This window comes from Brachybacterium sp. GU-2, from assembly GCF_030866705.2.
GTDB lineage: Bacteria > Actinomycetota > Actinomycetes > Actinomycetales > Dermabacteraceae > Brachybacterium > Brachybacterium conglomeratum.
In genome coordinates, this window is record NZ_CP133037.2 from 3,399,987 (window position 1) to 3,627,663 (window position 227,677).

The 227,677-nt window shown below is 72.6% G+C and carries 201 protein-coding genes, 7 tRNA genes, 1 other RNA gene and 4 pseudogenes (1 of these 213 running past the window's edge); 132 read left to right on the forward strand and 81 right to left on the reverse strand.

The genetic code is table 11. From position 1 onward, the window contains the following. The 16 genes and pseudogenes from RBL05_RS15585 to RBL05_RS15660 all read left to right on the forward strand — a co-directional run. On the forward strand, positions 1-937 hold the end of the coding sequence (locus RBL05_RS15585; protein WP_318603899.1) for an Ig-like domain-containing protein. It extends 5,231 nt beyond the left edge of the window; the window shows 937 of its 6,168 coding nt (coding positions 5,232-6,168); its start codon lies beyond the left edge, outside the window; the stop codon is at positions 935-937. 59 nt (positions 938-996) lie between these two features. Beyond that, positions 997-1,971 (forward strand): AAA family ATPase, encoded by a 975-nt coding sequence (locus RBL05_RS15590; protein ID WP_191457964.1) that lies wholly within the window; start codon positions 997-999, stop codon positions 1,969-1,971. Next, positions 1,968-3,386, forward strand: a complete 1,419-nt coding sequence (locus tag RBL05_RS15595) for a DUF58 domain-containing protein (protein ID WP_308738706.1) — start codon at positions 1,968-1,970, stop codon at positions 3,384-3,386. Before RBL05_RS15590 ends, RBL05_RS15595 begins: the two co-directional genes overlap by 4 nt. Further along, positions 3,383-5,902 (forward strand): transglutaminase domain-containing protein, encoded by a 2,520-nt coding sequence (locus RBL05_RS15600; RefSeq protein ID WP_308738705.1) that lies wholly within the window; start codon positions 3,383-3,385, stop codon positions 5,900-5,902. The genes RBL05_RS15595 and RBL05_RS15600 overlap by 4 nt, the downstream gene beginning before the upstream one ends. Beyond that, positions 5,899-7,878 (forward strand): RDD family protein, encoded by a 1,980-nt coding sequence (locus RBL05_RS15605; protein ID WP_318603900.1) that lies wholly within the window; start codon positions 5,899-5,901, stop codon positions 7,876-7,878. The genes RBL05_RS15600 and RBL05_RS15605 overlap by 4 nt, the downstream gene beginning before the upstream one ends. Then, the gene (locus RBL05_RS15610; RefSeq protein WP_308738703.1) at positions 7,875-8,750 is read left to right on the forward strand and encodes a PP2C family protein-serine/threonine phosphatase; all 876 of its coding nucleotides are present in this window, start codon (positions 7,875-7,877) and stop codon (positions 8,748-8,750) included. The genes RBL05_RS15605 and RBL05_RS15610 overlap by 4 nt, the downstream gene beginning before the upstream one ends. After that, positions 8,747-11,752 carry an FHA domain-containing protein gene (locus RBL05_RS15615; protein ID WP_308738702.1) on the forward strand — a complete coding sequence of 1,002 codons (3,006 nt, stop codon included), beginning with the start codon at positions 8,747-8,749 and terminating at the stop codon, positions 11,750-11,752. Before RBL05_RS15610 ends, RBL05_RS15615 begins: the two co-directional genes overlap by 4 nt. Continuing rightward, positions 11,749-13,398, forward strand: a complete 1,650-nt coding sequence (locus tag RBL05_RS15620) for a serine/threonine-protein kinase (RefSeq protein ID WP_308738701.1) — start codon at positions 11,749-11,751, stop codon at positions 13,396-13,398. Before RBL05_RS15615 ends, RBL05_RS15620 begins: the two co-directional genes overlap by 4 nt. A gap of 153 nt (positions 13,399-13,551) precedes the next feature. After that, positions 13,552-14,262: a hypothetical protein gene (locus RBL05_RS15625; RefSeq protein WP_308738700.1), complete on the forward strand. Its 711-nt coding sequence runs from the start codon at positions 13,552-13,554 to the stop codon at positions 14,260-14,262. 96 nt (positions 14,263-14,358) lie between these two features. Then, positions 14,359-18,824, forward strand: a pseudogene (locus RBL05_RS15630) (FtsK/SpoIIIE domain-containing protein). Positions 18,825-19,034: 210 nt separating this feature from the next. Further along, positions 19,035-19,301, forward strand: a complete 267-nt coding sequence (locus tag RBL05_RS15635) for a WXG100 family type VII secretion target (protein ID WP_141748065.1) — start codon at positions 19,035-19,037, stop codon at positions 19,299-19,301. A 134-nt stretch (positions 19,302-19,435) separates the two neighbouring features. Next, on the forward strand, positions 19,436-19,915 hold the full coding sequence (locus RBL05_RS15640) for a hypothetical protein (protein ID WP_308738698.1): 480 nt from the start codon (positions 19,436-19,438) through the stop codon (positions 19,913-19,915). A gap of 328 nt (positions 19,916-20,243) precedes the next feature. Then, positions 20,244-20,504: a hypothetical protein gene (locus tag RBL05_RS15645; RefSeq protein WP_157998631.1), complete on the forward strand. Its 261-nt coding sequence runs from the start codon at positions 20,244-20,246 to the stop codon at positions 20,502-20,504. An 80-nt stretch (positions 20,505-20,584) separates the two neighbouring features. Further along, on the forward strand, positions 20,585-20,854 hold the full coding sequence (locus RBL05_RS15650; RefSeq protein ID WP_126988287.1) for a hypothetical protein: 270 nt from the start codon (positions 20,585-20,587) through the stop codon (positions 20,852-20,854). A gap of 351 nt (positions 20,855-21,205) precedes the next feature. Beyond that, a complete protein-coding gene (locus RBL05_RS15655; protein WP_157998631.1) occupies positions 21,206-21,466 on the forward strand; it encodes a hypothetical protein in 261 nt (86 codons plus the stop codon). An 80-nt stretch (positions 21,467-21,546) separates the two neighbouring features. Beyond that, positions 21,547-21,816: a hypothetical protein gene (locus RBL05_RS15660; RefSeq protein WP_126988287.1), complete on the forward strand. Its 270-nt coding sequence runs from the start codon at positions 21,547-21,549 to the stop codon at positions 21,814-21,816. A 61-nt stretch (positions 21,817-21,877) separates the two neighbouring features. On the opposite strand, the gene RBL05_RS15665 is transcribed toward RBL05_RS15660, so the two are convergent. Beyond that, positions 21,878-22,246: an NAD(P)H-binding protein gene (locus RBL05_RS15665; RefSeq protein ID WP_308738696.1), complete on the reverse strand. Its 369-nt coding sequence runs from the start codon at positions 22,244-22,246 to the stop codon at positions 21,878-21,880. A gap of 181 nt (positions 22,247-22,427) precedes the next feature. Continuing rightward, positions 22,428-22,916, reverse strand: a complete 489-nt coding sequence (locus RBL05_RS15670; protein WP_308738695.1) for a YajQ family cyclic di-GMP-binding protein — start codon at positions 22,914-22,916, stop codon at positions 22,428-22,430. A gap of 273 nt (positions 22,917-23,189) precedes the next feature. Here RBL05_RS15670 and RBL05_RS15675 point away from each other — a divergent pair. The 11 genes from RBL05_RS15675 to RBL05_RS15725 all read left to right on the forward strand — a co-directional run bounded on the left by RBL05_RS15675 (position 23,190) and on the right by RBL05_RS15725 (position 30,555). Further along, positions 23,190-23,271 (forward strand) — tRNA-Tyr (locus RBL05_RS15675). Positions 23,272-23,355: 84 nt separating this feature from the next. Further along, positions 23,356-23,428 (forward strand) — tRNA-Thr (locus RBL05_RS15680). Positions 23,429-23,482: 54 nt separating this feature from the next. Further along, a tRNA-Met gene (locus tag RBL05_RS15685) sits at positions 23,483-23,559 on the forward strand. 136 nt (positions 23,560-23,695) lie between these two features. After that, positions 23,696-23,827 carry a 50S ribosomal protein L33 gene (gene rpmG / locus RBL05_RS15690; protein WP_245349246.1) on the forward strand — a complete coding sequence of 44 codons (132 nt, stop codon included), beginning with the start codon at positions 23,696-23,698 and terminating at the stop codon, positions 23,825-23,827. Positions 23,828-23,995: 168 nt separating this feature from the next. Then, complete coding sequence (locus RBL05_RS15695) at positions 23,996-24,445, forward strand: MaoC family dehydratase (protein ID WP_263312065.1); 450 nt, start codon at positions 23,996-23,998, stop codon at positions 24,443-24,445. A 78-nt stretch (positions 24,446-24,523) separates the two neighbouring features. Further along, entirely contained in the window at positions 24,524-25,021 is a 498-nt protein-coding gene (locus RBL05_RS15700; RefSeq protein ID WP_308738693.1) for a MaoC/PaaZ C-terminal domain-containing protein, read from the forward strand. After that, the gene (locus RBL05_RS15705; protein WP_308738692.1) at positions 25,018-26,145 is read left to right on the forward strand and encodes a UDP-N-acetylmuramate dehydrogenase; all 1,128 of its coding nucleotides are present in this window, start codon (positions 25,018-25,020) and stop codon (positions 26,143-26,145) included. The genes RBL05_RS15700 and RBL05_RS15705 overlap by 4 nt, the downstream gene beginning before the upstream one ends. Before the next feature lie 139 nt (positions 26,146-26,284). Then, complete coding sequence (gene glyA / locus RBL05_RS15710) at positions 26,285-27,553, forward strand: serine hydroxymethyltransferase (protein WP_308738691.1); 1,269 nt, start codon at positions 26,285-26,287, stop codon at positions 27,551-27,553. A 173-nt stretch (positions 27,554-27,726) separates the two neighbouring features. Next, positions 27,727-28,620 carry a bifunctional methylenetetrahydrofolate dehydrogenase/methenyltetrahydrofolate cyclohydrolase gene (locus RBL05_RS15715; RefSeq protein WP_308738690.1) on the forward strand — a complete coding sequence of 298 codons (894 nt, stop codon included), beginning with the start codon at positions 27,727-27,729 and terminating at the stop codon, positions 28,618-28,620. A gap of 81 nt (positions 28,621-28,701) precedes the next feature. After that, positions 28,702-29,523: an exodeoxyribonuclease III gene (locus RBL05_RS15720; RefSeq protein ID WP_308738689.1), complete on the forward strand. Its 822-nt coding sequence runs from the start codon at positions 28,702-28,704 to the stop codon at positions 29,521-29,523. Between the two features lie 165 nt (positions 29,524-29,688). Beyond that, positions 29,689-30,555 (forward strand): alpha/beta fold hydrolase, encoded by an 867-nt coding sequence (locus tag RBL05_RS15725; RefSeq protein ID WP_308738688.1) that lies wholly within the window; start codon positions 29,689-29,691, stop codon positions 30,553-30,555. A gap of 69 nt (positions 30,556-30,624) precedes the next feature. Here RBL05_RS15725 and RBL05_RS15730 read toward each other — a convergent pair whose 3' ends face one another. The 4 genes from RBL05_RS15730 to sdhC form a co-directional block, all read right to left on the reverse strand. Then, the gene (locus tag RBL05_RS15730; RefSeq protein WP_263312058.1) at positions 30,625-31,386 is read right to left on the reverse strand and encodes a succinate dehydrogenase iron-sulfur subunit; all 762 of its coding nucleotides are present in this window, start codon (positions 31,384-31,386) and stop codon (positions 30,625-30,627) included. Next, positions 31,386-33,161, reverse strand: coding sequence for a succinate dehydrogenase flavoprotein subunit (gene sdhA, locus RBL05_RS15735; protein ID WP_308738687.1), 1,776 nt, complete (start codon positions 33,159-33,161; stop codon positions 31,386-31,388). The genes RBL05_RS15730 and sdhA overlap by 1 nt, the downstream gene beginning before the upstream one ends. 85 nt (positions 33,162-33,246) lie before the next feature. After that, positions 33,247-33,702, reverse strand: a complete 456-nt coding sequence (locus RBL05_RS15740; RefSeq protein WP_010549861.1) for a succinate dehydrogenase hydrophobic membrane anchor subunit — start codon at positions 33,700-33,702, stop codon at positions 33,247-33,249. A 5-nt stretch (positions 33,703-33,707) separates the two neighbouring features. Continuing rightward, complete coding sequence (gene sdhC, locus RBL05_RS15745) at positions 33,708-34,085, reverse strand: succinate dehydrogenase, cytochrome b556 subunit (RefSeq protein ID WP_010549860.1); 378 nt, start codon at positions 34,083-34,085, stop codon at positions 33,708-33,710. 264 nt (positions 34,086-34,349) lie between these two features. Here sdhC and RBL05_RS15750 point away from each other — a divergent pair, with 264 nt between their 5' ends. The 8 genes from RBL05_RS15750 (at position 34,350) to RBL05_RS15785 (ending at position 44,837) form a co-directional block, all read left to right on the forward strand. Continuing rightward, on the forward strand, positions 34,350-35,486 hold the full coding sequence (locus RBL05_RS15750; protein ID WP_308738686.1) for a mannose-1-phosphate guanylyltransferase: 1,137 nt from the start codon (positions 34,350-34,352) through the stop codon (positions 35,484-35,486). Positions 35,487-35,568: 82 nt separating this feature from the next. Then, positions 35,569-36,810, forward strand: a complete 1,242-nt coding sequence (locus RBL05_RS15755; protein ID WP_308738685.1) for a M20 family metallopeptidase — start codon at positions 35,569-35,571, stop codon at positions 36,808-36,810. Positions 36,811-37,065: 255 nt separating this feature from the next. Beyond that, entirely contained in the window at positions 37,066-38,181 is a 1,116-nt protein-coding gene (locus RBL05_RS15760) for a BMP family ABC transporter substrate-binding protein (protein ID WP_318603901.1), read from the forward strand. 103 nt (positions 38,182-38,284) lie between these two features. After that, positions 38,285-39,856, forward strand: a complete 1,572-nt coding sequence (locus tag RBL05_RS15765; protein ID WP_308738683.1) for an ABC transporter ATP-binding protein — start codon at positions 38,285-38,287, stop codon at positions 39,854-39,856. Next, positions 39,856-41,481, forward strand: a complete 1,626-nt coding sequence (locus RBL05_RS15770) for an ABC transporter permease (RefSeq protein ID WP_318603902.1) — start codon at positions 39,856-39,858, stop codon at positions 41,479-41,481. The genes RBL05_RS15765 and RBL05_RS15770 overlap by 1 nt, the downstream gene beginning before the upstream one ends. After that, positions 41,478-42,815, forward strand: coding sequence for an ABC transporter permease (locus tag RBL05_RS15775; protein ID WP_263311693.1), 1,338 nt, complete (start codon positions 41,478-41,480; stop codon positions 42,813-42,815). The genes RBL05_RS15770 and RBL05_RS15775 overlap by 4 nt, the downstream gene beginning before the upstream one ends. A gap of 173 nt (positions 42,816-42,988) precedes the next feature. Next, positions 42,989-43,435, forward strand: a complete 447-nt coding sequence (locus RBL05_RS15780; protein WP_308738681.1) for a cytidine deaminase — start codon at positions 42,989-42,991, stop codon at positions 43,433-43,435. A gap of 88 nt (positions 43,436-43,523) precedes the next feature. Then, positions 43,524-44,837 carry a thymidine phosphorylase gene (locus tag RBL05_RS15785; RefSeq protein ID WP_308738680.1) on the forward strand — a complete coding sequence of 438 codons (1,314 nt, stop codon included), beginning with the start codon at positions 43,524-43,526 and terminating at the stop codon, positions 44,835-44,837. Between the two features lie 148 nt (positions 44,838-44,985). On the opposite strand, the gene RBL05_RS15790 is transcribed toward RBL05_RS15785, so the two are convergent. Beyond that, positions 44,986-46,050, reverse strand: a complete 1,065-nt coding sequence (locus RBL05_RS15790; protein WP_308738679.1) for an NUDIX domain-containing protein — start codon at positions 46,048-46,050, stop codon at positions 44,986-44,988. A 75-nt stretch (positions 46,051-46,125) separates the two neighbouring features. On the opposite strand from RBL05_RS15790, the gene deoC reads away from it, so the two are divergent. Together deoC and RBL05_RS15800 are read left to right on the forward strand one after the other, a co-directional pair. Next, positions 46,126-46,791 carry a deoxyribose-phosphate aldolase gene (gene deoC / locus RBL05_RS15795; protein WP_308738678.1) on the forward strand — a complete coding sequence of 222 codons (666 nt, stop codon included), beginning with the start codon at positions 46,126-46,128 and terminating at the stop codon, positions 46,789-46,791. 117 nt (positions 46,792-46,908) lie between these two features. Further along, entirely contained in the window at positions 46,909-48,078 is a 1,170-nt protein-coding gene (locus RBL05_RS15800; protein ID WP_308738677.1) for a DUF2330 domain-containing protein, read from the forward strand. A 103-nt stretch (positions 48,079-48,181) separates the two neighbouring features. On the opposite strand, the gene RBL05_RS15805 is transcribed toward RBL05_RS15800, so the two are convergent. Continuing rightward, the gene (locus RBL05_RS15805) at positions 48,182-49,945 is read right to left on the reverse strand and encodes a phospho-sugar mutase (protein ID WP_308738676.1); all 1,764 of its coding nucleotides are present in this window, start codon (positions 49,943-49,945) and stop codon (positions 48,182-48,184) included. Then, the gene (locus tag RBL05_RS15810; protein WP_308738675.1) at positions 49,942-50,811 is read right to left on the reverse strand and encodes a purine-nucleoside phosphorylase; all 870 of its coding nucleotides are present in this window, start codon (positions 50,809-50,811) and stop codon (positions 49,942-49,944) included. The genes RBL05_RS15805 and RBL05_RS15810 overlap by 4 nt, the downstream gene beginning before the upstream one ends. Before the next feature lie 98 nt (positions 50,812-50,909). Between RBL05_RS15810 and RBL05_RS15815 the strand changes: the two genes are divergently transcribed. Continuing rightward, on the forward strand, positions 50,910-52,376 hold the full coding sequence (locus RBL05_RS15815; protein ID WP_308738674.1) for an NAD(P)H-quinone dehydrogenase: 1,467 nt from the start codon (positions 50,910-50,912) through the stop codon (positions 52,374-52,376). A 167-nt stretch (positions 52,377-52,543) separates the two neighbouring features. Here the strand turns inward: RBL05_RS15815 and RBL05_RS15820 are convergent, their stop codons facing one another. From RBL05_RS15820 to RBL05_RS15840, 5 genes and pseudogenes are all read right to left on the reverse strand, one after another. Continuing rightward, positions 52,544-54,322: an acetyl/propionyl/methylcrotonyl-CoA carboxylase subunit alpha gene (locus RBL05_RS15820; protein WP_263311701.1), complete on the reverse strand. Its 1,779-nt coding sequence runs from the start codon at positions 54,320-54,322 to the stop codon at positions 52,544-52,546. Between the two features lie 57 nt (positions 54,323-54,379). Further along, a pseudogene (locus tag RBL05_RS15825) lies at positions 54,380-55,143 on the reverse strand (Maf family protein). Positions 55,144-55,199: 56 nt separating this feature from the next. Next, complete coding sequence (locus tag RBL05_RS15830; protein ID WP_308738673.1) at positions 55,200-56,885, reverse strand: DUF885 domain-containing protein; 1,686 nt, start codon at positions 56,883-56,885, stop codon at positions 55,200-55,202. A gap of 84 nt (positions 56,886-56,969) precedes the next feature. Next, positions 56,970-57,278: a hypothetical protein gene (locus RBL05_RS15835; protein ID WP_308738672.1), complete on the reverse strand. Its 309-nt coding sequence runs from the start codon at positions 57,276-57,278 to the stop codon at positions 56,970-56,972. After that, positions 57,275-58,864, reverse strand: coding sequence for an acyl-CoA carboxylase subunit beta (locus RBL05_RS15840; RefSeq protein ID WP_318603903.1), 1,590 nt, complete (start codon positions 58,862-58,864; stop codon positions 57,275-57,277). The genes RBL05_RS15835 and RBL05_RS15840 overlap by 4 nt, the downstream gene beginning before the upstream one ends. A 210-nt stretch (positions 58,865-59,074) precedes the next feature. Between RBL05_RS15840 and RBL05_RS15845 the strand changes: the two genes are divergently transcribed. From RBL05_RS15845 to purE, 6 genes are all read left to right on the forward strand, one after another. After that, complete coding sequence (locus RBL05_RS15845) at positions 59,075-59,950, forward strand: biotin--[acetyl-CoA-carboxylase] ligase (protein WP_308738671.1); 876 nt, start codon at positions 59,075-59,077, stop codon at positions 59,948-59,950. A gap of 97 nt (positions 59,951-60,047) precedes the next feature. Then, a complete protein-coding gene (locus RBL05_RS15850) occupies positions 60,048-61,259 on the forward strand; it encodes an adenylate/guanylate cyclase domain-containing protein (protein WP_308738670.1) in 1,212 nt (403 codons plus the stop codon). Between the two features lie 22 nt (positions 61,260-61,281). Beyond that, entirely contained in the window at positions 61,282-61,977 is a 696-nt protein-coding gene (locus RBL05_RS15855) for a response regulator transcription factor (protein WP_029360261.1), read from the forward strand. A 3-nt stretch (positions 61,978-61,980) separates the two neighbouring features. Continuing rightward, entirely contained in the window at positions 61,981-63,429 is a 1,449-nt protein-coding gene (locus tag RBL05_RS15860) for an ATP-binding protein (protein ID WP_308738669.1), read from the forward strand. 19 nt (positions 63,430-63,448) lie between these two features. Then, positions 63,449-64,678, forward strand: a complete 1,230-nt coding sequence (locus RBL05_RS15865) for a 5-(carboxyamino)imidazole ribonucleotide synthase (RefSeq protein WP_412523773.1) — start codon at positions 63,449-63,451, stop codon at positions 64,676-64,678. Next, positions 64,675-65,196: a 5-(carboxyamino)imidazole ribonucleotide mutase gene (gene purE / locus RBL05_RS15870; RefSeq protein WP_308738668.1), complete on the forward strand. Its 522-nt coding sequence runs from the start codon at positions 64,675-64,677 to the stop codon at positions 65,194-65,196. The genes RBL05_RS15865 and purE overlap by 4 nt, the downstream gene beginning before the upstream one ends. A gap of 110 nt (positions 65,197-65,306) precedes the next feature. Here the strand turns inward: purE and RBL05_RS15875 are convergent, their stop codons facing one another. Both RBL05_RS15875 and RBL05_RS15880 read right to left on the reverse strand, forming a co-directional pair. Next, a complete protein-coding gene (locus tag RBL05_RS15875) occupies positions 65,307-66,170 on the reverse strand; it encodes an ABC transporter ATP-binding protein (RefSeq protein ID WP_263311709.1) in 864 nt (287 codons plus the stop codon). Next, positions 66,163-67,089 carry an ABC transporter permease gene (locus RBL05_RS15880; RefSeq protein WP_263311710.1) on the reverse strand — a complete coding sequence of 309 codons (927 nt, stop codon included), beginning with the start codon at positions 67,087-67,089 and terminating at the stop codon, positions 66,163-66,165. Before RBL05_RS15880 ends, RBL05_RS15875 begins: the two co-directional genes overlap by 8 nt. A gap of 70 nt (positions 67,090-67,159) precedes the next feature. Between RBL05_RS15880 and RBL05_RS15885 the strand changes: the two genes are divergently transcribed. The 6 genes from RBL05_RS15885 (at position 67,160) to pseI (ending at position 79,378) form a co-directional block, all read left to right on the forward strand. Next, positions 67,160-67,954, forward strand: a complete 795-nt coding sequence (locus RBL05_RS15885) for a glycosyltransferase family 2 protein (protein WP_263311711.1) — start codon at positions 67,160-67,162, stop codon at positions 67,952-67,954. Positions 67,955-67,984: 30 nt separating this feature from the next. Further along, the gene (locus RBL05_RS15890; RefSeq protein WP_308738667.1) at positions 67,985-71,494 is read left to right on the forward strand and encodes a glycosyltransferase family 4 protein; all 3,510 of its coding nucleotides are present in this window, start codon (positions 67,985-67,987) and stop codon (positions 71,492-71,494) included. Positions 71,495-71,498: 4 nt separating this feature from the next. Further along, positions 71,499-72,512 carry a hypothetical protein gene (locus RBL05_RS15895; protein WP_308738666.1) on the forward strand — a complete coding sequence of 338 codons (1,014 nt, stop codon included), beginning with the start codon at positions 71,499-71,501 and terminating at the stop codon, positions 72,510-72,512. A gap of 53 nt (positions 72,513-72,565) precedes the next feature. Then, entirely contained in the window at positions 72,566-75,925 is a 3,360-nt protein-coding gene (locus RBL05_RS15900) for a glycosyltransferase (RefSeq protein WP_318603904.1), read from the forward strand. Between the two features lie 142 nt (positions 75,926-76,067). Further along, entirely contained in the window at positions 76,068-78,266 is a 2,199-nt protein-coding gene (locus RBL05_RS15905) for a hypothetical protein (protein WP_308738664.1), read from the forward strand. A 38-nt stretch (positions 78,267-78,304) separates the two neighbouring features. Further along, positions 78,305-79,378: a pseudaminic acid synthase gene (gene pseI, locus RBL05_RS15910; RefSeq protein ID WP_308738663.1), complete on the forward strand. Its 1,074-nt coding sequence runs from the start codon at positions 78,305-78,307 to the stop codon at positions 79,376-79,378. On the opposite strand, the gene RBL05_RS15915 is transcribed toward pseI, so the two are convergent. After that, entirely contained in the window at positions 79,359-80,858 is a 1,500-nt protein-coding gene (locus RBL05_RS15915) for a bifunctional UDP-2,4-diacetamido-2,4,6-trideoxy-beta-L-altropyranose hydrolase/GNAT family N-acetyltransferase (RefSeq protein WP_308738662.1), read from the reverse strand. The genes pseI and RBL05_RS15915 overlap by 20 nt on opposite strands. Continuing rightward, a complete protein-coding gene (locus RBL05_RS15920; RefSeq protein WP_318603905.1) occupies positions 80,855-81,487 on the reverse strand; it encodes a cytidylyltransferase domain-containing protein in 633 nt (210 codons plus the stop codon). The genes RBL05_RS15915 and RBL05_RS15920 overlap by 4 nt, the downstream gene beginning before the upstream one ends. 175 nt (positions 81,488-81,662) lie before the next feature. On the opposite strand from RBL05_RS15920, the gene pseB reads away from it, so the two are divergent. After that, positions 81,663-82,652 carry a UDP-N-acetylglucosamine 4,6-dehydratase (inverting) gene (gene pseB, locus RBL05_RS15925; protein ID WP_308738660.1) on the forward strand — a complete coding sequence of 330 codons (990 nt, stop codon included), beginning with the start codon at positions 81,663-81,665 and terminating at the stop codon, positions 82,650-82,652. Position 82,653: 1 nt separating this feature from the next. Further along, on the forward strand, positions 82,654-83,781 hold the full coding sequence (gene pseC / locus RBL05_RS15930; protein WP_263311720.1) for a UDP-4-amino-4,6-dideoxy-N-acetyl-beta-L-altrosamine transaminase: 1,128 nt from the start codon (positions 82,654-82,656) through the stop codon (positions 83,779-83,781). A gap of 169 nt (positions 83,782-83,950) precedes the next feature. Here the strand turns inward: pseC and RBL05_RS15935 are convergent, their stop codons facing one another. Both RBL05_RS15935 and RBL05_RS15940 read right to left on the reverse strand, forming a co-directional pair. Next, positions 83,951-85,975 carry a DUF6541 family protein gene (locus tag RBL05_RS15935; RefSeq protein WP_308738659.1) on the reverse strand — a complete coding sequence of 675 codons (2,025 nt, stop codon included), beginning with the start codon at positions 85,973-85,975 and terminating at the stop codon, positions 83,951-83,953. After that, on the reverse strand, positions 85,972-86,391 hold the full coding sequence (locus RBL05_RS15940) for a DUF2304 domain-containing protein (RefSeq protein ID WP_308738658.1): 420 nt from the start codon (positions 86,389-86,391) through the stop codon (positions 85,972-85,974). The genes RBL05_RS15935 and RBL05_RS15940 overlap by 4 nt, the downstream gene beginning before the upstream one ends. Before the next feature lie 69 nt (positions 86,392-86,460). Between RBL05_RS15940 and RBL05_RS15945 the strand changes: the two genes are divergently transcribed. Then, a complete protein-coding gene (locus RBL05_RS15945) occupies positions 86,461-87,168 on the forward strand; it encodes a glycosyltransferase family 2 protein (RefSeq protein ID WP_308738657.1) in 708 nt (235 codons plus the stop codon). 121 nt (positions 87,169-87,289) lie between these two features. Here RBL05_RS15945 and RBL05_RS15950 read toward each other — a convergent pair whose 3' ends face one another. Next, on the reverse strand, positions 87,290-88,621 hold the full coding sequence (locus tag RBL05_RS15950) for an LCP family protein (protein ID WP_308738656.1): 1,332 nt from the start codon (positions 88,619-88,621) through the stop codon (positions 87,290-87,292). A gap of 284 nt (positions 88,622-88,905) precedes the next feature. Between RBL05_RS15950 and RBL05_RS15955 the strand changes: the two genes are divergently transcribed. From RBL05_RS15955 to RBL05_RS15980, 6 genes are all read left to right on the forward strand, one after another. Next, positions 88,906-89,934 (forward strand): glycosyltransferase, encoded by a 1,029-nt coding sequence (locus tag RBL05_RS15955; protein ID WP_308738655.1) that lies wholly within the window; start codon positions 88,906-88,908, stop codon positions 89,932-89,934. A gap of 47 nt (positions 89,935-89,981) precedes the next feature. Beyond that, positions 89,982-90,905 (forward strand): glycosyltransferase, encoded by a 924-nt coding sequence (locus RBL05_RS15960; protein ID WP_318603906.1) that lies wholly within the window; start codon positions 89,982-89,984, stop codon positions 90,903-90,905. Positions 90,906-91,016: 111 nt separating this feature from the next. Then, the gene (gene glf / locus RBL05_RS15965) at positions 91,017-92,174 is read left to right on the forward strand and encodes a UDP-galactopyranose mutase (RefSeq protein WP_308738653.1); all 1,158 of its coding nucleotides are present in this window, start codon (positions 91,017-91,019) and stop codon (positions 92,172-92,174) included. Positions 92,175-92,277: 103 nt separating this feature from the next. Further along, positions 92,278-94,308: a glycosyltransferase gene (locus tag RBL05_RS15970; protein WP_412523795.1), complete on the forward strand. Its 2,031-nt coding sequence runs from the start codon at positions 92,278-92,280 to the stop codon at positions 94,306-94,308. Next, positions 94,305-95,243 (forward strand): ABC transporter permease, encoded by a 939-nt coding sequence (locus RBL05_RS15975; RefSeq protein WP_308738651.1) that lies wholly within the window; start codon positions 94,305-94,307, stop codon positions 95,241-95,243. The genes RBL05_RS15970 and RBL05_RS15975 overlap by 4 nt, the downstream gene beginning before the upstream one ends. A 13-nt stretch (positions 95,244-95,256) precedes the next feature. Continuing rightward, positions 95,257-96,027 (forward strand): ABC transporter ATP-binding protein, encoded by a 771-nt coding sequence (locus RBL05_RS15980; RefSeq protein WP_263312277.1) that lies wholly within the window; start codon positions 95,257-95,259, stop codon positions 96,025-96,027. Between the two features lie 35 nt (positions 96,028-96,062). Here the strand turns inward: RBL05_RS15980 and RBL05_RS15985 are convergent, their stop codons facing one another. Beyond that, positions 96,063-96,812, reverse strand: coding sequence for a TIGR03089 family protein (locus RBL05_RS15985; RefSeq protein ID WP_308738650.1), 750 nt, complete (start codon positions 96,810-96,812; stop codon positions 96,063-96,065). Beyond that, positions 96,809-97,879 carry a coenzyme F420-0:L-glutamate ligase gene (gene cofE / locus RBL05_RS15990; RefSeq protein WP_308738649.1) on the reverse strand — a complete coding sequence of 357 codons (1,071 nt, stop codon included), beginning with the start codon at positions 97,877-97,879 and terminating at the stop codon, positions 96,809-96,811. The genes RBL05_RS15985 and cofE overlap by 4 nt, the downstream gene beginning before the upstream one ends. A gap of 199 nt (positions 97,880-98,078) precedes the next feature. Here cofE and RBL05_RS15995 point away from each other — a divergent pair, with 199 nt between their 5' ends. The 3 genes from RBL05_RS15995 to RBL05_RS16005 are packed head-to-tail and all read left to right on the forward strand — an operon-like array spanning position 98,079 to position 103,386. Beyond that, a complete protein-coding gene (locus RBL05_RS15995) occupies positions 98,079-98,378 on the forward strand; it encodes a WhiB family transcriptional regulator (protein ID WP_010549808.1) in 300 nt (99 codons plus the stop codon). Positions 98,379-98,390: 12 nt separating this feature from the next. Next, positions 98,391-101,741, forward strand: a complete 3,351-nt coding sequence (locus tag RBL05_RS16000) for a hypothetical protein (protein ID WP_308738648.1) — start codon at positions 98,391-98,393, stop codon at positions 101,739-101,741. Then, positions 101,734-103,386, forward strand: a complete 1,653-nt coding sequence (locus RBL05_RS16005; RefSeq protein WP_308738647.1) for a DUF5719 family protein — start codon at positions 101,734-101,736, stop codon at positions 103,384-103,386. The genes RBL05_RS16000 and RBL05_RS16005 overlap by 8 nt, the downstream gene beginning before the upstream one ends. 132 nt (positions 103,387-103,518) lie before the next feature. On the opposite strand, the gene RBL05_RS16010 is transcribed toward RBL05_RS16005, so the two are convergent. Then, entirely contained in the window at positions 103,519-103,974 is a 456-nt protein-coding gene (locus RBL05_RS16010) for a metallopeptidase family protein (RefSeq protein ID WP_259881598.1), read from the reverse strand. Between the two features lie 101 nt (positions 103,975-104,075). Here RBL05_RS16010 and RBL05_RS16015 point away from each other — a divergent pair, with 101 nt between their 5' ends. The 3 genes from RBL05_RS16015 to RBL05_RS16025 are packed head-to-tail and all read left to right on the forward strand — an operon-like array spanning position 104,076 to position 106,130. Next, positions 104,076-104,486, forward strand: coding sequence for a DUF3499 domain-containing protein (locus RBL05_RS16015; protein ID WP_412523774.1), 411 nt, complete (start codon positions 104,076-104,078; stop codon positions 104,484-104,486). Then, positions 104,479-105,414 (forward strand): hypothetical protein, encoded by a 936-nt coding sequence (locus RBL05_RS16020; protein ID WP_318603907.1) that lies wholly within the window; start codon positions 104,479-104,481, stop codon positions 105,412-105,414. Before RBL05_RS16015 ends, RBL05_RS16020 begins: the two co-directional genes overlap by 8 nt. Beyond that, on the forward strand, positions 105,342-106,130 hold the full coding sequence (locus tag RBL05_RS16025) for a hypothetical protein (protein ID WP_318603908.1): 789 nt from the start codon (positions 105,342-105,344) through the stop codon (positions 106,128-106,130). The genes RBL05_RS16020 and RBL05_RS16025 overlap by 73 nt, the downstream gene beginning before the upstream one ends. Here RBL05_RS16025 and RBL05_RS16030 read toward each other — a convergent pair whose 3' ends face one another. Then, the gene (locus RBL05_RS16030; RefSeq protein WP_308738645.1) at positions 106,131-106,982 is read right to left on the reverse strand and encodes an RDD family protein; all 852 of its coding nucleotides are present in this window, start codon (positions 106,980-106,982) and stop codon (positions 106,131-106,133) included. 117 nt (positions 106,983-107,099) lie between these two features. On the opposite strand from RBL05_RS16030, the gene RBL05_RS16035 reads away from it, so the two are divergent. Both RBL05_RS16035 and RBL05_RS16040 read left to right on the forward strand, forming a co-directional pair. Then, positions 107,100-108,095 carry a stage II sporulation protein M gene (locus tag RBL05_RS16035; RefSeq protein ID WP_053918981.1) on the forward strand — a complete coding sequence of 332 codons (996 nt, stop codon included), beginning with the start codon at positions 107,100-107,102 and terminating at the stop codon, positions 108,093-108,095. 194 nt (positions 108,096-108,289) lie between these two features. Next, entirely contained in the window at positions 108,290-108,931 is a 642-nt protein-coding gene (locus RBL05_RS16040; protein ID WP_308738644.1) for a class I SAM-dependent methyltransferase, read from the forward strand. Positions 108,932-109,127: 196 nt separating this feature from the next. On the opposite strand, the gene RBL05_RS16045 is transcribed toward RBL05_RS16040, so the two are convergent. From RBL05_RS16045 to RBL05_RS16065, 5 genes are read right to left on the reverse strand one after another with little or no spacing between them, the layout of a single operon-like run. Continuing rightward, positions 109,128-110,426: a DUF58 domain-containing protein gene (locus RBL05_RS16045; protein ID WP_308738643.1), complete on the reverse strand. Its 1,299-nt coding sequence runs from the start codon at positions 110,424-110,426 to the stop codon at positions 109,128-109,130. 7 nt (positions 110,427-110,433) lie between these two features. Next, on the reverse strand, positions 110,434-111,507 hold the full coding sequence (locus RBL05_RS16050; protein ID WP_308738642.1) for an AAA family ATPase: 1,074 nt from the start codon (positions 111,505-111,507) through the stop codon (positions 110,434-110,436). Continuing rightward, positions 111,504-112,736 (reverse strand): DUF4350 domain-containing protein, encoded by a 1,233-nt coding sequence (locus RBL05_RS16055; RefSeq protein WP_308738641.1) that lies wholly within the window; start codon positions 112,734-112,736, stop codon positions 111,504-111,506. The genes RBL05_RS16050 and RBL05_RS16055 overlap by 4 nt, the downstream gene beginning before the upstream one ends. Further along, a complete protein-coding gene (locus RBL05_RS16060) occupies positions 112,733-113,386 on the reverse strand; it encodes a DUF4129 domain-containing protein (protein ID WP_308738640.1) in 654 nt (217 codons plus the stop codon). The genes RBL05_RS16055 and RBL05_RS16060 overlap by 4 nt, the downstream gene beginning before the upstream one ends. Continuing rightward, complete coding sequence (locus RBL05_RS16065; protein WP_308738639.1) at positions 113,383-114,549, reverse strand: glycerophosphoryl diester phosphodiesterase membrane domain-containing protein; 1,167 nt, start codon at positions 114,547-114,549, stop codon at positions 113,383-113,385. Before RBL05_RS16065 ends, RBL05_RS16060 begins: the two co-directional genes overlap by 4 nt. 258 nt (positions 114,550-114,807) lie before the next feature. Between RBL05_RS16065 and mtrA the strand changes: the two genes are divergently transcribed. The 7 genes and pseudogenes from mtrA (at position 114,808) to secA (ending at position 125,474) form a co-directional block, all read left to right on the forward strand. Continuing rightward, positions 114,808-115,494 (forward strand): MtrAB system response regulator MtrA, encoded by a 687-nt coding sequence (mtrA, locus tag RBL05_RS16070; RefSeq protein ID WP_412523775.1) that lies wholly within the window; start codon positions 114,808-114,810, stop codon positions 115,492-115,494. A 16-nt stretch (positions 115,495-115,510) separates the two neighbouring features. Beyond that, entirely contained in the window at positions 115,511-117,319 is a 1,809-nt protein-coding gene (gene mtrB / locus RBL05_RS16075; protein WP_308738637.1) for an MtrAB system histidine kinase MtrB, read from the forward strand. Further along, on the forward strand, positions 117,316-119,019 hold the full coding sequence (locus RBL05_RS16080; protein WP_308738636.1) for an LpqB family beta-propeller domain-containing protein: 1,704 nt from the start codon (positions 117,316-117,318) through the stop codon (positions 119,017-119,019). The genes mtrB and RBL05_RS16080 overlap by 4 nt, the downstream gene beginning before the upstream one ends. A gap of 185 nt (positions 119,020-119,204) precedes the next feature. Beyond that, a complete protein-coding gene (locus RBL05_RS16085; protein ID WP_308738635.1) occupies positions 119,205-120,065 on the forward strand; it encodes a ComF family protein in 861 nt (286 codons plus the stop codon). Positions 120,066-120,249: 184 nt separating this feature from the next. Continuing rightward, positions 120,250-120,897: pseudogene (hpf, locus tag RBL05_RS16090) on the forward strand (ribosome hibernation-promoting factor, HPF/YfiA family); the annotation flags it as partial. Then, positions 120,883-122,328 carry a winged helix-turn-helix domain-containing protein gene (locus RBL05_RS16095; protein ID WP_412523796.1) on the forward strand — a complete coding sequence of 482 codons (1,446 nt, stop codon included), beginning with the start codon at positions 120,883-120,885 and terminating at the stop codon, positions 122,326-122,328. The pseudogene hpf and the gene RBL05_RS16095, both read left to right, overlap by 15 nt. A 164-nt stretch (positions 122,329-122,492) precedes the next feature. After that, the gene (gene secA, locus RBL05_RS16100; protein ID WP_308738634.1) at positions 122,493-125,474 is read left to right on the forward strand and encodes a preprotein translocase subunit SecA; all 2,982 of its coding nucleotides are present in this window, start codon (positions 122,493-122,495) and stop codon (positions 125,472-125,474) included. Between the two features lie 69 nt (positions 125,475-125,543). Here the strand turns inward: secA and RBL05_RS16105 are convergent, their stop codons facing one another. After that, a complete protein-coding gene (locus RBL05_RS16105) occupies positions 125,544-127,076 on the reverse strand; it encodes an Rv3235 family protein (protein WP_308738633.1) in 1,533 nt (510 codons plus the stop codon). 324 nt (positions 127,077-127,400) lie between these two features. On the opposite strand from RBL05_RS16105, the gene RBL05_RS16110 reads away from it, so the two are divergent. Next, the gene (locus RBL05_RS16110; protein ID WP_308738632.1) at positions 127,401-127,946 is read left to right on the forward strand and encodes a hypothetical protein; all 546 of its coding nucleotides are present in this window, start codon (positions 127,401-127,403) and stop codon (positions 127,944-127,946) included. 113 nt (positions 127,947-128,059) lie between these two features. Here RBL05_RS16110 and RBL05_RS16115 read toward each other — a convergent pair whose 3' ends face one another. Further along, the gene (locus tag RBL05_RS16115; protein ID WP_070500187.1) at positions 128,060-128,299 is read right to left on the reverse strand and encodes a helix-turn-helix domain-containing protein; all 240 of its coding nucleotides are present in this window, start codon (positions 128,297-128,299) and stop codon (positions 128,060-128,062) included. A gap of 233 nt (positions 128,300-128,532) precedes the next feature. On the opposite strand from RBL05_RS16115, the gene RBL05_RS16120 reads away from it, so the two are divergent. Genes RBL05_RS16120 through RBL05_RS16130 form a run of 3 tightly spaced genes read left to right on the forward strand, consistent with a single transcriptional unit; the run spans position 128,533 to position 130,883 of the window. Next, a complete protein-coding gene (locus RBL05_RS16120; protein ID WP_318604322.1) occupies positions 128,533-129,153 on the forward strand; it encodes an SAF domain-containing protein in 621 nt (206 codons plus the stop codon). Then, on the forward strand, positions 129,150-130,424 hold the full coding sequence (locus tag RBL05_RS16125; protein WP_308738629.1) for an AAA family ATPase: 1,275 nt from the start codon (positions 129,150-129,152) through the stop codon (positions 130,422-130,424). The genes RBL05_RS16120 and RBL05_RS16125 overlap by 4 nt, the downstream gene beginning before the upstream one ends. A gap of 12 nt (positions 130,425-130,436) precedes the next feature. After that, on the forward strand, positions 130,437-130,883 hold the full coding sequence (locus tag RBL05_RS16130) for a DUF6912 family protein (RefSeq protein WP_308738628.1): 447 nt from the start codon (positions 130,437-130,439) through the stop codon (positions 130,881-130,883). A 10-nt stretch (positions 130,884-130,893) separates the two neighbouring features. Here the strand turns inward: RBL05_RS16130 and RBL05_RS16135 are convergent, their stop codons facing one another. Further along, positions 130,894-131,400: a DUF2505 domain-containing protein gene (locus RBL05_RS16135; protein ID WP_308738627.1), complete on the reverse strand. Its 507-nt coding sequence runs from the start codon at positions 131,398-131,400 to the stop codon at positions 130,894-130,896. Between the two features lie 94 nt (positions 131,401-131,494). Between RBL05_RS16135 and RBL05_RS16140 the strand changes: the two genes are divergently transcribed. Further along, positions 131,495-133,006 carry a sensor histidine kinase gene (locus RBL05_RS16140; protein WP_308738626.1) on the forward strand — a complete coding sequence of 504 codons (1,512 nt, stop codon included), beginning with the start codon at positions 131,495-131,497 and terminating at the stop codon, positions 133,004-133,006. Between the two features lie 156 nt (positions 133,007-133,162). Here RBL05_RS16140 and RBL05_RS16145 read toward each other — a convergent pair whose 3' ends face one another. Further along, positions 133,163-133,411 carry a WhiB family transcriptional regulator gene (locus RBL05_RS16145; RefSeq protein ID WP_010549779.1) on the reverse strand — a complete coding sequence of 83 codons (249 nt, stop codon included), beginning with the start codon at positions 133,409-133,411 and terminating at the stop codon, positions 133,163-133,165. A 340-nt stretch (positions 133,412-133,751) separates the two neighbouring features. On the opposite strand from RBL05_RS16145, the gene RBL05_RS16150 reads away from it, so the two are divergent. Continuing rightward, a complete protein-coding gene (locus RBL05_RS16150; protein ID WP_010549778.1) occupies positions 133,752-134,171 on the forward strand; it encodes a hypothetical protein in 420 nt (139 codons plus the stop codon). A 204-nt stretch (positions 134,172-134,375) separates the two neighbouring features. On the opposite strand, the gene RBL05_RS16155 is transcribed toward RBL05_RS16150, so the two are convergent. The 6 genes from RBL05_RS16155 to RBL05_RS16180 form a co-directional block, all read right to left on the reverse strand. After that, a complete protein-coding gene (locus tag RBL05_RS16155; RefSeq protein ID WP_308738625.1) occupies positions 134,376-136,904 on the reverse strand; it encodes an ABC transporter permease in 2,529 nt (842 codons plus the stop codon). Further along, a complete protein-coding gene (locus RBL05_RS16160; RefSeq protein ID WP_308738624.1) occupies positions 136,904-137,683 on the reverse strand; it encodes an ABC transporter ATP-binding protein in 780 nt (259 codons plus the stop codon). The genes RBL05_RS16155 and RBL05_RS16160 overlap by 1 nt, the downstream gene beginning before the upstream one ends. Positions 137,684-137,894: 211 nt before the next feature. Further along, positions 137,895-138,584 (reverse strand): response regulator, encoded by a 690-nt coding sequence (locus RBL05_RS16165; RefSeq protein WP_308738623.1) that lies wholly within the window; start codon positions 138,582-138,584, stop codon positions 137,895-137,897. 61 nt (positions 138,585-138,645) lie between these two features. Then, complete coding sequence (locus RBL05_RS16170) at positions 138,646-139,788, reverse strand: sensor histidine kinase (protein ID WP_318603909.1); 1,143 nt, start codon at positions 139,786-139,788, stop codon at positions 138,646-138,648. Positions 139,789-140,094: 306 nt separating this feature from the next. Then, the gene (locus RBL05_RS16175; protein ID WP_308738620.1) at positions 140,095-140,841 is read right to left on the reverse strand and encodes an SOS response-associated peptidase; all 747 of its coding nucleotides are present in this window, start codon (positions 140,839-140,841) and stop codon (positions 140,095-140,097) included. Position 140,842: 1 nt separating this feature from the next. Next, complete coding sequence (locus RBL05_RS16180; RefSeq protein WP_308738619.1) at positions 140,843-142,006, reverse strand: YihY/virulence factor BrkB family protein; 1,164 nt, start codon at positions 142,004-142,006, stop codon at positions 140,843-140,845. Positions 142,007-142,203: 197 nt separating this feature from the next. On the opposite strand from RBL05_RS16180, the gene RBL05_RS16185 reads away from it, so the two are divergent. The 13 genes from RBL05_RS16185 to smpB all read left to right on the forward strand — a co-directional run bounded on the left by RBL05_RS16185 (position 142,204) and on the right by smpB (position 154,092). Next, complete coding sequence (locus RBL05_RS16185; protein ID WP_308738618.1) at positions 142,204-143,430, forward strand: CpaF family protein; 1,227 nt, start codon at positions 142,204-142,206, stop codon at positions 143,428-143,430. Next, entirely contained in the window at positions 143,427-144,299 is an 873-nt protein-coding gene (locus RBL05_RS16190; RefSeq protein ID WP_308738617.1) for a type II secretion system F family protein, read from the forward strand. Before RBL05_RS16185 ends, RBL05_RS16190 begins: the two co-directional genes overlap by 4 nt. Then, positions 144,296-145,234 carry a type II secretion system F family protein gene (locus tag RBL05_RS16195; RefSeq protein ID WP_308738616.1) on the forward strand — a complete coding sequence of 313 codons (939 nt, stop codon included), beginning with the start codon at positions 144,296-144,298 and terminating at the stop codon, positions 145,232-145,234. The genes RBL05_RS16190 and RBL05_RS16195 overlap by 4 nt, the downstream gene beginning before the upstream one ends. Positions 145,235-145,407: 173 nt before the next feature. After that, positions 145,408-145,677: a hypothetical protein gene (locus tag RBL05_RS16200; RefSeq protein WP_308738615.1), complete on the forward strand. Its 270-nt coding sequence runs from the start codon at positions 145,408-145,410 to the stop codon at positions 145,675-145,677. Between the two features lie 178 nt (positions 145,678-145,855). Then, complete coding sequence (locus RBL05_RS16205) at positions 145,856-146,200, forward strand: TadE/TadG family type IV pilus assembly protein (RefSeq protein WP_308738614.1); 345 nt, start codon at positions 145,856-145,858, stop codon at positions 146,198-146,200. After that, complete coding sequence (locus RBL05_RS16210) at positions 146,194-146,673, forward strand: TadE/TadG family type IV pilus assembly protein (RefSeq protein WP_308738613.1); 480 nt, start codon at positions 146,194-146,196, stop codon at positions 146,671-146,673. The genes RBL05_RS16205 and RBL05_RS16210 overlap by 7 nt, the downstream gene beginning before the upstream one ends. After that, positions 146,670-147,209: a pilus assembly protein TadG-related protein gene (locus tag RBL05_RS16215; RefSeq protein ID WP_308738612.1), complete on the forward strand. Its 540-nt coding sequence runs from the start codon at positions 146,670-146,672 to the stop codon at positions 147,207-147,209. The genes RBL05_RS16210 and RBL05_RS16215 overlap by 4 nt, the downstream gene beginning before the upstream one ends. Positions 147,210-147,428: 219 nt before the next feature. Further along, a complete protein-coding gene (locus tag RBL05_RS16220) occupies positions 147,429-148,580 on the forward strand; it encodes a glycerate kinase (protein ID WP_308738611.1) in 1,152 nt (383 codons plus the stop codon). A gap of 11 nt (positions 148,581-148,591) precedes the next feature. Further along, a protein-coding gene (gene prfB / locus RBL05_RS16225; protein WP_318603910.1) for a peptide chain release factor 2 occupies positions 148,592-149,706 on the forward strand; the annotation gives its coding sequence in 2 pieces (ribosomal slippage) (positions 148,592-148,619 and positions 148,619-149,706; 1,116 coding nt in all). Between the two features lie 441 nt (positions 149,707-150,147). After that, positions 150,148-151,209 carry a cell division ATP-binding protein FtsE gene (gene ftsE / locus RBL05_RS16230; RefSeq protein WP_308738609.1) on the forward strand — a complete coding sequence of 354 codons (1,062 nt, stop codon included), beginning with the start codon at positions 150,148-150,150 and terminating at the stop codon, positions 151,207-151,209. Further along, the gene (gene ftsX / locus RBL05_RS16235; protein WP_126988161.1) at positions 151,206-152,123 is read left to right on the forward strand and encodes a permease-like cell division protein FtsX; all 918 of its coding nucleotides are present in this window, start codon (positions 151,206-151,208) and stop codon (positions 152,121-152,123) included. Before ftsE ends, ftsX begins: the two co-directional genes overlap by 4 nt. Positions 152,124-152,125: 2 nt before the next feature. Then, on the forward strand, positions 152,126-153,445 hold the full coding sequence (locus tag RBL05_RS16240) for a murein hydrolase activator EnvC family protein (RefSeq protein WP_308738608.1): 1,320 nt from the start codon (positions 152,126-152,128) through the stop codon (positions 153,443-153,445). 140 nt (positions 153,446-153,585) lie between these two features. After that, the gene (smpB, locus tag RBL05_RS16245; protein ID WP_308738607.1) at positions 153,586-154,092 is read left to right on the forward strand and encodes an SsrA-binding protein SmpB; all 507 of its coding nucleotides are present in this window, start codon (positions 153,586-153,588) and stop codon (positions 154,090-154,092) included. Positions 154,093-154,172: 80 nt separating this feature from the next. On the opposite strand, the gene RBL05_RS16250 is transcribed toward smpB, so the two are convergent. Next, on the reverse strand, positions 154,173-154,745 hold the full coding sequence (locus tag RBL05_RS16250; RefSeq protein WP_318603911.1) for a hypothetical protein: 573 nt from the start codon (positions 154,743-154,745) through the stop codon (positions 154,173-154,175). 254 nt (positions 154,746-154,999) lie between these two features. Here RBL05_RS16250 and ssrA point away from each other — a divergent pair. Beyond that, positions 155,000-155,370, forward strand: a transfer-messenger RNA (tmRNA) gene (gene ssrA / locus RBL05_RS16255). 255 nt (positions 155,371-155,625) lie between these two features. Then, on the forward strand, positions 155,626-156,579 hold the full coding sequence (locus RBL05_RS16260) for a phosphotransferase (protein ID WP_308738605.1): 954 nt from the start codon (positions 155,626-155,628) through the stop codon (positions 156,577-156,579). 58 nt (positions 156,580-156,637) lie between these two features. On the opposite strand, the gene RBL05_RS16265 is transcribed toward RBL05_RS16260, so the two are convergent. Next, complete coding sequence (locus tag RBL05_RS16265; protein ID WP_308738604.1) at positions 156,638-157,165, reverse strand: hypothetical protein; 528 nt, start codon at positions 157,163-157,165, stop codon at positions 156,638-156,640. Positions 157,166-157,532: 367 nt separating this feature from the next. Between RBL05_RS16265 and hrpA the strand changes: the two genes are divergently transcribed. The 3 genes from hrpA to RBL05_RS16280 all read left to right on the forward strand — a co-directional run bounded on the left by hrpA (position 157,533) and on the right by RBL05_RS16280 (position 163,047). Beyond that, positions 157,533-161,447 (forward strand): ATP-dependent RNA helicase HrpA, encoded by a 3,915-nt coding sequence (gene hrpA / locus RBL05_RS16270; RefSeq protein WP_318603912.1) that lies wholly within the window; start codon positions 157,533-157,535, stop codon positions 161,445-161,447. A gap of 392 nt (positions 161,448-161,839) precedes the next feature. After that, positions 161,840-162,439: a hypothetical protein gene (locus RBL05_RS16275; protein WP_308738603.1), complete on the forward strand. Its 600-nt coding sequence runs from the start codon at positions 161,840-161,842 to the stop codon at positions 162,437-162,439. Positions 162,440-162,621: 182 nt separating this feature from the next. Beyond that, positions 162,622-163,047, forward strand: coding sequence for a hypothetical protein (locus RBL05_RS16280; RefSeq protein WP_308738602.1), 426 nt, complete (start codon positions 162,622-162,624; stop codon positions 163,045-163,047). Between the two features lie 61 nt (positions 163,048-163,108). Here RBL05_RS16280 and RBL05_RS16285 read toward each other — a convergent pair whose 3' ends face one another. From RBL05_RS16285 to RBL05_RS16300, 4 genes are all read right to left on the reverse strand, one after another. Further along, positions 163,109-163,378, reverse strand: coding sequence for a hypothetical protein (locus RBL05_RS16285; protein WP_308738601.1), 270 nt, complete (start codon positions 163,376-163,378; stop codon positions 163,109-163,111). Beyond that, the gene (locus RBL05_RS16290; protein WP_308738600.1) at positions 163,375-163,854 is read right to left on the reverse strand and encodes a hypothetical protein; all 480 of its coding nucleotides are present in this window, start codon (positions 163,852-163,854) and stop codon (positions 163,375-163,377) included. The genes RBL05_RS16285 and RBL05_RS16290 overlap by 4 nt, the downstream gene beginning before the upstream one ends. Before the next feature lie 6 nt (positions 163,855-163,860). Further along, positions 163,861-164,016 (reverse strand): hypothetical protein, encoded by a 156-nt coding sequence (locus RBL05_RS16295; protein WP_308738599.1) that lies wholly within the window; start codon positions 164,014-164,016, stop codon positions 163,861-163,863. 225 nt (positions 164,017-164,241) lie between these two features. After that, on the reverse strand, positions 164,242-164,481 hold the full coding sequence (locus RBL05_RS16300) for a hypothetical protein (protein ID WP_318603913.1): 240 nt from the start codon (positions 164,479-164,481) through the stop codon (positions 164,242-164,244). Positions 164,482-164,673: 192 nt separating this feature from the next. Here RBL05_RS16300 and RBL05_RS16305 point away from each other — a divergent pair, with 192 nt between their 5' ends. Next, the gene (locus RBL05_RS16305; RefSeq protein WP_308738597.1) at positions 164,674-166,131 is read left to right on the forward strand and encodes an NAD-dependent malic enzyme; all 1,458 of its coding nucleotides are present in this window, start codon (positions 164,674-164,676) and stop codon (positions 166,129-166,131) included. Positions 166,132-166,169: 38 nt separating this feature from the next. On the opposite strand, the gene RBL05_RS16310 is transcribed toward RBL05_RS16305, so the two are convergent. Then, positions 166,170-166,634, reverse strand: a complete 465-nt coding sequence (locus RBL05_RS16310) for a VanZ family protein (RefSeq protein ID WP_308738596.1) — start codon at positions 166,632-166,634, stop codon at positions 166,170-166,172. A gap of 110 nt (positions 166,635-166,744) precedes the next feature. Between RBL05_RS16310 and RBL05_RS16315 the strand changes: the two genes are divergently transcribed. Both RBL05_RS16315 and RBL05_RS16320 read left to right on the forward strand, forming a co-directional pair. Next, on the forward strand, positions 166,745-167,116 hold the full coding sequence (locus RBL05_RS16315) for a DUF3039 domain-containing protein (RefSeq protein WP_308741155.1): 372 nt from the start codon (positions 166,745-166,747) through the stop codon (positions 167,114-167,116). A gap of 136 nt (positions 167,117-167,252) precedes the next feature. Continuing rightward, positions 167,253-169,061 carry a DEAD/DEAH box helicase gene (locus RBL05_RS16320; RefSeq protein WP_308738595.1) on the forward strand — a complete coding sequence of 603 codons (1,809 nt, stop codon included), beginning with the start codon at positions 167,253-167,255 and terminating at the stop codon, positions 169,059-169,061. A gap of 31 nt (positions 169,062-169,092) precedes the next feature. Here the strand turns inward: RBL05_RS16320 and RBL05_RS16325 are convergent, their stop codons facing one another. Further along, a complete protein-coding gene (locus RBL05_RS16325; RefSeq protein WP_308738594.1) occupies positions 169,093-170,472 on the reverse strand; it encodes a nicotinate phosphoribosyltransferase in 1,380 nt (459 codons plus the stop codon). A gap of 111 nt (positions 170,473-170,583) precedes the next feature. On the opposite strand from RBL05_RS16325, the gene clpS reads away from it, so the two are divergent. From clpS to RBL05_RS16360, 7 genes are all read left to right on the forward strand, one after another. Further along, positions 170,584-170,907: an ATP-dependent Clp protease adapter ClpS gene (gene clpS / locus RBL05_RS16330; RefSeq protein ID WP_308738593.1), complete on the forward strand. Its 324-nt coding sequence runs from the start codon at positions 170,584-170,586 to the stop codon at positions 170,905-170,907. Next, positions 170,907-171,542 carry a DUF2017 family protein gene (locus RBL05_RS16335; protein ID WP_308738592.1) on the forward strand — a complete coding sequence of 212 codons (636 nt, stop codon included), beginning with the start codon at positions 170,907-170,909 and terminating at the stop codon, positions 171,540-171,542. The genes clpS and RBL05_RS16335 overlap by 1 nt, the downstream gene beginning before the upstream one ends. Positions 171,543-171,644: 102 nt before the next feature. Next, positions 171,645-172,457: a glutamate racemase gene (gene murI / locus RBL05_RS16340; RefSeq protein ID WP_308738591.1), complete on the forward strand. Its 813-nt coding sequence runs from the start codon at positions 171,645-171,647 to the stop codon at positions 172,455-172,457. After that, positions 172,454-173,236 carry an MBL fold metallo-hydrolase gene (locus RBL05_RS16345; RefSeq protein ID WP_308738590.1) on the forward strand — a complete coding sequence of 261 codons (783 nt, stop codon included), beginning with the start codon at positions 172,454-172,456 and terminating at the stop codon, positions 173,234-173,236. The genes murI and RBL05_RS16345 overlap by 4 nt, the downstream gene beginning before the upstream one ends. Positions 173,237-173,260: 24 nt before the next feature. Beyond that, positions 173,261-174,019 (forward strand): ribonuclease PH, encoded by a 759-nt coding sequence (rph, locus tag RBL05_RS16350; RefSeq protein ID WP_308738589.1) that lies wholly within the window; start codon positions 173,261-173,263, stop codon positions 174,017-174,019. Continuing rightward, positions 174,016-174,654, forward strand: coding sequence for an RdgB/HAM1 family non-canonical purine NTP pyrophosphatase (gene rdgB, locus RBL05_RS16355; RefSeq protein ID WP_308738588.1), 639 nt, complete (start codon positions 174,016-174,018; stop codon positions 174,652-174,654). The genes rph and rdgB overlap by 4 nt, the downstream gene beginning before the upstream one ends. Positions 174,655-174,764: 110 nt before the next feature. Next, entirely contained in the window at positions 174,765-174,944 is a 180-nt protein-coding gene (locus RBL05_RS16360; protein ID WP_308738587.1) for a hypothetical protein, read from the forward strand. A gap of 63 nt (positions 174,945-175,007) precedes the next feature. Here the strand turns inward: RBL05_RS16360 and RBL05_RS16365 are convergent, their stop codons facing one another. From RBL05_RS16365 to RBL05_RS16390, 6 genes are all read right to left on the reverse strand, one after another. Next, positions 175,008-175,550 (reverse strand): DUF4916 domain-containing protein, encoded by a 543-nt coding sequence (locus tag RBL05_RS16365; protein ID WP_308738586.1) that lies wholly within the window; start codon positions 175,548-175,550, stop codon positions 175,008-175,010. After that, entirely contained in the window at positions 175,547-176,233 is a 687-nt protein-coding gene (locus RBL05_RS16370; RefSeq protein ID WP_308738585.1) for a histidine phosphatase family protein, read from the reverse strand. The genes RBL05_RS16365 and RBL05_RS16370 overlap by 4 nt, the downstream gene beginning before the upstream one ends. 1,112 nt (positions 176,234-177,345) lie before the next feature. Next, positions 177,346-177,537 carry a hypothetical protein gene (locus RBL05_RS16375; protein WP_308738584.1) on the reverse strand — a complete coding sequence of 64 codons (192 nt, stop codon included), beginning with the start codon at positions 177,535-177,537 and terminating at the stop codon, positions 177,346-177,348. A 38-nt stretch (positions 177,538-177,575) separates the two neighbouring features. After that, positions 177,576-177,917, reverse strand: a complete 342-nt coding sequence (locus RBL05_RS16380) for a hypothetical protein (protein WP_308738583.1) — start codon at positions 177,915-177,917, stop codon at positions 177,576-177,578. After that, positions 177,914-178,120, reverse strand: coding sequence for a hypothetical protein (locus RBL05_RS16385; protein WP_270409867.1), 207 nt, complete (start codon positions 178,118-178,120; stop codon positions 177,914-177,916). The genes RBL05_RS16380 and RBL05_RS16385 overlap by 4 nt, the downstream gene beginning before the upstream one ends. 126 nt (positions 178,121-178,246) lie before the next feature. Continuing rightward, positions 178,247-178,328: transfer RNA gene (locus tag RBL05_RS16390), tRNA-Leu, on the reverse strand. A gap of 163 nt (positions 178,329-178,491) precedes the next feature. Here RBL05_RS16390 and RBL05_RS16395 point away from each other — a divergent pair. Continuing rightward, a complete protein-coding gene (locus RBL05_RS16395) occupies positions 178,492-179,247 on the forward strand; it encodes an SDR family oxidoreductase (protein ID WP_308738582.1) in 756 nt (251 codons plus the stop codon). Positions 179,248-179,315: 68 nt separating this feature from the next. Then, on the forward strand, positions 179,316-179,792 hold the full coding sequence (locus RBL05_RS16400) for a hypothetical protein (protein ID WP_308738581.1): 477 nt from the start codon (positions 179,316-179,318) through the stop codon (positions 179,790-179,792). Between the two features lie 92 nt (positions 179,793-179,884). Here RBL05_RS16400 and RBL05_RS16405 read toward each other — a convergent pair whose 3' ends face one another. Then, positions 179,885-180,304: a YchJ family protein gene (locus RBL05_RS16405; protein ID WP_308738580.1), complete on the reverse strand. Its 420-nt coding sequence runs from the start codon at positions 180,302-180,304 to the stop codon at positions 179,885-179,887. Between the two features lie 38 nt (positions 180,305-180,342). On the opposite strand from RBL05_RS16405, the gene RBL05_RS16410 reads away from it, so the two are divergent. Then, positions 180,343-180,825: a GNAT family N-acetyltransferase gene (locus tag RBL05_RS16410; RefSeq protein ID WP_308738579.1), complete on the forward strand. Its 483-nt coding sequence runs from the start codon at positions 180,343-180,345 to the stop codon at positions 180,823-180,825. Between the two features lie 29 nt (positions 180,826-180,854). Beyond that, positions 180,855-181,439 carry a sugar O-acetyltransferase gene (locus tag RBL05_RS16415; RefSeq protein WP_308738578.1) on the forward strand — a complete coding sequence of 195 codons (585 nt, stop codon included), beginning with the start codon at positions 180,855-180,857 and terminating at the stop codon, positions 181,437-181,439. A 127-nt stretch (positions 181,440-181,566) separates the two neighbouring features. Here the strand turns inward: RBL05_RS16415 and RBL05_RS16420 are convergent, their stop codons facing one another. Continuing rightward, on the reverse strand, positions 181,567-182,463 hold the full coding sequence (locus RBL05_RS16420) for an NAD-dependent epimerase/dehydratase family protein (protein WP_308738577.1): 897 nt from the start codon (positions 182,461-182,463) through the stop codon (positions 181,567-181,569). Between the two features lie 552 nt (positions 182,464-183,015). On the opposite strand from RBL05_RS16420, the gene RBL05_RS16425 reads away from it, so the two are divergent. Further along, complete coding sequence (locus RBL05_RS16425) at positions 183,016-183,189, forward strand: hypothetical protein (RefSeq protein WP_010549725.1); 174 nt, start codon at positions 183,016-183,018, stop codon at positions 183,187-183,189. Positions 183,190-183,424: 235 nt separating this feature from the next. Here RBL05_RS16425 and RBL05_RS16430 read toward each other — a convergent pair whose 3' ends face one another. From RBL05_RS16430 to RBL05_RS16465, 8 genes are all read right to left on the reverse strand, one after another. Continuing rightward, positions 183,425-184,225, reverse strand: a complete 801-nt coding sequence (locus tag RBL05_RS16430) for an aldo/keto reductase (RefSeq protein WP_308738576.1) — start codon at positions 184,223-184,225, stop codon at positions 183,425-183,427. A 201-nt stretch (positions 184,226-184,426) separates the two neighbouring features. After that, complete coding sequence (locus tag RBL05_RS16435; protein ID WP_412523776.1) at positions 184,427-184,615, reverse strand: DJ-1/PfpI family protein; 189 nt, start codon at positions 184,613-184,615, stop codon at positions 184,427-184,429. 389 nt (positions 184,616-185,004) lie between these two features. After that, positions 185,005-185,382 carry a GNAT family N-acetyltransferase gene (locus tag RBL05_RS16440; protein ID WP_308738575.1) on the reverse strand — a complete coding sequence of 126 codons (378 nt, stop codon included), beginning with the start codon at positions 185,380-185,382 and terminating at the stop codon, positions 185,005-185,007. Positions 185,383-185,411: 29 nt separating this feature from the next. Next, a tRNA-Lys gene (locus RBL05_RS16445) sits at positions 185,412-185,485 on the reverse strand. A 128-nt stretch (positions 185,486-185,613) separates the two neighbouring features. Continuing rightward, complete coding sequence (locus tag RBL05_RS16450; protein WP_308738574.1) at positions 185,614-186,387, reverse strand: ABC transporter ATP-binding protein; 774 nt, start codon at positions 186,385-186,387, stop codon at positions 185,614-185,616. A gap of 139 nt (positions 186,388-186,526) precedes the next feature. After that, positions 186,527-187,567, reverse strand: a complete 1,041-nt coding sequence (locus RBL05_RS16455; protein WP_308738573.1) for a TetR/AcrR family transcriptional regulator — start codon at positions 187,565-187,567, stop codon at positions 186,527-186,529. Between the two features lie 86 nt (positions 187,568-187,653). Next, complete coding sequence (locus RBL05_RS16460) at positions 187,654-188,388, reverse strand: GAF and ANTAR domain-containing protein (protein ID WP_308738572.1); 735 nt, start codon at positions 188,386-188,388, stop codon at positions 187,654-187,656. Positions 188,389-188,434: 46 nt separating this feature from the next. Then, positions 188,435-188,674 carry a hypothetical protein gene (locus tag RBL05_RS16465; RefSeq protein WP_308738571.1) on the reverse strand — a complete coding sequence of 80 codons (240 nt, stop codon included), beginning with the start codon at positions 188,672-188,674 and terminating at the stop codon, positions 188,435-188,437. Between the two features lie 270 nt (positions 188,675-188,944). Between RBL05_RS16465 and RBL05_RS16470 the strand changes: the two genes are divergently transcribed. From RBL05_RS16470 to RBL05_RS16485, 4 genes are read left to right on the forward strand one after another with little or no spacing between them, the layout of a single operon-like run. Then, entirely contained in the window at positions 188,945-189,433 is a 489-nt protein-coding gene (locus tag RBL05_RS16470; RefSeq protein WP_318603914.1) for a transporter substrate-binding domain-containing protein, read from the forward strand. Next, positions 189,430-190,506 carry a cation diffusion facilitator family transporter gene (locus RBL05_RS16475; protein WP_308738569.1) on the forward strand — a complete coding sequence of 359 codons (1,077 nt, stop codon included), beginning with the start codon at positions 189,430-189,432 and terminating at the stop codon, positions 190,504-190,506. The genes RBL05_RS16470 and RBL05_RS16475 overlap by 4 nt, the downstream gene beginning before the upstream one ends. Next, positions 190,503-191,708 (forward strand): alcohol dehydrogenase catalytic domain-containing protein, encoded by a 1,206-nt coding sequence (locus RBL05_RS16480; protein ID WP_308738568.1) that lies wholly within the window; start codon positions 190,503-190,505, stop codon positions 191,706-191,708. The genes RBL05_RS16475 and RBL05_RS16480 overlap by 4 nt, the downstream gene beginning before the upstream one ends. 52 nt (positions 191,709-191,760) lie before the next feature. Further along, a complete protein-coding gene (locus tag RBL05_RS16485) occupies positions 191,761-192,654 on the forward strand; it encodes an SDR family oxidoreductase (RefSeq protein WP_308738567.1) in 894 nt (297 codons plus the stop codon). Positions 192,655-192,738: 84 nt separating this feature from the next. On the opposite strand, the gene RBL05_RS16490 is transcribed toward RBL05_RS16485, so the two are convergent. Genes RBL05_RS16490 through RBL05_RS16500 form a run of 3 tightly spaced genes read right to left on the reverse strand, consistent with a single transcriptional unit; the run spans position 192,739 to position 195,712 of the window. Beyond that, positions 192,739-193,122, reverse strand: a complete 384-nt coding sequence (locus RBL05_RS16490; RefSeq protein ID WP_308738566.1) for a metal-sensitive transcriptional regulator — start codon at positions 193,120-193,122, stop codon at positions 192,739-192,741. A 44-nt stretch (positions 193,123-193,166) separates the two neighbouring features. After that, positions 193,167-195,497 (reverse strand): heavy metal translocating P-type ATPase, encoded by a 2,331-nt coding sequence (locus tag RBL05_RS16495; protein ID WP_308738565.1) that lies wholly within the window; start codon positions 195,495-195,497, stop codon positions 193,167-193,169. Then, positions 195,497-195,712, reverse strand: a complete 216-nt coding sequence (locus RBL05_RS16500; protein ID WP_010549713.1) for a heavy-metal-associated domain-containing protein — start codon at positions 195,710-195,712, stop codon at positions 195,497-195,499. The genes RBL05_RS16495 and RBL05_RS16500 overlap by 1 nt, the downstream gene beginning before the upstream one ends. 142 nt (positions 195,713-195,854) lie before the next feature. On the opposite strand from RBL05_RS16500, the gene RBL05_RS16505 reads away from it, so the two are divergent. Next, positions 195,855-196,697, forward strand: a complete 843-nt coding sequence (locus RBL05_RS16505) for a maleylpyruvate isomerase family mycothiol-dependent enzyme (protein WP_308738564.1) — start codon at positions 195,855-195,857, stop codon at positions 196,695-196,697. Positions 196,698-196,867: 170 nt separating this feature from the next. Here the strand turns inward: RBL05_RS16505 and RBL05_RS16510 are convergent, their stop codons facing one another. The 3 genes from RBL05_RS16510 to RBL05_RS16520 form a co-directional block, all read right to left on the reverse strand. Next, positions 196,868-197,542 carry a Pr6Pr family membrane protein gene (locus RBL05_RS16510; RefSeq protein ID WP_308738563.1) on the reverse strand — a complete coding sequence of 225 codons (675 nt, stop codon included), beginning with the start codon at positions 197,540-197,542 and terminating at the stop codon, positions 196,868-196,870. A 149-nt stretch (positions 197,543-197,691) separates the two neighbouring features. Further along, positions 197,692-198,483 carry an NAD-dependent epimerase/dehydratase family protein gene (locus RBL05_RS16515; RefSeq protein ID WP_308738562.1) on the reverse strand — a complete coding sequence of 264 codons (792 nt, stop codon included), beginning with the start codon at positions 198,481-198,483 and terminating at the stop codon, positions 197,692-197,694. Positions 198,484-198,511: 28 nt separating this feature from the next. Continuing rightward, positions 198,512-199,459 (reverse strand): LysR family transcriptional regulator, encoded by a 948-nt coding sequence (locus tag RBL05_RS16520; protein WP_308738561.1) that lies wholly within the window; start codon positions 199,457-199,459, stop codon positions 198,512-198,514. Positions 199,460-199,635: 176 nt separating this feature from the next. Between RBL05_RS16520 and RBL05_RS16525 the strand changes: the two genes are divergently transcribed. Next, positions 199,636-200,745, forward strand: coding sequence for an NADH:flavin oxidoreductase/NADH oxidase (locus tag RBL05_RS16525; RefSeq protein ID WP_308738560.1), 1,110 nt, complete (start codon positions 199,636-199,638; stop codon positions 200,743-200,745). A gap of 6 nt (positions 200,746-200,751) precedes the next feature. Here the strand turns inward: RBL05_RS16525 and RBL05_RS16530 are convergent, their stop codons facing one another. From RBL05_RS16530 to RBL05_RS16540, 3 genes are all read right to left on the reverse strand, one after another. Then, positions 200,752-201,558, reverse strand: coding sequence for a GTP pyrophosphokinase family protein (locus RBL05_RS16530; RefSeq protein ID WP_308738559.1), 807 nt, complete (start codon positions 201,556-201,558; stop codon positions 200,752-200,754). A gap of 262 nt (positions 201,559-201,820) precedes the next feature. Then, complete coding sequence (locus tag RBL05_RS16535) at positions 201,821-202,018, reverse strand: hypothetical protein (RefSeq protein WP_318603915.1); 198 nt, start codon at positions 202,016-202,018, stop codon at positions 201,821-201,823. Positions 202,019-202,122: 104 nt separating this feature from the next. After that, positions 202,123-202,198, reverse strand: a tRNA-His gene (locus tag RBL05_RS16540). 164 nt (positions 202,199-202,362) lie between these two features. Here RBL05_RS16540 and RBL05_RS16545 point away from each other — a divergent pair. After that, the gene (locus tag RBL05_RS16545) at positions 202,363-202,713 is read left to right on the forward strand and encodes an MTH1187 family thiamine-binding protein (protein ID WP_053918099.1); all 351 of its coding nucleotides are present in this window, start codon (positions 202,363-202,365) and stop codon (positions 202,711-202,713) included. Between the two features lie 102 nt (positions 202,714-202,815). On the opposite strand, the gene orn is transcribed toward RBL05_RS16545, so the two are convergent. After that, complete coding sequence (orn, locus tag RBL05_RS16550) at positions 202,816-204,717, reverse strand: oligoribonuclease (protein WP_308738557.1); 1,902 nt, start codon at positions 204,715-204,717, stop codon at positions 202,816-202,818. 152 nt (positions 204,718-204,869) lie between these two features. Between orn and RBL05_RS16555 the strand changes: the two genes are divergently transcribed. Then, positions 204,870-205,418: an acyl-CoA thioesterase gene (locus RBL05_RS16555; RefSeq protein ID WP_308738556.1), complete on the forward strand. Its 549-nt coding sequence runs from the start codon at positions 204,870-204,872 to the stop codon at positions 205,416-205,418. A 61-nt stretch (positions 205,419-205,479) separates the two neighbouring features. Next, the gene (locus tag RBL05_RS16560) at positions 205,480-206,337 is read left to right on the forward strand and encodes an SDR family oxidoreductase (protein ID WP_308738555.1); all 858 of its coding nucleotides are present in this window, start codon (positions 205,480-205,482) and stop codon (positions 206,335-206,337) included. Here the strand turns inward: RBL05_RS16560 and RBL05_RS16565 are convergent. Beyond that, on the reverse strand, positions 206,267-206,542 hold the full coding sequence (locus RBL05_RS16565) for a hypothetical protein (protein WP_308738554.1): 276 nt from the start codon (positions 206,540-206,542) through the stop codon (positions 206,267-206,269). The genes RBL05_RS16560 and RBL05_RS16565 overlap by 71 nt on opposite strands. A gap of 270 nt (positions 206,543-206,812) precedes the next feature. On the opposite strand from RBL05_RS16565, the gene RBL05_RS16570 reads away from it, so the two are divergent. The 6 genes from RBL05_RS16570 (at position 206,813) to RBL05_RS16595 (ending at position 213,657) form a co-directional block, all read left to right on the forward strand. Further along, entirely contained in the window at positions 206,813-208,285 is a 1,473-nt protein-coding gene (locus tag RBL05_RS16570; protein WP_308738553.1) for a S1C family serine protease, read from the forward strand. A gap of 36 nt (positions 208,286-208,321) precedes the next feature. Next, positions 208,322-209,533: a sensor histidine kinase gene (locus RBL05_RS16575; protein ID WP_308738552.1), complete on the forward strand. Its 1,212-nt coding sequence runs from the start codon at positions 208,322-208,324 to the stop codon at positions 209,531-209,533. Continuing rightward, positions 209,530-210,204 carry a response regulator transcription factor gene (locus RBL05_RS16580; protein WP_308738551.1) on the forward strand — a complete coding sequence of 225 codons (675 nt, stop codon included), beginning with the start codon at positions 209,530-209,532 and terminating at the stop codon, positions 210,202-210,204. Before RBL05_RS16575 ends, RBL05_RS16580 begins: the two co-directional genes overlap by 4 nt. A gap of 127 nt (positions 210,205-210,331) precedes the next feature. After that, positions 210,332-211,231 (forward strand): polyphosphate polymerase domain-containing protein, encoded by a 900-nt coding sequence (locus tag RBL05_RS16585; protein ID WP_308738550.1) that lies wholly within the window; start codon positions 210,332-210,334, stop codon positions 211,229-211,231. Between the two features lie 79 nt (positions 211,232-211,310). Next, on the forward strand, positions 211,311-211,997 hold the full coding sequence (locus tag RBL05_RS16590; RefSeq protein ID WP_318603916.1) for a DUF4956 domain-containing protein: 687 nt from the start codon (positions 211,311-211,313) through the stop codon (positions 211,995-211,997). Between the two features lies 1 nt (position 211,998). Then, positions 211,999-213,657, forward strand: a complete 1,659-nt coding sequence (locus tag RBL05_RS16595) for a CotH kinase family protein (protein ID WP_318603917.1) — start codon at positions 211,999-212,001, stop codon at positions 213,655-213,657. A 374-nt stretch (positions 213,658-214,031) separates the two neighbouring features. Here the strand turns inward: RBL05_RS16595 and RBL05_RS16600 are convergent. Together RBL05_RS16600 and RBL05_RS16605 are read right to left on the reverse strand one after the other, a co-directional pair. Next, positions 214,032-214,472 (reverse strand): annotated as a pseudogene (locus RBL05_RS16600) (ABC transporter ATP-binding protein); the annotation flags it as partial. Continuing rightward, the gene (locus tag RBL05_RS16605) at positions 214,469-214,762 is read right to left on the reverse strand and encodes an iron chelate uptake ABC transporter family permease subunit (protein WP_318603918.1); all 294 of its coding nucleotides are present in this window, start codon (positions 214,760-214,762) and stop codon (positions 214,469-214,471) included. The pseudogene RBL05_RS16600 and the gene RBL05_RS16605, both read right to left, overlap by 4 nt. Before the next feature lie 374 nt (positions 214,763-215,136). On the opposite strand from RBL05_RS16605, the gene RBL05_RS16610 reads away from it, so the two are divergent. Beyond that, positions 215,137-215,724 carry a hypothetical protein gene (locus tag RBL05_RS16610; RefSeq protein ID WP_308738546.1) on the forward strand — a complete coding sequence of 196 codons (588 nt, stop codon included), beginning with the start codon at positions 215,137-215,139 and terminating at the stop codon, positions 215,722-215,724. A 614-nt stretch (positions 215,725-216,338) separates the two neighbouring features. Here RBL05_RS16610 and RBL05_RS16615 read toward each other — a convergent pair. The 3 genes from RBL05_RS16615 to RBL05_RS16625 form a co-directional block, all read right to left on the reverse strand. After that, positions 216,339-216,411 (reverse strand) — tRNA-Arg (locus RBL05_RS16615). A 59-nt stretch (positions 216,412-216,470) separates the two neighbouring features. Continuing rightward, positions 216,471-217,382 carry a DNA-formamidopyrimidine glycosylase family protein gene (locus tag RBL05_RS16620; RefSeq protein ID WP_308738545.1) on the reverse strand — a complete coding sequence of 304 codons (912 nt, stop codon included), beginning with the start codon at positions 217,380-217,382 and terminating at the stop codon, positions 216,471-216,473. Then, the gene (locus RBL05_RS16625) at positions 217,382-222,061 is read right to left on the reverse strand and encodes an ATP-dependent helicase (RefSeq protein ID WP_308738544.1); all 4,680 of its coding nucleotides are present in this window, start codon (positions 222,059-222,061) and stop codon (positions 217,382-217,384) included. The genes RBL05_RS16620 and RBL05_RS16625 overlap by 1 nt, the downstream gene beginning before the upstream one ends. Before the next feature lie 164 nt (positions 222,062-222,225). Here RBL05_RS16625 and RBL05_RS16630 point away from each other — a divergent pair, with 164 nt between their 5' ends. After that, positions 222,226-222,855, forward strand: a complete 630-nt coding sequence (locus RBL05_RS16630; protein WP_308738543.1) for a superoxide dismutase — start codon at positions 222,226-222,228, stop codon at positions 222,853-222,855. Between the two features lie 316 nt (positions 222,856-223,171). Next, a complete protein-coding gene (locus RBL05_RS16635) occupies positions 223,172-223,654 on the forward strand; it encodes a single-stranded DNA-binding protein (RefSeq protein WP_308738542.1) in 483 nt (160 codons plus the stop codon). Positions 223,655-223,673: 19 nt separating this feature from the next. Here the strand turns inward: RBL05_RS16635 and RBL05_RS16640 are convergent, their stop codons facing one another. Then, positions 223,674-224,234 (reverse strand): PPA1309 family protein, encoded by a 561-nt coding sequence (locus RBL05_RS16640; RefSeq protein ID WP_308738541.1) that lies wholly within the window; start codon positions 224,232-224,234, stop codon positions 223,674-223,676. A 249-nt stretch (positions 224,235-224,483) separates the two neighbouring features. On the opposite strand from RBL05_RS16640, the gene RBL05_RS16645 reads away from it, so the two are divergent. Next, positions 224,484-227,507, forward strand: coding sequence for a UPF0182 family protein (locus RBL05_RS16645; protein WP_318603919.1), 3,024 nt, complete (start codon positions 224,484-224,486; stop codon positions 227,505-227,507). Positions 227,508-227,677: the final 170 nt, after the last annotated feature.

Sequence of the window (227,677 nt, forward strand, 5' to 3'; positions counted from 1 at the left end):
GAAGGCGTCGAACGAGGTCGTCCCGTGGGCGAGGCCCGAGGCGCCCACCGGGGTGAAGGCGTCGATGCCGAGCGAGGGCAAGGGCGACGGCCCGAACGGCCGGGCGAACGTCAGCTGGGAGGCGGCTGAGGGCAACGGCACCACGGTCACCAAGTACGTGGTGCGCTGGAACGGCGGCTCGAAGACCGTCGACGCCTCGTCCACGAGCACGTCCATCTCCGGGTTGAGCAACGGCAGCTCATACCGCTTCACCGTCGAGGCCCGCAACGGCTTCGCGAAGGACGGCGGCGTGAGTCCCCCCTCCAAGGAGTCCAATGCCGTCAAGCCCTACACCAAGCCGGCGAACCCCACGGTGAGCGGGTCCAACGGCAAGTGCACCGACGGGAACAGCTGCCCGGTCACGGTGAAGGCCAGCGCCGGCGGCGGCGACGGTGGAGCCGGTGGCAAGACCCTCCAGGTCCGCATCGACGGCGGCAGCTGGCAGGACTCGGGCACCTCCTTCTCCAAGACCTACCAGGTGAAGTCCAAGGGCAACGTCAAGATCGAGGCTCGGGTCAAGAACAGCAAGGGCCTCGTCAGCGGGACCGTCAGCAAGACCCAGGGCGCACAGACCTACACCCCTCCGAACCCCAAGTCCGACGTGAGGCTCGGGACCACACGATTCAACACCACTTCCTGCGACTCGGAGCACTGCCGGCAGGTGCACATGACGCTGACCGATCTGGAGCCGGGCAAGACCTACGATCTCCAGGCCACGCTCGATCAGCGCCCGGGGGACACTTTCTTCCCCAAAGGGCCGATCAGGATCACCGCCCGGGCGGACGGCACCTGGTCCTCGGACGCGGAGGGGCGTACGTGGGCTTTCGGATACCCGAACGAGTCGTTCACCGTGGTCCTCGACAAGAAGGAACTCGGCTCCTACCGCCACCCAGGCTGACGGCTTCGACAGACCACCCGCATCCCGCTCCACCACCCGCAGAAAGCAGGCTCCTCCTCATGAGCATGACCCCCGAACAGGCCCGCTGGTTCGCCGACACCTTCGACAAGCTCGTCCAGAGCGTGGGTCAGGCCGTCCTCGGCAAGAACGAGGTGGTCCGCCTCGTGCTGACCGCGATGATGGCCCCCGGCCATGTGCTGCTCGAGGACGCGCCGGGCACCGGCAAGACCTCCCTCGCCCGCTCCATCGCGGCGACCGTGCAGGGCACCAGCACCCGCATCCAGTTCACCCCGGACCTGCTGCCCTCCGACGTCACCGGCGTGACGATCTACGACCAGAACACGAAGTCCTTCGAGTTCCACAAGGGCCCCGTCTTCGCCAATGTCGTGCTCGCCGACGAGATCAACCGCGCCTCGCCCAAGACCCAGTCGGCGATGCTCGAGGTGATGGAGGAGGGCCGCGTCACCGTCGACGGCGTCACCCACGAGGTCGGCAACCCCTTCATGGTGATCGCGACCCAGAACCCGATCGAGCAGGCCGGCACCTACCGCCTCCCCGAGGCGCAGCTGGACCGCTTCCTGATGAAGACCTCGATCGGCTACCCGGACCACGCCTCGAGCGTGCAGATCCTCCAGGGCTCCGCCCTGCGCGACCGCTCCAAGCAGCTCACCCCGCGCATCTCCCTGCAGGCCGTCAACGACATGACCCAGCTCGCCTCCACCGTGCACGTGGACCCGGCGGTGCTCGAGTACGTCTCGCGCCTGATGGAGGAGACCCGCCTCGCACCCGAGGTCCGCGTCGGCGTCTCCATCCGCGGCGCCCTCGCCCTCATGCGCACCGTCAAGGTGTGGGCCGCCGTCAACGGCCGCCACTACGTGATCCCCGACGACGTCAAGGCGCTCGTGGAGCCCGTGTGGCTGCACCGCTTCGTGCTCGACCCCGAGGCCGAGTTCGCGGGCACCACCGCGAAGTCCGTCATGACGAAGATCCTCAGCGAGGTGGCGCCTCCCCAGGCGCGCCAGCAGACGGCATGAGCTCCCAGCCCTCCTCCGTCCCCACCGACACCGCCGACGCGAAGTCGGCCAAGGCCGAGGCGAAGAAGCGCCGTCGCGCCGCCGCGGCCGAGTCCCGTGCCGGATCCCGTCGCGAGCGCCGCAGGGCGCGCGCGGCCGCGAAGCGTGCCCGTGAGGGGCAGACCGGCCCGGCCGAGGAGACCACCCAAGGCGATGCCCCCGCGAGCACCGGCTGGGCCGGTCTGCGGGACCGCGTCGTCGAGCTGTGGATGCGGCGCATCCACCCCGTGCTCGACGTCGTCTCCCCGGTGGGATGGGCCGTGGCCGGCGTCGCCGCCGCGTGCTGGATCGCAGGCCTGACCCTGCACGTCACCGAGCTGAACGTGGTCGCGCTCGCGCTCACGGTCCCCCTCGTGATCGCGGCGCTGTTCGTGCTGGGCAAGGCGAACTACAAGGTCACCCTCGACCTGCAGACCCACCGGGTCGTCGTCGGCACCCGGGCCGTCGGCCGGGTCGAGGTCATGAACCCCACCCAGCGCGACATCCTCCCCTCGCGGATCGAGCTGGCCGTCGGCCAGGCGACCGCCCAGTTCCTGGTGCCGCGGCTCGCGGCCGCGCAGAGCCACGAGGAGCTCTTCGCCGTCCCCACCAAGCGCCGCGCCGTGCTGGTCGTCGGCCCCGTGCGCTCCGTGCGCGACGACCCGCTCTCCCTCATGCGCCGCCAGGTCACCTGGGCGAAGGAGCAGGAGCTGTTCGTCCACCCGCGCACGGTCCGCCTCGACGAGGCCGCCAGCGGCTTCCTCCGCGACCTCGAGGGCACGCCCTCCTCGGACCTCTCCAGCTCCGACATCGCCTTCCACGCGCTGCGCGACTACACCCCCGGCGACGACCGCCGCCACGTCCACTGGCGCACCACCGCCCGCACCGGGAAGCTCATGGTCCGCCAGTTCGAGGAGACCCGCCGCTCCCACGTCGTGGTCGCGCTCGACAACCTCGCCGAGCACTACGCGAGCGAGGAGGAGTTCGAGCTGGCCGTGTCCGTGGCCGCCTCGATCTCCGCCCAGACCTTCCGGGAGGAGAAGGAGCTGACGCCCTTCACCTTCGACGCCCGCCAGCGCACCGCCTCCTTCCGCCCGATGATGGACGACTACACGCTGGTCGAGCAGCTGAAGGAGCGGATCTCCTTCCACGAGCTGGGGCAGAAGGCATCCGACCTCGCCCCCAACGCCTCCGCGGTGATGATGGTGGTCGGTCCCCACACCACGGCGCGCGAGCTCAACGCCGCCGCCAACCAGCTTCCGATCGGAGTGATGGCCGTGGCGATCCGCTGCGTGGAGGACGCCGAGGTGCAGCGATCGGCGATCGGCTCGCTCGACGTCGTCACCCTCGGCTCCCTCGACACCCTCGCCCGCGCCCTGAGGGCGGTGGGCCGATGACCGCGCCCGCGCGTCCCGCGCGCCGCCCCAGCTACTTCTCGTCCGTCCCCGCGAAGCGCCTCGCGATCGACCTCGCCGTGCTCGGCGCGCTGTTCGTCCTCGCGCTGCTCGGCTTCCAGCACGTCTACGGGGGAGCGCAGTACCTGGTCACCGGGATCATGGCGCTCGTGCTCGGCACCCTGATCGCCCTGATCGGCGCCCGCTGGCGCTGGGGGCCGCTGCGGATCACCGCCCTCGTGCTCGGGGTGTACTTCCTGTTCGGCTCGATGTTCGCCGCCCCCACCCGGGCGCTCTGGGGCATCGTCCCCACCCCGGGATCGCTGCTCGAGCTGCTGAAGGCGCCGGTGACGAGCTGGAAGTCGCTGCTGACCGTCGCCCCGCCCGTCGGCGTCGCCCAGGGCGTGCTGGCGGTGGTGTGGATCAGCATGCTGCTGCTGTCGCTGGCGGCGATGACCGTCGTGATGCGCACCCGCCTCTACGTCCTGGCCTGGCTGTTCCCGCTGGTGATGGTCGCGACGAGCATCTTCTTCGGCACGGACCAGGCGTTCTGGCCGGTGCCGCGCGGCGTGCTCTACGCCGTGCTGTCCGTCGGCTGGCTGACCTGGCGCTTCGAGAGCGGCCGCCTGGCCGGCGCCGAGTCCACGATCATCTCAGACACCGTCCGCCCCGGCTCCTGGAAGAACCCGGTGCTGCGACGCCGCGTGATCGGCGGCGCCGTGATCATGGCGATCGCCGCCGGCGGCGCCTTCGCGGCGAGCCCCCTGCTGGACCCGCCCGAGGGCACCATCCGCTACGCCCAGCGCGACCGGATCACCCCGCCCTTCGACCCGCGCCAGTACGTCTCCCCGCTGACCGAGTTCCGCGGCTACCTCAAGGACCAGCGCGAGGAGGAGCTGTTCACCATCACCGGCGTGAGCAGCGGCGACCAGATCCGCCTGGCCACGATGGACCAGTACGACCTGCAGGTCTACAACGTCGCCTCCAGCCGGCAGAAGGACAGCCCCTCCGGGGCCTTCCTGCGCACCGCCCCCGGCGTCGACCTCGAGGAGGGCACCGGGCAGCAGCAGGTCTCCTCCGTGACGATCGGCGCGTACCGCGGCGTGTGGATGCCCACCGTCGGCGAGCGGACCAACCGCATCGACCTCGAGGGGATGGACCAGGGCCGCGCGAGCGCCACCACCGAGAACCTCTTCCTCAACCAGCCCTCGCAGACCGCGGTCAACGCGCTCGGGGTGCAGGCGGGGGACACCTACGAGCTGTCCTACGAGCCGTACACGGAGCCCACCGCGGAGCAGCAGAACGCCGCGACGTTCGCGGACATCACCCTGCCGGACAACGAGCCGGCGGAGGAGATGACCGCGCTCGCCGAGGAGTGGGCGGGCTCCTCCGACTCCGACTACGAGCGCTTCCAGAACCTCTCCCGCTCGGTCAAGGAGGACGCCTACTACTCCCACGGCCTGGAGGACGACACCGCCTCGCTCTCCGGCCACGGCTACAGCCGGCTCCGGGCGATGCTCGAGGAGGTCGGCTTCGACGAGGACACCCCCGACGCCCAGCCGATGGGCCGCATCGGCGACGAGGAGCAGTACGCGGCGCTGACCGCCGTGCTGGCCCGCTCGCTCGACATGCCCGCCCGCGTGGTGATGGGCTTCGAGGTGCCCGAGGGCCAGGAGGGGACCGTCTCCATCACCGGCGACGACGTCACCGCCTGGGTGGAAGTCGCCTTCGAGGACATCGGCTGGGTGCGCTTCGATCCCGCCCCCGATGAGGACGAGGACCCCACGGAGCCGCAGCCCAAGGAGGTGGAGAAGCCGCTGCCGCAGGTCGCGCAGCCGCCGCCGCCCCCGGCCGAGCCGCCGAGCCCGCCGCCCGGCGCGATGAGCGACGACACCGACGACGACGAGGACCCGACCGACGAGACCGCCTCGTGGGTCGTGTACCTGGGCCTCGGCCTGCTCCCGTTCGTGCTGCTGGGCCTGTTCGCCGCCGCGGTGATCATCGCCAAGACGGTGCGGCGCCGACGCCGTCGCGCGCTCGAGACCCTGCCGGCCCGCGTCGACGGCGGCTGGCAGGAGATCCTGGACCTCCTCACCGACATGGGCAGGGCTCCTGATCCGCTGATGACCCGGGCGGAGATCGCCGCACAGCTCCAGGCCGACGTCCCCCAGCTCGGGGCGTCCACGCTGGCCGCCCGCGCGGACCGGGCCGTGTTCGGCCCGGACGACCTGCCCGACGCCGCGGCGGAGGAGTACTGGGACCAGGTGATGGCGGCGCGCAGCGGCGCCACCGCCGCCTTGCCGTGGCATCGTCGGCTCCGCATCGCGCTCTCCCTGCGCTCCTTCCGCCGCGGCGCGGCCGAGCGACGGCGCGAGAACCGGCGCCGACGGGTCAACGCCCGCGCCCGGGCGAAGGCGCAGAAGCGCACGGAAGCGCTGCGGCGACGCCGCTCCTCGGTGCGCGGCACGACCGCGCCGTCTCTCTGGCGGACCATCAGGCGAAAGGGCCGTTCCTCATGAACCAGACCAGATACTGCAGCACCTGCGGGACGCTGCTGTCCGAAGGGGCCGCGATCTGCGGCGAGTGCGGTGCGCGCTACCAGGCCTCGCCCTACGAGAAGCGGGCCACCGACGCGCCCGGCGCCTGGTCGGCGCCGCCCAAGCCCCGCACCCGGGCGGGGCAGGGGCAGGAGCGGTCCGACCAGGAGGACGAGGGGATCGAGCTCATCACGGCCGACTCCCTCCGCACGCCCCAGCCGGGAGCGACCGCGCTGCGGAGCGAGGAACAGTACGATCGGCTGATGGTCACGCAGCCACCGATGAACCAGCCCGCGACGTCTCCGCCCGGGCAGGGTGCCGGCATGCCCGGCGGGCCCGGTGCGTCGGCCTCCGGGCCGAGCGCCGCCCCGGGCACTGCGCCGGGCGCCGCTCCGGAGGGCGCTCCCGCCGCGGCGTCCTTCGAGCCGCCGCTGGACGGCTGCGCCCCGGCCACCCCGGTCAAGCGCTTCCTCGCCGCGCTGATCGACACGGTGATCGCCACGCTCGTGACGGTCCCGTTCCTGATCGGCTTCATCCTGATCATCACCTCGCAGAGCGCGAGCACCACCTCGATGATCCTCATCGGCGTGGGGACCGCGCTGCCGGCCGCGTACCACCTGGTGATGATCTGGCTGGTCGGCGCCAAGGGCTTCATCCTGGGCAAGCTGATCCTGGGCCTGCGCGTGACCCGCCTGAGCGAGGGCGGGGCGCTCGGCTTCGTGCGCGCGCTCGGACGCTGGGCCGTGTATGCGCTGTTCCCGCTGCTGATGGCGCTGTCGATCTTCTTCGACCCGCGCAAGCTGCTGCGCGGCTTCCACGACCGGGCGATCGACTCGGTCGTCGCGGACATCAAGGCCGGACGCAACCCTCTCCAGCCCCGCCCCGACGACTTCGAGCGCGCGGGCGCCGAGCACTACCTCGGCGCGCCGTCCGTCGCGGTGTCCACGCACGAGAACCTGCTCTCCGAGCCCGGTGCGGCATGGCGAGGCCAGGGCGCCTCCCCGGTCCAGCCCGTCGACGGCGCGCAGGGGCCCGCGCAGGGCGCCCCGAGCCCGTACGCCCCGGGCGGCTCGGCGGCCTCCGCCGCCGAGGCTCCCGCCGCGTCCTGGGGCTCCCCGTCCCCGGCACCCCAGCAGCCCGCCTCCGACGGCGGCTGGGCCCCGCCGCCCGTCGAGCCGATCCCCTCGGCGCCCTCGCAGTCCTCCTGGGACCAGCCGTCCGCGTCGGGTCAGTCCTCGTGGGACCAGGCGTCGGCCCCCGCGCAGCCCTCGTGGGGCGAGCCGTCGGCCCCGGAGCAGCCGCAGAGCTGGGACCAGGGCGGATACGCCCCCGCCCCGCAGTGGGGCTCCCCGGCTCCCGCGCCGGAGCCCGCTCCGGCCCCGTCGCCCGCTCCCGCCCCGGGAGCGGTCGACTCCTCCCCGGCCGCCTGGGGACCGCCTCCCGCGGCCTCGGCGGACCAGGCCCCGGCCGCGCCGGGCCAGGACGCGGCCGCGCACGGCGGCGACGCCCCGAGCGACGTCACCGGTGATGCCTGGGGCGACGACGGCGTGGACGAGGCGACGCGCATGTCCGTGCCCGAGGACCTCGGCGACCTCGAAGCGACCCGCATCTCGCCCGCCCAGCTCCCGCCCGTGAAGAAGGTGCGGCTGACCACCGACGACGGCGCCGAGCGCATCGTCGAGAAGGCCGTGGTGGTCGGACGCAACCCCTCCTCGCCCTCCGGCGAGGTGCTCTTCGTGATGAAGGACGACACCCGCTCCGTCTCCAAGATCCACCTGCGCATCGACGGCACGGGGGAGGAGCTGCTGGTGACCGACCTCGGCTCCACCAACGGCTCGACGATCCTGCGCGTGGACGGCTCCCGTGAGAACCTCGTGCCGGAGACCCCCACGGTCCTCCCGGCCGGGGCCCGCCTCACGCTCGGGGATCGGACCCTGTCCGTGGAGAGGGTGCAGTGATCGACCGCTCCCTCTCCGACCCGGACCTCGAGGGCACCGTCCGCGTCGTCTCCGCCTCGGCCACCCACGTCGGCCATGTCCGGGCGACGAACGAGGACAGCCTCCTGACCGCCACGCCGATCCATCTCGTCGCCGACGGGATGGGAGGGCACAACGCGGGCGAGGTCGCCAGCGCGATCGCGGTCGAGGAGTTCGAGAAGCTGACGCTCCAGCAGAACGTCACCGTCGAGCAGCTCGGCGACGCGCTGCACACCGCGTCGGTACGCATCGGCGAGCTCGGCGGCGAGTCGACTCTCGGCGCCGGCACCACGGTCGCGCTGGTCGCGACGATGGTGCTGGACGGGATCGGCTACTGGGTCGTGATGAACCTGGGCGACTCCCGGGTGTATCGCCTCTCGGGGGAGATCTTCGAGCAGGTCAGCGTGGACCATTCGGTGGTCCAGGAGCTGATGGACCGCGGGCAGATCTCGGCCGAGCAGGCGCGGATCCACCCCTACCGGCACATGGTCACCCGGGCGCTCGGCGCCGGGCCCGAGTCGGATCCCGACTACTGGCTGATCCCGGCCGAGGTCGGCGACCGGATGCTGATCTGCTCCGACGGGCTCACCGGCGAGGTCGACGACGCGTCGATCGAGCGGATGCTGCGCCGCCCCACCGACGTGCGCACCATCGCCGAGGACCTGGTGCGCCGCGCGCTGGACGGCGGCGGGCACGACAACATCTCCGTGGTGATCGTCGAAGCGGTCGAGGTGCTTGGGCAGCCCGGCGCCTCCGAGGACGCCGCCGGCGGCACCTCTCCCGCGGAGGACGAGTTCGAGGTCGACGAGGACACGCTCCCGCGCCCCCTCGCGGACGGTGAGGGCCGGGCATGACGAGCGAGGACACGGCGTCCGCCGCAGCCTCCCTGCTCGGCCTCGGCACCTGGACCCGACAGGGCCCGGCGACCCTCGTGGTGCGCGAGGACCGCTGGGTGGTGCTCGTCCCCGGGCTGCGCAAGCAGGTGACGGAGGCGGCCTGGGAGGTGCTGGGACGGCGCCCCGAGGCCGAGGAGTTCGTCGATCAGCTGGTCGAGGCCGGTGATCTGGGCAGCGCGGACAAGCTCACCGCGCTGCTGTTCGGCGTCCATGACGGGCAGAGCGCGACGGTCGGGGTGAAGGGCTCCACGCCCCTGGCCGTCTACACGACCGCAGGGGCGCAGATGGTCGTCGGCACCGAGGAGCAGCCGCTGGTGATCAGCTCCTTCGAGGGGGTGCGCCGGGTGGCCTTCGGCGACCTCCCGCCCGAGGAGCCCGTCGGCGCGCCGCGCGTGGTCTCGGGCATCGTGCCCGTGCGCGGCTTCGTGCACATGACCGTCGACCCCGCCCAGATCGAGGAGGCCGACCGCGCCGCGCTCGCCGAGCAGGTGGAGAAGGACGGCCGCTCGATCGAGACGGAGGAAGCGAAGAAGCGACGCGCGGAGCGTCCGGCGCCCACGCCCTCGAAGCCCTCGACGACCGCAGGGTCCGGCTCGAGCGCCTCGTCGATCCGCAAGCCTTCCGTCGCCACTCGCAAACCGGGCGAGATGCCGCCGTCGCTGTCCCGCGGCGGATCCTCCGCGTCCTCCTCGCGCCCCGCGGCCGCGGAGGAGGTGTCCTCGGGGCCGAACCTCTTCGCGGGCCTCTTCGGGAACGACGCCCCGGCCGCATCGACGGCACCGGCGTCGGCTCCCGCCCCGGCTCCGGCGGCGTCTCCGGTCCCCGCTCCGGCCGCGCCCGTGCAGTCGACCGCCGGTCCCGCCGCCGCGCCGTCGGCACCCGCGGAGGAGTCCGCTCAGCCCGCGGCGACGCCTGCCCCGGCTGCCACGCCTGCGCCGGCCGCGCCGTCGGGGTCGGCACCGGCCGACGACGCGCCGGCCGAGGCGACCGGAGCGAGGGCGGAGACCGCGACGACGGGCTCGGCCGCGCAGTCCGTCGCCGGAACGCGGACCGCGCCCGCGAAGCGACGACTCGTGAGCACATCGCTCTTCGACCGTCGGCGCACCGCGCCCCCGGCCGCCGCCGCGGCACCTGCTCCGCGCGCCGCCGAGCAGGCGACCGCGCAACCGGTCGAGCCCTCCTCCGAGGAGGCCGCGACGTCACAGGGCTCTCACCCGGCGCCCGCACAGCCGGCACCCGAAGCCGCTCCCGCACCGGCCACGCCTCCGCCCTCCGCCGCACCGGCGGCCTCCCCGGCGCGCCCCGCCTCGCCCTCGGTGCCCACGCCCGAGCCGCCCATGGAGAACCAGCTCGAGTCGCCGCCGACTCTGATCGCACCGATCGACGACGGAGAAGGACCGGAGGAGGACGGACCGACGCCCACGCCCGTCCGACGCGCCCCGGCGCCCGCGCCGCAGCGTCCCGCCCCCTCCACGGGCGACCTCGAGAACTCCGGCGCTTACGACGACCTCTTCGGCAAGACCGTCTTCCGCCGCATCGAGGACGCCGCCGTGCGCCGCAGCGGCGAGGAGAGCGAGGAGGCCGAGCACGAGCAGATCGCCTCCGACCCCAGCGCGGACGTCGTCGCGGCGGACGGCGACTTCCCCTCCGAGACCCGGATCCCGAGCACCGACGCGGACGACGAGACCGAGGAGGCCCCCGTCGCCGAGCACACCACCGGCGCTGGCGACTTCATCGACTGGGTACCGGGCGTGGGACGGACCGCGCCGGAGATCGCGCAGGCCGCTGCACGTCGCGCCGCGCAACCGCAGAGCGCACCGCCGGCATATCCGCAGGTCCACATGGCCGAGCGTCCGCCCGCCCCGAACACCGGCTCGCGTCCGGCGCCGACCCGGCCCGACGCTCCCCAGGGCACGGGCGCAGACAGGTACGCACAGGTCTCCGGGCCCGGGGCCCCGATGCAGGGTGCGCAGAGCGCCGACGACCGACACGGCGCGCAGGACTGGCACGGCCAGCAGAATGACCACGGACGCCCCGGTCCGTCGCACCAGCGGACTCCTCACGGACAGCAGGCCCCTTACCCCCAGCAGCCTCCTCACGGACAGCAGACCCCTTACCCCCAGCAGCCTCCTCACGGACAGCAGACCCCTTACCCCCAGCAACCTCCTCACGGACAGCAGACCCCTTACGGCCGGCCGGGCCAGTACGGGCAGCCCGGCCAGGTCGCCGGGCCCGGCCAGAACGGTGCCCCGGCCCCCCACGGTCGGCCCGGCGCCTCCGGCCATACCGGGCAGCCGGGACAGCAGCCGCCGCACGCCCCCGGCGTCGGAGGACGCCATGCGAGCGCCCCGCATCCCGTCGCGCCGAGCGCCGCAGCGCCGCCGGCTCAGGGGCCCGCGCCTCGGCCCGTCCCGGCGCCGGTCGCTGGGCCGTCCGCCCCGCACGCCCCTGCCGCGCAGGGCGGGCCCGCACGGCCCGCTGCCCGCGGCTCGGGCGGCGCCGCCGTGGCGCTGCCGGCGCTGGTGTGCGCGAACGGCCACGCGAACTCGCCGGAGAGGTCGGCGTGCCGGCTCTGCGCCGCGCCGCTCAGCGGCCCCACCCGCACCGTCGCACGCCCGCCGCTGGGCGCCGTCGCGGTGAGCACGGGGGAGGGGTTCGTGCTCGACCGCACCGCGGTCATCGGCCGACGCCCCCGGGCGTCCCGCGTCAGCGGCAGCGATGTGCCGCAGCTGATCACGGTGCCGAGCCCGCAGCAGGACATCTCCCGCTCGCACCTCGAGCTGAGGCTCGAGGGATGGCACGTGGTCGCACTCGACCTCGGCACCACCAACGGCACCACGCTGCACCGCGAGGGCTACGAGCCGCTGCGGCTGCGCGCCCGCGAGGGCGTGGTGCTCCACGACGGAGACCTGCTGGACCTGGGGGATGAAGTGCACCTGACGTACGGGGAGAAGTCATGAGCTCGAGACCGCCCTCGGCACCGCCGCGCCTGGCCGGCTACGAGTACGAGAAGCTGCTCGGCTCGGGCGGGTTCGCGGACGTGTTCCTGTACCGCCAGGCACGGCCGCAGCGCCGCGTCGCGATCAAGGTGCTGCTGTCCACGGTGCTCGACGACTCCGTGCGCCATCAGTTCGACTCCGAGGCCAACGTCATGGCCCAGATGTCGACCCACCCCTCGATCGTCACGATCCACCAGGCCGAGGTCTCCGGGGACCACCGTCCCTACATCGTGATGGAGTATTGCTCGCGCCCGAACTACGGCGTCCGCTTCCGCAAGGAGCGGATCACCGTCGCCGAGGCGCTGCGCGTGGGTGTGCAGATCGCCGGCGCCGTGGAGACCGCGCACCGCGCCGGGATCCTCCACCGCGACATCAAGCCCGCGAACATCCTGGTCACCGACTACAACCGGCCCGCTCTCACCGACTTCGGCATCTCCATCGCCGCCGGGCAGGGTGAGGACGTCGAGGATTCCCAGGGCATGTCGATCCCCTGGTCGCCGCCCGAGTTCTTCGCGGATCCGCCGCGCGCCGACGTGCGCAGCGACGTGTTCTCCCTCGCCGCGAGCGTGTACTCGCTGCTGGCCGGGCAGACGCCCTTCGAACGGCGCGGGCAGCGCAACACCGCCACCGACCTGATCCAGCGGATCGTGACCGAGCCGCTGCCGGCCCTGAACCGGCCCGACGTGCCCCCGGAGCTGAACCGGGCGCTGTCCATCGCGATGGCGAAGGACCCCGCCGGCCGCTACGACACCGCGCTGGCCTTCGGCCGTGCGCTGCAGCAGGTGGAGCTCTCGCTCTCGCTCCCGGTCACCCAGATGGACGTGCTGGACGACCGGGGCGCCGCCCCCGCTCACGACGGCGAGGACGACGAGCTCGTCGAGCACACCCGGATCCGGAAGGTCGCCACCGTCGACCCCGAGACGGGCACCAGCCCCGGCGGCCGTCGGCGCATGGACCCCTACGCCGGGGTCGCCCCGGCGCTCGGCGCCGCACCCGCCGCGGCGGGCCCGGCGAGCTGGTCGGGCGCCTCGGCGCCGTCGGCCGCCGACGCCTCGGAGTCCACGATGCTGCGCCCCGCCGGGGCGCCCGCCGGATCCGTCGGGCGTGCGTCGCTGGCCTCCGAGCACCGGGAGCCGGAGCCCGAGAGGCCACGCACCCCCGCCTGGCCGTTCGTCACCCTCGCCGCGGTGCTCGTGATCCTGCTCGGCGTCGGGGCGACCCTCGGCGTGCGCCACTTCTTCGTGGAGGAGCCCGACCCGATCGCGACCACGGACATCAACGTGCCCGAGGCGCCGGAGGAGGCCCCGGGCGCGCCTCGCAGCCTCGAGCTGCAGGTCGTCGCCCCCGAGCAGGAGGGCGGACGGACCGGTCGGGTGAAGGTCGCCTGGGAGCTGCCCGAGAACTTCGCCCAGGAGGATCACTTCATCGTGCAGTGGCAGGACCTGCCCGCGAACTACGACCGCTACGCCGTGCAGCTCGAGGTCCACGGCCGCAACTCGGTCGTGATCGAGATCCCGCCCCAGCTGGCGGAGCGGTGCCTGACCGTCAGGACCGTCAACCCCAACGGGCAGGCCAGCGAGGCGGCGGATATGTGCCTCAATGGGTGATGACTCGACGATCACGGCCACGACGATCACGGCCCTGACGGTCTCGACGACCACGACCCCGACGTCCGCCGACGGGGAGAGCGCTTCGCACGGCGAGACGCGCTCCGCCGCGGCGCGCGCCCACCGGAACCGACACACAGGAGAGCAGTGACCATGGCATCGACGATCTCGGTCGAGTTCTGCGGCGAGTGGTACCGCGTCGAGGACGGGGAAGAGCTCACGATCGGTCGCGAGGCGGACCTCACGATCGACGAGGACAACCCCTTCCTCCACCGACGCTTCCTGACGATCGTGCAGTTCGAGTCGATGTGGTGGCTGGTGAACATCGGGGCGCGGCTCTCGGCGACGATCACCGACGGCACCGGCTCGATGCAGGCGTGGCTCGCGCCCGGCGCGCGCATCCCGCTCGTCTTCGACGTGACCAAGGTGGTCTTCACCGCCGGCCCCACCACCTACGACCTGTCCGTGCACGCGGAGTCCCCGGAGTTCGCGCGGATCGCCGGCCCCGACGACCCGGCAGGGGAGACCACCGTCGGCTCCGTCCAGCTGACCCCGAGCCAGAAGCTGCTGATCCTCGCGCTCGCCGAGCCGATGCTCACCCGCGAGGGCTCCGGCATGAGCTCGGTGCCCACCTCGGCGCAGGCCTCCGAGCGCTTGGGCTGGCAGCTGACGAAGTTCAACCGCAAGCTCGACAACGTCTGCGACAAGCTCGACCGGCTCGGGGTCCGAGGGCTGCGCGGCGGGCCCGGCAAGCTCGCCTCCAACCGACGAGCCCGCCTCGTCGAGCACGCCGTCTTCTCACGGCTGGTGACGAGCGAGGACCTGCCGCTGCTGGACCAGTCCCAGGACGAGGACGACGAGTAGGCCGCCCCGCCGGGGATCGAGCTGGACGGACGGAGCCGATCCCCGAGACGGGGATCAGGACGGCGGGCGAGGGGCCCGCAAGGGGGAGGAGACCAGATGCGCATCAAGCTCACGCTGCGCAGGCCCGAGGACCGGCTGACCGATCTGGAGGTGACCGCGGACGCGACCGCGACCGTCGCCGACGTCGCGAACGCCCTGTACCTCGCCGACCCGCTGCGCAGCGAGGTCGAGCCGCCCGACGGGCTGACCCTCCAGGTCCAGGACCCCGGTGCCGGACCCGGCGCGAACGGCGTGCGCTCCCAGGACCGCTCGATCGACCTGATCCAGGCCGGTCTGCGCTCCGGCAGCATCGTCTCCATCGCCCGCTCCTCGAGCGAGTACGCCACCCGCTCCGAGTCCCGCGGCGCCGCGGTCGCGCTGATGCGCGTCCTCTCCGGCCCCGAGTCGGGACGCGAGTACCCGCTGCCCTCGGGGTCCAGCGTGATCGGGCGCGAGGGCGATCTCGACATCCGCATCGCCGACCCGATGCTCTCCAAGCGCCACGCCCGCATCAACGTGGGCGACACCATCGAGATCGTCGACCTGCACTCCTCCAACGGCGTGGTGATCGGCGGCGAGCAGGTCCAGCGCGCCGTGATCGGCCCCTCGGACACGGTGCTGATCGGCGGGACCACCTTCTCGGTGATCCTCCTGCACCGCCTCGGCGGCACCGCCCCCAGCTCCCCGGTGGTCGAGTTCAACCGGTCCCCGCGCGTGGTGCCGCGCTTCCCCTACCGGCCGCTGAAGGCGCCGACGCCGCCGAAGGAGCCCAACCCCCAGTTCTTCCCGATCTTCATGATGTTCGCCCCGCTCCTCATGGGCGGCTTCATGTTCTCGCTGACCCGCAGCCCCTTCTCGCTCATGTTCGTGTTCATGATGCCGATGATGGCGACGGCCGGGTATCTCAACCGCAAGTTCCAGCAGAAGAAGATGCTCGAGCGGCAGATCGCGAACTTCGAGGAGGGACTCGCCTCCCTCAAGCGCCGCGTCACCGCAGCCCAGGACCTCGAGCGGGCGGTGCGCCTGGTCGAGGCGCCCTCGGCCGCGGACACCGTCGACGCCGCCTTCCGCCTCGGGCGCCTGCTGTGGACGCATCGCCCCGAGCACAACGCCTTCGGCACCGTGCGCCTGGGACTGGGCATCGCGGAGTCCCGGGTGGGCATCGACATGCCCGGCGAGAACGATGCCATCCCGAAGTACTACGACATGCTCGACGACATGCACGAGGAGTACAAGATGATCGCCGGCGTGCCGGTGGTCGCGGAGCTGAGGTACGCGGGCAACCTCGGCGTCGCCGGCGGCGGCGAGGAGGCCGACGGGGTCGCCCGCGGCATCGTCACCCAGCTCTTCGCCCTCCACTCCCCGGCGGAGATCGCGCTGGCCGCGATCACCTCCCGCTCCAGCCGCGACATGTGGCAGTGGCTGAAGTGGCTGCCGCACACCTCCAGCCCGCACTCCCCGCTGCCCGGCGACCACCTCGCCGACACCCCCGGTCGCGGCACCTCCCTCCTCTCGCGGATCGAGGAGCTGATCGAGCAGCGCGCCGGCGATGCGCCGCCCGCCCTGCGCACCCCGATGACCGTCGACGTCACCGAGGAGCCGCAGGTCCCGCCGGAGCCGATCACCCCTAGCCTGGTGGTGATCATCGAGGACGACGCCCCCGTGGACCGGGCGCGCCTGGTGCGCATCGCCGAGCGCGGCCCCGACGTCGGCGTGCACGTGATCTGGTGCGCCGCGAACATCGCCGCGCTGCCCGCGGCCTGCCGCACCTACGTGTCCGTGGACGAGTCGATCGAGGGCGCGAGCGCCGGGCACGTGCGGGTGGGGGAGCGGTTCTACCCCGTCACCGTCGAGACCGTCTCCGTCGACGTCGCGGCCGGCGTGGCCCGCCACCTCGCGCCCGTCGTCGACGCGGGCGTGCCCGTCGACGACGACTCCGACCTCCCCCGCGCGATCTCCTATCTCAAGCTCGGCGGCATGGCGATGGCCGAGGACCCCGACCACATCATCGAGCGGTGGAAGGAGAACAACTCCCTCACCCCGCGCGACGGCTCCGAGCCCCAGCGCCGCAAGCACGACGCGAACCTCCGCGGACTCATCGGCCACAACGGCCAGGACGCCTTCCACCTCGACCTGCGCACCAACGGTCCCCACGCCCTCGTCGGCGGCACCACCGGCGCCGGCAAGTCCGAGTTCCTGCAGGCCTGGGTGATGGGCATGGCCACCGCGCACAGCCCCGACCGGGTCACCTTCCTGTTCGTGGACTACAAGGGCGGCGCCGCCTTCGCCGACGCCGTCGACCTGCCGCACACCGTGGGCCTGGTCACCGACCTCTCCCAGCACCTGGTGCGACGCGCGCTCACCTCGCTGCGGGCGGAGCTGCACCATCGCGAGCACCTGCTGAACCGGAAGAAGGCCAAGGACCTCGTCTCCCTCGAGCGGACCGGTGACCCCGAGACCCCGCCCAGCCTGATCATCATCGTCGACGAGTTCGCGGCGCTGGCGAAGGAGATCCCCGAGTTCGTCGACGGCGTCGTGGACGTCGCCGCACGAGGCCGCTCCCTGGGCCTGCACCTGATCCTCGCGACGCAGCGGCCCGCCGGCGTCATCAAGGACAACCTGCGCGCCAACACGAACCTCCGCATCGCGCTGCGCATGGCCGACGAGGCCGACTCCAAGGACATCCTCGGCGACAAGATGGCCGCCCACTTCGACCCCGGCATCCCCGGCCGCGCCGCTGCGAAGACCGGCCCCGGCCGCATCGCGACCTTCCAGACCGGCTACGCGGGAGGGTGGACCACCCACGAGCCCGAGAGAGCACGCATCGACATCGTCGAGAAGGACTTCGGCACCGGCGAGCAGTGGGACATCCCCTCCCCGCCGACCAAGGAGGTCAAGGACCCCGGCCCCAACGACATCTCCCGCGTCGTCGCGACGGTGAAGGCCGCCGCCGAGCGCGCCGGCGTGCCCGCGCCCCGCAAGCCGTGGCTGTCCGAGCTGGCCGACGCCTACGACCTCTCGCGCCTGCCCACGCGCCGCACCGACGAGGAGCTGCTGCTGGGGGTCATGGACGTGCCCGAGGAGCAGTCCCAGCCGACCGTCTCCTACTATCCCGATCGCGACGGCAACATGGCGATCTACGGCACCGGTGGCTCCGGCAAGTCGACCACGCTGCGCACCATCGCGATCTCCGCCGCCTCGACGGTGCGCGGCGGCCCCGTCCACGTGTACGGGCTCGACTTCGGCGCCTCGGGACTGACCATGCTCGAGGACCTCCCGCACGTCGGCTCGATCATCGCGGGCGACGACGAGGAGCGCGTGATCCGCCTGCTGCGCACCCTGCGGGAGCTGATCGACGACCGCGCCCGCGAGTTCGCGAAGCATCGCGCCGGGTCCGTGGCCGAGTACCGGGAGCTGACCGGGAAGTCCGACACGCCCCGCGTGCTGCTGCTGGTCGACGGCATGGCCGCCTTCCGCGAGGCCTACGACTACTCGAACCTCTCGAAGTGGTTCACCACCTTCGTGCAGATCGCGACCGACGGCCGCCAGGTGGGCGTGCACGTCATCGTCACCGGCGACCGTCCCAACGCGATCCCCACCTCGCTCGGCTCCTCGATCCAGCGCCGCCTCATCCACCGCATGGCCAGTGCCGACGACTACTCGGCCTTCGGCGAGCCCAAGGACGTCCTGGACGGCACCTCGCCCCCGGGACGCTCCATCCTCGACGGCCACGAGATGCAGATCGCGGTGCACGGCGGCGACTCGAACGTCGCGATCCAGTCCCGCGAGGTCGCCAAGCTCGCCCAGGCGATGCGGCGCGCCGGAGTGCCCGAGGCGCCCACCATCGAGCGCCTGCCCGAGCGGGTCGAGCTCTCGACGCTCCGCCCCGTCGTCGGCGGCCGGCCCGTCCTCGGCCTGGCCGACGAGACCCTCGCCGAGATCACCTACGAGCCGCGCGGCGCCTTTATGGTCACCGGCCCCATGGGATCGGGTCGCACCACCGCGATGCTCACCATCGCCACCGGCCTCAAGGCGATGGAGAACCCCATGCGCCTGGTCCGCTTCTCCTCGCGCCGCACCCCGCTGACCGGGCTGCCCGTCTGGGACGTGGAGGCCTCCGATCCGGACACCGTGCGCGAGCTCGCCGGCCAGCTCCGCCAGACGATCGAGTCCGGCTCGGTGGGGAGGGGCGCCTGGCCCTGTTCATCGACGGGGTCGCCGACTTCACCGGCACCGGCGTGGAGAACGACCTCGACAAGCTCATCCGCGCCAGCACCCGTGAGGGCCAGTTCGTGGTGGGCGAGAACGAGTCCGCCTCGTGGTCCCAGGCCTACGTCCTCGCCCAGCCGTTCAAGGCCGGACGGCGCGGGCTGCTGCTCCAGCCCAGCGACATGGACGGCGACTCGCTGCTCGGCACCGGACTGGGGAGGATCCGTCGGGCCGACTTCCCGGCCGGCCGCGGCTTCCTCGTCTACAGCGGTCGGGCGATGAAGCTGCAGGTCGCGCAGATCACGTCGGGCTGAGGGCCGCTCTCGGGGGCCGACGGGGAGGGGCGTCGAGCCCGTCCCGGAGGCCCTCGCGACGCGTCCGGAGGGGTGCTCCGTCCCCATGGGGACTCCTCCCCATGGTCGCCTCCGGCGGATCGCCCTACAGTGAGGGCTGTCGAGCACGCAGGAGGCCCGGTGCACCGCAGGGGGCGCACGAGCCGGTGAACAGGAAGGGGAACCCGCATCGTGAACGCCACGAAGGGTATGAACGTCGACGAGGTCAAGCGGATGTCCGGCCAGCTGCGCGATGCGGCCGAGGAGATCACGCGGATCGAGCAGGAGCTCACCCGGGGCCTGGAGGACGTGGACTGGACCGGCCCCGACGCGGATCGCTTCCGCGGCCAGTGGTCCGGGGAGATGGTCCCCGCGCTGCAGCAGATCATGAACGCGGTCAACGAGCTCGGCGACACCGCCGACCGCAACGCCGCCGAGCAGGAGGCCACCTCCAGCTGAGGCGGTGCAGGACCGCGCCGTCACGGATGGCGACAGGGGTGGGGAGAGGCCCGGGCGGAGCACCGCTCGGGCCTCTCGCCTGCCTGGTATCTTTGTCGCCGACCGTGCCAGGGGGACGAATGGAGCACAGCACCGTGAAGAGCATCGAGTATCCGAGCGCCGACTTCCCTGCGCCCCCTCGGGTCCGGGTCGAGGTGCCGGAGGACTGGGAGCCGCTCACGGTCCCGGGAGTGCAGCTCGCCGTCGCCCAGCCCCGCGTCGACGGGCGCTTCCGCGCGAACGTGGTCGTGACCGTGCAGCGCTTCGGACCGGAGTTCACCCTCGAGGCGGCGCGCGCCGGCCTCGAGCAGCGCAAGTCCTCCCTGCCCGAGCTCGAGGAGCTCGGCACCGGGGAGATCGAGATCGAGGGCACGACCTGGATCGCGAGCGAGTACGGCTACACCCAGCCCGGCCGCCCGACCGTGGTGCAGGCCGCGCGCTACGCCGTGATCGACCGCGGGGGCGTGGCCGCCGATGTGCTCGAGATCGTGGGCAGCTGCGGGGCGGAGAGCGCCGACGAGGAGATCGAGACCGTCCGCGCCATCCAGGACTCCCTGCAGCTGACCCTGGACTGACACCGACACCGCATCGTCCCCGGAGGGCGCCGGCCACCGTGGCCGGCGCCCTCCGGCCGTGCGGGGCGAGGTCGTCCGGCCGACCCTGTCGAGGTCCTCGCGAGGCGACGGCGAGGCGACGGTCCGGCGAGGTGCCACGAGGCGTCGCGTGGGGAGCGGTGCACGGGGACCTCTGCCTGGGGAGTTGTCCCCATCGCCAGGGTGTGGTGGGTGGTTCTAGGGTGGTGGCATCACCTGGGGGACAGGGATCGAGGACGTGGCCTTGGGGGTCGCGGAGGTCCGGTTCGGTGGGTGGGGATCTGATTCTTTCGACGATGTGGAGGACACCATGAAGAAGGGTATGAACCCTGAGGCTGTGGAGCAGATGGGCACCACGGCGGAGACGTCCGGCGAGGATGTCAACACCATCTACACGACGGTGCAGGGTCGTGTGACGGATTTCGACTGGACCGGTGAGGACCGTGACAAGTACGTGTCGGAGTTCGAGGGGACTCTGGGTGGTCTGGTCCAGGATGTCGTGACGCAGCTGGGCGAGTTCGCTGAGCGTGCGAAGAAGAACGCTCAGCAGCAGCGTGAGGCTTCTTCCTGATCTGCTGGGTTCTCTCGGCTTCTAGGTTTTTCTTTCTTCAGCAGTGATCTGCTCCGGGATCGGGGCGAAAGGGGTTTGTGATGGCTTTCAAGGGTATGAATCCGGAGGAGGGGCGCGAGGTCGCTCAGGAGGTCCTCAAGGCGGGCGAGCAGGTCGTCGAGAAGGTCGACGAGGTGACGCGCCTGGTGACGTCGGTGGAGTGGGTCGGTCCGGACTACGACGCGTATGTCGAGGCGTGGAACTCGTTCGTGAACGGTCCGGTGAACAGCCTGGTCGAGGCGTTCACGGCCAAGGGCGATGAGCTGACGAACCACGCCGAGGAGCAGGACACCACCTCGAACCAGCAGTGAGCTGACCGGTTCTTCGTCGCGCAGGCCCCGTCCCCCCGTCGTGGTGGGGGCGGGGCCTTCGTCATGCCCGGGCACGCGACAGCCGCGCCCGGGCTCCCTGCGCCACGCAAGGGGAGCCGCCGGCGCTGTCCACAGTCCGATGCGACCGTTGTTCGTCGCTGACCTGCGAGGACGGGCTGCCGGGCGGATGGGGAGGGGGATGGGGAGTTGTCCCCATCGCCAGGGTGTGGTGGGTGGTTCTAGGGTGGTGGCATCACCTGGGGGACAGGGATCGAGGACGTGGCCTTGGGGGTCGCGGAGGTCCGGTTCGGTGGGTGGGGATCTGATTCTTTCGACGATGTGGAGGACACCATGAAGAAGGGTATGAACCCTGAGGCTGTGGAGCAGATGGGCACCACGGCGGAGACGTCCGGCGAGGATGTCAACACCATCTACACGACGGTGCAGGGTCGTGTGACGGATTTCGACTGGACCGGTGAGGACCGTGACAAGTACGTGTCGGAGTTCGAGGGGACTCTGGGTGGTCTGGTCCAGGATGTCGTGACGCAGCTGGGCGAGTTCGCTGAGCGTGCGAAGAAGAACGCTCAGCAGCAGCGTGAGGCTTCTTCCTGATCTGCTGGGTTCTCTCGGCTTCTAGGTTTTTCTTTCTTCAGCAGTGATCTGCTCCGGGATCGGGGCGAAAGGGGTTTGTGATGGCTTTCAAGGGTATGAATCCGGAGGAGGGGCGCGAGGTCGCTCAGGAGGTCCTCAAGGCGGGCGAGCAGGTCGTCGAGAAGGTCGACGAGGTGACGCGCCTGGTGACGTCGGTGGAGTGGGTCGGTCCGGACTACGACGCGTATGTCGAGGCGTGGAACTCGTTCGTGAACGGTCCGGTGAACAGCCTGGTCGAGGCGTTCACGGCCAAGGGCGATGAGCTGACGAACCACGCCGAGGAGCAGGACACCACCTCGAACCAGCAGTGAGCTGACCGGTTCTTCGTCGCGCAGGCCCCGTCCCCCCGTCGTGGTGGGGGCGGGGCCTTCGTCATGCCCGGGGCCCAGCGCCGCTCCGGGCCCTGCTACTCGGTCCCACCCGCACCGGGTGCCCGGAGGCGAGGAGGCACTCGACGAGCACGCGGACGATCCCGTGGTCCACGGCCTCCGCCTCGCCCGGCGCGCCGTGCGAGCCGAGGCCGAGGATCACTCCGTCCACTCCCTCGAGGGCGCGCGCCATGTCCACGGGCATCCTCGCCTCGCCGGCGACGAGCTCCGTCTCCGCGGGGAGCAGCCGGGCGGCCCGCTCCGTGCTGCGCACGAGGGTCCGCGGGTGCAGTCCTGCCTCGACCGCGCACCTCACCACGTGGCGGCCGACCCCTGCGGTCGCCCCGATCACCAGGATCGTGCCGCTGGTCATCGCTCCCTTCCCTCGACGGATCCGCGCCGCGCAGCATCCGCGCGCGGAGATCCGAATATCTCCAGCGCGGCGCGGGTGAGGGAGGAACCGCCAGTGCCTGGACGCGCGGCACCCCCGTCCCGGCGGTGCGGGAGCGGGGGTGCGACGAGGCGGGGCTCAGCGACGGCTGGGCGCCCGGAGGTCAGCGGTAGTTGATGAACTGCAGCGCGACCTCGAGGTCCTTGCCCTTGAGCAGGGTGATGACGGACTGGAGGTCGTCACGGCTCTTGGAGAAGACGCGCAGCTCGTCGCCCTGGATCTGTGCCTTGACGCCCTTTGGGCCCTCGTCCCGGATGATCTTGGCGATCTTCTTCGCGTCCTCGGTGGAGATGCCCTCCTTGAGCGAGGCCGCCAGGCGCACCTCCTTGCCGGACTGCTTGGGCTCGCCCACGTCGAGCGCCTTGAGCGAGATGCCGCGGCGGATCAGCTTGGACTGCAGCACGTCCAGCACCGCGAGCACGCGCTCCTCGGCGTTGGCGGTCATCACGATCTCGTCGCCGCCGAGGGTGATCGAGGCGCCGGTGTTCCGGAAGTCGTAGCGCTGGCCGACCTCCTTCACGGCCTGGTTCACGGCGTTGTCGACCTCCTGGCGGTCGAGCTTGCTGACGATGTCGAACGATGAATCGGCCATCGGGTCCTCCTCCGGGCGGCCCGCGCGGGCCGCCACCACGTCGAACGGGCGGGTCTGTCCAGTGATCGTCCCATGCCGGGTCCGGGAGTGCTCCCCGGTCTCCGAGGGACCGCCGCAGAGGGGCTGCGACCAGCGGCGGGACCGCTGTGACGCCTCTCATGCTCCGAGGACCCCTTCTGGGTTCGCGCCGCGGCCGGGACCCCGCTATGCTGTTTCGAGTCCGCTTCCGGCGGCCGCAGGACGAGAGTCCGGCGGGTGGCGGGAGAGGGTCGCGGCAGATTACCCGAGCGGCCAAAGGGAGCTGACTGTAAATCAGCTGGCATTGCCTACGGGGGTTCGAATCCCTCATCTGCCACGCGGAGGATCCCTGTGATCCGAAGCACGGGGGCCGCCCCTCGAATTGCCTACGGGCAACGAGGCGGGTAAGGTTCACCGGGTTGCCCTGATAGCTCAGTCGGCAGAGCGTCTCCATGGTAAGGAGAAGGTCAAGGGTTCGATTCCCTTTCAGGGCTCTGATGGATGCGGCGGCCCGGTCTCATTCGAGATCGGGCCGTTTCATCGGTCACGCCGGGGTAGCTCAGACGGTTAGAGCGCACGACTCATAATCGTGAGGTCGCGGGTTCGATCCCCGCCCTCGGTACCACACCGGTCCCCACCGGAGTGCAGATTCCACATCCCCCGAGCACGGGGACCCACGAGGCGCACCGCCGGGTGCGTCACCCGGACGAAAGAGGCGAACCGTGGCGAGCAAGAGCTCTGACGTGCGTCCCAAGATCACCATGGCGTGTGTCGAATGCAAGGCGCGCAACTACATCACCAAGAAGAACCGTCGCAACACCCCGGATCGACTGGAGCTCTCGAAGTTCTGCCCGACCTGCGGCAAGCAGACGGCGCACCGCGAGACCCGCTGAGCGGTCCCGCCGCAGCATCCACGAAGGCCACCCGGCAGCGCCGGGTGGCCTTCGTCATGTCCGGCCCCCGTGCCTCGCGCGGGCCGGACCGCAGGGGAGCGGGGGCGGTGAGATGATCGGGGAGACCGCATCCGTCGGCCCCGCGCCGACCCGACCTCGGGAGACACAGTGACCACCAGCCCCGATCCCGCCTTCGCCGGCCGCACCTACCCGGCGGGCCCCGTGCACACCGTCTCGGCCGCGAAGATCGTCGAGTTCGCCCGCGCCACCGGCGCCCCCTCGCCGCTGCACACCGATCCCGAGGCCGCCCGCGCCGCCGGGCACGCCGACGTCGTGGCGCCGCCCACGTTCCTCGTCTCCCTCGCCCAGGCCACCGAGGCGCAGTACGTCGAGGACCCCGCCGCCGGCATCGACTTCTCCCGCGTGGTCCACGGCGAGGAGTCCTTCACCCTGCACCGTCCCGTCGTCGCCGGCGACCGCCTCGTGCCGACCCTCACCGTCGAGTCGGTCCGCGCCGCCGGAGGGCACGCCATGGTCACCACCCGTGTCGACCTTGCCGACGAGGACGGCGCCGAGGTCGCCGCCGTGCGCAGCATGCTCGTCGTGCGCGGGGACTGAGCTCGCCGCCTCCCCCCGCGGCGCCCCGACGCCCTCGCCCCTCGCGGCCCTGCCGCAGACGCCACACCAGGAGCACCGATGACCACCAGCCCCACCCCCGACGCCCGCCCGCTCGACCTCGCCGCGCTGTCCGTCGGCGACGAGCTCTCCCGCACCGCCCACACGCTCGACCGCGACGCGCTGGTCCGCTACGCCGGTGCCTCCGGCGACTTCAACCCGATCCACTACAACGACGCCGTCGCCGAGCAGGCCGGGCTGCCCGGCGTCATCGCCCACGGCATGCTCACCATGGGCACGGCCATCACCGGCCTGCTCGAGGCCGTCGGCGACCCGACCCTGATCACCGCCTACTCCACCCGATTCACCGGCATGGTGCCCGTGCCCGCCACCGGCGAGGTGGCGCTCGAAGTCGTCGCGACCATCGGCGCGATCGACGAGTCCGCGGGCACCGCTCGCGTCGACCTCGCCGCCGTCGTCGACGGGGAGAAGGTGCTGGGGCGCGCCCGCGCGACCCTCGCGCTGCCGCGCCGCACGCAGGACGCCGAGGCCGGGGCCGACACGGCAGGAGCGGCATGAGGCTCGCCGACCTGACCACCCTCCGCATCGGTGGGGAGATCCGGAACCTCGTCGAGGCCCGCACGGCCGACGAGGTGATCGCCGCGGTCTCCGCCGCGGACGAGGCGGGGGAGCCGCTGCTCGTCCTCGGCGGCGGCTCGAACCTCGTCGCCTCCGACGAGCCCTTCGAGGGCACCGTGGTGCTGCTGCGCGACCCCGAGGACCCGCCCCTGCTGGATGCGACCTGCGAGGTCGGCGCTTCCGGCGAGCCCGACGGCATCCCCGTGGACCCGGCCGAGCTCACCCCGCTGGACCCCACCTGCGGAGGGGCGATCGCCGAGTACTTCGCGGGCGTGAACTGGGACCGGGCCGTGCGCTATGCGATCGCCCGCGAGATGGTCGGCATCGAGGCGCTCTCCGGCATCCCCGGCACCGTCGGCGCGACTCCGATCCAGAACGTCGGCGCCTACGGCCAGGAGGTCGCCTCGACGATCTCCCGCGTGCGCACCTGGGACCGCGAGAAGGGGGCGGTGCGCACCTTCTTCGCCGCCGACTGCGGCTTCGCCTATCGCGACAGCGTCTTAAAGCGCACCCGGTACAGCGGACCCGTCCCGTCGGCGACCGGCCGCTACGTGGTGCTCTCGGTGACCTTCCAGCACACGCTCGGCTCCCTCTCCGCCCCGATCCGCTACGCGCAGCTCGCCGCGGAGCTCGGCGTCGAGGTGGGGGACCGGGTGCCGATGAGCCGGGTGCGCGAGGCGGTGCTGCGCGTGCGCGGCAGCAAGGGCATGGTCCTGGACGCCGCCGATCACGACACCTGGAGCGCCGGCTCCTTCTTCACCAACCCGATCCTCTCCGCGGAGGACGCCGCGGCCCTGCCCGAGCAGGCGCCGCGCTACGACGCGGGCGAGGGCAGGGTGAAGACCAGCGCCGCCTGGCTCATCAGCCACTCCGGGATCGAGCGCGGCCATGCGGTGGGGGAGCGGGCCTCGGTCTCCACCAAGCACTCCCTCGCGCTGACCAACCGCGGCGGCGCCTCCAGCGAGGACCTCGTCGCCCTCGCCCACGACGTCCAGCAGCGGGTCGAGGAGCGCTACGGGATCCGTCTGGAGCCGGAACCTGTGCGCCTCGGCCTGGACCTCTGAGCGGGGAGGAGACCGCTCGGCGTCCGTTCCGCACGGGACGGGCGCCGATCCCTGGATGGAGGCGGCCCCGCCGCAGCTCCCGACCTAGGATGGGCGCGACGGCTGCTCGCCGCCCCCTCAGACCCCCACAGGAGGCCACGTGAACGTCCTCGACAAGTCTGTCGCCGACATCGATCCCGAGATCGCCCAGGTGCTCGACCGCGAGCTGGCCCGACAGCAGGGCACGCTCGAGATGATCGCGTCGGAGAACTTCGTCCCCCGCTCGGTCCTGCAGGTGCAGGGCTCGGTCCTGACCAACAAGTACGCCGAGGGCTACCCCGGCAAGCGCTACTACGGAGGCTGCGAGGAGGTCGACGTCGCGGAGCAGATCGCGATCGACCGCGCGAAGGCCCTGTTCGGCGCCGAGCACGCGAACGTCCAGCCGCACTCGGGCGCGACCGCGAACGCCGCGGTGATGCACGCCCTCGCCCGCCCGGGCGACAAGCTCATGGGCCTCTCGCTCGCCCACGGCGGCCACCTCACCCACGGCATGAAGATCAACTTCTCCGGCCGTCTCTACGACATCGTCGCGTACGAGACCGAGCCGGGCACGGGCCTGATCGACATGGACAAGGTGCGCGAGCTCGCGATCGCCGAGCAGCCCAAGGTCATCGTCGCCGGCTGGTCCGCCTACACCCGCCAGCTCGACTTCCCCCGCTTCCGCGAGATCGCCGACGAGGTCGGGGCCGCGCTGTGGGTCGACATGGCGCACTTCGCGGGCCTCGTCGCGGCGGGCCTGCACCCCAGCCCCGTGCCCTACGCGGATGTCGTCTCCACCACCATCCACAAGACCATCGGCGGCCCTCGCTCCGGCATGATCCTGTGCAAGGAGAAGTGGGCGAAGAAGATCGACTCGGCAGTGTTCCCCGGCCAGCAGGGCGGCCCGCTCATGCACGTCGTCGCCGCGAAGGCCGTGGCACTGAAGATCGCCGCCTCGGAGGACTTCAAGGACCGCCAGGCCCGCACCCTCGAGGGTGCGCAGATCCTCGCCGACCGCCTCCAGCAGGAGGACACCAAGGCGGCGGGCGTCAAGGTCATCTCCGGCGGCACCGACGTGCACCTGGTGCTCGTGGACCTCGTCGACTCCGAGCTGGACGGCCAGCAGGCGGAGGACCGCCTGCACGAGGCCGGCATCACCGTGAACCGCAACGCGGTCCCCAACGACCCGCGCCCGCCGCGGGTCACCTCGGGCCTGCGCATCGGCACCCCGGCGCTCGCCACCCGCGGCTTCGGCGCGGCGGAGTTCACCGAGGTCGCCGACGTGATCGCGCTGGCGCTGACCGGCGGGGCCGACGTCGAGTCGCTCAGGGCCCGCACCGCGAAGCTCGCCGAGTCCAAGCCGCTCTACCCCGCGCTGCAGCAGTACTGATCTGCGCGGGCGGGGTCCGGAGGCCGCGGTGCCCGCACCCCGCCCGTCCCGCATCAGCCCGCCGGTGCCCGGGGCGGGACCGCCCCCGACCGGGGCACCGGTTCCCTCGGGCGGGCCTCCCGGGCCCACCCCACCGACCACCTCACCGAGACCCCTCATCGAAGGAGAGCGCCATGACCGCCCAGATCCTCGACGGCAAGGCCACCGCGAAGGCGATCAAGCAGGAGCTCGCCGAGCGCGTGACCCGTCTGGTCGATGCCGGTCACCCGCGTCCCGGTCTCGCGACCGTGCTGGTCGGCGATGATCCGGGCAGCGCCGCCTATGTGCGCGGCAAGCACCGCGACAGCGAGCAGATCGGCCTGAACTCGATCCAGAAGCACCTCCCGGCCGACGCCACCCAGGAGGAGGTCGAGGCGGTCGTCGACGAGCTCAACGCCGACCCCGCCTGCACCGGCTACATCGTCCAGCTGCCGCTGCCGAAGCACATCGACACCGACGCGATCCTCGAGCGGATCGACCCCGCCAAGGACGCCGACGGCCTCCACCCCACGAACCTCGGACGCCTGGTCCTCAACGCCTACTCGCCGATCCGCACCCCGCTGCCCTGCACGCCCCGGGCCGTGATCGAGCTGCTCATGCGGCACGACCTCGACCTCAAGGGCAAGGACGTGGTCGTGATCGGCCGCGGCGTCACCGTCGGCCGCTCGATCGGCGCGCTGATGACCCGCCGCGCCATCAATGCGACCGTCACCCTCACCCACACCGGCACGACGGACCTCCCCGCGCACCTGCGCCGCGCCGACGTGATCGTCGCCGCCGCGGGCGTCGCCCACCTGGTCCGGCCCGAGGACGTCAAGCCCGGCGCGATCGTGCTCGACGTCGGCGTCTCCCGCCAGGAGGACCCCGAGGGCGGGAAGGCGAAGCTCGTGGGCGACGTGGACCCGGCCGTCGCCGAGGTCGCCTCGTGGATCAGCCCCAACCCCGGCGGTGTCGGCCCCATGACCCGCGCGCTGCTGGTCAACAACGTCGTCGAGGCGGCCGAGCACGCCGCCGGCATCGAGGCCTGAGACCCCGGCGAGGCGGGCAGAGCCGCCCGCCCAGTCGTCCCCGCGTCGCGGCCGTCCGGCCCCGCTGACATACTGGTCGGCATGACTTTCACCCTCGCCACCGTCAACGTCAACGGCCTGCGGGCCGCGGCCCGCAAGGGGATGGCCGACTGGCTCGCGACCACCGCGGCCGACGTCATCACCCTGCAGGAGGTGCGGGCGCCGGAGGAGCTGCTCGCCGATCTGGTGGGGGAGGACTGGACCATCGTCGGCGAGGCCTCCGAGCTCAAGGGCCGCAACGGCGTCGCGATCGCCGCCCGCACCTCGCTGGCGAGCATCGACCTCGAGGGCGTCCGCCGCGGCCTGCCGGGCCTGACCGAGCCCACCCACACCGGCCGCTGGCTCGAGGCCGACCTCGAGGACCCGCTCGGCGACGGCACCGGCCTCACCGTCATCTCCTGCTACATGCACTCCGGCAACACCGAGAAGCCGCAGACCATGACCGACAAGTACGCCTTCCTCGACGTGGCGATGGAGCGCCTGGACGCGCTGCGCGCCGACGGCCGTCACGTGGTCCTCACCGGAGACCTCAACATCGCCCATGCCAACAACGACATCAAGAACTGGAAGGGCAACCTGAAGTCCGCCGGCTTCCTGCCCGAGGAGCGCGCCTATCTCGACCGCCTGCTGGTCGAGGGCGACTGGGTGGACGTCCAGCGCCGCCTCGCCGGCGACGTGCCCGGCCCCTACACCTGGTGGTCCCAGCGCGGCAAGGCCTTCGACAACGACTCCGGCTGGCGCATCGACTACCAGCTGACCACCCCGGCGCTCGGCGAGAAGGCGACCGCCGCGCAGGTGGATCGCGCCCCCAGCTACGACACCCGCTGGTCCGACCACGCACCGCTGGTGGTCACCTACTCCTGAGCCCGCACCGGGCGCCGTCGGCGCGGCCTCCCTCTCCCGGCCGACGGCACCCGGGCCGCCCCGCGCTCGAGACCGCGCGCAGGCGCGGACGGCACCGCGGGCCGCGGGCCGAACCTGTCGCCGATCGCCCTTCTGCTCGTCCGGGCACGGTCCTACGCTGTGCCCATGGACACCCGCACCCTGTCCCTGCCCGACGCCGAGATCGTCCACGACGTGCACGGCCCGCTGCCCCCGGCCGACGGCGGCGAGGTGCTGCTGGTCATCGGCCAGCCCATGACCGCCGACGGCTTCGCCGACCTGATCGCCGAGCTCCCGGACCGCACCGTCGTCGCCTACGACCCGCGCGGACTCGGCCGGAGCACCCGCAGCGACGGCAGCGCCCTGAACGACCCGTCCCTGCAGGCGGAGGACCTCCACGCCCTGATCACGGATCTCGGCGCACCGGTGCAGATGTTCGCCAGCAGCGGCGGCGCCGTCGCCGCGCTCGCCCTGCTCGCGGCGCATCCCGAGGACGTCAGCCAGGTCGTCGCCCACGAGCCGCCCATCATGGGCGTCCTGCCCGATGCGGAGCTCGCCGAGCGCGCGAACGATGCCGTCGGCCGTGCCTATCAGGAGCGCGGCTGGGGCGCGGGGCTCGCCGCCTTCCTCGCCATGAGCATGTGGCAGGGCGAGTTCACCGAGGAGTTCTTCGCCCAGCCCCTGCCCGATCCCGCCCGGTTCGGCCTGCCCGACCAGGACGACGGCACACGGGAGGACCCGCTGCTGTCCGGGACGAGCGCGCCCGTGACCTCCTACCAGCCCGATCTCGAGGCGCTGCGCTCCGCGGGGGACCGTCTGGTCCTCGCCACGGGGGAGCAGACGGGGGAGGCGATCACCGCCCGCACCACGCGCGCCCTCGCCGAGGCGCTCGGCACCGAGCCGCTCGTCTTCCCAGGTGACCACGGCGGCTTCGCCGTCGGCGACCCGTCCCATCCGGGCGACCCCGCCGCCTTCGCCGCCAGGCTGCGCGAGGTGCTCGCCGCCCGCGGCTGACCGCCCCGATGACGACAGGGGCTCCTCCGCCGCGGCGGAGGAGCCCCTGTCGTCGTGCTGAGCGCGGGATCAGACGCGGCCGCGGATCACGGCCTGCTTCACCTCGGCGATCGCCTTGGTCACCTGGATGCCGCGCGGGCACGCCTCGGTGCAGTTGAAGGTGGTGCGGCAGCGCCACACGCCCTCCTTGGAGTTCAGGATCTCCAGGCGCTGCTCGCCCGCGTCGTCGCGCGAGTCGAAGATGAAGCGGTGGGCGTTCACGATCGCGGCCGGGCCGAAGTACTGCCCGTCGGTCCAGAACACGGGGCAGGACGAGGTGCACGCGGCGCAGAGGATGCACTTGGTGGTGTCGTCGAAGCGCTCGCGCTGCTCCGCGGACTGCAGCCGCTCGCGGCTGGGCTCCTGACCGCCCGCGACCAGGAACGGCATGACCTCCTTGTAGGAGTCGAAGAACGGCTCCATGTCCACGATGAGGTCCTTCTCCACCGGCAGGCCCTTGATCGGCTCGACCGTGATCGGCTTCGAGATGTCGAGGTCCTTCAGGAGCGTCTTGCAGGCCAGACGGTTGCGGCCGTTGATCCGCATCGCGTCCGAGCCGCAGACGCCGTGGGCGCACGAGCGGCGGAAGGTCAGCGAGCCGTCCACGTGCCACTTGATCTCGTGCAGGGCGTCGAGCACACGGTCGGTGCCGTGCATCGTGACGGTGAAGTCCTCCCAGTGGACGCCCTTGTCGTCCTCGGGGGTGAAGCGTGCGATGCGCAGCGTCACCTCGAACGAGGGGACCGCACCGGCATCGGGCTCGGCCTGGGGCTTCTCGGCGACGGCAGTCATCAGAACGTGCGCTCCTTCGGCTCGTAGCGGGTGATCACGACGGGCTTGGTGCCCAGACGGATCGGGGTGCCCTCGACGCCCTCCTCACCCGGCAGGGTGCGGTAGGCCATGGTGTGCTCGAGGTAGTTGACGTCGTCGCGCTTCTCGAAGTCCTCGCGGAAGTGGCCGCCGCGGGACTCCTTGCGGTTCAGCGCGCCGAGCGCCACGATCTCGGCCAGGTCGAGCAGGAAGCCGAGCTCCACGGCCTCCATCAGGTCCAGGTTGTAGCGGCGGCCCTTGTCCTGGATCGCGACCGTCTCGTAGCGCTTCTTGAGGTCCTTGATGCCGGCCAGCGCCGTGCGGCAGGTCTCCTCGGTGCGGAACACCTGGACGTTGGCGTCCATCAGCTCCTGCAGATCGGTGCGGATGTTCGCGATGCGGTCCTCGGTCGCGGGCCGGTCGCGCAGGCGCTCGAGCAGCTCGACGGTCGGGGTCTCCACGCCCTCGGGCAGCTCGGGCAGGTCGACCTCCGCGGCGTGCTCCGCGGCGGCGATGCCGGCGCGGCGCCCGAAGACGTTGATGTCCAGCAGCGAGTTGGTGCCCAGGCGGTTGCCGCCGTGCACGGACACGCACGCGGTCTCGCCGGCGGCGTACAGGCCGGGGATCACGTCGGTCGCGTTGGCGAGGACCTCGCCGCGGATGTTCGTGGGGATGCCGCCCATGCCGTAGTGCGCGGTCGGGAAGACCGGCACCGGCTCGGTGTACGGCTCCACGCCCAGGTAGGTGCGCGCGAACTCGGTGATGTCCGGGAGCTTCGCGTCGATGTGCGCGGGCTCGAGGTGGGTGAGGTCGAGGTAGACGTAATCCTTGTTCGGGCCGGCGCCGCGGCCTTCGCGCACCTCGTTGGCCATCGCGCGGGCGACCACGTCACGGGGGGCGAGGTCCTTCAGCGTCGGGGCGTAGCGCTCCATGAAGCGCTCCATCTCGCTGTTGCGCAGGATGCCGCCCTCGCCGCGCGCCGCCTCCGACAGCAGGATGCCGAGGCCCGCCAGGCCCGTCGGGTGGAACTGGAAGAACTCCATGTCCTCCAGCGGGATGCCGCGGCGGAACGCCATCGCGGGGCCGTCACCGGTGAGGGTGTGGGCGTTCGAGGTGGTCTTGAAGATCTTGCCGAAGCCGCCGGAGGCGAACACGACCGACTTCGCGCGGAAGACGTGGATCTCGCCGGTGGCGAGCTCATAGGTGACCACGCCGGAGGCGCGCACGCCGCCGCCCTCGCGGGGATCGCCGGTCATCAGCACATCGAGCACGTAGTACTCGTTGAAGAACTCCACCTGCTGCTTCACGCAGTTCTGGTAGAGGGTCTGGAGGATCATGTGGCCGGTGCGGTCCGCGGCGTAGCAGGCGCGGCGCACGGGCGCCTCGCCGTGCTCACGGGTGTGCCCGCCGAAGCGGCGCTGGTCGATGCGCCCCTCCGGGGTGCGGTTGAAGGGCAGGCCCATCTTCTCCAGGTCGAGCACCGCGTCGATGGCCTCCTTGGCCATGACCTCGGCGGCGTCCTGGTCCACCAGGTAGTCGCCGCCCTTGACGGTGTCGTAGGTGTGCCACTCCCAGTTGTCCTCCTCGACGTTGGCGAGAGCCGCGCACATGCCGCCCTGCGCCGCGCCGGTGTGGGAGCGCGTGGGATAGAGCTTGGTGACGACCGCGGTGCGGGCGCGCTTGGAGGACTCCAGCGCCGCGCGCATCCCGGCGCCGCCGGCGCCGACGATCACCACGTCGTAGTTATGGGTCTGCATGTCGGGTGACAGCTCCGTTCCGGGAAGACCGTGAAGTGCGTGAGGAAGGGGAAGGGCGGCCGGGAGTCCGGCCGCCCCGGGGGCGTCAGCCCTCGCAGAAGGAGGGCAGCAGGCTCGGCTCGGCGCCGACGGGGCAGGGATCGAAGGTGAAGATCACCAGCGTGCCCAGCACGATCGTGACGACGACCGCGAAGTACAGCAGGGCCTTGAGGACCATGCGGGTGCGGTCGCCGCGGGCGTAGTCGTTGATGATCGTGCGCACGCCGTTGCCGCCGTGGATGAGGCCCAGCCACAGCATCAGCAGGTCCCAGACCTGCCAGAAGGGGGAGGACCACTTGCCGCCGACGAAGGCGAAGTCGATGCCCTTGACGCCGTCGCCGAGCCACAGGTTCACGAAGAGGTGGCCGAAGACGAGGATGACCAGCAGCGCGCCGGAGCCGCGCATGAACATCCACGAGAGCATCTCGGCGTTCAGGCCGCGCTGCCCGGTGCGGCGGTAGCGGGTGGAGGGATCCGGGATCGAGGTGGTGGAGGTCGACATGGGGATCACGCTCCGAACATGTGCATGAGGTGGCGGGGGAGGAAGCCGGCCATCAGGACGGCCCACACGATCACGACGCCCCAGAAGAGCTTGCGCTGGTGCACGGTCCCCTTGGACCAGAAGTCCACGAGGATGATGCGCAGGCCGTTGAGTGCGTGGAAGAGCACGGCGCCGACCAGGCCGACCTCGCCGAGGCCGAAGACGACCGTCTTGTAGTGGCCGATGACCTCGTTGTACGCCTCGGGCGAGACGCGCACGAGCGCGGTGTCCAGGACGTGCACGAGCAGGAACAGGAAGATCGCCATTCCTGAGATGCGGTGGGCGACCCAGGACCACATGCCCTCGCGTCCGCGATAGAGCGTCCCGGATTGGGCGGAAGCCACGGAGTTCCTCCAGAAGCGTCGGTATGTCGCCGGGAGCTCGACGGTGCTCCGCGGCGTGCGGCGCGGGACCTCGGGGACCGAGGTCCCCGCGGCCGTTGCAGCGCTCGGCGCCCTCGGGCGGCCGTTTCGCGACACGGCGACATCATCATCGCCCCCGACAGGGGCAGGTTCAGCGTAGCACCAGGCAGGGGGCAGGCAGGTCCGCCCCGGCCGCGTCGGCGGACGGTCCGAAGGGGCCCGTCGGAGGCCGGATACGCTGGGTTCATGCCCGAAGCACCCTTCGTTCCCGTGGTGCCCGCAGGAGGCTCCGGCACCAGACTGTGGCCGCTCTCACGCCGCGCCCGCCCGAAGTTCCTGCTGGACCTCACCGGGCAGGGCCGCTCCCTGCTCCAGCTCACCGTCGACCGACTCGCGCCCCTCGCGGACCGGCCCCCGATCGTCGTCACCGGCCGCGCCCACGCCGCAGCGGTGCGCGAGCAGCTCGACGGGGACGTGCATGTCCTCGCAGAGCCCTCGGCCCGCAACTCCATGCCTGCGATCGCGCTCGCGGCCGCGCACGTGGAGCGCGAGTCGCCGGACGCCGTGATCGGCTCCTTCGCCGCCGACCACCTCATCGAGGACGGGGCCGCCTTCGCCCGCGCCGTCACCGCCGCGCGGGACGCCGCCGAGCTCGGCCTCCTCGTCACCCTCGGCATCGCCCCCACCTCGCCGTCGACCGGCTTCGGCTACATCGAGTCCGCGGGCGACGGGGGAGCGGACCCCGCGCTCTCCGCGCGCCTGCGCGCCGTCGGCGCGGAGCCCGTCGTGCGCTTCGTCGAGAAGCCCGACCGCGAGAGGGCCGAGGCCTTCGTCGCCGCGGGACTGCGCTGGAACGCCGGCATTTTCGTGGTGCGCGCCTCGGTGCTGCTCGACGAGCTCGCCGTCCAGATCCCCGCCCTCGCCGCCGGCGCACGCGAGATCGCGGCCGCGCACGGCGGCGCCGAGGAGGAGGCGGTGCTCGAGCGCGTCTGGCCCACGATGATCGCGATCGCGATCGACCACGCCCTCGCCGAGCCGCTCGCCGCGCAGGGGAGGGTCGCGGTGGTCCCGGCGGAGTTCGACTGGGACGACGTCGGCGACTTCGCGGCGCTCGCCCGCCAGCTCCGCGAGCGCCAGGGCGAGGTGCGCCGCGGCGAGGACGGCACCGAGGTCCATGTGGTGGGAAGCGCGAGCGTCGATGCGCTCTCCTCCCGCGCCACGGTGTACGGTTCCACGGATCGCCACATCGCCCTGGTCGGGCTCGAGGGCGTCAGCATCGTCGACACCGAGGATGCGCTGCTGGTGCTCGCCGACGAGAAGGCGCAGGCCCTCCAGCAGCTCGTCGGCCGGCTCGACGAGCAGGGGCTGGGCCGGCTGCGTTGACCCGTAACGCCGGACGCGCATCGCCGTGGGAGGCGCACGGCCGGCAGGGCGGTCGATGACAGGACAGGACAGGAGCGAACGCGTGGAGCAGTCGCAGCAGACGCTGGTCGGGACCTCGCAGCAGCGTGCGATGCTCGGACCGGAGGGGCTGATCGCCCGCACCGTCGCCGAGCGCGGCGACGCCCTGCGCGAGGTGCGCCGCCACCTCCACCGCCACCCCGAGCTCTCCCACCAGGAGCACACCACCACCGACTTCATCGCCGAGCAGCTCACCGCGCTCGGGCTCGCGCCGAAGCGCATGGCCGCCACCGGTCTGATCTGCGACATCCCCGGCGCGGACCCGTCTCTGGAGCTGATGGGGCTGCGGGCGGACATGGACGCGCTCGGGATCCCCGAGCTCAGCACCGTCCCCTACCGCTCCGTCGTCGAGGGCGTCTCCCACGCCTGCGGCCACGACGTGCACATGAGCGCCGTGCTCGGCGCGGCGACCGCGCTGGTGCGGGTGGCCGAGGAGGGCGCGCTGCGCCGCGGCGTGCGCCTGGTGTTCCAGCCCGCCGAGGAGATGCACCCCTGCGGCGCGCTCGAGCTGATCGGGCAGGACGTCCTGGACGGCGTCGACTCGATCCTCGCCCTGCACTGCGACCCCGGCGTCGACGTCGGCCACGTGGGCCTGAAGTCCGGCCCGATCACCTCCGCCACCGATCCGGTGCGGATCCAGGTGCGCGGCGCGGGCGGCCACACCTCCCGCCCCCATCTCACCCAGGACCTCGTCTACGCGCTCGGCTCGATCGCGACGCAGCTGCCGGCCGCGCTCACGCGGCGCATGGACCCGCGCTCCGGCGTGAACCTCACCTGGGGCTCGATCCACGCCGGCTCCGCCTTCAATGCGATCCCCAGCGCCGGCACGCTCGAGGGCACCCTGCGCTGCCTGGACCACGAGGCCTGGGACCGGGCCGAGGAGCTGCTCGAGGAGGTCCTGGCCGATCTCGTGCGCCCCTGGGGCGTCGAGGCGCGCGTCTCCCACGACCGCGGGGTGCCGCCGGTCTCCAACAGCCCCGCGAGCGTCGAGGTGCTCGCCGCCGCGGTGCGCGGGGTGCTCGGCCGGGAGAACCTCGACCCCACCGCCCAGTCCCTCGGCGGCGAGGACTTCGCCTGGTACCTCGAGAAGGTGCCCGGGGCGCTCGCCCGCCTCGGCACCCGCACCCCCGGCGGGCGCACCTACGACCTCCATATGGGCGACCTCATGATCGACGAGCGCGCGATCGGGATCGGGGCGAGCGTGCTCGCCGCCGCCTGCGTGCAGCGGGACCTGCAGGCCGTCTGATCCCGTCGGCCGGCAGGGCCGCTCCGAGCCCGTCGGACGGGCCGCCTGCCGGGCGACGGCGCCCCGCCCGCCGCCGCGTGGACGTTCACCCGCGCGACACCTCCGCGTCGATTTCATAACGGTTCGCGCGCGGAGGCTCACGTCGTGCTCACGATGCGTGCGGCGGGGCTATCGTCCAATCGCACTGCGACAGCGACGTCGCCCGGACCCTCGGGGCGCTCCCGGCCCCTCGCACTCCCACCGGAGGAACCATCCATGAAGAGCATCACGCGTGCCCTCGCCCTCGCCGGCGCCGGGGCTCTCACCCTCGCCGCCTGCGGCAGCGCCCCGGAGGAGACGGCCGGTGGCGGCAGCGATTCCGGCGGCGGCGCCGCGAGCGACTACAAGGCCTGCATGGTCTCCGACGCGGGCGGCTGGGACGACAAGTCCTTCAACGAGTCCAGCTACAACGGCCTGCTCAATGCCGAGAAGGACCTCGGCATCCAGAAGCAGACCGCCGAGTCGACCACCGTCTCGGACTTCGAGCCCAACATCAACAACATGGTCACCGAGGGCTGCGACCTGATCATCACGGTCGGCTTCCTGCTCGCCCCCGCGACCGGCAAGGCCGCTCAGGCCAACCCCGACACGGACTTCGCGATCGTCGACTCGACCGCGCAGGACGCCGACGGGAACCCGATCGAGCTCGAGAACGTCAAGCCCCTCGAGTTCGATACCGCCCAGGCCGCCTTCCTCGCCGGCTACCTCGCCGCGGGCACGACCGAGACCGGCAAGGTCGCCACCTACGGCGGGGTCAACATCCCCACCGTGACCATCTTCATGGACGGCTTCGTGGACGGCGTCGCCCACTACAACGAGACCCACGGCACCGAGGTCGAGGCCCTCGGCTGGAACAAGGAGAGCCAGGAGGGCTCCTTCACGGGCGACTTCGAGGACCAGACCAAGGGCAAGGCCGTCTCCGACGAGTTCTACAGCGCGGGCGCCGACATCGTCATGCCGGTCGCCGGCCCCGTGGGCGCCGGTACCCTCGCCGCCGCGAAGGAGGGCGAGGACCGCAAGGTGATCTGGGTCGACGCCGACGGCTACGAGACCAACTCCGCCGACCCCGAGGCGCAGGCCACGATCCTCACCTCCGTCATGAAGGAGATGACCACCGGCGTCGAGGACGTGATCGGCGGCGCCGCGGAGGGCGAGTACGACGCGACCCCGTACGTCGGCACCCTCGAGAACGGCGGCGTCGGGCTGGCGCCCTTCCACGACTTCGAGGACGAGGTCCCCGCCGAGCTGAGCGGCGAGATCGAGACCCTCACGCAGGAGATCATCGACGGCACGGTCGTCGTCGAGTCCGAGGCCTCGCCCGCGGGCGCCTGAGCCCCGTCATCAGCGCGGTCCCCGCCCCGAGGGCGGGGACCGCGTCCCATGTCCCACACCGCACGGCCGAGCAGCTCGGCCGGCACCGACGGAAGCGAGTGCTGTGAAGCTCGAACTGCGCGGCATCACGAAGACCTTCGGGACCTTCGTGGCCAACGACGCGATCGACCTGGTCGTCGAGCCGGGGGAGATCCACTCCCTGCTGGGGGAGAACGGCGCGGGCAAGTCCACCCTGATGAACGTGCTGTACGGGCTGTACCGCCCTGACGGCGGCCAGATCCTCCTGGACGACCGCCCCGTCAGCTTCTCCGACCCGGGCGACGCGATGGCAGCCGGCATCGGCATGGTGCACCAGCACTTCATGCTCGTGCCCGTCTTCACGGTCGCCGAGAACATGGTGCTGGGCAACGAGCCCACCCGCGGCGGCCTCCTGGACCTCGCCGCCGCCCGCAAGCTGGTGCGCGAGATCTCCGCACGCTTCGGCTTCGACCTCGACCCCGATGCGCTCGTCGAGGACCTCCCCGTCGGCGCCCAGCAGCGCGTCGAGATCATCAAGGCCCTCAGCCGTCGCGCCGAGGTGCTCGTGCTGGACGAGCCCACCGCCGTGCTCACCCCGTACGAGACCGACGAGCTGATGGCGATCATGCGCCAGCTGCGTGACGAGGGCACCTCGATCGTCTTCATCACCCACAAGCTCCGCGAGGTCAAGGCCGTCTCGGACCGGATCACCGTGATCCGCCGCGGCAAGGTGGTCGGCGAGGCCGACCCCTCCGCCGACCAGGCCGAGCTCGCCTCCCTGATGGTCGGCCGCCAGGTCTCCCTCGCCCAGGACAAGGCTCCCGCCGTCCCCGGCGAGATCGCGCTCGAGGTCGAGGACCTCCGCGTCACCGACGAGGCCGGCACCCGCACCCTCGACGGTGTCTCCTTCGAGGTGCGCCACGGGGAGGTGCTCGGCATCGCCGGGGTCCAGGGCAACGGCCAGACCGAGCTCACCGAGGCGCTGCTGGGCCTGCAGGACAGCGTCGCCGGCTCCGCTCGCCTCGAGGGGAAGCAGCTGGTGGGCCGCTCCACCAAGCAGATCCTCGACGCGGGCGTCGGCTTCGTCCCCGAGGACCGCACCCACGACGCGCTGGTCGCGGACTTCTCCGTCGCCGAGAACCTCGTGCTGGACCAGCACGACCGCGCCCCCTTCGGCACAGCGGTGTCGATGTCGCTGAAGGCCATCGCCGAGAACGCGAAGAAGCTGATCCCGGAGTTCGACATCCGCACCGGATCGGCGGCATCGGCCGCGTCCACGCTGTCCGGCGGCAACCAGCAGAAGATCGTCATGGCCCGCGCGCTGAACCGCGAACTGGCGCTCCTGATCGCCTCCCAGCCCACCCGCGGCGTGGACGTCGGCTCGATCGAGTTCCTCCACCGCCGCATCCTCGACGAGCGCGACAAGGGCATCCCCGTCGTGATCGTCTCGACCGAGCTCGACGAGGTCACCCAGCTCGCCGACCGCATCGCCGTGATGTACCGCGGCCGCATCCTCGGCATCGTCCCCGGCGACGAGGACCGCGACGTGCTGGGCCTGATGATGGCCGGCTACACCGCCGATGCCGCCCGCGAGGCCGTGGCCGCCGGCGCCCGCACCACCGACAGCCAGCTCGCCGACGAAGGAGACATCGCGTGATGAGCACCCTCTCCGAGACCGGCGCCGCCGGCTCCGCGCCCGGCGTCGGCGCGGGCGCCGCCGACGCCCCGCCGCCCGAGGAGCGCGCCGAGACGGCGCTGGCCCGCACCCTCCAGTCGATCGCGCGCAGCGACCTGCTGGTGGTCGTGATGAGCTTCGTGTTCGCCTTCCTCATCGGCTCGGTGCTGATCGTCATCGCCGACGAGGAGGTCCGCACCACCCTCGGCTACTTCTTCGCCCGCCCCTCCGACGCGCTCACCGCGATCTGGCAGTCCGTCACCCACGCCTACGGCGCGATGTTCCGCGGCGCCGTCTTCGACGGGCCGGGCTTCTCCCGCGTCGCGGAGGACGTGCGCGAGGCCGGCGGCTCCGGCACCTACGTGCTCTTCCCCGCGCTCGCCGCCGGGCTGCGCCCCCTGACCGAGACCCTCACCGTCGCGACCCCGCTGATCATCGCCGCGGCCGGCATGGCCGTCAGCTTCCGCGCGGGCCTGTTCAACATCGGCGGCACCGGCCAGCTGATCGTCGGCGCGATGGCCGCCGGCTACGTCGGCTTCGCGGTCCAGCTCCCCGTCGTGCTGCACCTGCTGGTCGCACTGCTCGCCGGCGTGCTCGCCGGCGGCGTGTGGGGCGGGATCGCCGGCTTCCTCAAGGCACGCTTCGGCGCCAACGAGGTCATCAGCACGATCATGCTGAACTGGATCGCGACCTACCTGCTGTTCTTCGCGCTGAAGACCACCGCGTTCACCGGCGCGAACCAGTCCCAGCCCACCTCCCCGTCGGTGGGGGAGAACGCGACCCTGCCGCTGCTGCTCGGCGGCGGGTTCCGCCTCCACGCCGGCCTGTTCCTCGCCGCAGGCGCCGCCGTGCTGCTGTGGTGGTTGATGAGCCGCTCCACCCTCGGCTTCCACTTCCGGGCCGTCGGCTCGAACCCGCGCGCCGCCCGCGTGGCCGGCATCTCCCCGGCCCGCACCGCCTTCCTGGTCCTCGCCGTCGCGGGCGCCCTGGTGGGCCTCGCCGGGGCCGTGCACGTGCTGGGCACCGAGCGCCGCCTCACCGAGGGCGTCGCCGGCAACATCGGCTTCGACGCGATCACGGTCGCGCTGCTGGGCCGCTCCGGCCCCGTGGGCATCGTGCTCGCCGGCCTGCTCTTCGCTGCCCTGTCCACGGGCGGGCGCTTCATGGAGACCAACCAGGGCGTGCCGCTGGACCTCGTGCAGGTCATCCAGGTGCTCGTGGTGCTCTTCATCGCCGCGCCGCCGCTGGTGCGCACCCTGATCGGCCTGCGCCGCATCGACCACCCCGGCGCCGGGGCGCGCCGCGCCCGCCGCACCCGCGCCGTCGAGGTCCCCGCGACGGTCGGCGCCGCCGCCGGTGCCTCGACCGCCTCCGGCACCGCCGGCGCGACGGCCGACGGCCCCGCCGCGGACGGGTCCGACGAAAGCTCCTCCGGCGGCGCCCACCGCGCCGACGTGCCCGTCGACGGGGGAGCGCCGCCCGGCGACGCGCCGCCGACCGGATCCTCCGGGACCGGCACGCACGCCCGACAGGATCCGTCGGACGACACCGCTCCCGCGCCCGAGCGCGGCGAGGACACCACCGATGCGCAGGAGGACCACCGATGAGCACCGCCCCCGTGGTCGTCGCCGACGACTCCGTCGTCGAGAAGCGCCTGGACGACTCCCGCCCCGCCGGCTGGTGGCACCTGCCCGCCACCACCACCGTGCTCGGTCTGATCGCGCTGGTGTTCTTCGGGCTGCGCGGCCTGCCCGGCGCCGAGTCGGTGTACGCGCTCGCCCGCGAGACCGACCTGAACCCCCTCGGCCTCGTCCCCGAGCGCGTCACCCTGCCCTCGCAGGGCGGGGCGATCGTCCTGTCGGTGCTAGCGCTCGCCGCGTCGGCCGGGCTCTGGGTCCTCCAGGCGCGCCAGGCCCGCCCCTCCCGCGGCGTGCGCATCGCGCTGATCGCCGTGTTCGCCGTCGCCTGGGTCCTCGCCTTCATGACCTGGGTGATCTCCCAGCGCTCCCTCGACGTGACCACGCTGCTGCAGGGCACGATCGTGCTGGCCGTGCCGCTCGCCTTCGGGGCGCTGTCCGGAGTGCTCTCCGAGCGCGCGGGCGTCATCAACATCGCGATCGAGGGACAGCTGCTGTTCGGCGCCTTCGGCGCGACGCTGGTCGGCTCCCTCACCGGGAACGTGTGGCTGGGACTGCTCGCCGCCCCGCTGGTCGCCCTGATCATGGGTGCGCTGCTGGCGCTCTTCGCGGTCGGCTACCAGGTCCAGCAGATCATCGTCGGCGTCGTCCTGAACGTCCTCGCCATCGGCGTCACCTCGTTCTTCTTCGGCACCGTGATGCGGGACAACCCCGGGCTGTTCAACGCGCCGCTGCGCCTGCCCACCCTGCGGGTCCCGGTCCTGGCCGACCTCCCCGTGATCGGGAGGGTCCTGTTCGAGCAGAACATCCTCGTCTATCTCATGTGGATCATCGTCGCGGGCCTGACCGTCGCGCTCTTCCGCACCCGCTGGGGGCTGCGCGTGCGCGCCGTCGGCGAGCACCCCAAAGCCGCGGACACCGTCGGCATCGCCGTGAACCTCACCCGCTGGAAGAACGTGCTGCTCGGCGCCGCCGTGGCGGGCCTGGGCGGTGCGACCCTCACCATCGGCACCGGCGTCGCCTTCGGCGAGGAGATGAGCGCGGGCAAGGGCTACATCGCGCTGGCCGCGATGATCCTGGGCCGCTACCACCCCGTCGGCGCGCTGCTGGCGGCGCTGACCTTCGCCTTCGCGGACTCGCTCCAGCTGCGCCTGGGCACCATGTCCGCCGCCGAGGGCGGGGTCTCCATCCCCGGCGACTTCCTGCTCATGCTCCCGTACGTGGTCGCGCTGTTCGCGGTCGCGGGCGTGGTGGGCAGGGTGCGGGTCCCCGCCGCGAACGGGCAGCCCTACGTCAAGCAGTGAGCTCCCGCCGCCCCGCCGGGCGGCACAGCGCCGCCGCGTCCCGTCGTCTCCGGGGCGCGGCGTCCCGCATCGAGTCCCGTCGCCCCGGGGAGCGGCGCCGCATGTCGCGCTCCGCCCTCCCGGGGCGGCGCGTTCCTCCCCTCCCGAGCCCCCGCAGTGAGAGCATCGAGCACATGACCGCGAACGACCCCGCGCCCCCGGCGCCGACCGCCCCTGCCGATTTCGAGAGCCTCCTGGCCGAGGCCCGTGCGATCGCCGAGCGCGCCTTTACCCCGTACTCCCGCTTCCGGGTGGGCGCCGCCGCGCTCGCCGAGGACGGCCGCCTGCTGCGCGGCTGCAACGTGGAGAACGCCGGCTACGGCGTGACGCTGTGCGCCGAGTGCGGGCTGATCAGCGACCTCATCGCCGGCGGCGGCGGGAAGCTGCACCGCTTCGTGTGCGTCGGCGGCGACGAGTCCCTCGCCCGCGACGAGCGCGGAGTGGTCATGCCCTGCGGGCGCTGCCGCCAGCTGCTGTCCGAGCACGCCGGCGCCGACCTCGTGATCCTCACCCCCGAGGGGCCGCGCACGATGGCCGAGGTGCTGCCGCAGGCCTTCGGCCCCTCCGACCTCGCCCGCTGACATCGCCCTCTGACTCCGGCCGCGCCGATCCCGGCCGCTCGCCCCGCTCGCTGATCCCTGCCGCCCTCCACCACCCCAGGAGCACGCCATGACCGACCAGATCTCCCGCCCCGCCGTCGAGCCCTTCGACGCCGTCGAGGTCATCCGCACCAAGCGCGACCGGCAGCGGCTCAGCCCCGAGCAGATCGACTGGGTCATCGACGCGTACACCCGCGGCGTCGTCGCCGAGGAGCAGATGGCCGCCCTCGCCATGGCCGTGTTCCTCAACGGCATGGAGCGGGGCGAGATCGCCCGCTGGACCGCCGCCATGATCGCCAGCGGCGAGCGGATGGACTTCTCCTCCCTCGCCAAGCCCACCACCGACAAGCACTCCACCGGCGGCGTCGGCGACAAGATCACCCTGCCGCTCGCGCCGCTGGTCGCCTCCTTCGGCGTCGCCGTGCCCCAGCTGTCCGGGCGCGGGCTCGGCCACACCGGCGGCACCCTCGACAAGCTCGAGGCGATCCCCGGCTGGCGCGCCTCGCTCAGCAACGACGAGATGATGCGCCAGCTGGCGGACGTCGGCGCCGTCATCTGCGCGGCCGGCTCGGGCCTGGCGCCCGCGGACAAGAAGCTCTACGCCCTGCGCGACGTCACCGGCACCGTCGAGGCGATCCCGCTGATCGCCTCCTCGATCATGTCCAAGAAGATCGCCGAGGGCACCGCCGCGCTCACCCTGGACGTGAAGACCGGCGCCGGCGCCTTCATGAAGGACGAGGCCGACGCCCGCGAGCTCGCCCGCACCATGGTCGACCTCGGCACCGATGCGGGGGTGCGCACCGTCGCCCTGCTCACCGACATGTCCGCGCCGCTGGGCCGCACCGCCGGCAACGGCCTCGAGGTGCGCGAGTCCCTCGAGGTGCTCGCCGGCGGCGGGCCGGCCGACGTGGTCGAGCTGACCGTGGCGCTGGCCCGCGAGATGCTCGAGGCCGCCGGAGTCCAGGACGCCGACGTCGAGGCCGCGCTGGCCGACGGTCGCGCCATGGACACCTGGCGCGCCATGATCGCCGCCCAGGGCGGCGACGCGGACGCGCCGCTGCCCACCGCGGAGCACGTCGAGGAGCTGCGCGCCACGGAGGACGGCGTGGTCACGGGCCTGGACGCGATGGGCGTGGGCGTGGCGGCCTGGCGCCTGGGCGCGGGCCGCTCCCGCCCCGGCGAGGCCGTGCAGGCCGGCGCCGGCGTCGAGATCGAGAAGCACCTGGGAGAGGAGGTGCGGGCCGGGGACGTGCTCGCCCGCCTCCACACCGACACCCCCGAGCGGATCGGACGGGCTCTCGAGGCGCTCGAGGGCTCCTGGACCCTCGCCGCACCCGGCACCGCCATGCCCGAGCGGAGGATCGTGCGGGACCGGATCGCCTGACCCGGGCGGGCCCGTCCCGGCCTCACCTGCTCGACAGGGCGCTGCGCCTGTCCGGCGCCGTCGGGACGTGACGATGCGCCGGAACGAGGCTCTCTGCGCGCAGAGTGCCAGGTCTCGTGCCCGGCCGCGGCCTCCGGAGCCCGTTGCCTCAGGAGCCGCGCAGCGCCGGGAGGATGTGCTCGGTCATCAGCGGGGCGAGCCGCACGCCCGCCGGCGCCCCGGACAGCGGGAACCAGCGGTGGTCGGCGAGCTCGGCCCGCACCTCCAGCGGTTCCGGGAGGGACTGCTGACAGACGAAGACGGTCGAGCGCACGCGGGTGCTCGGCTCGTTGGCGGCGACGGCCTCGAAGTCGCCGAGCGGGGAGAGACCTGCCGGATCGACCCGCACGCCGAGCTCCTCCTCCACCTCGCGCACCGCCGCCTCGAGCGCCGACTCGCCCGGCTCGAGCTTGCCGCCCACCTGCATGTAGGAGCCGGTGCCGCGCTTGCGCACCGCGAGCAGCTCGGCCCCGTCCTCGCCCTCGCGCAGGAAGGCGACCGCGGTGATCTCGAGGACCGTCCCGGCGCCGTCCGCGGCCGGTCGCTGGCGCCGCTCGGCCGCGGCGAAGGAGGTGAGACGCCGCAGCAGTCGCGTGCCCTCGCGCAGCCCCACCGGGCGCATCCCCTCCGCCTTCCAGCGCTCGAGGTCGCCGCGCTGGTCCCGGGCCAGCCCCCAGCCGCGTCGCAGCAGGGTCAGCGGGGGCTTGCGGCCCTCGCGCAGGTCCCGGAACAGGCGCAGCGTGAACACTACGGGGGTGGGGCGCTGCAGCACGATCGCGTCGGCCAGCAGCCCCATCTGCCGCAGCGGCGCGATCAGCTGCGCGGCGAAGATCCCCTCGGCGATCAGCAGCTCGGCGTCCTCGGCATGCAGGGTCGCGGTGCCGGTGCGGCGGGAGAGGGGGATCGAGTAGACGGGCACCTCGGCGACCCCGTCATGGGCGAGGGCGACGAGCGCCTCGAGGGCGGCGCCCGCGTTCCAGGAGGCCGGGTCGTCCCAGTCCACGATCCCGAAGCGGTGGGGGAGGGAGGGATCGTCGTGGTCGCGGTAGAACTCGTCCAGCGGCACCGTGGGCAGGCCCGCGCGGTGCGACATCACGCCCTTGCCGCTCCCCGAGGGGCCGGCGACGATGACGATGCGGCGCGGGGGACGGGGGAGCGCGGAAGGGCCGGTCATGGAGGACGATCCTACTGCGCCGCGACCTTCCCGCCGCGTCGACGGGCACGGCCGCGCCGTGGGAGTATTCCGTGCATGACCTTCATCGAGAACGCACAGCTCGCGCAGCTCATCGACCACACCCTGCTCAAGCCCGAGGCCGCCCGCGCCGACGTCGACGCCCTCGCCCGCGAGGCCGAGGCCCTCGGCACCTACTCGATCTGCGTCTCGCCCTCGATGCTCCCGGTCGAGACCTCCGTGAAGGTCGCGACCGTCTGCGGCTTCCCCTCCGGCCAGCACAGCGCCGAGGTGAAGGCCTTCGAGGCGCGCGAGTCCGTCGCCAAGGGCGCCGACGAGATCGACATGGTGATCAACGTCGGCCTCGCCCGCGCCGGGAGGTTCGACCAGGTCGAGCACGAGATCCGTGCCGTCCGCGATGTCGCGAAGGCCCCGGTGCTGCTCAAGGTCATCATCGAGTCCGCCGCCCTGGACGACGAGCAGATCGTCGCCGTGTGCCAGGCCGCCGAGCGCGCCGGCGCCGACTTCGTGAAGACCTCCACCGGCTTCCACCCCGCCGGCGGCGCCTCCGAGCACGCCGTGACGCTCATGCGCGAGACCGTCGGCGACCGCCTGGGCGTGAAGGCCTCCGGCGGGATCCGCACCCGCGAGGCGGCCGAGGCCATGGTCGCCGCGGGCGCGAGCCGGCTGGGCCTGTCCTCCTCGAAGGCCATCCTCGAGGGCGGCACGGGCAGCGGGTACTGAGCAGCCGGCTCCCCGCCGGATCCGGGCCGGCGAGCGGGCGGGCGTCCGCCGGCCGGCCCGGGAGCATGACCTGCGCGTCGTGGGGGCGCGCGGAAGGGGACCACGAGGGGGATCGTGATGACCGACGACCGCCGACTGCTCGATGCGCTGGGGCGGGGCCGACGGCGGCTCCTCGCCGTTGCGCTGACGGGGATGCTCGTGCTCGCCCAGCTCCTGCTGGGCGCCGCGAACCCGGCCGGGGCCTGCGCCTGCGGGGCGTTCCTCGACCCCGTCGACCAGCGCACCGACGCCGGTGTGCTGCGGGAGACGGCGATCCTGTCCCTGGACGACGGGGTCGAGACGATCATCATGGGCCTGGCCCTGGACGGCACGCGCACCGGGTCGACCCTGCTGATGCCCACCCCGTCCGTGCCGGAGGTGAGCGCCGCCTCCTCCGGCACGCTGCGCGAGATGCAGACGGCGACCGCGCCGCGCGAGGAGGTCGAGTACGACCTGTGGGGCGACAAACCCTTCCTCGCGGGGTCCGGGGCGCCGGAGGGCAGCGCGCCGACGGGAGGCACGGGCGTCACCGTGCACGAGCAGTCCCGGGTGGGGGACTACGACGTCGCCGTGCTCGAGGGCGGCGCCGACTCGGTGCGGACCTGGCTCGCCGAGAACGGCTACGAGCTGACCGACTCCGTCTCCGTGCTGCTGGACCCGTACGCCGAGGAGGGCTGGGTGTTCACCGCGGTGCGCTACGCCGCCGACGCCGAGCTCGGCGGCGAGATGGAGCCGCTCCGGATCGACTTCCCGAGCGACGAGCTCATCTACCCGATGCGCTTCTCCCAAGCCGCGACGCAGCGCCAGAGCCTCTCGCTGTTCGTGCTCTCCGACCAGCCGATGCAGCGCACCGACGGCTCCGTCGACGGGCAGCGCGTCCAGCGGCCGTGGATCGCCGACCCGACCCTGTGGGAGTGGGACTGGAGCGATCCGACGCTGCGCGAGCTGACAGGCACCGCGGCAGCAGAGGCCGCGGACGGCATCGAGGACGAGACCCGCCATCGGATCGTCACCGAGTTCGACATCTCCGGCGAGCCCGGATCCTTCACCGAGGACTTCACCTTCGGCCCGGACCCGGAGGCGGACCACGTCGTGCCGACCTACACGGTCACCGAGATCGTCACCTTCGCGGGCTTCCCCGTCGGCTGGCTGCTGGTGGCCGCGGGCGTCGTCACCGCGCTCGCCCTGATCGTCGCGGCCGCCTCCCTGGCCTCCGCCCGCAGGGCACGGCGGCGCGTGCGGGGCTGAGCCGCGTCGGGCGGACCGCTCGGACGTCGGGCCGGTCGGGCGCTGCACCGCTCCCGCGCGGAGCCGCGTCCGCCCCGTCCTCCGGGGCGGACGCGAGGCCGGCTCAGGCTCCGGTGAGCGCGCGGCGCATGTCCTCGGTGATCTGCTCGAGGTGCGTCGAGGCCGCACGGCGCACCTCGCCCAGCGCCGCCTCGTCGGCCCCGGCGGGGACCTCCTCGCGCACCTCGATGTAGCACTTGAGCTTGGGCTCCGTGCCGGAGGGGCGGACGATCACGCGCGCGTCGTCGGCGGTGGCGAGCAGCACCCCGTCGGTCGCGGGGAGGCCGGTGGTCTCCGCCGAGCCCTCGGCGAGGTCCTGCACGTCGCTCACCTCGCTGCCCGCGAGCGCGGCGGGCGGCTCGGCGCGCAGCCGCGCCATCATCACGTCCCGCTCGGCGAGCTCCGTGACCCGCAGCGAGAGCTGCGAGGTCGCGAAGAGTCCGTGCTCGCGGGCGAGCTCGTCCAGGCGTCCGACCAGGGTGGTGCCCTCGGCGCGGGCGAGCGCCGCCATCTCGGCGACCATCAGCGCGGCGGAGAGGCCGTCCTTGTCGCGCACCACCTCGGGCAGCACGCAGTAGCCGATCGCCTCCTCGTAGCCGAAGACGATCCCGGGCGCACGGGCGATCCATTTGAAGCCGGTGAGCGTCGTCGCGGCCTCGAGCCCCGCCGCCTGCGCGATCCGTCCCAGCCAGCGGCTGGAGACGACCGAGTTCGCGACCGTCCCCGCATAGCCGTGGCGGCGGATCAGGTGGTCGCCCAGCAGCACGCCGAGCTCGTCGCCCGTGAGCATCCGCCAGTCGCCCAGGTGCGGGTCGAGCACGGCGGCGGCGCAGCGATCCGCATCAGGGTCGTTCGCGATGACCACGTCGGCCTCGAGGGTCCGTGCGAGCTCGAGGGCGAGGTCGATCGCGCCGGGCTCCTCCGGGTTCGGGAAGGCGACGGTGGGGAAGTCGGGGTCCGGATCGGCCTGCTTCGCGACCGGGTGCACCTCGGCGAAGCCGGTGCGGTGCAGGGCCGCGAGCGCCGTCTCGGTGCCCACGCCGTGCATCGCGGTGTGCACGATCCGCACCTCGCGCGGCCCCTCCGGGTCCGGCAGCGCGCAGATCGCCGCGAGATAGTCCTCGCGCAGCTCCTCGCCGAGCACCTCCCAGCCCGCGGCGCGGGGGATCTCCCGCACGGGGCCGACGGCGGCGATGCGGGCGGCGATCTGCGCGTCCGAGGGCGGCACGATCTGCACGCCCTGCCCGTCGGGCGCGGAGGCGCGGCCGCCGAGGTAGACCTTGTAGCCGTTGTCCGCGGGCGGATTGTGGGAGGCGGTGACCACGATGCCCGCGTCGGCGCCCAGGTGCCGCACCGCGAAGGCGATCAGCGGGGTCGGGCCGAACCGTTCCAGCAGATGCACCCGGGAGCCGGCCGCCGTCATGATCTCCGCTGAGGCGCGCGCGAAGTCCTCCGAGCGGTGGCGGGCGTCGAAGCCGATCACGACCAGCGGCTGCTCGAGGCCGAGATCGCCGGTGAGATGGTCGGCCAGGCCGCGCGCGGCGCGGGAGACCACGGCGAGGTTCATCCGGTGCGGGCCCGGGGCCATGCGGCCGCGCAGCCCGGCGGTGCCGAACTCGAGATCGCCGGAGAAGGCGTCGCGGACCTCCTCGGCGGCGGCCGCGTCGCCGGCGTCCGCCTGCTCCAGGAGGTTCTCGAGCACGGCCCGGGTCACGGGGTCGGGGTCGTCATCGATCCAGTCGGCGACCCGGGCGCGCAGCTCGGCGTCCAGGGCGGCGCCGCCTGCCCCGTCGGCAGAGCCGGGCGTGGGAGTCGCATCGGGGCTCATGCCGCGCCCCCGCCGGCCCCTGCCGGGGCGCCCGCGCCGTCGGCCGATCCCACGGTGATGCGGCGCACCGTCTCGGCGAGCAGGCGGGAGATGCGGGGCCCGGCTTCCCGGCCCGCCTCGAGCACCTCCTCGTGGCTGAGCGCCTCCCCGGAGATTCCGGCGGCGAGGTTCGTGACCAGCGAGATGCCCAGCACGTCCAGGCCGGCCTCGCGGGCGGCGATCGCCTCGAGCGCGGTGGACATGCCCACGAGGTGCGCGCCGATGGTCTTCGCCATCTGCACCTCGGCAGGGGTCTCGTAGGTGGGGCCGGAGAACTGCATGTACACGCCCTCGTCGAGGGAGGGGTCGACCTCCTTCGCGATCGCGCGCAGCGCCGGGGTGTACAGATCGGTGAGGTCCACGAAGTTCGCGCCCACCAGCGGGGTCGCGCCGGTGAAGTTGATCTGGTCGCTGATCAGCACCGGCGTGCCCGGACGCCAGGACGGGTCGATGCCGCCGCAGCCGTTGGTCAGCACCATCGTGCGCGCGCCCGTCACGGCGGCGGTGCGCACGCCGTGCACGACCGCGTCCACTCCAGCGCCCTCGTAGAAGTGGGTGCGGGCCCCGAGCACGAGCGCCCGCGCGCCGGTGCCCTCCACGCGGATCGAGCGCAGCGTGCCGACGTGGCCGGCGACGGCCGGCCGGCGGAAGCCGGGGATGGAGGTCGCGTCGGCCTGCCAGACGGTCTCGCCGAGGAGGTCCGCGGCGCCGGACCAGCCCGAGCCGAGCACCAGGGCGAGGTCGTGGGAGGGGACGGAGCTGGCCTCGGCGATCGCGGCGGCGGCCTCTCGGGCGAGCTGGTACGGATCGGTGCTCGATGCAGTCATGGACCGAAGGTAGCGCAGGGAGGGGGCGGTGCGAAGCCCGCTCGGGCGGCCTCCCGGAATCCGCCCCCGACGTCACATGTCCTTGGGATGATGGCGGGGTGAGCGACCCGAGCACTGCCATCCCCGCCGATCCCCGCCGAGTGCCCCGCACCGGGGACGACGTGCAGGTGGTGATCATCGGTGGAGGGCCCGGCGGCTACGAGGCCGCGCTCACGGCCGCCCGCCAGGGCGCCCGCACCACCCTGGTCGCGGACCGCGGCGTGGGCGGCGCGGCCGTGCTCACCGACGTGGTGCCGTCCAAGACCCTCATCGCGACCGCCGAGGTGCTCGACCTCGTCGCCGGCTCCCGGGAGCTCGGGATCCGGGACGCCGACGACGGCGCCGCCCCCACCGCCGAGACCCTCGACGTCGATCTCCACGCGGTCAACACGCGCGTGCGCCGACTCGCCGACGCCCAGTCCGCCGACATCCGCCAGAGCCTCGTCGCGGCCGGGGTCGAGGTGCTCGACGGGCGCGGCCGTCTCGACGGCCCCGACCGGGTCGAGGTGAGCGGCGCCGACGGGGAGACCCGCGTGCTCGAGGCCGACGTGATCCTCCTGGCCGTCGGCGCCCGCCCTCGGGAGCTCGGGACCGCACCCTTCGATGGCGAGCGGATCCTGAACTGGACCCAGCTGTACTCGCTGCAGGAGCTGCCCGAGCACCTGATCGTGGTCGGCTCGGGCGTGACCGGCGCCGAGTTCGCCAGCGCCTACCGCGCCCTCGGCAGCGAGGTCACCCTCGTCTCCTCCCGCGAGAAGGTGCTGCCGGGCACCGACGCCGACGCCGCCGACGTGCTCGAGGACGCCTTCGCGCGCCGCGGCGTCACCGTCCGCCCCCGCTCCCGGGCCGCCGGGGCGCGGCGCACGGCCGACGGGGTCGTCGTCACCCTCACCTCGGGCGAGGAGATCGAGGGCAGCCACGCGCTGATGGCCCTCGGCGGGGTCCCCTGGACCTCGGACCTGGGGCTGTTCACCGCCGGGGTGCGGGTGCGCGAGAGCGGCCACATCGAGACCGACCGGGTCTCGCGCACCTCCGTGCGGGGCATCTACGCCGCGGGGGACTGCACCGGCGTGTACCCGCTCGCCTCGGTCGCCGCGATGCAGGGCCGGATCGCGATGCACCACGCCCTCGGCGAGGCGGTCTCCCCGCTGATCGCCGCGCAGGTCTCCTCCGCGATCTTCACCAGCCCCGAGATCGCGGTGGTCGGCGTGAGCGAGCAGGAGGTCGCCTCCGGCCAGGTGAGGGCCGACGTGCTGATGCTGGGCCTGGAGACGAACCCGCGCGCGAAGATGCACGGCATCGACGAGGGCTTCGTGAAGCTGCTGGTGCGCCCCGACTCCCACACGGTGCTCGGCGCCGTGGTGGTCGCGCCGCGGGCGAGCGAGCTGATCCTCCCCTACACGCTCGCCGTCGCGCACCGCCTCACCGCGGAGCAGCTCGCGGGCACCTCCACCGTCTATCCCTCGCTGACCGGCTCGCTCGCCGAGGTGGCGCGGCGGAAGGTGCTGGCCGGCGGCAGCGCCTGAGCCCATCAGGGCAGGGCGCCGCGCACGCCGATGCGCCTTGGGCCCACCGGGGCACGGCGCCTCGCGCATAAAAGCGCTCTGTGCGTGACCTCGACGCCTCTACGGTGCTGAGGTCACGCACAGAGCGCAGAATTGTGCGGGGGCGGGCTGGTGGCGCCCGAGCCGGGTCAGTCCTCGATCGAGCAGAGCACCGCGCCGGCGGAGACGGTCGCGCCGATCTCGGCGTTCAGGCCCTTGACGACGCCGGAGCGGGAAGCGGTGATGGGCTGCTCCATCTTCATCGCCTCCAGCACCACCAGCACATCGCCGTCGGCGACGGTCTGGCCCTCCTCGACGGCGACCTTCACGATCGTGCCCTGCATCGGAGCGGCCACGCCGTTGCCGCCCGCGGCGCCCTCGCCGGCACCGCGGTGCTGGCGCTTGCGGCGCTGGCGCACCGCGGCCTGCGGGGCGCGCAGGGAGGCGGGCAGGCTGATCTCGACGCGGCGCCCATCGACCTCGACGACCACGGACTCGCGGTCCTCGGGCTCCTCCGGCTGCGCCGGCAGCGGCGCGGCGGGCAGGTCACCGGCGAACTCGGTCTCGATCCAGGTGGTGTGCACCGAGAAGGGCTCCTCGGCGTCCTCCGGGGTGAAGGCCGGGTCCTCCATCACCGCGCGGTGGAAGGGCAGCACGGTGGGGATGCCGTCGATGCGGAACTCGGCCAGGGCGCGGCGGGAGCGCTCGATCGCCTCCTGCCGGGTCGCGCCGGTGACGACGAGCTTGGCGAGCATCGAGTCGAAGGCGCCGGAGACCTCGTCGCCGGCGCGCACGCCCGACTCGATCCGCACGCCCGGGCCGGAGGGAACGTCGTAGCGCTGGATGCGGCCCGGAGCGGGCATGAAGCCGCGGCCGGGGTCCTCGCCGTTGATGCGGAACTCGAAGGAGTGCCCGCGCGAGACGGGGTCCTCCTCGCTGACCCGCTCCCCGGCCGCGATGCGCAGCTGCTCGCGCACGAGGTCCACGCCCGCGACCTCCTCGGTCACGGGGTGCTCGACCTGGAGGCGGGTGTTGACCTCGAGGAAGGAGATGGTGCCGTCCTTGCCGACGAGGAACTCGCAGGTGCCGGCGCCGACGTAGCCGGCCTCGCGCAGGATCGCCTTGGAGGAGGAGACCAGCTGGGCGCGCTGCTGGGAGGTGAGGAAGGGCGCGGGCGCCTCCTCGACGAGCTTCTGGTGGCGGCGCTGCAGGGAGCAGTCGCGGGTGGAGACGACCTGCACGTTGCCGTGCATGTCGGCCAGGCACTGGGTCTCGACGTGGCGGGGCGAGTCGAGGAACTGCTCCACGAAGCACTCGCCTCGGCCGAAGGCGGCGACGGCCTCGCGCACCGCGGAGTCGAACAGCTCGCGCACCTCGGACTCCTCGCGGGCGACCTTCAGGCCGCGCCCGCCGCCGCCGAAGGCCGCCTTGATCGCGATCGGCAGGCCGTGCTCGCGGGCGAAGTCGACGACCTCGTCGGAGTTCTTGACCGGGTCCTTGGTGCCGGCGACCAGCGGGGCCCCGGCCTTCTGGGCGATGTGGCGGGCGGAGACCTTGTCGCCCAGCTTCTCGATCGCCTCGGGCGGCGGGCCGATCCAGGTCAGGCCCGCGTCGATCACGGCCTGGGCGAAGTCGGCGCGCTCGGAGAGGAAGCCGTAGCCGGGGTGGATCGCATCGGCGCCGGAGCGCTTGGCGATGTCGAGGATCTTGTCGACGACGAGATAGGAGCTCGCCGCGGTGCTGCCGCCGAGCGCGTACGCCTCGTCGGCGATCACGGTGTGCAGCGCGTCGCGGTCCGGGTCGGCGTACACGGCGATCGACCGGAGGCCGGCGTCCTTGCAGGCCCGGGCGACGCGCACCGCGATCTCCCCACGGTTGGCGATGAGCACCGTGGACAGGGGGCGGGGCTTGGCGGGTCGAGGGGCCATGAGGCGGAGGTTCCTTCCGGGGAGTGCAGCAGAGGTCGAGTGTAGTACCGCGGATGCTCAGTCAGCGGCAGGCCGTGACCGGTCGGGCTCGTCGGGGCCGGGCGCGGGGTCGCCGCCCGGCGCGGCGTCGTCCTCGGACCCGGCGCCGGCCGGTGCCCACAGCTCGTGGATCCCCAGGCCGATGTCGGCGAGCAGGTGGCGCAGCAGCGGCAGCGAGAGCCCCACCACCGCGTGTGGGTCGCCCTCGACGGAGTCGACGAAGGGGCCGCCGCGGCCGTCGATCGTGAAGCCGCCGGCGACGCCGAGCGGCTCGCCGGTGGCGACATAGGCGTCGATCTCCTCGTCGGAGAGGTCCGCGAAGGTCAGGGTGCAGGATGCGGTCGCGCCGAAGGTCGCCCCGGTGCCGCCGTCCTCCGGATCGCGGTCGTCGACGATCCAGTGGCCCGAGTGCAGCACCCCGGTCCGTCCCCGCATCGCGCGCCAGCGCGCCGCGACCCGTGCCGGCTCGTGGGGCTTGCCGACGACCTCGCCGTCGATCTCCAGCATCGAGTCGCCGCCGAGCACCACGTAGCCGCCCTCGCTGCGCGCGGTCGCCGCGAGCGCCTTCTCACGGGCCAGCAGCAGCACCTCCTCGGCGGGGGCGAGAGGGCGTCGCCGGCGGCCTCGCGGGCCGCGGCGAGGATCCCGTCCTCGTCGAGGTCGACCGGCAGGGTCCGGTGCTCGATGCCGGCCGCGGCGAGGGTCGCGCGGCGTCCGGCGGAGGCGGAGGCGAGCAGGAGCAGCGGCTCGTGCTCCTCCGCGTCGGCGGACGGGTCGAGCATCGGGTCGGCGCTCGGAGCGTACGCCGCTCCGGCCGACGGGTCGTGCGCGGCGGCGCTCACAGCGCACCCGCCAGCACCGACAGGGGCAGGCTGCCCAGCTCGAGCGCGCGGCGGTGGAAGTCCCGCACCGCGGCGGGGGAGGAGTCCGCCGCGGTGGCGCGCTCGCGCAGCTGCTCCCAGGTGCGCTGGCCGAGCTTGTAGGAGGGGGCCTGGCCGGGCCAGCCCAGATAGCGGTTCAGCTCGAAGCGGCGCTCGGCCTCCTCCACGCCCCAGTTCTCGGTCATGAACTCCCAGGCGGTGCGCTCGTCCCAGGCGCCGCCGTCGGCGCCCGGCAGGCCGGTCGGCATCGCGAGGCCCAGGTGCAGGCCGATGTCGAGCACCACGCGCCCGGCGCGCAGGCGCTGGGCGTCCAGCATGCCCATCCGGTCGCCGTCGTCCTCGAGATAGCCCAGCTGCTCCATCAGCCGCTCGGCGTACAGCGCCCAGCCCTCTCCGTGCCCGGAGACCCAGCACAGCATCGCGCGCCAGCGGTTCAGGGTGTCGGCCTGCAGGGTCTGGATGCCCACCTGCAGGTGATGGCCGGGCACGCCCTCGTGGTAGACGGTCGTGGTCTGCTCCCAGGTGCGGAACTCCTCGGTCCCGGCGGGGACGTCCCACCACATGCGGCCGGGCCTCGTGAGGTCCTCGCTGGGGCCGGTGTAGTAGATGCCGCCGGAGCCGGTGCGGGCGATGCGGCACTCGAGGCGGTGCAGCGGCTCCGGGATGTCGAAGTGGGTGCCGGCGAGGTCGCGGATCGCGGAGTCGGAGAGCTGCTGCATCCACGCCTGCAGGGCGTCGGTGCCGTGCAGCAGCCGGGCCGGGTCGGCGCTGAGCGCCTGCCTCGCGGCGGCGACGGAGCTGCCGCCGCCGGTGGCGTAGCGCTCGTTCAGCCGGCCGGCGACCTGCTCCTGCTCGGCGATGATCGCGCGCAGCTCCTCCACGCCCCAGGCGTAGGTCTCCTCGAGATCGATCTCGGTGCCGAGGAAGGTGCGGGAATGGAGCTGGTAGGCGTCCCGGCCCACCGCGTCGGCCTCCGGCGCCTGCGGCACCAGCGACTCGAGCACGCCCGCGATCTCGCGATAGGCGGTGCGGGCCTGTTCGGCCGACGCGCGCACCTGCGCCTTCTGCGCCTCGGTGCCGATGGCCTCGCCTGCGAAGGCATCGAAGAAGCCGCCGTCGGCCGCGTAGCCGCGCGCCTGCTCCGCGCCGAGCAGCAGCTGGCGGCGCGCCGAGACGGTGCCGGCGGCCGCGGCCTCGCGCAGGGACTCGGCCCAGCTGCCGAGCGCGCGGGGGAAGCCGGCCATCCGCTCGGCGAGCACCTCCCAGTCCTCGGCGTTGTCGGTGGGCATCTGGTCGAGCACGTCGCGGGACTGCAGCACCGAGGCGAGGTTGTTGACGGCGGCGATGTCCAGGCGCTGCTCGGCGCGCTCGAGGTCGAGGCCGAGCCGCTCGGAGAGGGCGGCGCGTGTGACGGCGTCGACGTCATCGGCGTCGGGCACCTCGGCGATCGCGGCGAGCAGCTCGCGTGCGAGGTCCTCCCGTGCGGCGACCGCGGCGGGGGAGTAGTCGGTCACCTCCCCGTCGTGCCCGGCGATGCCGAGCTCGGTGGCGAGGAAGGGGTCCTGCGCGGCGAGGTCGTCGACGTAGCGGTCGGCGAGCGCGTCCAGGGCGGAGGGGTTGCGGGCCGGGGTCGGGGAGGACATGTGCCGCAGTCTAGGTCGTGCGGCGGGCCTCACGGGCCGGGGCCAGCGGGGCGGCGCTCCGGGCCGACCGACGGGGTCGCCGGGTCAGCGGTCGGTGAAGGTCCAGCAGGTGCTGGAGGGACGGAGCCGCTCGGTGTGGCCGCCGACGTGGGTGTGCACCGGGGAGCTCCAGGCGCTCGCGCCGCCGACGCCGTCGGCCAGGGAGCGCTCCTCCGCCTCGAGCCGGCTGGTGACGCTCATCGTGGAGACGACCACGGCGATCGCGGCGAGCTCGTCGGGCGCGAGCCGGCCCGCCACCAGGCGCACGTCGGACGGTGCGACGGCGGCGCCGGACGCCCCGGCGCCCTGCGCGGCCTCGGCCGCGCTCGCGGCGGTCCTCGTCCCGGCGCTCACAGCGGGATGTTCCCGTGCTTCTTGGTGGGCAGCGAGTCGCGCTTGGTGCGCAGCGCGCGCAGCGCCCGAGTGATCTCGACGCGGGTCTCGGCCGGGCGGATGACCCCGTCGATCCAGCCGCGCTCGGCCGCGGTGTACGGGGTCGCGAACTGCTCCTCGTACTCGGCCTCGTAGCGCCGGCGCTCGGCGGCGACGTCCCCGCCCTCCTCGGCGACTCGCTTCAGGTCGCCGCGGTGGAGGATGTTCACCGCGCCTTGGGATCCCATCACCGCGATCTGCGCGGTGGGCCAGGCGAGGTTGATGTCCGCGCCGAGCTCCTTGGAGCCCATCACGATGTAGGCGCCGCCGTAGGCCTTGCGGGTGATCACGGTGATCAGCGGCACCGTCGCCTCGGCGTAGGCGTACAGCAGCTTGGCGCCGCGACGGATGATGCCGCCGTACTCCTGGTCGGTGCCGGGCAGGAAGCCGGGCACGTCCACGAAGGTCAGCACCGGGATGTTGTTCGCGTCGCACAGGCGCACGAAGCGGGCCGCCTTCTCGGAGGCGTCGATGTCGAGGGTGCCGGCCAGGTGCGAGGGCTGGTTGGCGATGATGCCGACGCTGTGCCCCTCGATGCGACCGAAGCCCACCACCACGTTGCGCGCGAACAGGGGCTGGACCTCGAGGAACTCCTCGTCGTCGAGCACCGTGCGCAGCACCGTGAGCATGTCGTAGGGCTGGTTGGGGGAGTCCGGCACGAGGGAGTCGAGCGCGGCGTCCGCGGCGTTCGGGCTCTCCTCGACCTGCACCGGGAAGGCCGGGGCGGGGGTGAGGGTGTTGGCCGGCAGGTAGCTGAGCAGGTCCTTGACGTACTCGATCGCCTCGGCCTCGTCCGGCGCCATGTAGTGGGCCACGCCCGAGCGGCTGGAGTGGGTGCGCGCCCCGCCGAGCTCCTCGAAGCCGACGTCCTCGCCGGTGACCGTGCGGATCACGTCGGGGCCGGTGATGAACATGTGGGAGGTCTTCTCGACCATCACGATGATGTCGGTCAGCGCGGGGGAGTACACGGCGCCGCCCGCGGCCGGGCCCATGATCAGGGAGATCTGCGGGATGACGCCCGAGGCGCGGGTGTTGCGCTTGAAGATCCCGGCGAACATCGCCAGCGACGCGACGCCCTCCTGGATGCGGGCGCCGCCGCCGTCGAGGATCCCGATGATCGGCACGCCCGTGCGCAGCGCGAGGTCCTGGATCTTCTGGATCTTGCGGCCGTGGGCCTCGCCGAGCGAGCCGCCGAAGACGGTGAAGTCCTGCGAGTACACGCACACCTGGCGGCCGTCGATGGTGCCGTAGCCGGTGACGATGCCGTCGCCGTCGGGGCGCTTGGCGTCGATGCCGAAGCTGCTGGCCTGGTGGCGCACGAAGCGGTCGGTCTCCACGAACGAGCCGTCGTCCAGGAGGTCCGCGATCCGCTCGCGGGCGGTCTTCTTGCCCCGCGCATGCTGCTTCTGGACGGCGAGGTCGTCCGCGGCGGAGACCGCCGCGGAATCCCGCTCGCGCAGGTCCTCGAGTCGCTGAGCGGTGGTGAGCGGCCGCGGGGCGTCGGTCACGGGACCTCCTGCGACGGCACTGCGGCCGCCTGAAGCTGTGGGGGATTCGAACACCGGGATACTACGCTACGCAGGTCCGACGGCGGCCGACCCCGGCCGGGGCGGCACGTCCGGCGCGGAGCATCCGTCCACGCCGCTCCCAGGAACGATGCAGTGGGCGGCGCGAGGATGGAGCGATCCGTCACGCAGGTCTCGCAGGAGGAGGAGCGCATGGACGTCCCCGCACTGCCCGACACCTCCGCGGAGGGGGCGGGCGCCGCGTCGCCGCGGATCCACCGCCTGGGCGCGGTCCGCTCGACCCAGGACGAGGCCTCCGCGCTCCTGCGCGCCGGGGACGCGCCGCCCTTCGCCGTCACCGCGACGCGGCAGACCTCCGGGCGGGGCCGTCTCGGACGCGCCTTCACGAGCCCGGACGGGGCAAGCCTCGCCCTCACCTTCGCCCATCGCACCTCCCTCGACCCCGCCCGGCGCGGCTGGTTCCCACTGGCCGCGGGGCTCGCCGCCGTCGCCGCCCTCGGGCGCGTGGTGCCCGCCGCGGCCGGCGAGCAGCGGATCGGCCTGAAATGGCCCAACGACCTCCACACCGCCGACGGCCGCAAGCTCGGCGGGATCCTCGTCGAAGCGCGCGGCGGCGAGGACCTGCTGCTCGGCATCGGACTGAACCTGTGCGGCCCCGTCCTCGACGAGGACGGCGAGCCGGTGCCCGGTGCCGCCTGGCTGCGCGGGGAGGCCGGCCTCCGCCCCGATGCCGGCCCGGCGGAGGACCGGGGGCTGCGGGAGGCGCTCGAGGAGGCGCTCGTCGCCGCGCTGGACGAGGAGCTCGCAGCGCTCGAGTCCGCCCAGGGAGACGGTGGCGCGGCCGGCACCCGGGACCGCTACACTATGACCTGCCTCACACTAGGGCGGACGGTGAGGGTCGACCCCCTGGGGGAGGCCGCAGCGGGAGCGGACGTCGACCCCGCCCTGCGCGGCACCGTCCTGGACGTCGACGAGCACGGGCGACTCGTGCTCGACCGCGCGGACGGGGAGGGGCGGATCGCCGTCGACGTCGGCGACGTGCGGCATCTGCGGCCCGCGGCGCCCTGACCCCGCGTCCCGGGCATGCCCCCACCACACCGACCACGAGCACACGAGCAGGAGCAGGCATGGAGAAGCCGGGCATTCGGAAGCGAGGGACCGCGCTGTGACCGACGGGATGGACGAGCGAGGGGAGCGCGAGGCGTTCGAGGGTGCGGACGACGCCCGCGAGACCCGCATCCCCACCGGGACCGTCGACGTGGTGTCGGCGCAGCCCCAGGAGCTCCCGGACCTCGCCGCGGAGGACGCGGAGCTCACCGCCCTCGACGAGCAGGAGATCCTCGACCTCAACCGCCGCTTCTCCTCCGTGCGTCGCAGCGTCGGCGCGCTCGAGAAGGTGCTCCTGCAGGGGCCGCGCAAGTACTCGCGCCGGGACCTCGCCGAGCAGCACGGGATCGCCGAGCGCCTCACCTCCGTGTACTGGCGCTCCCTCGGCTTCATGCCCGTGGACGAGGACACCGTGGTGTTCACCGACGAGGACGCCCAGGCGATCGGCGACCTCGCCGCGATCGTCGAGGACGGGGTGCTCTCCGAGCGCGCCTTCGCGAGCATCTCGCGCGGCATGGGCTTCCACATGGGACGCCTCGCGATGTGGATCACCGAGGCGTTGGTCGACGAGGCCAAGCACGCCGACGGGCTCGACGACGCCCGGGCCCGCCAGCAGATGCTCGACGAGATCCCCGAGCTGCTGGAGACCTTCGAGTCCCAGGTCATGTTCACCTTCCGGCGTCAGCTCGCCGCCTACGCCGCTCGCGCCGGCAGCGAGGTGCTCCACCGCGACACCGACGAGCTGTTCCCGCTGCACCGGGCCGTCGGCTTCGCGGACCTCGTCCAGTTCACGCGCCTGGCCCAGGACATGCCCGGCACGCAGCTCGCCGATATGGTCGGCCGCTTCGAGTCGCTCAGCCGCGACATCATCTCCGTCGGCGGCGGACGCGTGGTCAAGACCGTCGGTGACGAGATCATGTTCCTGGCCGATACGCCGGAGGACGGAGCCCAGATCGCGGTCAGCCTCTCCGAGACCATCGGCGCCGATCCCGACCTCCCGCCCGTGCGGGTCGGCCTCTCCTGGGGCTCGATGTTCTCCCGCTACGGGGACGTGTTCGGACCCACCGTGAACCTCGCCGCCCGGATGGAATCCGTCGCCCGGCCGGGGGCGGTGCTCGTGGACGCCGACACCGCCTCCGCGATCACGCAGGCGCTGCCCGGCGGCTTCGCCCTCGGGGAGGGCGAGGAGGTCGACCTCCACGGCATCGGCACGGTGACGGTGCAGGAGATGAGCCGCGACGGCTCCGCCCCCCTGGATCTCGGGCTCTGAGGCGGGACGTACTATGGCTGACGTGACACGACTGCTTCTCGTCGAGGACGACTCGGCCATCGCTGAACCGCTCTCCCGGGCCCTGGACCGGGAGGGATACACCGTCACGCGCGCCTCCCGAGGGATGGACGCGCTCGGGATCGCCGCCGGACCGGACCCGATCGACCTGGTCATCCTGGATCTGGGCCTGCCCGATCTCGACGGCCTCGAGGTCGCGCGGCGCCTGCGCAAGGGCGGGCTCGAGTCGCCGATCCTGATCCTCACCGCCCGGGCCGACGAGGTCGACGCGGTGGTGGGCCTGGACGCGGGAGCCGACGACTACGTCACCAAGCCCTTCCGCCTCGGCGAGCTGCAGGCGCGGATCCGCGCCCTCATGCGGCGCTCCCAGGCGACCGAGGAGTCCGGCGACAACTACGACGTCAACGGCGTCACCCTCGACGTCTCCGCCCGTCGCGCCTACGCCGACGGGGAGGAGCTCAGCCTCTCCGCGAAGGAGTACGACCTGCTCACCGTGCTCGTGCGCGAATCCGGCAGCGTCGTCACCCGCGACGACCTCATGCGCGAGGTCTGGGGCGCGGAGTGGTGGGGCTCCACCAAGACCCTCGACATGCACATCTCGTGGCTGCGCCGCAAGCTGGGTGACGACGCCACGGACCCCCGGCGGATCACCACGGTGAGGGGAGTCGGCTTCCGCTTCGAGACCGGCACGGAGAGCTGACCCGTGCGGCAGCGCGTGCTGCAGGCCACCCTCATCACGGTGGTCCTCGTCGTGCTGATGCTCGGCATCCCGCTGGGCATCTCGTGGCTGCAGCTGGCGAACCAGAACCTCGCCAACCAGGCGAACCTGATCCTGGACCAGGTGCGCATCGACACCGAGACCCGCCTCCAGGAGGAGGGGACCATCGACGAGGCGCTCCTGCAGCGACGGGTCGACGAGCAGACCGATCTCAACATCGCCGTCACCGTCGTCTACGAGGGGGAGACCACCACGGCCGGTGATCCTCCCGGCGACGACCCGGTCAAGCGGAGCACCACCGGTGCCTCGGGGCAGCTGATCACCGTGTCCATCCCGCAGTCCGACGTGCGCGCCCACACCGCGAGCGCCTGGGTGCTGATCACGGTCGCCGGTCTGTCGGCCCTCTCGATCGGCGTGTCGGTCGCGCTGTGGCAGGCCCAGCGCATCTCCCTGCCGCTGGCCCGTCTGGCCCGGCGCGCCGAGGAGATGGGCTCCGGCCGCGCCCGCGGCCCCTGGCAGCCCTCTGGCATTGCGGAGATCGACGAGGTCGCGATCGAGCTCGCCCGCTCCGGCGCGATGCTCAACGAGCGCCTCGAGGCCGAGTCCCGTCTCGCCTCCGACGCCTCCCACCAGCTGCGCACCCCGCTGACCGCGCTCTCGATGCGGCTGGACGAGATCCTCGCGACCAGCACCGAGGAGTGGGTGCGTGACGAGGCCCGGATCTCGCTCGAGCAGATCGACCGCCTCACCGAGGTGGTCCACGACCTCATCAACGCTCCCCGCTCCTCCCAGCGACGCACCCCCGGCGTGGTCGAGCTCAGCACCGTGCTCACCCAGCAGAGCGAGGAGTGGTCCCCGGCCTACCGCCGCGCCGGCCGTGAGCTGCACATCCAGGTGCCGCGCAGCGCCGCCGTGTGGGGCTCGACCGGTCCGCTCACCCAGGTGATCGCCACCCTCATCGAGAACGCGCTCACCCACGGCGGCGGGCGCACCTGCGTGAAGGTGCGGCGCAACGACCACTCCACCGTCGTGGAGGTCACCGACGAGGGCGGCGGCATCGACCCGGAGCTCGGCGCACGGATCTTCGAGCGCTCGGTCTCCGGCCGCTCCTCGGGCGGCACCGGGGTCGGGCTCGCCCTCGCCCGCACCCTCGTCGAGGACGACGGCGGCCGCCTCGAGCTGCTCACCGAGAACCCCGCCACCTTCGGCGTCTTCCTCATCTCCGCTCCCGGCGAGGAGCCGGAGGACGAGCACGGGGCGCAGTCCGACGGGGAGCCGGGCCGCCGTGAGAAGGCCGGGCGACGGCCCCGCGGCCAGCGCGCGGACATGACCCCCAGCGGCGTCTCCGGCGGCCGCCATGCCGCCGGCGGCGACGACCTCGACTCCCTCCCGCAGGGGTCCGTGGTGCGGCGCCGCCCCCGGCCCCGCGCCTGACCTCAGTACACTGGCGGCCGTGTCTGCGAACCCGCCCCGTCCCGCTCAGCCCGCCGCTTTCGAGGAAGCTCCCGACCGTCGGATCGGGGTGGTCGGAGCAGGTCAGCTGGCCCGCATGATGCTCGGCCCCGCGATCGAGCTGGGTCTCGACCTCGAGGTGCTCGCGACCGCTCCGGACGAGAGCGCCGCCGCCGTCGCCGCGACCGTGCGGCTGGGCCGGCACGACGACGAGCAGGCGGTGCGCGGCCTCGCCGACGGCGTCGACGCGCTCACCTTCGACCACGAGCACGTGCCCACCGCGATCCTCGAGGGGATCGCGGGGGAGGGCCTCGCCGCCGTGCGCCCCGGACCCGGCGCCCTCGTCCACGCCCAGGACAAGCTCGTCATGCGCGAGCGGCTCACCGCGCTCGGACACCCCTGCCCCCGCTGGTGGCGGATCGGGAGCCTCGCCGCGCTCGAGCAGGCGCTCGCCGAGGCCGGCGGCCGGCTCGTGGTGAAGACGCCGCGCGGCGGCTACGACGCCCACGGGGTGAGGATCGTCTCGGCCGTCGAGGAGGCCGCGGACTGGCTCGAGACCCACGGCGAGCTGCTCGCCGAGGAGCTCGTCCCCTTCACCCGCGAGCTCTCCGCCCAGGTCGCGCGCCGTCCCGGGGGAGAGGCCGTCGCCTATCCCGTGGTGCAGTCGCTCCAGAAGGACGGGGTCTGCTACGAGGTCGTCGCCCCCGCGCCGGGCCTCGACGCCGCCGCCCAGGAGCGCATCCAGGCCCTCGCCCTCGCGATCGCCGAGGACCTCGACGTCACAGGGATGCTCGCCGTCGAGCTCTTCGAGACGGCCGACGGCCCGGTGCTCGTCAACGAGCTCGCCATGCGCCCCCACAACACCGGCCACTGGTCCATGGACGGCGCCGTCACCGGCCAGTTCGAGCAGCACCTCCGCGCCGTCGCCGACCTCCCCCTCGGCGCGACCGCGCCGCTCGCCCCCGTGGCCGTGATGGTCAACCTCCTCGGCGGCACCGCCGAGGACCTCGCCCCCGGCACCGCCGTGGCCCTCGCCGAGGAGCCGCGGCTGAAGGTCCACCTGTACGGCAAGTCGGTGCGCCCCGGTCGGAAGATCGGCCATGTCACCCTGCTCGGCGACGATGCCGAGGACCTGCTCGCCCGCGCTCACCGCGCCGAGCGCCTGATCATCGACGGCCCGGGCGCGGCCGCCGAGCCCACCGCCCCCACCCCCGAGGGAGATCCCCGATGACCGCCGACGCCGCACCCCGCCCCCTGGTCGGGATCGTGATGGGCTCCGACTCCGACTACCCGGTGATGCGCGCTGCGGAGGAGGCGCTGGCCGAGTTCGGGATCGAGGTGGAGGTCGACGTGGTCTCCGCCCACCGCATGCCCGAGGACATGGTCGCCTACGGCCGCGGCGCCGCCGAGCGCGGCCTGCGCGCGCTGATCGCCGGCGCCGGCGGTGCCGCGCACCTGCCCGGCATGCTCGCCTCCCTCACCCCGCTGCCCGTGATCGGCGTGCCGGTGCCGCTGAAGCACCTCGACGGCATGGACTCCCTGCTCTCCATCGTGCAGATGCCGGCCGGGGTGCCGGTCGCGACCGTGTCCATCGGCGGGGCCCGCAACGCCGGGCTGCTCGCCGCGCGGATCCTCGCCGCGGGCGGGGACGAGCACGCGGCGCAGCTGCGCGAGCGGATGGTCGCCTTCCAGGAGGAGCTGCGCGGGATCGCGATGGCCAAGGGCGAGGCGCTGCGCGCCTCGCGGTGAGCTCCGCGGGCCGCTGACCGGCGGCCCCACGACGAACGGCGGGCCGGGCGAGAGATCGCCCGGCCCGCCGTTCGCAGGGGCGGCCCTCACGGGGCCGTGCCCTTCGGCCGTTACTTCAGCTTCGCGCCGGAGGAGGCGTCGGTGCGGCCTTCCACGTAGGCGTGGTACAGGTCCGCGACCTCGTCGACGTCGCCGTCGGCCACCAGCACGCCCTTGTCGATCCAGAGCGCGCGCGTGCACATCGCCCGCACGGAGGCGAGCGAGTGCGACACGAAGAACACGGTGCCGGCCTGTCCGCGGATCTCCTCGATCCGGGCGGTGCTCTTCTTGCGGAACGAGGCATCGCCGGTGGCGAGGGCCTCGTCGATCATGAGGATCTCCGGGGTGCGGATCGTCGAGATCGCGAACCGCAGGCGCGAGGCCATGCCGGAGGAGTAGGACGTCATCGGCAGGTACAGGAAGTCGCCGAGCTCGGCGAATTCCGCCACGCTCGGGATGTTCTCCTTGACCTCCTTCGTGCTCAGCCCGAGGGCGAGACCGCCGATCATGATGTTGCGCTCGCCCGTGAGGCGGGGGAGCATCGCCGCGTTCACGCCCAGCAGCTCCGGCTCGGCGGAGGTGAAGACCCGGCCCGAGGACGGCGGCAGCAGCCCCGCCACGGCCCGCAGCAGGGTCGACTTGCCCGAGCCGTTGGTGCCCAGGATGCCGATCGACTCGCCGTGATGGGCCACGAAGGACACGCCGCGCACGGCCGGCACCTCGGTGATCGGGCCGGTGTCGGGGCGGCCGAGGCTGACCATCTTGTCCCACAGCGAGGCGCGCTGCTTGGTGGTCCCGCTGCGGCGGGCGCCGAACACGCGGTACGTGATGTGCAGGTCGTCGACCACCACCGACGGGGCGCCCAGCGGCTTGTCGCGGTCCACGCGGTCCGGGAGGTTCTCGGGGTCGATCTCGAAATCGATGTCCTCAGTCACGACCGTAGGTCTCCTCTGCGCGCCAGAAGTACAGGAATCCGATGGCGAAGACGCCCACCGCCCAGGCGGTGGCCTCGAGCCAGAGGCCCGGTGTCATCGGGATCAGCGGCTCGTTGCCGAACGCCGCACGGAACAGCTCCAGGTAGATCGCGACCGGCTGGTGCAGCAGGAGCGGCTTCAGCCAGAGCTCGTCGGGGACCATCGCCGAGATCAGGAACATGGCGCCGGAGGCGTAGCGGCCCAGCGTCAGGATGAAGGGCATGGCGTTGGCGATGTCCGGGGCGCGCGCGCCCAGGCGCGCGAAGAACATGGCGACGCCGGCGGAGAACACCGCGAGCAGCACGGCCGCGAAGGGGAGCAGCAGCCAGGACCAGGTCGGCACGACCACGCCCATGCCCGGCAGCACGCCGGTCACCAGCACGACCGCCATCATCGCCACCAGGATCGGGGCGAACAGCACGGTCTCGGTCATCACCGTCGCGAGCGGCACCACCGCGCGCGGGAACTTGTGCGATCTGATCAGCTGCAGGTTCGTGGGCACCGAGTTCAGGCCCGACATCACCGAGGTCTGGAACAGGGAGTAGGTGAACGTGCCGATGGTGATGAACGCCGCCCGATTCTCGATGCCGGGCGCGCTCGAGTGGAACAGGAAGCCGAAGATGATCACGTACACGGCCGCGTCGAGCACGGGGCGCAGGATCGCCCAGGCCTGACCCAGGTACGAGCCCTGGTTGCGGGAGTACGCGCGGGACGCGGAGAGGTTCCAGATGAACGAGCGCCGCTGCCAGACCTGCTTGATGTAGCGGCCCAGCGGCGGCCGGACCCCCATCTCGTCCAGTCCCGCCCGCGCGGCGAGCGCTTCTGACTCTGCGGATGTCAGGCGCGGAGCGAGCGGTACCTCCGCCTTCTGATCTGCCAAGTTCGTTCTCCTCTAGCCGGACGGGCGCGGCGGGCTGGGCCGTCCTCGGGCGTCGGTATGATCGTGCGTCGTGACTACCGCAAAGGATCCGCTCCCGCTGGTGACGGTCGTGATGCCGGTGTTCAACGGTGCGCGGACCCTGCGTCGATCGGTGACAAGCGTACTCGATCAGACCTTCCGCTCCCTCGAGCTGGTGGTGGTCGACGACGCCTCCACGGACGACACGGTGCGCATCGCCGAGGAGCTCGCGGAGAGTGATGCGCGGGTGCGGATCATCCGCCGGGAGCGCAGCGGCGGCCCGGCCGCGGCCAGGAACTCCGGCATCGCCGGCGGCACCGGCCGGTTCCTCGCCTTCTGTGACGCCGACGACCTGTGGCTCCCCGAGAAGCTGGAGCGGCAGCTCGATCTCGCCCGGACGAGCGGTGCGTCACTTCTGTACTGCGGCTACCACCGCGTGCCGGCCGACTTCGCGGGCACCGGCGCGGACTTCGTGCCCGAGGGCCGCGTCGTGCACGTCCCCACGCAGCTCACCCGCGAGGGTCTGCTGCGCCGCAACGTGATCGGCAACCTCACCGCCGTGGTCGACCTCGAGCGCACGGGACCGGTGACGATGCCGGACGTCCCCGGCGCCGAGGACTACGCGCTGTGGCTGAGCATCCTGCGCGAGGGCGGCACCGCCGCCGGGATCGACGAGCCGCTCGCGCTCTACCGCGCCGCGCAGGAGGACTCCCATTCCTCCGACCGCATCCGTGCGATCCGCGCCGTGTGGCAGGTGCTGCGCGGCCAGGAGCGGCTGTCCGTGCCGAGCGCCGCCGTGCACTTGGTCACCGGGTCGCTCGCGGCACTTCGCAAGAACCGGATCTGAGCGGGACCGCGTGGATACACTGCGCGGACCATGATCCTGATCTGCGTCAACGAGCTGTCCGGCCCCACCGGCTACCACAAGTCCGTGGTCGAGACCGCGAACGCCCTGCATCATGGGGGATACGCGCTGGCGGTCCTGAGCTTCCTGGGGACGGGGGACGGCGCCGAGCTCGCCATGCCGCGCTGGCCGCTGGACCCCGAGATACCCGCCTACGTGCTCCAGACGCTGCCTGCCCAGGGCGGCCGCCTGCTCGCCGAGAACGTCCACCCGGTCCTCACCGGGCGCGTCTACTCGACGCCCTACGCCTACACCGCCGACCAGCTCGCCGCCCTGCGCCAGCTCAACGAGGAGCTCACGTCCGAGGACACCGTGATCTTCACGACACCGCTGCACGCCCTCGCCTTCCATCACGCCCTCTCCGGCCAGGAGCGACGCCCCCGCACCTTGCTGCAGGTGCACGGCGACTACCGCCACCACGACGAGCTCTGGGCGCTGGTGGACGAGGCGCGGGAATCCATCGATCGCGTGCAGACAGTCGCCGAGGGGCTGAACGAGCAGTTCGCCTCGCGCTTCGACGCCGCCGACGTGGTGTGCATCCCCAACATCCACCATCCCGCGCAGGTGGTGCGCAAGCCCCGGACCGGCGTCGAGATCGTGCTGCCGGCCTCGTTCCAGCACCGCAAGAACCAGCTCGACGCGATCCGGGCCCTGTCCCGGCTCGAGGACGACTCGGTGCACCTGACCCTGTGGGGCAACATCAGCCCGCTGAACCCCTACTTCATCGCGGTGAACGAGCTGATCGACTCGCTCGGGCTGCGGGACCGGGTCTCGATCCCCGGCTTCGGCACCGAGCAGGACGTCTACTCCAGCGCGGACATCGTGCTGATGACCTCGCTGTCCGAGGGGTTCGGGTACCCGCTCCTCGAGGCCGCCTACCACCGACTGCCCACCGTCACCTACGACTACGAGTTCGGGCCGCGGGACGCGGTCGAGGACGGCGCCAGCGGATTCATCGTCCCCGTCGGCGACGTGGACGCCCTGGTCGCCCGGCTCGACGAGCTGGTCGCGGACGCGCAGCTGCGCGAGCGCTTCGGCCGACGAGCCCGCGAGATCTTCGACGAGCGCTTCTCCGCCGAGGCGGTCGTGGCGAAGTACGGCGCCGTGCTCGGCCCGCCCCCGGGCCGCTCCCTCGACCTCTCGGCCGTGTTCTCGACCGACGGCGGGGAGCCTGTGCCCGCGAGCGCGATTAGCCACCGCGTCACGCGCTCCGGACTGCGCCGGCTGCACCAGGTCACCGTGCGCTCCGACACGGTCCTGCACGACGTCCAGGTGGACGACGGCGAACGCATACTCCGCCCCGCGGTGCGCCGCGTGGGCGGGACCACCGTGATCGAGTTCCCCGTCGGGAGCCGCGGCGTCGTCTCCTTCAGCACGGTCCCCGGCGGCACCGACCGCCGTTACCTCGCCGGCCCCGCGAACGGCGGGACGCTCCCCGTCCTGCCCCGTCTGCGCCGCGACGCGGACTACGGCGACGGCACGCCGCCGGTCGACGACTCGCTCCTCGCCTCGCGCGGCGGGGCGAAGCACGTCTCCTGGCGCACCACCCCGGCGGACCTGGCCGAGTTCGGGGCGCAGGGCGTCGACGCCGTGACCTGGAAGCTGCGCCAGCTCATGCCCTCCCTGCCTGCGCTCCGGGGCGCGAAGCCCTCGGGCGACGCGACGCCGCCTGCCGGCGGGTCGCCCGAGCGCACGGCGCAGGAGGCGGGGGAGTCGACGTCCGCTCCCGACCCGTCGGCCGAGGCACAGCCCGGGCCCGACGCCGGGACCCCGACGACCGAGGCGCCGGCGACCGCAGCCCACGCACCGGCCGCCCCGTCGGCCCCCGACGCATCGGCGGACGCGCCGGCCGGCACGTCGGCCCCCGCCAGCTCGAGCGGCGGCTCCGCGGGGACCCTCGGCGGCCTCGGGAAGGCCGTCGGGCTCCCCGCCCAGGCGATGGGCTCCGTCGGCCGGGTCGCGAGGACCTACGCCTCCACCGCCGCCTCGATGCTCGTCAAGGCGGTCGCGGTCACCGAACCCGCGCCGACCCACCGCGAGATCCCCCGCCACCCCTGGTTCCCCGTCACCGGCGGCGTCGACTCCTTCGGCGCCCCGATCAACTCCGGCGGCGGCGTCCAGGTGACCAACGCCGGCACCGAGAAGCGGCCCACGGTCCGCATCCAGGGCGAGTACGACTGGCTCGAGCTGCGCGACGGCGCCTCCCGCCGACGGATCACCCCGCCCTGGTCCTACGGCGAGATGTTCGAGCGGTTCTGCGCCGCCGAGCGCGAGCACGGCCTGTTCGACATCACCACGGCCGACGGCGTGCACCTGTGGGAGCTCGGCCGCTCGGCGCTCGTGATCCAGCTGGCCGAGGCCGCCGGCCTGTGGGGACCCCTCGCCGCCGCGCAGGGCACCGTCCAGGACGTCTACACCGGCGGCAAGCGGCTCACCACCGCGCCGTCCGCGGACACCGTCGTCTTCGACTACGTGCGGCGCGGTCAGAGCGGCTACCGCACTGCCCCGTTCGTCGACGACGCGTCTCTGTTCGTGGTGCAGCCGGGCGCCGACGGCTATCCGGACGTGGACGAGACGAACATGGTCTACCCCTTCGCGGAGTTCACGCAGTGGAAGAAGGACTGGCGACAGCGCTGGTCCCACCTCCGCGTGCCCGAGGTCGATGCGCGCCCCTTCGAGGCCGCGCTGACCCAGGCGCTCGGGATCCGCATCGACCTCGGCGACCACCTGCGCAACCGCCTCGCGAAGTTCCTCGCGGAGCGGGAGTTCTTCACGCCCGTGTTCGAGCGCGTGCAGCCGGAGGAGGTGCTGATCGCCTCCAGCCACTGGTGGGCCGGCATCGGCGCCGCCGCTGCTCGCTCGGGGGCGCGGGTCTCCGATATCCAGTACGCGCTGACCAGCCACTACGCCCCCTCCTTCTGGTTCGGGCAGAAGCCGCACTACGGCGCGACCCGCTTCTACGCCTGGTCGGACTTCTGGGCCGAGCGCACCAACGTCTACGACGAGCACGTCGTCGTCCCCCGGCAGCAGCCGGAGCTGACCGCCGCGATCGAGGCCCCCAGCACGGAGGAGAAGCGCTGGGACGTCTGCGTCATCTCGCAGCCGCGGGTGCTGCGGCGGATCCTGACCTTCGTGCAGGAGCTGGTGGCGGAGCGCCCCGAGCTGCGTGTCGTGATCGCCCCGCATCCCGCGCAGCGCGAGATCATCGGGCAGGAGCTCGCTGCGAGCGGGCTCGAGGGGTCGGTCGACATCGCCGAGGAGGACACGCTGACCACGATCACGAGGTCGGTCATGGCGGTCGGCACGTTCTCCACCTCTCTGTGGGAGTCCGCGGCACTGGGCTGCCCGACCTATGTGATCGAGGTGCCGGGTTTCGAGGAGACCCTCCAGGACGTCGAGTCGGGCCTGTTCCGCCTCGCGCGCACCGCGCACGACCTCGTCCCCTACGAGGTCCCCGCCTCCCGACACGACATCTTCGGCTGAGCCCATGGACATCCAGAACCACTACTACGGGCACAGCGCCGCCCTCGCCCTCCACGCGGGGCTCGACTCCGTCCGCCACCTCCACGGGCTCCTCCAGCACGGCTGGACCGTCCGCTCGCCCTCGCTGGTGCACTTCTCCGACTTCGCGCGCCTTCCCCGCACCTCCCGCCGTCTGGTGTGGAGCCACCGGGCGCGGGGCTGGGAGCCCGCCGAGGACCCCTTCCTCACCACGCCGATCGGGGCGCCCTTCCTGTACCTCAGCGCGCTGACGGCCGACGAGTCCGTGGCCGCTCTCGGTGCGACCGTCGCCTTCCCCGTCCACGACACCCGCCTCGTCAAGCTCCAGCACGACGACGCGGACCTCGCTCGCGAGCTCGCCGAGCGCGACGGCCCCTCCCTCGTCTGCCTCCACCCCGAGGACCTCGATCGCCCGGAGAAGGTGCAGGTCTGGAGCGAGCACGGCCACCGCGTCGTCAGCGCGGGGGAGCGGCGCGACCCGCAGTTCCTCGGCCGGATCCTCCGCCTCGTCCGCGGGGCGCGGCGCGTCGTGTCCAACCAGCTCTCCACCGCAGTGGTCTACGCCGCCGCCGAGGGCACGCCCACCGCGATCTACGGAGGCGACCTCGCCATCGGCTCCCTCGGCACCGAGGTCTCCCGTCGCACGCGCGAGCTGTGGCCCGAGTTCCACGACGACACCGTCGAGGACGCGACCCGGCGCGCCGTCGCCCTGGCGGAGCTCGGGAACGAGCACCTGCTGTCCCCGGCGGCGCTGCGGGCGGCGCTCGGCTGGGATCGCAGCACCGCCGGACCGTTCCTCAGCTACTGGGGCGGTGCCCCGCTGCGGAAGGCGGGCGCGGTGCTCGGCCTCGTGGAGCGGACCGAGGGCGCGCAGGACGCCGGCTCCGGACAGTCCCCTCTGGTGTTCCTGCGCCACCCGCTCAGCCATCTGCCCGGCCGGCTCCCGCGCCTCCCCTCGCGCGACGCCCTCCTGCCGGAGCCGCTCGTCCCCGCACGGTGACCCCGTGGAGCACTCTCCCCTGACCCCGTGACCTGAGGAAGGTTGTCGCCCGAATGATCGTGATCTGCACCAACGAGGTCGCCGGACCCACCGGCTACCACAAGTCCGTCGTCCAGCTGGGCAACGGGCTGAGTGCGGCGGGATACGCGGTGGCGGTGCTGGGCTTCCTCGGCACCGGCGACATCGCGAGCCGGATGCTCCCGGTGTGGCCGCTGGACCTCGAGGTCCCCGCCTACACGCTGCGTGCGCTTCCGGCCGACGGCGGCCGTCTGCTGCACCGCAACGCGCACCCCGAGCTCACCGGCGACCTCGGCGCGCTGCACTACGAGTTCACGGCCAACGAGCTGGCCGCCCTCCGGGAGCTCAACGACGCGCTCACGGAGGAGGACACGATCGTGTTCACCGCCCCGGTGCAGGCCCTCGCTTTCCAGCACGCGCTCGGCGGGGACGCACGCCGCCCCCGCACCGTCCTCCAGATCCATGGCGACTACCTCCACCATGCCGAGCTCTGGGACCCGCTGATGGCGACCCGCGACGTCATCGACCGGCTGCAGACGGTCGCCGACGGACTGCGCCAGCAGTTCATCCCGACCTTCGCCGACGATGACGTGGTGTTCATCCCGAACTTCCCCGGGGAGGGTCCCGGGGCGATCCAGCGCGTCGAGCACGAGGGCGTGAACATCGCCCTGCCCGCCTCCTTCCAGCACCGCAAGAACCAGCTCGACGCGGTGCGGGCGCTGTCCCTGATCGAGGACGAGTCCGTCCACCTCACGCTGTGGGGGAACATCAACCGCAACAACCCCTACTACGTCGCCGTCCGCGAGCTCGTGGACTCCCTCGACCTCGGCGGCCGCGTGCACATGCCCGGCTTCGGCACCGAGCACGACGTCTACTCCACCGCGGACATCGTGCTGATGTCCTCGCTCTCCGAAGGCTTCCCGTATCCCCTGCTGGAGGCGATGTACCAGGGACGCCCCACCGTCTCCTACGACTTCGACTTCGGACCGCGTGAGGCGATCGAGGACGGCGCCAGCGGATACATCGTCCCCCTCGGCGACGTCGAGCAGCTCGCGGCGCGGCTCGGCGAGGTCGCCGCGGACGCGGCGCTGCGGGAGCGATTCGGGCGACGCGCACGGGAGCGCTACGACGAGCGGTTCGCCCCCTCGGCCGTCGTGGAGCAGTACCGCGAGTTCTTCGGCCCGCACGACGCGCCGCTCGACCTCGCGAACGTGTTCGCCACCGACGGGAAGGAGCCGATCGGGACCGAAGAGATCGAGCATCGCGCGCGCCGCACCCGCGGCGGACGCCTCCACCAGCTCACCGTCACCTCGCTCGTCGGGCTGCACGACGTGCAGGTCGACGACGGCCTCCAGACCCGGGCCGCCAAGGTGCGGACCCAGCGCGGCACGACCCGGATCGAGTTCGAGGCCTCCGCCCCCGTGGTGATCTCGTACACCACCGCCCCCGGCTCCGGGGACCGGCACTATCTCGCCAGCACCACCGCCCAGCACGAGCTCGTCGTGCTGGCCCATCTGCGCCGCGACGCCCGATACGGCGCCGGACGGCCCGCGGCGCAGGACGCGATCTTCGGGACCTCCGGCGGGACGCTCCCGCTGCACGCCCCGACCGCACTGGCTCATCTCGCCATGCGGGCTCCGCGGGACGTCGTGTGGAAGGCGCGCGACGTCGCCACCACGGTCGGCACTCGGATGCGGGCTCGGCGCGAGCTCGCCGGCGCCGAGGGGGCGACGCACTCGCAGCCCTCGGCGAACCCCACCGAGGGCGAGGCCCCGCTCGGCCAGTCCGCGGACCTCGACCTCGAGGACGAGACCTCCGCCGGCGGGACCGTCGACGCCCGTTCGATCCTCACCCCGCTGCTGGACATCGGCCCGAGCGCCGCGGCCTCGACGATGCGCATCCTCTCCGGCCTGTCCCGGGCGCCGGCAGCTCCCACCCGACGCGATATCCCGCGCCATCCGTGGTACCCGGTCACCGCCGGCGTGGACAGCTTCGGGACGCCGATCAACCAGACCGGGGGGGTGCAGGTCCGCAACGCCGGCACCGCCGAGCGCCCCACGGTCTCGGTGCGCGGTGAGTACGACTGGGTGGAGCTGCGCGACGGCGCCTCGCGCCGACGCGTGAGCCCCCCGTGGTCCTACGGCGAGATGTTCGAGCGCCTCTGCGAGGCCGAGCAAACGCACGGCCTGTTCGAGATCACCACGGCCGACGGCGTGCATCTGTGGGAGCTCGGCCGCTCGGCACTGGTGATCCAGCTGGCCGAGGCCGCCGGCTTCTGGGGCGCGGCGCCCGCCGTCGGCGGCGACGTGCGGGACGAGTACCTCGGCAGCAAGCGCCTGTCGAAGGCTCCTCGGGCCGATCGGGTCGTGTTCGACTACGCGCGGCGCGGTCAGAGCGGCTACCGCACTGCCCCGTTCGTCGACGACGCGTCTCTGTTCGTGGTGCAGCCGGGCGCCGACGGCTATCCGGACGTGGACGAGACGAACATGGTCTACCCCTTCGCGGAGTTCACGCAGTGGAAGAAGGACTGGCGCCGGCGCTGGTCCCACCTCCGCGTGCCCGAGGTCGATGCGCGCCCCTTCGAGGCCGCGCTGAGCGAGGCGCTCGGGATCCGGGTGGACCTCGGCGATCACCTGCGCAACCGCCTGGTGAAGTTCCTCGCGGAGCGGGAGTTCTTCACGCCCGTGTTCGAGCGGGTGAAGCCGGAGGAGGTGCTGATCGCCTCCAGCCACTGGTGGGCGGGGATCGCAGCGGCCGCGAGCCGCTCCGGGGCGCGGGTCTCGGACATCCAGTACGCGCTGACCAGCCACTACGCCCCCTCCTTCTGGTTCGGGCAGAAGCCCCGCTACGGCGCGACTCGCTTCTACGCCTGGTCGGACTTCTGGGCCGAGCGCACCAACGTCTACGACGAGCACGTGGTGGTGCCGCGCCAGCAGGAGGAGCTTACCGCTGCGATCGAGAGCCCCTCGACGGTGGAGAAGCGCTGGGACGTCTGCGTGGTCTCCCAGCCGCGGGTGCTGCGGCGGATCCTCGCCTTCGTGCAGGAGCTCGTCCGCGAGCGGCCGGAGATGCGTGTCGTGATCGCCCCGCATCCCGCGCAGCGGACCATCATCGGGCGCGAGCTCGCCGCCGCCGGCCTCGAGGAGGCCGTGGACATCGCCGAGGAGGACACGCTGACCACCATCACGCGCTCCGCGATGGCGGTGGGTACGTTCTCCACCTCTCTGTGGGAGTCCGCGGCGCTCGGCTGCCCGACCTTCGTGATCCCGGTGCCGGGCCACGAAGAGACCCTGCAGGACGTCGAGTCGGGCCTGTTCCGCCTCGCGACCTCGCCGCACGACCTCGTCCCCTACGAGGTCCCGGCCAGCCGGCACGACATCTTCGGGACCGCCTGAGGGGCGGCTCCGTCCGGGGGCCGTCGCTGCCCGCGGACCCACGGCCGGGCCTCCGATCTCGCAGGTGACACGCGGATCACCCGGATAGGATCAGGCTCAGTGACGAGCCGATCGGTGCTCGACCCGAATCCCAGGTGGTGCCGTGTTCCGCAAGCTCACCCGTGTCGTGAGACCGCTGCTCGATCTCTCGGAGCGCCGCGCGCTCGTCGCGGCGAACGACCCGGGGACCGACCCGGACATCGTCCTGACCGGGGCCCGCCATCTCGCACGGATGAGGAACTTCCGCTCCGCCGCCGCGCTGCTGGACGGGATCGACACGGACGAGCTGGACCTGCTGGACGAGTGCTTCGTCGGCGTCACCCTGCTCAGCGGCCAGGAGGGGCTGCGCGCCGACCAGCTCCTGGCCCCGCATCTCGGCTCCCTCGCCGATCGGGACCTCACCCCGGCCCAGCGTGTGAGGCTCGCCGAGTGGATCCAGCTCTCGGGTCTCCCCACCGCCGAGAAGGTAGCGGCGCTCCGCACGCTGCGCACCTCCGAGGGCGGCTCACGCGCCCCCGGCGCCACCCTCCGGGACCTGCGCTTCCGCGAGTTCCGCCTCCGCACGGCCGGGTTCGAGAAGATCGACGTGAGGGACTTCTTCGCCGGCGGGGACGAGGATCCCTTCCGCTGGAAGGACAACCTCCGCTACGTCCACGACCTCGTCACCCACGGGCACGCGGACACCGCCCGCACCCTCCTCGAGCGGCAGCTGTCCGAGCACGGGCTGCGCGACCGCGCCGTCGCCGAGGCCGCGCTGCGCTTCGACTCGGGCGCCCTCGTCGCGGACCTCGACGCCGTCCCCGCCGAGCACCGCGGCATGCCGGGCGTGCTCGCCCTCGCCCACGACCTGCGGGGGCAGAGTCCCGCGCACCAGGACTTCTACGAAGCGTGCCTCGAGGCGACGACCTCCCGCTTCGACGCCATGGACGTGCACACCCGCGACTCTCTCCTGCGCGTGCTCACCGTGAAGGACCTCCTGCCCGGGCTCGACGCCCTGGTCCCCACCCTCCGCGGCGTGCCGGAGACGATGCTCGGCGCCCGCTGCGGCCGCGGGCTGATCGCGATGGAGCGGGGCGAGCACCGAGACGCCGCGGACCTGCTCCACTCCGTCCTCGTCGAGGACCCGACCTACACCGTCGCGGCGACCGGGCTCCGGCTCGTCTACGCCCGCCTGGACGGCGACCGCACCGTCATCGACCTCCGGAACGAGATCGGCTACGGCAGCGCCAGCGCCGGCCGCGCCGGGATCCGCCGCGGCGACCGCGACCAGGGGACCACCCTCATGCTCACGGGCCAGTACCTGAAGGCCTGGAGCGTGCGCCGCACCGCGCCGCCGTGGCGGATCCTCGAGCGCGACCTCGGGGAGAGGTTCCTGAACGCCGCGCCGCTGCCCGAGGATCCCGGCTCCTCCCTCTTCCTCATCACCGACGACGGAGTGGGCGACGAGATCCGCGGCGCGCAGCACCTCGGCGAGCTCGCCGCGCGCTACCGGGTCACCGCCACCTGCGACCCGCGGCTGCGGACCCTGCTCGAGCGGAGCTTCCCCACGATCGAGTTCGTCGACGTCGTCCGTCGGATCCGCGGCCACCTGAACCCCGTCTACGACGGCCGGTACAGCGACTTCATCCTCGCCAGCCACCTGCCCGCCCACTGCGACCCCTACGTCGAAACTGCCGACCACGTCACCTACGGCCAGAACCTCACCTTCAACCGCTTCGCCGGCGTGCTCCCGCGCCAGGACATCGGCGCCTATCTCGTCCCGGATCCCGCCCGGGCCGTGCCGCGCGCCGAGGGGAGGCTCAAGGTGGGCCTGGTGTGGAGGAGCCACTTCTCCGGCGGCACCCGGCGGATGATGTACATCGGCCTCGAGCAACTCACCCCGCTCCTGGACGTGGACGGGGTCGAGTTCTGGTCGATCCAGCACGCGACCGACGACGCGGAGAGGGCCTCTCTGGAGGAGCACGGGATCCGGCAGATCCATGGCGTCGACCTCTTCGACGACCTCGAGGGGCTCGCGGCGCACGTCGCCTCCATGGACCTCGTGATCGGCATCAGCACGGTCCCGATGGAGCTCGCCGCCGCCGTCGGCACCCCGACCTGGCTGCTCGGCTTCTCGCCGGAGAACTACCTCTACCGCACGGCGGGCGGCAGGACATCCGTCGACCAGCTCTCCCGCAACTCGACGATCATCGCCCCGCCCTGGATCGACTTCACCGCCCCCTACCAGGAGTGCGTCGACCTCGTCCTCGCGGAGTGCCGGACCCGGCTGGAGCGTCTCGTCCGCAGCACCCTGCACAGCTGACGGGCGGGCGCCGCCACCTGCTCCAGTACGATCGGCGCATGTCCTTCAGCCAGAACGGTACCCCCAAGTCCCTGCGGATCGGCGACCTCCAGGTCGGCGAGACCCATGCCCCCTTCGTCGCCGCGGAGATGTCCGGCAACCACAACGGCGACCTCGGTCGCGCCCTCGCGATCGTCGACGCGATCGCGGAGACCGGCGCCCCGGCGATCAAGCTCCAGACCTACACGGCGGACACGATCACCATCGATGCCGACGGCCCCGCCTTCCGCATCACCGACAGCCACGGCCTGTGGGGCGGACGGAACCTCTACAGCCTCTACCAGGAGGCGCACACCCCGTGGGAGTGGCACGAGGCGATCTTCGCCCGCGCCCGCGAGCACGGCATGATCCCGTTCTCCAGCCCCTTCGACGACACGGCCGTCGACCTGCTGGAGGACCTCGGCGCCCAGGTCTACAAGATCGCGTCGCTCGAGATCGGCGACATCCCGCTGCTGCGCAAGGTGGCCCGCACCGGCAAGCCGGTGATCCTCTCCACCGGCGCCGCCGATGCCGGCGACGTGGACCTCGCCGTCAAGACCCTTCGCGCCGAGGGCAACGAGCAGATCGCCGTGCTCGGCTGCACTTCCTCCTACCCGGCGACCGCCGAGGCGTCGAACCTGCGCACCATCCCGGTGCTCGCCGACACCTGGAAGGTCGTCGGCGGCCTCTCCGACCACACCAAGGGCATCGGCGTGAGCGTCGCGGCCGTCGCCTTCGGCGCCGCGATCCTCGAGAAGCACGTCACGCTGCGCCGCGCCGACGGCGGCGTAGACTCCGATTTCTCCCTCGAGCCCGAGGAGCTGAAGGCCCTGGTCGACGAGTCCTACGCGGCCTGGCTCGCGCTCGGCGAGGTGCACGTCGGCCCGACGACGTCCGAGGCCGAGTCCCAGCGCCTGCGCCGCTCGCTGTTCGTGGTGAAGGACGTGCGCGCCGGAGAGGAGATCACCGCGGAGAACGTCCGCTCGATCCGCCCCGCGGGCGGGCTCGAGCCGCGCTATCTCGACGTGGTCCTCGGCCGCACCTTCGCGAAGGACGTCGAGCGCGGAACGCCGCTCAGCTGGGATCTCGTCTGACCAGCACGTCGAACTCGCCGTCGTCGCGGTCCGGATCGAGCACGTAGCCGGCCCCGGCGAACAGCCGCTGGGACGGCAGGTTGTCGGGAAGGATCGCGGCGACGACGACGGCGCCGGGGTGACGCGCCCCGAAGGCCGCCTCGCCGGCGGCGAGCACCGGACGGGAGAGCCCGTGGCCGCGCGCCTCGGGGGCGAGGGTGATGGACACCTCCCACTCCTCGCCCGCCGACGCGCCCTCCAGCGCGTCGAAGCGCACGGTGCCGACGGGCGCGCCGCCCCGCTCGACGACGTACAGCTCGCGGGACGGGTTCTCGAGCGTCCGCGCGTACCAGGTGGAGTGGGACTGCCACGGCACCGGGGCGGAGTCGCGGGAGACCTTCCGGGTCTCCGGGTCGTTGCGCCAGCGCAGCAGCAGCGGCGAGTCCGACGGGGTCGCGGGACGCGCCGCGACCGGCGTCTCCGCCGCTCCGATCCGGCGCGCGAGCGCCGCGTCCCAGGCGGCGACGATCCGCTCCGCGCCGTGACCGTCGACCTTCTCCCGGCCCACCGAGGTCCAGCTGCGCATCGCGCGCAGGTCCGCGATCGCCCGCTCCACCTCCGCGGTCGCCGCAGGGCGGTCGGTGCGCACTTGCTCAAGGGTGCCGAGCCCGCGGGCGATCCGCTCGGCAAGGGCGGCCTCGTAGCCGGCGCGCTGGTTCTCCACCACCGCGACCAGCAGGCTCGGAACCCCGATGCAGGCCAGCTCCCAGGCCGTGGTGCCCGCGGCGCTGACCACGAGGTCCGCCGCGCTCGCCCGCTCGAGGAAGGCGGGGGAGGGGGCGAGCAGCTCGACGTCCTCCCCGGCCTCGGCCCGGACCGCGTCCCAGCCGTGCTCGGGCGCGATGACGCTCACGTGCGCGACGCCCTCTGCCGCAGCGCAGACGGCGGCGAGGGTCCCGGCGGCGCCGGTCGCGTCGGTGCCGCCCATGACGATCAGCACCCGGGCGCCGCGGCTGACGTCGTGGTCCTCGTCGACCCGCTTCTCCCGCGCGGCGCGCACCTCGGCGCGCATCGGGGCGTAGGCGATGCCGAGGAGCACCTCGCCGCTGCCGTCCTCGGGGCGGCCGACCCGCTCGGCGCGGATCGTGGAGTCGACGACGACGTCGGCCGGACGGCGGCCGAAGGCGCCGTCCTCCATCGAGGACAGCAGCGCGCCGCCGGCGCGCACCTGGTCCCGGGCGTCGGCCCCGATCGTGTAGTCGTCGACGTGGACGACGCTCGCGCCCTGCTCGGCGGCGAGGATCCCGAGGTCCTCGCGCGCCGCGGTCACCTCGAGACCGGACTCGTCCAGCAGGTGCCGGGCGAGCGGCGCCTCGATCGAGCCGGCGACCACCACGGTGTGCCCGGCGGCGCGGGCGGCGTCGGCGACGGAGAGCGCCCGCACCAGGTGGCCGATGCCTCCCGACGGGGTCGCGTCGCACCGGATCGCGACGTGGGTCATCCGTCGGCCAGCTTCTTCTGGCGCACGCCCGCGTTGATCCGGGTGATGTCGGGGCGTGAGCGCAGCAGGTCCACCACCTCGTGCCATGCCGGGGCGCGATCCCCCAGCTCGGCGACGACCGCGTCGAGCATCTCGCCGTCCTCGACGGTGTCCAGGGTCACCCGCAGGTCGTTCGCGGCCGGCTGGACGACCAGGCCCATGGTGCGGAAGTAGCGCTTGGAGTCGTAGAGATAGGAGGTGACGTGCGTGCGGTGGAAGCTCTCGGCCTCCGCGTCGGCCGTCAGCAGCGCCTCCCGCGAGGCGAGCTCGACGTCCAGTCCGCGCGGCAGCGTGCGCACCAGCGTGGTCGCGGTGTAGTCCAGCGACGGATCGGTCTTCCACAGCCCTGCCACGGCGGAGATCAGCGAGGGGTCCGCCAGCGGGCAGTCCGCGGTCAGGCGCACCACCGCATCGGCCCCGGTCTCCTCCAGGGCGAGCACGAAGCGGGAGAGGACGTCGTCCTCGCTGCCGCGGACCACCTGCACGCCCAGCTCCTCGCCGAGCTCGGCGACGGCGTCGTCCCCGGGGGCGGTGGACGTCGCCACCACCACGTCCTCGATGCCCTTGGCGGCGCGGGCGGCCCGCACCATCCACCCCAGGACCGGTCGGCCGCCGAGCGGCCGGAGCACCTTCCCGGGAGGCGGGAGGAACCTGTCCGAGCTTGGATCACTGCGACGGTTCGTGTATCGGTCACCGTGCCATAATGGCACGCGCGTCCTGGGTCGCCCGCGCGCCGCCCCAACCCCGTCGACGAAAGAGATCTGCATGTCGCTCCTCAACGGTGCCTCCATCCTCATCACCGGTGGGACCGGCTCCTTCGGCAAGGCCTTCCTGCGTGAGGTGCTCGACAACCACAACCCGCGACGGGTCGTCGTCTTCTCGCGGGACGAGCTCAAGCAGTACGAGGTCCGCAACCAGTTCGGCAACGACCCCCGCCTGCGCTGGTTCCTCGGCGACGTCCGCGACGAGCGCCGCCTCGCCCGTGCGCTGAAGGACGTGGACTACGTCGTCCACGCCGCCGCGCTCAAGCAGGTCGACACCGCGGAGTACAACCCCTTCGAGTTCGTCAAGACCAACATCCTCGGCAGCCAGAACGTCATCGAGGCGTCCATCGACGCCGGCGTCAAGAAGGTCGTGGCCCTGTCCACCGACAAGGCCTCCAGCCCGATCAACCTCTACGGCGCCACCAAGCTCACCGCCGACAAGCTCTTCATCACGGGCAACCACTACGCCGCGAGCTACGACACCCGCTTCGCCGTGGTGCGCTACGGCAACGTGATGGGCTCGCGCGGCTCGGTCATCCCCTTCTTCCGTCGCCTCGGCGAGGAGGGCAAGCCGCTGCCGATCACGGACATGGCCTGCACCCGCTTCTTCATCACCCTGCCGCAGGCCGTGCAGATGGTCATCGACACCTTCGAGCTCATGCAGGGCGGCGAGCTGCTCGTGCCGCGCATCCCCTCCATGAAGGTCACCGACCTCGCACAGGCCGTCGTGCCCGGCGCCGAGATGGTCGACGTGGGCCTGCGCCCCGGCGAGAAGCTCCACGAGGAGATGATCAGCCCCGAGGAGGGCCGCCGCGCGGTCATCATCGAGGACGGCAAGTACTTCATCATCCAGCCCGACCTCGCGACCTGGGGCTACAAGGCCCCCGAGGGCGCTGTGCCGGTCGAGCCCGGGTTCTTCTTCCGCTCGGACTCCAACGACCAGTGGTACACCCAGCAGGAGATCGCGGACATCATCGAGGGAGGGATCTGAGGTGCTGCCGTACGGCCGTCAGTCCATCGAGTCCGACGACATCGCGGCCGTCGAGGCGGCGCTGCGCAGCGACTGGCTGACCACGGGCCCCGAGGTCGACCGGTTCGAAGCGGCGATCGCGGAGCGCGCGGGCGTGGAGCACGCGGTCTCGGTCACCTCCGGCACCGCCGCGCTGCATGTCGCCTACGCCGCCGCCGGCATCGAGCCCGGCGACGAGGTCGTCACGACCCCGCTGACCTTCGTCGCGACCGCCGCGGGCGCCGCCCTGCACGGTGCGAAGATCGTGTTCGCGGACGTCGACCCGGCCACCGGCAACCTCGACCCCGCCGCCGTCGAGGCCGCGGTCACCGAGCGGACCAAGGTCATCGCGGGCGTCGACTACGCCGGCGTGCCGGTCGACGCCACGGCCCTGCGCGAGATCGCCTCCCGGCAGGGCGCACTGTTCCTCGAGGACGCCGCGCACTCCATCGGCTCCACCCAGGACGGCGCCCCGGTGGGCTCCCTCGCCGACCTCACGACCTACTCGTTCTTCCCGACGAAGAACCTCACCACGGCCGAGGGCGGTGCCGTCGTGACGGCAGACGCGGAGCTCGCCGCCCGCGCCCGGGCGTTCAAGAACCACGGCCTGGTGCGCGACAAGGCGGTGCAGCGCTATCCCGACGAGGGCCCCTGGCACCAGGAGGTCCACAGCTTCGGGCTGAACTACCGCCTGCCGGACGTGCTGTGCGCGCTCGGCACGAGCCAGCTCGCGCGCCTCGATGCGTTCGTGGCCCGCCGCGCCGAGGTGAAGAAGGCCTATGACGAGGCGCTCGGCGACCTCGAGGGCGTCGAGATCCCGGGCGTGCCCGAGGGGGCGGCGCCCGCCTGGCACCTCTATCCGCTGCGGGTCCCCGCCGAGCGACGCCGCGCCATCTTCGAGGCCATGCGCGAGCAGGGCATCGGGGTGCAGGTCAACTACATCCCCGCCTACTGGCACCCGGTCTTCGAGGACCTCGGCTACCAGCGCGGGATGTGCCCCGTGGCGGAGGACTACTACCGCCGCGAGATCTCGCTGCCGATGTTCCCGGGCCTGACCGACCAGGACGTCGAGCGCGTCATCGAGGTGACCCGGAAGGCCGTCGCCGGCTGACCCCACGGAGGCCCGGCAGATGCGGAGAGGGCGCCACGGGCTGCGAGCCGTGGCGCCCTCTCGCCGCCCGTGCCGGCGAGCGGGGCGGCGGAGGGCCGCCCTGCAGGGGGGCGGCGGCAGGCCCCCCTGCAGGGGTCGGCGCTCCGCCGGGATCAGCGACCGGGCGGGGTCACGGCGTCGGATCGCACTCGATCCGGATCAGCCGCGAGTGGTCCGTCTCGAACAGGACGGTGCCGAGGGACTCCCCGCCCTGCTCGATCGCGCTGAAGGCGGGGTCGTACTGGTAGGGCTGCCGCTCCTGGTAGATGTAGCCGATCCCCGCATCCGCGAGGGTCCGGCAGCGCCAGGTCCACCGGTCGGCGTAGGGGACCGCCGCGATCGCGGCGCGGTCCTGGTCGGTCAGCGCCGTGCCCGCGACGGGCAGATGGACGTTCAGCCCGTACAGCGAGTACATGTGCGCCGCGCCCGAGTACGGGCTGGCCAGGATCGACAGGTCCGGGTCCAGCTCCGGGGCGATGCGGGCGAAGGCCTCGAGCTCGTCGGCCTGGAGGAAGCGGCCCCGCCCGGGATACTCCGCCGCGAGGTTCTTCCCGGCGTTGTCCAGCCGCGGCGGGACCGAGCCGAGGGCCGCGAGGGTCGCGAGCACGACCAGCACCGCGACCACGGCGCGGCCACGGACGGTCGGCCCGCCCAGCGGCAGGGAGCGCCGCAGCAGGCGCGCCCAGGCCTGCAGCCCCGGCACCACCAGCAGCGCGGACAGCATCGCGAGCGGGATCGCGATCCGGTCCTGGCCGCGGAAGAAGAGGACCGAGAGGTTCAGCGGCGAGTCGACCGCGGCGTCGAGGTACATCACGGCGACCACGATCCAGGCCGCGGCCAGCCAGCGCAGCGGGCCGCGCAGCGTGGAGACCAGGCCCGGCCACCACAGCACCGCGATCACCGTCCCCAACGCCATCGGCCACACCGTCAGCAGGCCGAGGCCCACCTCGCCCAGCGCCGACCACCACGGCACCTGCAGACCGCCGGAGAAGCCCGTCACCCGGGCGCCCAGCGGGGTGTAGGTCAGCACCGCGACGGGCAGCAGCGCGAGGACCGGCACGGCGAGGAGGCGCCGGCAGGTGTGCCACAGGGGAAGCCCCGTCACGATCGTCAGCACCGCGATCAGGATCAGCGCCATCACCCCGACGTTCGGCTGCATGAGCGTGAGACCGATCCCGGAGAACCCCACCACCCCGAGCGCCGCCCCGATCGCAGGCCACACCGGGGCCGCGTCGGCGGAGCCGTTGGGCGCGTCGCGCACGGCGGGGGAGGACGCCGACTGCAGGACGGAGACCGAGGCGTTCTCCTCGAGGCCCGCCCGGGCGCGCACCGGGCCGGTCAGGGCGTGCCAGAGCGCGACCGCGCCGGCGAGCGCCCCGGTCAGGGCGGCGAAGCCGGTGAGGTTCGGGACGGGGGAGAGATGGATCCACAGGTTCAGCGGGCTGGCGGGGATCACCGCGGCGACCAGCGCGACGGCGGGCGGTGCCCACCGCACCTGCGGGAACAGGGTCCGCGCCAGCAGCGCGAGGCCCACCACCCACGGCACCACCGCGAGCGCGAGCACGGAGCCGTTCAGCACGATCGGGATGTCGACGCCGGGCACCAGCGCGGCCAGGTCATGGAAGGCCGCGGGATAGGAGGACGGTGCCCGGGTGCTGCTGGTCACCGCGTTCAGGGTGAGGCTCGAGCCGTCGCCGGTCTCGCGGATGTGGGTCAGCGCGGTGAGGTGGTAGAGCGTGTCGTAGCGCTCCAGCACGGCGTCGGCGCCGCCGGCCTGCCGTGCGATGGGGACCACCGCGACCGCGAGCCCGGCGACGAGCGCGCCGGCCCAGCCCAGGTGCGCCGCGAGCGGGCGCGGGGCGAGCAGCGGGCCGTCGAGCACCGTCGAGGGGAGGCGCACCCCGCGCCGGGCGAGGAGGTGGGCGAGGAGCACCAGCAGCGCGGAGAGGACCGCGAAGGGGAGCAGCGTCCAGGCCACCCCCGCCATGGAGGCGATGATCGCGCCGATCCCGGCCACCGCGGTCCCGATCGCCGGCGCGAACGCGAGGGCGATCAGACGGGAGCCGGCCAGCGCGCGGACGGCGAGATAGCCGGGGACGTACGCGGCGGCGAGGACGATCAGGACGACGAGGAGGAGGCTCGCGGCGCCCGTCATCCGTCGTGCTCGCGCAAGGAGCGCTCCCGGTACTGCACGGCCGGCTCCGCCTCGTCGAGGGAGAGCCGTCGGGCCAGATAGGTGGTGCGCTTCTCGGCGTTCTTCGTCCGCGCCTCCTGGAGGGCCAGGAAGCCCAGCAGCACCAGGACCGTCGCGTACAGGAGCAGATCGGCGCCGCGCCCCACCCCCACCATGTGCGCCACGCGCGTGAGCATCGTGGGGAACAGCACGGTCAGCGCCGCGAAGACGGCGAAGGCGATGACGAGCAGCCGCCGGACGGCGAGCTGCTTCGCGCCGCGCTTGACGAAGAGCCACGCGACGATCGCCACGATCCCCGCCACCAGCAGCAGCTGGATGATGAAGGTGCGCCCGCTCACCCCGAGGGCAGGGCCGAGCGCTTCGAGCAGAGTGTCCACCCCAACAGGGTATCCTCCTCGGGCGTGCGCCTCCCGGCCGCCGAATGCTCCGTCACACGAGGAGAACCCATGGACAGCCCTGACCCCTCGCGCGCCACGAACGCGCCCGGGGCCGACTGCACCTGGTTCGTCGTGCCGCTGTTCAACGAGGGCGTCGTCATCGGCGACGTGATCCGTGACCTGCGCTCCCGCTACCCGCTCGTGGTCTGCGTGGACGACGGCAGCGCGGACGGCTCGGCCCGGATCGCCGAGGAGGCCGGGGCCGCCGTGGTGCGCCACCCCTACAACATGGGCCAGGGCGCGGCGCTGAAGACCGGCATCGACTACGCGCTGCGCGACCCGCAGATGCGGCAGATCGTGACCTTCGACGCCGACGGGCAGCACCAGGTCGACGACGCCGCGGAGATGATCGTCAAGCGGGATGCGGAGGGCGTGGACATCGTGCTCGGCTCCCGCTTCCTCGACGACCGCACCAAGCCCGGCCTGATCAAGCGCATGGTGCTGCGCGGGGCGGTCTGGTACTCGAACCTGACCTCCGGGGTGAAGCTCACCGACGCCCACAACGGGCTGCGGGTCCTGGGCCGCGAGGCGTGCGAGAAGATCACCATCGAGCAGAACCGGATGGCGCACGCCTCCGAGATCGTCGAGGAGATCGGCCGCCACAAGCTCACCGTCGCCGAGCACCCGGTGCACATTCTCTACACCGACTACTCCCGTTCGAAGGGCCAGGCGGTGCTGAACTCGGTGAACATCGTCATCGACATGCTCTTCCGCTGAGCCCGGCGCCCCACGGGGCACGGACCCGGCCCGCAAGGACCCATGACAAGGAAGCGGCCGACGTCCCCTGGGGCGTCGGCCGCTCCTCGTCGTGAAGGGCGCTCTCGCACGCGCCCTCGGCTCACCCCTCCGCCGGCTCGGGCTCGGCCGTGCCGTCGGCCACCGACTCGAAGAACGCCCTGATGTCCTCGTCGTCGGTGAGGATCGCGACGCCGGAGTTGTTGGTCTGGTACTCGGGATCCTCGATCGGGATCGACAGCGAGCCCGAGCCCATCGCGGAGCGGGCGGTCAGCGCCATCCGGGCCACGTCCACGATGCCGGTGCCGTCGCTGGTGGTCAGCGCGCCGGAGCCGGCGCCCGCGAGACGCACCTGCGTGATCGGGTTCAGCAGCACGGCGGGGGAGGTGGCGCGGTCCATCAGCGCGGAGACGAACTGCTGCTGGCGGGCCTGGCGGCCGATGTCGGCGGTCGGGTCGAAGTAGCGGGCGCGCACGAAGGCGAGGGCCTGCTCGCCGCCCACGTCGTGGCAGCCCTCCGTCATCTTCAGCCCCGACTTCTCGTCGTCCACGTCCTGGTCGATGCACAGATTCACGTGGCCGACCGCGTCGACCACCTGCGAGACACCGTCGAAGCCGATCTCGACGTAGTGGTCGATCGTCAGCCCCGTGAACTCCTCGACGGTCTCGACCAGCAGGGGAGCGCCGCCGAAGGAGTAGGCGGCGTTGAGCTTGTAGCCCCCGTACCCGGGGATGTCCACGAGGGTGTCGCGGGGCAGGGAGATCAAGTAGCTCTTCCCGCCCCGCGCCTTGTGCAGGAGCATGATCGTGTCCGTACGGGCGCCCTCGGTGCCGTCGGCGTTCACGGCCTCGCCGTCGCGCTTGTCGGAGCCGGCGATGAGATACGTGGTCCCGGGCGTGTTCTCCGCCTCGGAGAGCGCATCGACGTGCTCGACCCGGCTGTTCGCCCAGAGGGTGAGGCCCGCGCCCCAGCCCAGCACGATCACCAGCAGCAGCACCGCGAGGGTCGCGCCGAGCCGCATCGGGCGCGGGATCCGGGACCGGCGGCGTCGGGTGCGCGGCGGACCGCCGGGCCCGGCAGGGCCGCCGTGTCCGCGGCCGTCGTGCACGGGCTGCGGCTGCTCGCCCCACGCTCCGGCGCGCGCGTCCTCGGGATGCGCCCCGGGACCGCTGGCGCCCGTGGACCCCTCGACACGCGGCAGGGGACGGGTCGGCGCAGGACCTGCGGCATCGCCTCTGCGGCCGGAGCCCCCGGCCTGGCCCGCGTGTCCGGAGGAGCGGTGGGGCCCCTGGCCCTCGCCGCGGGGGCGCGGAGCGGGGGCGCCGTCGGCGCGGCGCGGCACCGCACGGGCGCTGCCTCCGGCGCGGGCGCGGTGCCCGCTGGGGCGGCGGGGCCCGCCCGGACGCGGGGAGCGGGGCGGCTGCTGGTCGCTCACAGCGGTCTCCTTCCCGGCCGGGACCCTGCCCCGGCGGTCTGCGGCAGATCGGATCCGGGCATGGGGAGAGTGCTCGGTGGGGTGCTCCGGGCCTGCGGCGCTCGCCAGAGTAGCGGGCGCGGCGTCCGGCTCGCCCGAGGGGCGCGGGGGAGCGGGTCAGGATTCGGAGAACCTCCCGAGAACCTTCACAGCTCCGTCCCCCGGGCGTCGCGGAGGGGAGGCGGCGCCTCCGTACACTGGGGTCGCGCCGCGCAGGCGGCACGGAACCCCCAGCAGGAGGCGCAGTGAGCGACACCGCACCCGCGGACGAGACCCGTCAGACCGCCGGCCGGCCCGGACACGTCGAGGGCGCCGCCCATCCCGAGGCACTCAGCGAGCGCGTCGTCGCCGTGGTCGTCACCTACAACCGCGAGCAGCTGCTCGCCCAGTGCCTCGACGGCCTCGCCGCGCAGGACCGCCGGCCCGATGCGGTCGTCGTGATCGACAACGCCTCCAGCGACGCCAGCGGCCGGGTGGCCGACGAGCACCCCCTCGGCGCCGACGTCGTCCACCTGCACCGCAACGTCGGCGGGGCGGGCGGCTTCGCCGCCGGGATCGCCCGCGCGCTCGTGCGCCACGACGCGGACTGGGTGTGGGTGATGGACGACGACACGGTGCCCCGGCCGGGCGCCCTCACCGCGCTGCTGGACGCCCTCGGCAGCTCGCCGGTGCGGCTGAGCGTGCTCAGCTCGCGCGCGGTGTGGACCGACGGCCGCGACCACCCGATGAACACCCAGCGCACCCGCCTCGGCGCGAGCGCCCGCGAGAAGCGCGACGCCGCCCGTGCCGGCGGCCGCCCCATCCGCACCGCCAGCTACGTCTCCGCACTGCTGAACGGTCAGGACGTGCGCCGTCTCGGCCTGCCCCACGCGGACTACTTCATCTGGTCCGACGACTTCGAGCACACCGGGCGCCTGCTGCGCCACGGCCGCGGCCTGCAGGTGCCGTCCTCCGTCGTCGAGCACCGCACCGCCCGCTTCGGCAACGCCCAGACGAGCCCCGGCAGCCGCTTCTACTACGACGTGCGCAACCGCCTGTGGGCGCTGCTGCGCACCGACTCCTTCAGCCCCCTCGAGCGGGTGCTGCACGGCGGGCGCACCGCGCTCGGCTGGCTCGGCGTGCTGGCCCGCCACCGCGGCGACGTGGCCGGCGTGGGGCTGCGCGGCGTGCTCGCGGCGCTGCGTCGCGGCCCCCGCCCCTCCGCGGCGGTGCTCGCCGCGGACGGCGAGGCCGCAGCGGATATCCGCGCGATCGAACGGGCGGCCGGCCGGTGACCGATCCCGCGCAGTCCGCTGTGACCGCCGGCGACCGAGGGACCGACATGTCCGTGGGCGACGCGCGGGGCGACGGGCCCGTCGGCCGGACTGCCGACGATCGCCCGGCCCGTCCCGCCGTGCGCCCCGAGGGCGCCGAGCCCTTCGCGGTGCTCATGCCGCTGTGGGGGAAGGACCGGGCTGAGCGGGTCGAGCAGGCCGTCGTCTCCGCCACCGAGGGGCAGCAGCTCCGCCCCGACCTGCTCATCCTCACGGTCGACGGCCCTCTCACGCCAGAGCTCGAGGAGCTGGTGAAGCGTGTCGAGGCCGGTGCCCACGGCCCGGCGACCGTGCTGCGCCACAGCGCCCATCGCGGCGTCGCGGCCGCGCTCCAGGACGGCCTCGAAAGCTCCCCGTACGAGCTCGTCGCCCGGGCCGACGCCGATGACCTGTGCCGCCCCGAGCGCTTCGCCCTCCAGATCCCGCGGATGCAGGCCGAGGGCCTTGACCTGCTGGGCGGGGCGATGCGCGAGTTCAGCGACCGCATCGCCCCTGGCGACGGACCGCTGCGAACACGCCCCCTGACCCACGCCGAGATCACCGCCTATCTCCCGCGGCACAGCCCCTTCCACCACCCCACGATGGTGCTGCGCCGCTCGACGGTGCTCGCCGTCGGCGGCTACCGCGACCTGCCGCTGCTGGAGGACTACTGGCTCTGGGAGCGGATGATGCTGGGCGGGGCGAGGATGGCGAACCTCCCGGACGTGCTTGTGGATTACCGCGTGGACGAGCACCTCTTCGCCCGTCGCGGCGGGTGGCGGCTCTTCGCGAGCGACCTGCGCCTGCAGCGCCGCTTCGTGAAGGACCGCGTGACCACCCCCACCGGCTTCCTGCGCAACGTGGGGGAGCGGGGCGTCTACCGCCTCGCCCCGGGATGGGCGCGCCGCCTGGCCTACCGGCGCTTCGTCGAGCACGACGGCCGCACCGCATGACCACTGCCACACGATCCGGCGCGCCGAGGCGGGGAGCCGTCCCCCGGTCGCGCCTCCGCTACTGTGATCGAGTCCCCGGCGGAGAACCCGCCAGCATCGAAAGGACCCCCTGTGTCGACTCCTGACCTCCTGATCGTCGGCTCCGGCCTGTTCGGACTGACCATCGCCGAGCGCGCGGTCGCCGAGCACGGCGCCAATGTGACCATCATCGACCGCCGCTCCCATATCGGCGGCAACGCCTACTCCGAGGCCGATCCGGTCACCGGCATCGAGGTCCACAAGTACGGGGCCCACCTCTTCCACACCTCGAACGACCGGGTGTGGGAGTACGTCAACCGCTTCACGAGCTTCACCGGCTACCAGCACAAGGTGTACACGACCCATCAGGGTGTGGTGTACCCGATGCCGATCAACCTCGGCACCGTCAACCAGTTCTTCCAGGCCGCCTACACGCCCGACGAGGCGCGCGCCCTGATCGCCGAGCAGGCCGGGGAGTTCGCCGGCAAGGACCCCGAGAACCTCAACGACAAGGGCATCTCGCTGATCGGTCGCCCGCTCTACGAGGCGTTCATCAAGAACTACACCGGCAAGCAGTGGCAGACCGACCCCAAGGACCTGCCCGCCTCGATCATCTCCCGCCTCCCGGTGCGGTACACGTACGACAACCGCTACTTCAACGACACCCACGAGGGCCTGCCCGCCCAGGGCTACACCGCGTGGCTCGAGCGGATGGCGGACCACCCGGACATCGAGGTGCTCCTGGACACCGACTACTTCGACACCTCCCAGCCGCTGAACCGCGACGCCGTGCGCGGGAACATCCCCGTGGTCTACACCGGCCCGGTGGACCGCTACTTCGACCACGAGCTCGGCGAGCTCGGCTGGCGCACCATCGACCTGGAGACCGAGCACCTGGAGGTCGGCGACTTCCAGGGCACCTCCGTCATGAACTACGCCGATGCCGAGGTGCCCTACACTCGCATCATCGAGCCGCGCCACTTCCACCCCGAGCGCGACTACACCAAGGACGCGACGGTCATCCAGCGCGAGTACTCCCGCTTCGCGGAGTCCGGGGACGAGCCGTACTACCCGATCAGCTCCGGCACGGATCGCGAGCGCCTGCTCGAGTACCGCAAGCGCGCCGACGCCGAGCCCCGCACCCTGTTCGGCGGGCGGCTGGGCACCTACCAGTACCTCGACATGCACATGGCCATCGGCTCCGCCCTGTCCATGGCCGACAACAAGCTGCCCGACCTTCTTCGCGGCTGACCCCGCGGACGACGAGGAGTTCCACGACGTGAGCACCACCCCCAGCGCGATCCGGAGCGATGCCGCGGACCAGGCACCGCAGCGAGTCCTGCAGCGGCTGATCATGCCGCTCTCGCCCGCCCCGGACGTCATCCCCCTGTACCTGGAGTCCCACGCGGCGCGCTCGGGCGCCCACACCGCCGCCTTCGGGCTCGGCAGCGCCCCGGTGGAGTCCCACGAGAACTCCTCCGCGAACGCCGCCCCGGCCCCGACCACCGGGCAGCCGAAGATCGACGAGCTCAGCACCCGGTTCGGCCTGTACGTGCCCGAGCAGTCGCTGCGCTCCTTCGGCACCTACTTCAACGCCTTCCCGGCCAGCTACTGGCGGCGCTGGACCCCGGTGCGCGAGGTGACGCTGTCGGTCTCCACCCGCGGCTCCGGCCAGATCATCGTCTACCGCTCCAACGCCCGCGGCGCCATCCAGCGCCAGGACATGGTCTCGGTCCAGACGGAGGGCACCTCTCGCTTCACGCTCCCGCTGACCGCCTTCGGCGACGGCGGCTGGTACTGGTTCGACGTCATCACCGGGGAGCAGCCGCTGACGATCCTCGGCGCGGAGTGGACGGCCGACGCCTCCGACGCCCGCACCGAGGGCACCTTCTCCATCGCCATGACGACGATGAACAAGGTCTCCTACGTCCTCGACAACATCTCGCTGATCAGCAAGGATCCCGATCTGCGCGAGAAGCTCGACGTCATGTACGTGGTGGACCAGGGCTCGGACCGGCTGCGCGACCACGCGGAGCTCGCCCCGCTGCAGGAGGCGATGGGCGACCAGCTGCGGATCATCGAGCAGGGGAACATCGGCGGCTCCGGCGGGTTCTCCCGCGGCATGTACGAGGCCTCCACCAACGGCTCCTCCACCTACGTGATCAACAGCGACGACGACCTCGACATCGAGCCCGAGTCGCTGCTGCGCATGCTCACCTTCGCGGACTTCACCCGCACCCCGGTGCTGGTGGGCGCGCACATGTTCGACCTGAACAACCGCTCCGTGCTGCACGCCTTCGGCGAGAGCGTGGACCCGTGGGCGATCCAGCCCAAAGTCACGATCCCGGAGAGCACCATCGGCCACGACTTCGCCGCCGGCCCGCTGCGCTCGACCCCGTGGCTGCACCGTCGCGCGGACGTGGACTACAACGGCTGGTGGACGTGCCTGATCCCCACGGAGACCGTGCGGGAGATCGGGCTCAGCCTGCCGGTGTTCATCAAGTGGGACGACGCCGAGTACGGGCTGCGCGCGAAGAAGGCCGGCTACCCGACCGTGTCCCTGCCCGGCGCGGCGGTCTGGCACATCACCTGGACCGACAAGAACGACGCGCTGGACTGGCAGATCTACTTCCACGAGCGCAACCGCATCATCACCGCGCTGCTGCACTCTGGCTACGAGCGGGGCGGCCGCGTGCTCACCGAGTCCCAGGGCATCGACGTCAAGCACCTGCTCTCCATGCAGTACTACACGCAGGCCGCGCGTCTGTACGCCCAGGCGGACGTGCTGCGCGGCCCCGGCGTGCTCCACGACGAGATCGGCACCAAGCTGCCCGAGCTGCGGCAGATGGCGCAGGAGCACGACGACTCCGTCACGCGCCCGGACGCGGACTCGTTCCCGGACGTGCAGGTCTCGAAGCCGCCGCACAAGGGCCGCGCCTTCTCCGCGCCGCACCGTGCGCTGCTGCCCGCCTGGACCGTGAAGGCCATGGGCCGCCAGCTGCTCGCGCAGCCGACGGAGAAGGCGCGTCGCCATCCGCAGGCGCTCGTCGCCCACCAGGACGCGAAGTGGTGGACCCTCAGCCACTACGACAGCGCCGTCGTCTCCAATGCCGAGGGCACCAAGGTGGCCTGGTACAAGCGCCGGCCCGAGCAGGTGCGCACGATGCTCGCCCGCTCCGCCCGCACCCACCTGGACCTCTACCGCCAGTGGAACCGTCTGCGGGACGAGTACCGCGCCGCGGCCGACGAGATCACGTCCTTCCCCGCCTGGGAGCGCACCTTCGCGGCGAACCCCGCCCCGGTGCGCCCGGGGATCGACGACCGTGACGCGGTCGAGGAGTCCTCCGAGCGCCCCGACGCGCCGTCCGAGAGCACCTCCGCGTGACGGCGACGTCCGGCGGCCGGCTGCGCCGGGTCCCGACCGCCGCCGAGCAGGCCGAGGGCTGGCGCGCCCCGGGGCAGGACGCCGGCTGGTTGAACCCGTTCCTGGAGCGGTTCCTGCTGAAGCTGCTGGTGCGCAAGGAGCTGCGGGTCCGCTACCGCGGCAGCGTGCTCGGCATGGTCTGGAGCTACGTCAAGCCGGCCGTGCAGTTCATGGTCTTCTACCTGGCCATGGGCGTGTTCCTCGAGCTGAACAAGGGCACCCCGGCCTACGCGGTCTACCTCTTCAGCGGGATCGTCGTGGTGAATCTGTTCGGCGAGGTGTTCGGCAACGCGACGCGCTCGATCACGGGCAACGCCGCGCTGGTCTCGAAGATCTACATGCCCAACCAGCTCTTCCCCTGGGCGAGCATGCTCGTCGCCCTGGTGCACTTCCTGCCCCAGCTGCTGGTGCTCGTGATCGGCGCGCTGGTCAACGGCTGGCTGCCCTCGCCCACGGCGGCGGTCGCCTTCCTGCTGGGCATGCTCATCCTGCTGGTGTTCACCATGGGGCTGGGCATGCTCACCGCCGCGCTGAACGCCGCCTTCCGGGACGTGGAGAACTTCGTGGACCTCATCATCATGGTCGCGACGTGGCTGTCCCCGGTGCTGTACCGCATCGACATGGTGCAGCGGCAGATCGACGGCACGATCTGGTGGTGGCTGTACCAGCTCAACCCGCTCACGATCGTGGTGCAGCTCTTCCACACGGCGTTCTGGCGCTACTCGAGCCCGGTCGTGGACGAGATCGCCTCCGGCGTCCCGGGCAGCGAGACCCTCGCGACGCCGGGCGAGCCCTTCGGCCTGTGGTGGGCCGGGCTGCTGATCGCCGCCGTGGTGTTCGTGCTCGGCACGATCGTCTTCGAGCGCTCCAAGCGGCGCTTCGCCCAGGAACTGTGAGAGGAGGGCCGCGATGAGCCCGAAGATCGAGGACGTCCCGCAGTCCGCGGCGGTCCCCACCGACCGGGAGATGGTGCGCATCGAGCACGTCTCCAAGCGCTTCTCCCTGCGCCACGACCGCTCCCTCAAGGAGCTGGTGTTCTCCGCCCTGCAGCGCAAGAAGCTCGCCGACACCTTCATGGCGCTGGACGACGTGGACCTCACCGTCCACGCCGGCGAGACCGTCGGGCTCATCGGCTTCAACGGCTCGGGCAAGTCGACCCTGCTCAAGACGATCTCCGGAGTGCTCTTCCCCGATGCCGGCCGGGTGCTGCTGCGCGGCCGCGTCGCCGGGCTGATCGAGGTGGGCGCCGGCTTCCACCCGGACCTCTCGGGACGCGAGAACGTGTTCCTCAACGGCGCGATCCTCGGCATGTCCCGGGAGCAGCTCGAGGAGCGCTTCGACGAGATCGTCGCGTTCAGCGAGATCGAGGAGTTCATCGACACGGAGGTGAAGTACTACAGCTCGGGCATGTTCCTGCGCCTGGCCTTCTCCGTCGCGGTGCACACCGACCCCGACATCTTCCTGGTCGACGAGATCCTCTCGGTGGGCGATGAGCCCTTCCAGAAGAAGTGCCTCGAGCGGATCCGCGAGCTGCAGGCCGCCGGCCGCACGATGATCGTCGTCTCCCACGAGCTCGAGATGCTCGAGCGGCTCTGCACCCGCATCGTCGTGATGCAGAAGGGGCGCACCATCTTCGACGGCGAGCCCGGCCGGGCCGTCGCCACCCTTCGCGCGAGCTGACCCGCCCGGCCCGGTCGCCACCGGGCGGGGAGGGATCAGGCGCGGGCGGTGACGCCCTCCTCGGCGGCGCGATGGTCCGTCACCGAGGCGGCGGGGCCGACGACGCCGCCGCCCGCGGCCCAGGCCTCGAGCAGCCGCGGCACGACGCCCAGCCCGTCGCCCTCCACCAGCAGGCGCGGGGAGCGCTCGGAGCTCGCGGCGGGGGAGGGGCCGGACCAGTCCGGCAGGGGCACGGAGAGCCGGTCGGAGCTGCCGCGCACCTCGAGCACCCAGTCGCGCACCAGCGGCGGGAGCTCCCCGTCGTAGCGCGGCGCGAGGGAGACGGGCTGGACGGCCAGCACCTCGTCCGCGGAGCCCGCGAGGGCCGAGCCGGGCCGGTCGGTGACCACCACGCGGGGATCCTCGACGCGCTCGGGCAGGGCCTCCGCGGTCGCGTCCTTCGGCGCCGGATCCTCCGTCCCCTCCGGCGCGTCCTGACCGGCCCTCGGCCCGTCCCCGGCGAGGCGGCGCGGCAGGGTGACGACCTCCCCGCCGAGTGACCAGGCCGCGAGGGCGAGCACGAGCCGCTTCCAGTGGGGCGGGAGATCCAGCACGACCACGTCACCCGGCTCGAGCGCGACCTCGTCGTGGAGGTGCCCGATCGCCTTGATGACCCAGTTGGCGAGGACATGGCCGGAGAGCTCGATGCGGGAGGCCTCCCCGTGCCAGGCGAGCGCCGGCAGCGGACCCAGCGCCTCGAGCGGTGCCAGCAGGAGCGAGGTCGCGGTGGTCGATGCGGTGCTCATCGGGGGTCCTCCTCGGGGTCGGGGACGAGCCGCACGGGCACCTCGGGCAGGGCCTCGCCGAGGGACTCGGCGCCGAGGGCGGTGCGGATCCGCTCGGCGAGAGTCGCGGCGTCGATCAGCGATGTCGTGGAGGCGTCCGCGCGCTCCACCACGATATGCACCCCGCCTGAAGGTTCCCGGACCGTCGTGGCGCGCGCCCGGTACGGGCCGTGCCCGGGGCGGGGGAGGGTGGCGACCTCGAGCGCCCGTGCGATCCGCTCGGCGGCGGGCTCGGGGGACATCCGCGCGACGGGCTCCTGCTCGGGGGCGAGGCCGAGGGCGACCCACACCGACTCCAGGCTCGGGCGGCGGAACCAGTCCTCGCTCCCTGTGCGGGACAGCTCCCGGGCCGGCACGTCCGCGGCGGTCGCCCCGTCCGCGCCGCGCACCAGCGCGGCGGGGACGCCGCTGGCCTTGCCCTTGACGAGATCGGCGGCGGCGGCGAGCTCGTCGGCGAGGTTCCGCACCGTCACCGTCAGCGCCCGTCCGCCGGCGTCGGTCCCGCCGCGCAGGTCCTCGAGGGAGGCGACGCCGGCCGCACCGAGGGCGATGTCGGAGACGCCCACGCGCCAGACCCGGGAGGAGGTGTCGGTCAGGACCACGCCGAGCTCGAGCCCGAGTCGCGCGCGCAGGCCCTCGCGCAGCTCCCGCGCGCAGGCGTCGGGGTCCTCGGGCAGCAGCAGCGGCCCGTCGGGCGCGTTCGAGGAGTCCACCCCGGCGGCCGCCATGACCGGTCCCGAGGGGATCTGCACCACCGAGGTCACCACGCGGGTGTGCAGTCGCCGGGCGACCGTGCGCACGGCCGCCCGGGCGATCGCCGCGTCGCGCTCCTCGGGGGCCACGCGCAGGCCGAGCGCCTTGGAGACGATCTTCGTCGAGACGCACAGCACGTCCCCCTCGCGCGGGCCGAGCGGGGAGAGCGCCTCGGCGAGCAGCGCCGGCAGGTCCGCGCCCTCGCGCACTTCGCCGAGCCCGGTCAGCGGGAGCACGGTCAGCGGGCCTGGGGCGGCGGGCGGGGTGGTGGGCACGAGGACCTCCCGGGGTGAGGCTCCGGCGGTGGGCGGAGGGAGTCGTGGACGAGGAACGGCGCGCTGACGGTGCCGTGATGTGCACGGCGACGCGCCGACGCCGCTTGACGCACCATAACTACACCGGTGTACTTTAGGGGCCGAAAGAGGCCTTCGCTGGTCATGACAGGTCAACACAGCAGTGGAAGGAGTGGTGGTCATGGACGAGGAACGAGTCGACGACGACGCGCGTGCAGAGCTGTCCCTGCTCGACCTCGCCGGGCAGGACTCCGACGACGCAGAGCTGAGCTGGCAGGAGCGCGCCCTGTGCGCGCAGACGGACCCGGAGGCGTTCTTCCCCGAGAAGGGCGGCTCGACCCGGGAGGCGAAGAAGGTGTGCGTCTCCTGCGAGGTGCGTGCCGAGTGCCTCGAGTACGCGCTCGAGAACGACGAGCGGTTCGGCATCTGGGGCGGTCTCTCCGAGCGCGAGCGACGCAAGCTCAAGCGCCGGGTGGTCTGACATCCTGACCCGGTGAACGAGCGCCATGTCACCGCGGTCGTCCTGCTGAGCGGGGCGACGACCGCGGGAACCCACGATGCGCTCCACGCAGCACTGACCACCCAGACCCGGCTCCCGGACCGGGTGGTCGTCGCCGTCCCCTCCGATCTCGACGAGGACGTGCGCGGCGCGCTCGAGAGACTGACCGCCGCGGGCGAGGTGGACCGTCTCGTCGACGTCCCCGCCCGCCCCGATCCCTCGCTCCCCGGCCGTGCGGCCGCCGTCGAGCAGGTCCTCGACGCTCTCGCCGCGCAGCACGAGCGCACCCTCGTCCCCGTCGACGCGCCGGCGCCCGCCGCGAAGTCCTCCCCGCGTGGGGCTGGCCGTCGTGTGCGCCCCGTCGACGTCGACGCCCTCGAGCGCGAGCGCACCCAGCGCGCGGAGGCGCTCGCCCTCGTGCCCGAGCGGCTGCGCGAGGAGGGCCCCCGCAGCGGCCGCCGGGCGGGCCGCGCCGAGGGCGCCCCCGCGGAGAGCTGGCTGTGGTTCCTCGAGGACCCCGAGATCCCCTCCCTCGACGCGCTCGAGCGCGAGCTCGAGAGCGTCCGGCAGTCCCCGACCACCGCGGTGGTCGGGGCGAAGCGGGTGCGCCATGCCGAGCCGGGTGCCGACCTCCCGCCGACCGCCGAGTCCGCGGACGCCCTGGTCGACGTCGGCATCACCCTGACCCACGGCGGGCGCATCATCACCGGCGTGGACCCGGGCGAGATCGACCAGGGACAGGCCGACTGGCGCCAGGACGTCCTCGCCGTGCCACTGCCCGGCATGCTGATCCGCGAGCAGACGCTGCGCGAGCTCGGGGGCCTGGATCCCGACCTCCCCGCCCCCTGGGCGGAGATCGACCTGTGCCAGCGCGTGTGGCGCTCCGGGGAGCGGGTCGCGGTGCAGTCCGCCGCCCGGATACTGCACCCCCATCCCACCCGGCCCGTCCTCGAGCGTCTCCAGGACCAGCGCACCGGACGCCTGCTCACGGTGCTCAAGCACCGGCCGCTCCTGCACGCGCTGCTCACCCTCCTGCTCCTCCCGCTCGAGACCCTCCTGCGGATGGCGGGGGCGCTCGCGGCGACCGCGCCGCGCACCGCGCTGATGGAGCTGCGCGCCGTCCTCGCCGCCCTGCCGCGGATGCGGCGCGTCCTCGGCCGCGGCGCCCGCGACCGCCGGCGCGCCCGCGTGCCCCGGCGACGCCTCGCCCCGCTCTACCTCCCGCGCGGTGCGAGCCTGCGGCGCTGGCTCGACGACGTCGGCACCCGCCTCTTCGCCGACGACGACCGTCGCCGCCAGATCCGCCGCACCACCTGGGGCATCGCCGGAACCAGGCACGGGCTGGACGACGCCGACTACGGCCGCCACATCGTGTGGACCGCGGTCGTGGTGCTCGGCGCCACGATCCTGGGACTGTTCTCCCTGCGGAGCCTGTTCGGCCGCGGCGAGCTCGCCGGCGCGGGTCTGCGCGCCGTGCCGGAGGCCGCCGCCGACCGCTGGGCCGCGGCCTGGTCGACCTGGGTCCCGGGCGGACTCGGGGACCGCGGGCCCGGCGACCCGCTCGTGCGCCTGCTCGGGCACCTGCCCGGCAGCGGCTCCCTGCTCGTCGAGGTGCTGGTGTTCGCCGCGGTGCCGGCCGCGGCGGTCGCCGCCTGGTGGGCCTCGGGCGCGATCACCCGCGCGGTCGGCGCCCGGCTCGTGCTCGCCTGCGTGTGGGCGCTCGCCCCCTCGCTCCTGACCGCCCTCGCCGTCGGCGCGTGGCCGCTGCTGGCCGTGCACGTGCTGCTGCCGCTGCTGGCCCTCGCGATCGGCCGGGCGATCGGCCTGCCCCACAAGGTCTCCCAGGCCTCCGTCTCCGCGGCCGCCGCGGGCGGTCTGCTGCTGCTGGTGATCGGGGCGGTGCAGCCGGTGCTGGTGCTGCTCGTCGCGCCGGCCCTCGCACTGGTCGCGATCGCCGCGCCCGGTCGGCGCCTGCGCCTGCTGTGGGTGCTGCTGCCCTCGCTCGCGCTCCACGCGCCCTACCTGCCCACCTATCTCGGCCATCCCCGCACCCTGCTGGCCGTCGCCGGCGTGCCCGCCGCGGCGGGCGAGACGAGCGCCCGGGACCTGCTGGGACTGTGGCCGGTCGCCCCCGACCTCGCCGCGCCGCTCGCCGGGATGCTCGGCGAGGGCGCCGCCGGACTCCTGGTGCTGCTGCCGGTCGCGCCGGTGGTGCTCGGCGCCCTGGTCTCCCCGCTGCTGCGCGGTGCGGCCGGCCTCGCGGGCCGGTTGAGCCTGCTCGCCGCCGCCGTCTGCGCGCTCGCCGTGCTGGCGGCCCGCTCCACGGGGACCTCCGTCGGCCAGGGGCAGGTGCTGACCCCGCCGCTGCACGCCCTGCTCAGCGCGGCCCTGCTCTGCCTCGCTCTCGGCGCCGCGGCGACCTTCGACACCCTCGCCCGACGTCAGGAGCGCGACTCGCGCCTCCGGCGCCTGCTCACCTCCGTGATCGGCGCCGTCACCGCCGCGGCCTGCCTGCTCACCGTCGTCGGCGGGATGGCGCTGCTTCCCCGCGCGCTGCAGATCGGGCGCGTGGAGGGCGGGGAGGTGCCCGCGGCCGCCGCCGACCAGGGCCGCACCGAGGCCCGCTCCCGGGTGCTGGTGCTGGACCAGGCCGAGGACGGCGCGGTCGCCGCCCGCCTCGTGGTCCACGGCGAGGACACCGTGATCCAGCACTCCGCCCTCGTCGACGCCCGCCACGTCGAGGCGGCGCTGGCCGGCGAGCCCGTCGACGACGATCCCGCCTCCGCCGCGCTGCGCGAGGAGGTGGCGGCGATGCTCTCCGGCGGCGCCCAGGACGGCACGGACCTCGCCCATCCCGCGATCGCCTACGTGGTGGTCCACGGGGACCGCGAGAGCCGGCCCGAGCTGATGAGCGCCCTCGACAGCTCCCCGCTGCTCGAGAAGGTCACCGAGGGCTCCGAGGGCGGGACCTGGCGCGTGATCGACGCCCTGCCGCGCGCCGTCGTCACCGGCGGCGAGGAGCCGATCGCCCTGGACAGCGGGGTGGTGGACGCGCAGGGCGAGATCGCCCCCGCCGAGGAGGAGCGCATGGTCGTGCTCTCGGAGCGGCACGACACGGACTGGCGCGCGAGCCTCGACGGCACCGAGCTCGCCGCGGTCGAGGTCGACGGCTGGGCGCAGGGCTTCACCGTCCCGGCCGGGGCCGGGGGCGAGCTCGAGATCCACCGCCACCAGCCCGCCCGACCGCTCTGGCAGCTGCTGCTGTACGGCGCGACCGCGGCCACCGCGCTGATCGCGATCCCCTGGCGGGTCCGCACCCGCACCGCGGAGGAGATGTATGGCTGAGCACGCTTCCGAGGCCGAGGCCGAGGCCCGCACCGGGACCGCCCGCGGGGCGGGACGGGCGCGCACCGCGCACGGACGGCCCGCACGCCTGCTGCTGGGCGTCGCCGCGATCGTCCCCCTGCTGCTGGCCGGCGGGGCGCTCGCCCTCGCCCCGGACCGCGAGCCCGCCGCGGCCGAGCACGTACGGGCCACGGCGAGCCCCGGCCCCCGCAGCCTCGCCTGCCACGGTCCGCTGCAGGTGCCCGACGAGGCGCTGCAGACGGGCGGGGACGCCGCGCTCGCGGTCACCCCGCCCACCCCGTCGGTCTCCCTGCGCACCGTCGCGGCAGAGCCCGCCTCCTCCGTCCTGTTCGGCGAGGTGAGCGGATCCAGCACCCGACAGGACGCCGAGGGCGCCGTGCCCGCCCCCGCGGTCACGGCCGCGGACGCCGAGGGCGAGGAGCTGTCCGGCGATGCCGCCTCGACGGATCTCGGGATCGCGGTGCAGACCCTGCGGCACGTGCGCACCGCACCCCAGGTCACGGCGCAGACCTCAGAGGGCGGTCGTCCCGTCGCCGACGCCGTCCAGGGCACCTGGACCGCGTCCGGGGACTTCCGCTCCCTGTCCATGTCCCGCTGCGCGGAGCCGACCACCGAGGCGTCCTTCCTCGGCGTCTCCACGCAGACCGGGGACAGCTCCGTGCTCGTGCTCTCCAACCCCTCCGACCGCCCCGCCACCGCCTCGGTCCAGCTGCGCACCGCCGACGGGCCCGCGGCGATGGAGGGACGCAGCCAGGTCGTCGTCGCGCCGGGCGACGAGGAGCGGGTGCTGCTGGAGTCCGTGGTGCCGGGGGAGGACGCGGTCGGCGTGGACGTCTCCGTGCTCGGCGCACCCCTGTCCCTGCACGTGCAGACCACCGAGCGGGACGGGCTGACCCCCGGCGGCGCCGAGATCCTCGATCCGCTGCCCGCCCCCGCGCAGGAGCTGATCATGCCCGGCGTGGACGTCGCCGGGACCGCGCCCGCCCTCGTGCTCTCGAACCCCTCGGGCTCCACCGTCACCGCGGACGTCGAGGTCCTGGGCGCGGACGGCGCCGCCTCAGGGGCATCGCCCGCGCAGATCGAGGTCCCCGCCGGCGCCGTCGTGCCCACCGCCCTCGAGGGGCTCGCCGACGGCACCTACGCGGTGCAGGTCTCCGCGGACGGCCCGCTCGAGGCCGTCACGCGCAGCTTCCGCACCGGGAAGGACCTGCCCGGCGACACCGTCGGCGCACCGGTGGACTTCACGCTCGTCGCCCCCGCACCCGCGCTGGGAACCCATGCGGTCAGCGCCCTGCCGGGGCAGGGTGCGACCGGCGCGCTCACCTTGACCGCGAGCGAGGACACGGAGGTCTCCGTGGTCCCGATCGGCGCCGACGGGGCGGCCGGGGAGCCGATCGCGGTGGACCTCGCCGCAGGCGCGACCAGCACTCTCACCCACGAGCAGCTCCGCCTCGGCGGGGAGGGCGCCGCGGCCCTGTCGATCGTGCCCGAGGTCCCGGGCGCGGTCCACGCGAGCTGGACGCAGCGCCAGTCCGACGGGGCGGGCGGCGTGCTGCTCTCCACACTGCCGGTCCTGCCCGACGCGGGCGACGTCGACAGCGTCCAGGTCGTCCTCACCGACTGAGGGGCGCTCCCGGTCCGGAGACAGCCGCTCCGCGACAGCCGCTCCGCGGCCGCCCGTCCGCGACAGCCGCGCGGAGCGCCCGGGCTGACTCCCCGTCGATCGGTGCGCGCGCCGCGCCGGTCCCGCGGCGGCTCAGAGGTCCCAGGCCTCCGGGTCGACGTCCTCCGGCGCGATCGAGAGCAGCGAGCCGATCTGCTCGGACAGCACCTGCCGCACCAGCATCTCCAGCTCCGTCGCGGTCACGCACCGCGTCTCCAGCGGCCGGCGGTAGACGATCACGCGCGGCGGGTGCTCGCGGGTGCCCGGCACCGCTCGGCCCAGCACCACCTGGGCCTCCTCCCAGGGCGCCGGATCCGCCGACGGCACCTCCTCGACGAGCACCTGCAGGTGCGCGAGACGCCGGGGGAACCGCTCGGTGAGCGCGGCCCCCGCATCGGCGACGAGATCGTCGAAGCGCTCCCGGCGCGTGCGATGGCCGGGCAGGTGCGGGGGGATGAGGTCCCAGCGCCGGCCGCGGCCGCGGCGGTCGCGGCGACGCGGGCCGAGCGGTCCTCGCGGGGCGGGGGCACGGCCGGGTTCGAGGTCCATGCCGTGCACTGTAGCCCCGCCTCCGCAGTGCCGGACCCCACCCTCCCCTCCCACGGGCGCGCCGCGCCCGCCGGGTCCGCGACCTGCGTACACTGCTGAGCGTGCCAGCTCGTGAATGCTCCCGGACCGCCTGCTCGCAGCCGGCAGTCAGCTCTCTGACCTTCGTGTACCAGGACTCGACCGCGGTGCTCGGCCCGCTCTCCCGCCTCAGCGAGCCCCATGCCTACGACCTCTGCCACGAGCACGCCGCCCGTATGACCCCGCCGCGCGGCTGGGAGCTGCTGCGGGTCGCCGGCGGCGAGGACGTCAGCGACGACCTCGTCGCCCTCGCCGATGCCGTGCGCGGCCCCGTCGCGCCCGCTCCGCATGGCCCGGTCGGCACCCCCGACGCCGCTCCCCGCGGCACGTCGCGCGCCGGGGGCCACGGCCCCCGCGACGCCGGCGGCCGCGCCGCCGGCCGTCCCGCCGAGCGCGACCGCCACCTCCACGTGATCAGGAACAGCGATGACTGAGACGACCCACGACCTGTCCGCCATCGTCAAGGCGAACGACATCCGCGGCGTCGCCGGCGAGCAGCTCACGGCCGAGATCGCCCGCGCGCTCGGCGCCGCCTTCGCTGACGTCCTGGCCGAGCCCGAGCTGATCGTCGCCCACGACATGCGTCTGAGCTCCCCGGAGCTGTCCCGCGCCGTGATCGAGGGCGCCGTGCGCCGCGGTGCGATCGTCGCCGACGCCGGCCTGTCCTCCACCGACCAGCTGTACTGCGCCTCCGGCCTCCACCGCGCGGCGGGGCTCATGATCACCGCCTCCCACAACCCCGCCCGTGACAACGGGATGAAGCTGTGCCTGCCCGGCGCGCGGCCCGTCGGCCGGGACTCGGGGCTCGAGGACGTGCGCCGGGGCGCCGAGGCGTATCTCGCCGCCGGGGAGATCCCCGTGCGCGGCGAGGGCCGCTCCGAGCGGATCGACACCCTCGAGGACTACGCCCGCACCCTTCACGGTCTGGTCGACCTGCCCGCGGGCCGGCGACTGCGCGTGGTGGTCGACGCGGCCGACGCGATGGCCGGCCTCACCGCCCCCGCCGTGCTCGGCCCGCTCGAGCAGGTGGAGCTGATCGAGCTGCACTTCGGCCTCGACGGGACCTTCCCCCACCACCCGGCCGACCCGCTGCGGCCCGAGAACCTCCGCGACCTGCAGGAGGCGGTGCGCCGCGAGGGCGCGGACCTCGGCCTCGCCTTCGACGGCGACGCGGACCGCTGCGTCGTGCTGGACGAGACCGGCACCCCGGTCCCGCCCTCGGCGATCGGGGCGCTGATCGCCTCGCGCGAGATCGCCCGCGCCCGCGCCGCGGGGAGGAGCGCCCCCGCGTGGCCGTCAACGCGGTCGCCTCCCGCCACGTGCACGAGGTCATCGCGGCGGCGGGCGGCGAGATGCTGCTGACCCCCGTGGGCCACGCCGGCATCAAGCGGATCATGGCCGAGCAGGACGCGGTGGCCGGGGTGGAGCACTCCGCCCACTACTACTTCCGCGACTTCTTCTTCGCCGACTCCGGCATGCTCGCCGCGCTGCACGTCCTCGCCGCGCTCGCGGAGCACGACGGCACCGCCTCCGCGCTGGTGGCCGAGCACTCCCCGTACGCCGGCAGCGGCGAGCACAACTTCCCCGTCGACGACGCGGTCGCGGCCACCGCCCGGGTGCGCGCCCACGCCGAGTCGCTGCCCGCCGCGCGGATCGACGAGCTCGACGGGCTCTCCGTGCACCACTGGGACGAGCACCTCGCCCCGGCCGAGCGCTGGTGGCTCTCGCTGCGCTCCTCGCAGACCGAGTCGCTGCTGCGCCTGAACGTCGAGGCGCAGGAGCGGACGACGATGGAGCAGGTGCTGGAGCGTATCCGGGTGCTCGTGCTCGGCGAGGAGGACGAGGAGACGGGCCCCGGTCCCGCCCCCGAGGTCGCTCCCGCGCAGCTCCCGGCCGGGGCGAGCGGCGCCGACGTGCCCGGCTGGGTGCGGGCGGCGCTGCGCTGCCCGGACTGCGGCGGGGAGCTGCACGATGTCGACGCCGCCCTCCAGTGCGACCGCTGCGGGCGCGTCCACGCGGTCGAGGGCGGGATCCCGGTGCTGATCGCCGGTCGCGCCGAGGCGCCGTCGGCCGACTGATCAGGCCGAGAAGGGCACCGCCCGCACCTCGGCGGCCAGCTCCTGCTGACGCTCCTGCGCCCTGCGCATCCGCATCTCGTCCCGTCGTGAGCGCTCGGCGAGCACCGCGGCGAGGAACTCCTCCGGCGGAGTGCCCGGCGGCGGGGCGGGCGCGACATGCGGCAGCGTACGGCGCAGCAGATCCCGCGAGAGCTGATGGCGCGACTCGGCGTTGATCTGTCCGGCCCGGGGCAGGAAGGCGCGGATGTCCTGCAGCAGCGGCAGCGGGAGCCGGCCCACGTCGGCCGCCTGCGCCCAGTCGCGCAGCGAGAGCGGGACCTCGATGCGCTGCGGGGGATGAGTGCGCATGCGCTCCTGGATCACCATCGTCCCGGCCAGCAGGTCCCCGATCCGGCGCGAGCGGCGGTCGATCACGGAGCAGACCAGCGCCACGGCGCCGGTGGTCGACCAGAGCTCGAACATCGCCATCACCGCGCGCAGCACGCTCTGGCGCACGTGCACTGGGCCGCCGTCGTCGCGCACCACCCGCGTGCCCATCACGAGCCGCCCCACGGAGCGGCCCCGCAGCAGCAGCTCGCTGAGCACCGGATAGCCGACGTAGGCCAGCACCGAGGCGAGCAGGATGCCGGCGGCGAGGAAGCCGTCGTCCAGGGCGGCGCGGTCCGCGAACCACGCGATCGACAGGATCCCGCCGATCAGCAGCGTCAGCTGCAGCACCCCGTCGATCACGGCGGAGACGAGGCGGGTCGCGAAGGAGGCGGTGCGCAGGTCGAGCAGGACCGCATCGCCGGTGATCAGCGCGTCGCGGCGGCTCGAGGGGGAGACGGCCGCCGCAGTGCCCGAAAGTGCCATGGCCCCATCCTGGCAGGAGCGAGGAGGTGCCGTCAGCGTCGAGCGTCGGCTTCCGGCCGGGCCGACCCCGACTTTCGTCGGCCGTGGACGGGGGCGGATGCCGCCTACCCTGTCTGCGTGGACACCGACGCCTTCATCGCCGTGCACCGGCCGCAGTGGGACCGTCTCGAGGAGCTCACCCGCGCCCGCACCCTCGATGCGGGCGGCATCGACGAGCTGCTCGCGCTCTACCAGGAGGTCTCCACCCACCTCTCCACGGTCCGCTCCACCGTGCCGGATCCCGCGCTGATCTCTCGGCTCTCCCTCCTGGTCCACCGCGCCCGGCTGCGGATCACCGGGGCGCGGATCCCGCTGTGGAAGCACGCGCGCACCTTCTTCTGGGAGGACCTCCCCTCGGCGCTGTTCCAGGCCCGCTGGACGGTCGCGCTCGCGGCCTCGATCTTCCTGCTCTCCTCCCTCGTCTCCGGGCTGTACTTCGGCCTGGACGCGACCGCACGCGAGCTCGTGGTGCCGGAGGCGCAGCAGCGCGCCCTGGCGCAGCGGGATTTCGTCGCCTACTACTTCGAGGGCGAGGCCTCGGGCTTCGCCGCCCGGGTGTGGACGAACAACGCGTGGATCGCGGTGCAGTCCGTGGTGCTGGGGGTGACCGGGTTCTGGCCGGTCTACATGCTGCTGCAGAACGGGCTGAACGTCGGTCTGTCGGCGGGGGTGCTGGGCGCCTACGGGGGACTGGACACCTTCTTCGTGTTCATCCTCCCGCACGGCCTGCTGGAGATCACCGCGATCGTGGTCGGCGCCGGCGCGGGTCTGCGCACCTTCTGGGCCTGGGTGCGCCCCGGCCCGCTGCCGCGACTGTGGGCGCTCTCCCACGCCGCCCGCTCCCTGGTCACCGTCGCGATCGGGCTGGTGCCCGTGCTGCTGGTCGCCGGGTTCATCGAGGCGTTCGTGACGCCGAGCTCCCTGCCGCCGGCGCTGCGGATCGCGGTCGGCGCCGCGGCCTGGCTGGCGTTCCTCGCGTACATGCTCGTGCGGGGCCGCCAGGCGCATCGCGCCGGGATCACCGGCGACCTCTCCGAGGAGCTCGTCGGCTCCCGCGTCGCCACCGCCGCCTGAGCGCGGAGCCCGGTGATCGCCGCCTGAGGGCCGAGCCCTGTGACGGCGGCCAGGGCTGGGGGCCGAGCACCGACGGTGCGGCCTCGTGGCCGTGCGCCGCCCGCGCAGCCTGGTGGCCGTGCGCCCGTCACCGCCGCTCGGGCCTCGTGGCCGTGCGCGACAGGGCGAGACGGCACGTCCTCTAGCCTCGGGGGATGCAGCAGCGCAGCGCCGACCGTGACTTCGCGGCCTACAACGAGGCCCAGGACGGCCGGACGGTGCGGCCTCTTGCAGTGCGCGCTGCGCAGCTCGTGCTCGAGGAGCCCGGGCGCTCGCTTCGGACGACGCCCGATGACCGGCTCGTCGCGGTCGAGCTCGGCAGCGGTGCCGGAATCGAGGCCCGCCATCTCGCCGACAGCGGCTTCCGCGTGCACACCTTCGACGCGGACGTCAGCGTCGAGGCCGGGATGGCCCGCATGGCACGGACGCTGGACATCACCCACACCACGACGGACCTCGCCGTCCCGTTCCCGATCCCTCCCGCGGACCTCGTGCTGTCCTGCGCGACGCTGTCCTTCGTGCCCCGGGCGGCGTTCCCGCAGCTGTGGGGAGCCGTTCGCTCTGCGCTGAGGCCGCACGGCGTCCTGGCGGTGGACCTCTTCGGCGACCGGGACGACTGGGCGGGGACGGACGGCACCTTCCTGACCAGAGCGGATCTCGAGGAGCTGCTCACCGGGCTCGAGGTGCTCGCGCTCGACGAGGAGGAGCACGACGGGCGCTCCTTCGCCGGACCCAAGCACTGGCACACCTACCGGCTGATCGTCCGCGAGCCGCGGGACATCGCCGGGACGGTCTGAGCGGCTCACCCCGCCCCGTCCCGTTCTCACACGGCAGCGGCATGGTCACGTAGTGGCGCTGGGCGTACCAGTACGACGATATAGGCGTACCAGTACGCCCAGCGCCCGTGGCTGACCATCCTCCCGGTGACGGTGACGGTGACGGTGACGGTGACGGTGAGGGCGAAGTGGCCTCTGGAACGCGATCCCCGCCGGATCAGAGCCGGCCGGCGGCCTTGAGGGAGAGATACGCGTCGGCGAGGGCCTGCGGGGCCCGGTCCGGCGGGGCGTCCACCACATGGGCACCCACCCGCTCGAGCGCATGGGAGACCCCGGCGCGCTCGGAGCGGGCGCGCTCCGCGGCGGCGGCCCGGTAGACGGACTCGAGGTCCCTGCGACCGGCGGCGAGCTCCTCGAGCGCGGGATCGGCGACCGAGGCGAGCACCAGCGGATGGTCCTTGGCAAGGCGCGCCGCGACCGGCAGCAGCCCGGAGTGGAGCACCTGCGCCTCCACCGGGGTGATCAGCACGACGAGGGAGCCGCGGCGGGTGCGGGACTCGATCGCGGCCGCGGCGCGCTCCCAGTCCGTCTCCACCAGCGCCGGCTCCACGGCCGCGGTCGCGGCGACCATGTCGTGGAGCACCTTGGTGCGGGTGGAGCCGAGCACCGAGACGTGCGGGATCCGGTCCACGCACAGCAGGTCCACCCGGTCCCCGGCCTGCCCGGCCAGCGCCGTCAGCAGCAGCGCCGCGTCGAAGGCGGAATCCAGCCGCGTCGCCTCGCCGAGCCGTCCGGCGGAGGTGCGGGAGGTGTCCACCACGATCAGCACGTGACGGTCCCGCTCGGGCCGCCAGGTGCGCACCACGACGCTGCGCCGGCGCGCGGTCGCCCGCCAGTCGATCGAGCGGACGTCGTCGCCGTCCACGAAGTCGCGCAGGGAGTCGAACTCGGTGCCCTGTCCCCGCTGGTGGATCGCGGCGAGCCCCTCGATCTCCCGCAGCCGCTGCACGCGGGAGGGGAGGTGCTTGCGGGAGCCGAAGGGGTGCAGGGCCAGCATCCGTCCGGGCGCCGGGACGCGGGCGCTGCGGCGGGCGAGGCCCAGCGGGCCGAGCGAGCCGATCAGCAGCTGCCGGGAGCTGTGCTCGCCGCGCCTCGTGGGGGTGAAGGACTGGGCGATCGCGCGCCGCTCCTGGCCGGGCAGGTCGAGGCGGCTGTGCTGGGAGGCGAGGCCCGCGGTCGGGTTCCAGGCGTCGCGCACCTCGAGCCGTGCGCGGCGCGCGGTGGTGTTCGTCAGCAGCAGGCGCCCGGGGACGGTGCCGCCCAGACGCACCTGCGCCGGCGCCTCGCGACGCACCCGGATCCGCTGCGGGGCCGGGGCGGCCAGCGCATCGGCGAGGACCACGAGCGTCCACAGCGCGAACAGGATCAGGACCACCCACCACAGCGGCCACAGCACGATCACGGGCAGCGCGAGCAGGGCGGCCAGGGCCGCGCGCGGGGTGAACGAGATCCTCATGAGGCGCTCAGCGGGGGACCGGCACGGAGGCGAGGGTCGCGGCGAGCACGGCCTCGACCTGGGTGCCCTCCAGCTCGGCCTCGGTGGTCAGCCGCACGCGGTGCGAGAGCGTCGCCGGGGCCATGGCCTTCACATCGTCGGGGGTGATGAAGTCCCGGCCCGAGAGGTACGCCCAGGCGCGGGCGGTGCGCAGCAGCGCGATCGCGCCGCGCGGGGAGACGCCGAGGGTGAAGCTGGGGGAGCGGCGCGTCGCCCGGCACACGTCGACGATGTACTGCACGACGGGATCCTCCGCGGCGACGCGGGCGACGTCTCGCTGGGCGCGGTGCAGGGAGGGGACGTCCACGACGGCGCGCAGGCCCATGGCGGCGAGATCTGTGGTGTCGAAGCCGTCGGCGTGGCGGCGCAGCACGTCCACCTCGACCTCCCGCTCGGGCAGCGGCATCACGGCCTTGAGCAGGAAGCGGTCCAGCTGCGCCTCGGGCAGGGTGTAGGTGCCGTCGAACTCGATCGGATTCTGCGTGGCGACGACGAGGAACGGATCGGGCAGGGGGCGGCTCGCCCCGTCGATCGTCACCTGCCGCTCCTCCATCGCCTCCAGCAGCGCGGACTGCGTCTTCGGCGGCGTGCGGTTGATCTCGTCGGCCAGCAGCAGGTTGGTGAACACCGGGCCCTCGCGGAAGACGAGGTCGCTGGTGGAGTTGTCGTAGACGAGGGAGCCGGTGATGTCGCCGGGCATCATGTCCGGGGTGAACTGCACACGGCGCATCCGCACGTCGAGCGCCTCCGCGAGCGAGCGCACGAGCAGGGTCTTCGCGACGCCCGGCACGCCCTCGAGCAGCACGTGCCCGCGGCACAGCAGGGCGACGACGAGGCTGGTGATCGCCGCGTCCTGGCCGACGACGCCCTTGTGGATCTCGGCGGCGAGCCCCTGCAGCTGAGCACGGGTGTCGACGTCGACCACGGGGGCCGACGGGGCGGCGGGCGAGGCATCGGGCAGGTCGTCTCCCTGCGGGGCGGGTGAGGGCTGGGGCGCGCCGGCGCCGGGGGCGTCGGGACGCGGCGGGACGGGGTCGGTCATCGGTCGATCTCCTTCTCGAGACGGTCGAGGTCGTGGGCGAGGCGCACGAGGTCGCGGTCGGTGGTGACGGGGGCGGGGCCGAGGAGGGCGCGCAGCTGCTCCGGAGACTCCTCGACGTGCGGGGCCAGCGCCGCCAGGAGCCCGTCGAGCGCGGACTCGTGGCGCAGCCCGAGACGGTCGGCGAGCCGGCCCGCCGCGGCGGCGCGCAGGGAGGCGGCCGCCGCATCGCGGGCCGAGGCCTGCTGCAGGAGCCGTGCCCGGCCGAGCACCAGCTCCTGGGGGCGCACGGTCACCGGCAGCGGCTCGATCACCACGGGGCCGGGGCGTCGGCCGAGCGCGATCAGCGCCAGCACCGCGGCCAGCACGAGCCAGGCCGCGACCGGACCGATCCACCCGGGCAGGTGGTCGACGAGCGACGGCGAGGAGGTCCCCTGGGGATCCGTCGCCGAGGGCACGTACCAGGTCAGCTCCTCGGAGGCGGACAGGGTGTTCAGCGCCAGCGCGGAGTTGTCGGCCCGGCCCACGCCGTCGTTGGTGAGCAGGTCGGGGCTGCCGAGCACGAGCACCCCGTCGGACTCGGCGACGAGCGCGCCGCCCTCCGCCTCGAAGCACGTCGAAGCCCCCGCGTCGGTCGCGGTGTACAGAGAGGCGGGCCCGTCCAGGGCGTCCTCCGCATCGGGCAGCTCCAGCACGCGGGCGCCGTGGGACAGGTCGCCGCAGGCCGCGCCGGCCTCGACCCGCGTCTGCTCGCGAAGAGCACCGGTGGGGATGATGCCGGAGGTGAGATACGAGAGGGCGACGAAGTCGGGCCGGAGCACGATCAGCCGGCCCCCGCCCTCCTCGCGTGCCTCCGAGAGCATCGTGAGCTGCTCGCCGCTGAGGCTCTTCGGCGCGGTCAGCAGCACGGTCCCGCCCGCTCGGAGGTCCTCGGCGGCGTCGGCCGTGTGCCGCCTCGTCTCGACCTCGACGCCGAGGTCGCCGAGCACCTGGACGACGGCCTTCGCGCCCTGACCGGTGGGGGCGTCGTGCTCGAGCGGGCCGTCGCGGTACAGGCCCCGCGCCACGGAGACGAGGACCGCGGCGATCACCGCGAGGACGACGGCGGCGACGAGCCAGGGGCGTCGCCGCTCCTGTACGGCGCCACGGGGAGCGCCCGCTCCCGGCGGGGCGGCGTCCGTCCCCGCCGCGCCGCGGGCCGCGGCGGGCTCGGTCGGTACGAGGGCGCTCATACGGGGGTCCCCGTCCCGGCCTGCTCGAGCGCGGAGAGGTCGGGGGACGTCTCGGCGATGTACTCGGCCAGGCGCAGCATGTCCTCGGCCGGCTTCACCCCGACGCTCCGCACCGAGTAGGCGGCCGTGTCGAAGGCGTCCGCCCCTCGCTGGAGCCGGCCCCGCAGGTCGGGGAAGGTGAGCGCCGCACGGGTCGCGGCCTCGTGGGCGGTCATGCCGGTCGCGACGTCCAGCAGGGTGCGCTCCTCGAGGTCGCGCACGAGCGCGCGCAGCGCGAGCACGGTCCCGTCGTCGGTGCGTCCCGCGTCGATCGCGTCGCGGGCGGCGCCGCGCAGCTCCTCCCCGCTGAGCACCGGCTCGGCGTCGAGCGCCGCGTCGACGGCGAGGGCGGGGCTGCGGCGCAGCAGGCCGGTGCGCCGCAGCACCAGCACCACGACCGCGGCGAGGACCAGCGCCAGCAGCACCGCGATCACGGTCTGCGTGGCCGAGGACCCGTCGACGCCGTCGACCATGCGCGCCAGCCAGTCCTCGATCGCGCCGAGCAGCCAGGCGACGAAGCCGGGGGAGTCGTCGTACTCGTCCTTCGCGAGCTCCTCGAGGATCCGCTCGCGCGCCTCGTCGGGGCCGAGCCGCGGTGCGGCCGGGATCATCGGGCCCCGTCCGCCGCCCAGGCGTCACGGGCCCGGCGGGTGAGCTCCACGTCCCAGGCCTCGTCGCGCATCCGCACATCGGCGTACAGCGCGGTGTACCCGGCGGAGAGGAACGGAGCCAGCAGGAAGGTCGCCAGATACGTGCCGAGCATCGAGAGGATGGTCAGCAGAGCAACGCCCAGCACCACCGCCTCCCCGGCGCTGACCAGTAGGATCGCAAAGTATGCGATGGCGGCGACCATGCCGAACACCCCGGAGACGGTGTACGTGACGACCCCGTACAGCACGTACAGCAGCACCGCGATGCCGAGCACCCGCCACAGGCGCCTGCCGCGGGTGAGCGCGAAGCCGCGGCGGATCGCGCCGAGCACGCCCGTCTCCTCGAGGACCAGCGCCGGGATCGCCAGCACGGTCCGCGCCCACAGCCACAGCATCGCCAGCAGGCCCACGATCGTGCCGAGCAGGATAGGGAGGATCGTCAGCCAGCCCGGCTCCTGCACGATCAGGATCGGCGCCAGCCCGAGCGCGAAGGGCACGGTGAACAGGATCGTCGACATCAGCGCGATGAGCAGGCTGACGCCGAGGGCGGGCAGGCCCCGGCGCCGCATCGTCGCCCACATCTCGGAGGTCGGGAGCGGCGTGCCGGTCGCCTCGCCGAGCGCGAGGGGGGTCAGGGCGACCGTGACCAGGGAGGCCGCGACCATCGTGACGAGGCCCGTGATCACGCTGGTGACCACGGTCAGGACGATGTCGCCGACGGTGCCGGTGAAGGGGACCTCGCTCGAGCCGGTGGGGTCCTGCATCGCGGCCTGCATGTCGCCGATCATCGGCATCATCCCCGCCCCGGTGGACAGGGTGATGAGCACGAAGGCGACGCCGTACACCGCGGCGGAGACGCCGAGCACCGCACGGGTGCGCAGGCGATAGATACGCACGGCCGCGCCGAGGATCTCGCCGAGCCCCAGCGGCCGCAGCGGGAACAGCGGCACGGACTGCACCAGCTCGCGCTGCGGCGCGCCCGTCGGGGCCGGACCTCCCGGTCCCGCGGGACCGTCGGGCGCGGAGGGGGCCGGCTGCCCCCAGCTGCCGGGGCCGCCGGAGCCTCCCGGGCCTGTCGGCTCGCTCGGGACCTCCGCCCCGGGGGCGGTCCACGGACTGCTCATCGGTGCTCCTCCATCCTCTGGTGCTCGTCCCCGTGGCAGCGGGTCGAGCAGGGCTGCTGGGGCCGACCCTACGGAAGGGTGGCCCCGCCGCCGATACGACGAACGTCGACACCCCGGCGTCTTCCGGCGACCGGGAGTCGCGGGAGGGGGCGTCGTGGGGCGGGGCGCGGTGCTCGGGGCGCCCGCGAGGCTGCCGCCCGGACACCCCGGCGGCCGGGCTCCCCGGCGTCGGCCCCGTCCGGTGGCACAATGACCCCCATGACGACGCCTTCACGGATCCTCGTGGTCGACGACGATCAGGCGATCGCCGAGATGGTCGGGATCGTCCTGCGCGGCAAGGGCTTCGAGGTCGCGACCTCGCCCGACGGCGCCTCCGCCCTGGAGGCGTTCCCGCGCTTGCGCCCCGACCTCGTGCTGCTGGACCTCATGCTCCCCGGGATGGACGGCATCGAGGTGTGCCGCCGGATCCGCCGCGAGTCGGGGGTCCCGATCATCATGCTCACCGCCCGCACCGACACCGCCGACGTGGTCGAGGGGCTCGAGGCGGGCGCCGACGACTATCTCACCAAGCCCTTCGAGCCCGAGGAGCTGGTGGCGCGGATCAAGGCGCGGGTGCGCCGCGTCGAGCCGCCCACCACCGAGCAGCTGACCATCGGCGACCTCTCGATCGACGTCGACGGCCACGAGGTGCGCCGGGACGGGGAGCTGATCTCCCTCACCCCGCTCGAGTTCGACCTCCTCACCCAGCTGGCCCGCAAGCCCTGGCAGGTCTTCACCCGTGACGTGCTGCTGCGCGACGTGTGGGGATACCGCCACAGCGCGGACACGCGCCTGGTCAACGTGCACGTGCAGCGGCTGCGCTCGAAGGTCGAGCAGGACCCGGAGAACCCTTCGATCGTGGTGACCGTGCGCGGGGTCGGCTACCGTGCGGGGAGCGGGTCCTGAGCGTGCCCGCGCCGCGGTGAGCGCTCCGGAGGGGGCCCGGCCCCCGGCGCCCCGGCGCGACCGTCTCCGGCAGGCCGCGGACCCGCGCAACTGGTCCCTCGCGCTGCGGGTCGTGCTGGTCACCACGCTGCTGTCGACGCTGGCGCTGCTGGCCGTCGGCGCCTATCTCTCCACCGTCATCGCTGACGGGCTCTACGAGCAGCGCCGCGACCGGGTCCTCGAGGAGACGGTCGAGGTGCGCGACGAGCTGGGGGAGTCCCTCGCCCAGCTCTCCGGCGCGACCAGCACCCAGCAGCAGGATGCGGTCAGCGCGTTCGTGCAGTCCACGGGCGGGCAGGGAGGCGGTGACCGCCGCGAGGTCGCGCTCGTGCCGGTGGAGACGACGGGGACCGTCTTCCCGGTCGCCTCCTCCGACCGGACCCTCTTCGACGAGGTCGACGACGAGTTCGCGGCCGCCGTCGCCGCGCAGCCCGATGCCGTCTCCTGGCGCTCGATCGGGAGGGAGGACGAGACCGGGCGGACCGCGCCCGCGCTGCTCGTCGGCACCCGGGTGGTGGTGCCCGGCGCGGGCTCCTACGACCTCTACCTCATCTACTCCCTCCAGGAGGAGCAGGAGACCCTCGCCTTCGTCCAGCGGGTGATCCTCGGCGGCGGGCTCGTGCTGCTGAGCCTCATCCTCGGCATCGCGATCGTCATCGCGCGCATGGTCACCACTCCGCTCAAGCGCGCCGCCCGCGCCGCGGAGCGCATGGCCGCCGGGGACCTCACCAGCCGTGTCGAGGTCGCGGGCGCCGATGAGCTCGCCCGGGTGGGCGTGTCCTTCAACGACATGGCCCGCAGCCTCGAGCAGAAGGTCGACGACCTCACCGAGCTCTCCCGGGTCCAGCAGCGGTTCGTCTCCGACGTCTCCCATGAGCTGCGCACCCCGCTGACCACGATCCGGATGGCCTCCTCGGTGCTCGACTCGCGCCGGGAGGAGCTGCCGGGGGAGCTGCAGCGCACCACCGAGCTGCTGGCCGCGCAGGTGCAGCGCTTCGAGGTGCTGCTGGCGGACCTGCTGGAGATCTCCCGCTTCGACGCCGGGGCGGCGGAGCTCGAGGCCCTGCGCGAGGACATGAACGCCCTGGTCACGCGTGCGGTCGAGGACGTGCGTCCGCTCGCCGGGGCGCGCGGCTGCCTGCTGGACGTGCGGCTCGGCGAGGGATCGACCACCGCGGTCGTCGACGCGCGCCGGGTGGACCGGATCCTGCGCAACCTGCTCACCAACGCGATCGAGCACGGGGCCGGTGCGCCGGTGCTGGTCCAGACCGCGGGCGACGAGGACGCCGTCGCGGTGGTGGTGCAGGACTTCGGCCACGGGATCTCCCCGGAGGACGCCCGGCGCGTCTTCGACCGGTTCTGGCGCGCGGACCCCTCCCGCGCCCGCACCCTCGGCGGGACGGGGCTGGGGCTGTCGATCTCCGTCTCCGACGCGAACCTGCACGGCGGATGGCTGCAGGCCTGGGGTCAGGAGGGCGAGGGCGCGGTCTTCCGCCTCACGCTCCCGCGCCGCCCCGGCACCGAGCTGGTCCGCTCCCCGCTGCGGCTCGAGCGGCCCTTCGACCGCGCCCTCGCCGACGCCGCCGTCTCCCCGACGCCGACCGGGGAGATCCGCATCGGCCCCGACCTGCTGCCCGATCTCGACAGCCCCGACCTCGACCACCCCGTCACGGAGGACCCCGCAGGTGGGGCGACGGGCGAAGAGCCCTCCGCCGAGGAGTCCCCCGCGGAGGAGTCCGAGATCGAGGACGCCCCGGCCGCGGAGAACGAGGGAGGAGCACGATGAGACACGACCGCCGCACCGTCCTGCACGCCCTCGGCGCCGCCGCCCTGCTGGGCCTCGGCGCGGGCTGCGCCCGCATCCCCGTCGACTCCGGGATCGACAGCCGCACCCTCTCCGGCAGCTCCCGTCCCGGAGCGCCCTACGTGCGCGCACTGCCCCCGGCCGACGACGCGACCGCGCAGGAGGTGCTCGCGGGATTCGTCCAGGCCGGCGTCGGCTCGGAGGACGACTTCGCGGTCGCCCGCGCCTATCTCACCGAGGAGGCGAGCGCGAGCTGGGACCCGGAGGCCCGGATCACGATCTACTCCGGCAGCCAGGAGCTGCAGGTGCGGGAGGAGAGCGAGGGACGCCTGGTGCTCGGGCTCCAGGCCGTCGCCGTGGTGGACGCCCGCGGGGTGCGCAGCGCGCTCGCCGGTCCCACTCCGCAGGAGCTCGCCGTCGCGGTGGCGGAGGTCGACGGCCAGTGGCGTCTCAGCGAGGTGCCCGACGGGATCTTCCTCTCCGAGGCGGCCTTCGAGACCCTCTACTCCCCGGCGCGCCTGTACTTCCTCGACGCGCGGGAGCAGCACCTCGTGCCCGACCACCGCTGGCTGCCGCTGCGCCGCGGCGCCGCGGCGGTGCTCGAGGGCCTCGTCGCAGGACCGGCGGGCTTCCTCGAGGGGGCGGTGGGCAGCCAGATCCCCCGGGGCTCCGGCCTCCCGGACGCCGAGGTGGGGAGCGGCGCCGACGGCACCGCCCAGGTCGAGGTGCCTCCGGCGATCACGGGCCTCGCCGAGGAGTCACGACGGCTGGCCCTGTCCCAGCTGGAGTCCTCGCTGCGCTCGCTGCGCAGCCTCTCCGTGGTGCGGCTCGTGCAGAACGGGAGGGAGCTGTCGCTCGAGGAGGACGGCCGCGTGGAGCGGGCGCTGCCGGGGCACCGCCCGATCGCAGCCGGCGCCACCGGCGTGATCTCCCTGGCCGATCCCAGCAGTGCGGACCCGCCGCCGCAGCTCGTCCCGGACCTCGCCCCTCTCGAGATCGCCAGCCCGGCGATCGCCCAGGACGGCGTGCTCGCCGCCGCCCGCAGCCTCGACGGGGCGCAGGTGCTGATCGCCTCGACCGACGGCTCGGTCCCGCTGCGCGAGGCCGCGACCGGCACGGGCTTCGTCCCGCCCCGGATCGACGGCGCCGGATGGGTGTGGAGCTCCGTCGGCTCGAGCGCGGGCGCGCTGCTGGCCCTGTCCGGACGGGGCGCCGAGCACGACGCGAAGGTCGATGCGCCCTGGCTCGCGGAGCGCGAGGTGCGCGCCCTGGACGTCGCCCCGGACGACACCCGGATGCTGGTGCTCTCCGACGAGGCGGGGGACGGCAGGCTCGAGCTGTGCGCCGTGGTGAGGGACGCCGAGGGCACCCCCTCCGCCCTCACCGAGCCGATCCTGGTGCGCACCTTCCTCGCCGACGTGCGGCAGGTCAGCTGGTACGACGAGGGCACCGTCGCGGTGCTCGGGACCGATCCCGGCGACGGTCAGCTGCGCGCCCAGCTGCTCGACCTCTCCGGCGACATCGAGCCGCTGCCGTCCCCGCCCTCGGACACCGTCCGGCTCACGGGCTCCGTGGTGGCCGAGACGGTCTGGGCCGCCGACGCGGAGGGGAACCTGCGACGCACCGACGGAGAGGGCTGGCGCAACGTCGAGGTGACCGGACGCGACCCCGGGTTCTACTGAGCCCGGCCGCGACCTTGCCCCTGTTCCCAGGCCCCGCCCGCGGAGGCGGAGCCGCCCGTCCGGCTGCCGAGCCGCTGCGCTCGCCCTGCCTGGCGACGCCGTCGACCGTTCCTCCCCAGCGCGTCCGCGTCCACCGCGCGACGCCGTCGCTGGTGCAGCCCGGGCCCTTCGGCTGGGATCGGGCCATGCACAGCCGAGCACCACAGCGCGCCACCCATCGGGCTCAGCCGGCCCCGGAGACGGGGCGCGGCGAGCGAGCGCTCGCCCTGCTCGCGGAGATCGCGGCGCAGACCTGCTCCCTCGTCGCACCGCGCAGCTGCCCCTGCGGCCAGGACGGCACCCGGCTCTGCCCCGACTGCGCGGCATTGCTGCGGGCCTCGCCGCTGCGGGTCGACGCCTGCTGCGATGCGCTGCAGGTGCTCAGCGCCGCGCGGATCCGCGAGCAGCGGCATGACGGTCGGCTCCTCCCCGCGGGAGTCGACCACAGTGCGCTGCTGCCCGTGCTCGCGCTCGGCGAGTACGGAGGCGCCCTGCAGCGACTCGTGCTGGCCTGGAAGAACGGCGGGATGCTGCACCTGTGCGGGGCCCTCGCCGAAGGCCTCGTCCCCGCGGTGCGGAGCCTCGCCGAACAGGTGGGGACCGCCGAGCCGCTCCTCGTCCCGGTGCCCTCCCGCCCCGCGGCCCGGCTGCGACGCGGGGAGGACCACACCGGGGAGCTCGTGCGCGCGCTGGACCGAGAGGGCGCCGGGCGCGGGCTGCTCCTGCGCGCCGCCCCGACCACCGCACAGGAGGGACGGGGCGCACGGGCGAGACGGCTGCGCAGGATCCGCCTGGATCCGGCGCAGGCGCGACGCGCCCGCGCCCTGGACCGGCCCGTGATCATCGTCGACGACATCGTCACGACCGGGTCGACGCTGCGCGGCATGCACGAAGCGCTCGACGCAGAGGGGATCGAGGTGCTCGGCGCCGTCGTGATCGCCTCCGCACGGATGCCCGGCGCCGCTGCCGGGGTCCCCGGATCGGACGAAGCGGACGACCCCGGATGAGCAGCAGACGCACGGAGGGGAACCTCGGGATGGATGGCCAGGAAACACCGAGGGAAACGTGGCATGCTTGGTGTTCCTCGCCACACATGGGCGAGCAGTCCTCGATCAGGAGGTGCGCACCCGACCAAGAGCCATCGCGGCCGGGCTCCGAGCGGCCGCACCCGGACAGGAGGAGAAACCACTCATGGAGATCAATGTCGTCGGACGTCACATGGACGTCCCGGATCGTTTCCGCCGTCATCTCACCGAGAAGCTCGACAAGGTCACCCAGTTCGCTCCCGCGGCGCTCCGCGTCGACGTGGAGGTCTCGCAGGAGAAGAACCCCCGTCAGGCCGAGCTCAGCGACCGGGTCGAGCTCACCGTGCACGAGAACGGCGCGGTGATCCGCTCCGAGGCCCGTGCCGACGACCTCTACGGCGCGCTCGACATCGCCTACGGCAAGCTCCTCGAACGACTCCGTCGCGCCCGTGACCGGCGCAAGGACCATCGCCGCGGACGCGACCGCGCCCACCAGGAGACCGGCGCGAGCCTGCGCACCATGCCCGCGGACCAGGAGATGCCCGAGTCGCTGCGACCGGCCGAGGAACCGGCCGCCGAGAGCACCGAGGCCCCCGAGCCCGGCGAGACCCGCGAGGCCGACCTGGCCGAGGCCGGCAGCCCCGTGATCATCCGCGAGAAGAAGCACACCGCCAAGCCCATGAGCGTCGACGACGCGCTCTACCACATGGAGCTCGTCGGCCACGACTTCTTCCTGTTCGTCGACGCCGAGTCCGGCAACCCCAAGGTGGTCTACCGCCGCAAGGGCTGGAGCTACGGCGTGATCGAGCTCGACGGGGGCAGACTGCGTCCTGATCCGGGACCTGCTCCAGAGGGCGGGAGGGCATCGGAAGATGTCCTCCCGTCCGTCCGTCCGCCCGGGACACCACCCGCCGCCCTCGGGGCGATGCGGGGGCAGGCGGGTGCGGCGCGGCCGAGGACCGCATCGGGGGCACGGGGGACGGAGCGCGCCGTGGCCGATGCGCTGAGCTGGAGCGCGGCCCGCCGCATCGCGCTGCGCGCCCAGGGGATGGGCGGCGCGCGCCGGACGACGATGCCGCAGGTCGCGGCGAGCCGGCGTGCCCTCGTTCGCACCCTCGAGCGCACGCACCTGCTGCAGATCGACTCCGTGAGCGTCTTCGCTCGCGCCCACCACCTGCCCGTCTTCACCCGCACCGGGATCTGGGACCCCGCGGCCCTCGACCGCGCCTCTCGGCCCGGCCGCTCCCGCCTGGTCTGCGAGACCCTCGCCCACGAGGCTGCGTTCACGACCGAGGAGGTGCACTCCCTGCTGGACTTCCGTCGCCGCGCCACCTCCGAGCGGGACTGGGGTGTGATCCGCGAGATCGCCACCACCTCCCCGCACCTGTTCCCCCAGGTCCGCGAGGCGCTGGCCGAGATCGGCCCCGCGAGCGCGGCGGCCCTCTCCCGCCACCTCGGCGACACCGAGCGGGGCGAGGGCTGGGGATGGCGGCGCACCCGCAGCCAGTGGGCCGTGGAGTACCTCTTCCGCAGCGGGGAGCTGGACTGCGTCGGCCGCAACTCCCAGTTCGAGCGGCTCTACACGCCGGCGCCCCCGCGCGAGGAGCCGCCCGTCCCCGAGGCGGAGGCGGTCGCCCGCCTGACGGCTCTCGCCACGCGCTCGCTCGGGGTCTCCGACCCGGGCGCGATCGCCGACTACTTCCGCCTCCGGATCGGCCAGGTGCGGCCCGCGATCGACGAGATGCTCGCGCGCGGCGAGCTGACCGAGGTCGAGGTCTCCCACCCCGCAGGGGCCCGCACCATGCTCCTCCACCGCGAAGCGCCCGGCCCGAGCCCGCTGCGCACGACCGCCCTGGTCAGCCCCTTCGATCCGATCGTCTTCCACCGGCCGCGGCTCGAGCAGCTCTTCGACGTCGAGTACCGCATCGGCATCTACACCCCCGCCCCGCAGCGCACCACCGGCTACTACTCCCTGCTCCTCCTGCTCGGGGACGTGATCCCGGCGCGCACCGACCTGCGCGCGGACCGCGAGCGCGGGGTGCTGGAGGTGCGCGGCGTCTTTGCCGAACCGCTCCCGCACCTGCCCGCCAGGCAGCGGCCCGGCACGGACCGCGTCGTCGCCGCGCTCGCCGAGGAGCTGGACCGGGCCGCGCGCTGGCAGGGTCTTGAGGCCGTCGAGGTGCGCACCGGGGAGGGGACGGGGGAGCTCTCGCGCCCCCTCGCCGCCGGGATCGCGGCGAGCTGAACCCGCCGCGCGGAGCGGTGCAGGCCCCGCGCCGCGGCCCGCCTGACGCCGCCCGGGTGCGTGAGGAGGCCCGCAGGTGCTCTCCTCCACGGACGACGACGCTTACGATGGGTCGGGCATCAGCCGTCCATGGGGACGTCCCCACCATCTACGGGAGCACACGAGTGGCCAACCTCTTCGACAAGATCCTGCGCGCCGGCGAAGGCCGGGAGGTCCGCAGGCTCGAATCCATCGCGAAGCGCGTGGGCGAGGCGGAGGACGTCTTCTCGGAGCTCAGCGATGACGAGCTGCGCGCCGAGACCGACCACTTCAAGCAGCGCCTCGAGGACGGCGAGAGCCTCGACGACATCCAGGTCGAGGCGTTCGCGGCCGTGCGCGAGGCCGCGCACCGCACCCTCGGCCAGCGCCCCTACGATGTGCAGATCATGGGCGGCGCCGCCCTGCACCGCGGCCGCATCGCCGAGATGAAGACCGGTGAGGGCAAGACCCTCGTCGCGACCCTCCCCGCCTACCTCAACGCGCTCGCCGGCAAGGGCGTGCACGTCGTGACGGTCAATGACTACCTCGCCGGGTACCAGAGCGACCTGATGGGCCGCGTCTTCCGCACCCTGGGCCTGACCACCGGCGTGATCAAGTCCGGGATGACCCCGGCGGAGCGCCGCGAGCAGTACGCCGCCGACATCACCTACGGCACGAACAACGAGTTCGGCTTCGACTACCTGCGCGACAACATGACCCTCTCCCCGGAGGAGCGGGTCCAGCGCGGCCACTTCTTCGCGATCGTCGACGAGGTCGACTCGATCCTCATCGACGAGGCCCGCACCCCGCTGATCATCTCCGGCCCCGGCTCCGGGGACGCGAACAAGTGGTTCAGCGAGTTCGCGAAGGTCGTCACCCACCTGCGCCGCGACCGGGACTACGAGGTCGACGAGAAGAAGCGCACCGTCGGCGTGCTCGAGTCGGGGATCGACGAGGTCGAGGACCACCTCGGCATCGACAACCTCTACGAGTCGCTGAACACCCCGCTGATCGGCTTCCTGAACAACGCCATCAAGGCCAAGGAGCTGTTCAAGCGCGACAAGGACTACGTGGTCCTCAACGGCGAGGTGATGATCGTCGACGAGCACACCGGGCGCATCCTCGCCGGCCGCCGCTACAACGAGGGCATGCACCAGGCCATCGAGGCGAAGGAGGGGGTGAAGATCAAGGCGGAGAACCAGACCCTCGCCACGATCACCCTCCAGAACTACTTCAAGCTCTACGAGAAGCTCTCGGGCATGACCGGCACGGCCGAGACCGAGGCCGCCGAGTTCATGAACACCTACAAGCTCGGGGTGGTCCCGATCCCCACGCACCGCCCGATGCAGCGCGTGGACCAGGCCGACCGCATCTACCGCACCGAGAAGGCGAAGTTCGACGCGGTCGTCGAGGACATCGTCGAGCGGCACGAGAAGGGCCAGCCCGTCCTCGTGGGCACCACCAGCGTGGAGAAGTCCGAGTACCTCTCGAAGCTGCTGAACGCCCAGGGCGTCGCCCACGAGGTGCTCAACGCCAAGAACCACGCCGGCGAGGCGGCGATCGTCGCGATGGCCGGCGCCAAGGGCGCGGTCACCGTCGCGACCAACATGGCCGGCCGCGGCACCGACATCATGCTCGGCGGCAACGTCGAGTTCATGGCGCATGCCGAGCTCGAGAAGCGCGGCCTGGACGCCGAGGAGGACCCGGAGGCCTACGAGGCCGCCTGGGACGAGGAGATCGAGCGCGCGAAGCAGGCCGTCGCCGAGCAGCACGACGAGGTCGTCGAGCTCGGCGGTCTGTACGTGCTGGGCACCGAGCGGCACGAGTCGCGCCGCATCGACAACCAGCTGCGCGGCCGCTCCGGCCGACAGGGCGACCCGGGTGAGTCCCGCTTCTACCTCTCGCTCCAGGACGACCTGATGCGCCTGTTCAACTCCGGCGCTGCCGAGTCGCTGCTCGCCCGCGGCGGCGTGGACGAGTCGATCCCGCTGACGGGGCGGATGGTCTCCGGCGCGATCCAGCGCGCGCAGAACTCGATCGAGTCCCGCAACGCCGAGATCCGCAAGAACGTCCTGAAGTACGACGACGTCCTGACCAAGCAGCGCAAGAAGTTCTACGAGGAGCGTGCGCGCATCCTCGAGGGCGAGGAGCTCGATGCGCACATCGAGCGCTTCATCGAGGAGGTCATCGGCGGCACCGTCGACGCGCACACCGCCGGCAAGCCCGGCGAGGACGTCGACCTCGAGGAGCTGTGGGGCGCGCTGCGTGCGGCCTATCCCGTCTCCCTCACCCCGCAGGACGTCATCGACGAGGTGGGCGGCAAGGAGAACCTCGAGGCGAGCGAGCTCAAGCAGGAGATCCTCGCCGATGCGAAGGTCGCCTATGAGAAGCGCGAGGAGGAGCTCGGCGAGGAGGGGCTGCACCAGCTCCAGCGACGTGTACTGCTGTCGGTGATGGACCGCCGCTGGCGCGAGCACCTCTACGAGATGGACTACCTCAAGGAGGGCATCGGACTGCGCGCCATGGCCCAGCGCGACCCGCTCATCGAGTACGAGCGCGAGGGCCACCTCATGTTCAACGACATGATGGCCGGGGTGAAGGAGGACGTGGTCGGCTACGTCTACAACCTCGAGGTCCAGGTCGAGAAGGCCAAGCCCGTCGTCCCCCAGGCCGTCTCGGACCTGCTGCTCCGGACCGGCGCCAAAGCCGCGGCCGCCGTCGAGGCCGGTGCCGGCGCGAAGGCCGGGGCGGAGCCTGCGTCGGCGGCGACGGGGGAGAAGGACGCGGACGCCGAGGCGACCGCCTCCGAGCACGCCGGCTCCGAGGCCACTGCCTCCGCCGAGGCGGACGGCGCGGAGGCCGAGGACCAGCTGAAGGCGGAGAGCTCCGTGGTGCTGCGCGCCAAGGGGCTCGATGACGGGCCGAACGAGCGCCAGCTGCGCTACAGCTCCGCCGAGGGCAGCGACGTCCAGGATTCCGGCACGCTCACCCGCGCTCAGCGCCGTCGCCGTGCGCGCGGCGATGACGGGACCGCTGCGAACACGGTCTCGGACAAGCCCGAGGGCGCTCCGCAGGGCGACGGCCTGAACCGGGCGCAGCGCCGCTCGGGCCGCCGCCGCAAGGGCTGATCGCGCCGACGTCGTACGGAAGAGCCCCGGGCCACGTGGCGCGGGGCTCTTCTCCTCCGATCTCGGGTCTCAGCCGATCTCGAGGACGGTCACCCTCCATCCGGAGTGCCGCAGCTCCCAGCGCATGGCGAGGAAGCGGGCACGGTCCGGCTCGCGCAGCACGCAGCTGGCCTCGACCGTGCGCTCGTTGACCACGCAGGTGCGCACGCCCGTGACCTGCAGCTGCCGGGGCGGGGCGTATCCCGTCGAGGCCCGCAGACGGCGGGTCAGCGCCGCCCGACGCGACAGGACCTGCGCGATCTCGGGCGTGACCAGCCGCGACAGCGCGTTCGTCGGCCGCATGTCCCGGATGATCTCGACGGCCCGGCGCGCCACCGGTGCGACCATCTGCTCCACGATCAGAGGATCCTCGGGTGCTCGGGAGGCGGCCCGGAGGGCGGCGTCGGCGGGGCGCTGATCGGTGGTGCTCGATGACCGGGCCTCCTCGTCGAGGGAGGCCGGCACGGTGAGCACCTGGCCGGGGACCAGCAGATCGGGATCCTCGCCGATCACGTCACGGTTCTGCTCGTGCAGCAGGGGCCAGGCATCCGCCAGCAGCGCGGGATCGTCCTGTCCGGGGCCGAGCACGTCGTCGGTCAGCGACCACAGCGTGTCGCCCTTCTGGACGACCACGGTCCTCGGCGGCGGTGCGTCTGCATCGCCCCCTGCGTCGCCCGCGGCCTCGTCGTCGCCTGCGGACGGCTGAGTGCTCCCGGTCGCCGACGGGGTCGAGCCCGCGGCGGCCGGCTCGTCGGGGGAGTCCTGCGCCTGGCCCTCCGGGGTGTCCGATGCCTCCGAGCCGTCCGGGGAACCTGTCCCGTCGGGGGTCTCGGAGCTGTCCGGGGATGCCTCGTCGGCGGGGCTCTCGGAGTGCGGCGACTCCTGCGCCCGCTCGGGCGCTTCGGTTCCCTCGGCTCCCGTCTCCTGCGGCGTGCCCTCGCCGGAGGGCTGCCCGGGCGCGGTCGTCGGCGACTCGTCGCCCTCCCCGTCGGGGGCGGGGCCCGTCGCCGGCTCCTCGGCGGTGGTCGCGGGATCCTCGCCCCAGCCGAGGGAGGGGAGGGGCTCCCCGGCTCCGGCCTCCTGGGGCGCCTCGGGCCCCGGCGTGGCCGGCTCATCACCGGGGAGCTCCTGCGAGGTCTGGGACATGGCCGGGGCGCTCTCCTCGAGCTGGAGCTGCTCGCTGGCCAGCGCCGGACCGAGCACCAGCCCGGTGGTGGCGGTGGCGACCGCGGCGCCCATGCTCACGCGACGGGCGAGGCGCGGGGCCAGCACCCGCAGGGCCGGCAGCAGCATGCGGCCGGTCCGCCCCGCGGGGCCGGCCAGGAGGACCGCGGCGGCGAGCCCCCAGATCAGCGCGAGGTACAGGCACAGCAGTGCCCCCGCGCCGGCCAGCCCCACGAGCACCCAGCCGATCAGCTGCTCCTCGCCGTGAGCGCTGCCAGCGGTGCTCCCTAGCGTCCTCGCCGCCTGGGTCATCGCGACCGCACCTCCGGCGGCGGCGACGGCGCCCAGCGACGAGGCCCCCGCTCCCTGTGCTGCCTGCTCCCGTGCCAGGTCCCCCATGGCCTTCCCCTCGCCTCATGCTCCGCGGCGTCGGTCTCCCCGTGCGCCGTTCATCCCGATGATGTCGTTTGATGCAGTTTGATGCGACTGGATCGCATATGAGGAAAGGTAGCCCGATGTGATGCAGGCCGCAACTGTTCGAGGTGGCGGTGTTGATCCGGGCCGGCTGTGGAGGGGAGGTCGCGCCTTCCGGAGGACGCGCCCCGGTCCCGGTGGGACGATCCCGGTCCCGGCGGACCGGTCCGCGTCCCCGCCCGGACGAGTCCTCGTCCCCGATGTGCCGTCCGGGCCCGGCCGTCGCTCGGCGCGCCCTACAGTGGGCCCATGCGCTTCGAGAGGATCTTCGAGGACCTCGAGGGACGGTTCGAGCACCACGAGCAGGAGGAGCTGCGGGCCGTCTCCGAGGATCTCGCGCGTGCCGAGCGCGCCCAGCTGACCCTGGCCGACCGGCTCCGCGGTGCGGGCCGGCGCGAGCTCACCCTGCACGTCGGATCGGGGCTGCGCCTGGCGGGGGCCGTGGAGGAGGTCGGCGCCGAGTGGGTCGCGCTGCGCGAGACCCGCACCGCTCAGCGCGCCGTGGTGCCGCTCGCCGCGATCGGCATCGTGGAGGGCCTCTCCTCGCGGGCCCGGCCGGCGGAGGAGTCGCTGCGCTCGCCGCTGGGGCTGGGGTCGGTGCTGCGCGAGATCGCACGGGACCGCAGCGTCGTGCGCCTGGAGACGACCGCGGGCACCGTGCTCGGCAGGATCGCCGGTGTCGGCGCGGATGCGCTGGACGTGCTGTCGCTGCCGACGGGCGAGTCCAGCAGCGTGCCCGGCTCCGCCCGGCTCACGGTGACCATGTCGTCCCTGCTCGCGGTGCTGCCGCGCTGAGCGGACCCGGTGCGGCGTCGGCCCGGGCGGACGGGTGCGGCACGGTGGAGGACTGGCGGCCGGGGAACGTCCTGAGCCGGCTCAGGAGCGGTCGTCGGCCACTGCCCGGACGGTCAGGGGCGGCCCTCGGACGCGTCGCGCTCGAGTGCGCGCTCCTCCTCGAGCAGCGCCTCCGTGCGCCGGTAGCTCCGCTCGATGTAGGACTCGAGCTCTGTGACCTCGACCCGCCACTGGCCTCGGCCGCCCACCTTGATCGCGCGCAGCTCGCCGGAGCGCACGAGGGCGTACGCCTGCGAGGCCGAGATCGACAGCGTCTCCGCGACATCGGAGAGCGGGACGAAGCGTGGCGGCATCGACGATCCTTCCGGTCCGGGACGAGCGGGTCGGCCCAGTCTCTCATCCCCGAGCCGGCAGGCGGCGGGAGCTGTGGACGAACGCGCCGGGCCGGTTGTCCACAGTCGGGGCGGACCGCCCCCATCGAGGCCCCGACTGCCGTAATCTCCCGGAAGGCGCGCCGCGAGCGTGCCGAGAACCAGGGGACGGACGAGGGGGACGGGGGACAGCTGTGGGGGCCACTGCACCGGTGATGAGGCTGCGCGCGCCGAGATGGAAGGATCCTCGGCTGATCGTCGGGATCGTGCTCGTGCTGGCGAGCGTGCTGATGGGGGCGCTGCTCGTCTCCCGGCTGTCCGCCACGACGTCCGTGCTCGTGGCGCGCGGTCCGATCGTGCCGGGCGATCCGCTGGAGAGCGCTGACCTCGCCACCGTCGAGCTCCGGCTCGGTGACCACCGCGAGCAGTACGTCGGGACCCTCGAGGCGATCCCCGAGGGCGCGGTCGCCACGCAGACCGTCCAGGCGGGGGAGCTGGTCCCCGTCTCCGCGGTGGGGCAGAGCCAGGACGTGCCGCTGCGACCCGTGGTGATCCCGGTGGAGGCGACGGTCGCCGAGTCCGTGGTGCCGGGCGCCTCCGTCGAGCTGTGGCACACCTCGCCGTCGGTCGACGACGGCGGCACCGGCGAGGCCGAGCTGCTCGTGCCCGACGCCGTGGTGCGCCGCATCGACGAAGGGAGCTCGCTGGGAATGCGCTCGATGTCGGTGGAGGTCCTCGTGCCGGCCGACGACCTCGCCTCGGTGCTCGAGGTCCTCTCCCAGGACGAGCGCCTCGACGTGATCGGGGTGCCCGGCGCCCACGGGGTCACGCCGTGATCGACATCGTCCTGTGCGCCTCAGGCAGCGACGAGGTCCGCATCGTCCACGACCTCGCGATGGACCGCTCCCGTCCCGCGCGCGTCGTGCGCCGCTGTGCGGATCTCACCGAGACCCTCGCGGTCGTCTCCGCGGGCATAGGGGACGTGGTCCTCGTGGACCTCTCCGTGCGAGGGCTCAGCCGCGATGCCGTCGCGACGATGCTCCGCGGCGCCGCGGTGATCGGGCTGCGCTCCCGCGAGGAGTCCGAGGCCACCACCGTGGGCCTGCGCTACGTGCTGAGCTCCGATGCCCCGATCGACGAGATCCTCGCCACGGTCACCGCCGCGGTCTCCGGCGGGGAGGAGCACGACGACTGGGTGCAGGAGGCGGCCGCGGAGCCGGCGCAGGAGGCGGGACGCCTGGTCGCCGTGTGGGGGCCGACCGGCGCCCCGGGGCGCTCGACGATCGCGGCGAACCTCGCCGCGGAGACCGCCCTGGCCGGGCACGGCACGGTCCTCGTGGACGCCGACACCTACGGCCCCTCCCTGAGCCAGCTCCTCGGCGTGCTCGACGAGGCGCCCGGACTGGTCGCCGCCGCCCGCGCCCACGACCGCGACGCCCTCACCGAGGAGACCCTCGACGCGCTCCTGCCCGTCGTGCAGCCCCACCTGCGCCTGCTCTCCGGCATCGGCGTGCCCGGCCGGTGGGCGGAGCTGCGGCGCGGGGCGATGGACGGGGTGTGGAACGCGCTGCGTCGCCGCGGCGAGACCGTCATCGCCGACATCGGCCCCGTGCTGGAGGAGGACGAGGAGCTCAGCTACGACACCGCCGCGCCGCAGCGGAACTCCGCCGCCCTCAGCACGCTCGAGGCCGCCGACGCGGTGATCGCCGTGGTCGGTGCCGATCCCGTGAGCATCACTCGGCTGCTGCGGGACCACAGCCGCCTCGAGGAGCTCGGCGTGCAGGAGCTGCACGTCATCGTCAACCGGGTCGGTGCGCCGGTCCCCGGCGACCGGCTGCGCGACCTGATCGCCTCCCGCATGCAGGTCGACTCCCTGCACCTGCTGCCCGACGACCCCGTCGCCTGCCGCACTGCCGTGTGGGACGGCGCGCTGCTCAGCGAGGCCGCGCCCCGCTCGCCCCTGCGCCGCGGGCTGCGCGACATCGCCGCCTCGATGCTCGTCCCCGCCGCCGAGGAGGACGGAGCCGGCGGAGAGCCGGAGGCGGGAGCATCCCCGGCACCGGCGCGCGGATGGAGGGAGCGCGTGCTCGAGCGTGCCCGCCGGTGAGAGGATGACGGCATGAGGATCTACCTGCCGCTGACCGCAACGGATCGTGCCTCCCTCGAGCTCGCGAGCACTCGCCTCGAGCTCCCGGCGGGACGTGCGGCCTGGGCCGTCACCGCGTCGGCCGAGAGGGACTTCCCCGGCGAGGATCTCGAGGACCTCGAGTACGAGGCGCTGCAGGACGCCGTCCACGTCGCCTACGGCGCCGGATCCCCGACGCAGCGCGCGATGGTGATCGCCCTGGACGTGCCGGATGCGGCGATCGGCGACGCCGACGACGGAGGAGCCTTCGGCGTCCTCCTGGGCGCCCCCGCCTCGGCGCGGATCGCGAGCTTCCACGTCACCGAGCTCGACGCCGCCGCGGCCGAGGCCGACGACACCGACCCCGCCCTGCTGTGGTTCGACGTCGTCGAGGCGCGCGAGGCCCTCGCCTATCTCGACGGGGCCGAGGCCGCCGGCTGAACGCCCTGCCTCAGGCGCCCGAGCGGTCCCGGTAGGCCGCGGCGGAGCGCTCCTCGGCCCGCAGCACCGTGGACACGTACGGCACGGCGGCCTTCTCGATCTTGGACCCCAGCAGCGGAACCTTCGCCACCAGGTCCCCGTCGATCTCGACGTCGCTGCGCGCCTGGTCCAGGGGCGCGAGGCGCAGCGTCCCCGTCAGGCCGGCAGGGGTCCCCACCACGTCCAGGCGCATCGTGCCGGTGCGGGAGCCGTCGGGCTCGGGACCGGACCAGGACTGGACCTCCTTCACCGTCACGGAGGCGCCCACGAAGGGGCGGACGATGTCCGGGACCCGGTCCGTGGGCAGCACCAGCTCGGTGGTGACCGTGAACGCCCCGGCGGGATCGCCCTCGATGTGCGAGGACGCCTCGTTCGCACCGAGCGTCTCCCGGCGGATCGCCGCGTACTCGGGGTCGGCGTACATCGCGGCGGCCGAACGGGCCGGAAGGGGCAGGTGCAGGGTCTCACGCAGCTTCATCGGGGTCCTTCCCTCGGGAGATGTCCGCGTCAGCCTAGAGCAGGCCGGGCGCGCGATTCGCGCTCACACCCGGGCCGACGCATATCCTGGGCCCATGCCGAGCCTGTCCAAGTTCCTCGCCGACAACCGTGCCCTCACCGAGAAGGAGGCGGACTGGCTCCAGCACCTCGTCGGGGACTGGAACCTCCTGTCCGATCTGCTGCGCTCCGACCTCGTGCTGTGGCTGGCGGAGGACGACGGCCCGCTCGCCGTCGCGCACTGCCGACCGGCGACCGGATCGACCGTCTACTACGAGGATCCCGTCGGTACCGTGCGCACCGTCGGGGTCGACGGCGCGGACGATGCCGAGGGCGCCGAGATCGCCCGGCTGCTCGCCGGGGGCGAGCCCTCCGAGGAGCCCACCCGGATCGAGCGCGAGGGCCGCAGCGCCACCGGCGTGATGGTCCCGGTCCGCAAGAACGGCCGCACCCTGGCCGTCCTCGCCGCCGAGGCGCCCGAGTCCGACAACGACCCGAGCGACAACGAGACCCACCAGCGCCGGCTCGGCGCGCGCCTGCTGACGATGCTCCAGCACGGCGCGTTCCCCATCGAGGGGGCACCGATCCCGCCCCGCCGCGGCGCGCCCCGCGTGGGCGACGGCGTCGTCGAGCTCGACGAGGCGGGAGTGGTGAAGTGGACCTCCCCGAACGCCCGCTCCGCCTTCCACCGCTTCGGGATCGCCGGCGACATGACCGGGACCACCCTCGCGGAGCTGTCCACCGAGGTGCTGCAGTCCCGCAGCCCCGTGGACGAGTCGCTGCCGCTGGTGCTGATGGGGCGGGCGGCCTGGCGCTCTGACATGCAGGCCCGCGGCGGCACCCTGTCCCTGCGGGCCGTGCCGCTGACCGATGCCGGCAAGCGCACCGGCGCCGTGATCCTGGTGCGCGACGTGACCGAGCTGCGGCGCCGGGAGCGGGAGCTGATCACCAAGGACGCGACGATCCGCGAGGTCCACCACCGGGTGAAGAACAACCTCCAGACCGTCGCGGCGCTGCTGCGGATGCAGTCGCGGCGGATGAAGACCGACGAGGCGAGGGAGGCCCTCGCCGAGGCGATGCGGCGCGTCTCCACGATCGCGCTCGTGCACGAGTCGCTGCTGCAGGGCTCGGAGGAGGCGGTCCACTTCGACGAGGTGATCGACCGGTGCCTGCGCCTCGCCGTCGACGCCGCGAGCGCGACCGTGCACCGGGCGGGCAGCCCGCGTCTGACCGACGGGCAGGTCGAGGTGCGCACGGAGAAGATCGGACGGGTCGGCACTATCCGCGCCGAGGAGGCGACGCCGCTCGCCCTGGTGGTGACCGAGCTGGCGACCAACGCGGTCGAGCACGGGCTCTCCGAGACCGGCGGGACGCTCACGATCCGCAGCGAGCGGACGGGATCCCATCTCGTGATCTGCATCGAGGACGACGGCAACGGCATGGGAGCGGCGAAGCCGACCGGCCTCGGCACGAACATCGCCCTCACGCTGGTGCAGGGGCAGCTCGGCGGCACGCTCACCTGGGAGGACCGAGGCGAGGGCGGGACCCGCGCGATCGTGGACGTCTACCTCGACCCGCTCACGATCTGAGGGGGAGGGACGGAGCCCCGGGGTGCTCGGCGAGGGCCCCGGGGGAGGCCGACGGCACTGCTGCGGAGGTGGCCCGCGGCGCAGGCCCGGGAGCTGCTCGCGGCACGGTCCCGGGGACGGCCTGCGGCGCAGCGGAGGCGCGCCGCAGGCGAGGGGTCAGCTGGCGCGGCGGGCGCGCGCGTTGCGTCGCTTGAGGGAGCGGCGCTCGTCCTCGGACAGGCCGCCCCAGACACCCGAGTCCTGACCGGACTCGAGGGCGAACTTGAGGCACGCCGTCATGACGTCGCACTTCTGGCACACCGCCTTCGCCTCCTGGATCTGCGTGATCGCCGGTCCGGTGTTCCCGATCGGGAAGAACAGCTCGGGATCATGGTTGAGGCACTCGGCACGGTGGCGCCAGTCCATCGTCACTCTCTCTTTCCAGGACGTCGCGCCCTGCCCCCGCAGGGGCGAGACGCGGCGAGGGTCGCTCCCTGTGGGGCGTTCTCGGGTTCTGCGGCCGTCGACGCTCGGCCGGGTGCGCTGTGCACCGGACGGCCTCGGCGGGACGAGCCGTTCTCCATTCTCTGCGGCTCCTGACGACCTCGACAAGAGCCTGGACCGCCGGGCCTGGTGGCACTTCCCACACCGTCGCGAGAAGTCGCGATCGGGAGGTGATGCCGGGCACGAAGCCGTTGCCACCAGGCGCTCGAGATGTCACGGGCGCTCGAGATCGCACAGGGATCGCGGCGGATACAGTGCCCCCATGCCCACCGCGCCCGACAGCACCCGTCCCGCCGACGCCGAGGACCCCGGTCCGCGCACCCGCCCGCGGGCCGCGCTGCTGCTCGGCGTCGAGACGCTCGTGCTGGCGGCCGCGGCCACGTTCTGCTTCGTGGCGGCCTCCGGCGGCGGGATGACGGCCCGACTCGGGGTGGGGCTGGGGATCTTCCTGCTGCTGTTCGCCGCGGGCACCGCCCTCGCCGCCCGCTCCGTGCTGGCCAAGGGCCGGTTCGGGATCGGCTTCGGGATCACCTGGCAGATGTTCCAGGCTCTGGTGGGGGCCAGCATGATCAGCTCCGGCATGGTCTGGCAGGGCGTGATCGCGCTGGTCCTCGCGATCGCGACCTTCGTGGTGCTCGCGCGGCTGGTGCGCTCCACGCCGCTGCCCTCCCGCCTGGACTGAGTCCCGCCGGGCCGCTCCCGCTCCGCCGCTCCTCGTCCGGGGCGCGCGGGCCCGTCCGGGGAGCAGCCGACTCGTGCCCGTCGAGCGCGCTGTGCGGGCGGATCCGCCTCCGACAGCGGTCGGGGCCCGTCGGACGGCGCTCGTCCGACGGGCCCCGCGGCGCTGAGCGCGTGCCCGCGCCGTCGGCCGTGTGCCCTCAGCGCCTCATTCCGCGGAGGCGAGGGCGGCGGCCGGGGCGGTGCGCGCGGCGGCGCGGCCCGGCAGGACCGAGGCCAGCGCCCCGGCGGCGAGGGCCAGCACCAGCACGATCACGAGGCGGTCCCAGGGGATCGTGATGGAGACCGGGTAGGTCGAGCCCAGCAGTGCGATGATCCCCAGCACGCCGTAGAGGGAGCCGATCAGCAGCCCCAGCACGGCGCCGACCGCGGCGAGCAGCACGCCCTCCCAGCCGAGCATCGCCCGCATCTGCCGGCGCGTCGTGCCCAGGGCGCGCAGCAGCGCGTTCTCCCCGGTGCGCTCGACCACGCCGAGGCTGAGCGTGTTGGCGACCCCGACCAGGGCGACGACCACGGCGACCGCGAGCAGCGCCACGGTGATGCCCAGCAGCACATCGAGGATCCGGGCGTAGGACTCCCGCTCGGCGCCGCCGGGATCGCTGCTCGCCCCCTCAAAGCCCTCCGAGGCGGAGAGCTCGTCGACCGAGGAGATCAGCTCGAACACATCGATCCCCTCGCGCTCGGCGGTGCCGGGATCGGCGAAGTCCGCGAGCACGACCGGGGTGGTCCCCTCCCCGAGGAGCTGCTCGAGCGTCGCCGGGGTCACCAGCGACATCTGCAGGTTCGCGTCCACCTGGACGCGCAGGTCGTGGCTCTGACCGTCGGCCCCCACGAGGGAGAGGACCTGGCCGTCGTGGACCCCGAAGCGCTCGGCCCGCTCCTGGCCGAGCAGCACGGTGCCGTCGGCGAGCTCGTCGGCCATCTCGGGACGGTGGGAGACCTCCCGAACCGTCTCCGGGGTCGCGGAGTACAGGGTCATCGGCTCGCCGGCGCCGACCTCGACGTCCCCGCGCTCCCCGGCGCGGGCGGCATCCATGCCCTCGATCGCGGCGACCTGCTCGGCGGCGTCCTCGGGCATCGCCTCCGCGGACAGGACCAGGTCGATCGGCCGACGGGAGTCGAGCTCCGAGGTCAGGGTCGCCTCCGCGGTGCGGGCGCCGACGGTCATCATCGTCATGAGCGTGGTGCCGATCAGGAGGGCCGCGATCGTCGCCGCGCTGCGGCGCGGATTGCGGGCCACGTTCGCCCCGGCGATCCGGGCGGGCAGCCCGCCCAGCAGCGCCCCCAGCCGGGCAGCGAGGGCCGCGAGGGGCCGGGTGAGCGTGACGAGCACGAGCATCACGCCGGTGAAGCTCAGCACCCCTCCGACGATCGCGGCGAGGATGCCGAGGGCGGCGACCCCGTTCAGGGCCAGCGCGGTCCCGCCGACGAGCGCGGCCACGCCGAGCACCACGGCCACCAGGCCCAGCACGCCCCGCACCCCGAGCCCGCGGGTGACGGCGGGCGGCTGCGGTCGCAGCGCCTGCAGCGGCGCGACCCGGGTGGCGGAGCGCATCGGGGCGAGGCTCGCGAGCACGGTGATCGCGACGCCCGCCAGCAGCGGCAGCAGCACCGACCACAGGCTCACCGGCACCGGGGCGACGCCGTTCAGCCAGCCGAGCCCGGCGGCGCCGGCGAGCGCGGCCTGGACCAGCAGGTGCCCGGCGACCACGCCGGCCGCCGCGCCGAGCAGCCCGACCAGCAGCGACTCGCGCAGCACCACGGAGCGGACCTGGGCGCGGGTCGCGCCGAGGGTGCGCAGCAGCGCGAGGGAGCGGGTGCGCTGCGCGAGCGTGACCGCGAAGGTGTTCGCGATGACGACGGCGCTGGTGAACAGCGCGATCACCACGAACACGCCGAGCATCATCCCGAGCGCGCCGAAGCCCTGCATGAAGTCGCTGGCCATCGCCTCCTCGGCCTCCTCGACGCCGCGCACGGTGATCCCCTCGGCGGCGGAGGCCGAGGCGGCCTCGGCCACCGCGGCGGGGTCCTCGCCGTCGGGGACCGTGGCGAGCCAGGTGTCCGTGGTCGTCCCGGCGGTCGGTCCGAGCAGGGCGGCGGCGTTGACGTCCTGGAGCATCAGGCGCGGGGTGCCGCCGAAGACCGCGCCGGCGGGGTCGGCGGCGATGCCGGAGACGGTGAGCGTCCGCTCCGCCTCCTGCGCGGGGTCCTCGCCCGTGGCCGGGCCGGAGCCCTGCACGGTGATCGGGTCGCCGACCCCCGCCTCGAGGGCGTCGGCGGCGGAGCGGGAGAGCACGATCTCGGACTCGGCACCGGCGGCGGAGCCCTCCTCGAGGGAGTCCTCCTGGCCGGGCGGGAGCATCGTGGCCTCGAAGAACCCGCTGCCGCTGGTCGAGCTCGCCTCGAGATAGCTGCGGGGCGCGGGCCACACGGCCTCGGCGCCCTCGACCTCGGGGGCCGGAAGCGGCTCCTGCGAGGCCCAGTCCTCATCGGACAGCTCGCGCTGGATCTCAAGGTCCGCGCCCTCGTACATCTGGGAGGCCTGGGAGCGCAGGGAGGCCTGCATCAGGTTCCCGGCCAGCACCATGATCGCGACGAAGGCGCAGGACAGGGCGATGGTGACGACCGCCGCGAGGTGGCGGCGCACCGGGGTCAGCTTCACGGTGGAGCGAGCCATCAGCGCTGCTCCTGCCCCTGAGGCGCGGAGCGCGCGGTGCGGGTCCCGCGCAGGTCCTCGTCGGAGGCGATCCGGCCGTCGGCGAGGGTGAGGATCCGGTCGGCGCGCTCGGCGGCGTCGCGCTCGTGGGTGACCATCACGACGGTCTGGCCGAACTCGTCCACCGAGAGGCGCAGAAAGTCCAGCACCTCCTCGGTGGTGCGGGAGTCGAGGTTGCCGGTCGGCTCGTCGGCGAAGACCACGGCCGGGGAGGTGACCAGCGCGCGGGAGATCGCCACGCGCTGGATCTGTCCGCCGGAGAGCTGGGAGGGCAGGTGGTCGAGCCGGTCCGCGATCCCGAAGGCGGAGGTGAGGGTGTCCAGCCAGGCGCGGTCCACGCGGGTCCCGGCCAGCTCGAGGGGGAGCAGGATGTTCTGCTCCGCGGTCAGCATCGGCAGCAGGTTGAACGACTGGAACACGAAGCCGATCCGCTCGCGGCGCAGACGGGTCAGCGCGTCGTCGCGCAGCGAGGTGATCTCGGTGCCCTCGAGCTCGATCGAGCCGGAGGTGACCTCGTCGAGGCCCGCGAGCACGTGCAGCAGCGTCGACTTGCCCGAGCCGGAGGGGCCCATGACCGCGGTGAAGGCGCCGCGGGCGATGTCGAGGTCCACGGCGTCCAGCGCCGTGACGGTGCCGGCGCCGCTGCCGTAGGTGCGGGTCACGGCGCGGGCGCGCAGCGCGACAGGGTCACCGGAGGTCTCGGTGGAGGGCGGGGGAGCGGCCTGGGCGGCGGTGGTCATCGGGAGTCCTTCGCAGCGGGGTCATGATGTCGATCCCGATGCTTCCCGAGCGCGGGCCCCGCGGTCGTCAGCCCCCGGTCGCGGCCTCGCGGACCGGGGGAGACCGAGGGGAGGGGAGGCCCTCATACCCAGGGATGACGCGGCCGCGACCGCCGGCCGTGCGGCGCGTGAGGGAGGGCACCGCGAGCCGGGGCCCGGCGGTGCCTGCGGCTCACTGCTCGCCGGGGGTGACCAGCCCGGTCTCGAAGGCGATGATCACGGCCTGGACCCGGTCGCGGGCGCCGAGCTTGGCGAGGACCCGCCCCACATGGGTCTTCACCGTCGCCTCGGCGACAAACAGCTGCGCGCCGATCTCGCGGTTCGAGCGGCCCCGTCCCATCAGGGTGAGCACCTCGCGCTCGCGCTCGGTGAGGTCCTCGAGCACGGAGGTGTCCTGCTCGGCGGGCTCGGGGGTGGAGACCACCCGCTCCAGGAGCCGACGGGTCGCCGACGGGGCGATCACCGCATCGCCGCGGTGGACCGTGCGGATCGCGCCGAGGAGGTCCTCGGGCTGGGCGTCCTTGAGCAGGAAGCCGCTGGCCCCGGCGCGGATCGCGGCGACCACGTACTCGTCGAGATCGAAGGTGGTCAGCACGATGATCTTCGGGGCCCGCTCGACGGGCAGATGCTCCAGCAGCGTCGAGGTCGCCTCGATCCCGTCCATCCGCGGCATCCGCACGTCCATCAGCACCACGTCGACGCTGCGAGCGGACAGCTCGCGCACGGCCTCGGCGCCGTCGGTGGCCTGCAGCACGACCTCCATGTCGTCCTGGGAGTCGATGACCATGGCGAAGCCGGTGCGCACCAGCGGCTGGTCGTCCACCAGCGCGACGCGCAGGGGACGGTCGGCGGTCTCGGTCATGGGGTCTCTCCTCGAGGGTCGTCGGCCGCGGGGCCGGGGACGTGCCGGGGTCGGTGGTGGTCTAGGGGGAGGCGGGGCCGTCGGCTTCGCCGGGGGTGCCGTGGTCGGCGGGCAGCGGCACGGTCGCCCGCACACGGTAGCCGCGGGAGGGGAGCGGCCCGGCCTGCAGAGTCCCGCCGAGCACGCTGATCCGCTCCCGCATCCCGGTCAGACCGTGGCCGAGTCCGTCGGACGTCGGATCGGTGCCCTGGCCGTCGTCGACGACCTCGATGACGAGGCCCTCGGCGCCTCGGACCAGGCGCACGGAGGCGCTCGCGCCGGGCCCGGCATGCTTGAGCACATTGGTCAGCGCCTCCTGCACCAGGCGGAACACGGACATGCCGACCGACGGGGGGAGCTGGTCGAGGGAGCCCTCGGCCTCGAGGTCGACCTCGAGGCCCGCGGCGCGGACGCGCTCGAGCAGCTCGGGCAGCTGCTCGGGACCAGGCTGCGGGCCGAAGCTGGTCTCGTCCTCCTGGCGCAGCACGCCCAGCAGGGAACGCATGTCGGCGAGCGCGGCGCGGCCGGTCTCGCCGATCGTGCCGAGCACCTCGACGGCCTTCTCCGGCTTCTGGGAGGCGACGAAGCGCCCGCCGTCGGCCTGGGCGATGATGACGGAGAGGGAGTGGGCGACGACGTCGTGCATCTCGCGGGCGATGCGGGCGCGCTCGTCGGCGACGGCGAGCGCGGTGCGCTGCTCCCGCTCGCGCACCGCCTGCTCGGCTCGGTCGCGGGTCAGGGCGAGCTGGCGCACCCGGGCCCGCTGCAGATTCGCGAGCGCCCAGATCGCGACGATCGTGATGGTCCCGATGATCCCCAGGCCGACGAAGGTAATCGCCCCCTGTCCGAGGCTGCCGTACTCGCCGAACGCCGCGACGATCCCGAACCAGGTCGCCTGGACGAGCACCCCGAGCATCCCCGCGGCCACGCCGATCAGGTGCACGGCCGTGCTGCCGTAGGCGACGGCGCAGAACATGGCGTAGAAGGTCATCGCGTCGCCCGCGACGACGGGGATGCCGACCAGCACATGGGAGACGGCGAGCACGCCGATCACGATCACGCCCAGCAGGGGGCGGGTGCGGCAGACCGCCCCCGCGAGCACCATCGGGACCGAGAACAGCATCCACCAGCCCGCACCCCCGGCGCCGGCGCCGAACAGCAGCATGAGGGCGGCGGCCGTGCCGAAGCCGATCAGGTCGACGGTGCCGGGATTCTCGATGATCCATCGGAACGGGTCGCGCGGGCCTCCGCGGGCACCGGAGCGCCCCGGGGGCGCGCAGCGGTCGCCCGGGGGGCGGGCGCGGGCTCCGGGGGCGGGGCGGAGGGAGACGGGCCGGTCATGTCCACGAGCGTACGGGCGGGGCGGTGCCGCGGCGTCAGACCGCAGTCGGACGGAGGGGCCGTGTGCCTGCGGGGCCCGTCACACGTGAGGCTCTCGCGTCCCGGCGGTCCTGGCCCCGAGACGCTGCGGTCACAGCAGGCGCTGCGGCCCTTCGAGCAGCTCGGGGCCGTCGTTGCCGACCTTGCCGACTGCCGGGTCGACCTCGCGCAGGGCCAGCAGAGAGTCCTCCAGCAGATGGGAGTCGTCGTTGATCCAGGCGGCGGCGGCTTCCTTGTGATCCATCGAGGTGTCCAGCCAGGCATCGACCTGGTCGCGCGGGAGCATGACCGGGGTGCGGTCGTGGATCCGGGCGAGGTCACCGGTGGCCTCGCGCGTGATGATGGTGGCGCTCAGGAGGAACGCTCCGTCGTCACTGGCCGCGGGACCCTCGTGGCCACCCGGACCCTTCCACCAGGAGACCAGCGCTGCCATGTAGAGCGGCGAGCCGTCGGCCGGGGCGATGAAGTACGGCTGCTTGCGCTTGCCCTTCTCATCGCGCACCCATTCGTAGTAGCCGTCCATCGGGACGATCGCCCGGTAGCGGGAGAGGCTGCCGCGGAAGCTGGGCTTCTCGCCGAGGGTCTCGCGGCGGGCGTTGAAGGTGCGCGAGGAGAAGGACTCGTCCTTCGCGAAGGGCGGCAGCAGACCCCAGCGGGCGACCCGCAGCGCGCGGAGCACCTCACCGGTCTCCTTGTCGATCGACTCGGTGACCACGTGGATCGGGGCGGTCGGCGGGATGTTCCAGCGCGAGCGCAGGCGCGGGTCCTCGAGGTCCACGGCCCCCAGATCGTCCAGCAGCGGATCGATCTCCTGGAAGAAGGCGAAGCGCCCGCACATCTCAGGAGTCCTTCTCGGAGGGCTTCCCGTCGGCCTCCGACTCGCCGTCGACGACGGGCACGCCGTGGCGCGGGGTGAGGCGGGCGTCCTCGCCGGTGTAGGCGTCGGAGTCGTGGTGGAGGTTGCGAAGGCGGATGTCGCGGCCCTCGTCGACGATCGCCTCGCGCTTCTCCTCGGCCTTCTCCGCGCCGGCGCTCTCCCGCATGGGCAGGGCCAGGGAGTCCTCGGCGGGCTTGCCGGCCTCGAGCTCGCGGGCGCGCTCGTACTCGGCGTCGACCTCGGCGCCGAGGATGATCACGATGTTGATGATCCACAGCGCGAAGAGCACGGCCATGATGCCGCCGATCGCGCCGTAGCTGGAGTAGCCGGCGACGGTGCCCATGTAGATCGACAGCGCGACCGCCGCGACCGCGATGCCGACGATCGCGAAGACGCCGCCGGGGGAGATGAAGCGGAAGGGCTTGTCGATGTTCGGCGCGCCCCAGTACAGCAGCGAGATCAGCGCGAAGGCGATCACGAGGATCACGGGCCACTTCACCCAGGCCCAGATCGGCAGGAAGGAGTCCAGCAGGAAGGTGAGCACGCCCTGGGCCCCGATGCTCGAGGCGATCGGGCCCAGCAGCCCCTCGACGAGGGACGCGTTCAGCAGCACCGAGATCATCACCAGCAGGATCCCGAGGATCATCGCGAGGGTCAGCAGCAGCATCGTGCCGTTCATGCGGATGGGGCCGCGGCCCTCGGGGACCTCGTAGATCTGGTTCGCGACCCGTCCGTAGGCCTTCACATAGGCCGACGCCGACCACAGGGCCGTGCCGATACCGATGATCAGGGCGATCGTGCCGCCGGTCGCGGAGCCGAGGAGGGAGTTCACGGTCGATTCGATCGCATCCTCCGCCCCGAGCTCGCTGCCGCCCGCCGCCTGATTGACGAGGTCCACCAGCAGTCCCGCGATCTGGTCCTTGATCCCCGCCAGCAGCAGGGTCGCCAGCGAGAACAGCGCCAGCAGCGTCGGCGCGATGGAGAGGACCATGAAGTAGGTGAGCTTCGCGGCCTGATCGGTGCCGCCGTCGCGCGTGAACTCGGAGATCACGCGCTTGGCCATGTACTTCAGGGTGGGGCGGGACAGCTTCGGGGCATCCTCGCCCGTGCTGGTGGTCTCGGCCATGGGAAGCTCCTGCGTGAGAGTCGGCTCGTGGACTGCTGTCATCCTGCCATGGGAGCGGGCGGGGAGAGTTGTCCACATTCCCTGGATTGGCGCGGCGAGCCGGGTGATTTCCCCTTAGAGTGACACGCGTGTCGCGACCTGCGTCACATCGCCGCGCGGTGGAGGGACCGGGCGGTAGGGCTGGGGGAGGGAGGACGATGGACGCCGCCACCATCATCGAGGCCGAGTCGCGGGAGCTGATCAGGCGCCGCGGCCTGGACGTGCACGCCGATCAGCTGGAGCCGCTGATCCGGGAGGTCGTCGCCGACTACGACCGTCGTTCGTCCTCGGGCGAGGTGCCCGTGCTGCATGACGACGACACCATGGTCGCGCAGGTCGCTGCGAGGATCGGCGGCTTCGGCCCGCTGCAGGAGATGCTGGATGACCCGGGCGTGGAGGAGATCTGGCTGAACTCGCCCTCCCAGGTGTTCGTCGCGAGGAACGGGCGCAGCGAGCTGACCACCATCGTGCTGACCGACGACGAGGTCCGCGGGATCGTCGAGCGGATGCTCGTCTCCAGCGGCCGCCGCCTGGACATGTCCAGCCCTTTCGTCGACGCGCTGCTGCCGGACGGGTCGCGCCTGCACGTCGTCATCCCCTCGGTGACCCGCACGCACTGGGCGATCAACATCCGCAAGTTCGTCGCCCGCGCCCACGACCTGCAGGGCATGGTCGCCCTCGGCTCCCTCAGCCAGCAGGCCGCGGACTTCCTCGATGCCGCGATCGCCTCCGGGCTGAACGTCATCACGAGCGGCGCGACCGGGGCGGGGAAGACGACCTTCCTGCGCTGCCTGGCCCAGTCGATGGGAGCCCGGGAGCGTGTGGTGACGATCGAGGAGGTCTTCGAACTGAACCTCGCCCTGCGGGACGTGGTCGCGATGCAGACCCGCCAGGCGAACCTCGAGGGGACCGGCGAGATCTCGATGCGCCGCCTCGTGAAGGAGGCTCTGCGCATGAGGCCCAGCCGCATCATCGTCGGCGAGGTGCGCGAGGCCGAGTCGCTCGACATGCTGATCGCCCTGAACAGCGGATTGCCCGGCCTCGCTTCGATCCATGCCAACTCTGCGCGGGACGCCGTCACCAAGCTCTGCACGCTGCCGCTGCTGGCTGGGGAGAACGTCTCCAGCCGCTTCGTCGTCCCCACCGTCGCCAGCGCCATCGACCTCGTCGTCCACCTCGACATCCTCGCCGAGGGGCGACGGCGCGTGCGCGAGATCGTCGGCCTCAGCGGACGGGTCGAGGAGGAGGTCATCGAGGTGACCGACGTCTTCTCGCTGCGCGGGGACCGGCTGGTCCGCGGCGACGGTCATCCTCCGCACGCCGAGCGCTTCGCCCGTGCGGGTCACGATCTTGCCGAGCTGCTCGGAGGGAGGAGCGCGGCATGACGGACGGAGCGTTCCTCGGCCTCGTCGCCGGGCTCGGACTGCTGTCGATCTGGTGGTCGCTGTGGGAGCAGGAGGGAGCCGTCCCGCGCCCCGGCAGAATCTCTCGAGGGATGGACCGTCTGCGCGACGACCTCATCAAGGTGGGGCTGGACTCGGTGCCTCCTGCTGCCGTGCCGGCTCTCAGCGCCGGGCTGGGGCTCGTTGTCGCCGCCGCGCTGTGGGCGATATCCAGTGCGCTCGTCCCGGCGCTGACGATCGGGCTGCTGTGCTCGGTACTGCCGGTGCTCGTGCTGCGCTCGGCGGCGCGGCGGCGCACCACCGCGATGCGGGAGGTGTGGCCCGAGGCGGTCGACCACATCAACTCCGCCATCCGTGCCGGACTCTCGCTGCCTGAGGCGCTCGTGCAGCTGAGCCGGAAGGGACCCGAGGAGCTGCGGCCCGCGTTCTCCGAGTTCGCCCTGGACTACCAGGCCAGCGGAGATTTCGCCGCCTGCCTCGACCGGCTCAAGGTGCGCCTCGCCGATCCCGTCGGCGACCGGATCGTGGAGGCGCTGCGGATCACCCGTGACGTCGGCGGCACGGATCTCGGGTCGCTCCTGCGCACCCTCTCGGCGTTCCTGCGGGAGGACTCCCGCACCCGCGCCGAGCTCGAGGCCCGCCAGTCCTGGACCGTGAACGCCGCCCGACTCGCGCTCTTCGCGCCGTGGATCGTGCTGGCGCTGATGTCGACCCGTCCCGAGGCGGCGCAGGCCTACGACTCCGCGGCCGGGATGGTCCTGGTGGTGGTCGGCGGGGTGGTCTCGCTGATCGCCTACCGGGTGATGCTGATGATCGCGCAGCTGCCGCAGGACGAGAGGGTGCTGCGATGAGCATGTCCCTGCTCGCCGGGATCCTGCTGGGCCTCATGCTCGGCACCGGCCTCTACCTGCTCGCCACGCAGCTTCCCTGGCTGCGCACGCGGGACCTCGGCCGGCGAGTCGACCCGTACCTGCGCCGCTCGCGGACTTCCTCCCTGTTCGCGGCGCCGACCAGCAGGAGCCGGGCCCGCATCGTCGTGGAGAACCTCTTCGGCCCGGTCGCGACGCGCGGACTGGGACTGCTCGAACGGCTCACCGGCGGCGCAGAGCAGCTCGAGCGGCGCCTGCGCCTGGCGGGCCGACGCACCTCCACCGACTCCTTCCGCATCGAGCAGGTCGTCTTCGGGGCCGTCGGCCTCGTGCTCGGGATCGTCCTCGCCGTCGCCGCGATCGTGCTGCGGGACGCGAGCGCGGTATTGGGGCTGTTCATCGTCGCTCTCGGCGCGCTGCTGGGCGTGCTGCTGCGCGACTACCTGCTGGGAGTCGAGATCAAGCGCCGCGCCTCCCGCATGGCGCGCGAGTTCCCGACGGTCGCTGACCTGCTCGCCCTCGCCGTCGCCGCGGGCGAGAGCCCGATCGCCGCGATGGAGCGCGTCGCCCGGACCTCGACGGGCGCGCTGCCCGACGAGTTCGCCGCGACGATCGCCGACATCCGCTCCGGCTCGAGCGTCTCGCAGGCCCTCGCCTCGCTCGGAGCGCGCACCCCGCTGGAGTCCCTCAGCCGGTTCGGCGAGGGCGTCTCGATCGCGATCGAGCGGGGCACACCGCTCGCCGAGGTGCTCCGCGCCCAGGCGCAGGACGCCCGCGAGAACGCCAAGCGCGACCTCATGGAGATGGCCGGACAGCGGGAGATCGCGATGCTCGTCCCGGTGGTGTTCTTCGTGCTGCCGCTGGTGATCCTCTTCGCGATCTTCCCCGGCCTCGCAGTGCTGGAGATCTCCCTGTGAGCGCCCTCCAGGCTCGTCCCCGGATGAGGCCCCGGCCTCGATCCCGCTCTCGATGATCGTCCTGATCCCGCCCCCGACCGGGGTCGCCCTGTCCTTCGTCCCTCGATCCCCCGACCGCTCCGATCCGCACCCGCCCGGGACCTGTCCCGGACCCGTCCGCCGAGGAGGCCGACATGACCGTCCACCGCACCCGACTCCACACCCGCACCCGACCGCGTCACCACCGCTTTGAGCCCGGCACGACGGGCCCCGCCTCGCAGCGCGCCGGTCTCCGCAGCCGTCTCCTGGCGCGGCTGGCCTCCGACCAGGGCGACGTCCCCGGCTGGGTGCTGATCACGCTCATGACCGCCGGGATCGTCGTAGCTCTCTGGGCCGTCGCCTCCGACCAGATCGTGCAGATCTTCGAGAACGCGATGGCGCCCTTCCTCGGCGGCAGCCTCTGACCACGTCCATTCACCGCGAACCGTCCTGCTGATGCGCCGCCCGGCCCCGCCCCGTCCCTGCGCCCCCGCACCCGCGGCGGTGAAGGCGATCGACCTGCCCTGCCGCGATCGGCCGAGGCGTCGGCGCGGACGGGAACGGCATCTTGCGGCGCGGCTGCGGGAGGACGACGGGGCGGCCGTGGCCGAGTTCCCGATGGTCGCGGTGCTGATAGTGATGATCGCGCTGCTCGTCATCCAGGCAGCGCTGATCGTCCACACCCGCAACACCCTCGTCGACGCCGCCGTGCAGGGAGCGCACCATGCCGCGCTCGCCGGATCGACCCCTCAGGACGGCGCCCACCGGGCGCAGCAGCTCGTCGACGAGCGCTTCGGGCGAGGGCTCGAGGCCGAGGCCACCGCCGTGCAGGAGGACGACGGGACCATCCGTGTGCAGGTCGACGCGACGCTCCCGCTCGTGGGGCTGATCGGTCCCGCCGGCGCGCTGAGCGTCGAGGGCAGGGCCGTGGACGAGGAGGCATGGTGAGAGGACTCCGTCGCCTCCTGCTTCCCGCCGCTCCGGACGGGCTCCGACACCGGCTCGAGGACGAGAGGGGCAATGCCCTGGTCGAGTTCGTGGTGCTGGCCGCGGCGCTGCTGATCCCGACCCTCTACCTCGTGCTCACCCTCGGCAACGTGCAGGCCGCAGCCTTCGCCGCCGATACGATCGCCCGCGACGCCGCGCGCATCCACGCGACCGAGCCCGACCCCGATCGCGCCGCCGCCCGCGCCTCCCGCCACATGGAGCTGGTCCTCGGGGACCACGGCCTCCCGCCGGGTGACGTCGTCGAGCTCAGCTGCAGCGAGGACCCCTGCGCGACCGCGGGAGGAGTCGTCACCGCACGGGTGCGGATCGCCGTCCCCGTGCCGGGGCTGGGACCGATCCTCGGGGAGACCGGCCCCGTCGCGGTGGGCGCCTCTCACGCGGTGCCCGTCGACCAGTACCGGGCGGACCTGTGAGACCGGGCACTGCACAGGAGCGGCGCCGCCGCCCCTTCCTGCTCCGCGCGGTCGCCACCCCGCTCGCCGCGGGTGTCGGTCGGCCGGTCGCGAACCTGCGGGAGCGGTGGGCGGACGCGCGCGGCTCGGTGACGATCCTGACCACCGGGGTGCTCGTCGTGATCCTCATGGTGATCGCCGTCGGCACGTCGATCACCGGGGTGCAGCTGGAGCGCAACGGCCTCCAGCACGCCGCCGACAGCGCCGCCCTCGCCGCCTCCCAGGCCGTGGACCCCGCCCGGATCTACTCCGACGGGGACGGCCCCGCGATCCACACCGGCTCCGCCCGCGACGCCGCCGAGGAGAACCTGCGCACCTATCCCTACGACACCACCAGCACCGAGGACATCCACATCCAGGAGGTCACGGTCGACGCCGACGGCACCGCCCACGTGGTCCTCGCCGCCCGCACTAATCCGCCGCTGGTCGGGTGGTTCACCCGCGGCACCGGCACCTCGATCCCGCTGACCGTGCTGGGTGAGGCCCGGGCGCGGTGAGCCGCCTCCGTCCGGTTCGTGCCGGCCTCTCGACCGTGCCGCCGGTCCGGCCATGCCGTCGGCTCGCCCAGGTCATCGGGAGTCCGAGTCGCGGGCAGGGGAGCAGCAACCACTTCACGTCCGTAGGATCCGAGCCAGCGCCATGACGTCCGCCACCGCTGCACGAGCCTTCGCCATGTCCCACCCGCCGCTCACTGTCGAGCAGATCGCGAGCACCGCATGACCCGCCTCCTCCTCGCCCCCGACAAGTTCAAGGGCTCCCTCACCGCCGCCGAGGTCGTCACCGCCCTCACCCGCGGGATCGCCGCCACCGCCCCGGACGCCGAGATCACCGCCTGCCCGATCGCCGACGGCGGCGACGGCACGGTCGACGCGGCCCTCGCCGCCGGAGCGACCGCGCAGCGCGCGACCATCACCGGCCCCACCGGAACACCGCGCGAGACGGTCTGGGCGCTCGAGGGCACCACCGCCGTGCTCGAGCTCGCCGACGCCGTCGGCCTGAAGGCACTGCCCGGCGAGGAGCTCGCCCCGCGCGACGCCTCCTCCCGCGGGCTCGGCGAGCTGATCCTCGCCGCCGTCCGCGCCGGAGCCCGCGAGATCGTCGTCGGCCTCGGCGGCAGCGCCTCCACCGACGCCGGCGCCGGACTCCTGCAGGCCCTCGGTGCGCGCCTGCTCACCGCCGACGGCGAGGACATCGCCCCCGGTCTCACAGGGCTGGAGACCCTGGCGAGCGTCGACCTCGGCCCGGCTCTCGCCGCGCTCGAGGGTGCGTCGCTGATCGCTGCGAACGACGTCGCGAACCCCCTGCTCGGCGCCGACGGGGCGGCCGCCGTCTACGGACCGCAGAAGGGACTCGGACCGGAGGCCGTGACCGCCGCCGATCGCACCCTCGCCGCCGCCGCGGCGCTGCTGGACCCGAGCGGCGAGGCGGCTCGCGCCGAAGGCGCCGGGGCCGCCGGCGGCGTCGGCTTCGCCCTGCTGCTGCTCGGGGCGATCCAGCGCTCCGGCGCCGACGTCGTCCTCGAGCTCGCCGGCTTCGACGCCCGTCTCGAGACCGCCGACCTCGTGGTGACGGGGGAGGGGAAGCTCGACGCCCAGACCCTCCAGGGCAAGGGCCCGGCCGAGGTCGCCCGCCGCGCGGCCGCGGCCGGTCTGCCCGTCCTCGCCGTCGCCGGCGCCGTCACCCTCGACGCGGAGGAACTCGCCTCCGCCGGGATCGAGGAGGCCTTCGACCTCGTCTCCCGCGCCGCCGACGTGCCCGACGCGATCGCGCGCGGCGAGGCGCTGCTGGAGGAGGTGGGCCGTGAGATGGGACGCGCCCTGCCCGCTCTCCTCGGCGACTCCCGGGCCGCATCGAGCCCTCTGCCGTAGACTCCCCGATCGTGGCTTCCATCGACTTCTCCGAAGAGATCCCCGGCTCCGCTCGACCCTGTCCTCGATCGAGCAGGTGACGGACGTCGACGCCCTCGACAAGAAGATCGCGGACCTGGAGAAGCAGGCCTCCGCCCAGGACCTCTGGGACGACGTCGAGAACGCCCAGAAGGTCTCCTCCGCGCTCTCCCACGCCCAGTCCGAGCGGCGCCGCATCTCCGACCTCGCCTCCCGCATCGAGGACCTCGAAGTGATGGTCGAGCTCGCCGCCGAGGAGGACGACCCCGACACCCTCGCCGAGGCCGAGGCCGAGGTGACCAGCATCCACAAGACCCTCGATGAGCTCGAGGTGCGCACGCTGCTGTCGGGCGAGTACGACGAGCGCGACGCCGTGATCACCATCCGCGCGGGCGCCGGCGGCGTGGACGCCGCGGACTTCGCCGAGATGCTCATGCGCATGTACCTGCGCTGGGCCGAGAACAACGGCTACTCCACCAAGGTCATGGACACCTCCTACGCCGAGGAGGCGGGGCTGAAGTCGGTGACCTTCGAGGTCGCCGGCCCCTTCGCCTACGGAACCCTCTCCGTCGAGGGCGGCACCCACCGCCTGGTGCGCATCAGCCCCTTCGACAACCAGGGCCGCCGCCAGACCTCCTTCGCCGCGGTCGAGGTGATCCCGCTGATCGAGTCGACCGACCACATCGAGATCCCCGAGAACGACCTGAAGATCGACGTGTTCCGCTCCTCCGGTCCGGGCGGCCAGTCGGTGAACACCACCGACTCGGCGGTGCGCATGACCCACCTGCCCACCGGCACCGTCGTGTCGATGCAGGACGAGAAGTCCCAGATCCAGAACCGCGCCGCGGCGCTGCGCGTCATGCAGTCGCGCCTGCTGCTGCTGAAGAAGGCAGAGGAGGCCGCCGAGCGCAAGGAGCTCGCCGGCGACGTCAAGGCGTCCTGGGGCGACCAGATGCGCTCCTACGTGCTGAACCCGTACCAGATGGTGAAGGACCTGCGCACCGAGTACCAGGAGGGCAACCCCTCCTCGGTGTTCGACGGCGAGATCAGCGGCTTCATCGACGCGGGCATCCGCTGGCGCGCCGAGCAGGGCAAGAAACAGGACTGATCGACGTACTGGCGAGGGACGAGCCGGTAGGAGATCGGTCGAGACGGCGCAGGACTGATCGACGTACTGGCGAGGGACGAGCCGGTAGGAGATCGGTCGAGACGGCGCAGGACTGATCGACGTACTGGCGAGGGACGAGCCGGTAGGAGATCGGTCGAGACGGCGCAGGACTGATCGACGTACTGGCGAGGGACGAGCCGGTAGGAGATCGGTCGAGACGGCGCAGGACTGATCGACGTACTGGCGAGGGACGAGCCGGTAGGAGATCGGTCGAAAAGGCGCAGGACTGACTCCGCTGCCGTGCGGCCGGCCCCTGGTGACCGGTCCCACCCCGGGTTTGACCAGGTTTTGACCTGACCCCTGTCCACAGCGCCGTGGAAACACGACCGCGCGCCCCTACGCTGGGAGCGCCAGACTTTCCCCCTGATGTGACAGGCAGCAGTGATCCGTTTCGACGACGTCACCAAGACGTACATGCGTGGCCAGCACCCCGCGGTGGAGAACCTCGACATCGAGTTCACCCGCGGGGAGTTCGTGTTCCTGGTCGGCGCCTCCGGCTCGGGCAAGTCGACCCTGATGAGGATGGTGCTCAAGGAGGTCGCCCCCACCCGCGGCACCGTCTACGTCGCCGGCAAGGACCTCTCCCGGATCCCGTCCTGGAAGGTGCCGGCGCTGCGCCGCGACATCGGCATGGTGTTCCAGGATTTCCGGCTGCTGCCCTCGAAGACCGCCTACCAGAACATCGAGTTCGCGCTCGCGGTGATCGGCACGCCCCGCAAGGTGGTGCGCCGTCTGGTCCCCGAGATGCTCGAGATGGTGGGCCTGGAGGACAAGGGCAAGCGGCTCCCGCACGAGCTCTCCGGCGGTGAGCAGCAGCGCGTCGCGATCGCGCGCGCCTACGTCAACCGCCCCTCGATCCTGTTGGCCGACGAGCCCACCGGCAACCTCGACCCCGCCACCGCCGAAGGCATCCTGGATCTGCTCGCCGAGATCAACGAGCGAGGCACCACCGTCGTGATGGCCACCCATGACCGCGCCGCCGTGGACCGGATGCGCCGCCGCGTCGTGGAGATGGTCGGCGGCAAGGTGGTGCGCGACGAGGAGCAGGGCGGCTACGAGACCCCCGCCCCGGTCAGCGAGATCTCCGGGAACCTGCCCGACGACTCCACCCACCGCGAGGAGCACCCCCTGGACGACGAGGAGCTCGTCGCCGACTGGGACGGGGCGCCCGAGCCGGCCGCCGCCGAGCGCGAGGGCGCCGAGGAGCACGTCGGTCCCGCCGGGGCAGACCGCTCCGGCGAGGCCGACGGGCCCGTTCGGGCCGACGCCGGCACCGATCCGTCCGGCACCGACGCGTCGGACGCCGACCCGTCGGCCGAGGACCGCACGGTCCCGCGGGACGTGCTGGAGGAGGACCTGATCGACGAGCGGGAGGCCCGCCGGGTGCGCGAGTCCGAGGACTTCACCGGCGACTTCGACCAGGACCAGGAGGAGCTGCGATGAGGGCCCGCTACATCCTCGGCGAGATCCTCACCGGCCTGTGGCGGAACATCGCCATGGTCATCTCCGTCGTGATCGTCACCGCCGTGTCGCTGACCTTCGTGGGCACCGGCGTGCTGATGCAGAAGCAGATCATGGACATGAAGTCCACCCTGGTCGAGCAGTCCCAGGTGACGATCTTCCTGTGCTCCCCGCACTCGACGGCGTCCTCCTGCGCCGGCGGCGCCGCGACCGACGCCCAGATCGACTCGGTCCGCGAGGCGCTCGAGGGCGAGGTCCTCTCCCCGTACATCGCCTCCGTCGAGGAGCGCGACCAGGAGGAGGCGCTCGCGATCTACCAGGAGCAGTTCGCCGGCGAGTCCTTCGTCTCGAACTTCACCGCCGAGGACATGCCGGTCTCCTTCCACATCACCCTCAGCGACGCCGACGACTCCGCCGCCGTGGTCGAGTTCTTCCAGGGCCGCGACGGCGTGGACGAGGTCACGGACCTGCTGAGCACCTTCGCCCCCTTCATCGACGTGCTGAACCAGTCCACGCTCTTCGCGCTCGGGCTTGCGGTGCTGATGCTGGTGGCCGCGGTGCTGCTGGTCGCCACCACGATCCGCATGTCGGTCGCGGGCCGGCGCCGCGAGATCGCGATCATGCGCCTGGTGGGCGCCTCGAACCTCTTCATCCGTCTGCCCTTCCTGCTCGAGGGGGCGGTCGCCGCGATCATCGGCGGCCTGATCGCCTCGGGGATGCTGTGGCTGGGCCTGCACCATCTCGTCCAGGGCTGGCTCGCACCGACCCTCGGCGAGCAGCTGATCACGGTCTCCACCGCGGACCTCGTCTGGGCCGCGCCCCTGCTGGTCGTGCTCGGCGCCGTGCTGTCGATCGCCTCGTCGGTGGTCTCCCTCAACCGTTACCTGAAGGTGTGAGCATGTCCTCCAGAAGTCTGCGCCGCCCCCTGAGCCTCCTCGCCGCCGCCGCGATCCTGGCCGCGGGCATGCTCACCGGTCCTCTCTCCCCGGCCTCCGCCGAGGGCAGCAAGGACGACAAGATCGCCGAGCGCGCGGAGGTCGACCAGCAGCTCGAGGACCTCCGCATCGAGCTGAACGACGTCAACGACGATCTCGCCGACACCTATCTCGCGCTCGCGGAGACCGAGCTGCTGATCCCGCAGGCCCAGCAGGACCTCGAGGACGCGCGGGTCGCGCTCGGCGAGGCGCAGGAGGAGGACCGGAAGGTCGGCGAGCGCCTCACCGAGGCCGAGGAGGAGGAGCGTCGCCTCTCGGGCGAGGTCGAGACCGGCCAGGAGGAGGTCGACCGCAGCGACGACGAGCTCGCCACGGTCGCGCTGTCCGCATACAAGGGCGGCGGGATGCCCAGCCCCTCGTCGGTGTACGTCGGCAACAGCTCCCCGCAGGACGCGGTGGACCGCTCGATGAACTACCGCCTCACGATGGCTTCCCAGGGCACCCGCCTGGACACGCTGCGCACGGACCAGTCCGTCACCGAGAACTCCGCCGAGCGCCTGTCGGCCGTGCGCGAGGAGATCAAGCAGCTCAAGATCGATGCAGAGGAGGCGCTCGAGCGCACCCGTGTCGCCGAGGAGGAGGCGACCGAGGCGAAGAACGAGCTCGACGCGCTGTACGAGACGCAGAAGACCCAGCGCGACGACCTCGAGGCGAAGAAGACGAAGTACGAGGGCGACCAGAAGTCCCTCGAGACCCGCAGCAGCACCCTCGACGACGAGATCGAGGAGCTCGCCAAGCAGGAGCGCGAGCGCGAGGAGAAGCTGAAGGTCCAGCAGCAGCAGAAGAGCAGCGGCGGAAGCGCCCCGGTGGCCGGCTCCGCGAACACCGGCGGCGGCTGGGTCTACCCCGTCAACGCACGGCTGAACTCGAACTTCGGCTGGCGCGTGCACCCCATATACGGCACGAAGAAGCTGCACGCCGGGGTGGACTTCCCCGTCGCCTGCGGCGTGCCCGTCGGCGCCGCGCACTCAGGTCGCGTCATCGCCCGCACCCACAACAGCGGCGCGGGCAACAAGCTCATCGTCAGCCACGGCATCATGAACGGTCGCCTGGTCACGACCTCCTACCACCACCTGCAGGGCTTCGCGAAGCCGGTCGGGGCGCAGGTCTCGGCGGGGGAGACCGTCGGCTACGTGGGCACCACCGGCTCCTCGACCGGCTGCCACCTCCACTTCGAGACCCATGAGGACGGCAACGCGGTCAACCCCGCGAAGTTCCTCTGACCGCCGCCCTGCCGGGCCGTCCGGGAGTGCGCCCGCGGAGAAACCGGTCGCGATCCTGCGCGCCCACGTCGTACGCTGGGACGTCCGATCGCGGCCGCGATCACCAGCGCAGCATCCGGAGACGGAGAGAAGGAGGACCCATGTCCGCGAAGAAGGCCGACAAGAAGCAGGCCGCCGCGAACGAGGGACCCCAGAAGAAGCTCATCGCCTCGAACAAGCGGGCGCTGCACGACTACTTCATCGACCAGACCTGGGAGGCCGGCATCGTCCTGACCGGCACCGAGGTGAAGTCGTTGCGCGACCGGGGCGCGTCCCTGATCGACGGCTACTGCTACGTCGACGCCGGCGAGGTGTGGATGGACAACGCCCATATCGCCCCGTACGTCAAGGGCACCTGGACCAATCACGCCGCCCGCCGCAAGCGCAAGCTGCTCTTGCACAAGCAGGAGATCGAGAAGCTCGCGAGCAAGTCCCGCGAGAAGGGCTTCACGATCGTGCCGCTGGAGATGTACTTCCTCGGCTCCCACGCGAAGGTCAAGATCGGTCTGGCCCGCGGCAAGAAGGAATGGGACAAGCGCCAGACGCTGCGCGAGAAGCAGGATCTGCGCGAGGCGCAGCGTGCCATGCGCCACCGCGAGCTCGCCTGAGCCCCGCCCTCACCGCCTGAGAGGCCATCGTCCCCGCGAGGGGGACGACCCGATCGGTCGGTCCGTCAGTCGGTGGCCGGTCAGCCGGCTAGATCACGCCGTTCCAGGCGGCGCACCGTCTGCCGACTGGACTCGATGACGTCCTCGGCGGCGACGCCGAGCCGCTCCCGCATGTACAGCGCCCGCTGCGCATCTTCGAGCGCCGCCTCCCACAGCCTCCCCGCCGCCCGGGGCCGTTGGTCGCGCTGCTCGGCGAGGGCGTGCTCGAACCTGCACTTCGCCCGGTGCTGGAACACGGAGGCGAGCGCTGAGAGGGACGAGGGGGAGGTGGGATCCTCCAGGCCCGTCTCCTCGGCGGCGAGGTCCAGCTGCTCCTCCGCCGCGACGAAGGCGCCCTGCCACTGCAGCACGTGCGCGTACCGGGTGCGACGGACGGCCCGCATCACGGGGGAGAGCCCCGGCGCCTCGAGCGCCTGCCGGCCCGCGATCGCCGCCTCGTCCAGCCTCCCCAGCATCCGCAGGAACGCCACGGCTCGAGGATCGGTGGGGTGCGCCGCGCACCACTCGGTCAGCGCCGCGGGGTCCAGCACGCTCTCGCGCAGGGTCTCGGGATCGATGCTGATGCGTGTGCCGGCGGCCTCGAAGCTGCTCATCGCCCCATCCTCCCCGCCGGTGCGGCCCGTGGTCCAGGCTCCGTGGCGCACGCGCCAGGAGGAGGCAGGAGCGGTCCTGGCGGCGAGCGGGCTTCGCCGTGAGCTGAGGAATATCCGCTTCAGATCGTCGGCGGGTCGCGGTAGACTCGATCCACAGCGTTCCTCCCGAGGAGCGCACGTGGGTGTTTGACAACCGAAGAGTGAGTGCGACGACGGCCAGAGCGCCGTCACGATAGTCATGTCTTCCCACGCCAGGGGCCGATCGGTTTCGACGGTAGTTGTCCAGCAAGGGGAAGCGGGCCGAGAATCCAGAGTCATCTCGTTAACGTCCTCTGGAAACCAATAAGTGCCGAACCCAAGCGCACTGACTTCGCTCTCGCTGCCTGATCAGCGTTAGCAGTCTGGAACCCCGGGGGTGCTCCTGACCCGGATCGTTCCATCATCTAAGGAGCCACTGCTGCCGACCCTGGTCACCGGGGAAGGATGAACATCTCAGAGTGACTGAGTCCGTCGACGACGTGTCCGTGGGATCGTCGGGACTGAGAAAACGCCAACACGGACTGCGCCCGGAGAAGCCCTGGCTCCGCACTATCGGACGCGGGTTCGATTCCCGCCGGCTCCACCATCGCACTCACCGACGAAGGCCCCCTCACCTGCGCAGACGCGCGGGGGAGGGGGCCTTTCTCGTGTCCGGGGCTCGTCGCCGGGCGATGTGCCGCGGACCGCTGGCGCGACGTCGCGCGAGGTGCCGACGCCGACCAGGAGCGCGTCGATCAGAGGCTCCACGTCGTCCAGCAGCCAGGGGGACTACGCATCCACCGTCACGGGCGACGTCGGAGAACGCCCGTCCGGGCGAGGCCTTGCCCGGTACGGTGGGCGGATGACCGGCACGCCGGATATCGCCCCCGTCCTCCCTCCTGCCGACCTGCCCGTGGACCTGCGCCGCGTGGAGCTGCTCTGCGCGTGGCTGCGGCCCGAGGAGGGCGTCGAGCTCGAGCGGATCAGCTGGGCGATCGGGAAGCGTCCCCGCGGCGAGGGCTGGGACAACGTGCTGTGGCCGATCGGGACCCTCGACGGCGCGCCTCTCGTGCTGCGGATCGCGCGACGCCGCATCTCCCGGGAGCTGCTCGGTCGGGAGGTGACGGTGCTGCGCCGCCTGCGGGGGCTCGGCACCACTCTCCCGATGGACCTGCCGCGCGTGATCGCGACGGCCGAGGACGCCGTCGCGGTCGAGTGGATCGACGGGGTGACGGCCGCGGAGTCCGACGTCGCGAGGCAGGAGGAGGTCGCCGAGGACCTGGCCCGGATGCTCGCGACGATCCATTCCGGACCCGCCCCCGAGGTGGGAAGGAACCCGGTGCGCGGCGTGCCGCTCGTGAATCGCGCCGAGCACTTCGCGACCGATCTCGAGCGGGCAGGGCTCGACGAGGACGCCGCGCGCCGCGCCGCGCGGACATGGCAGGCGGGCATCGACGCCGAGGAATGGCAGGGCCGCGAGCTGCTGCTGCACGGCGACCCGCATCCCGGCAACGTCGTCGTCCCACCGCCGACCTCCGCGTCAACGGTGACCCTCATCGACTGGGGCGACACCACCCGCGGCGACCCGGCGAGCGATCTGGGCGCCCTGCTGCTCCACCCCTCCCGGTCAGCGACCGAGCTGCTCGGTGCATATCGGACCTCCGCGGCCTGGACCGGCATCGAGGACGACGCGATCTGGGAGGCGCTGCAGGCTCGGGCCCGGGCCTGGGCCGTGCGCATGGCGCTCGCACTCGTGCTCGTCTACCCCGAGGGCCACTCGCTCGGACGCATCGGCCGGCGGCTGCTCGCGAGCTGACCGGGGCCGCGCGCACCTGCTGGACCGATCGGAGCCTTCTAGCGCCGTTCGATGCCGTTCAGGGGCTGTCCTCTCCCGTGCCGGCCAGCACATGGGCCGACGGAGCGAGTGCGAGCCTCTCCCGGGCGATCTCCGGCCCGCGGCAGGCGAAGGCCTCGGGCTCGTCCCAGCTGCCGCCGAGCGGGCCCGTGATCCAGGGCCCGTCCTCCCATTCCACGACGTCCTCGAGGCGCAGCAGGCGATGGGCGGCGAGGTCGAAGGCCTGCAGTCCGTGCTCGTGCGCGAGCTGTGTCAGCCGCCCGATCACCTTCCTGTCCGGCCCGAACAGGACTGGGGCGAAGGTCTGACCGTGCGCGGCCTCCGCGGTGTCCTCGTCCCGCCACGGGGACCGGGGGTCCGCGAGGTCTGCCGGGAACTCCTCGAGGACGGCCGCGGTGAAGCGCGCGATCCGCGGGGTGGGTGGCAGGGGCGGCGTCGGCGAGCCGACGAACTGCCCGGCGGTGTGCAGGTGCATGTGCAGGTCCGCGCACGCCGACTCGTCGTCGACGGGGGCGGGCCCGATCCAGAAGCCGATCCGATATCTCATGCCCCGGATCCTGCCCGGTGGGCGACGACGCGCCCTGGGTTGTGCACAACGCCCAGGTCAGCACTCCGCGCGACGCCCCCTCCTCAGGCGGGCGCCGTGGTCGACGGCATCGCGATCACCACTTTCGAGCACAAGGACACCACTGGTTCCACCCGGTCGGACACGCAGGAGATCACGGCCGACAGGCTCCCGGTCCGCGCGCAGAGCGGACGGCGACGGCCGCGGCTGGTACCGCTGTGCGGCGCCGCCGGAGGTCCGTTCGTCGGCGATGATCCCGGTGCTGCCCCTCGTCCCGCTGTGGGCCCCGTCGCCGCGGCCCGGAATCGGCACGACGGCGACGGGGCCGCCCACGTAGAGTGGCCCCGCCATGACCACGACCTCCTCGAACCCCGATCCGTCCGCCCCGCACCCTGCCGAGCAGGCCCCTGCCCCCGGGCCGCGGATCACCTACCCGGGAGACCTGCCCGTCTCGCAGCGCCGCGAGGACATCCAGAAGGCGATCTCGGAGAACCAGGTCGTGGTCATCGCCGGCGCCACCGGCTCCGGCAAGACCACCCAGATCCCGAAGATGCTGCTCGAGCTCGGCTACGGGCAGGACGGCCGGATCATCGGCCACACCCAGCCGCGACGCATCGCCGCCCGCTCCGTCGCCCAGCGCATCTCGAGCGAGCTGGGGGAGAAGCTCGGCGAGGGGACCGTCGGCTACCAGGTCCGCTTCACGAAGGAGACCTCCCGCGGCACCCGCCTGAAGCTGATGACCGACGGCATCCTGCTGGCCGAGATCGGCCGGGACCGCCTCCTGAAGCGCTACGACGCGATCATCATCGACGAGGCCCACGAGCGCTCGCTGAACATCGACGTGATCCTCGGCTACCTCCGCCAGATCCTCCCGCAGCGCCCCGACCTCAAGGTCATCATCACCTCCGCCACGATCGACCCCGAGCGCTTCGCCGAGCACTTCGCCGCGACGCTGCCCTCGGGGGAGAAGGAGCCCGCCCCGATCATCGAGGTCTCCGGCCGCACCTATCCCGTCGAGATCCGCTACCGCCCCCTCGTGCTCGAGGCCGACGTCGACGAGGACGACGAGCTCGAGGACATCCACTCCATCGAACGGGACCTCACCGAGGCCATCACCGACGCGGTCGACGAGCTCGCCGCCGAGGGCCCCGGCGACATGCTCGTCTTCCTCCCCGGCGAGCGCGAGATCCGCGAGATCTCCGACTCCCTCGAGAAGCATCTCGCCCGCGGCACCCGCGGCCGCTCCGCCCTGCCCGTCGAGGTGCTGCCCCTGTTCGGCCGGCTCTCCGCCCAGGACCAGCAGAAGATCTTCTCCCCGCCGAAGGCCGGCACCTACCGCCGCATCATCCTGTCGACGAACGTCGCCGAGACCTCCCTGACCGTCCCCGGCATCACCTACGTCATCGACTCCGGGCTCGCGCGCATCTCCCGCTACTCCCAGCGCACCAAGGTGCAGCGCCTCCCGATCGAGCCGATCTCCCAGGCCAGCGCGAACCAGCGCTCCGGCCGCTCGGGCCGCACCGCCCCCGGCATCGCGATCCGCCTCTTCTCCGAGGAGGACTTCGAGGGCCGGCCCGAGTTCACCGAGCCGGAGATCCTGCGCACCTCCCTCGCCTCCGTCGTGCTGCTCATGACGAGCCTCGGCCTCGGCGACGTGGAGTCCTTCCCCTTCGTCGAGCCGCCGGCCTCCCGCGCGATCACCGACGGCGTGCGCCTGCTCGAGGAGCTCGGCGCGATCGAGCCCGACGAGCGCGCACCGGGCGGTCGCCGGCTCACCCGCGTCGGCCGCACCCTGGCCCGCTTCCCGCTGGACCCGCGCATGGCGCGGATGCTGATCGAGGCCGGCCGGCTCGGCGCGCTGCGCGAGGTGCTGATCATCGTCGCGGCCCTGTCGATCCAGGACCCGCGCGAGCGGCCGCTCGGGCAGGAGCAGCAGGCCAGGGAGAAGCACAAGCGCTTCGAGGACGAGACCAGCGACTTCCTCTCCTTCCTGAACCTGTGGAACCACCTGCAGGAGCGGCGCGACGCGCTCTCCTCCAGCGCTTTCCGCCGCGAGGTGCGCGCCGAGCACCTCCACTACCTCCGCATCCGCGAGTGGTGGGACCTGCACGCCCAGCTGCGGGACATGGCCAAGGACGCCGGGCTCTCCCGCAACGACAACGACGCGAGCCCGCAGGCGATCCATCAGGCGCTGCTGGCGGGGCTGCTCAGCCATGTCGGCCTGCTGGACGACCGCACCCGTGAGTACTCCGGTGCCCGCGGCGCACGCTTCGCGCTGTGGCCCGGCTCGACGCTGGCGAAGAAGCGACCCGACTACGTCATGGTCGCCGAGCTCGTGGAGACCAGCCGGCTGTGGGGCCGCACCGCCGCCCGCATCGACCCCGCCTGGGCGGAGGAGACCGGTGCGCACGTCGTCAAGCGCTCCCACTCCGCCCCGCACTGGTCCTCCAAGCGCGCCTCCGCCATGGCGCACGAGAAGGTGACCCTCTACGGCGTGCCGCTGGTCGCCGACCGCGTCGTCGGCTACGGCCGCATCGACCCCGAGGCCGCACGCGACATCTTCCTCCAGAACGCCCTGATCGAGGGGGACTGGCGCACCCGCCACCACTTCTTCCGCGACAACCGCGCCCTGATCGCCCGACTCGAGGAGCTCGAGGCGAAGACCCGACGTCGCGACCTGCTGATCTCCGACGAGCAGCTCTTCTCCTTCTACGACGCGCGGATCCCGAAGCACGTCGTCTCCGGCCGACACTTCGACACCTGGTGGAAGAAGGCCCGCCGCGAGACCCCGGACCTGCTCACCCTCACCGAGCAGGACCTGCTGGCCGCCGACGAGGAGGTCACCGAGGCGATCCGCTCCGACTTCCCCGACACCTGGGTGCAGGGCGACATCACCCTCCCGCTGAGCTACTCCTTCGGCGAGGTCGGGGCGAAGGGCGCCGACGGCGTGACCGCCACGATCCCCCTCGCGGTGCTGAACCGCCTCGCACCGCGCGGCTTCGACTGGCTCGTGCCCGGCATGCGCGAGGAGCTGGTCACCGAGCTGATCCGCTCCCTCCCGAAGCCGATCCGCCGCCACCTGGTCCCCGCACCCGAACGGGCCAAGGCCGTCGCCGGGACCCTGCACGACGACGACCCCGACGGCGGCGAGGCGTTCGTCGAGGCGGTCGCCGACGAGCTCGTGGCCCTGCCCGGCGTGCCCGAGGACCTGCCGCTGTACGGCCCCGAGTTCGACCTGACGAAGCTGCCCGCCCACCTCCGGATGCACTTCCGGGTCGTGGACGGCAAGGGCCGTGAGGTCGGCGCCGGCGATGACCTCGAGGCGCTGAAGCAGCGGCTGAAGAAGCGCGTGGACACGACCGTCTCGAACCAGTCCACCGAGATCGCGCGCACCGACCTGCCCAGCTTCCCCGCAGGCGGCGTGCCGGCCGTCCACGAGTCCACCGTCGGCGGTCTGAAGGTCACCGGCTACCCGTCCCTCGTCGCCCGGCGCGGCAAGGACGGGCGGCTCGAGCGGGTCGACCTCGCCGTCCTCGCCACGGCCGACGAGCAGGCCCTCGCCCACCGCGAGGGCGTCATCGCGCTGATCGACCGGGAGATCGGCACCGACCTCTCCCGCGTGCTGAACGCCCTGCCCAATCCCACCAAGCTCGCCGTCTCCGGCTCCGACTATGCCTCCACCGCCGCGCTCCTGGCCGACGCCTCCCGCGCCGCGACCGTGCACCTGGCGGGGCGGGCCCAGGTGCGCACCCGCGCGGAGTACGAGCAGCTGCTGGAGACCGTGCGGCAGAGGCACGACGAGCTCGCCGCCGGTGCCGTGAAGGACGCCGCCGCCGCGCTCGCCGTGAACGCGAAGCTGCAGCGCGAGCTGGGCCGGGCCACCTCCCTCGCGGTCCTCTCGCATCTCACGCAGATCCGCGAGCACGCCGCCTCCCTGCTCGGCGACGGGTTCATCTCCCGCACCGGGATCGCGCACCTCGGGGACCTCTCCCGCTACCTGCGGGCCGATCTGCACCGCCTGGAGAAGCTGCCGGAGAACCCGCGCAGGGACGAGCAGCTCGCCTGGCAGATCGGGGACCTCGAGCAGTACTGGGCCGCACAGAAGCAGAAGCTCTCCGCCCGTCGCCGCGCCGAGCCCGACGTGCAGGAGATCGACTGGCTGCTCGAGGAGCTGCGGGTGAGCCTGTTCGCGCAGACCCTCGGCACGGCGCAGACCGTCTCGGACAAGCGGATCCGCAAGGCGATCGCCGAGCTCACCGCCTGAGCGCGTCGACCGTCCCCGCCGCTGCGCCCCGAGTGGTGACGGGCGCCTCCGCGCCGTGACCTCCGCGTGACCTGAGTCCCTCCCTGGGTGTCAGCGGGACGTTCTACGAAAGCTTTACCGAACGATCCCCACGGGCCGACGAGCCCGCTCCTCGCTCCGCGGTGAGTCGCGGTGACAGGCGTCCAGGAGAGGGCACGACCGGGGCCGACGCCGCGACGAGCTCCGTGCCACGGACTTCCATGGCGAGGTCATGCGCAGATCAAACCGCAGGCCGCAGCGCTGTTCGGGAGCTTCTGGTGCCCTTCACAGGATCCGGGATCCCTCGTTACGTTGTCAGCGCCCCGCCCCGAGAGCTCGACGAGCCCGGAGCCCTCCGCACCGAAGGAACCCCCATGCCCGTCTCCGCGTCCGCCGCGCTCTCCCGCCGTCACCTGCTCGTCGCCGGCGCCGTCGGCCTCTCCTCCCTCGCCGCGCTCGGCTCCATCGCCCCCGCCCGCGCCGAGGACGTCTGGACCGAGGAGTTCATGACCCGTCCCGAGACCCGCGAGGGCTTCCTCCTGGACGCCATGGACGAGTGGCAGGTCGAGAACGCGAAGTTCATCATCGCGGTGATCAAGGGGCACGACCTCGACGAGCAGGCCGCGACGATCACCCTCGCGACCGCGATCGTGGAGTCCTGGCTGCGCAACTACGAGCCCGCCGTCGACCTCGACTCCGGCGGCCTGTTCCAGCAGCGCCCCTCGATGGGCTGGGGCACCTACGACGAGGTGCGCCACAAGAAGCGTGCGATCGACGCCTTCCTGGGCCTGGGCGACCACTCCGAGGCCCCCGGCCTGCTGGACCTCGCCCCCGACTACCACGAGTGGGCGCCGGGCGAGGCCGCGCAGGCCGTGCAGATCTCCGCCCACCCGGAGCGCTACGCCGAGCAGATCCCCGCCGCGCAGACCCTCTGGGCCCGGTACGCCGGGGACGTCGCCGCGTACACCGACTGATCCTCACTCGCCGGCATGCAGGCGCCCGAGCACTGGTGCGCGTGCGGAGTCCGCGATCGATCTGACACACTCGACCTCGGCGGCGAATCGGCACCGCCATGGACGAGCGGAGATCGACGATGGCGCGGAGCCCAGCACGCCCCCGCACACGTGCGGGTGGAGCCGCGGCGCTCACGCTCGCCGTGCTCCTGACCGGATGCGGCGCCGCGCAGGAGCTCGACGCCCAGCAGGCGGAGTCCCACTACGACGCAGTGATCGCGGATGTGCAGGCCGCACTCGGTCCGCTCGGTCACGAGCTCGTCCACGCCCCCGCGACCCGCTCCTTCGAGAGCGATGACGGCGAGTGCCTCTACACCCCCGGGAACTACGAGGCGGACGGCTTCGGGGCGGAGCTGGGGGACGAGGAGAACTGGGATCCGGTCCTGGAGGCGCTCGACCCCGTGCTCGAGGAGCACGGCTTCGGGACGGCGGATGCCCCCCGCAGGGAGGGAGCCCTCCTAATGGTCGCGGTCGAGGACGCCCATGGTGCGGAGCTGAGCCTCGGGGAGAACGGCATGGTGCGCATCCACGGCGCACTCGTGACCGCGGAGGCGTGCGAGGGGCAGTGAGCCCGTCGGCGAGGCCGTGGAGAGCCCGCGGCAGCGCCCCGCCCGTTCTGCTCGCGTCGGATCACGCCAGCTGCAGCAGGACCGCGCCTCGACGCTCCTGGGTGGAGGCCCGCACCTCGACCACCAGCACAGGGCCGGCAGCGGGGATGTCGACCGCCTGACCGGGCCGGGCAGCCAGGTCCACCACCTCGTCCCCGTGGCGGCAGCGCATCACGGCGTAGGGGGAGTGCTCGTCCGACAGGGTGCGATGGATCGCCACCGCGGTGCGGCCGAAGGAGATCTGGCCGGCCTGCTCCACGACGACCGGGCTGCCCATGCTCTCGTCCATCATTCCCCGATCCCGGTCATCACGATGTCATTGGCGAACGTCGGATCGCCGGGATCGACCCGCACCTCGGGCAGGCTCCCCGCGTTCGAGCCGTGCGGATTGGTCAGGATGATCTCGCCGGTCGACTCGTCGTACCCGCTGACCTGGTAGACGTGCGCGGCGACGAGGTCGTCGGCCGAGGAGCCCATCGGGGCGATCGGATCGGTCATCACCGTGATCGGTCGTCCCGCATCGATCGCCTCCCGATACTCCTCGAAGGAGGGCTGCCCACCCAGCGTGCTCGTCTCGGTGGACCCTCCGGTGATCATCTCGATGCCTGCGGCAGGGGTGTCGGCCGAGACCGCGGAGGGTCGGCCGTCGTGGGCGTTGATCATCGCGCGCTCGTAGATGGACATGAAACCGGGCTCGCCGTCCTCCCTGGCGCTGCCCTCGACCTGGACAGCGCCGTTCACGGTGATCTCGTCGGGGGAGACGGGCACCGACTGCTACTCGCCGTCGATGTACAGCTGGACCTCCCAGCCGTCGGCCCCCGGGGGCGAGCCGAGGCCCGTGATGTTCTCGGCCAGCTGCCCGGGATCGGTCTGCTGGGTCGCCATGATCGCGGCCAGGTACCAGCAGTCACCGAGGGTCCCCTGCTGCATCTCCGCGGCCCGGATGTCCTCCTCGGTGATGCCGATGTCCTCCGGCGACCACTCGGGGTGCTGGTCGGCGTAGGAGCCGCCGAGGGACTCCGTGTCGACGGTGTCGCGGAACGGATCGCCGGCGCTCTCGAAGAAGTTGATGACGTCGCTCCAGCCCTCTCCGCCGAGCAGGCCGTCGTAGGCCGAGGGATCGATCCGTCCGGACGGATCGGAGGCCGCGTCCTGCTAAGCCGCCTCCCGGGCCATGTGCTCGGCCCCGCTGCCCAGCATCCCGGTGACCTCGACGATCCGCTCGCCGCATGCCTGCCACGCCTCCCGGAAGGCATCCGCATCCGGACCCGTCCAGGTCGCTCGGGCGATGGCCGGTCCCAGCGCCTCGTGCAGCGCAGTGATCCGCTCATCGCAGTCGCGCAGGGCGCGTGCATGCCCCATCACCTGCTCGGTATCCGCCCCCAGGAACTCCATGTGCTCACGCTCTCCTCGTCGCCCCACGGGCCCCCCGCCCGTCCACGCACACTCAAGCAGGGTTCCCGACATCGCGCCATCGGCAGAACTCCCCATCCTCGGGACGGCCGCCGCCGCACCCTCCGGGCAGTCGTCCTGGCATGCAGGTCGCGCGGTCGATCCGAGCAGGTCGAGCGCGTTAGGCTGTGCCCCATGTCACCGATGCCTTCCGTCAGCTATTCCATCACCGTCCGTCTGGAGTTCGCGGCACGCTCCGCAGCGGTCAGCGACATCACCGGCCGCATCGAGCAGCACGGGGCGACGGTCACCGCGCTCGACGTCTCCGCCTCCGGGCCCGAGCGCATGCGGGCGGACATCACGGTGCTGACCAGTGGTCACGACCACGCGATGGAGGTCGTCGAGTCGCTCAAGGAGCTCGAGGGCGTCGAGCTCGGCAAGGTCTCGGACCGCACCTTCCTCGCCCACCTGGGCGGCAAGCTGACGGTCGAGTCGAAACTCCCGATCCGCCACCGCGACGACCTCTCGATGATCTACACCCCGGGCGTGGCCCGCGTGGTCAAGGCGATCGCCGAGAACCCCGAGGACGCGCGCCGCCTGACCATCAAGCGCAACACCGTCGCCGTCGTCTCCGACGGCTCCGCGATCCTGGGCCTGGGCGACCTCGGCCCGCTCGCCGCGATGCCGGTGATGGAGGGCAAGGCCGCCCTGTTCAAGCGCTTCGCGAACATCGACGCGTTCCCGATCTGCCTGGACGCCCACTCGGTCGACGACATCGTCAACCACGTCAAGGCGATCGCGCCCGTCTTCGCCGGCATCAACCTCGAGGACATCTCCGCCCCGCGCTGCTTCGAGATCGAGGACCGTCTGCGCGCCGAGCTCGACATCCCCGTCTTCCACGACGACCAGCACGGCACCGCGATCGTGGTCGTCGCCGCGCTGCGCAACGCCCTGCGCGTGGTGGAGAAGGATATCTCCACCGCCCGGATCGTGCTCTCCGGCGCTGGCGCCGCGGGCACCGCGATCCTGCGCCTGCTGCGCGCGGCCGGTGCGCGCGACATCATCGTCACCGACATCGACGGCATCGTCCACGAGAACCGCGAGAAGCTCGAGGGGCGTCTGCCCTGGATCGCCGAGGTCACCAACCCGCGCCAGCTCACCGGCACCCTGAAGGACGCGGTCGCAGGGGCCGACGTGTTCATCGGCGTCAGCGCCGGGAACATCCTCTCCGCCGAGGACGTCGCGACGATGGCGGACCGCGCCGTCGTCTTCGCGATGGCGAACCCCACCCCGGAGATCGACCCGGCCGAGGCGGTCAAGCACGCCGAGGTCGTCGCCACCGGGCGCAGCGACTTCGCCAACCAGATCAACAACGTCCTCGCCTTCCCCGGCGTGTTCCGCGGGCTGCTGGACGCCCACGCCACCCGGGTCAGCGACCGGATGCTGCTGGCCGCGGCGAACGCCCTCGCCGACGTGGTCAGCGCCGAGGAGCTCAACCCCACCTACATCGTCCCCAGCGTCTTCCACGACGGGGTGACCAAGGCGGTCGCGAGCGAGGTCGAGCGCGTCGCCCGCGAGGAGGCCGGCACCATCGACACGATCACCGGGACGATGACGGCGGTCTACGCCGACGAGATCACGCTGAACGGCTGACCCCGCCGCATGCTGGGGCCGCTGGGATCCACGGCCCCTCAGCGCTGCGGCTGCTCGAGCGGCGGGGCCGACGGCTCCACCTCGCGCTCGGCGGCGGCGCGGCGCAGCATCCGCTCGCCGGCCCACAGCCCGAGGCCGAGCGCGATGCCGACCACGTCGAAGAGGACGTCCACCGGGTCGCCGGAGCGGCCCGGGATCGCGATGTGCTGGACGAGCTCGACCACCAGGGCGTGGACCAGCGCGACCACCACCACCCAGCCGATCGGGAAGCGCCGCGCGGGGGCGAGGACCCGTCCGGCGGTGAACACGGTGGCCGCGAAGAGGAGCAGGTGCACGGCCTTGTCCAGCCCCGGCAGGCCGATCCCGCCCGGGGACAGCGGCAGGAAGAAGCCGATGTTGAGCACCAGCGCGAGGCCGAGCAGGCCGGTCCGCCACGGCACGGAGCCGCCGACCCGCACGATCTCGACGGGGATCCTCCGGAAGAACTCGGCCACGGCATCCATGGACGCAGTCTCCCAGGCCCGTGTCCTGTCCCCGCGGAGGCGGGGCCGCTAGGCTTCGAGGAGCACGCCCGCGACCGAGGCAGAAAGCGAGGGAGGCTGTCATGTCCTCCATGTCCTCCACGTCCGATCCGTCCCGCATGGACCCCTACTCCGATGACCCGGGAGCCGCACCCACCGCCGTCATGGACCGTCAGGTGCAGGAGCAGGAGCAGACCACCGACGACGGCGACCACGACCGGTTCGCGCACTACGTGCGCAAGGACAAGATCACCCAGGCCGCACTCGGCGGCTCGCCCGTGATCGCACTGTGCGGCAAGGTATGGGTGCCCGGCCGCGACCCCGAGAAGTACCCGGTGTGCCCGGAGTGCAAGGAGATCTACGAGGGGATCCGCGAGCCGAACGACGGCGGCGACGGCACGGGAGGCAAGGGCGGCGCCGGCCGTGGCGGCGGCTTCCGCGGCTTCTTCGGAGGTCGCCGCTGAGCCCCTGCCCTGCAGGAATCCGCCGCGAGGGCGGTGCCGCCGAGAGGCGGCGCCGCCCTCGCGCCGCCTCCGCGGACTTCCTCACATCGGGCAGGTGGGCGGGTCGTCGGTCCCCGGCGGTACGGTGGTCCACGCCGTGAACACCACTCCCTCCCTCTTCTCCCAGAGCGACCCCCGCCAGCCCTCCGAGGCGGCGGCGAGAACGCTCCCCGTCGCCTACCCCGAGCGCGCCGCCTGGGGCACCGTCCCCAAGCTCCGCGCCTGGCAGGCCGAGGCCCTCGAGATGTACCGCACCCGGGCGCCGAAGGACTTCCTGGCCGTCGCGACCCCGGGCGCCGGCAAGACGACCTTCGCGCTGCAGATCGCGGCGGGTCTGCTCTCCGAGGGGACCGTCCGACGGGTCACCGTCGTCGCCCCGACGGAGCACCTGAAGACCCAGTGGGCCGACGCCGCCGCGCGCGTGGGCATCTCACTGGACCCGAACTTCTCCAACTCCCAGGGCGCGCACGGCAGCCACTACCAGGGCGTCGCAGTGACCTACGCCCAGATCGGCATGCACCCGGCGCTGCACCGCGCCCGCACCGAGGCGGACCGCACCCTGGTGATCCTCGACGAGATCCACCACGCCGGCGACTCCCGGACCTGGGGCGACGGGGTGCGCGAGGCCTTCGACCCCGCCACGCGGCGCCTGGCCCTGACCGGCACGCCGTTCCGCTCGGACGACTCCGAGATCCCCTTCGTCACCTACGAGGAGGACGCCGAGGGCTTCGCGCGCTCGAGGGCGGACTACACCTACGGCTACGGCGAGGCGCTGCGCGATCACGTCGTGCGCCCCGTGCTGTTCATGACCTACTCCGGTCGCATGCACTGGCGCACGAAGACGGGCGACGAGGTCTCCGCCCAGCTCGGCGCGCTGGAGACCAAGGACATCACCCAGCAGGCCTGGCGCACCGCCCTGGACCCCAAGGGGGAGTGGATCCAGTCCGTGCTCTCAGCCGCGGACCGGCGCCTGACCGAGGTGCGCCGCCATGTGCCCGACGCGGGTGGGCTCGTCATCGCCACCGACCAGAAGGCCGCCCGCGCCTACGCCGCGACCCTCCACGACCTCACCGGGCAGGCGCCCACCGTGGTGCTCTCGGACGACGAGGGCGCCGGCAAGCGGATCGAGGACTTCTCCGCCTCCGACGACCGCTGGATGGTCGCGGTGCGCATGGTGTCCGAGGGCGTGGACGTGCCGCGCCTGTCCGTCGGCGTCTACGCCACCTCGACCTCCACCCCGATGTTCTTCGCCCAGGCCGTGGGCCGCTTCGTGCGCTCGCGGACCCGCGGCGAGACCGCGAGCGTCTTCCTGCCCACCGTCCCGATCCTGATGGCCCACGCGGCCGCGATGGAGGAGGAGCGCGACCACGTCCTGGACCGCCGGCCGAGGACGGGCGACGAGGAGACCGGGCTCGACGAGTCGCTGATCGAGCAGGCCAACCGGCCCGAGCAGGCCAGCGACCAGCTCGAGATGAGCTTCGAGGCGCTCGAGTCGGAGGCCTCCTTCGACCGGGTCCTGTTCGACGGCGGCGAGTACGGCGCCGGCGGCATGATCGGCTCGGAGGACGAGCAGGAGTTCCTCGGCATCCCCGGGCTGCTGGACGCCGACCAGATGCGGGTCGTGCTCCAGCAGCAGCAGGCCCAGCAGCAGGCCCGACGCCAGAAGAGCGGTGCGGACCAGCAGCCGACGACCCCCGGCGTGGTCGACCACCGCCGCCTCATGGACCTGCGCAAGGAGCTCAGCTCCCTGGTCTCGGCGTGGGCGAAGAAGTCCGGCACCCCGCACGGCTCGGTCCACAACACGCTGCGCTCGCGCAGCGGCGGGCCCGCCGTCGCGCAGGCCAGCGCCGAGCAGATCGAGGAGCGGATCTCGATCGTGCGCGGCTGGTTCGTCGGCCGCCGCTGACCCCTGCCGACTCCCGACCCTGCCCGCGCGCTCAGCGCAGGACGCGGGCGGCCTCCGCGCCGTCGGTGAGGGTCGGGATCGCGATCTCGCCGTCGGGCCCGTCGTCGGCCGAGAGGCCCAGCTCCGCGAGGGAGGCGGCGTGGCGCTCGCGGGCGGCCTCGAGCCGTGCGGGGGCGCGCTTCGGGGCGACGTCCTCGCCGGCCTCGATCAGCGGCACCTGCAGCGGACGCAGCGAGGTGCGGGCCCAGTCAGGGTTGGACGTGCCGGAGATCAGCTCCGCCGTCAGCTCCCGCTCGAACTCCGCGACCTCCGCCTCGCCCGGGAGCACCAGCTCCGCCCGGGCCTGCCCGCCGACGACCATCCGGTACGCGGCCTTGCCCGCCCCGAGGGTCGCCTTGTCCGTCGACCGCTTGCCGACCGGATGCATCTGCCCGTCGGCGCCCTCGCGCTCGACGAGCTTGTACACGAAGCCGGGGGCGGGGTGCCCGCCGCCGGTCACCAGGCGGGTGCCGATCCCGTAGCCGTCCAGCGGCTCATCCTTCAGCTCCTCGACCCGGTGCTCGTCGAGGTCGCCGGTAGCGGTGATGCGCGTGGAGGTCGCGCCGAGCGAGTCCAGCAGCTCCCGCACGCGTCCGGCCTGCTCGGCCAGGTCGCCGGAGTCCAGCCGCACCGCCCCGAGCCCGGGGCCGGCGATCTCCACCGCGGTGCGTACCGCGGACTCCACGTCATAGGTGTCCACCAGCACGGTGGTGCCGGCGCCCTGGGTGGTGAGCTGGGCGCGGAAGGCGTCCTCCTCGCTGTCGAACAGCAGCGTGAAGGCGTGCGCGGAGGTGCCCGCGACCGGGATGCTGTAGTGCGCGCCCGCGGCGAGGTTCGAGGTGGAGGCGAAGCCGACCAGGTACGCGGCGCGGGCCGCGGCGATCGCGGCGTCCTCGTGCACGCGCCGCCCGCCCATCTCGATCAGGGGACGGCCTCGCGCGGCGGTGACCATGCGCGAGCCGACGGAGGCGACGCCGCTGTCGTGGTTCAGGATCGAGAGCACGACCGTCTCCAGCATCACCGCGCTCTCGAAGGTCCCCTCGATCCGCAGCACGGGCGAGTTCGGGAAGAACAGCTCACCCTCCTGGTACCCGAAGACGTCGCCCGTGAACTCGTACTGCGCGAGATGGTCGAGGGTGTCCTCCCGCAGCGCGCCGGTCGAGGCGAGGTAGCGCAGGTCCGCGTCGTCGAAGCGGAAGTCCGCGATCGCGTCGAGCACGCGGCCCGTGCCGGCGAGCACGCCGTAGCGGCGCCCGGCGGGCAGGGAGCGGGTGAACACCTCGAAGACGCAGCGGCGGGAGGCGGTCCCCGCATCCCGGGCCGCCTCCAGCATCGTCAGCTCGTAGAGGTCGGTGAGCAGGGCGGAAGTCACGGTGTCCACCGTAGTGCGTGGCGGGCGGGCAGGGGAGGCGGCGCGCCCCGTAGACTCGGTGCGCCGCCCACCCGGCGCCCCGGGCAGCGGCGAGACTCAGGAGGGATGTGCATGCCGGTCGATCTGCCGCGGGCGGACCCGCGGACGCGGACCCGCACCGATGCCGCGACGGAGGAGCGCACCACGCTCGAGACCGAGGGCCCCTGGTGCACCGTGGTCTGGAACGACCCGGTGAACCTCATGAGCTACGTCGTGTTCGTCTTCCGCCGCTACTTCGGGTACTCCCGCGTGGTCGCCGAGCAGCTCATGATGCAGGTCCACGAGGAGGGCCGCGCGATCGTCTCCCGCGGCTCGCGCGAGAAGGCGGAGACCGACGTGCAGGCCATGCACTCCTTCGGACTGCAGTCCACGATCGAGAAGGCGGGGGAGGGCTGATGGCGCATGCGTTCCGACGTCGACCCGACGGCTCCCTCGCCTGCCGCCTCGACGGCGAGGAGAAGGCGATCATCGCCCAGGTCGCCCAGGAGACCGCGGACCTGATCCGCGGGGACCTCGGCATCGACCAGGGCGGGGACGCGCTGCGCCGCGCCGCCGAGAGCGAGGACCCGCTGCGCCGGCTCGAGGCCGAGTTGGCCGGCCGCGAGGCCCGCACCCCCTCGGACTCCGCCGTGCGGCGCCTGTTCCCCGCCGCGTCGGAGGACCCGGCGCTCGCCGAGGAGTACCGACGCCTGGGCCAGCGCGATCTGGCCGACGCGAAGCTCGCCGACCTCCGCCGCGTGATGAGGATCCTCGACGCGGCCGGGGAAGGACACAGCGAGGTGGTCCTGGACGAGGACGAGGCGATGTCGATGCTGCGCGCCCTGAACGACGTGCGGATCGTGCTCGCCGACCGGCTCGGCCTGCAGCGCGACGGCGACTTCGACACCGTCCGGATGCTCCAGCAGATCGGCGAGCGGGTCGAGGGTGCGGGCTCCACCGGCGACGAGGAGCACGTCGGCTCCGACATCGTCATCGCGGTGTACGAGCTGCTGAGCTGGCTCCAGGAGAGCCTGCTGCGAGCCCTGGACTGACGGGTCGTCCGGTCGCGTGCCGGGTGTGGACGAACTGTGAAACGGCACGCAGTGAGCGCGCCGTCACTGCCCTGGACACCTGTCCGCACTAGCCTTGCCGGGATGAACAACGCGCCGATCGGGATGTTCGACTCCGGGGTGGGCGGCCTGACGGTCGCCCGCGCCGTGCTGGATCAGCTGCCGCAGGAGGAGCTGCTCTACATCGGCGACACCGAGCACGGGCCCTACGGCCCCCGCCCGATCGCCGAGGTGCGCTCGCTGGCGCTGGAGATCATGGACCATCTCGTCGAGCACGGCGTGAAGATGCTCGTGATCGCCTGCAACACCGCGTCGGCCGCCGTGCTGCGCGATGCGCGCGAACGCTACGACGTGCCGGTCATCGAGGTGATCCAGCCGGCCGTGCGCCGCGCCGTCGCCGCGACCCGCAACGGGAGGGTCGGCGTGATCGCCACCCAGGGCACCGTCACCTCCCGCGCCTACGAGGACGCCTTCGCCGCGGCCCCCCAGCTCGACCTGATCACCCAGGCCTGCCCCCGCTTCGTCGAGTTCGTCGAGAACGGCGTGGTCAGCGGGCGGGAGGTGCTCGAGGTGGCCGAGGAGTACCTCGCCCCGGTGCGCGAGGCGGGCGTGGACACGCTCGTGCTCGGCTGCACCCACTACCCGATGCTCGCCGGTCCCATCAGCTACCTGATGGGCCCGGACGTCACCCTCGTCTCCTCCGCGGAGGAGACGGCGCTGGACGTGTTCCGCCAGCTGCACGCCGCGGACGCCCTGCGCGAGACCGACCGCTCCCCGCGGCACGTCTTCTCCCAGACCGCCGAGGGCCGCGGCAGCGAGCAGTTCGCGCTGCTCTCGCGCCGCTTCCTCGGCCCCACCCTGGACATGACCGGCTCGCTGCCGGTGGTGAGCGCATGAGGGTCCACGTCATCGGCTGCTGCGGCAGCTTCGCCGGCCCCGAGGGTGCCGCCTCCAGCTACCTCCTCGAGCACGAGGACGAGGCGGGACGCACCTGGCGGGTGCTGATGGACCTCGGCTCCGGCGCCTTCGGTCCGCTGCAGAGCGTGATCGACCCCGCCGATCTCGACGCGGTGATCATCTCCCACCTCCACCCCGACCACTACCTCGACCTCACCGGTCTCGAGGTGTTCTGGGCCTACCACTCCCGCACGGACCTGGGCCAGCTGCCGATCCACGCCCCGGCCCCGCTGGCGGACCGGCTCTCCGCGGTGCTCAGCCGCGAGGGGAACGTGCCCGACGGCGTGACCTGCTCCCCGTTCGAGCACCACCCGCTCTCCGACGGGCACCGCTTCACGATCGGGCCCTTCTCGATCGAGACCCGCGCCGTGCAGCACCCGGTGGAGGCCTACGGCTTCCGCATCACCGCGGGCGACGCCGTCCTCGCCTACTCCGGCGACACCGACGAGTGCGAGGCGCTGGACGACCTGGCACGCGGCGCGGACCTGTTCCTGTGCGAGGCCGGCTACATCGAGGGCCGCGACGACCGCTTCACCGGCGTGCACCTGACCGGGCGCCGCGCCGGGGAGGCCGCCGCCCGCGCCGGGGTGGGCCATCTCGCGCTCACCCACATCCCGGCCTGGACCGATCCGGCGATCCCGCTCGCGGAGGCGCAGGAGGTCCACTCGGGCCCGATCACGATGGTCCGCTCGGCCGATATCCTCGAGGTGACCGCCTGACCCACCCCTGAGGAGGCAGCTCCCGTGAGCCCCCAGACCGAGACCTTCGTCGGCGACCGCGTCGACGGCCGCACCCCCGACCAGCTGCGGGAGGTGCGCATCACCCGGGGCTGGCAGGACCAGGCCGAGGGCAGCGCGCTGATCGAGTTCGGCCGCACCCGTGTGCTGTGCACCGCGTCCTTCACCGAGGGCGTGCCGCGGTGGAAGAAGGGCTCCGGCTCCGGCTGGGTCACCGCCGAGTACGCGATGCTGCCGCGGGCCACGAACACCCGCTCCCCGCGCGAGAGCGTGAAGGGGAAGATCGGCGGGCGCACCCACGAGATCTCCCGCCTCATCGGTCGCTCCCTGCGCGCCGTGATCGACCTCGACGCCCTCGGCGAGAACACCATCCAGCTCGACTGCGACGTGCTCCAGGCCGACGGCGGCACCCGCACCGCCGCGATCACCGGCGCCTACGTGGCGCTGGCCGACGCGGTCTCCTGGGCGAAGCGCCACACCGACCTGCCGGCCGCGTCCGAGGTGCTCACCGACACGGTCAGCGCCATCAGCGTCGGCATCGTCGAGGGACGGCCGTTGCTGGACCTCGAGTACCGCGAGGACGTCACCGCCGACACCGACATGAACGTCGTGGTCACCGGCACCGGAGGCTTCGTCGAGGTGCAGGGCACCGCCGAGGGCACCCCCTTCGACCGTGCCGAGCTCGGCACCCTGCTGGACCTCGCGACCACCGGCTGCGCACGCCTGGCCGAGATCCAGCGCGACGTCCTGGCTGCGCAGGCATGAGCGCCGCCTCCGGCGTCGTCCCCGCCGGGGCGCGGGTCATCCTCGCCTCCCACAACGCGAAGAAGCTCCGCGAGCTGCAGCGGATCCTCGCCCCGGCCGTGCCCGGCCTCGCCCCTGAGCAGGTGATCTCCTCCGCCGGGATCGCGCTGCCCGATGTGGTCGAGGACGAGGTGAGCTTCGAGGGGAACGCCCTGCTGAAGGCCCGCTCCGCCGCGTCGGCGACCGGGCTGCTCGCCGTCGCCGACGACTCGGGCCTGGCCGTCGACGTGCTCGGCGGCGCCCCGGGCATCTTCTCGGCCCGCTGGTCGGGCCGTCACGGCGACGACGAGGCGAACAACGACCTGCTGCTCGCCCAGCTCTCCGACGTGCCCGACGCGCATCGCGGCGCCCGCTTCGTCTGCGCGGCGGCGCTCGTCGGCCCGGACGGCGCCGAGCACGTCGAGCGCGGCGAGATGACCGGCACGCTGCTGCGGGAGCGACGCGGCGAAGGCGGCTTCGGCTACGACCCGCTGTTCCTGCCCGACGGCGAGGAGCTCACCTCCGCCGAGCTCACCGCCGAGGCGAAGGACGCGATCTCCCACCGCGGGAAGGCGTTCCGCGCGATCGCCCCGCACGTCGCCCGCCTGCTGGGATGAGCCCCCGGGCCCCGGCCCGGGCGGCACCGGCCCCTCCCCGGCCGGCCCACCCGGCCCCGACCCGCCCTGGCCGACACCGAGCGCTGCATCTAGACCGCCACGACTGCCTGATGGCGGTCCAGATGCAGCGCTCGGCGGATTCACGGCGATGCCACGGCGTCGCCATGGCGGTCCGCTGCGGCGGCTGCGATCATCTCGCGCATCGAGTGGCAGATCTCGACCGGATTCATCGAGCTGATCCGGTCGAGATCTGCCGCTCGATCACGTCGAGGGGGCCGCAGCTCGAGTGAGGCCGGGCGGGGCCAGCGGGGCCGAGCCGGGTCCCAGGACGGGCGCTGCTCAGACGATGCCGCTCAGGCGGCGCCCATGTACGCGAGCGCCCGGCGCACCAGCAGGTCGCGGCCGCCGTCCATCTCGTCGAGCGGGGAGGAGTCACCCAGCAGCTCGTCCACCCCGAACCAGGACAGCTCCAGAGCGTCCTCCTGCGGGGCGGTCTCCCCGCCGATCGGGACCACGTAGGCCAGCGAGATCGCGTGCTGGCGCGGGTCGTGGAAGGGGGAGACGCCGGGCGTGGGGAAGTACTCCGCGACCGTGAACGGGACGGGGGAGACGGGGACGCGCGGCATCGCCATCGTCCCGAGGTCCTTCTCGACGTGGCGCGCGATCGCCTCGCGCAGCGTCTCGTGGATCAGCACCCGGCCGGAGACGATCGAACGCACGATCTGGCCGGCGCCCGAGGCGCGCAGCAGCAGCCCCACCTCGGCCACGGCCCCGTCCACGTCAGTGCGCACCGGCACCACGTCGACGTAGGTGATCGGCAGGTGACGGCGCAGGTCGGAGATGCGCTCCGGATCGAACCAGGAGCCCTCGGAGTCCACGGCGGTGCGGCTGCTCATGCGTTCCCTCCCGGGATCGGTGCGGTGGTGACGGCGCCCATGGCGCCGGCGGTGGTGTGCGGCGCGAGCTGCGCCTTGTCGACGATGAAGCGGGGGTTTTGCGCCCGGGTGGGCACCTCAACGGCGTGGTCGACCTGTTCGCCGGCGATCATCCGCACCCGCCAGGTGGTGCCCTCGAGCTCGATCAGCGACAGCGTCGCGTTCGGGATCGAGGGCAGCGGGCGCTCGATGATGCCCGAGAGCAGGAAGCGGATCAGGGTGCCGTGCGCGACCAGCAGCACCTTCTGGCCGGGGTAGCGGGTCTCGAGGTCCTCGAGCGCGTCGTAGCCGCGGTCGGCGACGGCCTGATGGTCCTCGCGGCCCGGGAACGAACGGCCCATATAGCGGGCCTCCATCTCCTCGACGGGCTGTCCCTCGGCCGCACCCCAGTCGATCTCGACCAGGCGCGGCTCCGTGCCGCCGAAGGGGATGCCGTGGTCCTCGCCGATGATGCGCCCGGTCTGCTCGGCGCGCTGCAGCGGCGAGGTGATGACCACGTCCCAGTCCACGGCGGGCAGCCGGTCTAAGGCGGCGTGGGCCTGCGCGATCCCGGTGTCGTTCAGCGGGATGTCCGAGGACCCCTGGAAGAGGTTCTGCAGGTTGAAGTCCGTCTGTCCGTGGCGGACGAGCCCGAACAGGGTCATGGGGCGCTCTCCTCGATCTCGAGCCGTGTGCGGTCGCAGGCCGAGGCTATCGCGTGGGGCTCCGAGGACGTGCATGGTCGACCCTGACGAGACTGGACCAGCCGGCCGACGATCCGGGCGGCCCGTTGGTCAGAGGGCGGCGAGCGCCTCCGCAACGGTCTCGTACCGGGCCCCGGTGCGGTGCACGCCGTCGTCGGCGAGCTGCCCGTCGAGAGCGGGGGTGAGGTCGAGCATAGTCGCTCCGGCCCTCCCGGTGACGGCCTCGAGCGCGGTGTTCGTCGCGGTGACGTCGCCTGACTCCAGCGGCAGCAGGGAAAACGACCAGCTCGGCGCCCGGGGCGGCGACCTCGACGGCCGCGAGGAGCTCGCCTATGTCCTGCCCAGCGTCGTCCGTGGTCCGCTCGTGCAGGACGTCGTTCGATCGCGCCCAGACAATCACCCGCTCCGCATCGCCGTGGACAGTGTCGGGCACCGTGGCGGTGACCTCGTCGAGGAGCATGCCGCCCTGGCCCCGCACTGCGACTGGGGCATCGAGCACCTCTTACCAGGGCCCCGTTCGATCTGGGAATCACCGATCAGCACCGTGGCCTCGCCCCGAGTCCGGCGAACCGCTCGGGAGCGTAGACCTCGTAGGCCGGTCGCCGTTCGTCGACGATTCCCAGGTCTTCCACGACTGGACGGGCTCCGCGTTCGGTGAGGTAGCAGCCACCGGCCGCGAGCAGGGCGAGGTTCAGCAGCAGGGGGGACTGATGCGCGGGTAGGTGTCACATGATCTGTGGCGCTGAGAATCGTTGCAGGGAGGGATGTGCATCATGTTCGCTCCCTACCCCCAGGAGTTCCGTGACGATGTCGTCCGCGTCGCGAGCAACCGCGAACCTGGCCAGAAGCTCTCACGGATTGCTACTGGGCAAGCGTTCGCACGAGAGCGACGCCACCCATGACGAACCATCTCTGCGCCCGATCACCCACCGGTGGGGCCTCTTGACGTGCTCGTGCCTGTCCCGCCCGCCCGTCTCCCGTACCCGTTCCACACCTCGACGCGCCAGCCTCCTGCGGCTGAGCTCAGCTGAGCGCGGCGGCGACGAGCACCCCGCCGAGCGGCTCGGTGATGGTCATGTGTTCTTCTTGTGCTTCTGGATCGTCGCCCAGAAGACGGGTGCCTCGACCTTCTCGCCCGTGCCAGGCCCAGCTTGCTGCTCGAGCTCGTCCGCGATCGCTTCGACGTCGTAGTCCAGCGCGGACGTCTGTGCGTCGCCGCTCGCGATGGTGGCGTTGATGTACTTGATCAGGCTGTCTCGGTCCATGCTCGCTCCTGGTCGGCAGTGCAGTGGGGCGATCGTACTCACCGCCGGGCGGGGTTCGCCTCCCTCCACGCCCCCATCCACGCCTTGTCGTAGCGGCGCGCTGCAGGCCGGGGCCGGGCGGCGCGGAGTTCGACGTGCTCGAGCAGCCACACGAGGACGTGCGCGTCGAGCTCGGCGCGGGGTCCGACCCAGTCGGCGGAGTCGATCAGCAGCTCGTCGTCGCCGGCACGGACCCGGATCGAATGCTCAGGAAGGGCCGGATCGAGCTCGGAGTGGGCGACATCGATCCGCGGGCCGATGAGTGCGAGCCGGTACCGGATCGCGATGCCGTGGATCGTCTGCACGGCGCGCTGGTGCGCGAAGTAGAGCTCGTGGCTCACGCGGGTTCCATCCAGCCCGGGTCCTGCGACCCGTCGCCCTCCTCGAGGATCCCGCGGATCGAGAAGTGGACGAGCTCGCCGTTCGGTGCGACTCGGGTCTCGAGCAGCTCGTCGGCAGTGACGAGGTGTCCTCGCCGAGCCGCGGCGGTGACGCGTCGGTCGATCTCCCGCTCGAGGTCTCGGAGCCAGTCCTTCATGTTCATGCCGCCATGGTGGGGGAGGGGTAGTACAGACCTACCCGGAGGGGCGATGTACCCAATCCGTGCCCACCTCACCCCCGAGGGGCCCAACGGTGACCCTTCGATGCTGGTCACAGCCAGAAGCATGCGTGCGCGAGAAGGGACTCGAACCCTCACGCCCTCGGGCACTGGAACCTAAATCCAGCGCGTCTGCCAATTCCGCCACTCGCGCGCCGGGCCAGCCTAGCGGGCGCGTCGCGGTGGGCCCGAACCGCCTCGTCGACGTGCTCCGGTAGGCTCGGACGGTCGGCGGCGCACGACCCGGCCGGTCCCGGTCGGCACAGCGCGCCCCACCCGTCACGGACACCGATCCCCGACCCACTCAGGAGTTCCCCATGAGCGCCCTCGCAGGCAAGACCGCCGTCGTCACCGGATCCTCGCGCGGGGTCGGTGCGGCCACCGCGAAGCTGCTCGCCGCTGAGGGCGCGAACGTCGTCATCAACTACCGCCAGAAGGCGCCCCGGGCGAACAAGGTCGTCGCCGAGATCGAGGCCGCCGGCGGCAAGGCCGTCGCCGTGGGCGCGGACCTCACCACGGCCGAGGGCCTCGAGGCGCTCATGTCCGCCGCGGTCGAGAGCTTCGGCGGGCTCGACCTGCTGGTGCTGAACGCGTCCGGCGGCATGGAGAAGGACCTCGGCGAGGACTACGCCATGCGCCTGAACCGCGATGCGCAGGTCGCCGCGCTCGAGGCCGGCCTCGCGCATCTGCCCGCGGGCGGTCGCGTCGTGTTCGTGACCAGCCACCAGGCCCACTTCATCGACGACGTCGAGACCATGCCCGAGTACGAGCAGGTCGCCCGCTCCAAGCGCGCCGGCGAGACCGCCCTGACCGAGCGCCTCCCGGAGATGCGCGACAAGGGCGTCACCTTCGTCGTCGTCTCGGGCGACATGATCGAGGGCACCGTCACGGCGACGCTGCTGGACCGCGCGCGTCCGGGCGCCCTCGAGCAGCGCCGCGAGGCGGCCGGGAAGCTGTACTCGGTCGAGGAGTTCGCGGCCGAGGTCGCGAAGATGGCGACGGCCGACGTGGAGACCGGGCACGTGGAGCTCGTCGGCGGCGCCGACGACTTCCTGGCCCGCACCAAGGGCTGATCGTCCGACCCGTACCCTCGATCACGATACGATCTGCACAGCAGACCCTGATCAACCCGGAGGCAGTGGTGGCAGACAAGAAGAGCCTGGACGACATGCGCGACGAGGCCTATCGGCGTCAGGACAACCTCGCGTCCGACATCGATGAGCTGATCGACCGCGTGAACCCGAAGAACGCCGTGACCCGCTGGAAGAACGAGCTCGTCGGCTCGGTCAAGGGTTTTTCGGCCGCCGGTGACGGAAAGTCCGACTCGACCCTGCCCGTGGTCGTGGGCGGCGTCATCGGCGTGGTCGCGCTCGGCGCGGGCATCGCGGTGCTGGTCGCCCGCTCGCGTCGCGAGCCGACGCGGGGCGAGAAGGTCGCCGCGGCCATGAAGGAAGCGCGGCGCAGCACCGAGCGCTCCGCGAAGAAGGCCGCGAAGTCCGTGAAGAAGTCCTCGCTGCCGCGCGCGAAGCAGGCGGAGAAGCAGGCCGCCGAGCTCGGCGCGATCCTGCAGGAGGCCGCGAAGCGGGCCGAGAAGAAGGTCGCCGCCGCCGGCAGCTGACACCCGGCCGAGAGGCATCGACGGCGCCCTGGACCCCGAGCGGGTCCGGGGCGCCGTCGCGTCCGCGCTCGCTCGGACCGTCCGGTCGGGGCTCAGTCCACCTGACCGTCGAGGTAGAGCCACGTCCCGTCCTCGCGCACGAAGCGGGAGAGCTCGTGCTGGACCGCGCGGCCGCCCGGCCCTTTCGAGATCGCAGTGAACTCCACCGTCCCCGCATCGTCGAAGGGCCCGCCGGCCGAGGCCCGGTGGATCTCGAGCCGCAGCCAGCGCACCTCCTCGGCGAGCGAGGCGGCGAGATCCTCCCGCGAGGGGGCGGTGGCGGGGTGCCAGCTGCGCAGCAGGTGCTCCAGGTCCCGCACGGCGAAGGCGGTGTACCGCGAGCGCATCAGCGCCTCGGCGGTCGGGGCACGACGCTCGCGGCGCAGCACGGGCCCGCAGCAGGCCCCGAGCAAGTCACCGCTCCCGCAGGGGCACCGGGCGTCGTCGGGCAGGGGAGCGGGGGAGTCGGCCATGGTCCCAGTATCGCCGTCGGACCTGGCAGGATCGCCCCATGACCGATCGCGACCCCGACAGCCCCGCCCCCGGCGCCGACGACGGGCCCGGCGCCGCCGGCCCGGCCGCACTCCCCGACGGCTACCGCCTGGAGCACGCCGCACCGAGGAGCGAGGAGTACGTCCGTCTGCGCGAGATCGCGGGGCTCAGCCCCCGCACCCCGGAGCAGGCGGTCGGCGCGCTCGAGAACAGCTGGGCCTGGACCACGATCCGCACCGCCGACGGCGGCCTCGCCGCCATGGGCCGCACCCTCGGCGACGGCACCTGGTACTTCCACCTCGCCGACATCGCCACCGACCCCGCCCATCAGCGCCGCGGCCTCGGGCGGGCCGTGATGGAGGACCTCATCGACCGGATCGAGCGGGCCGCGCCCCCGCATCCGTACATCACCCTGCTCGCCGATCCGCCGGGACAGCCCCTCTACCGCTCCCTCGGCTTCGTCGACGCGGACCCCAGCCTCGGCATGCGCCTGCCCCGCTGAGCGCCGCGCAGGTTCCCTATCCTGGCCCGATGAAGTCCTTCGAGATCGACGAGAATGACCCCCGCACCCCGCTGGAGCGGATGCTCGCGGGGGACTGGTACCGCGCCGACGACCCTGAGATCCAGGCCGCGTTCCGCCACGCGCTGGAGGTGTCCGACCGCTTCGGCCGTGAGTACCCCGCCGATCCCGACGGGGCGCAGGAGATCCTCCGCGAGCTGCTGGGGACCTTCGGCGAGGGTGCGCACGTGCGCGCGCCGCTGCAGGTGGACTACGGCAGCCGTCTCCATATCGGGGAGGGCACCTTCGTGAACTTCGGGCTGACGGCCCTGGACGTCGTGGACATCCGCATCGGCCGCAGCTGCCAACTCGGCCCGAACATCCAGCTGCTCACCCCGATCCACCCGCTGGAGCCGGGGCCGCGCCGGGACGGCTGGGAGGCGGCGGAGCCGATCACCATCGGCGACAACGTCTGGATCGGCGGGGGAGCGATCATCATGCCGGGCGTGACCATCGGCGAGGACTCGGTAATCGGGGCGGGGTCCGTGGTCACCCGCGACATCCCGGCGCGCAGCCTCGCCGTCGGCAGCCCCGCGAAGGTGATCCGCGAGCTCTGAGCTGTCGGTCCGGTCGGTGTCGGTGACGGCTCGGTCAGACGCTCGTCGGCGGCGCGATCAGGCGCTGGTCGGCGACGCGTCCGCGCTCCTTGCCCATGCGCTCCTGCCGACGGCCGCGCCCGCGTGCTCAGCGGCGCGACCAGCCTTTCGTGGACGGGCCCACCGTCGGCCGCCATCCGGTCTCGGACATGAACCGCACCGAGGAGACGCGCAGCGAGCGCCGCTGCACCTCGAGCCGGGTGCCGACGATCGCCTGCGTGATCTCGGGGTAGAACTTCGCCGGCGTCTCGACCCCGGCCTCCATCGCGAGGTCCTTCGCCCAACGGCCGCGGGTGATCGGCTCACCGCCGACGTTGTAGAAGCCGCTGTCGGCGCGCAGCGCGGCGACGAAGGCGAGGCCGGCATCGCTGTGGTGGAGCAGGGTGATGTAGTTCTCCGGCTTGCCCAGCAGGATCGGGTCGCCCTCGCGGGTGGCCTTCAGCGCATGGGTGGTCTGCGGGTCGCGGCCGAACAGCTGTCCGAGGCGCAGGACCACGGCGCTGCGGCCGGAGGTCGCGAAGTCCACCGCCGCTCGCATCTCCCGCACGCGGGGGCGGAACGCCTGGTTGCGCACGGACAGCGGCTGGTCCTCGGTGATCCAGTCGGTGCCGTTGTCCGGGTAGAGGAAGACGGAGGACTCCTGGATCAGCTTGCGCACCCCGGCCTCGGCGGCGGCCTTCGCGATCGCGACCGAGGCCTCGAGATGGAGGCGGTCGTCCTCGCGCCAGGCGAGCGGGCGCAGGCCCGACATGCCGACCGGGACGTGGGCGAGGGTGTTGATCACGACGTCATGGCCGCGGAAGGTGCGGGCGAGGTCGGTCGCGTCGAAGACGTCGGCGACCACGGCGGCACCGCCGCGGCCCTCGACGATCGGTACACCGGAATCGCGGCGGGTGATGCCTGTGACCTCGTGCCCGGCGGCGACGAGCGCCTCGACGGCCTCCTGACCGAGCACTCCGGTGGCACCGGTGACCGCGATCCTCACGCTGACCTCCTCCGCTAAGGGCCGTTCCCCGGCCCTCGCGCTGACTTTCCTTGGGAGGTCCGAGTCTAGGGGACCGGCGCTGGTCCCCGCGCCGCCGATGGTCTCGACGGTGCGGTCGGCACCGTCGGTCCGACGGTCTCACCTTTCACCGCATGATCGACCTCGAGCTGTTCCCGTTCCGTGCGAAGGGAGGGCTGTGGGCGGGACCGTGCTGGCACCCGAGAGGCGCGTGAAGGCGTGCGAAGGTCGCGTGACGCCGCATGGAGGAGGCTCTATGCCGCTCGCCCTTCCATTCGGTTCACGGCCTGGGCATCGTCCGACGGTCGGCCTACGGTCGAAGGAGAGCACAAGGCTGAGCCGGCCCGAACGCTCTCGCTGCCGACGTGACGCACGTTGCGACACTGCTCGCGGACAGTGCCTCTACCGGACGTCAGCTCGCCACATGTCCGGCGGCCCCACGCCTCCTCGTCTGTCGTGCCCACCGCGTGGAGGCCATCGTCCGGAGGCAGGTCGATCACGTCGCAGAGAGCCGACAGAACGGAGAGTTCGACGATGCCGCAGAAACGCCGCCCTTTCGACGCCACATGGCTGCCCTTCGGAATGATCATCGGCTTCGCGCTGTCCATCGGCATCCTGCTGCCCCTCACCGGCAGTGTGCTGATCACCGCCGGAGCAGGCCTCCTGCTCGGTGCCGCCCTCGGCATCGTGCTTGGCCTTCGGCCCTGACGTCGCCCGATCTCCGGCTCACAGGGTTGCACGTCCCGGCCGCTGAGGGACGGCCGACCAGATCAGCGGCGGATGAACCTTTGTCCCGCGCGTCGGCCTCTCTGCCCGGCTCAGAGTTCTCTGACATCCGCGAAATCATCCCCTTTCAAGCCCGGCAACTCCCACCCTCACCTACGGTGCTGCCGCGCTGTCCGGAGCGCTGCCCGGACCGACCGGGCTGCGCCCTTGGTCAGGGTCACAGCATTTCTAGTGGTCGCGGTCCGCTCGGGGGCGGGAACGCACGGTCCAGAGCATCCAGGTCTTCGCGGGTCAGCTCCACGTCCAGTGCTGTGGCGTTGTCTCGCACGTGCTGCGGGCTGCTCGCCTTGGGGATCGTGCAGAGCGAGTCGCGGCGCAGCACCCAGGCGATGGCCGCCGCCGCGGCGCTGACGCTGTGACGCGCCGCGACGTCGTTCAGCGTCGTGTCGTGAAGGATGCGGCCCTGCTCGATCGGCGAATACGCCATGACCGGCAGCTGGTGGTCGGCGCACCACGGCAGGAGGTCGTACTCCGGTCCGCGCCGCGACAGGTTGTACAGCACCTGATCCGTGGCCAGCCCGCTGCTGCCCGGCACGTCCTGCAGGTCGGCGAGGGCCCGGTGGTCGAAGTTGCTGACGCCCCAGTAACGGATTTTCCCGTCCTCGACGAGCTGTTGGAAAGCCGCGACGGTGTCCTCCAGCGGGTACCTGCCCTGCCAGTGCAGCAGGTAGAGGTCGATCCGATCGGTGCCCAGGCGTTTCAGGCTGCGTTCGCAGGCCGCGATCGTGCCGGAACGGGAGGCGTGGGACGGAACGACCTTGCTGACCACGAACGCCTCGTCGCGGCGACCCGCCAATGCTTCACCGACCACCTCCTCCGCGCCGCCGTCGCCGTACATCTCGGCGGTGTCGACCAGCGTCATGCCCAGCTCGAGGCCGACGTGCAGCGCGGCGACCTCGTCGCCGCGGCGGCCGGGGTCCTCACCCCAGCCCCAGGTGCCCTGGCCCAGCACAGGCATGGACTCCCCGCTCGGCAGCGTTATCCGTCGCATCCGCGATCACTTCCTTCTGGTTGTCCTGAGGTGGGACGTGGGCTGAGATCCTCGAAGGGCCGGCGCGTCCGCGACCGGTGCTGGCTTATAGGAGGGTGGCGGGTACCGAGGTGCCGGGTGTCGAGCTGCTAGTCAGCCCCGCCTGCGCCATGTGGCGTACCCGGCTGCTCACGAGCAGTTTCCGGCGTCGGTGGACTGGACAGTACTCCCACGGCGGAACAGAGGGAAGAGATCATCGGGTGAGCGGCTGGTGGCCAGGTTCCCGTCTCGTGCCGCCTCTTGGTCCACCACGTTCGCGCCGGTGTTGCGCAGGTCGGCGCGGATGCTGGGGAATGAGGTGAGGGTCCAGCCGGTCACGAGACGTCATGGCCCTGCCCGGACTGCCCGACCACCCCGCCTTACGCCCCCGCTCGCCAGTACTGGCCGCGGCCCCGCGCGATGCTCGGCGGGCCGCAGACCTCGTTCCTGCTGCCCGCGCCAACCGAACCCGGCGGCTACCTGCGCGTCATGGCTCTGGGCATGCCTCAAGACGCTCCCCGCCACCTGAGCCTGGTCGTCGTGCTCTCACCCTGCGAGGACCTGCACGGGCTAGCCCACCGCGAGCTCGAGGTTCTTGGCCTGCTGATCGCCTGTCGAGAGGCATCGAACATTTCACAGGACACGCGGCGAACTCTTCGCCGAACCGGATGATCAGCGGGGTCTGCGAAGAATAGTCCTCACCCGCTGGCGGGTGCCGTCGTCGCCGGTCAGTGCATCGGGGACAGCTCCAGCTCGATGAGCACCTCGACCAGCTTGTAACCGGCCCGGTCGAACGCCGCCGCCATCGGGGTATTGACCGCATCTGTGGTCGCGGTAATTCGTCGAGCTCCATCCCCCACATGGAATCGGGTGATGTACTCAAGGATCTCGTCTACGTAACCGTGGCCGCGGTGCTGTGGTAGCACGGCTAGGTACCCCACGTTTCGGTTGGTCAGGGTGGCGGAGGGGAGCCAGCCCGACGATCTCGCCATCGTGAGGCGAGGTGGAAGGCCAGCGAGGTGGAGGCAGTCGCGGACTACTTCGATGTGTCCGTGGGCGACCTCTTCGATGGCCTCGGACTGTTCCGGGACACGAAGAAGCCCCACCGGCTGGCCGGTGGGGCTTCTTCCTCGGGTGCGCCATCAGGGACTCGAACCCCGGACCCGCTGATTAAGAGTCAGCTGCTCTAACCAACTGAGCTAATGGCGCCGACAAAGAAGGACATTACCCCCGCGACGCCCGCTGTCCAACTCGAGAGGCCGCGCTGTGAGCGAGGGAACAGCGAGGGGCGTCGAGGAGGGCCAGCGAGCAGGCGCATGGGGCCGGCGACGCTGCGCTCAGGCGAAGCGCTGCACGGCCACGGGATGGGCCGCGACGAGCTCGTGGATCTCCTCGTCCTCGGGCTCGGCGAGCACCTCGGCCAGCGGTCCGCGGGCAAGGATCCGGCCCCGGCCGAGCACCGCGATCTCGGGGCACAGCCGCTGCAGCAGCTCGAAGTCGTGGGAGGCGATGAGCGCGCCGATGCCGAGGCGGTCGATGGTCGCGCCGAGGGAGCGGGCGAGGCGGGCGCGGGTGTTGGGGTCCACGGCGGTCAGCGGCTCGTCCAGGACGAGCAGCTCGGGCCGGGTCGACAGGGCGGTCGCGAGGGCGACGCGCTGGATCTCGCCGCCGGAGAGGGTGCGCATGGTGCGCGGGAGGAACCGCTCCTCGAGCCCGACGCTCTCCAGCATCTCGGCGGGAGAGACGGAGTGGGTGCGACCGCCCTTGCGGGCCTCCTTCGCAGCGAGCTGGAGGCGGGAGCCGACGGTCTCGCGCGGATCGGTGATCGTCATCGCGTACTGGGACACGAAGCGGACGGCGGCGCGGAAGCGGCGCCTGTCCTTCCCCCGCAGCTTCGCGACGTCCCGCCCTTCCCACTGGACGCGTCCGGAGCTGGGACGGTGCTCCCCGGCGAGGGCCGCCAGCAGCGTGGTCTTGCCCGCGCCGGAGGCCCCCAGCAGTCCCAGCGGCCCCTGGCCGGCACGCAGCTCGAGGTCGACGCCTTCGAGCACGATCTCACCGGGATATCCGGCGTGCAGGGCGGTGGCGGTGAGGGCGGTGGGTGCAGGCATCGGTGACTTTCTCGCGGAGTGTGCGGCCTCGGTCACTCTAAACAGTCCGGCTGGGTCGCGCCGGGGAGCACCCTCGGAGCGGACTGCCGGGGCGGGCGACCAGGCGGCTCCCGACGAGGCCCGACGCGGCGCCTCCGGGTCAGCCCACGGCGTCCTTCGAGAGGAACGAGCGCATCATCCGGGCGAGCTCCTGGACGGGACCGTCGTCATGGGTCGGACCCTGCATCGCCCGCACCGTCTTCTCGCGGACGGCCAGGTTCAGCACGAGTCCGAGCAGCGCCCTGCCGGCGAAGCCGGGATCGAGGCCCCTGCGCAGTATCCCCTGCTCGCCGTAGGCGGTGAAGCACTGCTCGAAGATGTTCTCGTGCACGCGTCGCAGCCGCGCCATGCGGAAGCGTCCCGGGTGATCGCCGCTGACCGCTTCGGCGGCGAGCGTGGCCAGCAGCCGCACGTGCAGGGCCCCCGGGTGCCAGGTCGCCGCGAGCTCCTGCATGAGCGCCTCCGGCTCGACGCTCAGCCGCTCGACCTCCTCGAGGGTCCGCTGCGTGCGGTCCTCGAGGGAGTCGATGACCGTGTGAAGCAGGCTGTCCTTCGAGGGGAAGTGGTGCATGAGCCCCGGATGGGAGATCCCGATGTGGCCGGCGATGTCGCGCAGGCTCGCCCCGTGATAGCCGTGCTCGGCGAACATCTCGGCGGCCCCGGCGAGGATCTCCTCCCGCCTGCTGTGCGGTGCGATGCCCCGACGGGCGCGCTCGGTGAGGATCGTCGGGCTCGCCGCGGCGGACGGGAGCCGTCGGGGATCGTCGGATCCAGCGGTCGCCGGGGCATCGGTCCGCCGGTGGAGCTGCAGCGGCGGCGAGTCCGAGCCGTCGGCCCTCGGCGCCGCGGAGCTGAGCGGGCACGACGGGAGCGTCTCGGGCGCCTTGATGCTCAGGGGTACCGCCTGCTCGGGATCGGCGAGGTCGATCGCCTGACGCAGGGGGAGGAGCCCATCGACGTCGATGTGCTGCATGTCCAGGAGGTCCAGGGTGAGGCGCGGAGCAGGTTCGAGACCCCGGGCCTGGGCCACGACGGGGAGCACGGAGTCGTAGGTCCGGGCGGTGAGGCATCCGGCGATGGAGAGGACGACCTCGTGGAGGTCCAGATCGACATGGACCGTCACGGAGAGGGAGTGGGGCATGAGAGGAGGCCGTTTCGTGCACGCTGGCGGAGAGGCCTCCTGCTAGACCTCACCCGGAGCCTAGCCCACCCGGGGACGAACCGCTCCTACGTCTCGAACGACGTCGTCGGGGGTGCGGAGCTGACGGAGGCGACGAGATCCGTCGCCAGGTCGCGCAGCTTGACGTTGCGGTGGTTCGAGGCCGTTTTGAGGATCTCGACGGCCTCGTCCTGGCTGCACCGGTTGCGGCCCATGAGGATCCCCACCGCGAGGTCGATCTCCGTGCGCGACTCCATCGCCGCGCGCAGGTCCCGGGCCGCATCGGAGTGCAGGGCCTGCCGAACCGCGAGCCGCAGCGCGCTCGAGGCCTGCTCGACGTGGAGCACGATCGTCTCGATCGTGGCCGGGTCGAAGTCGTGGGGCGTGGCCGAGTACACGTTCAGGCCAGCCTTCGCCTCGTCGCCGAGGTGGAAGGGGAGGCCGAGCACGGCTCTGACCCCTCGCTCGAGCGCTGCGGCGGCGTAGGCGGGCCAGCGGTCATCGTCGCGCAGGTCGCCCGCCCGGATCACGGCGTTCTCGCGGATCGCGGTGATGCACGGCCCGTCGGTGAAGCTGTTCTGCAGCTCGTCGAGCGCGAGCGCCTGAGGGCTCGAGGAGGCCGCGGTGGCGGCCTTGCGATCCCTCAGCAGGCTCACCGCGCACCAGCGCTCGGGACCGCCCAGCGAGAGCTGCCGTGCGAGCAGATCGGTGAAGTCCTGGAGGAAACCCTGGATGTCGTCGCTCTCGAGCAGGAGCGTCTGCATCGTGCTCAGGGAGAGGTCGTCCTCGGCGTGATCGAGCATGGCTCCTCCTTCCGGAGGGTGCGGCGGGCCTCCGCGGGTGGGTGGGTCAGCGGGTGCCGAGACGCCGTGCCAGCAGGCCCTCGGCGAGCTCCGCCCCCTTCGTGCTGTCGCTCTGCGCCTTGCCGAAAAGGTCGGCGAGTTCGGTGTCGCCCGCTTCCTCCGCGTCGGCGCGGTAGGTCTCCAGTCGCAGGGCGTTGGACAGGCACTGCTCCGCAAACCAGATCGGGTCGTCGTTCTCGTCCTTCGTCCCGGTGATCCGTCCACCGCCGTCGGCGTGGTGCATCATCGTCCCTCTCTCCGGTCGTCCGTCGATCGGTCGTGCGGCACAGTCGTCAGGACGGCACCCGCGCGTCCCATCCCACGCCCCGTCGCCATGACGGTCAACCGGCCACGGCGCCCTTGCAGGCCGGAGGCGTGGACCGATCGGACGGCCCGGCGCGGACCGCGCTGAGTAGGGTCGAGCTCATCGAGTCGCGCCCTGGGACAGGACAGCGGTGCGGAGACGAGCGGCGCGCGGCGACGCGCACGGAGGGCACGAGCAGACGGAGGCGCGGGCATGACCAGTCCCCGACGGCCCACGGCGCTGCTGCTCGTCGCGGCGGCGACGATCCTCCTGGCCGGCTGCCAGGGCGACTTCCCCGCGGATCCCCAGGGCACCCTCGACCGGGCCCGGGACGGGGTGCTCCGGGTCGGTGTCAGCGAGAACCCGCCCTGGACCGACGTAGCCCCGGACGGCACCGTCGGCGGCTCCGAGGTCGAGCTGCTCACCGACTACGCCGAGACGATCGACGCCGAGGTCGAGTGGGTGCCGGCAGGGGAGAACACCCTGGCGGCGATGATGCGGGAGGGACAGCTCGACGTGGTCGTCGGCGGCCTCGCCTCCGACGTCCCCTGGACCTCCGAGATCGCCACGACGCGCCCCTACACCACGACCACGGGGCCCGACGGCGCAGAGGTGAAGATCGTCGTCGGCGTGCAGCCGGGGGAGAACGCGCTGATGATCGACATCGAGCGATTCCTCGCCGAGCGCGAGGGCGAGCTGTGAACGGCTCCGAGGGCGAGGGCGGCGAGGACGCGACGGGGTCGGGCCACGACGCCTTCGGCGAGGAGCAGCGCGAGACGCTGCGCCGGGCCCGACGCCTCGAGTGGATCACGCTGGCCTGGATGTCGGCGACCGTCGCGCTGGTCGCGCTCGTCGCGGGGCAGTCCCAGGCGATGCGGGCCGCCTGGGCGGAGGACATGCTCTCGCTGCTGCCCCCGATCGCCTTCCTCGTCGCGGCGCGACGGATCCGCAAGAGGCCCGACCGCCACCACCCCTACGGCTTCCACCGCTCGATCGGGGTCGCCCACCTGGTCGCCGCGATCGCGCTGCTCACGATGGGCGGCTATCTCGCGATCGACTCGGTGATGACCCTGGTGACCGTCGAAAGGCCGCCGATCGGACTGACCGTCCTCTTCGGCCACGCGATCTGGTCCGGCTGGCTGATGGTCGCCGTGATGGTGGTGACCAGCATCGGCCCGGTGTTCCTGGGGTACAAGAAGCTCGCGCTCTCCGAGACGCTGCACGACAAGGTGCTGTTCGCCGATGCCGACATGAGCAAGGCAGACTGGTCCACCGCGGTCGCCACCATCGCCGGTGTGATCGGGGTGGGGCTCGGGCTCTGGTGGGCGGATGCGACCGCCGCGCTGCTGGTGTCCGTCTCGATCCTGCATGACGGGGTGAAGAACCTTCGCAGCTCTATCGGCGGGCTCACCGACGCCGAGGCGCGGACCTTCGACGACTCCGCACCGCATCCGCTGACGCGCCGGATCGAGGAGCGGGCGGAGGAGGAGTCCTGGGTGGGGGAGGCCTCGGCCCGGGTCCGCGACGAGGGGCACGTCTTCCATGCCGAGGTGTTCGTGGTCCCCGCCGCGGGGACCGAGCCGAGCCTCGACCGGATCGCCGCGCTGCGCGACCGGATCGACGAGCTCGACTGGAAGGTGCACGACGTCGTCATCGCCCCCGTTCCCGAGCTGCCGCCTGCGCAGACCTTTCGGTCGACACTGCGGACGGGGGCCGACGGCGCCCCTAGCGTGGAACCACACCCCCGAGATCACCACCGGAAGGCGGGACCATGAGAGCAGTGACCTGGCAGGGCACCGAGCACGTGAGCGTCGAGACCGTGCCCGACCCGATCCTCCAGCAGCCCACCGACGCGATCGTCCGCATCACCTCGACCGCGATCTGCGGCTCCGACCTCCACCTGTACTCGGTCCTCGGACCGTTCATGACACCCGGCGACGTGATCGGGCACGAGCCGATGGGGATCGTCGAGGAGGTCGGCTCCGAGGTGACCGGGGTGCGCCCCGGGGACCGGGTCGTCGTCCCCTTCACGATCTCCTGCGGGCACTGCGCCATGTGCGGGCAGGGGCTCCCCTCCCAGTGCGAGACCACCCAGGTGACCGAGCGCGGCATGGGAGCCGCGCTGCTGGGCTACTCGAAGCTCTACGGCCAGGTCCCCGGCGGTCAGGCCGAGCACCTCCGGGTGCCGCACGCCGACTACGGTCTGATGAAGGTCGGCACTGAGCTGCCCGACGACAACTACCTCTTCCTCAGCGACATCCTCCCCACCGCGTGGCAGGCCGTGCAGTACGCCGGTGTTCCGGCGCACCGCACCCTCGCGGTGATCGGCCTGGGACCTGTCGGCCAGCTGTCGGCCCGGATCGGGCGACACCTGGGGGCGCGCGTGTTCGGCATCGATCCCGTCCCCGAGCGCCGGGCCATGGCCGAGCGTCACGGCATCGAGGTGCTGGACCTGAACGAGGACGCCGTGGGCGAGATCCGCGAGCGCACCCAGGGGCGCGGGCCCGACGCCGTCGTCGACGCCGTGGGCATGGAGGCCGAGGGCAGCCCGGTCGCCGGTCTCGCCCAGACGCTCGCCGGCAAGCTTCCCGACGCGGTCGCGCAGCCGCTCATGGAGCGCGCCGGGGTGGACCGGCTCGCCGCCCTGCACACCGCCATCGACCTCGTGCGCCGCGGAGGGACCGTCTCCCTCTCGGGGGTCTACGGCGGCGCGGCCAGCCCCATGCCGCTGCTGACGATGTTCGACAAGCAGCTCCAGCTGCGCATGGGCCAGTGCAACGTGCGGGTCTGGACCGACGCGCTGCTGCCGCTGGTGGAGGACCCCGCGGATCCCCTGGGCGTCGGCGACCTGGTCACCCACCGGCTTCCTCTGGAGGAGGCGGCCGTGGGCTACGACCTCTTCCAGCGCAAGCACGACGGCTGCATCAAGGTCGTCCTCGACCCGACGATCGCCTCCGCCCCGACGACGACCCCCTGAACCGCTCCCGGCGCACCGCCGCGGAAACCGTCAGCTATACCGAGGAGAACCCATGGCCGACCAGCTCACCTTCACCAATCCCGTCACGCGCTTCCCCGAGATCTCCCCGCCGAAGCAGGACCAGCCCGAGCCCGGACTGGATGCCGAGCTGATCCCCGGCACCGACCGCGGCGAGAAGTCCTATCGCGGCACCGGCCGCCTCGAGGGCCGTCGCGCGCTGATCACCGGCGCCGACTCGGGCATCGGCGCTGCGGTTGCGATCGCCTTCGCCCGGGAGGGGGCCGACGTCGCCCTGAACTACCTCCCCCAGGAGGAGGAGGACGCCCAGCACATCGCAGGCGTCATCCGGGAGGCAGGGCGCAACGTCGTGCTGCTGCCCGGCGATCTCACCGATGCGGGCTTCTGCCGCCGGCTCGTCGAGGACGCGGTGGAAGGGCTCGGCGGTCTCGACGCCCTCGTGAACAATGCCGGTCGTCAGATCGCGGTCGAGTCCCTCGAGGAGATCGACGACCAGCAGTGGGAGGACACGTATGCGGTCAACATCCACGCGATGTTCCGCATCACCAAGGCGGCGCTGAAGCACCTCCCCGCCGGCTCCACGATCGTGAACACGACCTCGGTCCAGGCCTACGAGCCCTCGCCCACGCTCGTGGACTACGCCTCCACCAAGGCGGCGATCAACAACTTCACCAAGGGGCTCGCTCAGCAGCTCGCCCCGCGCGGCATCCGCGTCAACGCGGTCGCGCCGGGCCCGATCTGGACCCCGCTCCAGGTCTCCGACGGACAGCCCAAGGAGGCGCTGCCGGAGTTCGGCAAGAGCACGCCCCTGGGCCGCGCCGGCCAGCCCACCGAGCTCGCGCCCGCCTACGTCTTCCTCACCTCCTCCGAGTCCAGCTACGTGCTCGGGGAGACCCTCGCCGTGACGGGAGGGAGCCCGACCCCGTGAGAGGCCTGGTTCGGGACCGACCTCGCCCTGAGGCTCCGGAACCTGGGCGTGAACCGGGTGCTGATCGCCGGCGTCGCCGTCCTGTCAGGAGCGTACGAGCCGGGCGATCGCGGCAGAGGCCTCCTTGAGCTTCTCCTCGCCCTCGGGGCCGCCGGAGCGGGCCGCGTCCAGGACGCAGTGCTGCATGTGGTCGTCCAGAAGGCCCATCGCCACGCCGTCCAGGGCGCTCTTCAGCGCGGAGATCTGCGTGAGGATGTCGATGCAGTACTTCTCCTCGTCGACCATCCGGTGCAGGCCCCGGGCCTGGCCCTCGATCCGCTTCAGGCGCGCGAGATAGCGGGACTTGTCGGAGATGTAGCCATGATGGTGCTCGTGGCCCTCGGCGGCACCGGCCTCCGCGGCGTCCGTCAGGGGGGCCTCCGCCTCGGCGGTGCCGTCGGCGGCGGCCGTGGGATCGATGGTGGTCATGGGGTCCTCCTGGGACGGGCGGTCGGGGAGAGCGGAGCGGGCGGTCAGGCCGCGACCTTCTGACGGTTCTCGGTCGCGGCGGAGGCCGACGCCTGCGGGGTCTCCGGAGCGCGGCTGCGGAAGGACCGCAGGCGCAGGCTGTTGCCGACCACGAACACGCTGGAGAACGCCATCGCGGCCCCCGCGAGCATCGGGTTCAGCAGGCCCAGCGCCGCCAGCGGGATGGCCGCGACGTTGTACGCGAAGGCCCAGAACAGGTTGCCCTTGATGGTGGAGAGGGTACGACGGGACAGGCGGATCGCGTCGGCGGCGGAGCGCAGGTCGCCGCGCACCAGGGTGATGTCCCCGGCCTCGATCGCGACGTCGGTCCCGGTGCCCATCGCGAGGCCGAGGTCGGCCTGGGCGAGCGCCGGGGCGTCGTTCACGCCGTCGCCGACCATCGCGACGATCCTCCCCTGCTCCTGGAGCCGGGTGACCTCGGCGATCTTGTCCTCGGGCATGACCTCGGCGATGACCTCGTCGATCCCGACCTCGGCTGCGATGTGCTCGGCGACGGCGCGGTTGTCGCCGGTGAGCAGCACGGGGGTGAGGCCGAGGCCCTTCAGCTGGGTGATGGCCTCGGCACTGGTGGGCTTGACGGTGTCGGCGACGACGAGCACGCCGCACGCCTCGCCGCCCCAGACCACGACCACGGCGGTCTCGCCGCGGGCCTCGGCAGCGGCCTTCGCGGCGGCGAGCTCGGCGGGCATCGCGGCGCCGTCCAGCAGGGTCTCCCGGCCGACGAGGACCTCGACGCCCTCGACCGTGCCGCGCACACCGCGACCGGCGAGGTTCTCGAAGTCGGTCACCTCGGGCAGGGAGCCGTCGGCCCCCGTCGCGATCTGCGCGGCCGCGCCCTGCGCGATGGCACGGGCGATCGGGTGCTCGGAGGCGTCCTCGACGGCGCCCGCGCGGCGCAGCAGCTCGTCGAGATCGGTGCCGGGGGCGGCGACCGCCTCGGTGAGGGTCATCGTGCCGGTGGTGACGGTGCCGGTTTTGTCCAGCAGCACGGTGTCGACGCGGCGGGTGGACTCGAGCACCTCGGGGCCCTTGAGCAGGATGCCCATCTGGGCGCCGCGGCCGGTGCCGACCAGCAGGGCGGTGGGGGTGGCGAGGCCGAGCGCGCAGGGGCAGGCGATGATCAGCACGGCGACGGCCGCGGTGAAGGCGGCCTCGGCGCCGTTCCCGGTCAGCAGCCAGGCGGCGAGGACGACGAGTGCGATGACGAAGACGATCGGCACGAAGATGGCCGAGACCCTGTCGGCGAGGCGCTGGATCTCGGCCTTGCCGGACTGGGCGTCCTCGACCATCTGCGCCATGCGGGCGAGCTGGGTGTCGGCACCGACGCGGGTCGCGCGGACCACGAGCCGGCCGCCGGCGTTGACGGTCGCGCCGGTGACGGCGTCGCCCTCGCCCACCTCGACGGGCACGGACTCGCCGGTGAGCATCGAGGCGTCCACGGCGGAGCTGCCCTGCTCCACGACGCCGTCGGTGGCGATCTTCTCGCCGGGCCGGACCACGAAGAGGTCGCCCTCGGCGAGCTCGCCGACGGGCACGCGCACCTCGGCGCCGCCCTTCAGCACGGCGACGTCCTTCGCGCCCATGTCCAGCAGGGCGCGCAGCGCGGCACCGGCCTGGCGCTTCGAGCGCTTCTCGAGATAGCGGCCCAGCAGGATGAACATGGTCACGCCCGCGGCGACCTCGAGGTAGATGTTCGCCGCGCCGTCGGTCCGGCCGATGGTCAGCGAGAACTCATGGGTCATCCCCGGCATCCCCGCGGTGCCGAGGAACAGGGCGTACAGCGACCAGAGATAGGCGGCGGTCACGCCGACGGAGATCAGCGTGTCCATGGTCGTGGCGCCGTGGCGGAGATTGATCGCGGCGGCGAGGTGGAAGGGCCAGGCCGCCCACACCACGACGGGGGAGGCGAGCGTCAGGGCGAGCCACTGCCAGTTCGTGAACTGCAGCGCCGGCACCATCGACAGCACGATCACCGGGATCGTGAGGATCGCGGCGCCGATCAGGCGCTGGCGCAGGGAGCGCAGCTCGGGATCCTCCGACTCCTCATCGTCCTCGGAGTCGGCGCTCTGCGTCGGTGGGGCGGGGAGGGCGGCGGTGTAGCCGGCCTGCTCGACCGTGGTCACGAGCTGCTGGGGGTCGTAGCCCTCCGGCGCCATGACCCGTGCCTTCTCGGTCGCGTAGTTCACGGACGCGCTGATGCCGTCGAGCTTGTTGAGCTTGCGCTCGATGCGGTTCGCGCACGAGGCGCAGGTCATGCCGCCGATCTCGAGCTCGATGCCGACGTCGAGCGGCTGCGGGGCCTTACTGGTGCTCATCAGGCGCGGACGGCGGAGTAGCCGGCCTCCTCGACGGCGGCGAGCACGGCGGCCTCGTCGACCGCGGCATCGGAGCCGACGCGGAGCAGGCCGGTCTCATGGCTGACCTCGACGCCGGTGACGCCGGGGACCTCGCCGACCTCCTCGCGGACGGACATCTCGCAGTGGCCGCAGGTCATGCCGGTGACCTGGAAGTCGATCGTGGTCGCGCTCATGGAACTCTCCTCGTGCTGATCCGGGTCTACCCTCGAGGGGTATCGAACTGCCTCCATTCATACCCCCAAGGGGTATGTACGTTCAAGGTCCCTGCGGGGAGACGGGGTGTCGTTCGTCACCCCGGAGTGCTTCGATGGGGTCATGAGCATCGATGCCGTCGCCCGCATCCGCGAGGAGACCGAGCGGTCCGTCGCCGCCCTCACCTCCGTCGACCCCGAGCAGAGCGTTCCCACGTGCCCCGGCTGGACCGCCGATGACCTGCTGTGGCACCTCGCCGAGGTCCACGAGTTCTGGGCGGCGATCCTCGAGTCCGGCGCGACCACCGAGGAGCAGGTCATGGCGATCGAGGAGGGCAAGGACGCTCGGCCCGCCGAGCGCGACGCCCTCCTCGCCCGCCGCGCGAGCGCGACCGAGGCGCTGCTGTCCCAGCTCGCCGCCCGCGCCGACGACGAGCCCGCCTGGTTCTGGTACTCCGCCGTCCAGGGCGTGGGGATCACCCGCCGCATGCAGACCCACGAGGCGACGATCCATCGCGTCGACGCCGAGCTCACCGCCGGTCGTTCCGTCACCCCGATCCCCAGCCCACTCGCCGCCGACGGGCTCGCCCATGTGCTCGAGGTGATGTGGCCCGCCGGCTTCGAGTGGATCCCCGACTGGGCCGAGACGCGTCCCGTCGCCGTGGTCGAGATCGCCCCCGAGAGCGGCACTGCACGGCTGCTGGAGATCAGCCGCTGGAGCGGGACCCGGCCCCGTGACGGGAAGGAGTTCGACGTCCCCGTCGGTCGCCTCCTGCCCGACGGACAGGCTCCCGGCGACCTGCCACGGGCCCGGGCCGCCGGCACCGCGCAGGCGCTGGACCTGTGGGCCTGGGGGCGTGAGCAGGCCCTCGCGCACCTGGAGGGAGAGGAGCAGCGCGTGGCCGTTCAGGGCGACTCCGCGGGCATCGCCCAGCTCGAGGCACTGATCGCCGAGGGTCACGACTGACCTCTCGATCTCCCGCTCGCCCGGCGTCTCGGCGGGGCGCACGTCCGCCGCGGAGAGCAGCGCCTTCACCAAGGTGAGCAGCTCGATCGTCGCGTGGGGGGTGGCCCGGGCAGACGTGGACCCGGCGCCGTAGTCCAGGTTCCGCTCCGACGATCGGCAGGCTCATGGCCTCACCCCGGGGAGCGCTCCAGGGAGCCGGCCGGGACCTCCTGCCTGCGCAGCCGACCCTCCGCCAGGTGCACGAGCGCCGCGAACAGGAGGAACGCGACCAGCACCATGCCGGTCGTCGCCAGCACCTGCGGCCAGGACGACGCGGTGGGGTCGAGGAAGGTGTAGGGGTACCAGCCGGTCACGGCCCCGCGCACCCAGGTCGCGACGAGATACACGATCGGATACGCCAGCCATGCCAGGACCCGCCGGGCCGACGGGGTGCGGAGCCGCGGGGTCAGGAGCCAGTCCAGCAGCGCCGCGACCGGGGCGAGACGGTGGAGCACGATCCCGGTCCAGCCGATGTCCCAGCGCAGCAGCTCGTCCAGAGGCGCGACGAGCAGCGCGTAGATGATCCCGGTCATCACGAGGTAGAACGCGGCCGCGCCGCGCAGGTCGTCCCACCACGGCGGTCGCCGTCGCCGAGACAGCACAGCCCCGGCCAGCAGCAGGAGGGCGAAGGCGAGGTTGGACTGGTTCGTGAAGAAGGAGAGGTGCTGGGCGAGGGAGCCGTCCCGGACCGCGGTGAGGGTACTGGTGAGCAGGGCCGCCAGGACGAGGAGCGCGACGGCGACCCGTGCGCCGCGGGCCGCGCGGATGGCGGTCGCCGAGCGGTCCGAGGGCGTCGGCGGCGACATCGCCGATGACTCCATCGTCGATGACGTCGTCGCCGACGACTCCGACGCGGATGATTCCGACGTCGACGGCATCGCCGTGGGTGCCGCCGACCCGGCCTGTGGGGGAGAGCGACGAGGGGCGGGAGAGGAGCGCGGCTCCTGGGCGCCGCTCATGAACCGCGCGGCCAGGAGTCCCGCACCGGGGCGCCTCCCTCGACGACGTGCTCTCTCGCGCCGGGCAGGGAGGTCCAGGCGTCGCGGGGACGGTAGCCGAGCTCGAGATGGGTGTTCGTCATCGACCAGCGGCGGTCGGGGTTGTCGGAGATGGCGTAGTAGAGCCCGAAGCGGACCTCCGCCTCGATCGCGCACCGCACCACCTCGGTGCAGTCCCTGGGGCTGAGCCACATGGCGCGCAGAATCTCCTCCTCCGCCTCGAGCGGGTCCTCGCTGAACCAGCCGATGCGCAGGCAGATCACGTCCAGCCCGTGCTCATCGTGGTAGAAGCGGCCGAGGGTCTCGCCGAAGACCTTCGAGACCCCGTACAGGGAGTCCGCCCGGGGCGGCTGATCGGGGTAGACAGGCCACAGCTCGTGGCGGTCGTACATCCCGAAGGCATGGTTCGACGAGGCCAGCACCACGCGCCGCACGCCCGCCCGGTGCGCCGCCTCGAGCACGTTGCGCACGCCGACGATGTTGGCCTCGAGCACCGCCTCCCAGCTCGACTCCGGCGAGGAGGCGCCGGCCATGTGCACGACCGTGTCGACCCCGTCCATGAGCGCCGTCACCTCCTCGAGGTCCGCGAGGTCGGCGAGGCGCAGCTCCCTCCCCGGCGGCGCCTCGTCCGGATCACGCCCGTGGAGGACGAGCTCGTAGTCATCCGGCAGTGTGCGGGCCAGATGGGAGCCGATCCCTCCGGTCGCTCCGGTGATCAGGACGCGTCGTCGATCGGTGTTCCTCGTCATGTCCCCAGTATGGGCCCCGTGGTCCTGGTCACGCAGGCGCGAGGCGCGGATGCGCCGCCGTCCGCGCCGCCTGCAGCAGTGCCTTCGCCACCTGCCCCGTCGCGGAGTTCTGCTCGGCGCCGGGGCGCTGCACGAGCAGCATCGTCGTGGTGCGCGGGCGCTCCGGCTCCTCGAGCTGCACGAGCGATCCCGAGGCGAGGTCCGCCGCGCACAGCGAGCGCGGCAGCACCGAGTAGCCGGCTCCTGCCCGCACCGCGGCGATCACGGCGTGCAGTGACGGCACCGTCAGCGCCGGGCCCACCGCCGGATGCTGCTTGCCGTAGTGGGTGCGCCAGTACCGGCGCACGACGGGCATGTCGTCGGCCGTGGAGACCAGCGGGACCGCCTCGAGTGCCGCGCAGACCGGCACGCCCTCCCCGCGCGCCTGGACGCGTCCGGCCCAGGCCGGGGCGGCGACCAGCAGATGCTCCTCCTCCGCGAGCTTCGTGACCGAGAGTGCCCGGCCGCGCGGCCGCTGGGCGGTGATCAGCAGGTCGTGCCGGCCCTCCCGCAGCTGCTCGAGCAGCTCCTCGTCCTCCCCGGTCGCCACGTGCACGCGCACCCCGCCCGCCACCAGCGGTGCGAGCGCGGGCAGCACGTGCGAGCACAGCAGCTCCGGGGGTCCTGCGAGGTGCACCGGGGCGGTGCGCCCGTCGAGCTCGCAGTTGCCGCCCGCGACCACGTCGAGATCGTCCAGCGGCCCGGAGATCCGGTCGGCGAGCTCACGGGCGAAAGCGGTGGGCTCCACCCCGCGCGGCAGGCGCTGGAAGAGCTGGCGCCCCAGCTGCTCCTCGAGGCTGCGTATCTGCGCCGTGACGGTGGGCTGGGTGAGCCCGAGCGCAGGGGCCGCCGCGGTGAAGGAGCCCGCCCGATGCACGGTGAGGAAGGTGCGCAGCAGGTTGAGGTCCTGGACGGGGGCGAGAGTGGAGGTCGTCACAGCACCGAGGGTAGCCGCGCCGATGACCTCACGACATAGGAGGAGGGATACCTCCCATAGGTCCCGCTATTGGCGTGCGCATGTCGGGTCGCACTAGCGTCGCGGACGTCGCCGCGCTCGGCGCCCCGCACGGAGCGTCGCCGGCCCGTCCGTCCCCGACCCACGGAGGCCCTTCCATGTCCCAGCACCTGCTCGCCCCGATCACCCTGCGCGACCTCACCGTCCGCAACCGCATCTGGGTGCCGCCCATGTGCCAGTACTCCGTCGCCGCCGGCGACGGCGTCGCCACCGACTACCACCTCATGCACTACGGCTCCTTCGCCCGCGGTGGCGCCGGCGCCGTGATCCTCGAGGCCACCGGCGTGGTCCCCGAGGGGCGCATCTCCCCGCAGGACCTCGGCCTGTGGGACGACGCCCAGCGCGAGGCGCTGCGCCCGATCGTCGACCTGATCCACTCCTTCGGCGCGGCGGCCGGGATCCAGCTCGCCCACGCCGGGCGCAAGGCCTCCACCGAGCCCGAGTGGGGCACCCCGCACCCCGGCGCCTCCATCGCAGGTGCCGACGGCGGCTGGGAGACCGTGGCCCCCTCCGCGATCGCCTACGACCAGCTCACGGAGCCCACCGCCCTGGACGAGGCGGGGATCGATGAGGTCGTCGAGGCCTTCGTCGCCTCCGCCGGGCGCGCCGTCGAGGCGGGCTTCGACATGATCGAGATCCACGCCGCCCACGGCTACCTGCTGCACGAGTTCCTCTCGCCGCTGAGCAACCATCGCACCGACTCCTACGGAGGCGAGCTCGCCGGCCGCGCGCGCCTCCTGCTGCGCGTCGTGGACGCGGTGCGCGGAGCGGTCCCCGCCGGCATGCCGGTGCTGGTGCGCATCTCGGCGACCGAGTGGGTCGAAGGCGGCTTCGGCCTCGACCAGGCGACCCAGGTCGTCACCTGGCTCGGCGAGCACGGCGTGGACATGGTCGACGTCTCCTCCGGCGGCAACGCCGTGCTGCCCGAGGGAACCAGCATCCCTGTCGGCCCCGGCTATCAGACCCCGCTGGCCGCGCACCTGCGCGAGCATACCGAGGTGCCGGTCTCCGCGGTCGGCATGCTCGATAACCCTTTCCAGGCCGAGCACGTCCTCGCCACCGGGCAGGCCGACGCGGTGCGCGTGGGCCGCGCCTTCCTGCGCGAGCCGAACTGGGGTCTGGACGCCGCCCTCGCCCTGCGCGGAGACGGCGAGATCATCCCGCCGCAGTACCGTCGCGCCTTCCGCCAGGGGATGCGCCGCGGCTGAGTCGGCTCAGCCGGCCGCGTCGCCGTCCGTCGGCGGCGCGGCCGGGCCGGGCCTGCCGGGGAACAGGCCGCTGCTCCCGCCGGGCGCGGCCTGCGGGCGGATCTCGCTGCGCAGCCGCTCCATCCGCTGGTCGAGCTCGTGCGCGACCCGGGCCGCGTCGTCGAGCTCGGCGCGCAGCGCGGGCGGCAGGTTCTTCTCGTACTTGTAGGAGAGCTTGTGCTCGGTGCTGGCCCAGAAGTCCATCGCGATCGTGCGGATCTGCAGCTCGACGGGCACCTGCTCCACATGGGTGGACAGGTACACCGGCACCTGCACGATCAGGTGCAGGGAGCGGTAGCCGTTGGGCTTGGGGGAGGCGATGTAGTCCTTGACGGTGAGAACCTCGAGATCGCCCTGGTCGGCGAGGATGTCCGCGATCCAGTAGGCGTCGGCGACGAAGCTCGTGGTGATGCGGATGCCGGCGATGTCGTGGATCCGCTCGCGGATCGCGCGCACCGTCATCTCGCCCTCGGTGCGCAGCGCCTTCTCCATCAGCGACTCCACCGACTTCAGCCGGGTGCGCACGTGCTCGATGGGGGAGTAGTCGTGCATCTGCTCGAACTCCTTGCGGAGGATCTCCACCTTCGTCAGCACCTCGTCGATGCCGAACTGGTAGTGCATCCGCAGCGCGATGAACTCCTCGTACACCTGCCGCAGCCCCGCGGTGATCTCCTCCTGCTCCGCCGGGGTGGGCATGCGGCCCTCGGTGCGCGCGGTGACCAGCTCGCGGACCCTGCGCTCGGCGGGATCCTGCGGTGACGGTGCTGCGTCCATGCGTCGACTCTCCTCGCGGATGCTGGTGCGGGGAGCCAATCCTGCCAGGGAGCCCTGGGTGTGACGTGGACGCGCGCCGCCGACGGACGCGACAGGCCCCGGGGGCCGGGCCTGCGGCCGGGCCGACGAGCCGGCGCCCGTCAAACTCCGGGCTCAGGCTCGCCGCTCCCGCTCCCGCCACCACGCGGCGGTCTCCACCAGGGAGCTGAAGGTGAACACGTGCGGGGCGACCAGGCCCGGCACCGGCGCGGCCTCGAGCGCATCAGCCACCCGCGGCGGCCTCCCCGGCGAGCGCCGCGACATCGGCCTTCGGCTGTTCCTCGGCCGGGTCGATGAACGGCTTCGGCGCCACGACCACGCCCACAGGGGACGACCCGTCCGACTCCTCATCGACCACGACGACGTCCTCGCCGCCGACCTCGACACCGGCACCGTCCCCGCCGAGTTCACCATCGACCACACCCGCGGCTACCAGCCAAAGAAGCAGGGCCCCGGAGAAAACCGGGGCCCTGCTTCGTGAACCATGTCCCGAGACATCTGCGAACGATGTCCCGAGACTTCACATGGGGTGGACGACGGGACTTGAACCCGCGACCACCGCGACCACAACGCGGTGCTCTACCAACTGAGCTACGCCCACCATGTGCGACCTGACGGCCTGCAACGAGAGTTAAGCATACCTGCTCCGAGGGGTGGTTTCCTCACGTGAGCGGGTGCCAGCGGTGTGAGACGCATTGCATCGGCCTCCGGGCTCGTGCTGGGCCCACGTTGTCCTGTCGCGGTCAGCGGGGAGACACTGGCCCCATGATCGTCGCCTTCTCCGTCCAGCCCACCGGCACGCCCTCCGACCCGGCCCTCGCCCGCGACCTCGAGGAAGGGGCCGACGCCGCGAGCGTGCACGACGCGGTCGCCGCCGCGGTGCGGGTCGTGCGCGACTCCGGCCTGCCCACCCGCACCTCCTCGATGTTCACCGAGATCGAGGGGGAGTGGGGAGAGGTCATGGAGGTCGTGCGGCGCGCGACCGAGGAGGCGGGCCGCTACGGCTCGCGCGTCTCGCTCGTGCTCAAGGCCGACATCCGCCCCGGCCACGACGGCGAGCTCGACGGGAAGGTCGAGCGCATGGAGGCCGCCGTCGAGCGGCTCGAGCGGAGCTGAACCCCCGAGTCCTTCATCAGCGCGGCCCGAGCCGCCCCGGACTTGACGACGCCGCCGGTGCAGCACCGGCGGCGTCGTCATGTCACGGGCGGGGACACCTGCTCAGAGGTCGCCGTCCAGCAGCCCGTCGCGCAGCGCGGCCGACAGCGCCGGTGCGACCGGCAGGCGCGGGATCAGCACGCACTGCAGCGCGTGGTAGATGTCGGGCTTGCCCGGCCAGGTCACGCCATGCGGCTCGTTCGCGGCGTCGAGCTCGTGGAACCACGAGCCCTCCTCGGGGTCGAGCAGGTAGGTGGAGATGTACTCCCACCACTGCTCGTAGCGCTCGGACCAGACGCGATCCCCGGTCACCCGGTGCATCACGGCGGCCGCGGCGACGGCCTCCGCCGCCACCCAGTGCATCCGCTCGGAGGAGACGGGCGCGCCGTCCCAGTCCACGGTGTAGACCCAGCCGGGCTTCCCGTCGGCGCCGAAGGCCGCGGCGGACTTCTCCATCAGGGCGGTCGCGGCCTCGAGCATCCACTCCGGCGCCTCGCCGTCCAGCGCGATGAGGGAGGCGCGGGCCTGGAGCACCAGGCGGGACCACTCGATCCAGTGCCCGATCGTGGCGCCGTAGGGGCGGAACGGGTGGGCGGGCTGGTCGCGGTTGTAGTCGAGCAGCGGCGACCACTCCACGTCGAAGTGCTCGGGCAGCGCCCAGTCGTTGGCGCGCGCGAACTCGTCGATCGCCCGGGTCGCGATGCCGACGGCACGGTCCAGCCAGCGCCGCTGCCCGGTCACGTCGGCCGCGGCCAGCAGTGCCTCGACCGTGTGCATGTTCGCGTTGATCCCGCGGTACTCCTCGCACTCGGAGAAGCTGCGGTCGAAGGTGTCCACGCTCATCCCGGAGCGCTCGTCGAAGAACTTCGTATCGAGCACGGCGAGCGCCTCGTCCAGCAGCTGCTTCGCACCGGGCCGGCCGGCGGCGGTCGCGGAGGAGGCGGCGAGGACCACGAAGGCGTGGGCGTAGGCCTGCTTGGAGTCGTCCACGGTGCGGCCGCCCTCGACCGAGGCGAACCAGCCGCCGTGCTCGTCGTCGTGGAAGACGCCGCGCAGGGAGGCGATGCCGTGGTCGGCGAAGCGGCCGAAGTCCGGGCGGCCCAGCAGGTGGCCGAGCGCGAAGGCGTGGGTCATCCGGCAGGTGATCCACAGCTCGGAGGGGCGGGAGAGGTCCGGGGCGCCGGTCTCGTCCAGCCAGGCGAAGCCGCCGTCCTCCCGCACCGATTCGGAGCCGAAGACGAGCAGCTCGTCGGCCTCGCCCTCGAGCCAGCTGCGGTGCGAGGCGCGGTCCAGCCAGGGCACGTGCGGGGCGGGCGCGGGCAGAGCCGGCGCGGTCTCGGCGGCCTCGCGCAGTTCGAAGCGGCGCGCGGCCTCCTGGGCCTGGGCGGTGGTGGGGCCGGGCTCGGGGACCAGCAGCACCTCGCGGTAGTACTTCAGCTCCTGGATCGACTCGCGGATGTCGGCGAGGGCGCGGTGGCCGCCGTGCTTGGCGGGGATGTTGTAGTAGACGCGGGGGAACCAGCGCTTGGCCAGCTCCTTCAGGCTCGAGACGTCGATGGTGCGATAGGAGAGCCAGCCGGCGAACTCGGGCACGTCGCGGTCCAGGAACACGCGGTCGGTGCCGACGCTGTTGCCCGCCAGCGGCGCCTTCCCCGGCTCGGGGCAGTGCTCCTTGACGTAGGCGAGGCACTGCGCCTCCGCCTCGGCGAGGGTCATGCCGCCGTCGAGCTCCTCGAGCAGGCCGGAGACGGTGTGCATGTTCACCACGAAGGGATCCATGCCCTGCAGCGCCTCGGCCGGGGGCCTGATCACGACGTCGACGCCGTCCCCGAGGATGTTCAGATCGGCGTCGGTCACGAGGACGGCGATCTCGACCAGCGCATCACGCTGCTTGTCGAGCCCGGTCATCTCGCAGTCGACCCAGATGATGCGGTCGTTGATGGCACGAGTGGAGCTGGAGGTCACCGGACAACAGTAGCGCGAGCCCTCTCGCCCCTGGGCGGGACTGCCGGGGAGTGCCCGCGCGGGCTGGGGTGCGGCTCGACGACGACCGCACGTTACTCTGTGGTCATCAGGCCTCGAGGACGAGCCGACGAGTGCCCCGGGAGGGAGCCGCCATGAACATGTACCTCCGCATGCTGCTGTTCTTCCTGCGCGTGCGCGGGAAGTCGCCGCTCGGCATCTGGGACACCTCCCATGCGAGCTTCCGCGTGAACCTCGCCGATCTCGACGTGCAGCGCCACATGAACAACGGCCGCTACCTCTCGATCATGGATCTGGGCCGCATGGACCTCATGCTCCGCTCCGGATTCTGGAAGCGGATCACCGACGCCGGCTGGTATCCGGTGGTGGCCGGACAGACCATCACCTACCGCAAGTCCCTCACGCTCGGGCAGAAGTTCGACCTCGCCACCCGCGTGATCGGCCACGACGAGCGCTGGATCTACATGGAGCAGGTGTTCCGCCGCGGCGACGCCGTGATCGCCGACGCCGTGATCCGGGCGCGCTTCCTGCGCAGGTCCGGCGGCTCCGTCGACGTCAGCGAGGTGCTCGAGCTGGTCGGGCAGCCGCCCGCGGACCTCGTGCTGCCGGACTGGGTCGCGGACTGGAACCGCGACAGCTCAGCGCACAGCCGTGCGCTGAGAGACGCGGGCCGCGGCCGCTGAGCCGCCGGCCCCGGCGCGGCAGCAGGCCGAACCGGGCCGGGACGACGAGAGAGGGTGCACGATGAGCCGACGACGGCCCCGGGCGGGCCTCGCCCTGCGCGGCGCACGAGTGCTGATCACGGGCGGCGGCAGCGGCATCGGCCGCCTCATGGCGCTCGAGGCCGCCCGCCGCGGCGCGGCCGAGGTGATCCTCTGGGACCTCTCCGAGGAGCGGGCGTCCGCGGTCGCGGGCGAGATCGGCCGCAGCGGCGGCTCGGCGAGCACCGCCGTCGTCGACGTCTCCGACCGGACCGCCGTCGCGGAGGCCGCGGAGCGCACCGGCGCGATCGACGTGCTGATCAACAACGCGGGCATCGTCACCGGTGCGGATCTGCTCGACGCCGCCGACGAGCAGATCCGGCGCACCTTCGACGTCAACACGCTCGCGCTGTACTGGACCACCCGCGCCTTCCTGCCTGCCATGCGCGACCGGGACCGGGGCGTCGTGGTCACGATCGGCAGCGCCGCCGGACTCCTCGGCATCGCGAGGCAGACCGACTACTCCGCCAGCAAGTTCGCCGCGTTCGGCTTCACCGAGTCGCTGCGCAACGAGCTGCGCGCCCGCGGCAGCCGGGTGAGCACGCTCATCGTCGCCCCGTACTACATCGACACCGGCATGTTCGCGGGCGTGACCACGAGGTTCCCCCGCCTGCTGCCGATCCTGCACGAGCAGGAGGTCACGCTGCGGATCCTCGATGCGATCGAAGCGGGGGAGGAGCAGCTGATCATGCCGCGCACGGCACGGTTCATGCCCGGCGCACGCATCCTGCCGGTGAGGGCCTTCGACCGTGTGATGGACTTCTTCGGGGTCATCCGCTCGATGGACGACTTCGTCGGGCGTCGGGGTCCCGACGACGGCGGAGCTCCTCGACGAGGCTGATCACCAGCAGGATCACCACGACGGTCAGCAGGATCCACTGCTCGAACGGGATCGCGAGCACGCCGGCGACCCCGAGCGCGGCGAGATAGACGATGTTCAGCACCCGCAGCGAGACGCCCAGCAGCCGTGCGCCGAACGGGGTGCGTGCCAGCCGCAGCAGGATCAGCAGCGCGATCGCGCCGAGGCTCAGCACCTTGAGGATCATCGGGTCTCCTGGTCGAGGGGTGCGCGGCGAGGCGGAGGGCCGCGCAGGGACCTGCGCCACGCTACCCGTCACGTCAGGGGCGCCGCTGAGGGGACGGGGCGCGCCCGGACGGGGAGGAACGCTCCGGCGCAGGGATGGCTCCTCGCGGGGCCGCCCGGGATACCGCGGACGCAGTACGCGGATGCCGCACCCGGGGGACGACATCGCCGCGGGGACGGGCGAGGCTCGAGGCGTATACGGCGAGCGCGAGCAGAGGACAGAGGACCCGCCATGACCCAGCCTTCCGGCCCCCGCAACCCCCACCCCCTGACTTCGCGGTGGCAGGACAGCACCGAGGTGCTGCCTCCGATGGGCGCCCAGGCCGGCGCCGTACCGGGCACCGCGTCGAGCACCGTTCCGAACGCTGCTCCGCCGGTCGGCCCGACCACCGGCGCACAGGGCTTCGGCGGGGTCGCCGCTGCTCCCACGTCGGCCGCCGCCGCACCCACCGCTGCCGCGCCCGCCGCCCCCCGCGGGGTCTCGCGACGCCTGCTGCTCGCGGCTACCGCGGTCTCCGCCCTCGCCGGCGGGGCGGTCGCCGCCGGGGCCGTGACCGTGCTCGACACCGCCGCAGAGGGAACCGGTACCGCCTCGAGCGGGCTGTCGAGCTCCGGCAGCGCCGCGGGCACCGCCCGCACGGCCGCCGCCGGCTCGATCTCCGATGCCGCCGAGTCCGCCTCCCGCTCCGTCGTCACCCTCTCGGTGAGCAGCACCGCGGCCTCCGGCAGCGGCTCGGGCATCGTCCTGGACGCCGAGGGACACGTCCTCACCAACAACCACGTGGTCACCCTCGGCGGCGAGGCCTCCGACCCGGAGATCTCCGTGCGCCTGGCCGACGGGACCGTCACCGGCGCGAGGGTGGTCGGCGCTGACGTGCTCAGCGACCTCGCCGTCCTCTCCCTCGACGAGCCCGGCGAGCTCGAGCCCATGCCGCTGGGCAGCTCCGCCGCTCTGCTCGTCGGCGACGCCACCATCGCCATCGGCGCCCCGCTGGGCCTGGACGGCACGGTCACCACCGGCATCGTCTCCGCCCTGGACCGGACCATCTCGATCGCCTCCTCCGAGGTACCCGAGGAGCAGCAGAGCACCGCCCCCGGCCAGGACGGCGAGCGCTTCGAGTTCGCCCCGCCGGGCCAGCAGTCCCCGCAGGACGGGTTGTCTCCGCAGGACCAGCAGTCCCCGCAGACACAGCAGACCAGCACCCAGAGCTACATCCACCTGCGCGTCATCCAGACCGACGCGGCGATCAACCAGGGCAACTCCGGCGGCGCGCTCGTGAACGGCGCCGGCGAGCTGATCGGGGTCAACGTCGCGATCGCCTCGACCTCGACCGACGAGGAGGGGGCCGGCTCCATCGGCGTCGGCTTCGCGATTCCCGCCGACCGGGCCCGCGACGTCGCCTCCCAGCTGCTGGAGGACGGGGAGGTCTCCCACGGACTGCTCGGCGTGCAGGTCGCCGACTCCGGCGACGTGGAGGGCTTCACCAGCGGCGCCGAGGTCCAGCAGGTCGAGCAGGGCAGCGGTGCGGAGGACGCGGGCCTCGCCGCCGGGGACGTGATCACCGCCGTCGAGGGGCATGCCACCTCCGACGGTGCCGCGCTGACCGCCGTGGTCCGCGAGCACCCGGCCGGGGACACGGTCTCCCTCACAGTGCTCCGCGACGGCGAGGAGCAGCAGATCGATGTCACCCTCGGCGACTCCTGAGAGGGGCGGGCACGTCACGGACCGCACAATGGGGTCATGAACGCTCCCGTGCAGCCCGTGCCGCCGCCCGGCGGGCCGTCGGCCCGGGGCGAGTCGCCGCGGCGGCTGCCGGACTGGGCGCTCGACCTGGTCGCGATGGCCGTGGTGCTGCTGACCGGTCTGTTCCCGGTTCCGCGCCTGCCCTTCCCGGAGCCGTCGGTGCTCGTGTGGATCCCCGTGACGGCCGTGGTCGCGGCGCTCGCCCTGCTGTTGCGCCGCCGGCTGCCGGTGACGGCGCTGGCGATCACGCTGCTGGCCTATGGGGCGACGGTGCTGCTGCACATGCCGATGCTCGGCCCGGGGATCGCCGCGATCATCGCCGCCTATGCGATGGCCGGCCGGGTCCCGCGCGGCGCCGCGCTGGTCGGCGGCGGCCTCGCCGCGGTCGTGGTCGCGCTGCTGAGCCTGAGGACCGTTCCGGAGCTGACCGTCGACCCGCGGGTGTTCCAGGTCGCGGCCGCGCTCGCCGTCGCGGTTGCCCTCGGGGACAGCGCCCGCTCCCGCCGCGAGTACCTCGCCGCCGTCACCGAGCGAGCCGAGCGGGCCGAGCGCGGCCGCGAGGTCGAGGCTCGGCGCCGCGTCGCCGAGGAGAGGCTGCGGATCGCACGCGACCTCCACGACACGGTCGCGCACCGCATCTCCGTGATCAGCCTCAACGCCGGTGTCGCCTCCCAAGCGCTCGAGAGCCGGCCCGAGAAGGCGCGGGAGGCGCTGGGCACGATCCGCAGCGCCTCCCGCGGCGTGCTCTCCGAGATCAGCGACCTGCTCACCCATCTGCGCTCCGAGGAGGACCCCGACGCCAGGACCCGTCCGCAATGGGGGATGGGAGATCTGCCCGAGCTGGTCGCGCGCATGGAGGCGGCCGGGCTCGCGGTCGACCTGCGCGTGGACGGGGACCTCGAGCGGGTGGACGGCACCGCGGGCCAGGTCGGCTACCGGGTGGTGCAGGAGGGGCTGACCAATGCGCACAAGCACGGCCGACGCCGCGGGGCGCGGGTGCGCATCGCCGTCGGCGCCGCCGCGCTGCGGATCGAGATCCTGAACCAGGTCGCCCCCGCGTCGGAGGGCGACGTCCCGGGCGACCAGCTGGGCCTGCTCGGGATCCGCGAACGCGTCGCCTCCGCCGGCGGCACCGTCGAGGCCGGTCTCGACGGCATCGACTTCCGGCTGCTCGTGGAGCTGCCGATCGCCGAGAGGAGGCGGGGATGATCACGGTCCTCATCGCCGACGACCAGCCGCTGATCCGCCAGGCGGTGGGGGACATCCTCGCCGACCAGGCCGGCATCACGGTGGTCGGGCACGCGGTCGACGGCGCCCAGGCCGTGGACCTCACCGCCGAGCTGCGCCCCGACGTGGTGCTCATGGACATCCGGATGCCGGGCACGGACGGGATCGAGGCGACCGCGGCGCTGTGCGCCGACCCGGCCAACGCCGAGACGCGCGTGCTGATCCTGACCACCTTCGAGGAGGACGAGTACGTGCTGCAGGCGCTGCGCGCCGGGGCCAGCGGGTTCCTCGGCAAGGGTGCCGAGCCCGAGGACATCGTCCGCGCCGTGCGCGCCGTCCATGCCGGGGACGCACTGCTCTCCGCCGCGGCGACCCGCGGCCTGATCACCCGCTTCGTGCTTGGCGGGGAGGCGGAGCGGAGGCCCGCGCCGAGGCCCGCCCCCGAGCTGTCGCTGCTCACCGAGCGGGAGCGGGAGGTGCTGCTCCAGGTGGCCCGCGGCCGCTCGAACCAGGAGATCGCCGAGGATCTGTTCATCTCTCCGCACACGGCGAAGACCCACATGAACCGGATCATGGCCAAGGTCCACGCGCACGACCGCGCCCAGCTGGTGATCCTCGCCTACGAGAGCGGGATGCTGGTCCCCGGGGAGTGAGCACCCCCGTGACCTGCGGTCTACCGCGGACGCGGTAGTCAGGATTGCCGCGGCAGGGCGACGCGGAGCGGGCGCTCGACGCGAAGGATGAGGGGTACCGCAGACCCCCACCCGACGAGGAGAGACCGTGTTCTCCGCCCGCCCCCGACGGGCCGCTCGCAGGACGGCGGTGCCGCGCCAGGCACCGACCGCCGGCGACGCCGGCCACCGCCTCCGCGCCCCAGGCGCGCTCCACGCCTTCAACCGCTTCGAGCTGAAGTACCTCGTGCCCCGCACCCAGCTCGAGGCGATCCGCGAGGAGCTGACCGAGCGAATGGACCCCGACCCCTTTGCCGGCTCGGACGGCTACGGGGTGTGGAGCGTCTACTACGACACCGCCCAGCTGCGCTTCTACCGCGAGAAGATCGAGGGCCTGAAGTTCCGGCGCAAGCTGCGCATCCGCCGCTATGGGGAGAACACGGGCGAGATCGACGCCGGCGCTCCGGTCTCCGTGGAGATCAAGCAGCGCGTCAACCGGGTCACTCAGAAGCGCCGGGTCATGCTGCCCTATGAGCAGGCGCTCGACCTCTGCGACCGGCGGGAGCATCTCGAGCTCCCCGGCGGCGACCAGGCCTTCGTCGACGAGGTCCTCGACCTCGTGGTGCGCCTCGACCTGCGCGCGACTGCGATGACGGGCTACCGCCGCGAGCCGTTCGTCGGGGTCGGGGCCGATCTCGGTCTGCGCGTCACCCTCGATCATCGCGTGCTGGGCCGCGACCGGGACTTCGACCTGCGCGCGAAGGCCGAGAACCGGTTCATCATCCGTCCCGACCTCGCCGTGCTCGAGGTGAAGGTCGACGAGCGCGCACCGTACTGGGTCACCGACATGGCAGCCCGGCACGGGCTGCAGATCCAGCGCATCTCGAAGTACTGCCAGAGCGTCGAGGCCCACGGACTCGCGCCCCGCTCGGTCTTCCACGTCCCCGACGACGGCCACGTCGACCTCTCGGAGCGCCTCGACGCTCCCACGGAGCACGCCCGCACCTGACCCGGCCCCGCGCCCCGACACGACGGCGGCCTCTCACGCACCACCCACCCACCTACGACGGATTCACAGGTATCACCCCATGGAACTCGACTTCGGTCTCACCGACCTCTCCGGCACCTTCAGCGTCCTGGACGTCCTGCTCGCCCTCGGTCTCGCCCTCGTCTGCGCGCTCGTGGTCGCCTGGACCTACCGCGCCACCCATCGCAACATCAGCTACAGCCAGAGCTACGTGCAGACGCTGATCATCCTGGGCATGCTCATCGCCCTGATCATGCTGGTGGTCGGCTCGAACATCGCCCGCGCCTTCGCCCTCGTCGGCGCCCTGTCGGTGGTCCGCTTCCGCAACGCGATCAAGGAGACCCGGGACGTCGGCTTCATCTTCCTGGTGATGGCGATCGGCATGGCCTGCGGCACCCGCTTCTACACCCTCGCGATCCTCGCCACCCTCCTGATCTGCGCGGTGATCCTGGTGATGCACAAGCTGAACTGGTTCGCGATGAACGTCCAGCGCCAGGTCGTGAAGGTCCAGGTGCCGGCCGACGAGGGCGACCACGCCCCCCGGATCGCGGACGTCCTGATCCGCTTCACCGAGGAGTTCGAGCTGATCAGCACCGAGAGCATCCGCGGCGGTGCGCTCATGGAGCACAGCTACACCGCCCGCCTTAAGCGCGGCGTCGAGCCCTCCGAGGTGATCGAGGCTCTGCGCGGCGTCAACGCGGCGCAGAAGGCGACCGTCCTGACCGGCTACGACCAGACGGACATGTGAGATGAGCACTCCCCAGGACAGGAACGCAGAGGACCCCTCCGACCCGACCGCGAGCGAAGCCGCCGACACGGAGCCGTCGGCCGTCGACCCGACCCGCCGCCCCCGTCGCTCCCTGCGCCACCGTCTCCCGGTGCGGCTGCGCCACCACTGGAAGCTCCTGGCGGTGTGCACCGCGGCCGGCGTCGCGCTCTCCCTCACCGCCGGCAGCGCCATGATCCGCCCGTACATCACCTCGGAGCTGACCAGCCAGAGCGTGATCACCCAGGACATCGAGGGCTCCGGCGATCTCTTCGACGACGGTGCCCACACGATCGAGATCAGCTACGACGAGGCCGAGTACGCCGAGGTGATCGACGACTACCAGGAGGACGGCGAGAAGAACTTCCTCAAGGCCGACATCACGATCGACGGCGTCCTGATCGAGGACGTCGGCCTGCGCCTGAAGGGCAACTCCACCCTCTCCTCCCTGCGCCAGGACGACGACGGGGGTGGCATGGGCGGGGGCATGCCCGAGATGTCCGACGGGATGGAGGAGCAGGGCGGCGGAGGCGGCATGGGCATGACCCAGCTGTCCGAGGACTCCCCGGAGGAGCTGCCCTGGCTGATCAGCTTCGACGAGTACCAGGAGGGGCGCGCCTTCCAGGGCCGCACCGAGATCACCCTGCGCCCCGCGGCCAGCGGCTCGGACACCGCGCTGAACGAGGCACTCGCGCTCGAGCTCACCGCGCTCTCCGGCCAGACCACGCAGAAGTACACCTATACCACCGTGAGCGTGAACGGCGGGGAGGAGAGTGCGCGGCTGGTGGTCGACACTCCCGACGAGCAGTGGGCCGACTCCGTCGGAGAGGGCGTGCTGTACAAGGCCCGCGCAGGCGGCTCGCTCGACTACGTCGGCGAGGACCCCACCGACTACGAGGAGTCCTTCAACCAGATCAACGGCGAGGGGTCCTACGACCTGCAGCCCGTCATCGAACTCGCGCGGTTCCTGGACGAGGCCGACGACGAGGAGTTCGCCCGCGACATCGACGAGTACGTGGACGTCGAGTCCTTCGCGACCTATCTGGCCACGCAGGCTCTGCTGTCGAACTCGGATGCGATGGGTGGTGCGGGCAACAACTACTACCTCTGGTACGACAAGTCCGCGGAGCAGTTCACCGTCCTGTCCTGGGACCTGAACCTGTCCTTCTCCGCGATGGGGATGGCCGGCGGCCCGGGCGGAGGCGGAATGCCCGCCGACGGTCAGGCCTCGGACGGGGGCGGTGAGCCGCAGGCACAGGACGGGCAGCAGATGCCCGAGATGCCGGAGGACGGGGAGATGCCCGCCGCACCGGAGGGTGAAGGCATGCCGCAGAGGCCCGAGGACGGCGAGATGCCGGCGGAAATGGGTGGGGTCTCCGTCGGCGGCAGCGGCGTGCTGGAGGAGCGGCTGCGGGAGGACGAGGGATTCGTCGAGCTGTACGAGCAGGCCTACGCGGACCTGTATGAGCAGCTGATCGCGTCCGGAGAGGCGCAGGCGATCCTCGAGGAGCTAGCCTCTCGGGCCGGATCCGTCGGCGACGAGGGCGCGGCCGAGCTGTCCACGAGCCTCGCCGCGCAGCTCGAGGAGCTGACCGCCGAGGCGCCGGAGGAGTCGACGACGATGCCCGGCCGGCCGGGCTGAGCCATCTGGAGCGAGCCGCCCGGTTCCGGGCTCAGTGCCCCCCAGCGCGGCACGACCAGCGGGGTGCCGGACTCCGGATCCGGCACCACGCGTGCATGGAGCGAGAACACTTCCGCCACCAGCTCTTCGGTGATCACCGCGTGCGGGGATCCGGTCGCGACCACCTCGCCATCCTTTATCGCGATGATGTGGTTGGCGTCGCGGGAGGCCTGGTTCAGATCGTGCAGCACCGCCACCAGCGTCGTGCCGCGCTCCTTGTTCAGGGCACGCCACAGCTCCAGGAGCTCGATCTGGTGGCTGAGGTCGAGATAAATCGTCGGCTCGTCCAGCAGCAGGATCGAGGTCTGCTGGGCGAGCGCGACGGCCATCCACACGCGCTGACGCTGTCCGCCGGAGAGCTCGTCGCCCAGCCGCCCCGAGAGATGGCGGATGTTCGTGGCCTCCATCGCGGCGAGCACCGCCTGCTCGTCCTCAGGGGACCAGGGGGAGAACAGCCGCTGGTGCGGGTAGCGGCCGCGCATCACGGGATCGACCACGCGGATCCCGTCGGGCGCCACGGGGCCCTGGGGGAGCAGGCCGATCGCGCGGGCGAGGGCCTTGGTGGGGCGCCGGTGCAGCTCCTCCCCGTCCAGCAGGACCCGCCCGCGGCTGGGGGAGAGCAGCCGGGTGAGGCTGTTCAGCAGTGTGGACTTCCCGCACGCGTTCGGGCCCACGATAACGGTGAAGCGCTGGTCGGGGATTGCGACGGACACGTTCGGGCAGACGAGGTGGTCGGCGTAGCCGAGCGCCGTGTCGTCGACGAGGAGGCGGGTCATCGCGTCCTCCCTTCCCTGATGAGGAGCCACAGGAAATAGATCCCGCCGATGGACACGGTGACGATGCCGACGGGCAGGGGGGAGTCGCGGTCGATCAGCTGGGCGATCACGTCGGCCAGCAGCAGCAGGAGCGCGCCGAGCGCGGACGTCGGGGCGAGCGCGAGCCCGTCGGCCCGCACCAGGCGCCGGGCGATCTGCGGGGCGGCGAGCGCGATGAAGGACACCGGCCCGACCGTCGCGGTGGACAGGGCGATCAGGCCGATACCGATGACGATCGCGGCGATCTGCACCGTACGGACGTCCCGCTACGTGCTACAACTTTCGCGATTGGCTGTCGGTGGGCCTGAGTGGAATGTCCGCGAGGTGGGATGTACTGGCGCTGGGTAGAACTACTGGAAATCCTGTTAAGGAGCCCCCCGATGCTGGCGTTTACTATTGTCTCCGCGTGAGCGCATTGGGCATTGAGGTCGGATGCATGTGCTATCGAAAGCCCGATGTGTTCGCGAGCTATTTAAGTGAAAGTCTCAGTGGGTCGTGTTATGTCCGAGAGCAAGGATTGGCCGACGGAATTATTGGCGATGCTACTTTCTTGCGTGCGCCCTGCAAACGTTTTCCAGATGTGGATTGCGTGCAGACGCTCCCGGTGACGGGGTACAGTTTGCCTATGAAGTTGATTACCGGCGCAGTGGGAGCTGTGGGTCTGCTGGTGTGCGGCGGGGTCGTTGTCCTGCTTGCTGTGACACCGCTCGAACGGTGGGGACTCCTGCCTGTAACGGCAGCGGGTGCGGTAGTGGCCGCCTGCGTTGCAGGCGTCGCAGCCCTGGCTGCCACGGAAAGTGTGAGCTCCCGCCGTAGGCACGAGGCAGATCAGGCCATTAATGAGCGCAGGAAAGCAGTTTATGACCAAGTAATTGCCCAAATGGTAAGCGCGTTCACTGGGCGTTCTGGATCGCGAGATGAAGCCGCAGTGAGGGCGTCGCTTAGTTTGTGGGCGAGTGCCGACGTTGTCGTTGAGTATCGACGGTTCACTGAAATTATAAACGAAATTGACCTCCTGAATCCAGAGCGTGCGGGATCGACTGTCAAGACTATCCCTGCTGAGTTGCAACCCAAGATTCAGCTGCAGGTCGGAGTTGTGGCTGCCGCGATGAGGGCGGACGTGATGTGGAGGGAGGGGAGGAGTTCCAAGGCTTCATCAGAGCAGATCGCCGAGATGATTTTTAATGACTACAGCTCGGATTCGAGCAAGTAGCGACTTTGGAGTGCCGTTCGTCGGACGATGTACTGCTGAGAAGCGCACTCGTCGGGACTTCGTTGCGCTTTGCGCTGGTTGCGGATGTGTCTGGCCGACGAAATGGTGCCTGCCTTGAAATTCCTAAAGGCGCCCCTGCTGCTCTATTTCTCCCCAATGTGCGGACCTGCGTATATTCCATGCGCGCACTTCGGGTGGATGGCACCTATATAGCCGTCGAGCGGCGGAACGGTTGATGGGGAGCGGTGCCGTGATTGTAGTTCGTATTTCGTCAGGCTTTGTGGGTCTGTGCTATGTACGGCCAGAGTCTATACATCTGCTGTGTAGCATTCCTTAATCGAGTAGTCATAGTTATGGGGCTGACTGACCACGACGCATGGGGTGTGGAGTTAAGATACGGGTTAGGACTTAATCAATGGAGTGCGTCCCGCAGGGGGTAGTCTGACTCCTAGTGGTGGCATCGGCAATTCCGGACTCGTTGGTTCTCGGTGCTCGCGAGGTACTTGTGTGGCGGGGTCGTAGAGGTGACTTCAAGTTCCTGACTGGGGAATTACTATTGCCGAGTTCGGAATTGTCTAACTCTGATGTCACGGCGGCGGCATTGACTAGTTGAGCGCCCCCAGCAGGACTCGAACCTGCAACCTACGGATTAGAAGGCCGTTGCTCTATCCATTGAGCTATGGAGGCTGACGGCGCACGAGTCTACCGAGGTCGCGGCGCCGCCACGGCCAGGAGCGCGGTCCGTCTCAGCGACGTCGGCCACGCCGCTGGGCCGCCGACGGGGCCGGCGCGCCGGGCCCGGCCTGGCAGCGGGGGCAGAACCACAGCACCCGCGCCTCGGTGCCCTCGAGCCGCGGTTCGGCGAGCTCGTCGCGCTGGATGCGGGTGCGGCAGCGGCGGCACTGCTTCCCTCCGCGGCCGTAGACCCACAGGTCCCCGTCCCGGCCGAGCATCCCGCCGGTGGTCACGCGCACCTCACGGTCCCGGTTCAGCACGAGCAGGCGATGCGCGAGGTCGACGAGCGCGCCCGGGTCCTGCTCCGCGGAGACGGGAGCGGCGGGGTGGAGCCGGCGCAGGAAGCACAGCTCGCTGCGGTAGATGTTCCCGATCCCAGCCAGGACGTGCTGGTCGAGGATCGCCAGGCCGATCGGCCGCTCCGGCTCGGCGGCGAGGTTCGCGAGCGCCCTGGCGCGCAGGGCGGGGTCCTCGTCCCAGGCGGGATCGAGCAGGTCCGGGCCGAGGCTCCCGAGCAGCTGCTCCTCGTCGGCCGTGCGCAGCAGCTTCACCTGCTTCACGTCGTAGGCGATCGCCCGCACCTCACGCCCGTCCCCGTGTCGGCCCTCGAGCACGATCCGGATCGTGTCGCGGGTGCGCGGCCCGGCGCTGGTGTCGCTGGAGCGCAGCGCCTTCCCCTCCACGTTCCAGATCCCGTCCATCATCAGGTGGCTGTGCAGCGTCATCGGCGCAGTCCCGGACTCGGGCGGGAGGAGCCGGATCAGCAGGTGCTTGCCGCGCGGGCGCACCTCGTGGACTCTCCATCCGGTGAAATCTGCGGTCGCCGCGCGCGGGACCCGGAGGTCGCAGACGGTGAGCACGGCGCCGGCGAGCGCGTCGTGGAGGATCCGGCACTGGCGCGCGACGGTGTCACCCTCGGGCATCAGCGATCACCCGCCCGCAGTCGCAGCGAGCGCGGTGAGCGGTAGCAGCCGGCCTCCGCGAGCGCGGCCGTGATCGCCGCGACCGGCTCGGTGTCGATCCCGTGCCCGTCGATCCGCTCGATCCGCAGCTGCGGCAGACGGGAGTCCTCGGCGATCGCGCGGACGAGCTGGGCGGCGGCCTCGGGCGTCGCCTCCTCGTCCGCCCACCACAGCAGGTGCTTCCCGCCCTTGTCGACATAGGCCTGGACATGTCCGTCCCGCAGCAGCACGAGCGCACCGGCGCGGCGGGCGGGCCGCGCGGTGACCCCCTCGGGCGGCGTGATCGACAGGGCCGGCCAGGGGAGCGCCGCGCCGTAGGGGTTCGCCGGATCGGTCGCGGCGAGCGCAACGGCGACCGCCTCGGCCGATGGGCCGGCCCCGCCGCCGTCGGACCCCTCGGCGTCGCGTCCGGCCTCGGCCTCCCGGTCCCGGTCGCGAAGCAGGTCCACCGCCTCGGCGGGCGCGAACTGGGAGGCGCCGAGCCCGTCGACGAAGTAGCCGCGGCGGCAGCTGCCGTTCTCCTCGAGTGCGGCCAGCACCCGGTACACCGCGGCGAACCCGCCGGGGACGTCCTCGACATCCATCGCCCCGCGCGTGACCACGCCGTGGCGGTCCAGCAGCAGCGTCGCGAGCGCCGCGGCACGGGCGGCAGGTTCTACCGGTTCGACCCGCACCGCGGACCAGCGCCCGGCACCGACGGGACCGGTCACGAGCTCAGAGGGGCTGGACGCGCCCTGGCGCATCATCGCCGCGGAGAGCCGCGCCGCGCCCCGACGTCCCAGGCTGCGCGAGCGTGTCGGGGTGCGGGCCGACGGCGCCTTGGCCGGCCCGCGGCCGTAGGAGCGCAGCGCCTCGAAGGAGTCGTTGGTGACCAGGCCCGTGAAGGCGAGGTCCCACAGCGCCTCGTGCAGGTCCTGCGGCCGCGCCGCCTCCCCGTCGTCGGCCAGCGCGGTGAGGATCTCACCGTGCCGCAGCGCGCCCGGGGTGGTGCGCAGCAGGGCGAGGATCCGGCTGGCGAGGGCACCGTCCGGGAGAGCGTCGGCGGCCTCCTCGAGCGCGTCGGCGTCGAGCCCCAGGGGGAGGGCGTCGGCGAGGTGGAGACGGATCCAGCCGTCGTCGGCGCCGAGGCGGCCGTGCCCCGTCCACACCAGCTCCCCGCTCGCGAAGGCGGCGTCCAGCAGGGCGGGCGTCACCCCCGGCAGCCTCGCCGGCAGCACCTGGGACTCCCAGGCCGACAGCGGCAGCGAGACCCCGGCGAGCTGGTCCACGACCGAGAGCAGCCCGTCCTGCCCGGTCCAGGTGCCGCGCTCCTGTCGGCCGCCGGCGCGGCGCCCCACCAGGTGCTGCCACTGGCCGAGGAAGCGCGCATAGACGGGCCCCGCGACGGGCGCGATCTCGCGCCGGGAAGCGGCGAGGCTCGCGCGGCGGATGCGGCGCAGCACCTCGACCTCGACCCATTCCTCGCCCTCGCGGCCGGGAGTGAACTCGCCCTGGGACAGGACCCGCTCGGCGGTGAGCTGCTCGAGCGCGGCGCGCGCCACGCCCGGGGCGAGACCGAAGGCCTGCACCGGTGCGTCGGCGAGGAAGGGGCCGCGGCCGCGCGCCCAGCGGGAGAGCAGCTGGGGGACCGCCCGGTCCACCGCGGCCAGGTGCACCTCGGGGATCCCCGGCGGCAGCGCCGTGCCGAGCGCATCGCGCAGCAGACCGGCGTCCTCGATCGCCGCGAGATGCTCCGCCCCGGCGATCCGCACCGTGAGCACGCGGCGGGATTGCTCGAGCTCGGCGCGGGCGGCGTCGAGATCGAGGCCGTCCACGGCACGCTCGGCGAGCTGGGCGGGGGTGAGCGGGCCCAGGCGGCGCAGTGCGTCCGCGATCTGCTCGGGCCCGCGCAGCGCCCGCTCCTCGGTCAGTCCCTGCAGGCGCTGCTCGACCCCGGCGATCACCTCTGCATCCAGCAGCTCGCGCAGGCTCACCGTGCCCAGCAGCTCGGCCAGCAGCGACTGGTCCAGCGCGAGGGCGGCGGTGCGGCGTTCGGCCAGCGGCGCATCGGTGTCGTACAGGAACTGCGCCATGTAGCCGAACAGCAGCGAGCGCGCGAAGGGGGAGGGGGAGGGGGTCTCGATCTCGCGCACCTGCAGGCGACGCCGCCTGACCTGCCCCATCAGCTCGACCAGGGCCGGCAGGTCGTAGACGTCCTGGAGGCACTCCCGCGCCGCCTCGAGCATGATCGGGAAGTCCGGATGCGGCCTGGCCACCTCGAGCAGGTGCGCGGCGCGCTGGCGCTGCTGCCACAGCGGCGCCCGCTGGTTCGGGTCGCGCCGCGGCAGCAGCAGGGCCCGGGCCGCGCACTCGCGGAACCTCGCGGCGAACAGGGCGGAGGAGCCGACGAGACGGCGCACCTCCTCCTCGATCTCCTCGGGCGTGAACTGGAACAGGTCCGCGCCGGGCGGCTGCTCGCCGTGCGGGATGCGCAGCACGATCCCGTCGTCCCCGGCCATCACCTGGCCGTCCAGGCCGTAGCGCTCCTCGACCCGGGCGCCGACGGCGAGGGCCCACGGTCCCGTGATCCGCTGCCCGGCCGCGCAGTGCAGCACCACCCGCCAGTCCCCGAGCTCGTCGAGGAAGCGCTCGACGACGAGCTGGTCCGGTCCCGGCACGGCGCCGGTTGTCTGCTGCTGCTCGTCGAGCAGGTCGAGCAGTACGGTGCGCGCGTTGTCATCGAGGCCGAGGTCCGTGAGGCGTTCGTCGGCCTCGGGGCGGGGGAGGGCGGCGAGCTCGGACTGCGCGGCGGAGATCGCCCGGCCGAGGCTCGCGGGACGCCCGTCCCCGTCGCCGTGCCAGAAGGGGATCCGCCCGGTGAGACCGAAGGCGGGGGAGACCGTGACGCGGGAGGCGGTGATCTCTTCGATCCGCCAGCTGCTGGTCCCCAGCGTGATCACGTCCCCGCGGCGGGACTCGTAGACCATCTCCTCGTCGAGCTCGCCCACGCGCCGCGGCTGGGAGTCGCCCTCGGCGGCGACCAGGTGCACCGGGTACAGGCCCCGGTCGGGGATGGTGCCGCCGCTGGTGACGGCGAGACGCTGCGCGCCGGGCCGGGCGGTGAGCGTGCCGGTCTCGCGATCGTGGACGAGTCTCGGCCGCAGCTCGGAGAAGTCGGTGGAGGGGTAGCGCCCGGCGAGCAGGTCGATGGTCTGGTCGAAGGCGGAGCGGGGCAGCGCCCGATAGGGGTGCGCCGAGCGGACCAGGTCGTACCAGGCGTCGACCTGCAGGTCCTCCATTGCGGCGGCGGAGACGGTGTGCTGGGCGAGGACGTCCAGGGCGTTGCGCGGCACGGTCAGCGGCTCGATTCGCCCGGCGACCGCCTCCTGCACCGCGACCGCGGAGCGCAGCACGTCCACCGCATGCAACGGGTGCAGTGACCCCTCGGAGACCGCGCCGACATCGTGCCCGGCCCGTCCCACCCGCTGCAGCAGGCTCGAGACCGACATCGGCGCCGCGACCTGCAGCACCAGGTCCACCGCGCCCATGTCGATGCCGAGCTCGAGGGAGCTGGTCGCCACCACGCAGCGCAGCGTCCCCGACTTCAGCTGGTCCTCGATCCCTGCCCGGACCTCCTTGGACATCGAGCCGTGGTGGGCGCGAGCGATGTCCTCGACCTCGACGAGCTCCTCCGCCTCCGCGCCCGGACCGTCGGCCGCCGCCGTCGTGACCCGTCTCGCGTGGAGGCGGTTCAGCTTCCCGGTGAGGCGCTCGGCCTGGCTGCGGGAGTTCGTGAACACGATCGTGGAGCGGTGGGCGAGGACCTCCTCGAGCACCGCCCGCTCGACGTGCGGCCAGATCGTCCCCGAGACGTCCTCGTCGTCGACCGCATCGGCGGGCGGCTCGATCGCCTGCAGGTCCGGGACCGGCAGCGTGATCCGCATGTCCCAGCGCTTGGTCGACGGCGGCCGCACCACCACCGCGTCCCGGCCCCGCGCAGAGCCGGTGAGGAAGGCGGCGACCTCCTCGACCGGCTCCACCGTCGCCGACAGTCCGATCCGCTGCGCCGGGGCGGGGAGCATCGCGTCGAGCCGCGCCAGGGACAGCGCCAGGTGCACGCCCCGCTTCGTGCCGGCCACGGCATGGACCTCGTCGAGGATCACTGTGTCCACGCCGCGCAGCGTCTCCCGCGCCTGCGAGGTGAGCATCAGGAACAGCGACTCCGGGGTGGTGATGAGGATGTCCGGCGGATGGGTCGCGAGCCGGCGGCGCTCCGCCGGCGGGGTGTCCCCCGTGCGCACGCCCACGCTCAGCCGGCGCCGAGGCAGGCCGAGTCGCTCCGCCGTGCGCGCGGTGCCCACGAGCGGCGAGGTCAGGTTCCGCTCGACGTCGACGCCGAGCGCCTTCAGCGGCGAGATGTACAGAACGCTCGTCGCGGCAGAGGACGGCGTTGGAGAACCGGCCAATCGGTCGATCGCGCTGAGGAACGCGGCGAGGGTCTTGCCCGAGCCCGTCGGCGCGACCACGAGGGTGTCCTGCCCCTGGGCGATCGCCTCCCACGCCGCGGCCTGCGCCGGGGTGGGCGCCTCGAAGGATTCCTCGAACCACGCCGTCGTGGCAGGGGAGAAGGAGGAGGGCAGGCGCGGACGGGGCGTGGCCATCCCACCATTGTGGACCGCCGCCCCGACACTCGGGCCCACCGGCCGGCAACGGGACCGTTTCCCGGCCGCCCCCTGCCCCTGCCCAGCGCCTCGTGGCAGGATGGATCACACGGCGGGGCCCGCACCGGCTGGTCCCGCGCAGAACTGACGAAGGGATGATCCATATGGCTGAGTACACGCTTCCCGATCTCGATTACGACTACGGCGCGCTGGATCCCTCGATCTCGGGGAAGATCATGGAGCTGCACCACTCCAAGCACCACGCGACCTATGTCAAGGGCGCGAACACGGCGCTGGAGAAGCTCGCCGCGGCGCGTGAGGCCGGGGACTTCGGGTCGGTCAACCAGTTCTCGAAGGACCTCGCCTTCAACCTCGGTGGTCACACGAACCACTCGATCTTCTGGAAGAACCTCTCGCCGGAGGGCGGCGACAAGCCGACCGGTGAGCTCGCGCAGGCGATCGATGAGTACTTCGGCTCGTTCGACTCCTTCCGTGCGCACTTCACGGCGGCGGCGCTGGGCATCCAGGGCTCGGGCTGGGCGGTGCTGGCCTACGAGCCGATCGGCGGGAACCTGGTGATCGAGCAGTTCTACGATCAGCAGAACGGTGTGCCGGTGGCGACGATCCCGCTGTTCCAGCTGGACATGTGGGAGCACGCCTTCTACCTGGACTACCAGAACGTGAAGGCGGACTACGTCAAGGCGATCTGGAACATCGTGAACTGGGCCGACGTGCAGGCCCGCTTCGAGGCCGCGCGCTCCTCGGCGTCCGGTCTCGTCGTGCCGCAGGCCTGAGCCTCACACACCTGACGCCGACGAGCGGGCCGGACGGCCCGCGCCCCGGCGACACGAGCGGCCGGTCCCTCCTCGGAGGGGCCGGCCGCTTCGCGTTCTGACGCCGCGGTGCTCCGTGTCCGTGCAGCGGTCGCCCCACGTCCTGGCGGCCTGCCGTTCCGCGTGCCGTCCCCGCCCGCGACCGTTCCTCCCCAGCCCCCTGTCGTCCACAGGATCAGCCCCACGCTGGAACGGGCGGCACCGCCCGGGGACGCTGAGGTCACTCGGCAGGGTGCCGAGGCCGGGGAGCTCCCCGGCAGCCAGGAAGGACAGCGCCATGCGCGACATCCAGACCACGCTGATGGGGAACGTCACCGCCGATCCCACCGAGCACCGGCAGGAGGACGGATCCACCAGCGTCAAGCTGCGGATCGCCCTCACCGGTCGCTACTACAACACCGCCACGCAGGACTTCGCCGACCGCAGGACCGAGTTCGTCACCGTCTTCGCACGCCGCGGGCTGGGACAGAATGTGATGCGCTCGATCCACAAGGGCCAGCCGCTGCTGGTCACGGGCCGTCTGAACACCTCGGAGTGGCAGGGCGCCGACGGCGTCACCCGCTACTCGCTGAACCTCCAGGCCGAGTCCATCGGTCACGACCTCACCTACGGCTCCTCGCGGTTCACCAAGCCGCTGCGCGCGCAGGACGTCCCGAACGTCGACCCGAACTCGGGGGAGATCCTCACCGAGGCGAGCTCGGCGAACCCCGAGGACGCGGACGAGACGGAGGGCGAGGACTCGCTCGCGCCGGCCTTCTGAGACCGACAGGGAGGGACCCTCAGCTCCCGGACTGCAGGGTCTGCACCAGCGCCTCGGAGATCTCCGGCAGCAGCGCGGCGCCGAGGACGTAGCCGTCCTCGCCGCCGCGGTGCACCGCCGACCAGGTGGTGCCGTCGCCCAGTGCCGCGACCACCACGCGCAGCACACGCCCCGACGGCAGCGCGGCGCCGCCGGCGCCCTGCTCCCCGTCGCGGACCGACCAGGCCGCGGGCGCGAGATCGCAGGCGATCGCGCCGCCGGCGGCCATGTCCGGCCACTGCACCTTCTCGAGCGCCGCGAACGGATCCTCCTGCCCGCCGGACGGACCGGAGGGCGCGGCGCCCGCGTCGAGGTCGATCGGTGTGAGGTGCAGGTCGTCGGGGGCGTTCGCGCCCTCGCCCTCGGCGCCCAGCAGCGCGGCGAGGGCTGGGGAGGCGGCGATCAGCTCGGCGCTGCGGGCGAGCGCGAACAGGCGCGGTGCGGGCAGCGGGCCGTCCTCGACATGGCGGGCGACCTCGAGCACGGCGGCGGCGAGCGCGGCCGTGGGCGCGTCCAGCGGGTCCTGGGCAGGAGTCGTCATCGGATCGAGAGGTCCCTTACAGGTTCGGCCTGACAGAATGGGGTGACCGCCGTGCAGCACGGCGGCATCACACTGTACCCGGGCCGCGTTCTGGGACCCCACGACGTCGGGGGCCCCGTGTGCGCTCCGACTTCGAGGCACCAGAGGTTATCTGTGAGTTTCTCCGCCCAGTTCGGCGACATGCCGCGGCCGCGCCCACGACCGGCCCCCGATGGAGCCTCCGGTGAGCCCCGGAGGATCTCCCCTCTGATGATCACGGTGATCGCGCTCGGCGTGCTCATCGCGCTCCTCGTCCTCGCCTCGGAGGTGTGGACGAAGTACCTGTGGATGGACCAGCTCCAGTTCACCGACGTGCTCGTCACGCGGTGGGTCACCCAGGCGCTGCTGTTCGTCGCCGGCTTCATCGTGTTCGCCGTGCCGCTGTTCCTCAGCCTCCGCATCGCGTACACCAAGCGCCCCGTCTACCCGCCGATCACACGGGAGCAGGAAGCGCTGGAGCAGTTCCGCGCCGCGGTGGACCCGCTGCGCCGCGGCCTGACCTACGGCGCACCGATCGTGATCGGCGCCTTCGGCGGGCTCGCGCTGTCCCGCCGCTGGCAGGACGTGCAGCTGTTCCTGCACCCGCAGGACTTCGGGCAGACCGACCCGGTCTTCGACAACGACATCTCCTTCTACGTCTTCACCCTGCCGGTGATCGACGTGCTGGTCTCCTTCGGGCAGTTCGTGCTGCTCGTCTCGATCGTCGGCGCCCTGATCGGACACTTCGTCTACGGCGGCGTGAGCTGGGGTCAGGAGAGCGGGCTCGAGGTCACGCGCACCGCGCGCCGCCACCTCGGCGTGCTCGCCGCGATCTACGTGCTCTTCCTCGGGGCGGGGCACTGGTTCCAGCGCTACGACCTGCTCACCGCCTCCCACACCCGCTTCGAGGGCGCCTCCTACGCGGACGTCCACGCGATCCTGCCCGCGCAGACGATCCTCGCGATCGCCGCGGTGGTGGTCGCGGCGCTGTTCGTGGTGTGGATCTTCCGCTCGGACTGGCGGATCCCCGCGATCGGCGCCGGGCTGATGATCCTGTCCACCCTCGCCGTGGGCAATCTCTACCCCTGGGCCATCCAGCAGTTCCAGGTCCAGCCCAACGAGCGCGCGCTCGAGCAGCCCTACATCCAGAACAACATCGACGCGACCCGCACCGCATTCAACCTCGACGACGTCACCGAGGTGCCCTACACGGCCAGCACGGACGCGACCTCGGGTGCCCTGCGCGAGGACGCCTCGACCACGGCGCAGATCCGTCTGATGGACCCCAACGTCATCTCGCCCACCTTCGAGCAGCGCGAGGCCAACCGTCGCTACTGGGGCTTCGACGACGTCCTCAGCGTGGATCGTTACCAGATCGACGGCCAGCTGCAGGACACCGTGATCGGCGTGCGCGAGCTGCGGCCGGACAAGTTCGGCCTCGCGGACCGCTCCTGGGTGGACCAGCACATCACCTACACGCACGGCTACGGCGCCGCCGCCGCGCACGGCAACCGTCGCAACAGCGACGGCGAGCCGAGCTTCCTGCAGTCGGGCGTGCCCGGCGAGGGCGCGTTCGGCGAGTACGAGGAGCGGGTCTACTTCGGCCGCCACTCCCCGGACTACTCGATCGTCGGAGCGCCCGAGGGGGCCGACCCGCAGGAGTTCGACTACCAGCAGGGCAGCACGGACGACGAGCAGGGCGGCGAGCAGGTCTACAACACCTTCCAGGGCGACGGCGGGCCCGCCGTGGGCAGCTTCTTCAACCAGCTGCTGTACGCGATCAAGTTCCGCGACCCGAACATCGTGATCTCGAACTACCTCAACGAGGAGTCGCAGATCCTCTACGACCGCGACCCGCAGCAGCGTGTCCGCGAGGTCGCGCCGTTCCTGTCGCTGGACTCGCAGATGTACCCCGCCGTCGTGGACGACCAGATGGTGTGGGTGGTCGACGGATACACCACCACGACCGAGTACCCCTACGCGCAGTCGGTCGACCTCGAGCAGACGGTGAACGACTCCCAGACCGATCCGAACGCCTCGGCGAGCAACCGCGAGCGCTCGGCGAACTACATGCGCAACTCCGTGAAGGCGACCGTGAACGCGTTCGACGGCTCGGTGACGCTGTACACCTGGGACACCGAGGACCCGATCCTGAAGTCCTGGGCCGAGGTGTTCCCGGACGCCCTCCAGCCCGCCTCGGAGATCAGCGGCGAGCTGATGTCGCATCTGCGCTACCCGGCGGACTACTTCAAGGCGCAGCGCCAGATCCTCTCCACGTACCACGTCACCGACGCGGACGACTTCTTCACCCAGCAGGACTTCTGGCAGGTGCCGCCGGACCCGACGGTCCCGGCGCCCACCAACCCCGACGGCAGCGCTGGTGAGCAGGCCCCGCAGCCCCCGATGTACCTCACCATGCAGATGCCGGACGAGGAGCAGCCCCGCTTCACGCTCTCCTCGAGCTTCATCCCCTCCGAAGGGCAGAACGTGCTCACCGGCTTCCTCGCGGTCGACTCGGAGACCGGCAGCACCGAAGGCAACCCGGCGGACAGCTACGGCGACATGACGCTGCTGCGGCTGCCGACCTCCAACCCGGTCAACGGTCCCGGACAGGTCCAGGCGACCTTCAACGCCGAGCCGAACGTGTCCCAGGCGCTGAACCTGCTGCAGCAGGGCGCCTCCGAGGTCATCAACGGCAACCTGCTCACCCTGCCCGTCGGCGGTGGCCTGCTCTACGTGCAGCCCGTCTATCTGCAGTCCTCGCAGACCGGCGGCGGCACCCAGTACCCGCTGCTGCAGATGGTGCTGGTCTCCTTCGGCGACCGGATCGGCTTCGCGCCGACGCTGGACGAGGCGCTCGACCTGGTCTTCGGCGGCGACTCGGGCGCCTCCGCCGGCGATGCGGAGGTCACCGACTCCGATGCCCCGAGCGGCACGGCCGACGCCGAGACCGGCGAGGGCACCGTCGAGGAGGGGGACGGGGAGGCCCCCGCTGAGGGCGAGGAGCCGCCCGCCGAGGGCGAGCAGCAGGCCCCCGCGGCCGACGGCACCCCCCAGCAGCGCCTCCACCAGGCGCTGACCGACATGGACACCGCGGTCGCCGACTCCGAGAAGGCGATGGCCGAGGGGGACTGGGCCGCGTACGGCGACGCGCAGGACCGCCTGGCCGATGCGCTGAACCGGGCTGTCCAGGCCAACCAGGAGCTCGGCGGGTCCGGCACGCCGGCGGCTTCCGACGGCGGCGGGGAGGGCTGACCCTTCTACCACCGCCGGGAGCATCCCGGCTCCGAGGACGCCCGTCGCGGCGCCGGCTGTGGCCGGTGCGCGGCGGGCGTCCTCGTCGTCGGAGGGGTGCGGAGCTGCGCAGCGGAGGCCGCGGACGTAGTGCGCGAGGCGGGCGGCGAGACTTGCAGCAGGGCCTTCCA

Excerpts from the sequence above, each read along its gene's own strand:
- RBL05_RS15590 (WP_191457964.1), top strand. The coding sequence starts at position 997 with ATGAGCATGACCCCCGAACAGGCCCGCTGGTTCGCCGACACCTTCGAC.
- RBL05_RS15595 (WP_308738706.1), top strand. The coding sequence starts at position 1,968 with ATGAGCTCCCAGCCCTCCTCCGTCCCCACCGACACCGCCGACGCGAAG.
- RBL05_RS15600 (WP_308738705.1), top strand. The coding sequence starts at position 3,383 with ATGACCGCGCCCGCGCGTCCCGCGCGCCGCCCCAGCTACTTCTCGTCC.
- RBL05_RS15605 (WP_318603900.1), top strand. The coding sequence starts at position 5,899 with ATGAACCAGACCAGATACTGCAGCACCTGCGGGACGCTGCTGTCCGAA.
- RBL05_RS15615 (WP_308738702.1), top strand. The coding sequence starts at position 8,747 with ATGACGAGCGAGGACACGGCGTCCGCCGCAGCCTCCCTGCTCGGCCTC.
- RBL05_RS15620 (WP_308738701.1), top strand. The coding sequence starts at position 11,749 with ATGAGCTCGAGACCGCCCTCGGCACCGCCGCGCCTGGCCGGCTACGAG.
- RBL05_RS15625 (WP_308738700.1), top strand. The coding sequence starts at position 13,552 with ATGGCATCGACGATCTCGGTCGAGTTCTGCGGCGAGTGGTACCGCGTC.
- RBL05_RS15645 (WP_157998631.1), top strand. The coding sequence starts at position 20,244 with ATGAAGAAGGGTATGAACCCTGAGGCTGTGGAGCAGATGGGCACCACG.
- RBL05_RS15650 (WP_126988287.1), top strand. The coding sequence starts at position 20,585 with ATGGCTTTCAAGGGTATGAATCCGGAGGAGGGGCGCGAGGTCGCTCAG.
- RBL05_RS15655 (WP_157998631.1), top strand. The coding sequence starts at position 21,206 with ATGAAGAAGGGTATGAACCCTGAGGCTGTGGAGCAGATGGGCACCACG.
- RBL05_RS15660 (WP_126988287.1), top strand. The coding sequence starts at position 21,547 with ATGGCTTTCAAGGGTATGAATCCGGAGGAGGGGCGCGAGGTCGCTCAG.
- RBL05_RS15665 (WP_308738696.1), bottom strand. The coding sequence starts at position 22,246 with ATGACCAGCGGCACGATCCTGGTGATCGGGGCGACCGCAGGGGTCGGC.
- RBL05_RS15670 (WP_308738695.1), bottom strand. The coding sequence starts at position 22,916 with ATGGCCGATTCATCGTTCGACATCGTCAGCAAGCTCGACCGCCAGGAG.
- rpmG (WP_245349246.1), top strand. The coding sequence starts at position 23,696 with ATGGCGTGTGTCGAATGCAAGGCGCGCAACTACATCACCAAGAAGAAC.
- RBL05_RS15700 (WP_308738693.1), top strand. The coding sequence starts at position 24,524 with ATGACCACCAGCCCCACCCCCGACGCCCGCCCGCTCGACCTCGCCGCG.
- RBL05_RS15705 (WP_308738692.1), top strand. The coding sequence starts at position 25,018 with ATGAGGCTCGCCGACCTGACCACCCTCCGCATCGGTGGGGAGATCCGG.
- RBL05_RS15715 (WP_308738690.1), top strand. The coding sequence starts at position 27,727 with ATGACCGCCCAGATCCTCGACGGCAAGGCCACCGCGAAGGCGATCAAG.
- RBL05_RS15720 (WP_308738689.1), top strand. The coding sequence starts at position 28,702 with ATGACTTTCACCCTCGCCACCGTCAACGTCAACGGCCTGCGGGCCGCG.
- RBL05_RS15725 (WP_308738688.1), top strand. The coding sequence starts at position 29,689 with ATGGACACCCGCACCCTGTCCCTGCCCGACGCCGAGATCGTCCACGAC.
- RBL05_RS15730 (WP_263312058.1), bottom strand. The coding sequence starts at position 31,386 with ATGACTGCCGTCGCCGAGAAGCCCCAGGCCGAGCCCGATGCCGGTGCG.
- sdhA (WP_308738687.1), bottom strand. The coding sequence starts at position 33,161 with ATGCAGACCCATAACTACGACGTGGTGATCGTCGGCGCCGGCGGCGCC.
- RBL05_RS15740 (WP_010549861.1), bottom strand. The coding sequence starts at position 33,702 with ATGTCGACCTCCACCACCTCGATCCCGGATCCCTCCACCCGCTACCGC.
- RBL05_RS15750 (WP_308738686.1), top strand. The coding sequence starts at position 34,350 with ATGCCCGAAGCACCCTTCGTTCCCGTGGTGCCCGCAGGAGGCTCCGGC.
- RBL05_RS15760 (WP_318603901.1), top strand. The coding sequence starts at position 37,066 with ATGAAGAGCATCACGCGTGCCCTCGCCCTCGCCGGCGCCGGGGCTCTC.
- RBL05_RS15770 (WP_318603902.1), top strand. The coding sequence starts at position 39,856 with ATGAGCACCCTCTCCGAGACCGGCGCCGCCGGCTCCGCGCCCGGCGTC.
- RBL05_RS15775 (WP_263311693.1), top strand. The coding sequence starts at position 41,478 with ATGAGCACCGCCCCCGTGGTCGTCGCCGACGACTCCGTCGTCGAGAAG.
- RBL05_RS15780 (WP_308738681.1), top strand. The coding sequence starts at position 42,989 with ATGACCGCGAACGACCCCGCGCCCCCGGCGCCGACCGCCCCTGCCGAT.
- RBL05_RS15785 (WP_308738680.1), top strand. The coding sequence starts at position 43,524 with ATGACCGACCAGATCTCCCGCCCCGCCGTCGAGCCCTTCGACGCCGTC.
- RBL05_RS15790 (WP_308738679.1), bottom strand. The coding sequence starts at position 46,050 with ATGACCGGCCCTTCCGCGCTCCCCCGTCCCCCGCGCCGCATCGTCATC.
- deoC (WP_308738678.1), top strand. The coding sequence starts at position 46,126 with ATGACCTTCATCGAGAACGCACAGCTCGCGCAGCTCATCGACCACACC.
- RBL05_RS15800 (WP_308738677.1), top strand. The coding sequence starts at position 46,909 with ATGACCGACGACCGCCGACTGCTCGATGCGCTGGGGCGGGGCCGACGG.
- RBL05_RS15805 (WP_308738676.1), bottom strand. The coding sequence starts at position 49,945 with ATGAGCCCCGATGCGACTCCCACGCCCGGCTCTGCCGACGGGGCAGGC.
- RBL05_RS15810 (WP_308738675.1), bottom strand. The coding sequence starts at position 50,811 with ATGACTGCATCGAGCACCGATCCGTACCAGCTCGCCCGAGAGGCCGCC.
- RBL05_RS15820 (WP_263311701.1), bottom strand. The coding sequence starts at position 54,322 with ATGGCCCCTCGACCCGCCAAGCCCCGCCCCCTGTCCACGGTGCTCATC.
- RBL05_RS15830 (WP_308738673.1), bottom strand. The coding sequence starts at position 56,885 with ATGTCCTCCCCGACCCCGGCCCGCAACCCCTCCGCCCTGGACGCGCTC.
- RBL05_RS15845 (WP_308738671.1), top strand. The coding sequence starts at position 59,075 with ATGGACGTCCCCGCACTGCCCGACACCTCCGCGGAGGGGGCGGGCGCC.
- purE (WP_308738668.1), top strand. The coding sequence starts at position 64,675 with ATGACCGCCGACGCCGCACCCCGCCCCCTGGTCGGGATCGTGATGGGC.
- RBL05_RS15890 (WP_308738667.1), top strand. The coding sequence starts at position 67,985 with ATGATCCTGATCTGCGTCAACGAGCTGTCCGGCCCCACCGGCTACCAC.
- RBL05_RS15895 (WP_308738666.1), top strand. The coding sequence starts at position 71,499 with ATGGACATCCAGAACCACTACTACGGGCACAGCGCCGCCCTCGCCCTC.
- RBL05_RS15900 (WP_318603904.1), top strand. The coding sequence starts at position 72,566 with ATGATCGTGATCTGCACCAACGAGGTCGCCGGACCCACCGGCTACCAC.
- pseI (WP_308738663.1), top strand. The coding sequence starts at position 78,305 with ATGTCCTTCAGCCAGAACGGTACCCCCAAGTCCCTGCGGATCGGCGAC.
- RBL05_RS15915 (WP_308738662.1), bottom strand. The coding sequence starts at position 80,858 with ATGACCCACGTCGCGATCCGGTGCGACGCGACCCCGTCGGGAGGCATC.
- RBL05_RS15920 (WP_318603905.1), bottom strand. The coding sequence starts at position 81,487 with ATGGTGCGGGCCGCCCGCGCCGCCAAGGGCATCGAGGACGTGGTGGTG.
- pseB (WP_308738660.1), top strand. The coding sequence starts at position 81,663 with ATGTCGCTCCTCAACGGTGCCTCCATCCTCATCACCGGTGGGACCGGC.
- RBL05_RS15935 (WP_308738659.1), bottom strand. The coding sequence starts at position 85,975 with ATGACGGGCGCCGCGAGCCTCCTCCTCGTCGTCCTGATCGTCCTCGCC.
- RBL05_RS15945 (WP_308738657.1), top strand. The coding sequence starts at position 86,461 with ATGGACAGCCCTGACCCCTCGCGCGCCACGAACGCGCCCGGGGCCGAC.
- RBL05_RS15960 (WP_318603906.1), top strand. The coding sequence starts at position 89,982 with ATGTCCGTGGGCGACGCGCGGGGCGACGGGCCCGTCGGCCGGACTGCC.
- RBL05_RS15970 (WP_412523795.1), top strand. The coding sequence starts at position 92,278 with ATGCCGCTCTCGCCCGCCCCGGACGTCATCCCCCTGTACCTGGAGTCC.
- RBL05_RS15980 (WP_263312277.1), top strand. The coding sequence starts at position 95,257 with ATGAGCCCGAAGATCGAGGACGTCCCGCAGTCCGCGGCGGTCCCCACC.
- RBL05_RS15985 (WP_308738650.1), bottom strand. The coding sequence starts at position 96,812 with ATGAGCACCGCATCGACCACCGCGACCTCGCTCCTGCTGGCACCGCTC.
- RBL05_RS15995 (WP_010549808.1), top strand. The coding sequence starts at position 98,079 with ATGGACGAGGAACGAGTCGACGACGACGCGCGTGCAGAGCTGTCCCTG.
- RBL05_RS16005 (WP_308738647.1), top strand. The coding sequence starts at position 101,734 with ATGGCTGAGCACGCTTCCGAGGCCGAGGCCGAGGCCCGCACCGGGACC.
- RBL05_RS16010 (WP_259881598.1), bottom strand. The coding sequence starts at position 103,974 with ATGGACCTCGAACCCGGCCGTGCCCCCGCCCCGCGAGGACCGCTCGGC.
- RBL05_RS16020 (WP_318603907.1), top strand. The coding sequence starts at position 104,479 with ATGACTGAGACGACCCACGACCTGTCCGCCATCGTCAAGGCGAACGAC.
- RBL05_RS16030 (WP_308738645.1), bottom strand. The coding sequence starts at position 106,982 with ATGGCACTTTCGGGCACTGCGGCGGCCGTCTCCCCCTCGAGCCGCCGC.
- RBL05_RS16040 (WP_308738644.1), top strand. The coding sequence starts at position 108,290 with ATGCAGCAGCGCAGCGCCGACCGTGACTTCGCGGCCTACAACGAGGCC.
- RBL05_RS16045 (WP_308738643.1), bottom strand. The coding sequence starts at position 110,426 with ATGAGGATCTCGTTCACCCCGCGCGCGGCCCTGGCCGCCCTGCTCGCG.
- RBL05_RS16050 (WP_308738642.1), bottom strand. The coding sequence starts at position 111,507 with ATGACCGACCCCGTCCCGCCGCGTCCCGACGCCCCCGGCGCCGGCGCG.
- RBL05_RS16055 (WP_308738641.1), bottom strand. The coding sequence starts at position 112,736 with ATGAGCGCCCTCGTACCGACCGAGCCCGCCGCGGCCCGCGGCGCGGCG.
- RBL05_RS16060 (WP_308738640.1), bottom strand. The coding sequence starts at position 113,386 with ATGATCCCGGCCGCACCGCGGCTCGGCCCCGACGAGGCGCGCGAGCGG.
- RBL05_RS16065 (WP_308738639.1), bottom strand. The coding sequence starts at position 114,549 with ATGAGCAGTCCGTGGACCGCCCCCGGGGCGGAGGTCCCGAGCGAGCCG.
- mtrA (WP_412523775.1), top strand. The coding sequence starts at position 114,808 with ATGACGACGCCTTCACGGATCCTCGTGGTCGACGACGATCAGGCGATC.
- RBL05_RS16080 (WP_308738636.1), top strand. The coding sequence starts at position 117,316 with ATGAGACACGACCGCCGCACCGTCCTGCACGCCCTCGGCGCCGCCGCC.
- RBL05_RS16085 (WP_308738635.1), top strand. The coding sequence starts at position 119,205 with ATGCACAGCCGAGCACCACAGCGCGCCACCCATCGGGCTCAGCCGGCC.
- RBL05_RS16105 (WP_308738633.1), bottom strand. The coding sequence starts at position 127,076 with ATGGGGGACCTGGCACGGGAGCAGGCAGCACAGGGAGCGGGGGCCTCG.
- RBL05_RS16110 (WP_308738632.1), top strand. The coding sequence starts at position 127,401 with ATGCGCTTCGAGAGGATCTTCGAGGACCTCGAGGGACGGTTCGAGCAC.
- RBL05_RS16115 (WP_070500187.1), bottom strand. The coding sequence starts at position 128,299 with ATGCCGCCACGCTTCGTCCCGCTCTCCGATGTCGCGGAGACGCTGTCG.
- RBL05_RS16120 (WP_318604322.1), top strand. The coding sequence starts at position 128,533 with ATGAGGCTGCGCGCGCCGAGATGGAAGGATCCTCGGCTGATCGTCGGG.
- RBL05_RS16130 (WP_308738628.1), top strand. The coding sequence starts at position 130,437 with ATGAGGATCTACCTGCCGCTGACCGCAACGGATCGTGCCTCCCTCGAG.
- RBL05_RS16135 (WP_308738627.1), bottom strand. The coding sequence starts at position 131,400 with ATGAAGCTGCGTGAGACCCTGCACCTGCCCCTTCCGGCCCGTTCGGCC.
- RBL05_RS16140 (WP_308738626.1), top strand. The coding sequence starts at position 131,495 with ATGCCGAGCCTGTCCAAGTTCCTCGCCGACAACCGTGCCCTCACCGAG.
- RBL05_RS16145 (WP_010549779.1), bottom strand. The coding sequence starts at position 133,411 with ATGGACTGGCGCCACCGTGCCGAGTGCCTCAACCATGATCCCGAGCTG.
- RBL05_RS16150 (WP_010549778.1), top strand. The coding sequence starts at position 133,752 with ATGCCCACCGCGCCCGACAGCACCCGTCCCGCCGACGCCGAGGACCCC.
- RBL05_RS16155 (WP_308738625.1), bottom strand. The coding sequence starts at position 136,904 with ATGGCTCGCTCCACCGTGAAGCTGACCCCGGTGCGCCGCCACCTCGCG.
- RBL05_RS16160 (WP_308738624.1), bottom strand. The coding sequence starts at position 137,683 with ATGACCACCGCCGCCCAGGCCGCTCCCCCGCCCTCCACCGAGACCTCC.
- RBL05_RS16165 (WP_308738623.1), bottom strand. The coding sequence starts at position 138,584 with ATGACCGAGACCGCCGACCGTCCCCTGCGCGTCGCGCTGGTGGACGAC.
- RBL05_RS16170 (WP_318603909.1), bottom strand. The coding sequence starts at position 139,788 with ATGCTGCTGTTCGGCGCCGGCGCCGGGGGTGCGGGCTGGTGGATGCTG.
- RBL05_RS16175 (WP_308738620.1), bottom strand. The coding sequence starts at position 140,841 with ATGTGCGGGCGCTTCGCCTTCTTCCAGGAGATCGATCCGCTGCTGGAC.
- RBL05_RS16180 (WP_308738619.1), bottom strand. The coding sequence starts at position 142,006 with ATGGCCGAGACCACCAGCACGGGCGAGGATGCCCCGAAGCTGTCCCGC.
- RBL05_RS16185 (WP_308738618.1), top strand. The coding sequence starts at position 142,204 with ATGGACGCCGCCACCATCATCGAGGCCGAGTCGCGGGAGCTGATCAGG.
- RBL05_RS16190 (WP_308738617.1), top strand. The coding sequence starts at position 143,427 with ATGACGGACGGAGCGTTCCTCGGCCTCGTCGCCGGGCTCGGACTGCTG.
- RBL05_RS16195 (WP_308738616.1), top strand. The coding sequence starts at position 144,296 with ATGAGCATGTCCCTGCTCGCCGGGATCCTGCTGGGCCTCATGCTCGGC.
- RBL05_RS16200 (WP_308738615.1), top strand. The coding sequence starts at position 145,408 with ATGACCGTCCACCGCACCCGACTCCACACCCGCACCCGACCGCGTCAC.
- RBL05_RS16210 (WP_308738613.1), top strand. The coding sequence starts at position 146,194 with ATGGTGAGAGGACTCCGTCGCCTCCTGCTTCCCGCCGCTCCGGACGGG.
- RBL05_RS16220 (WP_308738611.1), top strand. The coding sequence starts at position 147,429 with ATGACCCGCCTCCTCCTCGCCCCCGACAAGTTCAAGGGCTCCCTCACC.
- ftsX (WP_126988161.1), top strand. The coding sequence starts at position 151,206 with ATGAGGGCCCGCTACATCCTCGGCGAGATCCTCACCGGCCTGTGGCGG.
- RBL05_RS16240 (WP_308738608.1), top strand. The coding sequence starts at position 152,126 with ATGTCCTCCAGAAGTCTGCGCCGCCCCCTGAGCCTCCTCGCCGCCGCC.
- smpB (WP_308738607.1), top strand. The coding sequence starts at position 153,586 with ATGTCCGCGAAGAAGGCCGACAAGAAGCAGGCCGCCGCGAACGAGGGA.
- RBL05_RS16250 (WP_318603911.1), bottom strand. The coding sequence starts at position 154,745 with ATGAGCAGCTTCGAGGCCGCCGGCACACGCATCAGCATCGATCCCGAG.
- RBL05_RS16260 (WP_308738605.1), top strand. The coding sequence starts at position 155,626 with ATGACCGGCACGCCGGATATCGCCCCCGTCCTCCCTCCTGCCGACCTG.
- RBL05_RS16265 (WP_308738604.1), bottom strand. The coding sequence starts at position 157,165 with ATGAGATATCGGATCGGCTTCTGGATCGGGCCCGCCCCCGTCGACGAC.
- hrpA (WP_318603912.1), top strand. The coding sequence starts at position 157,533 with ATGACCACGACCTCCTCGAACCCCGATCCGTCCGCCCCGCACCCTGCC.
- RBL05_RS16275 (WP_308738603.1), top strand. The coding sequence starts at position 161,840 with ATGCCCGTCTCCGCGTCCGCCGCGCTCTCCCGCCGTCACCTGCTCGTC.
- RBL05_RS16285 (WP_308738601.1), bottom strand. The coding sequence starts at position 163,378 with ATGATGGACGAGAGCATGGGCAGCCCGGTCGTCGTGGAGCAGGCCGGC.
- RBL05_RS16295 (WP_308738599.1), bottom strand. The coding sequence starts at position 164,016 with ATGCAGCAGGGGACCCTCGGTGACTGCTGGTACCTGGCCGCGATCATG.
- RBL05_RS16300 (WP_318603913.1), bottom strand. The coding sequence starts at position 164,481 with ATGGAGTTCCTGGGGGCGGATACCGAGCAGGTGATGGGGCATGCACGC.
- RBL05_RS16305 (WP_308738597.1), top strand. The coding sequence starts at position 164,674 with ATGTCACCGATGCCTTCCGTCAGCTATTCCATCACCGTCCGTCTGGAG.
- RBL05_RS16310 (WP_308738596.1), bottom strand. The coding sequence starts at position 166,634 with ATGGATGCCGTGGCCGAGTTCTTCCGGAGGATCCCCGTCGAGATCGTG.
- RBL05_RS16315 (WP_308741155.1), top strand. The coding sequence starts at position 166,745 with ATGTCCTCCACGTCCGATCCGTCCCGCATGGACCCCTACTCCGATGAC.
- clpS (WP_308738593.1), top strand. The coding sequence starts at position 170,584 with ATGCCGGTCGATCTGCCGCGGGCGGACCCGCGGACGCGGACCCGCACC.
- RBL05_RS16335 (WP_308738592.1), top strand. The coding sequence starts at position 170,907 with ATGGCGCATGCGTTCCGACGTCGACCCGACGGCTCCCTCGCCTGCCGC.
- murI (WP_308738591.1), top strand. The coding sequence starts at position 171,645 with ATGAACAACGCGCCGATCGGGATGTTCGACTCCGGGGTGGGCGGCCTG.
- RBL05_RS16345 (WP_308738590.1), top strand. The coding sequence starts at position 172,454 with ATGAGGGTCCACGTCATCGGCTGCTGCGGCAGCTTCGCCGGCCCCGAG.
- rdgB (WP_308738588.1), top strand. The coding sequence starts at position 174,016 with ATGAGCGCCGCCTCCGGCGTCGTCCCCGCCGGGGCGCGGGTCATCCTC.
- RBL05_RS16360 (WP_308738587.1), top strand. The coding sequence starts at position 174,765 with ATGGCGGTCCAGATGCAGCGCTCGGCGGATTCACGGCGATGCCACGGC.
- RBL05_RS16365 (WP_308738586.1), bottom strand. The coding sequence starts at position 175,550 with ATGAGCAGCCGCACCGCCGTGGACTCCGAGGGCTCCTGGTTCGATCCG.
- RBL05_RS16370 (WP_308738585.1), bottom strand. The coding sequence starts at position 176,233 with ATGACCCTGTTCGGGCTCGTCCGCCACGGACAGACGGACTTCAACCTG.
- RBL05_RS16375 (WP_308738584.1), bottom strand. The coding sequence starts at position 177,537 with ATGGACCGAGACAGCCTGATCAAGTACATCAACGCCACCATCGCGAGC.
- RBL05_RS16385 (WP_270409867.1), bottom strand. The coding sequence starts at position 178,120 with ATGAACATGAAGGACTGGCTCCGAGACCTCGAGCGGGAGATCGACCGA.
- RBL05_RS16395 (WP_308738582.1), top strand. The coding sequence starts at position 178,492 with ATGAGCGCCCTCGCAGGCAAGACCGCCGTCGTCACCGGATCCTCGCGC.
- RBL05_RS16405 (WP_308738580.1), bottom strand. The coding sequence starts at position 180,304 with ATGGCCGACTCCCCCGCTCCCCTGCCCGACGACGCCCGGTGCCCCTGC.
- RBL05_RS16410 (WP_308738579.1), top strand. The coding sequence starts at position 180,343 with ATGACCGATCGCGACCCCGACAGCCCCGCCCCCGGCGCCGACGACGGG.
- RBL05_RS16415 (WP_308738578.1), top strand. The coding sequence starts at position 180,855 with ATGAAGTCCTTCGAGATCGACGAGAATGACCCCCGCACCCCGCTGGAG.
- RBL05_RS16425 (WP_010549725.1), top strand. The coding sequence starts at position 183,016 with ATGCCGCAGAAACGCCGCCCTTTCGACGCCACATGGCTGCCCTTCGGA.
- RBL05_RS16430 (WP_308738576.1), bottom strand. The coding sequence starts at position 184,225 with ATGCCTGTGCTGGGCCAGGGCACCTGGGGCTGGGGTGAGGACCCCGGC.
- RBL05_RS16450 (WP_308738574.1), bottom strand. The coding sequence starts at position 186,387 with ATGCCTGCACCCACCGCCCTCACCGCCACCGCCCTGCACGCCGGATAT.
- RBL05_RS16455 (WP_308738573.1), bottom strand. The coding sequence starts at position 187,567 with ATGCCCCACTCCCTCTCCGTGACGGTCCATGTCGATCTGGACCTCCAC.
- RBL05_RS16460 (WP_308738572.1), bottom strand. The coding sequence starts at position 188,388 with ATGCTCGATCACGCCGAGGACGACCTCTCCCTGAGCACGATGCAGACG.
- RBL05_RS16465 (WP_308738571.1), bottom strand. The coding sequence starts at position 188,674 with ATGATGCACCACGCCGACGGCGGTGGACGGATCACCGGGACGAAGGAC.
- RBL05_RS16470 (WP_318603914.1), top strand. The coding sequence starts at position 188,945 with ATGACCAGTCCCCGACGGCCCACGGCGCTGCTGCTCGTCGCGGCGGCG.
- RBL05_RS16480 (WP_308738568.1), top strand. The coding sequence starts at position 190,503 with ATGAGAGCAGTGACCTGGCAGGGCACCGAGCACGTGAGCGTCGAGACC.
- RBL05_RS16485 (WP_308738567.1), top strand. The coding sequence starts at position 191,761 with ATGGCCGACCAGCTCACCTTCACCAATCCCGTCACGCGCTTCCCCGAG.
- RBL05_RS16490 (WP_308738566.1), bottom strand. The coding sequence starts at position 193,122 with ATGACCACCATCGATCCCACGGCCGCCGCCGACGGCACCGCCGAGGCG.
- RBL05_RS16495 (WP_308738565.1), bottom strand. The coding sequence starts at position 195,497 with ATGAGCACCAGTAAGGCCCCGCAGCCGCTCGACGTCGGCATCGAGCTC.
- RBL05_RS16500 (WP_010549713.1), bottom strand. The coding sequence starts at position 195,712 with ATGAGCGCGACCACGATCGACTTCCAGGTCACCGGCATGACCTGCGGC.
- RBL05_RS16505 (WP_308738564.1), top strand. The coding sequence starts at position 195,855 with ATGAGCATCGATGCCGTCGCCCGCATCCGCGAGGAGACCGAGCGGTCC.
- RBL05_RS16510 (WP_308738563.1), bottom strand. The coding sequence starts at position 197,542 with ATGTCGCCGCCGACGCCCTCGGACCGCTCGGCGACCGCCATCCGCGCG.
- RBL05_RS16515 (WP_308738562.1), bottom strand. The coding sequence starts at position 198,483 with ATGACGAGGAACACCGATCGACGACGCGTCCTGATCACCGGAGCGACC.
- RBL05_RS16525 (WP_308738560.1), top strand. The coding sequence starts at position 199,636 with ATGTCCCAGCACCTGCTCGCCCCGATCACCCTGCGCGACCTCACCGTC.
- RBL05_RS16530 (WP_308738559.1), bottom strand. The coding sequence starts at position 201,558 with ATGGACGCAGCACCGTCACCGCAGGATCCCGCCGAGCGCAGGGTCCGC.
- RBL05_RS16545 (WP_053918099.1), top strand. The coding sequence starts at position 202,363 with ATGATCGTCGCCTTCTCCGTCCAGCCCACCGGCACGCCCTCCGACCCG.
- RBL05_RS16555 (WP_308738556.1), top strand. The coding sequence starts at position 204,870 with ATGAACATGTACCTCCGCATGCTGCTGTTCTTCCTGCGCGTGCGCGGG.
- RBL05_RS16560 (WP_308738555.1), top strand. The coding sequence starts at position 205,480 with ATGAGCCGACGACGGCCCCGGGCGGGCCTCGCCCTGCGCGGCGCACGA.
- RBL05_RS16565 (WP_308738554.1), bottom strand. The coding sequence starts at position 206,542 with ATGATCCTCAAGGTGCTGAGCCTCGGCGCGATCGCGCTGCTGATCCTG.
- RBL05_RS16570 (WP_308738553.1), top strand. The coding sequence starts at position 206,813 with ATGACCCAGCCTTCCGGCCCCCGCAACCCCCACCCCCTGACTTCGCGG.
- RBL05_RS16575 (WP_308738552.1), top strand. The coding sequence starts at position 208,322 with ATGAACGCTCCCGTGCAGCCCGTGCCGCCGCCCGGCGGGCCGTCGGCC.
- RBL05_RS16580 (WP_308738551.1), top strand. The coding sequence starts at position 209,530 with ATGATCACGGTCCTCATCGCCGACGACCAGCCGCTGATCCGCCAGGCG.
- RBL05_RS16590 (WP_318603916.1), top strand. The coding sequence starts at position 211,311 with ATGGAACTCGACTTCGGTCTCACCGACCTCTCCGGCACCTTCAGCGTC.
- RBL05_RS16595 (WP_318603917.1), top strand. The coding sequence starts at position 211,999 with ATGAGCACTCCCCAGGACAGGAACGCAGAGGACCCCTCCGACCCGACC.
- RBL05_RS16610 (WP_308738546.1), top strand. The coding sequence starts at position 215,137 with ATGAAGTTGATTACCGGCGCAGTGGGAGCTGTGGGTCTGCTGGTGTGC.
- RBL05_RS16620 (WP_308738545.1), bottom strand. The coding sequence starts at position 217,382 with ATGCCCGAGGGTGACACCGTCGCGCGCCAGTGCCGGATCCTCCACGAC.
- RBL05_RS16625 (WP_308738544.1), bottom strand. The coding sequence starts at position 222,061 with ATGGCCACGCCCCGTCCGCGCCTGCCCTCCTCCTTCTCCCCTGCCACG.
- RBL05_RS16630 (WP_308738543.1), top strand. The coding sequence starts at position 222,226 with ATGGCTGAGTACACGCTTCCCGATCTCGATTACGACTACGGCGCGCTG.
- RBL05_RS16635 (WP_308738542.1), top strand. The coding sequence starts at position 223,172 with ATGCGCGACATCCAGACCACGCTGATGGGGAACGTCACCGCCGATCCC.
- RBL05_RS16640 (WP_308738541.1), bottom strand. The coding sequence starts at position 224,234 with ATGACGACTCCTGCCCAGGACCCGCTGGACGCGCCCACGGCCGCGCTC.
- RBL05_RS16645 (WP_318603919.1), top strand. The coding sequence starts at position 224,484 with ATGATCACGGTGATCGCGCTCGGCGTGCTCATCGCGCTCCTCGTCCTC.